This window comes from Pseudomonas sp. NPDC088322 (assembly GCF_044740745.1).
Classification (GTDB): Bacteria; Pseudomonadota; Gammaproteobacteria; order Pseudomonadales; family Pseudomonadaceae; genus Aquipseudomonas; species Aquipseudomonas shirazensis.
This window is the reverse complement of record NZ_JBIURK010000003.1, coordinates 340,197-565,137: the sequence shown is the minus strand read 5'-3', so window position 1 is coordinate 565,137 and position 224,941 is coordinate 340,197. Positions and strand designations below refer to the sequence as shown.

The following is a 224,941-nucleotide window of genomic DNA, read 5'->3' as shown; positions in this document are numbered from 1 at the left end:
GCAGGATGGCAGCCGCGCCATCGGCACCCAGCTCGACCGCCAGCACCCGGCCTATGCCAAGTTGATGGCCGGGCAAAACTACGTTGGCCGTGCCGTGCTGTTCGAGCGCAACTACATGACCCGCTACGTGCCGGTGCGCGATGACAGCGGCCGAGTCATTGCGGTGTTGTTCGTCGGCTTCGACTACACCGATGCGCAGAACGCCCAGCTCGCCAACCTCAAGCGCTTCCGCATCGGTCACACCGGCTCGCTGGCGCTGCTCGACGAGCAGGGCAAGTGGCTGGTGCCGCCGGCTGATGTGGGTAATGCCGAGGCGGCCGCGCAAGCCGTCAAGAACCTCGCTGCAGAGCCGGGTACTGGCAGCTTCTGGGACAACGCCGACCAGCAGATTTTCAGCGTTGCCATGCCGTTTGCCGAAGGCCCGTGGACAGTTGTTGCGAGCATGCCCGAAGCCGAGATTCGCGACGTGACCTGGAGTGTCGGCCTGCGCCTGGCGATCGGCAGCCTGCTGGCCATGCTGCTGGCGGTGGCGGCGACGCTGTTCCTGCTGCGGCGCAAGCTGCGCCCACTGAGCGACCTGCTGCGTCAGGCCGAAGCCCTGGGTGCGGGTGATCTGAGCGCGCGTCTGACGGTCAGCAGCAACGACGAGATTGGCCAGTTGGCGCGCAGCTTCAACCAGATGGGTGAAGCACTGTCGACCATGGTTGCGCATATTCGCAGCGCCTCCGAGCAGGTCAGCGGCCGTGCTCGTTCGCTGGCCGGGCTGTCGTCCGGTGCCTGCGAAGGCATGGAGCAGCAGTCTGGTGAAATCACTAGCATGGCTGGCGCCGTCGAAGAGTTCAGCGCCACCTCGATGAACATTGCCGACAATATGGCCGGCACCGAACGCATGGCCCGCGACAATGCCGAGCACACCCGGGTTGGCCGCAGCGCGATGAACGAAGCGTCAGCCTCGCTACGCCAGATCGCCGATGCCCTCGGCGGCACTGCTGAGGTCATGGACACCCTTGGCGCCCGCTCGCAGGAAATCGGCGGCATCGTCGGGGTGATCACCGCCATCGCCGAGCAAACCAACCTGCTCGCGCTCAACGCGGCAATCGAGGCCGCTCGCGCCGGTGAGCAGGGCCGTGGCTTTGCCGTGGTGGCCGATGAGGTGCGCGGCCTGGCGGCGCGGACCCGTTCGGCAACCGACGAGATTTCCGGAATGATCGGCAGTATCCAGCAGCAGACCGGGCACGCCATCAGCACCCTGCAGCAGGGCAACCGGCTGATGCAGGAAGGCCTTGAACGCAACGTCAAAGTGGCTGATGCGCTGGCTCAGATCGACCAGCAGAGCCGCGACGCCGGTGAGCAGTTTGCCGCGATCAGCGCTGCCACTCAGGAGCAGAGCAGCACTGCGACCTTGCTCAGCCGCAACCTGCAGAGCATCGCCCAGGCCAACAGCGAGCAGCACGATGTGGCCAATGAACTGGCCACCACCGCACGTGAGCTGGAAGGCCTGGCGGCGCAGTTGCGCCAGGAAGTGGATCGCTTCCGCGTCCGCTGACAGCGGTAGCCGCCGCGCAGATCGGCCTGCGTAGCGGCTGCAATCAGGCGAGGTTTACAGCGCGCTCAGGTTCAGTGCCTGCGCACAGGCCTGCAGCGAGCGCTGTTCGCTCTGCGCGTATAGCGCCAGCTCGTCCTGCACCGCCAACCCCAGCGCCGCCTCGAACGCTTCGCGGTTGGCATTGCTGCCGTAGTTGGCCTGGGCATCGTCGCCCAGGTTGGACTGGAAGATCCCCGCAGCACTGACCGGCAGGAAGTCTTCGTAAACCAGCGCCTCGAAATGCACATGCCCGGCGTCGATCAGGCCCTGCAAGGTGCTCGGCCGGCCAGCTTCGTTGCGCGCTGCCAGGCCCTTGTCGGTGGCGAAGTAACGGAAGTATGCCAGGCCCTGCTCGCGCATCTGCGCCAGGTCATCGGGGAACTTGGCGAACTGCGCCTGGAGCAACTGCTGGTAGCGCTCGGCATTGGCCTCGGCCGGAACCCCGCCGAGTGCTGCGCGGGTCGCATCGAGCAAGGTGTCGTACAGCGCCCGGCCCTTGGGCGTCAGCGCTGCTCCACGCTGTTCGATTTCGCCGAAGCGCGCAGTATGGCTGCCTTCGCTGCCGGCCTGATCGGTGAAGGCGACCTTCTCTTGCAGGGCCTTGAAGCTGGTCTGACGCAGCAGGATCGGGTGGCGCCGGGTTGGCGGGCCTTCGACCACTGCCTTGGGGGGAATGCCCTTGGCCGGCATGCCCAGCTGAATCGCATCGATGTCCAGCGTGCGCGGGGTCAGGTGATTGATGTGCGGGCCTTTGAACGCCACCACATCGGCAATCAGCCGGTGCTGGTCATGCAGTTGCTGGTACTGCTCGGCAGTCACCGTCGCCTGCTGGTGCCAGCGGAAGGTGTGCAGCGCCTCCTGCACAAAGGCCTCGGCGTCGGCGGCGTTGAGGCCGTTGTTGCGCTCACATTGGGCGATCAGTTCCAGCACCCGCGGGGTGAAGATCTGCCGCTTGGCCAGAATGCTCGCAGCCAGCTCGCGCAGTTGCGGGTTGTCGATCAGCTCCAGGCGCAGCAGCGAAGTGAATACACGGAACGGGCTGACGTGCAGCGACTGCTCATGCACTGCGCGAAATGCCGTCGAGTGCACCGGCACGCCCGCCGAGCTCAGGTCGTAGTAACCCACCGGCTGCATGCCCATCACCGCGAACAGGCGGGCGATGGTGGCCAGCTCGGCGGCGGTGCCAACGCGGATGGCGCCATGGCGTTCGTGGTCGAGACGCTCGATTTCGCCGGTCCAGCGCAGCGCTTCAGCGACCTGCGGCTGTTGCTGCATGACCTGCTGGTTGATTTCGCTGACCAGCTCCAGCAGCGTGCCGTACAGCGGCACTTCCTGTTTGTACATGAGCGACATGGCGGCAGAGAACTGCGCACGGATGCTGTCTGGGCTGACGAAATCATGGGCGGGCATCGCAAGCTTCCTGGTGGTTAATGGGACCGTTACATGAAAACTGGGAATGGACTGCCGCCACAAGCGAAAAAAAGTAGAGGTGTCATTCCCTTTATGATTGATGTCGCCCCGACACTATCAGCCCCCAAGCTGAGTTTTGATCCACTCCACCAAAGCCCGCACCTTCGGCACTTCAGCCGCATGCTCGGCATACGCCAGATAATGCGCGCCATTACTGCGCATAGCATGCTGCCAGGCAATCACCAAACTGCCCTCGGCCAGTTCCTTCTCCGCCAGATAACGTGGCACCAGCGCCACGCCGCAGCCCGCCTGAGCCGCACTCAAGGCCATATAAAAGGTGTCGAAGCGTGGCCCGTGGTAGCTGTTGTCGGTGTGCAGGCCCTGCTCCAAGAACCACTCATGCCAGGCCTCCGGCCGTGAAGTGCTCTGCATCAACACCAGTTCGGCCAGCGCGCTGGCATCGCTCAATTCGCGCCCTTGCAGCAGCTCAGGCGCGCACACCGGCACCACTTCCTCGTCGAACAGCTGCACGCAGGTTGCCCCCGGCCAGGTGCCCTGGCCAAAGAAGAACACCACGTCGGCCGAGCCCTGCAACAGCGAGAACGGCTCCATCTCGTTGCGGATATCAAGGTGGATATTCGGGTAGCGCTTGCCAAAACCCTTGAGGTGCGGGATCAACCAGCGCACGCCAAAACTCGGTTGAGTAGCTACCTTCAATATCTCGGTCTGCTCGCCGTACGTCAGGATGTAGCGGCTGGACATGTCGACCTGGGTGAGGATCTTGTTCACCTCGGCCAGGTACAGGCTGCCCGCAGGCGTCAGCTGCAAGCGCCGGCGAATGCGCAGGAACAGGTGATGGTGGAGCATTTCTTCAAGCTGCGCGACCTGTTTGCTGACCGCACTTTGGGTCAGGTGCAGCTCTTCGGCAGCGCGGGTGAAGCTCAAGTGACGGGCTGCAGCTTCAAAGCACTGCAGGGCCGTCATCGACGGTACCAGACGTTTCGACATGGCAGTCTCTATGCAAGGGGATCATGACCTGACGGAATGATATGCGGAATAAAGGTCGTTTGTTGCACTGCTGTGATCGGATTAATACTGATCCACATCATATTTACCACCCTTCAGCCGATTTAGGAGAAGCACGATGGTTGCTGCATTGCTCGAGCGCCTTGGCGTCGCCGCCCAGGCCTACACTCAGGGCGACTACCCTGTTCACACCCCGATCGACGGTAGCCAGATCGCCACGGTGAAACTGCTCGGAAAGGCCGAGACCACCGCTTGCATCGACCAGGCCCACGCCGCCTTCGAAGCCTGGCGCACTGTACCGGCCCCGCGTCGCGGCGAGCTGGTGCGGCTGTTTGGCGAAGTCCTGCGTCAGCACAAGGCCGAGCTCGGTGAGCTGGTCTCGATCGAAGCCGGCAAGATCACCCAGGAAGGCCTGGGCGAAGTGCAGGAAATGATCGACATCTGCGACTTCGCCGTCGGCCTGTCGCGTCAGCTGTACGGCCTGACCATCGCCTCCGAGCGCCCCGGCCATCACATGCGTGAGTCGTGGCATCCGCTGGGCGTGGTTGGCGTGATCAGCGCCTTCAACTTCCCGGTGGCGGTGTGGGCGTGGAACACCGCGCTGGCGCTGGTAGCCGGTAACGCCGTGGTCTGGAAACCGTCCGAGAAGACCCCGCTGACCGCACTGGCCTGCCAGGCGCTGTTCGAAAAAGCCCTGCTGGCCTTCGGTGATGCACCGGCCGGCCTGGCCCAGCTGGTGATCGGCGGCCGTGAAGCCGGCGAAGCGCTGGTCGACGACCCACGTGTACCGCTGGTCAGCGCCACCGGCAGCACCCGCATGGGTCGTGAAGTCGGCCCACGGGTTGCCGCACGCTTTGGCCGCAGCATCCTCGAACTGGGCGGCAACAACGCCATGATCCTCGCGCCGAGTGCCGATCTTGATCTGGCTGTGCGCGGCATTCTGTTCTCCGCCGTCGGCACCGCTGGCCAGCGCTGCACCACCCTGCGTCGGTTGATCGTGCACCGTTCGATCAAGGACGAAGTGGTTGCCCGCGTCAAAGCCGCCTACGGCAAAGTGCGCATCGGCGACCCGCGCGAGAACAACCTGGTCGGCCCGCTGATCGACAAGCAGTCGTTCGACGCCATGCAAGGCGCACTGGCCAAGGCCCGTGACGAAGGTGGCCAGGTGTTTGGTGGTGAGCGTCAGCTGGCCAGCCAGTATCCGAACGGCTACTACGTGACCCCGGCAATCGCCGAGATGCCTGCGCAGAGCGAAGTGGTCCGCCACGAGACCTTCGCACCGATCCTGTACGTGCTGGCTTATGACGACTTCGAGGAGGCCTTGCGCCTGAATAACGAAGTGCCACAAGGCCTGTCGTCGTGCATCTTCACCACCGACCTGCGTGAAGCCGAGCGCTTCCAGAGCGCAGCCGGCAGCGACTGCGGCATCGCCAACGTCAACATCGGCACCAGCGGTGCAGAGATCGGTGGCGCGTTCGGCGGCGAGAAAGAAACCGGCGGCGGTCGCGAGTCGGGTTCGGATGCCTGGAAAGGCTACATGCGGCGCCAGACCAACACCGTCAACTACTCACGCGAATTGCCGCTGGCGCAGGGCATCGTGTTCGACTGATGATCGCAGGCGGGGGCCTCGGCCCCCTTTCGCGGCCGTGTGCCGCGAGCGGCCGCCTGGCGGCCACACCGTAACAAGAAAAATAAGCTGAGGCCGGTCATGCCCGAATTGCGTCAACAATGTCTCTGGGAACACGTCACTCCGGCGAGCGTCGCCGTGCAGGCCCTGGCGGGCGAGCACAAGGCCGACGTCTGCGTCATCGGTGGCGGTATCACCGGCCTGTCGGCAGCGATCCATCTGCTCGAACAGGGCAAGTCAGTGATCGTTGTCGAAGCCTGGAAAGTCGGCCACGGCGGCTCCGGGCGCAACGTTGGCCTGGTCAACGCCGGCACCTGGATTCGCCCCGACGATGTCGAAGCGACCCTCGGTCAACAACAGGGCAGCCGCTTGAACAAGGCCTTGGGCGAGGCACCCGCCGAGGTGTTCGCCATGATCGAGCGCCTGGGCATCGACTGCCAGGCCCAGCACAAAGGCACTCTGCACATGGCGCACAACGCCACTGGCCTGGCTGACCTGGAGGCGCGCCATCAGCAATGGAGCCGGCGCGGCGCCAACGTCGAACTGCTGACCGGCGCGCAGTGCCAGGAATACTGCGGTACCGACAAGATTTCCGCCGCGCTGCTCGACCACCGCGCCGGCACCATCAACCCGATGGCTTACACCCAAGGCCTGGCTGCTGCAGTAGAGCGGCTGGGCGGCAAGCTGTTCCAGCAATCCTCGGTCGAAGGCCTGCAGCGCGATGGCGCTGGCTGGCAGGTCAACACCGGCAAAGGCGTGGTCCGTGCCGACAAGGTGGTGATCTCCACCGGCGCCTACACTGAGGGCGACTGGAGCAACCTGCAAAAGCACTTCTTCCGTGGCTATTACTACCAGGTTGCCTCGGCACCGCTGCACGGCGCAGCCGCCGACAAGGTGCTGCCCCATGGCCAAGGCTCGTGGGACACCCGTACCGTACTCAGCAGCATCCGCCGCGATGACCAAGGCCGCCTGCTGCTCGGCAGCCTCGGTCGGGTCGACAACAAGCCGGCATGGTTCGTACGGCGCTGGGCCGACCGCATTCAGAGCCACTACTACCCGGAGCTGGGCAAGGTCGACTGGGAAATGCACTGGACCGGCTGCATCGACTTCACCCCCGATCACCTGATGCGCCTGTTCGAACCTGCACCGGGGTTGGTCGCGGTGACCGGCTACAACGGTCGCGGCAATACCACCGGTACCGTGATTGGCCGAGCCTTTGCCGAGTTTCTGCTCAAGGATGACCCCGAGCGCCTGCCGGTGCCGTTCTCGCCGATGAAAGCCGTCAGCGCGCCGTCGTTGCGTACTGCGTTCTATGAGTCAGGCTTCTCGCTGTACCACGCCGGCCAGTGCTTGCGCGTGGTCCTGTAGGAGCGGCCTTTTGTCGCGAAAGGCCAGCGTAGCTGGCCCCGGCGATACCCGCGGCGAAGCTGAAATCTGGGGCCGCTACGCGGCCCTTTCGCGACACAAGGCCGCTCCTACCGCAGCCAGCTGAGAAAGCCGCCTTTCTTGACCAGCACCGGTTTCTGCATCAACAGTGAATCGCGGCTCTGCCGGCGGAACCGTTGCAGCTTGGTCAAGGCCATCTGCACGTCGCCGCGCTGGTCCAAGCAACTGCGCAGCTGTTCCTTGTCGATCCGATACAGCACGCAGCCGCTCAGGGTACGGAACTCCACCGCCGACTCTTCTTCATCGACCAAACCTTCAATGGCCAGCAGCTCGCCCGGCCCCATGCGCCCGGCCTCGACCAGCCGCTCGCCATCGCGCACCGACGCCGACACTACCCCGCTGGCAATCACCAACACATGCTGCGAACGCTCGCCGATGCCTAGGATCACCTGATCGACCAGGTACTCCACCGTCGTCATGTGCTGGCTCAGCTCATCGCGCTCGTCGCCGCTCAGCGAGCGGAACAGGCGCACCTCATCCAGCAGCTCGCGCTGACGGCTGCGTGGCGCCGAGGCCAGGTCGGCATTCCAGATCACGCCGCTGGCTTCCAGGTGCCGATGGGCCAGGTCGAACAACTGATTGCGCACCTCGCCCTTGCGCGCCATGTCGGTGATGAAACCACTGGCTTCATATTCCACCGACTCCAGGCTTGAGGCTTTCACCGAGACCTTTGGTGCAGGCGTGGCGAGTAGCGCAGAGGTGCCTTGCAGGGCCTTTTCCAGCGCATCGAACACCCGCTTCGGGCGCACTTTGGCCGGCACCACCACGGTGATGCTCAGCCCATGCCGGTCCGCCGGGCGGCTGTGGTTGAGCAGCTTGGCCTTGGCTGCCACCGAGTTGGGCACCACCGCCAGGCTGCCGCTGGCAGTGATCATCCGCGTCGCCCGCCAGTCGATATCGACCACTTTGCCCTCGGTGCCATCGATCGAAATCGAATCGCCGATCTGATACGGCCGCGTGGTATTCAGAACGATCCCCGAGAACACATCGCTCAAGGTGCTCTGCAACGCCAGGCCGATCACGATCGCCATTACCCCTGACGTCGCCAGCAGCCCCTTGACCGGCAACTGCAGCACATAGGCCGCCGCGGCCACCACCGCCACCAGAAAAATCAATGCCCCGAGCACGTCCTGCAACAAACGCCCGCCATGGCTGCCGCGCGCCACCAGCAGCACGCCGAACACCACCGTCACCGTCCGCGCCGCAAACAGCCACCAGCCAATCGCCAGCACCGTCGCCAACAGATTGCGCGCCACATCATCGACCCACGGCGGCGGCTGCAACGGGCTCATCCCCGCCGCCACCAACACCGCGCTGAACAACAGGAAGATCGCCAGACGCGCAGCGATCCGCCACGGCTGGCGCTGCAGCGTGATCAATTGCCAGAGCAGTACATCGAGCAGGATCAAACAGGTGCCGAGCAACAGCGGGTAGGACTGGATGAACGCCAGCATGACGGTCTCGGTGCGGGGGAGGGCTGATGGGTAGTAAAGAGTAGGTGAGGGGGACAAGCAACTGGGCCGTAGTCGCAACAACAGGCCGTAATCACCATCGTTCATAAAATAGAACGCTAAAGACAAATTTAGCTATCTAGTCGCACAAAGGTCTTGGTTTTAATCTTTACTCATCAACGCGAAACACCCAACTCACTCGAAACCAAGACCCTTGCGGAGCACCAAGCCATGAACAACTTCAAATACAACCGCCTGAACAAAGACGACGCCGTAGTCCTGCTGGTCGACCATCAAGCTGGCCTGCTGTCGCTGGTGCGTGACATCGAGCCGGACAAGTTCAAGAACAACGTGCTGGCCCTGGCTGACCTGGCCAAGTTCTTCAACCTGCCAACCATCCTCACCACCAGCTTCGAGCAAGGCCCCAACGGCCCGCTGATCCCTGAGCTGAAAGCGCTGTTCCCGGATGCGCCGTACATCGCTCGCCCTGGCCAGATCAACGCCTGGGACAACGAAGACTTCGTCAAGGCGGTCAAGGCGACTGGCAAGAAGCAGCTGATCATCGCTGGTGTGGTGACCGAGGTTTGTGTGGCGTTCCCGGCACTGTCGGCGCTGGAAGAAGAGTTCGATGTGTTCGTGGTTACCGATGCGTCCGGCACCTTCAACGAGATCACTCGTGACGCCGCCTGGAACCGCATGAGCAGCGCTGGTGCACAACTGATGAACTGGTTCGGCGTGGCCTGTGAACTGCACCGCGACTGGAGGAACGACATCGAAGGCCTCGGCGCGCTGTGCTCCAACCACATACCGGACTACCGCAACCTGATGACCACCTACAGCGCCCTGACCGCCGCCGGCAAATAAGCCGCGCCCTCAACCCAGCGCCGGCCCACAGCAACAGCGTGGGCCATGGCCAGCCGCCTTTGCCCAGGGAACACCCATGAACAGTGCAACCGTCGATAACCGCAACGTGGTGACCCTGGTCATCCAGCACAAGGCGCGGGCCGCCGCGCTGGCGCAGTACGAGGCATGGCTCAAGCGCGCGGTAACCACTGCCCGCCAGCAGCCGGGCCACCTCGACGTCAATGTGATCCGCCCCGATGGCGGTGGTTGCCACTTCACCACCGTGGTGCGTTTTGCCGATGCTGAACTGCTGCAGGCATGGGTCAATTCGGCTGAACGCCAGGCACTGGTCAGCGAGGTGCTGCCGCTGCTTGAGGACGGTGACCACACCCATGTGCATGACGACCCGGAGTTCTGGTTCACCCCGGCCAGCAGCAACACCCCAGCGCCGCCGCGCTGGAAGCAGGCCGTACTGACCTACCTGGTGATCTGCCCGTTGACCATGTTGGTACCGATCGTGCTGGCACCGCTGTTCACTCGCGTGCCGCAACTGGCCGGGCCGGTCATTGGCAACCTGATCGGCAACCTGCTGGTGATCCTGCCGGTGGTGTTTTTCATCATGCCGTGGGTAACCCGCCGCTGCGCCAACTGGCTACGTGGTTGAAACATTTCTGACGCTACGCTGTGCAAGCCCCTACCTAATTTCTGGAGATACCGATATGAGCACGTTCGTAACCCGCGATGGCACTTCGATCTACTTCAAGGACTGGGGCAGCGGCAAGCCCGTGCTGTTCAGCCATGGCTGGCCGCTGGATGCGGACATGTGGGACACCCAGATGGAGTTTCTCGCCAGCCGCGGCTACCGCGCCATCGCCTTTGACCGGCGTGGCTTCGGTCGCTCCGACCAACCGTGGACCGGCTATGACTACGACACCTTCGCCGACGACATCGCCCAGCTGATCGAGCACCTCGACCTGCGCGACGTGACCTTGGTCGGCTTCTCCATGGGTGGCGGTGACGTTAGCCGCTACATCGGTCGGCATGGCAGCGAGCGGGTGGCCAAGCTGGTGTTGCTCGGCGCAGTAACGCCGGTGTTCGGCAAGTCCGAGAGCAACCCGGATGGCGTCGATGCTTCGGTGTTCGAAGGTATCCAGGCGGGCCTCAGAGCCGACCGTGCACAGTTCCTGGCCGACTTCGCCACCCCGTTCTACGGCATCAACAAAGGCCAGGCGGTCTCCACCGGAGTGCAGGCGCAGACCCTCAATATCGCCCTGCTGGCGTCATTGAAAGCGACTCTGGATTGCGTCAGCGCCTTCTCTGCCACCGACTTCCGTCCAGACATGGCCAAAGTCGATGTGCCGACCCTGGTCATTCATGGCGACGCCGACCAGATCGTACCGATGGAGACCACCGGCAAGCGCGCAGCAGAAATGATCAAGGGCGCTGAGTTCAAGGTATACAGCGGCGCGCCGCACGGCTTTGCGGTCACCCATGCGCAGCAGTTGAACGAAGACCTGCTGGCGTTCCTGGCCAAGTAAGCCACCGAGGCGGCGCGGTTCACTCCGCGCTGCTCCCGCCCCCTATCCGAGGATTTGCCCATGACCGCCGACCTGATCCTGTTCAACGGCAAGCTGCACACCGTCGACCGTGAAAACCCAACCGCCACCGCCGTGGCCATCAAGGACGGGCGTTTTCTCGCCGTGGGCAGCGACGCCGAGGCCATGGCCTTGCGCGGTGACAGCACGCAAATCATCGACCTCAAGCAGCGCACGGTGATCCCCGGCCTCAACGACTCGCACCTGCACCTGATCCGCGGCGGTCTCAATTACAACCTGGAACTGCGCTGGGAAGGCGTGCCTTCGGTAGCCGATGCCCTGCGCATGCTCAAGGACCAGGCGGCGCGCACGCCAACTCCGCAGTGGGTGCGGGTAGTCGGTGGCTGGAACGAATTCCAGTTCGCCGAAAAACGCATGCCGACCCTTGAAGAGATCAACCAGGCCGCGCCCGATACCCCGGTGTTCCTGCTGCACCTGTACGACCGCGCGCTGCTCAACCGCGCCGCGCTCAAAGCCGTCGGCTACGACAAGGACACGCCCAACCCAGCCGGTGGCGAGATCCAGCGCGACAAGTTCGGCAACCCGACCGGCATGCTCATCGCCCGCCCCAACGCGATGATTCTCTACGCGACCCTGGCCAAAGGGCCGAAGCTGCCCTTGGAGTATCAGGTCAACTCGACCCGCCAGTTCATGCGTGAACTCAACCGCCTCGGCCTGACCAGCGCGATCGATGCCGGTGGTGGCTACCAGAACTTCCCCGACGATTACTCGGTAATCCAGGAGCTGGCCGACAACAACCAACTGACCGTGCGCATCGCCTACAACCTGTTCACGCAAAAACCCAAGGAAGAGCTCGACGACTTCCGCAAGTGGACCTCCAGCGTCAAGCTGCACAGCGGCACCGACTTCCTCCGGCACAACGGCGCCGGCGAGATGCTGGTGTTCTCCGCCGCCGACTTCGAGGACTTCCTCGAGCCGCGCCCTGACTTGCCGCAGACCATGGAAGAAGAGCTGGAACCGGTGGTCCGCCATCTGGTCGAGCAGCGCTGGCCGTTCCGCCTGCACGCCACCTACAACGAGTCGATCACGCGCATGCTCGACGTGTTCGAGAAGGTCAACCGCGACATCCCGTTCAACGGCCTGCCGTGGTTCTTCGACCACGCCGAAACCATCACCCCGCAGAACATCGAGCGCGTGCGTGCCCTGGGCGGCGGTATCGCCATTCAGGACCGCATGGCCTTCCAGGGTGAGTACTTCGTCGACCGTTACGGCGCCAAGGCGGCCGAACAGACCCCGCCGATCAAGCGCATGCTGGAAATGGGCGTGCCGGTCGGTGCCGGTACCGACGCCACTCGGGTTTCCAGCTACAACCCGTGGACCTCGCTGTACTGGATGGTCAGCGGCAAGACCGTCGGTGGCATGGAGCTGTATCCCGAAGGCCTGAGCCGCGATACCGCGCTGCAGTTGTTCACCCAGGGCAGCGCCTGGTTCTCCAGCGAGCAGGGCAAGAAAGGCCAGCTCAAGGTCGGCCAGCTGGCTGACCTGGCAGCGCTGTCGCTGGACTTCTTCAGCGTCAGTGAGGAGGCGATCAAGAGCATCGAGTCGGTGCTGACCATTGTCGATGGCAAGGTCGTGTACGGCGCCGCCGAGTTCGATAAGCTGGGCCCAGCGCAGGTGCCGGTATTGCCTGAGTGGTCGCCGGTGGCCAAGGTGCCGGGGCACTGGCGGGCGGGCACACCGTCGCTGGCAGCGATGCCACATCAGTGTTCCGGGCCGTGTGGGGTCCATGCTCACAGCCATGACAAGGCGCGCAAATCGAGTGTGCCGGTGAGTGACTTCCAGGGCTTCTGGGGATCGCTGGGCTGTTCGTGTTTCGCGTTCTGATCTGATCCGAGGCGGCCGCCTCGACGCGATCTCTGTAGGAGCGGCCTTGTGTCGCGAAAGGGCCGCGCAGCGGCCCCGACGATCTCTGGTGCTGCACAGATCCTGGGCCCGCTACGCGCGCCTTTCGCGACACAAGGCCGCTCCTACAGGGATCGCGTCAAACCTCAAGATCACGCTTCGGGACAGGTGTCGCTTTAACCCATTCAAGCCATGTCGCAGGACACGAACTCTTCCGCCAGGTGATCGATCAGCGAGCGTACCGACGGCAGCAGGCCACGCCGCGACGGGAAGATCGCATGGACGATACCGCAGCGCGGATTCCAGCCCGGCAGCACTTCTACCAGATGCCCGCTGGCCAGATCCTCACGCACGGCCACCTTCGGCAAGTGCGCTATACCGATCCCCGCCACCACAAAATGGCGCAGCGCAAACAGGTCATCGGTGACCATCCGCGGCGTATGCGGGATGACGATGCTGCGGCTCATGTCCTCGCCCTGAAACAGCTCCCACTGATACTCACGCTGCGCGCCGCCCCAGTGCAGGCTCGGCAGCTGGCTGAGCTGCTGCGGATCGAAGCCCGCCGGCAGTTGCTCAAGAAACGCCGGCCGACCGACCAGACATTGGGTGCTGTTGCTCAGCACCTTCATCACCATGTCGGTGTTTTCCAGCGGCGGAAAGCGCACCCGCAGCGCCACATCGAAGCCCTCGTGCAGCAAGTCGACGCGGCGGTTGGTGCTCTCGATGAACAACTCGACCCGCGGATACTTGAGCATATAGCGCGTCAGCATCGGCCCGACCCAGGAGTTGAGCAGGGTGGTCGGGCAGCTCATGCGCACCAGCCCGCGCGGCTCGCTGCGGTTGCGCTCGATCACCTCGGCAGCGCTCTCGGCCTCGACCCGCATGGCCAGGCAGCGGCGGTAATACTCCTGGCCGATTTCGGTCAGTGAGCAATGCCGGCTGGTGCGGTGCAGTAGGCGCACGCCGAGCCTTTCTTCGAGGTCGGCGATGCGCCGGCTGAGCTTGGATTTGGGCATATCCAGCGCCCGCCCGGCAGGCGCGAAGCCACCGTGCTCGACTACCTGAGTGAAGAAGTACAGCGAGTTGAGGTCTTCCAAGCGGGTCTCCTGGTCAGTCGCTTGCTGCTGCGCCGGAGTGTTTGCGACTCGAGCGAGACGGAGCGTAACAGGCCAGGGGTGGAGGGGGCGGGTGATTTTTTGTGGTCGCGGGGTGGAGGTGACCTGACGGATGGACAGCTGCTTAGGAAATTTCCCACGTGCTTGGCTGACGCCATCACGGCGTCTTTGAAGCTGGCAAAGAACAAACTGCACTCCCGGAAATTCTCAGGAGTGTCTCCATGCAACGAGCCATGGTCTACTTGAAAAGTGTAAGGCCTGGCCTTACACTTCAGCGTCAATGATCAGGAGTTTCAGGCACAAAGGCCTGAGGGCACTCTATCAGCGGGGAGATACATCCGGTGTCCGAGCTGATCAAGTAGCACGCCTGCGCCGGCTTCTCGCGTCACTCGCAGTCGCACAATCGCCTGCCGATATGGACCGACCCGGTTATCGGCTCCATCCCTTGCGAGGCAACCTGGACGGTTTCTGGGCCGTTAGCATCTCTGGTAACTGGCGGGTGATATTCCACTTTGTCAGCACCGACGTTGAGCTGGTCGACTATCTGGATTATCACTAGGAGCTGAATGCTTATGTCGATGCACAACCCGCCTCACCCCGGCGAATCGCTGCGCGAAGATGTCCTGCCCGCTATTGGTATGAACGTCTCGTCGCTGGCTCGCCACCTTGGCTACTCACGCGGGCAGCTGTCTGCCGTCATCAATGGACGCGCAGCGCTTTCGGCTGACCTGGCTTATCGCCTTGAGCTGGCAGGCCTGGGTGCGGCCCGGCAGTATCTGGCGGAGCAGGCGGCCTACGATCTATGGCAGGCCGCGCAGCGGGAGCATCCGCCTATCTGTCGACTGGTGTTGGCCTGAGTTGGCCTCAGTCGGCGTCTGACTCGAATAGCCGGGCCAGCTCCACCCGTGCTTCCTTGGCGTTCTGCATGACCTTGGCGCGGTCGTCGCGGATGCGGCCCTGGGCTTCGAGCACCTGCTCGTCATGTTCGGCAAAGCGCTGGATGCGGTCAGCGGCCTGATAATCCGACAAACCCAGGCCGACCAAGGCGCGTCGGCTCATTTCCAGGCTGGAATAGAACGTCTCGCGGATCGGCTCGGCGCCGACGTCCATCAGCTTGTGCACATGCTGGCGGTTGCGCGCGCGGGCGAGCACTTTCAGATGTGGATAGAGACGTTTGACCCTCTCTGCCGTGCGTGTGGTGATCTCGGGGTCGTCAGTGGTCACGATCAGGTATTCGGCCTCGCCGACTTTGGCGGCGTGCAGCACTTCGGCGCGCATCGGGTCGCCGTAGAACACCGGCGCCTGCTCGAAGGTGCGGGTCATCTCGATGGCGTCGACCGAGGTGTCGAGGGCAATGAACGGGATCTTCTGCGCACGCAGGATGCGCGAGACGATCTGGCCCATGCGGCCCATGCCAACGATCACCACCCGCGGCGCATCGGTCTGGATGTCCTTGTACTGTTCCGGCACTTCACGCGTGGCAGGCGGGCGCTTGAGCAGGCGTGCGCAGGCCATCAGCAACAGCGGCGTGGCGGCCATCGATAGAGTGATGGTCATCAGCAGCAGGTCGTAGGTGTAGCTGTCGAGCAGTCCTTGGTCCTTGCCCAGCTTGAACACCACAAAAGCGAACTCGCCGCCAGCCGCCAAGACCACGCCGAGGCGCAGGGCATTGGCCGTATTGAGGCCGCCCAGACGCCCGACCAGCATCAGCATCGGCAGCTTTACTGCGATCAGCAGCGCAGTCAGGCCGAGCAACAGCCAAGGCGTGTCGAACAACAGACTGAGATTGGCGCCCATGCCGACACTGATGAAGAACAGGCCCAGCAGCAGCCCTTTGAACGGCTCGATCTGCGACTCCAGTTCGTGCCGGTATTCCGAGTCGGCCAGCAACAGGCCGGCGAGAAATGCGCCCAAGGCCATGGAGATTCCGGCCAGCTCCATCAGCCAGGCAGTGCCGATCACCACCAGCAGTGCGGTGGCCGTGGACACTTCCGGCAAGCCGGTGCGGGCGACGATGCGGAACACCGGGCGCAGCAGATAACGGCCGCCGACGATGACCACGGCGATGCTGGCAAAGATGGTCAGGCCGTGTTGCAGGCTGTCGCCATGGCTGGTGTCCGGGCCGCTGGCGGCGAGCAACGGCACCAGTGCGATCAGCGGGATGGCGGCGATGTCCTGGAATAGCAGAATGGCAAACGCCAGACGCCCGTGCGGGGCATTCAATTGCTTGGTTTCGGCCAGCGTCTGCAAGCCAAAGGCAGTCGACGACAAGGCCAGGCCCAGACCCAGCACCAGCGCTGCGGGCAGTGATTGGGCGAAACCGAACAGAGCGATGGCGCCGAGTATCGCGCCGGTCAGCAGCACCTGTGCCAGGCCCACGCCGAACACCGCTTTGCGCATCAGCCACAACCGCCGCGGTGACAGTTCCAGGCCGATGATGAACAGCAGCAAGACTACGCCCAGCTCGGAAATGTGCGCGACGCTTTCGGTGTCGCGGATCAAGCCTAAAACCTGTGGGCCTATGGCTACGCCGGCAAGCAGGTAACCGATGACGGCGCCGAGTTGCAGGCGCTTGGCCAATGGCACGGCAATCACTGCGGCGAGAAGGAAGATGACCGCGGTTTGTAGCAGGCTGCCTTCGTGTGGCATCGCTCGAACTCCATGAGCTGCGAAGAGGGCAGCGGGATCAGATTAGTCGCGCATTGTGAAGGGCAGGGTGGGTGCAGACAATCCGCCTGTGCAGAGACACATTGTCATTTCAGTGGCGACAATCAACGCACACTGGCTGCAAACAAACACGGGGCAAGCCCTTTTCAAGACCTGCCCCGCAGAGTGTTTACAGCAGCGTTGTACGATGACTTAGCTGAACAGCTCCACACCCAGCTGGAACGCCACCCACAGTGCCAGGCCGGTGGCGAATGCCAGGGCGATGTTCTCGAACAGGTTGTTGCGGTATTCCTTGCTCAGCAGCGATTTCTGGTTGGACATGATCAACAGGCCCAGCGAGATCACCGGCAGACCAATGATATTCAGCGCGCTGACGCCGATGGTCAGGGTGACGAAGTCAGGCATGCCCGGGATCGACCAGATCAGTGGCGTAACCAGGATGAACAGCATGAACCAGCGGTGCGCCGGGTCCTTGTGGAACTCCTTGCCATAACGCTCGCGACGCTTGGGCTGCACGTGCTGCAGGGCGTCGGTGATCAGCATCGGGAAGGCTGTGGTCTTGCCGGAAATGCTGGCGAACAGGGTGGCGAACACGCCGATGAAGAACACATACCAGCCGATCGGGCCGAAGAAGATTTCCAGCGCCTTGCCCAGATCGCCAAGGGTTTTCACTTCGATGCCGTTGGGCCGCAGGATTTCTGCGCCGACGATCCAGATCGCCAGGTTGATGACGATACCGACGAATACTGCAAACAGCAGGTCGTTGCGTTGCACGCGCTTGTGCTGCGGGCCAACCCAGCCCTTCTGGCGCATCACGTAGGGGTGGACGAAGTTGGCCACCGAACCGGCCACTGCGCCGATCACCGACACCGCTACCAGCATGGCGCCATGCACGCCCTCGTCAGGCGGGATGCTGAAGCCGATGGTGCCTTTGACGATGCCTGCCACATCCGGCCCGGACATTACCGCCAGCGCCAGAAACGCCAGGGTCATGATCGCCAGCAATGCCTTCATCACGCCTTCGATAAGCGAATAGATATTGCGCCCGACCAGCATCCACACCGCCAGCACCACCGCCATCGAGCAAAGCAGCGGGTAGTCGACGCGCAGCAGCATGGCCAATGATTCGCCGGCGCCCTTGATCATGTATGCGTTCATCAGGTGGCCCATGATCAGCGCGTAGCCGAGCATGAACCAGGCGAACACCGGGTGCAGTTGCGCGTAGCCCTGAAGGATGGTCATGCCCTGGTTATTGCACAGTTGGAAGCGGGCGATGATGTTGACGATCAGGTAGCGCAGCAGCAGCGAAACTGCCAGCACCCACATCATTGCGTAACCGTAGTTGGCGCCGGCCACGGAAGAGGTGATCAGATCACCTGCGCCCAGCCACGACAGCACGGCGATGATGCCCGGGCCGAGCAACTTGGCGATGCGCGCGAGGCGGCTTTGCGAGGGCACGGCAGCTTTGCCCTCAACGGAAGGTAGGCTGGTCATTGGATGTCTCCGTTATTTTTGTATTGAGAGCCGGCGCAGTCGAACATGCTGATAGGACGTCGTACAACTAAAATCGCAGAGCAAACATTACAAAGTATTACGGCAAATCCAGGCTGTTTTGTGCAGGCCTTGCGGGGCTTGAGCTGCCGTGGAATATGGCCTGCTGACATCATGGGGGTGCTTGTAAGACCTTTCCCAACTTCGCGCTGAGCGCTTCAGGCTGTGGGGCCTTCGGAAGTATCCTACGTCCTTTGCGGAAGCTGCCGTATTGTCGGGGAAATGCCTCAGGGCTAACGTCGTCGGGTCGCCTGAACAGGGCGAACGGGCGTGAGATACCCGACCCTAACGCACTCCGCTTTATGGCGGTCTTACGCGGGCAGGCTTCGGTCTGGCCGGGTTAGCGTATGGGCCCGGGTCTCACCCCGCGTACGACTGCCACCCAAATCCGTGAGACGAAAAGGAGGGCAGCGACCATTCATACGCTATGAGGTGTCGTCCCATGAAAAAGATCGTCCCTGATCCACCCCGTTTAAAGCTGATCATCTCCCCGCATTTTTCTGTCCACAGCGACATGCTCCCGCCTGATTCCCTGGCCTTGGCCAATGAATTTCTCTGCGGCGTGGTCGAGACCCTCGACCAGCAGTGCAGCGACTCGGCTGAGCAACCTGACCTAAACGCCCTGGCCAGCGCCGCCCATGCCACGCGCATGGCCCGTACCCTGGTTGAACACGCATTGACCCGGCTGCGTAGCTGAAGGAGCCAAGGTATGAGCGTGCAAACCAACGGCATTACCACGGTGGGCGTGGCCTCAACCGAGCTGTTCACCGTCCGCCCTGGCATCCCGATCCCCCAGGCGTTTGATGAGCTGTCGGTGTTGCTGGGTTGTATCCGCCATCTGACCGATGAGGCCGAAATGCAGGGCGACCTCCAGGCCGGCAGCGCGGCGCGGATCCTCAGCGGGCTGGCCAAGGCGCTGGTCAATGACATGGAGACTGGGGTCAATCGACTGCGGTGAATGGCTTTGATGCGATGTATGGGGGCTGCTTTGCAGCCCTTTCGCGACGCAAGGCCGCTCCTACAGGAGCGGGCTTGCCCGGGAGAGTGCTTTCAGCCCTCAGCGCAAAATCTGCGCCGGTTCATCCGGCGGCAAGTTGCTCTGCACACCTTCTCGCGCTGGCGCCGCCGACACTTCGCCGGCCAGCTGCTCGGCCAGTTGCCGCGCTACATCCATGCCCAGCTCCCTGGACACCTCGCGGACCACCCGCGGGCGGTTGAGGGTGACGCGCGCATCCTGGCGTTTTACCAGCTTGGTGTCCTGGCCCTCGCCCATGGCGGTGAAGGCCGAGGTGATCTCGTAGGTGCGGGTATTGATCAGGCTGAAATCAGCCACCACGCTCAGGGCCAGTACCGCCGAGTAGCTGTCGGTGTGGTCGAGTGCGTTGATGTCCCTCTGGAAGTCGATATCCGACAGGGTGCCGAACAGCACGTAGTCGGCACCTGGGAACGAGCCGGCTTTGATCCGGGCGATCACGTCGTAGACATCGTCGTTGGAACGGCTGGTGTAAGGCTTGCCCTGCACCAGCTGGAACAGCCCACCCTTGAGGATTGCGCCCTTGATGTCGCCACCGAAATTGCGCAGCTCGGTCTGCTCGATGTAGCTCTTGCTGCTCTCGTACTCGCTGTAGCTGGCCGAGTGGCTGGCGCTGTACGGGCTCGCCTGGCCGCTGTTGTGCGCACTGACGCTGTGGATGTATTCCTCCACCTGCGCCTGATAGGCCAGGTCGGTGACTGCGACCTTGGGCGCCGCCTGCGCAGAAAATGCGCAAGCCATAGCGATGACTGCCATCCATGTACGCATCGCTTAGCGCTCCGTGGTCTTGCGGATTTCTTTTTCGTCCATCCATTCAGCCAGGCCGCTTTCGACGTCGACCAACTGCAGGCTGAACTTGTAGAACACGTCTTTGTAATCGCTGCTGCGTTTGACGATGGAGCTGATCGAGCCTTCCAGGCGGTACTGCGCGGCGATCATGTTGCCCGTCTTGGCGACGGTGGCTTTTTTGTACAGGCCGCTTTGGTTCTGCAACTTGAGCTGGTCGACCTGGCTCTGCATGTCGGTGTTGTCGCTGGCAAAGCGGGCAACGCCGGTCTTGAGCAGTTGGGTCTTGATCGTGGTGGTGATCTCGCGGGTATCGATGTACTCGCTGGTCTTGTTCTTCACGTCATACACCTGCACCACCGGGCGGCCCTGCAGCACGCCGGACTGGGCCAGCGAGCGGGTCATGCTCTCGGCGATCATCTGCAGGTCGGTGGAGCCGAATTCGTTGGTAATCAGCTCGACTGCCTTGGTGTCGCCGTAGCTGATGTTCTTGCTGCCCAGGCCTGGTGACGGCGTGCTGCAGCCGCTGAGCAAGGCGAGGGTGAGGGCGGCGAGGGTAATGCGTGCAAACATCAAAAGTGCTCCTGAAAATGATTACCGGGTATGGACTTCGAGGCGGAAGTCGCGCGCCTGCGGAACCGGGGCGATGGCGGGCAGGAAGCTGGCCTGCTTGCCGTACAGGGTGAGGGTCTTCCAGCTTTCTTCATCGCCTACCGGGAAGCCGTCGTCGCCCAGCCAGGCGAAGCGGTAGTAAAGGGTCTGGTTGCTGCGGCTGGTGTTGTTGATGGCGACCTTGACGGTGAGAAATCCGCGTTCGCGGGCCACCCGCATCGGGCCAATGTCAAAGTCGTCGAGCTGGCCCATGGTCACCACCTTGCTGGCGGCGCTGCCTGGCTCGGGCGGACTGGCGCAGCCTGCCAGGAGGGCGGCGGCGACCAGAGCGATGCAGATTAAACGCATGTTCGATCCTTGAGATTATTTGAGGTTGGCAAGCACTGGCGCTTGGGCCGGCTGCGGCAGTTGTATGGCGGCGCCACTGGCGAACACCTGATGGCCGAGCACGCGCAGGCTGATCACTTGGTAGGGTTGGTCGATCTTGACCTTGAGCGTACCGCTGCCGAGGATCGCCGGCAGGCTCAGGCGATGTTCGCCTTGGGCCAGATGCACGCGGGCGACCTGGGTCTGGTTGGGCAGGGTGCGCCAGGTGCGGGTGTCGGCGCCTTCGACCACTGCCGCGGCAATGCCCACGATCAGGGCTGCCAGCGGGTCGACCTCGTTCAGCTTTTTTTGCGCCAGGGTGCGGCTGACCGCGCGCACGCTGGTGCGCAGGATGATCTCCGGCATGTCGTCACGCAGGGCCCTGCGCGACATGGCGCTGGTGTTGTTGAGTGAAGTGAGGCTGACAGCCTGGTCGTTCAGGTAGACCTCGCCAAAGCGCGCAGTGCTGTTGTCTTCTCTTATCACCGGGAACGACAGCGTGGTGATCACCAGGTTACCGTCGATCGTCAGTGGCAGCGGGATGCGCATCGAGTCGCGTGCCGGTGCCAGGCCGCTCTGGACCACAATCAGCACATCGCTCTCGCCGGCTTTGGCTTGCTTGCCATCCAGGTTGAGCAGGGCTTGCTCGAGCAATGGCGTCTTCGGCCGTAGCTCGGCTGCAGTGCGGTAGCCCGGCGCGGCCAGGCCCTTCTCGCCAAGGGCCTCGTAGACGAAGCCGGACAGGTAATGGCTGAACGCGCTCTGGTAGCTGTTTTTCAGACTGACCACTTCAGGGTCGTCGAGGCTGGCCACCGGATATCCCTTCAGATCTTTGAACTCGGTGCTGGCACCTTGTTGTTCGGCTTCCTGCTCGCCCTTGAGGTACTGCTTGTCACGCAGCTCGGCGATGACCGCTTCGCGTTCGTGGGTCTTCTTGATTTCGGTACGGGCGCCGGCGAAATCGTTCTGCGCCAGCAGGTTCAGGGCCATCTGGGTGGTCAGCATGACCTTTTCGTAGTCGTAGCCCTGGTAGCGGCGGACCTTGTCGTTGACCAGATAGCTGGCGAACTGGCTGAGGTACTTTTCAGTGTCCAGTTTGACTGCTTCTTCCCACTCGAAGACCACGCCGTCGGCCACGCGCCAGGCTTGCTGGCTACCCTGCAGATCACCTTTGGAACGCAGCAGCTCGCCTTTTTCGAAGTAGTAGAGGAGGTCTTTGACGTCGCTCTTGTTGTTGCTCTCGAGCAGAGCCAGGGCAGCGTCGACATTGCCGGCGACAAGCTGCTGGTTGGTTTCCTGAAGCTCGCTGTCGTAACTGCGAAACACAGCGCAGCCGGTCAGTTGCGTGACGGCGATAAGCGCTGCCAGAAGTACTGCGCGGGGGACCATCGGTGTTGTTCTTCCCTGAATGGATGGACTGCGTCCTGCGCCAGCGCGGCCCGTGATTGCGGGGGACCAAAGGCAAAGGCGCGACATTATAAGCACAGGGTGGCGTTTTGCTGGCATGAAGGCTTGAATTAGGTTGCGCTGGCCCCTGTCGCTAATCTGTTACAAGATTTTTCGTGAAATCTGCCGGCAGCCCTTGAGCAGGCGCGAGTGGAAGTGAACAATGTTCTCTTTCGTATTCCCCTCGAGATCGGCCATGACTTCCCGTCCCCGTTTACTCGCCTGGCTGCTGTGGCCAGTGCTGGCGCTGTGCAGCACGCTGGCCATGGCCGAAGCCCCTGCAGAGGCGACCAAGGCCTTGCACCTGCTCGATTACATTGGCGCGGATTACCCGCCAACGGTGCGCGAGGGCAGGGTGGTCGATGACGGTGAGTACCGCGAGCAGCAGGAATTCAGCAGCGTGCTCGCCGAACTGGTGAAAAACCTGCCAGCGCACGCCGAACGTGATGCCCTCGAACAGGGCGTACAGGCCTTGCGCACCGCCATCGACCAGCGCCAGGACGGCCCTACCGTTGCTCGCGAGGCGCGCCAGCTCGGTGCCCGTCTGGCGGTTGCCTATGAGGTCAGCCAGGCCCCGATAATCACCCCTGATCCTGCCCGCGGCGCCGCGCTGTACGCGCAAAACTGCTCGATCTGCCACGGTGACAGTGGTGCCGGCGATGGCCCGGCCGGGCTCGGTCTGGAGCCAGCGCCGGCCAACCTGCGCGACGTCGCCCGGCTCGATCAGCTCAGCCTGTTCGACCTCTACAACACCCTTGGCCTGGGCATCGAAGGCACCGAAATGCCCTCGTTTGCCGACCAGCTCGACGAGCGTCAGCGCTGGGACGTAGCGGCCTTTGTCGCCAGCTTCAGCGCCGAGCCGCAGGCCGCTGCTGGCGCCCCGGCCTGGAACCTCGCTGATCTGGCCCGGCAGACCCCTGCAGAAGTCGCCGCCAGCCACAGCGCCGAGGCCGTAGCTGCGTTTCGCGCCCAGCGTGCACAGCCGCCGCAGGTCAAGCGCGGCCCGGCGCAGTTGCTCGACTACACCGCCAGCACCCTCGACAAGAGCCTGGCGGCCTATCGCGACGGCGATCATGACCAGGCCTATGACCTGTCGGTTGCGGCGTATCTGGAAGGTTTCGAGCTGGTCGAAAGCTCCCTCGACAACATCGATGCCCAAGTACGCAAAGACACCGAGAAGGCCCTGATGGCCTATCGGCAGTCGTTGCAGGACGGCCTGCCCGTCGCCCAGGCCGAACAGCGCCTGAGCGAGGCCAAGGTCAAGCTCGACGCCGCCGCCAAGCTGCTTGGCAGCGATGGCCTGAGCTGGTCGCTGAGCTACATCTCCGGGCTGTTGATTCTGCTGCGCGAAGGCCTCGAGGCGATTCTGGTGCTGGCCGCGATCCTGGCCTTCCTGCGCAATACCGGCCAGCAATCTGCGGTGCGCAGCGTCAACGTTGGCTGGGCGCTGGCACTGGTCGCAGGCTTCGCCACCTGGGCGGTAGCGGCGTATCTGATCGACGTTGGCGGTGCTCAGCGCGAATTGCTCGAAGGTTGCACCGCGCTGTTTGCCAGCGTGATGGTGCTGTGGCTCGGCGTGTGGATGCACGACCGGCGCCACGCTGCGGCCTGGCAGGACTACATCAAAAGCAGCCTGGTCGGCGGCGGCGGGCGCTTTGGTTTTGCCTTGCTGGCGTTCTTTTCGGTGTACCGCGAGCTGTTCGAGGTGATCCTGTTCTACGAAACCCTGTGGCTGCAATCAGGGCCTGCCGGGCACAACGCTGTGCTGGCCGGTGGTGCCACCGCGCTGGTGCTGTTGGTGGGCCTGGCCTGGGTGATCCTGCGCGGTTCGGCCAAGCTGCCGCTGGCGCTGTTCTTCAGCATCAACGCCGCGCTGCTGTGCGCACTGTCGGTGGTGTTCGCCGGGCATGGCATCAAGGCCTTGCAAGAGGCAGGCATCCTCGGCACGCGGCCGGTGGCGTTCTTTGAATTCGACTGGCTGGGCATTCATGCCGATGCCTACTCACTGGCGGCACAAGCCTTGGCACTGAGCGCGATCGCGCTGCTGTATGGCCGCTCGTGGCTGCTCGAGCGGCGCCGCGCTGCGGCCAGTTGAGCTGCGATCTGGCACACTGGGCGCAGTGATTAACAGCCGATGAGAATGCAGCAATGCGTATATGGATCGATGCCGACGCCTGCCCCAAGGCAGTCAAGGACCTGATCGTAAAGTTTGCCCTCAAGCGCAAACTTGAGGTGGTGATGGTCGCCGGCCAAGCGCAGATCAAGCCGGCATTTGCCTGCGTAAAGCTGATCGTGGTGCCGAGCGGACCGGATGCCGCCGATGATTATCTGGTCGAGAATGCCGTACCGGGCGAGTTGGTGATCTGCAGCGATATCCCCTTGGCCGACCGCCTTGTGAAAAACGGCGTGGCGGCGCTCGACCCACGTGGCCGTGAGTTCGATGAGCGCAATATGGCCGACCGGTTGGCGACGCGTAACTTGTTCACCGAGCTGCGTGAACAGGGCCAGGCCAGTGGTGGCCAGGGGCCTTACGGCGAGAAAGAAAAGCAGGAGTTCGCCAACTCCCTCGATCGCATCCTGACCCGCCTCGCCAGGGGCTGATTACGACGTTGATCACAGCATCACGCAGCGCCGGCCTGGGCCAGCGCTGCAGGGCGGCTCAGTGGTCGTTGGCGTGGGCCAATTCCAGCACCCGGTCGACCAGTTTGTAGATGCCGCTGGCCGCATCGCTGATCGAGGTAGCGAGCATGTACGCCGGGGTGGTCACCAGCTTGCGCTGGGTGTCTTCGACGATGTCATGTACATCGCACTCTTCGTGGGTGCCGCCCATCTTCACCACCGCCGCGCTGGTGCCGGCATCGTTACCGATGGTGCAGACCACGCCTGGGCCGTAGATCTTCGCTGCCAGAGCTGGCGAAATGCACATCAGGCCGACCGGTTTGCCGGCTTCGGCGAAGGCCTCGGCCAGCGCCAGTACGTCTGGTTGAACCGTGCACTTGTCACCTTCAACGGCAAAGTTGGAGAGGTTTTTTGCAGCGCCAAAGCCGCCGGGCACGATCAGCGCGTCAAACTCGCTGACGTCTGCTTCGCGAATGTCCTTGACCTGGCCGCGGGCAATCCGCGCCGACTCGACCAGCACATTGCGAGTCTCGCTGGTTTGCTCACCGGTCAGATGATCGATTACATGCAGTTGGGGGATGTTTGGTGCAAAGCACTGCACCTGCGCGCCGCGCTGGTCCAGGCGCAGCAGCGTGATCACGCTTTCGTGGATTTCAGCGCCATCGTAGACACCACAGCCGGAAAGAATCACCGCCACTTTTTTTGTCATGCTTGTTTCTCCAGAGTCCAGGCGCCAATTGTTGCTTGGCACTTTACTAGGATCACGGCAACAGCGGCATGTTCATTCTTGCGGTGGGCTTGGCTTGTCCGTCAGCTGCTCGGTCGCAGCCGCGTCGGCGGCCGCCTTGCGCTCGGCGCGCTGGGTGCGAAAACGCCGGCGCAGCCACAGCAGCAGGCCCAGCACCAGCAGGCCGCCAAGTACCCACAGCTCGTACTTCTTGACGTTGCCAAGCAGGCCTTCGAGGATCGCCCCGAAGTGGTAGGCCGCAGCGCCCAGGGCCACTGCCCACACCGCAGCGCCAATGCCGTTGAGCAGCAGGTAGCGGCGCGGCGGATAGCCCGACAGGCCAATCGCTACCGGCATCACCGTGCGCAGACCATAGACGAAGCGGAAGCTCAGTACCCAGATGTCCGGGTGGCGGCGGATATGGTCCAGGGCACGGTCGCCCATGGCCTGCCAGCGCGGCCTGCGCGCCAGGATTGCGCGGCCATGGCGGCGGCCCATGAAGTACCACAGCTGGTCGCCGGCATAGCTGCCGAAGAAGGCCACCACGCACACCATGTTGATGTCCATGTAACCGCGGAACGCAAGAAATCCCGCAAGCACCAGGATGGTCTCACCTTCAAAAAATGTGCCGAGAAAAAGGGCAAAGTAGCCGAAATCCTGCAGGAATTGTTGAAGCATCTTCTGGGGTGCTGGCGAAATGAACGCGCAGCCTACCCCTTCGCGGGCCGTGGGGAAAGTGTCCAAATGTGTCTCGACGTGAACAATTCCTACATGGTGATTGCCTGTGGCGACACGTCGCAGGGTTGCCCAAGGGTGTAACACAGGCGTCATAATGGCCGCTTATAACTGTCGCGCTGCCCGCCTGCGCGGGCTCAGGAGTCTGCCGTGAGCTTTACCCCCGCCAACCGTATGTTTCCTGCCACACGTCTGCGTCGCAATCGCCGCGACGAGTTTTCCCGTCGCCTGGTGCGTGAAAACACCCTGACGGTCGATGACCTGATCTTGCCGGTATTCGTTCTGGATGGTGAAAACCGCCGAGAAGAAGTGCCGTCCATGCCAGGTGTCGAGCGCTTGTCGATCGACTTGCTGCTGGAAGCTGCGCAGTCCTGGGTGGACCTGGGGATTCCGGCCTTGGCACTGTTCCCGGTAACCCCGGTCGAGAAAAAGACCCTGGATGGCGCCGAAGCGTGGAACCCGGATGGCATTGCCCAGCGCGCTACCCGCGCCCTGCGTGAACGCTTCCCGGAGCTTGGGGTGATCACCGACGTTGCCCTCGACCCGTTTACCACCCACGGCCAGGATGGCATCCTCGACGAAGACGGCTACGTGCAGAACGACATCACCGTCGATGCGCTGGTGCGCCAGGCGCTGTCCCACGCCGAGGCTGGCGCGCAAGTGGTGGCGCCTTCTGACATGATGGACGGCCGCCTCGGCGCGATCCGCGAGGCGCTGGAAGTCGCCGGCCACGTCAACGTGCGCATCATGGCCTACTCGGCCAAGTACGCCAGTGCCTACTACGGCCCGTTCCGCGATGCGGTAGGCTCGGCTTTGAACCTGGGCAAGGCCAACAAGGCGTCGTACCAGATGGACCCGGCCAACAGCGACGAGGCCCTGCACGAAGTGGCCACTGACCTGGCCGAAGGTGCCGATATGGTCATGGTCAAGCCAGGCATGCCGTACCTGGATATCGTTTACCGGGTCAAAACCGAGTTCAAGGTGCCGACCTTTGTCTATCAGGTCAGCGGCGAGTACGCCATGCACATGGCGGCAATTCAGAATGGCTGGCTGAGCGAGGCCGTGATCCTCGAATCGCTAACCGCTTTCAAACGTGCAGGCGCCGATGGCATTCTCACTTATTTCGCCGTTCGCGCCGCCCAATTGTTGAGAGGGCAGTAACGCCCTTCAGGAACGTCAGATGAATAACGAAGTGCTATCCCCGGTCGACATCAAGGATGCTCAAGCGCTACCGCAAGAGCTGACGCAAACGCCGCCAGACCTTGAGCCGGTGGCCGAGCCTGTGGTCGAAGCGGTTGCCGACGCTGCGCTCGAAACCGCCGCGCCGACCCCTGCGCCGGCGCCGGCGATCCCGGTGCCTGGGCTGGACGACAGCAGCCTGTACATTCATCGCGAGCTCTCGCAGCTGCAGTTCAACTTCCGCGTGCTGGAACAGGCGCTGGACGAGTCGTATCCGCTGCTCGAGCGCTTGAAGTTCCTGCTGATCTTCTCCAGCAACCTCGACGAGTTCTTCGAGATCCGCGTCGCCGGCCTGAAGAAGCAGATCAATTTTGCCCGTGAGCTGGCCGGCGCCGACGGCCTGCAGCCACATCAGGCCCTGAGCCGGATCAGCGAGCTGGTGCACCACGAAGTGGATCGCCAGTACGCGATCCTCAACGACGTGCTGCTGCCAGAGATGGAAAAGCACAACATTCGCTTCATTCGTCGGCGCAACTGGACGCCGAAGATCAAGACCTGGGTGCGGCGTTTCTTCCGCGACGAGATCGCGCCGATCATCACCCCGATTGGCCTCGATCCGACCCACCCGTTCCCGTTGCTGGTGAACAAGAGCCTGAACTTCATCGTCGAGCTCGAAGGGGTCGATGCATTCGGCCGCGATTCGGGCCTGGCGATCATCCCCGCGCCGCGTTTGCTGCCTCGGGTGATTCGCGTACCGGAGGAGGTAGGCGGCACCGGTGCCAACTACGTATTCCTCTCGTCGATGATTCACGCCCACGCCGATGATTTGTTCCAGGGCATGAAGGTCAAGGGTTGCTATCAGTTCCGCCTGACCCGTAACGCCGACCTGGCGCTGGACTCGGAAGAGGTCGACGACCTTGCCCGCGCTCTGCGTGGTGAGCTGTTCTCGCGTCGCTACGGCGATGCGGTGCGCCTGGAAGTCGCCGACACCTGCCCCAAGCATCTGTCCGACTACCTGCTCAAGCAGTTCAGTCTGAGCGAGAACGAGCTGTATCAGGTCAATGGTCCGGTCAACCTGACCCGGCTGTTCAGCATCACCGGCCTGGAAAGCCACCCGGAACTGCAGTACCTGCCGTTCACCCCGGCGATCCCCAAGCTGCTGCAGAACGCCGAAAACATCTTCAGCGTCGTCAGCAAGCAGGACATCCTGCTGATGCACCCCTTCGAGTCGTTCACCCCGGTGGTCGACCTGCTGCGCCAGGCAGCCAAAGACCCGCACGTGCTCGCCGTGCGCCAGACCCTGTACCGCAGCGGCGCCAACTCGGAGATCGTCGACGCACTGGTCGACGCAGCGCGTAACGGCAAGGAAGTCACTGCGGTGATCGAGCTGCGTGCGCGCTTCGACGAAGAGTCCAACCTGCAGATGGCCAGCCGCCTGCAGGCGGCCGGCGCGGTGGTGATCTATGGCGTAGTCGGCTTCAAGACCCACGCCAAGATGATGCTGATCCTGCGTCGCGAGCAGGGCGAAATCGTCCGCTACGCGCACCTCGGCACCGGCAACTACCACGCCGCCAACGCCCGTCTGTATACCGACTACAGCCTGCTGACCTCGGATGACGCGCTGTGCGAAGACGTTGGCAAGCTGTTCAGCCAGCTGATCGGCATGGGCAAGACCCTGCGCATGAAAAAGCTCCTGCATGCGCCGTTCACGCTGAAGAAGGGCATGCTCGACATGATTGCCCGCGAGACCCAGTGCGCGCTTGACGGCAAGCCGGCGCACATCATCGCCAAGTTCAACTCGTTGACCGACGCGAAGATCATCCGCGCGCTGTACAAGGCCAGCCAGTCAGGTGTACGTATCGATCTGGTGGTGCGTGGCATGTGCTGCCTGCGCCCGGGCATCGCCGGGGTTTCGCACAATATTCACGTACGCTCGATCATCGGCCGCTTCCTTGAGCACACGCGGGTGTTTTACTTCCTCAATGGCGGCGAAGAGCAGATCTTCCTGTCGAGTGCCGACTGGATGGAGCGCAACCTCGATAAACGCGTCGAGACCTGCTTCCCCGTCGAGGGCAAGAAGCACCTGCTGCGGGTCAAGAAGGAGCTGGAAAGCTACCTGACCGACAACACTCAGGCGTGGATCCTGCAGTCCGACGGCCGCTACGTGCGCAGCACGCCAACCGGCAACCAGAACCCGCGCAGTGCCCAGGCGACCCTGCTGGAGCGCCTGAGCAACCCGGTCCTCAACGTACGCTGAGGACGAAGCCGACCCGGGCCAGCCACTCCGCCTCGTTGGCGAAGTCGGCCTGGGTCAGCGGGTGCTGTTCCAGCCAACCGTCCGGGAATACTACTTCCAGGCTATTTTCGTGGGCTTGCAGCACCACTTTGGGCATCTCTTGGGTGCCGCGGATGTGGTGGAAGAGGATGGCAAAGCGCAGCAGTACGCACAGGCGAATCAGCTGGCTGCCTTCATCGCCGAACTCGGCGAATTTGTCCTTGGGAATGTTGCGGCGATGGCCGCGCACCAGCAGCGCGAGCATCTGCTGGTCTTCACGCGAGAAACCGGCCAGGTCGGAGTGCTCGATCAGGTAGGCGCCGTGCTTGTGGTAGTGATAGTGGGCGATGTCCAGGCCCACCTCATGGACCTTGGCCGACCAGCTCAGCAGGTCGCGCCAGTTGCCTTCTTCCAGATCCCAGTCTTTGGCCACTTGATCAAACGCGTGCAGCGCCTTGCGTTCGACCCGCGCGGCCTGGCCGTGGTCGACGTGGTAGCGCTCCATCAACGAATTGAGGGTGCGCTCGCGCACGTCTTCGTGGTGATGGCGGCCAAGCAGGTCGAACAGCACACCTTCACGCAGGGCGCCGTCGCAGTGGTCCATGCGTTGCAGTTCGAGTGCATCGAAAATGGCTTCGAGAATCGCCAGGCCCGCCGGGAAGATCGTGCGGCGGTCAGGCTTGACCCCTTCGAAGTCGATCTTGTCGGTGTCGCCCAGCTTGAACAGCTTGCGTTTGACCCAGGCCAGGCCTTCGGCATTGACCTCACCGTTGCCCAGGCCGCCAGCCTTGATCGCCGCGCCGATGGCGCGAATGGTCCCGGACGATCCGATCGCTTCGTCCCAGGTCAGCCGGTGCAGGGCGGTTTCGATGCTCATCAGCTCCAGGCGCGCAGCGGTGTAGGCCTGGGCGTAGCGCGCCGGGGTGATCTTGCCGTCGCGGAAGTAGCGCTGGGTATAGCTGACGCAGCCCATTTGCAGGCTCTCGCGCAGCAACGGCTCGAAGCGCTGGCCAATGATGAACTCGGTGCTGCCGCCACCAATGTCGGCGACCAGGCGCTTGCCCGGATTGTCGGCCAGGGTGTGCGACACGCCGAGGTAGATCAGGCGCGCTTCTTCACGGCCGGAGATGACCTCGACCGGGTGGCCGAGGATAGCTTCGGCGCGCTGGATGAATTCGTTGCGGTTGCGCGCTTCGCGCAGCGCGTTGGTGCCGACGATGCGCACGGCGCCATCGGGCATGCCGTTGATCAGCTGGGCGAAGCGCTTGAGGCACTCCAGGCCGCGCTGCATGGCTTCTTCGCTGAGGCGGCGCTCTTCGTCGATACCGGCGGCCAGCTGAACCTTCTCGCCCTGCCGCTCAAGAATGCGGATTTCCGTGTGGTGGGCCTTGGCCACGACCATGTGGAAACTGTTGGAGCCCAGGTCGATGGCGGCGATCAGGGATAGGTTCTTCGCGGAGTTCTGCGGCATGATTTTCGAGATTCTCGGTCGGTTACCTGGCAATCCTGCCACGAACGCGGGCATACGCCAACGCGTGGCTGGGCAAGGTTTGATGCAAAGCAAGGTGCGCACGGATCGTATGACACCTGTGTGACAGTTTCGATGCGGGGTGTCTTGCTCCACTATAGTTACACTCAATCGTCCGCGACTTCCTGTAGCCAGCCGGTGCAGCTATGATGGGCCACGATTTTGCTTTCCACCTGGAGATATCCATGAGCAACGACCTGATCAAACATGTCACCGACGCCACCTTCGAGGCTGAAGTCCTGAAGGCAGAAGGCCCGGTGCTGGTCGATTACTGGGCTGAATGGTGCGGCCCATGCAAGATGATCGCTCCAGTCCTGGACGACATCGCCACTACCTACGAGGGTAAACTGACCGTCGCCAAGCTGAATATCGACGACAACCAGGAAACCCCGGCCAAGCACGGCGTGCGTGGCATCCCGACGCTGATGCTGTTCAAGAACGGTAACGTCGAGGCAACCAAGGTCGGTGCGCTGTCGAAATCACAACTGGCTGCGTTCATCGACGCCAACCTGTGATGTGAAAAGGCCCCGGTAAATCCGGGGCTTTTCTTTTTGCGAACCCTAGACGCGCAAAAAAGCAAGTGTTACATTCGGCCTCGCACTGTTTCTTCAAGTGCCCCCTGCACGCCGTCGCCGAAGCATCCCAATTCGAATCAGTACGCGATCCTGTCGCCTTCTTGCGGCGCGGCTTCATTAAGCCAGAAGCTTAATTCTCCCTTCTTACATGATTACGTCCACTCCCCTTATGAACCTGACTGAACTCAAGCAAAAGCCGATTACTGATCTGCTAGAAATGGCCGAACAGATGGGCATTGAAAACATGGCCCGTTCGCGCAAGCAGGACGTGATTTTCGCCCTGTTGAAAAAACACGCTAAGAGCGGCGAAGAGATCTCGGGTGACGGCGTGCTGGAGATTCTCCAGGATGGTTTCGGTTTCCTGCGGTCGGCTGATGCGTCCTACCTGGCCGGCCCTGACGATATCTACGTCTCGCCCAGCCAGATCCGTCGCTTCAACCTGCGTACCGGTGACACCATCGTTGGCAAGATTCGCCCGCCAAAGGAAGGGGAGCGTTACTTCGCGCTGCTCAAGGTCGACACGATCAACTACGACCGTCCAGAAAACGCGAAGAACAAGATCCTCTTCGAGAACCTGACGCCGTTGTTCCCCAACAAGCGCCTGAAGATGGAAGCCGGCAACGGCTCCACCGAGGACTTGACCGGGCGTGTGATCGACCTGTGCGCGCCGATCGGCAAGGGCCAGCGTGGCCTGATCGTCGCTCCGCCAAAAGCGGGCAAGACGATCATGCTGCAGAACATCGCTGCCAACATCACCCGCAACAATCCCGAGTGCCACCTGATCGTTCTGCTGATCGACGAGCGCCCGGAAGAAGTTACCGAGATGCAACGCACCGTGCGCGGCGAAGTGGTTGCTTCGACCTTCGACGAGCCGCCAACCCGCCACGTGCAGGTTGCCGAAATGGTCATCGAAAAGGCCAAGCGCCTGGTTGAGCACAAGAAAGACGTGGTCATCCTGCTCGACTCGATCACCCGTCTGGCCCGTGCCTACAACACCGTCATCCCGAGCTCCGGCAAGGTCCTGACCGGTGGTGTCGATGCCCATGCGCTCGAGAAGCCAAAGCGCTTCTTCGGTGCTGCGCGTAACATCGAAGAAGGCGGCTCGCTGACCATCATCGCTACCGCGCTGGTTGAAACCGGCTCGAAGATGGATGAAGTGATCTACGAAGAGTTCAAAGGTACCGGTAACATGGAACTGCCTTTGGACCGTCGTATCGCCGAGAAACGTGTGTTTCCGGCCATCAACATCAACAAGTCGGGCACGCGTCGTGAAGAGCTGCTGACTGCTGATGACGAGCTGCAGCGCATGTGGATCCTGCGCAAGCTGCTGCACCCGATGGACGAGATCGCCGCTATCGAGTTCTTGATCGACAAGCTCAAGCAGACCAAGACCAACGACGAGTTCTTCCTGTCGATGAAGCGCAAGTAAGCTTCGCGCTTAATACGCTGAAGATTTGGGGCCGCTGCGCGCCCCTTCGCGGATAAACCCGCTCCCACAGGGATTACATCGAACCTTGTGGGAGCGGGTTTACCCGCGAAGGGCTGCGCAGCGGCCCCAAGTCATTTTGGCATCCTACAAAAGCCTGATCGGCGCTACACTCTGCACCCCGACCGATACGGCCAACACGAGGCTTACGCATGCAGTATCGCGATTTGCGCGACTTTATCCGTGGCCTGGAGCAGCGCGGCGAACTCAAGCGCATCCAGGTTCCGATTTCACCCGTCCTGGAAATGACCGAAGTCTGCGATCGCACCTTGCGTGCCAAGGGCCCGGCGTTGCTGTTCGAAAAGCCTGTCGGTTTCGACATCCCGGTGCTGGGCAACCTGTTCGGCACACCGGAGCGGGTCGCCATGGGCATGGGCGCCGAGTCGGTTGCAGAGCTGCGCGAGATCGGCAAGCTGCTGGCCTTCCTCAAGGAGCCCGAGCCGCCCAAGGGTCTCAAGGATGCCTGGTCGAAGCTGCCGATCTTCAAGAAAGTCGTGTCGATGGCGCCCAAGGTGGTCAAGGACGCGGTGTGCCATGAGGTGGTGATCGAGGGCGACGACGTCGACCTCAGCCAGCTGCCGATTCAGCATTGCTGGCCGGGCGACGTTGCGCCGCTGATTACCTGGGGCCTGACCGTCACCCGCGGGCCGAACAAAGAGCGGCAGAACCTGGGCATCTATCGCCAGCAGGTGATCGGCCGCAACAAAGTCATCATGCGCTGGTTGAGCCATCGAGGCGGCGCGCTGGACTATCGCGAGTGGTGCGAGAAGCACCCGGGCCAGCCATTCCCGGTGGCGGTGGCGCTCGGCGCCGACCCGGCGACCATCCTTGGCGCGGTCACGCCGGTGCCGGATACCTTGTCCGAGTACGCCTTTGCCGGCCTGCTACGCGGTAACCGTACCGAGCTGGTCAAGTGCCGCGGCAGCGACCTGCAGGTGCCGGCCACGGCGGAAATCATCCTTGAAGGGGTTATCCACCCTGGCGAGATGGCCCCGGAAGGCCCGTATGGCGATCACACCGGCTACTACAACGAAGTCGACAGCTTCCCGGTGTTCACCATCGAGCGCATCACCCATCGGCGTAATCCGATCTATCACAGCACCTATACCGGCCGGCCACCGGATGAGCCGGCGATTCTGGGTGTGGCCCTGAACGAAGTGTTCGTGCCGATCCTGCAGAAGCAGTTCCCGGAGATCACCGACTTCTACCTGCCGCCGGAAGGCTGCTCGTACCGTATGGCGGTGGTGACCATCAAGAAGCAGTACCCAGGCCATGCCAAGCGGGTAATGCTCGGTGTGTGGTCGTTCCTGCGACAGTTCATGTACACCAAGTTCGTTATTGTCACCGACGACGATATCAACGCCCGCGACTGGAACGACGTGATCTGGGCCGTCACCACGCGCATGGACCCCAAGCGTGATACGGTGATGATCGACAACACGCCGATCGACTACCTGGATTTTGCCTCACCGGTGTCGGGGCTTGGCTCGAAGATGGGCCTGGACGCCACACACAAGTGGCCGGGCGAGACAACACGCGAATGGGGCCGGGTCATCGTCAAGGACGATGCCGTCACCCGCCGTATCGATGAGCTGTGGGATCAGTTGGGAATAGATTGATGCAGGTAACGTTGCAGCCCTCCGGGGCGGTACTGGCGCTGGAGCCTGGTGAAAGGATTCTTGATGGTGCGCGGCGCCTGGGCTATGACTGCCCGAGCAGCTGTCGCAATGGCAACTGCCATGTCTGCGCGGCGCTGCTGGTCGAAGGCCGCGTGCGCCAGGACGGTGAAGTGCGCGATCACGGCGAGCTGTTCACCTGCATTGCCGAGCCGCTGGAAGACTGCGTGCTTCTCTGGGACGGCGTTCTGGCCCTGGGCGAGCTGCCGCTGCGCACGCTGGCCTGCACGGTCAGCGAGTGCATCGAGGTTGGCGGTGATGTCTGGCGCGTGCGCCTGCGTGCCCCGGCCGGCAAGCCACTGCGCTACCACGCCGGCCAATACCTGATGATCGAGCGCGATGGCGCCGACAAGGCTGCCTTCTCGCTGGCCTCGGCACCGCATGCCGGGCGGGATCTGGAGCTGCACGTACTGGCTCGCGAGCCCAGCTCGGTGGCATTGATTGAGCAATTGCAGCGCGACGGCCTGGCGCGTATTCAGATGCCGTTTGGCGACACCCACCTGGCCGAGCTGCCGGATGGGCCGCTGGTGTTGATCGCCGCCGGCACCGGCATGGGCCAGATGCACAGCCTGATCGAGCACTGCCGGGCCAACGGCTTCAAGCACCCGGTGCACCTGTACTGGGGCGTGCGTCGCCCTGAGGACTTCTACTCGCTCGAGCACTGGGACGAGTGGCAGCGCTTGCCCAACCTGTTCCTGCACAAGGTGGTCAGCGACATGTGTGGTTGGGAAGGGCGCTGCGGCATGCTCCACGAGGCGGTTTGCGAAGATATCGCTGACCTCAATGACGTTCACGTGTACGCCAGCGGCTCGCCCAACATGGTCTATGCCACGCTGGATGCTCTGGTCGAAGCCGGTATGGACGCCCATCGCATGCGCGCAGATGTATTTGCCTACGCCCCGCGTGGTTGATCGCTAATAACCAAAGTTGTTCGACTTGATTATAAGGCGGTAAGTCTTACCGCCCTTGCCAATAACTTTATCTATACTCGCAACAGCACTGCACATTCGCCTGCAGTACCCATGTTGCGGCTGCTCCTGCCTGCGTCAGGGCTTGTAATACGGTGCCTTTCTGCCGTACGGTAAGTCCAGCGCAGCGCCAGTGAGTTACAGTGGCGCTCATTGTAAGTTCTCGGGGAATAATGGCGGCAGCTTATGTCGGCACTTGAAAGTCTATCCTGGAAAGTTTCCTATCCGCCGTCGCTGGACTTTGGTCAGCAACTCACGCGCGAGCAACTGTCAGTTTCTATGCAGTCGACCATGTCGCGTCACCGTGGCGGGCCAGTGTGGTTGTTTGCCTATGGTTCGCTGATCTGGCGGCCGGAGTGCAACTCGGTCGAACGTCAGCGTGCGCGCGTGCACGGTTATCATCGCGGGCTGTACCTGTGGTCGCATGAGCATCGCGGCACACCCGAGTGCCCGGGGCTGGTGTTTGGCCTGGATCGCGGCGGCTCGTGCAGCGGCTTTGCCTACCGGCTGGACGACAGCAATCTGGATGACTCGCTGATGGCCCTGTGGCAACGGGAGATGCCGTACCCGGCCTATCGCCCGCACTGGCTGACCTGCCGGCTCGACAATGGCAGCAAGGTGCAAGCCTTGGGTTTCGTGCTGGAGCGGCACTTGCCGTGTTACGCCGGCGACCTGCCGGATGGGCTGCTGAGCCAGATCCTGGCCAGCGCCAGCGGGCGCTTCGGCACCACCCGCGATTATGTCGAGCAGACCTTGAACGCGCTGCGCAGCCACCAGATGCCTGATCGCAATCTGGAAGCGCGTTTTCGCCGCTGCCATAACCTGCGCGAGGTTTGACCCCCGCGCAGGCTTCGTTCAACGGGTCTGCACCACCAGCTTGCCCACCGCCTTGCGCTGCGCCAGTTGCTCTATGGCGCTGCCGGCTTCGGCCAGTGGGTAGGTTTTCGATACCAGTGGTTTGATCTTGCCCTCGGCGTGCCAGGCGAACAGTTGACGGAAGTTGGCGGCGTTGTCCTGTGGCTGACGCTGGGCAAATGCACCCCAGAACACTCCCACTACCGCCGCGCCCTTGAGCAGCGCCAGATTGACCGGCAGTTGTGGGATCACGCCGCTGGCAAAGCCCACCACCAGCAGCCGGCCGTTCCAGGCCAGGCCGCGCACCGCCTGGTCGAACAGCTCGCCGCCGACCGGGTCGTAGATCACGTCGACGCCCTGGCCGCCGGTCAGGCGCTTGATTTCATCCTTGAGCGAGCTTGTGCTGTAGTCGATCAGCTCATCTGCACCGGCAGCCTTGGCTACCGCCAGCTTGTCGGCGCTGCTGGCTGCGGCGATCACCTTGGCACCCATGGCTTTGCCGATCTCCACGGCGGCCAGGCCGACGCCACCGGAAGCGCCCAGCACCAACAGGGTTTCTCCAGGCTGCAGGTTGGCCCGCTGGCGCAGTGCGTGCAGCGAAGTGCCGTAGGTCATGCCCAGCGCGGCGGCGGTGGTGAAGTCCATGCTGTCGGGGATTGGCAGCACGTTGTAGTAGGGCACCGCGACCTGCTCGGCAAACGCGCCCCAGCCGGTCAGCGCCATGACCCGCTGGCCCACCTCGAACGCGCCGGCCTTGGCGCCCACCGCCGCAACCACCCCGGCCGCTTCGCCACCCGGCGAGAACGGCAGCGGTGGCTGGAACTGGTATTTGCCTTCGATGATCAGCGTGTCAGGGAAGTTGACCCCGGCGGCGTGCACGTCGAGCAGGACCTCGTTGATCTTCGGCTGGGGGCTGGCGACGTCTGCAAGCACAAGATCGCGCGCCGGGCCCAGGGTTTTGCACAACACGGCTTTCATCGGGGCTATTCCTTTGCAGGTGATGGCCGATAAGTGTAGGAGGACTGCTTGCCCGGTCAACGAGCATGCTCGGCCCTGATGGCCCGGCATAAGCCCGGGCTTGGGTTTGCGCGACGTGCTGGGTAAGCTGGCGCCAACTGTATGTGAGGAGCGAATTCGTGAAAGCGTGGATCTTGATGGTTATGGCGCTGATGCTGCCAATGGCGGCGATGGCCGAGGAAGCCGCAGAAGGCGCGCCGAAGGTTGCCTATATCAGCCTGAGCCCGCCCTTTGTCGGCAACTACGCACTGGATGGCAACAGCAAGCTGCGCGTGTACAAGGCTGACGTGGCCCTGCGCGTGACCGGCGATGCCGCTGCGGCGGCGGTCAAGCACCACGAGCCGCTGATTCGTAATCAGCTGGTGGCGCTGTTCACCCAGCAGACCGTGGACAGCATGAGTAACGTCGAGGCCAAGGAGCGCCTGCGTCAGGAAGCCTTGAAGCAGGTACAGCAGGTGATGGAGAACGAGGAAGGCAAGCCGATCGTCGAGGACCTGCTGTTCAACAACCTGATCGTGCAGTAAAGCCAACCGGGGCTGCAAAGCAGCCCCCTCTGCTTGCCACTACTTGGCCAAGGTCAGGATCGCAGCCCACTGCTTCAAGGTCACCGGCATCACCGACAGGCGCGTGCCTTTTTGCACCAGCGGCATCTCCTCCAGAGCTGCCTGCTGCTTGAGCAAACCCAGCCCGAGCAAAGGCTTGAAGGTGCGCACATGGGCGACATCGACGGCGCTCCAGGGGTTCTTGTCGGCGCTGGCCTTGGCATCGTGGTAGTGACTCTGCGGGTCAAGTGCCGTAGGGTCGGGGTACGCCGCTGCAACAATTTTGGCAATACCGGCAATGCCCGGCTGCGGGCAGCTTGAGTGATAGAAGAAAAACTCGTCGCCAACCGCCATGGCCCTGAGGAAATTGCGCGCCTGGTAGTTGCGCACCCCGTCCCAGCGCGCTTCGCCGAGGCGTTTGAGGTCATCGATGGACAATTCGTCCGGTTCGGATTTCATCAGCCAATAGGCCATGGACGCTGCTCCTGACAAAGTCTGAAATAACTAGTTGCATGAAACCGACAGCCGGTTGACGTCAACGTTTGCGTGTCGGCTCCGGTTGGCGGAAAATGCGCCGATTTTAAGCACTATGCTCAGTCAGCACTGAAAAAGCTGGCAAGCCCGAATCAGTTGCCAGGGGGCAATCAATGAACAAACGCAAACCGGACCTGCTGTGGATCCTGGCCTTTATCTTCGGTCTTGGGGTCGTTACTACCGGTTATGCGCAGAGTTTGCTGGAGCGAAAGATGGACGTCGCCTACCAGACCCCCGTCGAGCAAGCGCCACAGCAGCGCTGAAGTCATTGCGCGCTCAATTGCGCGCCAGGTACCAGTGGCGGTCCGAGACCGTGCCTTGCAGCGGTACATCCCAACTGGCCTGCGCCAGACGCTCGACCTTCTGGCATTCATGCGCCAGGCCCAGCAGCAGCGGTTTCTTCCAGGTCTTGCGCCGGCTCTGATAGGCCAGGCTGCGGTCATAGAACCCGCCCCCCATGCCCAAGCGGCCACCCACTTCGTCAAACCCGACCAACGGCAGCAGGACCAAGTCCAGCGCCCAGATTGGCCGTTGCCGCTTGCGCTCGATTACCGGCTCCGGGATGCGAAAGCGATTGGGCTTGAGCACCTCACCCTGGTCGTAACGCTGAAACACCATGCGTGTGGCCGGCCAGGCGTGCAGCACCGGCAGGTAGATCCGCTTGCCGCGCCGATGGCCCTCGCGCAGCAGCAGGCGCGGGTCGATCTCGCCGTCATTGGGCAGGTACAGGGCAATGTGGCGGGCGCGGCGGAATAACGGATGCTGGGCCAGCTGACGGTACAGGCCGCGAGACGCCTGACGCTGTTGTGCAGGCGTAAGGGCGCGGCGTGCGTTACGCAGCTGGCGACGAAGTTGCGGGCGGGTGAGGGGCGCGGTGTCGGTCATGGCACAGAGGTCCCGGAGGTGTCGGCCGCCGTGGCGGCCAGACCAGTTGCCCGCCAGAGCAGGCGAGCAATGCAGAATTCAGGCTCCCCGATAAGACCGCTATCGGCGTAGCCCTTGAACCCGAAAGTTCAAGGTGGAGATTGCAGGGGGCGTTAAGGCTTTCCGTCGGGCGGACATGCACACCGGCCCCAGCGTGCAACCCCCGTGGTTGTGCGTATCGGCTCAGGGACATAACCGACTGGCGCATCTCCCAGGGAGTGACGCCAGTATACCGATCTCAGCCGTTTTTGGTACCCGTGTCGTCGGCCAATGCGCTGTCGACGCGCTCGAGCAGGTCACGCACCTGCTCACGGGTAGTACCGCCGCTGGCCACTTCAGGGGTTTCCTGGCGGTGGAGCATTTCGTGGGTAATGTTCAAGGCCGCCATCACCGCAATGCGATCGGCGCCGATGACTTTGCCGCTGCTGCGGATCTCGCGCATCTTGCCATCCAGATAGCGCGCGGCGCTGACCAGGTTGCTGCGCTCTTCGGGCGGGCAGATGATCGAGTAGTCTTTGTCGAGGATCTGTACGGTGACGCTATTGCTTGAACTCATGAGTCTTGCTCCAGGGCCTTGAGCCGCAAGATCATGGATTCGACCTTACGCCTTGCGATCTCATTTTTTTCAATGAGGTGGGCGCGCTCTTCGCGCCAGGAAGTTTCCTGCGCTAATAGGAGTGCATTTTGCCGTTTAAGTTGCTCGACGCGCTCGATCAGCAGCTCGAAACGGCTCATCAGCGCTTGCAGGTCGTTGTCTTGCATGGGGGGCACTCGTTTCGCTCCATCGTTTACGGCCTGGCCATGATGCCGGTGCCGGGCCTTGGGCGGCCAGTGCCGATGGTCTTGGCGCGCCTGCCGGTGCTAGGATACAAGGTCTTCATTCTAGACATTGCGCCGTCTGGCGCCTAGCAGCCCATGCCTAATACTCAATCGCCGTACACCGCTTTCGCCGCATTGCTCTCGAGCAATGGCCACCCTGTCTCCCCCGCCGAGCTGCACGGCCTGTTGATTGGCCGCAGCTGCGCCGGCGCAGGCTTCGATGCCGAGGCCTGGTTGGCCGACGCCGCCAACGCCCTCGAGGTCGAACCGAACGACTCTGTGCGCAACGCCCTGATCGGCCTGCAGGAGATGGTCAAGGCCGAACTCACCGGCGATGACGTCGCTCTGGTGCTGTTGCTGCCGGGTGATGAACAACCGCTGACCGAACGTGCCGCCGCCCTTGGCGAATGGTGCCAGGGCTTCATCGCCGGCTTCGGCTTGAACGCCGGTGGCAAGGACCTGTCCACCGAAGCCAAGGAAGTGCTGCAGGACCTGGTGGCGATTTCGCAGGTGCAAGACGCCCTGGAAGAATCCGAGGACGGCGAGAGCGACTACATGGAGGTCACCGAGTACCTGCGCGTCGCGCCGCTGCTGCTGTTCACCGAGCTGGCCGCGCCAGTTGCGCCTGCCCCCAAGCCATCGCTGCACTGATCAATCGGGGTCGTCTGCCCATGAGCCACATACCCAAGGCCGAGTATGCCCGTCGGCGCAAGGCGCTGATGGCGCAGATGGTCCCCAACAGCATCGCCATCCTGCCCGCCGCTGCGGTTGCCATTCGCAACCGTGATGTCGAGCACGTGTACCGTCAGGACAGCGACTTCCAGTACCTCAGCGGCTTTCCCGAGCCTGAGGCGGTCATTGTTCTGATCCCCGGTCGCGAGCATGGCGAATACGTGCTGTTCTGCCGTGAACGCAACCCGGAGCGCGAGCTGTGGGACGGCTTGCGTGCCGGTCAGGAAGGTGCCCTGCGCGAGTATGGCGCGGACGATGCATTTCCGATTACCGACATCGACGAGATCCTGCCGGGCCTGATCGAAGGCCGCGAGCGGGTGTACACGGCGATGGGCAGCAACCCTGAGTTCGACCGGCGCTTGATGGACTGGATCAACCTGATTCGCTCCAAGGCCCGTCTCGGTGCGCAGCCGCCCAACGAGTTCGTTGCGCTGGATCATCTGCTGCACGACATGCGCCTGTATAAATCGGCAGCAGAAGTGAAGGTCATGCGCGCCGCTGCGGCGATTTCTGCACGGGCCCATGTGCGGGCGATGCAGGCCTGCCGGGCGGGGCTTTACGAATACAGCCTGGAGGCCGAGCTCGATTACGAGTTTCGCAAGGGCGGGGCGAAGATGCCGGCCTATGGCTCGATCGTCGCTGCTGGGCGTAATGGCTGCATCCTGCACTATCAGCAGAACGACGCCGTGCTCAAGGACGGCGACCTGGTGCTGATCGATGCCGGCTGTGAAATCGACTGTTATGCCAGCGACATCACCCGCACGTTCCCGGTCAGCGGGCGTTTTTCTGCTGAGCAGAAAGCCATCTACGAGCTGGTGCTCGAAGCCCAGGCTGCGGCCTTTGCCGAGATCGCCCCAGGCAAGCACTGGAACCACGCCCATGAGGCGACGGTGCGGGTGATTACCGCAGGGCTGGTGCGGCTGGGCTTGCTCAAGGGCGAAGTGCAGGCGCTGATCGACAGCGAGGCCTACCGCGCGTTCTACATGCACCGCGCCGGGCACTGGCTGGGCATGGATGTGCACGATGTCGGCGAGTACAAGGTCGGCGGCCAGTGGCGGGTGCTCGAAGTGGGCATGGCGCTGACCGTCGAACCCGGCATTTACATCGGCGCCGACAATCAGGCCGTGGCCAAGAAGTGGCGCGGTATCGGCATCAGGATCGAGGACGACGTGGTGGTTACCAGGCAGGGCTGTGAAATTCTTACCTCCGGCGTGCCGCGGACGGTTGCCGAGATCGAGGCGCTGATGGCCGCTGCCCGCGAGCAGGCGGCATGAGCCGGGTCAACCTGGCAATCATCGGCGGCGGCCTGGTCGGCGCCAGCCTGGCGCTGGCGCTGCAGGCTGGGGCCAAGGCGCGTGGCTGGAAAATCCTGCTGATCGAGCCGTTCGCCCCTGGCGATGCGTTTCAGCCAAGCTACGATGCGCGCTCGTCGGCGTTGTCGTTCGGCACCCGGCAGATCTACCAGCAGTTGGGCCTGTGGCCGGCCATCAGCCAGCGCGCCGAGCCGATTCTGCAGATTCACGTGTCCGACCGCGGTCGCTTTGGCGCCACCCGCCTGGACGCCAGCGAAGAAGGCGTGCCGGCGCTGGGCTATGTGGTGGAAAACGCCTGGCTCGGCCAGTGCCTGTGGCAGGGCCTGGACCCGGAAGTGGTGAGCTGGCGATGCCCGGCCGAGGTAAAGGCGATGCAGCCGATCGAAGGCGGTTACCGCTTGCAGCTGGATGACGACACCAGCCTTGAGTGTGACCTGGCTGTGCTGGCTGACGGTGGTCGCTCGGGCTTGCGCGAGCAGTTGGGCATCCATGTGCAGCGCCGGCCTTATCAGCAGAGTGCCTTGATCGCCAATATCACCCCCGGTGAGGCCCACGGCGGTCAGGCCTTCGAGCGCTTTACCGAACAGGGGCCTATGGCTTTGCTGCCATTGCCGGACAACCGCTGCGCGCTGGTCTGGACCCGCCAGGGGATGGACGCCAAGCGCCTGGCCGAGATCGATGAGCGCAACTTCCTCGCCGAGCTGCAGCAGGTCTTTGGCTTCCGCCTCGGCGCACTGCGCCAGGTTGGCGCGCGGCATCTGTACCCGCTGGCGCTGGTGGCTGCCAGCGAGCAGGTGCGCCCGCATCTGGTGGTCCTCGGCAATGCCGCGCACAGCCTGCACCCGATTGCCGGGCAGGGCTTCAACCTGTCGCTACGCGATGTGCAGGCGCTGGCTGAAGGCTTGCTGGCCGGCCCGCAGCACCCCGGCGACCTGGCGACCCTGCAGACCTATCAGCAGCGGCAGCAACTCGACCAGAGCCTGACCATCGGCTTCTCCGATCAGGTCACGCGGATGTTCGGCAGCAGCCAGCCGTTGCTGGCCACCGGACGCAACCTGGGTTTGCTTGGCCTTGATCTGTTGCCACCGGCCAAGCGCTGGTTCGCCCGCCAGGCGATGGGCCTGGGCACCCGCAGCGATCTGCGGGGCCGCCTGTGAGCGATTCGCGTCGGCTGGCGCGCAAGGCCCGCATGCTGCGCTGGTTGCTGAATATCTACCCGCCGTACCTGGGTGCTGGTATTCGGGTGCAGCAGATCAGCCCCGACATGAGCCACATCAAAGTGTGCATGAAGCTCACCCGCTGGAACCGCAACTACGTCGGCACCCAGTTCGGCGGCAGCCTGTATTCGATGGTCGACCCGTTCTACATGCTGTTGCTGATCGAGCGTCTGGGCAGCGAGTACATTGTCTGGGACAAAGCCGCCAGCATCGATTTCATCTCGCCGGGCAAAGGCCCGGTGTATGCCGAGTTCAACGTCGATGACGCGCTGCTGGCCGAGATTCGCCAGCAGACCGCCAGCGGCAAGAAGTACCTGCCGCGGCTGCAGGTCGACATCCGCGACAGTGCCGGTGAACTGGTGGCGCGGGTCGATAAAACTCTTTATGTACGGCTCAAGCCGCAAGTGAGGCAGGCGTAAGGCATGGAAACGCGCGCAGATGTACTGATTGTCGGTGCCGGTATGGTCGGCAGCGCCCTGGCCCTGGCATTGCGCCACAGCGGCCTGCAAGTTGTCCTGCTCGACGGCGGCCCATTGTCGGTCAAGCCGTTTGACCAGCAAGCCGCGTTCGAGCCGCGGGTCAGTGCCTTGTCGGCAGCCAGCCAGCGCATCCTCGAGCGCCTCGGCGCTTGGGATGGCATCGTCGCCCGGCGCTTGTCGCCGTACACCGACATGCACGTGTGGGACGGCAGCGGCACCGGCCAGATCCACTTCTCGGCGGCCAGTGTGCACGCCGACCTGCTGGGCCACATCGTCGAAAACCGGGTAGTCCAGGACGGCCTGCTGGAGCGCTTGCTCGACAGCGACATCGGCCTGCTGGCCAATGCCCGCCTGGAGCAGATGCGCCGCTCCGGTGATGAGTGGCTGCTGACCCTGGCCGATGGCCGTCGCCTGCGCGCGCCACTGGTCATCGCTGCCGATGGCGCCAACTCGGCGGTGCGCCACCTGACCGGCTGCGAGACCCGCGAGTGGGATTACCTGCACCAGGCCATCGTCACCAGCGTGCGCTGCAGCGAGGCGCACCAGGCCACCGCCTGGCAGCGCTTCACCGACGAGGGGCCGCTGGCCTTTCTGCCGCTGGCGCGTGATGGCGGCCAGCAGTGGTGCTCGATCGTCTGGTCGACTACCCCAGAGCAGGCCGAGCAACTGATGAGGCATGATGATGCCGCCTTCGCCGAGGCACTCCAGCGCGCCTTTGAGGGGCGTCTGGGTCAGGTCCTTGAGGTTGACCCTCGGGTCTGCGTGCCGCTGCGCCAGCGCCACGCCAAGCGCTATGTGGCTGAAGGTCTGGCATTGATCGGCGATGCCGCCCACGTGATTCACCCGCTGGCCGGGCAAGGCGTCAACCTGGGCTTTCTTGATGCCGCCGTATTGGCCGAAGAACTGGTACGGGCCTGCGAGCGCGGCGAGCGGTTGGCGGATGTGAAGGTACTGAGCCGCTACGAGCGCCGGCGCATGCCGCACAACCTGGCGCTGATGGCGGCCATGGAGGGCTTCGAGCGGCTGTTCCAGGCCAATCCGTTGCCGATGCGCTGGCTGCGCAACAGTGGTTTGAAGCTGGTCGAGCAGTTGCCTGAGGCCAAGGCGCTGTTCGTGCGGCAGGCGCTGGGCTTGTCTGGCGATCTGCCGGAATTGGCCCGGCCCTGACTGCAACATCTGGTAACTGCTCAGCGGGTGAGCTGCTTAATGGTATTCACTACCATTCGCAGCTCAATCACCCGCGAGGAATACCCGATGTTGCCACGCAAGCACCTACTGGCCGCCCTGGCCCTGACCCTGTTCGGCGGCACTGTGCAGGCGGCGGACGAAGTGGTGGTGTACTCCTCGCGCATCGATGAGCTGATCAAACCGGTATTCGACGCCTACACGGCCAAGACCGGGGTCAAGATCAAGTTCATCACCGACAAGGAAGCGCCGCTGATGCAGCGCATCAAGGCCGAGGGCCAGAACGGCGTGGCTGACCTGCTGCTGACCGTGGATGCCGGCAACCTCTGGCAGGCCGAGCAGATGGGCATTTTGCAGCCGATCAAGTCGGACGTCATCGACGCCAACATCCCCCCTCAGTACCGCGCCAAGTCCCATGACTGGACCGGTCTGAGCCTGCGTGCGCGGACCATCGTCTACTCCACCGAGCGGGTCAAACCGAGCGAGCTGAGCACCTACGAGGCGCTGGCCGACAAGCAGTGGGAAGGGCGCCTGTGCCTGCGCACTGCGAAAAAGGTCTACAACCAGTCGCTGACCGCGACCATGATCGAGACTCACGGCGAGGCCAAGACCGAGGAGATCATCAAGGGCTGGGTCGGCAACCTGTCCACTGACGTGTTCTCCGATGACACCGCTGTGCTACAGGCCATCGAAGCCGGCCAGTGCGACGTGGGCGTGGTCAACACCTACTACTACGGCCGCCTGCACAAGCAGCAGCCCGATCTGCCGATCAAGCTGTTCTGGCCGAATCAGGGTGACCGTGGCGTGCACATCAACCTCTCGGGCATCGGCCTGACCAAGCATGCGCCGCACCCGGAAGCGGCGAAAAAACTGGTGGAGTGGATGACCGGCGAAGAAGCGCAAAAGCTGTTTGCCGACATCAACCAGGAGTTCCCGGCCAACCCACAGGTCAAGCCATCGGCTGAAGTGGCCGCCTGGGGCACGTTCAAGGCCGACAGCCTGCCGGTGGAAGTGGCCGGCAAGCGCCAGGCAGAGGCGATTCGCCTGATGGATCGGGCTGGCTGGAACTAAGCGCCAGGCTTTATGCTTGAAATTCCCTTCGGGGTGATGCCGGTCAGTTAAGCCAATGGGGCTGCTCTGCAGCCCTTCGCGGCGGTCCGGCGTCCCGGCAAGCCCGCTCCCACAGGTACAACGCTGGAGTCAGACTTCGCGCGTTCCCTGTGGGATCGGGCTTGCCGGGACGCCGGACCGCCGCGAAGGGCCGTAAAGCAGCCCCAACTCATAAACGAGACTCTGGATTTGTCCCACGCTCCCCAACGCCGCTGGTATCTACCGGTCGGCCTGATCGCCGCTCTGGTACTGCTGCCGCTGAGTGTTCTGCTGCTGTCATGGCAGTCGATCGATATGCAGATCTGGTCGCACCTGCTCGACACCCAAATGAGCCGTCTGCTGGGCAATACCCTGACCCTGGTGCTTGGCGTGGGCATCGGCGTTACCGTGCTTGGGGTGAGCCTTGCCTGGCTCACCAGCCTGTGCGAGTTCCCCGGGCGGCGCTGGCTCGACTGGGCCTTGATGCTGCCGTTCGCCATTCCGGCCTATGTGTTGGCGTTCGTATTCGTTGGCCTGCTGGATTTCGCCGGGCCGGTGCAGAGCGCCCTGCGTGAGCTGTTCGGGCCGATGCGCCTGCCGCGCGTGCGCTCGACCGGCGGGGTAATCACCGTGCTGGTGCTGGTGTTCTACCCCTACGTGTATTTGCTCGCGCGCAGCGCTTTCATGGCTCAGGGCAAAGGCCTGATGGAAGCAGCGCGGGTCCTGGGCCTTTCGCCGGTGCAGGCGTTCTGGCGGGTTGCGTTGCCGATGGCGCGGCCCGCCATCGGCGCCGGTATCGCCCTGGCGCTGATGGAAACCCTGGCGGATTTCGGCGCCGTAGCGGTGTTTAACTTCGACACCTTCACCACCGCCATCTACAAGACCTGGTACGGCTTCTTCAGCCTGTCCAGCGCGGCCCAGCTGGCCAGTTTGCTGCTGTTGGTGGTGATGCTGGTGCTGTATGGCGAACGCCGCGCTCGCGGTGCCAGCCGCAGCGGTAACGAGCGGCCACGGGTGCAGGCGTTGTATCACCTGCGCGGGCTCAAGGCGTGGGCGGCCAGCGGCTGGTGTCTGCTGGTGTTCGCCTGCGCCTTCGTCATCCCGCTGCTGCAACTGCTGGTGTGGTTCTGGCAGCGTGGCCGGCACGACCTTGATGAGCGCTATGTCGGCCTGGTCATGCACACCCTGTACCTTGGCGCGATGGCGGCACTGATCACGGTCAGCGCGGCGTTACTGCTGGCGTTTGCCCGCCGCCAGGCACCGACCGGGGCTATCCGCGCTGGTGTTGGCCTGGCCAACCTGGGTTATGCCTTGCCCGGCTCGGTGCTGGCGGTGTCGATCATGCTGGCGTTCAGTTACCTCGACAATCAACTGGTGGTGCCGCTGTCGCAATGGCTGGGCGGTGCCGGCCGGCCGTTGCTGCTGGGCAGTCTGGCGGCATTGTTGCTGGCCTATCTGATGCGCTTTATCGCGGTCGCCTATGGCCCGCTGGAAAGCAGCCTCGAGCGGATTCGACCGTCACTGCCGGAAGCCTCGCGCAGCCTCGGCGTCGGCGGGCCGAGATTGTTTTTCAAGGTATATCTGCCGTTGCTGGTACCGGGCGCTCTGAGCGCTGCCTTGCTGGTGTTCGTCGATGTGCTCAAGGAGATGCCGGCAACCTTGCTGATGCGTCCGTTCGGCTGGGATACCCTTGCCGTACGGGTGTTCGAGATGACCAGCGAGGGCGAGTGGGCACGCGCTTCGCTGCCCGCGCTGACGCTGGTACTGGTCGGCCTGTTGCCGGTCATCGGCCTGATACGCCGTTCGGCCCGTCGCCCGGGTCAGACTCACTGAGGATGCCAGTCCGCGCCCTTGCCGCTACAATGCGCGCCATTCGCTGCGGCGGGTCCTACAAGATCAGGTGACGATTAAACGTCGCCGACCGTCGCCGCTTCGCCACGCCCGGAAGGAGAAACCCATGGGACAGCGCACACCTTTGTACGACTGGCACTTGGCGCTAGGCGCCAAGATGGTCGACTTTGGCGGTTGGGACATGCCCCTGCACTATGGCTCGCAAGTCGAGGAGCACCATCAGGTGCGCGCTGACTGCGGCGTATTCGACGTCTCGCACATGACAGTGATCGATGTCGATGGCCCAGCAGCCACACGCTGCTTGCAGTACCTGCTGGCCAATGACGTGGCCCGCCTCGGCAGTACAGGCAAGGCGCTCTACAGCACCCTGCTGAATGAACAGGGCGGGGTAGTCGACGACCTCATCGTGTATCGCACCGAAGCGGGCTACCGGCTGGTGGCCAATGCCGCTACCCGAGCCAAGGTCGTCGCCTGGCTGCAGGCGCACAGCGCCGGCTACGAGGTCAACGTCACGCCACGTCCGGAGCTGGCCATTATCGCCATCCAGGGCCCCCGTGCGCGCGACAAGGTGGCTGAGCTGGTGTCCTGGTCGCGCGCAGCGCTGATCCGTGAGCTGCAGCCGTTCGAAGGCGTGGCCGAGGGCGATTGGTTCATCGCGCGCACCGGCTACACGGGCGAAGACGGCTTGGAGATCATTCTGCCCGCCGAACAAGCCCCGGTTTTTTTCAATGACCTGGTTGGCGCCGGTATCGCCCCCAGTGGCCTCGGCGCGCGCGATACCTTGCGCCTGGAAGCCGGGATGAACCTGTACGGTCAGGACATCGACGAGCAGCACACCCCACAGACCTCCAACCTCGGCTGGTGTATTGCCTGGCAGCCGGCCGAGCGCGAGTTCATCGGCCGCAATGCGCTGCTCAATGAAATCGAGCACGGCGTGCAGGAAAAACTGGTTGGGCTGGTGCTCGAAGAACGCGGCGTGCTGCGTGCCCATCAGGTAGTTCGCGTCGCCGGGATTGGCGAAGGGGAGATCACCAGTGGTAGTTTCTCTCCTACGCTGAGCAAGTCGATTGCCCTGGCGCGTGTGCCGATGGCCACCGGCGAGCGCGCCGAGGTCGAAATTCGCGGCAAGTGGTACCCGGTGCGGGTGGTCAAACCGACCTTCGTGCGCCACGGCAAGATTCTTATCTGAACAATTACCTGGCGGGTCGACCGCTGATCCCTGACATCGAGGACCCTACGACATGAGCAATATTCCCGCCGAACTGCGTTTTGCCGAAAGCCACGAATGGGCACGGCTGGAAGCCGATGGCACGGTAACCGTTGGCATCAGCGATCACGCCCAGGAGGCTCTGGGTGACGTGGTTTTCGTTGAGCTGGCTGAAGTTGGCAAAGTGTTCGCAGCAGGCGACGCTGCTGGCGTGGTCGAGTCGGTCAAGGCCGCATCGGATATCTACGCGCCGGTGTCGGGCGAAGTGATTGCTGTCAACGAAGCCTTGGCGGACAGCCCCGAATCGCTCAACGACAGCCCTTATGAGTCGTGGATCTTCAAACTCAAGCCGACCAATACTGCCGAGCTGGACAAGCTGCTCGACGCCGCTGGCTACAAGGCCGCTATCGGCGAGTAATCGCCTCCGCTGCGGCGCTTATCGCTCCTGGGCCGGCACGGCTGGCCCAGGAACGGTCGCTATCACTCAGTCGCCACCATCGGTAGCAACAGCGCGGGCTTATTCAGCTACAGCGTTTTTGGCCAGGATGGCATTGGCCAGTTGCATGTCGCTTGCCTCCAGGCCTGGATTGTCGGCGCGTACCTGACGCATCGCAGCTTCAAGGAACGGCCCGCGAATAGCGCCTTCACTGGCAACGAAGCTGCCAGCATCGTCCTGCGCAGCGACGATCATCTTGTGATCCTTGAACGTCAGATAGGTCGACGCAGTAGTTGCGCCGGACGAGATGACGTTGTGCCAGAAACTGTCGGCCATGGCCGAGCCAACGGGCAGCGAAAGCAGGGCAGCGGCGGCGATGGCTGTTTTGAAACGCATGCTGAAGTACCTAGGAGGGTGGGCGGATAATGCTTGCTTGGATGCTCGATCCACAGGCCAAGTTCCTTGCGCGCTAAGGAATATTCGTCAGCTGCAGACGCTCAGCACTTCACTCAGACTGGTCAGCCCGCGGGCGATCTTGGCCTCACCGTCGCTGCGCAGATCGCGCAGGCCATCGCGCAGGGCACGCTGACGCAGCTCCGCCAGGTCGGTCGCCGGGCCAATGCTGCCGAGCAAGGCTGCACCCGGTGTGAGCAGCTCAAACAGCCCGATACGGCCCAGGTAACCGGTACTGCGGCATGCCCGACAGGGTATGGGCGGCAGCGCTGACTGGCCTTTGCAGGTGGCGCACAAAGTGCGCACCAGGCGCTGGGCCATTACCCCGATCAACGTGGCTTTGATCAGGTAATCGGCAACGCCCAGCTCTTGCAGGCGAACTATCGCTGCGCAGGCATCGTTGGTGTGCAGGGTCGACAACACCAGATGGCCGGTCAGTGCTGCCTGCATGGCCACCTGAGCGGTTTCACGGTCGCGGATTTCACCAATCATGATGATGTCCGGGTCTTGCCGCAGGAGGGCCCGCACGCCGTTGGCAAAGCCCAGGTCAAGGCTGGGCTGCACCTGCAATTGGTTGAACGCTGGCTCCAGCCGCTCGATCGGGTCTTCGATGGTGCACAGGTTGACCTCAGGTGTGGCCAACCGCTTGAGGCTCGCGTACAGCGTGCTGGTCTTGCCCGAGCCGGTCGGCCCGGTTACCAGAATGATGCCCTGACGCTGGCGCAGCAGTGCCTGCCAGCGGTGCCGCAGCTCGCCATCGAGGCCGAGCCGGTCGAAGTCCTCATGCAACTGCTGCGGGTCGAACAGGCGCAGCACCAGCTTTTCGCCAAACGGGGTGGGCAGGGTCGACAGGCGCAGCTCGACTTCCATCTCGCCGGCCAGCCGCGTCTTCAGGCGACCGTCCTGCGGTCGGCGTTTCTCCGCAACATCCATGCGGCCAAGATGCTTGAGGCGGCTCACCAGCGCCAGGGTCACGGCCAGCGGAAAGGCATACACCGTGTGCAGCAGGCCGTCGATGCGATAGCGCAGCTGGCCTTGTTCACGGCGCGGTTCGAGGTGGATATCGCTGGCGCGCTGCTCGATCGCGTACTGCAGCAGCCAGTCGACGATATGCACGATGTGCGCATCCTCCGCGCCAGCCTCGCCCTGGCGCTTGCCCAACTCCAGCAACTGCTCGAGCTCGCCCAGGCTGGCATCCTGTTGCAGGCCGGCACCCTGCACCGAGTGGGCCAGGCGGAACAGGCTCTGGCTCAGTTGGCGAATGTGCACCGGGCTGGCCAGCACGCGCTGGACGCGCTTGCCCAGGCTGCGTGCCAGATCATGCTCCCACTCACGCTGAAAGGGCTGCGCACTGGCCACGGTGACGCTGTGCACATCGACCGCCAGAGCGAGGATGCCATGGCGGTCGGCGAAGGCGCGCGAGATCAGGCTGCCGACCTGGGCCAGGTCGATCTGCAGCGGGTCGAGCCGGACGAAGGGCTGCTGCACGACATCGGCCAGCCATTGGCACAGGCTGTCCAGATCGAGGAGATGGCCGGGGCGCTGCTGATCGCTGAGGTTCAGGCTGGCGATGATTTCGAGCGGGTGGCTGCTGCACTGGTTAGGCTGCTCAAGGGCGCGCAGGACGTCACCGGGTTGTAGGCGGTGGTCGGCGAGCAGAGCGTCGAGGAGGCGTTTGAGGTCGAGGTCGTGGCTGTCTTGGGTATGCATCGCGGCGGCGTCCGTGCCGAAAAGGTACGGGCAAGGCTAGCCGCTTGGACAGCTTTGGCGTCGATACAACGATTGCGGGGTTTTACTGGCTGAAATTTGCGTCGTATTCAGTAAATTGGGGCCGCTTTGCGCCCCTTCGCGGGTGAACCCGCTCCCACCGGGACTTGTAGCGCCGCCTAAACCTGTAGGCTGCGAAGCAGGCCCAGCACCTATCAGCCTGCTGCTACGCCTTGCAACTGCGGCAAGTTGCTCAGCTCGACTTCGCCGACACAAACCAGATTGCGCAGCTTCTGGGCGATGACTTCGGCGCGATGCCAGCTCAAACCATCGATGCCGATTTCCAGCTCCAGCCAGTCGCCCTGCTGACGCATCTGCACACTATTGGGCGTGAGGAACTGCATCGCGAACAGGTTCAGCACTCGGCACAGGCTGTCTGGCTCGGCCTCGGCTTGCAGTTGATAACGCACGTGGCTGTGCGCCGCGCTGGCGGCCCAGACGTCGGAGCGGGGCAGGGTGTCGGGCCGTTCAAGTGCGTTCATGTGATTCTCCTCCAGGACGGAAGAAATTCTGCCACGCGGAAGGCGGCATTTTTTCGCTATGATTGAGTCGATTTGTCACCTAGTCAGATTGATCTATTCGTTTATTTGCTGCTTGGAGAATAAATAATGCAAAGCGAGCTGGACGCCTATGACCGGCGCATCCTGCAGCTGCTTCAAGAGGATGCTTCATTGTCCAGCGCGCAGATTGCCGAACGCGTGGGCCTGTCGCAGTCACCCTGCTGGCGGCGTATTCAACGGCTGAAGGAAGAGGGAGTGATTCGCGCTCAGGTGACCCTGCTCGACCGCAAGAAGGTCGGCCTGAATACACAGATCTTTGCCGAGGTGAAGCTCAACGCCCACGGGCGGTCCAACTTCGCCGGCTTCACCGAAGCGATCCGTGAATTCCCCGAGGTGCTGGAATGTTACGTGCTGATGGGGTCGGTGGACTTCCTGTTGCGCATTGTCACCCCAGACATCGAAGCTTACGAACGATTCTTCTTCGAAAAGCTGTCGAATGTGCCGGGGATCCAGGAGGTCAACTCGATCGTGGCCTTGTCCGAAATCAAGTCCACGACCAGCCTGCCGTTAGCGCGTTGACGGCGACTTGAGCAGGTGCTTCCAGGCGCGGTTCTGCTCGATCGCACGGGCCTGCTCGACGCGGGCGATCAGCAGTTCGTCGTTCTCTTCCTCGCCCAACGGCTGCTCAGCCAGCTTGTGCAGCTTGTTCAGCTCGCCATAGAGGCGATCCATTTGCGGCACGTCGAGCACCTGGCGGGCGTGGCGCAGCCAGGTCAGCAGGGTTTCGATGCGTGGCAACTGCTCGCCAAGGTCTTCCGGCTGCTGCACATAACGCTCTTGCAGCTTCAGCGCGCGGGCTTCTTCGCCGACCAGGTGTTGCAGCCAGTTGGCCAGCTGCGCCTTGCCCTGGCGTTCGCCACGGCCTTTGCGCTCGACGGTCCAGGCGCGGGCCAGCAGCCAGCGTGAGGTTTCCAGCGAGAACTGGCCCCAGCGTGGGTCTTGGAGCTCTTCGCTGAACTGCTCGGGCGCGGCGCGGCGGACGTCTTCGTCGTCGTTACCGGCCTGTACCAGCGGGCGCCAGTCTTCCAGCAGCGCGTCGAGGCTGGCGCGCAGGGCGCTGGTGGTCGCGCGCGGCGCGGCCTGGCCCATGCTGCCGGCCAGGGCGCGCAACTCGCTCAGGCACTGCACCCAGTCCTGCAGCAGGCGCCAGTGGCCGCTGTGGCGGTACTGCTCGGCCAGCCGTTGGCTGCTCGCCAGCAACTGCCAGGCCAGGGCGGTGAAGGCATCGTCGACCGGCATTTCGGCGTCGAGCTCGGCGCTCGGCAGGTCCAGCTCGTAGCTGTCTGGCTCAAGCAGGCGATAGCCGCGCTCGGCCTTGCTGATGTCGCAGGGCATCAAGGGCAGGCTCGCGGCCAGCTCGGCGGCCAGTTCCAGCAGGGCTTCGGCGGAACCTTCGCGCAGCTCAAGCTCCAGCTCGCAGATTTCTTCCTTGCGCTTGCCAGCGATGACAAAGCCTTGGTCCAGTGCTGCTTCGATGACCACTTTGGCCTTGCCGCGGCCCCAGGAGATCTCGGCGAACTCGCGGGTGAAGTCGGTGGTGAACAGCGGTTTGATGGTCTTTTTGTCGAGCTCGGCGAGTTGCTCGGGCCAGCAGCTGGCGTCGAGTTTTTTCAGGTCGAGCTTGGCTTTTTCCAGCGGCCACTCGAATTCGTTGCGCTCAGACAGGCCTGCGACGCTCTGGCCACGGCACTTGAGGGTCTGGATGACGGCATCGCCATCGCGGCGCAGACGCAGGGCGACACGCGCGGCGGACAGCTCACGCTCAGGGGTGTCGAAGTACTGGTTGAGCAGTTCGCGGGTCTGCCAGCCGGACTTGTTGCGCTTCTTCAGCAGGGGGTGCTCACGAAGGGCGGTGAGAGTCTCGCGGCTGGCGCGGAGTTTGAGTTCGGTTTCTTTGTGCATCGCGGGCTCGAAGGAGGGGCATCGTTGCAAGGCAGTCTACAGCAGTCAGCCGTGCTGCTGTGATCCGACTGGTCGGTTGCCCCGGTGCAGCGGCCTTGCGCCGTCTACGTCAGGCGTTGTTATGATGGGCCGACGTTTTCGAGGAATCCGCGCATGCCGTTGCCATCGCTGAAAGACCAGTTCGCCGCCCTGATCGCCGCGCCATCGGTCAGTTGCACCCAGCCCGCACTGGATCAGTCCAACCGCGTGGTAATCGACTTGCTCGCCGGTTGGCTGGCTGACCTTGGCTTCACATGCGATATCCAGCAGGTCACCCCCGGCAAGTTCAACCTGCTGGCCAGCCGCGGCACGGGCCCTGGCGGGCTGATTCTGGCTGGCCACAGCGACACGGTGCCGTTCGACGAGCAGTTGTGGCAGAGCGACCCGCTGAAACTGACCGAGGTGGGCGATCGCTGGGTTGGGCTGGGTAGTTGCGACATGAAAGGTTTCTTCGCGCTGGTGATCGAGGCCGTGCTGCCGCTGCTCGAACATGACTTCAAACAACCCCTGCTGATCCTTGCTACGTGCGACGAAGAAAGCTCGATGTCCGGCGCCCGCGCCCTGGCCGAGGCCGGTCAGCCGCTTGGCCGCGCAGCGGTGATCGGCGAGCCGACCGGGCTCAGGCCGATTCGCCTGCACAAGGGCATCATGATGGAACGCATCGATATTCTCGGCCGCAGCGGCCATTCGTCAGACCCAAGCCTGGGCCACAGTGCGATGGAAGCGATGCACGCGGTGATGGCCGAGATGATCGGCCTGCGCCAGCAATGGCAGCAGACCTACAGCAACCCGCAGTTCACCGTGCCGACGCCGACGCTGAACTTTGGCTGCATTCACGGTGGCGACAACCCCAACCGGATCTGCGGCCAGTGCGCGCTCGAGTTCGACCTGCGGCCATTGCCCGGGATGGACCCGGAGCAGCTGCGCGCGGCCATTCGCGCCAAGCTGGTGCCGCTGGCCGAGCAGCATCAGGTGAGCATTGACTACAAACCGTTGTTTCCTGAGGTGGCGCCGTTCGAGCAGGCCGCCGACAGCGAGCTGGTACGTGTGGCCGAGCGCTTGACCGGGCACCGCGCCGAAGCGGTGGCCTTCGCCACCGAGGCGCCGTACCTGCAACAGCTGGGCTGCGAGACCATTGTGCTTGGGCCGGGCGACATCGCCTGTGCTCACCAGCCTGGCGAATACCTTGAAATGTCACGTATCGAGCCTACCGTGCGTCTATTGCGTGACCTGATCAGGCACTATTGCCTGAGCTAAACGTCCATTGAGCTGATTCGTTCCTGCCTAGAGGAGAGTGCGCGTGACCGCAAGCCTGTTCCGACGATGACCTCGCACCGTTGTGCGTCTTGACCGTTCTCCGTCCACTTAGCCACAGGCCCCGTCATGCCCGATTACGTAACCTGGCTCCGCCACGCTTCGCCGTACGTCAATGCTCACCGTGACTGCACCTTCGTCGTCATGCTGCCCGGCGACGGCGTCGATCACCCCAACTTTGGCAATATCGTCCACGACCTGGTGCTGCTGCACAGCCTTGGCGTGCGTCTGGTGCTGGTGCACGGCTCGCGCCCGCAGATCGAAAGCCGCCTGGCCGCCCGTGGCCTGACCCCGCATTACCACCACGGCATGCGCATTACCGATGCCGCCACCCTGGATTGCGTGATCGACGCGGTCGGCGCCTTGCGCGTGGCAATCGAGGCGCGCCTGTCGATGGACATGGCCTCCTCGCCAATGCAGGGCGCACGACTGCGTGTGGCGTCCGGCAACCTGGTCACTGCACGGCCGATCGGCGTGCTCGAAGGGGTCGACTACCACCACACCGGTGAAGTCCGCCGGATCGACCGCAAGGGCATCAATCGCCTGCTCGACGAACGCTCGATCGTGCTGCTGTCGCCGCTGGGCTACTCGCCGACCGGCGAAATCTTCAACCTGGCCTGCGAAGACGTCGCCACCCGCGCAGCTATCGAACTGGCCGCCGACAAACTGCTGCTGTTTGGCGCCGAGCCCGGCCTGCTCGATGAAAACGGCCGGCTGGTGCGCGAGCTGCGCCCGCAACAGATTGCGCCGCACCTGGCACGGCTGGGCAGCGACTATCAGGGCGAACTGCTCGATGCCGCCGGCGAGGCGTGCAAGGGCGGCGTGGCGCGTAGCCATATCGTCAGTTATGCCGAAGACGGTGCGCTGCTCACCGAGCTGTTCACCCGCGACGGCGGCGGCACTTTGGTGGCGCAGGAGCAGTTCGAGATCGTCCGTGAGGCGAGCATCGAAGACGTCGGTGGTTTGCTTGAGCTGATCAGCCCGCTGGAAGAGCAGGGCATTCTCGTGCGCCGTTCGCGCGAGGTGTTGGAGCGTGAGATCGAGCAGTTCAGTGTGGTCGAGCGCGACGGTCTGATCATCGCCTGTGCGGCGTTGTACCCGATTGCCGATTCGTCGGCGGGGGAGCTGGCGTGCCTGGCGGTCAACCCGGAGTACCGCCACGGCGGCCGTGGCGATGACCTGCTCGAGCGGATCGAATCGCGGGCGCGCACGCTCGGGCTTAAGACCCTGTTCGTGCTGACCACGCGCACTGCGCACTGGTTTCGCGAACGCGGCTTCGAGCCCAGTGGCGTCGAGCGGCTGCCGGCGGCGCGGGCTTCGCTGTACAACTTCCAGCGCAACTCGAAGATCTTCGAGAAGACCCTGTAAACCTCACGCCACAATGAAAAACGCCGTCTGATCAGACGGCGTTTTCATTTACACGGTGTGCAGATACCAGTTGTACTCGAGGTCGGAGATCGAGTGCTCGAACTCCTCCAGCTCGCTTTCCTTGCACGCGACAAAGATGTCGATGTACTTCGGATCGATGTACTTGTTCAGCACTTCGCTGTCGTCCAGCTCGCGCAGGGCATCACGCAGGTTGTTCGGCAGGCTCTGATCAAGCTGCTCGTACGAGTTGCCTTCGATCGCCGGGCCCGGTTCGATCTTGTTGGTCAGGCCGTGGTGCACGCCTGCCAGCACCGCTGCCATCATCAGGTACGGGTTGGCGTCGGCGCCTGCTACACGGTGCTCCAGGCGGACCGAGTCGGGCGAGCCGGTCGGCACGCGCACGGCGACGGTACGGTTGTCCAGGCCCCAGCTCTGTGCGTTGGGCACGTAGAACTGCGAACCGAAGCGGCGGTACGAATTGACGTTCGGGCACAGGAACGCCATCGACGCGGGCAGGGTCTCGAGCACACCGCCGACTGCGTGGCGTAACGCGGCGTTCTGCTCGGGATCCTCGCTGGTGAAGATGTTGTGGCCATCTTTGTCCAGGATCGAGATGTGCACATGCAGGCCATTGCCAGCCTGGCCGGGGTACGGCTTGGCCATGAACGTGGTGTCCATTTCATGGTCGTAGGCAATGTTCTTGATCAGACGCTTGAGCAGCACTGCATAGTCGCAGGCCTTGAGCGCATCAGGCACATGGTGCAGGTTGACTTCGAACTGCGCCGGGGCGCTTTCCTTGACGATGGCGTCAGCCGGGATGCCTTGCTCTTTGGCACCTTCAAGGATGTCCTGCAGGCAGTCGGCGTATTCGTCGAGGTCGTCGATCAGGTAGACCTGAGTCGACTGCGGGCGTTTGCCCGAGATCGGCGAGCGCGGCGGCTGTGGACGGCCGTTCACGTTTTCCTGGTCGATCAGGTAGAACTCGAGTTCGAATGCGGCGCAGATGGTCAGGCCCATGTCGTCGAACTTGCTCACGACCTGGCGCAGCACTTCACGTGGATCGGCGAAGAACGGCTCGCCTTCGATCTCGTGCATGGTCATCAGCAGCTGAGCGGTAGGGCGCTTCTGCCACGGCTCGTTGCACAGGGTGTCAGGGATTGGGTAGCAGATGCGGTCCGCATCGCCGATGTCCAGACCCAGGCCCGTGCTTTCAACGGTCGAGCCGTTGATGTCGAGGGCGAAGAGGGAGGCCGGCAGGTTGATGCCTTTCTCGTAAACCTTGTGGAGGCTGGTGCGCTCAATGCGCTTGCCGCGCACCACACCATTCATATCTGCAATCAGAAGGTCAACGTAGAGAACCTCAGGATGTTCCTTAAGGAACGCGTTCGCTTCGTTAAGCTGAACGGCACGCGGGGGTACCGACATGATGCAACACCTTTGTTGTTAAAAATATCAATCAAGGGGGGCTTGCAGTTCCAGTCAATCGGAAACGCAAACCGAAGTCAAGCCAACCCCTTAACGCCCTGAAATGGCACATCTACGGCAGATTTGCTGCATATCGGGGCGAAGCATTATCCGCTATTTAAGCCGAAAAGGGTTATCTCGGCCTGCCTGTCTTTTATTTTTTACGGAGGTGTTGTGTAAAAAAATGAACAAGGCTAAGCTCGGTTGCAACCCAAAACACAATAATACGAGGGTCATATGGTCCGCTTGTCGCGACCTGCAGGTGCTGTCTGTGCAGTGCTTTCAGGGACTCAATCCGTCCGCCGCAAGGGCAACGCTCAGCCATTTGCTGAGGCTGATGCTCTGGCCGCAATAATTGACGGTCGCTCCGGTCCATACGCCTTACGTCGCAGTCTGCTGCACCCCCTTCGCTTGTTCTGCCCTGTGAATGCTTCAAGGAATCCCGCCGTCGGCGTGGTTCCGATGACGTCCTGTGCGCGCAGTTTTGCAATGCCCGGCTACTCCATCCAGAATCAAGGCGCGGGTCTGCTGCGGCCCTTGCGCCGAGCCGGCTACCGCCTTGATCGACGCCCGACGTCAGCACTGCCCGAGCTATCCCGACCGGGCCACCTTACCTCCTGAGGTATTTATGAGTAACAACCTCGACCAGCTCACCGATTGGTTGAAAGAACACAAGATCACCGAAGTGGAATGCATGATCAGCGACCTGACCGGCATCACCCGCGGCAAGATCTCGCCGACCAACAAGTTCATCGCCGAAAAGGGCATGCGCCTGCCTGAGAGCGTGCTGCTGCAGACCGTGACCGGCGACTATGTCGACGATGACATCTATTACGAACTGCTCGACCCGGCTGACATCGACATGATCTGCCGACCTGACGAGAACGCGGTGTTTCTCGTGCCTTGGGCCATCGAGCCAACTGCTCAGGTGATCCACGACACCTACGACAAAAAGGGCAACCCGATCGAGCTGTCGCCGCGCAACGTATTGAAGAAAGTGCTCAAGCTCTACAGCGACAAGGGCTGGCAGCCAATCGTCGCGCCGGAGATGGAGTTCTACCTGACCAAGCGCAGCGAAGACCCGGACTTCCCGCTGCAGCCGCCGGTAGGCCGCTCGGGCCGCCCGGAAACCGGCCGCCAGTCGTTCTCGATCGAAGCCGCCAACGAATTCGACCCGCTGTTCGAAGACGTCTATGACTGGTGCGAACTACAGCAGCTGGACCTCGACACGCTGATCCACGAAGACGGCACGGCGCAGATGGAGATCAACTTCCGTCACGGTGATGCACTGCACCTTGCCGACCAGATACTGGTGTTCAAACGGACCATGCGCGAGGCTGCGCTCAAGCACAACGTTGCCGCCACCTTCATGGCCAAGCCAATGACCGGCGAGCCGGGCAGCGCCATGCACCTGCACCAGAGCGTGGTCGACATGCAGACCGGCAAGAACATCTTTGCCAATGCCGACGGCAGCATGAGCGCGCTGTTCCTCAACCACATCGGCGGGCTGCAGAAGTTCATCCCGTATGTGTTGCCGCTGTTCGCCCCCAACGTCAACTCGTTCCGCCGCTTCCTGCCCGATACCTCGGCGCCGGTCAACGTCGAGTGGGGTGAAGAAAACCGCACCGTCGGCCTGCGTGTGCCGGATGCCGGGCCGCAGAACCGCCGAGTCGAGAACCGTCTGCCAGGCGCCGATGCCAACCCGTACCTAGCCATCGCTGCCAGCCTGCTGTGTGGCTACATCGGCATGATCCAGGCCATCGAACCAAGCGCGCCGGTGCAGGGCCGTGGCTACGAGCGGCGCAACCTGCGCCTGCCGCTGACCCTGGAAGATGCACTGGAACGCATGGAGAACTGCCATGAGCTGGAGCAGTACCTGGGCAAGAAATTCATCGCCGGCTACGTCGCCACCAAGCGCGCCGAGCATGAAAACTTCAAACGCGTGATCAGCTCCTGGGAACGTGAATTCCTGCTGTTTGCCGTCTGAACCAAACCCGGCCCGCAGGAGCGCGGCTGTCGCACAACGGAGAAGCACATGAGCGTCAACAACCCGCAAACCCGTGACTGGCAAACCCTCAGCGGTGAGCACCACCTGGCACCTTTCAGCGACTACAAACAGCTGAAGGAGAAGGGCCCGCGCATCATCACCAAGGCTGAGGGCGTGCACCTGTGGGACAGCGAGGGTCACAAGATCCTCGACGGCATGGCCGGGCTGTGGTGCGTTGCGGTCGGTTACGGGCGTGAAGAGCTGGTGCAGGCGGCAGAGAAGCAGATGCGCGAGCTGCCGTACTACAACCTGTTCTTTCAGACCGCCCACCCGCCGGCGCTGGAGCTGGCCAAGGCGATCAGCGACGTGGCCCCGGCGGGCATGACTCATGTGTTTTTCACCGGCTCCGGCTCAGAAGGCAACGACACCGTGCTGCGCATGGTTCGCCATTACTGGGCGCTCAAGGGCAAGCCGCACAAGCAGACCATCATTGGTCGCATCAACGGCTATCACGGCTCGACCGTGGCCGGTGCCAGCCTGGGCGGCATGAGTGGCATGCACGAGCAGGGCGGCTTGCCGATCCCGGGCATCGTGCATATTCCTCAGCCGTATTGGTTCGGTGAGGGCGGTGACATGAGCCCGGACGCCTTCGGTGTGTGGGCGGCCGAGCAGCTGGAACAGAAGATTCTCGAAGTCGGCGAAGACAATGTTGCGGCGTTTATCGCCGAGCCGATCCAGGGTGCTGGCGGGGTGATCATTCCACCAGAAACCTACTGGCCGAAGATCAAGGAGATCCTCGCCAAATACGACATCCTGTTCGTTGCCGATGAAGTGATCTGCGGTTTCGGCCGCACCGGCGAGTGGTTCGGTTCGGACTACTACGACCTCAAGCCTGACCTGATGACCATCGCCAAGGGGCTGACCTCCGGTTACATCCCCATGGGCGGTGTGATCGTGCGTGACAAGGTGGCCCAAGCACTCAGCGAAGGCGGCGATTTCAACCACGGCTTCACCTACTCCGGGCACCCGGTGGCGGCTGCGGTCGGCCTGGAAAACCTGCGCCTGCTGCGCGATGAGCACATCGTCGAGCGCGCCAGGACAGAAGCGGCACCGTATTTGCAAAAGCGTTTGCGTGAGCTGCAGGACCACCCATTGGTAGGCGAAGTGCGCGGCCTTGGCTTGCTCGGCGCGATCGAGCTGGTCAAGGACAAGGCAACTCGCAGCCGTTATGAGGGCAAGGGCGTCGGCATGATCTGCCGTAACTTCTGCTTCGACAATGGCCTGATCATGCGCGCCGTAGGCGACACCATGATCATCGCACCGCCGCTGGTGATCTCCCATGCCGAGATCGACGAACTGGTGGAAAAGGCGCGCAAGTGCCTGGATTTGACCTATGAAGCGGTGAAATGAGCGCCTGCTACGCTAGCGTTGTGACATTAAGCGGTTACAAGGGTCTGCTGTTGTTGATACAGCGCCTTGTAACTTGCCAGACTAGCGACTGATTCAGTCGCCCAGCGCTTGCACCATGGGACCTGGCTGCTGAACAGATGGCTTGATAATAAATTCTGGAGCATTACGCATGAAGAAAATGGGCAAGACGTTGCTGGCCGCCGCCCTCATGGGTGCCATGGCTACCGCAGTTCAGGCTGACGACAAAGTACTCCACGTCTACAACTGGTCGGACTACATTGCCCCGGATACCGTGGCCAAGTTCGAAAAGCAGACCGGCATCAAAGTGGTCTACGACGTGTTCGACAGCAACGAGACCCTCGAGGCCAAGCTGCTGGCAGGCAAGTCTGGCTACGACATCGTCGTACCGTCGAACAACTTCCTCGCCAAACAGATCAAGGCCGGCGTCTATCAGGAGCTGGATCGCTCCAAGCTGCCCAACTGGAAAAACCTCGACGAAGACCTGCTCAAGGCCGTTGGCGATGCCAGCGACGAAGGCAACAAGCACGCCTTCCCGTACATGTGGGGTTCGATCGGTATCGGCTACAACCCGGAGAAGGTCAAGGCCGCGCTGGGCGTGGACAAGATCGACTCGTGGGACACCGTGTTCAAGCCAGAGAACATGGCCAAGCTCAAGAGCTGCGGCGTGACGTTCCTCGACGCCCCGACCGAAATGATCCCGGCCGCCTTGCACTACCTGGGCAAGCCGACCAACAGCAAAGACAAGGCTGACCTGAAAGCAGCCGAAGACCTGTTCATGAAGATCCGCCCATCGGTGGCGTACTTCCACTCGTCCAAGTACATCTCCGACCTTGCCAACGGCAACATCTGTGTTGCAGTCGGCTACTCGGGTGACCTCGAACAGTCCAAAGCCCGTGCTCACGAGGCTGGCGACAAGGTCAAGCTGGCGTACACCATTCCCAAGGAAGGTGCCGGCACCTTCTACGACATGGTCGCCATCCCCAAGGATGCCAGCAACCTCGACGCTGCCTATCAGTTCATGAACTACCTGCTGCAGCCTGAAGTCATGGCCGAGATCACCAACGCCGTGCGCTTCCCGAACGGCAACAAGGCGGCGACTGCCCTGGTCGACAAGGACATCACCAGCGACCCGGCCATCTACCCGTCGGATGCGGTGAAGAAACAGCTGTACGCAATCAGCGATCTTGATGCAGGCACCCTGCGTCTGATCACCCGCAGCTGGACCAAGATCAAGTCGGGCAAGTAAGCCTGAGTGAAAGCCTCTGGGCCGCGGTTTTCGGCCCGGAGGCGCACTGAGACGAATAAGTTTGCCGCAGCGTTCCTGCAAGGGTAAGTTGCGCGCCGGTTTTGCCAGTCTGGCGGCGCCTTTATCACTGACGGCTACCGTCACCGAATGCACTGTTTGCCAAGGAGCATCCACTTGTCTAAATCTGTACTTCGCAAGGCCTTGCTGGCCGGAGCGGGCCTGACGCTGGCATGCAGCGTCCAAGCGGCGCCTACGGTGCATCTGTACAACTGGTCGGACTACATCGGGCCAACCACCCTCGCCGATTTCGAGAAAGAAACCGGGATCAAACCGGTGCAGGACGTTTTCGACTCCAACGAAACCCTGGAAGGCAAGCTGCTCGCCGGTCGTACCGGCTATGACGTGGTCGTGCCGTCCAACCATTTCCTTGGCAAGCAGATCAAGGCGGGCGCATTCCAGAAGCTCGACCGCAGTCTGCTGCCCAACTATGCCAACCTCGACCCGGCGCTGATGAAGCGCCTGGAGAAGAACGACCCCGGCAATCTCTACGCCGTGCCGTATCTGTGGGGCACCAATGGCATCGGTTACAACGTCGACAAGGTCAAGGCCGTGCTCGGCGTCGACAGCATCGACTCGTGGGCAGTGCTGTTTGAACCGGAAAACATGAAGAAGCTGTCCAAATGCGGTGTGGCCTTCCTCGATTCGGCTGACGAAATGCTGCCCGCGGTGCTCAACTACATGGGCCTCGATCCCAACAGCAGCAACCCCAAGGATTACGCCGCCGCCGAGAAAAAGCTGCTGGCCGTGCGCCCTTACGTGACCTACTTCCATTCCTCCAAATACATCACCGACCTGGCCAACGGCGACATCTGCGTGGCCGCCGGTTTCTCCGGTGATGTGTTCCAGGCCAAGGCCCGTGCTGAAGAAGCGAAGAAGGGCGTCAACCTGGCCTACGCGATTCCCAAGGAAGGCGGCAACCTCTGGTTCGATGTACTGGCGATTCCGGCCGACTCGAAAAACAGCAAAGAGGCCCACGCTTTCATCAACTATCTGCTCAAACCTGAGGTTATCGCCCAGGTGAGCGATTACGTCGGTTACGCCAACCCGAACCCCAAGGCTGGCGCGCTGATGGACCAGGATGTCAGGAACGACGCCGCGGTTTACCCACCGCAGGAAGTACTGGACAAGATGTTCGTCAACAGCGAGTTGCCGCCCAAGGTGCAACGTTTGATGACCCGCAGCTGGACCAAGGTCAAGTCGGGCAAATAATCATCCAGACCCGCCTCCTTGAGGGCGGGCTTAAAAATCTTGTTGGGAGTTTCACTCATGGCAGTTGCCTCCAGTGCCTATAAGAAAGCCCTCGAGGGTGGCCAGCAACCCAAGCAGGTGCTGGTCAAGATCGACCGGGTCACGAAGAAGTTCGACGAAACAATTGCCGTGGACGATGTGTCCCTGGAAATCCGCAAAGGCGAGATCTTCGCCCTGCTGGGTGGCTCCGGCTCCGGTAAATCGACCCTGCTGCGCATGCTGGCCGGGTTCGAGCGGCCGAGCGAAGGGCGCATCTATCTGGATGGCGTCGACATCACCGACATGCCGCCGTACGAGCGGCCGATCAACATGATGTTCCAGTCCTACGCCTTGTTCCCGCACATGACCGTGGCGCAGAACATCGCCTTCGGCCTGCAGCAGGACAAGATGCCCAAGGCCGAGATCGACGCCCGCGTGGACGAGATGCTCAAGCTGGTGCACATGACCCAGTACGCCAAGCGCAAGCCGCATCAGCTGTCCGGTGGCCAGCGCCAGCGGGTGGCGCTGGCGCGCTCGCTGGCCAAGCGGCCGAAATTGCTGCTGCTCGATGAGCCGATGGGCGCGCTGGACAAAAAGCTGCGCTCGCAGATGCAGCTGGAACTGGTGCAGATCATCGAGCGGGTCGGCGTGACCTGCGTGATGGTGACCCACGACCAGGAAGAAGCCATGACCATGGCCGAGCGCATCGCCATCATGCACCTGGGCTGGATCGCTCAGATCGGCTCGCCGATCGACATCTACGAAACCCCCACCAGCCGCCTGGTGTGTGAGTTCATCGGCAACGTCAACCTGTTCGAAGGGCAGGTGGTCGACGACGCCGAGGGCCACGCGCTGATCGCCAGCCCCGAGCTTGAGCGCAATATCTACGTCGGCCACGGTGTTTCCACCTCGGTCGAGGACAAGAGCATCCTCTACGCGCTGCGTCCAGAGAAGATGCTGGTCACCACCGAGCAGCCGAGCTACGAATACAACTGGTCGCGCGGCAAGGTGCATGACATCGCCTACCTGGGCGGCCACTCGGTGTTCTACGTCGAGCTGCCGAGCGGCAAGATCGTCCAGTCGTTCGTGGCCAACGCCGAGCGCCAGGGCACCCGCCCAACCTGGGGCGACGAAGTCTACGTGTGGTGGGAAGACGACAGCGGCGTGGTACTGCGCTCATGAAAATCCGCAAGCTCAAGCGAGCCTTCCAGCGGCTGGTCCCGGAGGGACGGCACCTGGTGATCGGCGTGCCGTTCATCTGGCTGTTCCTGTTCTTCATGCTGCCGTTCTTCATCGTGTTGAAGATCAGCTTTGCCGAAGCCGACGTGGCGATCCCGCCGTACACCGAGATCTACACCTACGTCGAAGACAAGATTCAGTTGGTGCTCAACCTGGCCAACTATGGGCTGTTGACCGAGGATGAGCTGTATATCTCGGCCTACCTCGGCTCGTTGAAGATGGCCTTCATCAGCACCGTGCTCTGCCTGCTGATCGGTTATCCGATGGCCTATGCCATCGCCAACGCGCGCAAGGAAAGCCAGACGGTCTTGCTGCTGCTGATCATGATGCCGACCTGGACCGCGATCCTGATCCGGGTCTACGCCTGGATGGGCATCCTCAGCAACAACGGGCTGCTCAACAGCTTCCTGATGTGGATCGGCCTGATCGATCAGCCACTGCAGATCCTCAACACCAACCTGGCGGTGTATATCGGCGTGGTCTATTCATACCTGCCGTTCATGATCCTGCCGTTGTTCGCCAACCTCGTGAAGCACGACCAGAGCCTGCTGGAAGCCGCTTCGGACCTCGGTTCGAGCACCTTCAACAGCTTCTGGAAGATCACCGTGCCGCTGTCGAAAAACGGCATCATTGCCGGCTGCATGCTGGTGTTCATTCCGGTGGTGGGTGAGTTCGTCATTCCGGAACTGCTCGGCGGCCCGGAAACCCTGATGATCGGTAAAGTGCTGTGGCAGGAATTCTTCAACAACCGTGACTGGCCGGTAGCCTCGGCGCTGGCGGTAGTGATGCTGGCGATCCTGATCGTACCGATCCTGCTTTTCAACCGTAGCCAGGCCAAAGAGATGGAGGGCAGAGCATGAAGCGTTTCAGTTTTTCCAAGCTGATGCTGGTGCTCGGCTTGCTGTTCATCTACCTGCCGATGCTGATCCTGGTGATCTACTCGTTCAACGCCTCCAAGCTGGTAACGGTATGGGGCGGCTGGTCGCTGAAGTGGTACATCGGTCTGCTCGACAACACCCAGCTGATGGGCTCGGTGATGCGCTCGCTGGAGATCGCCTGCTACACCGCGGTCGCCGCGGTGGCGCTGGGTACCCTGGCCGCGTTCGTGCTGACCCGGGTCACCCGCTTCAAGGGCCGCACGCTGTTCGGTGGCCTGGTCACGGCGCCGTTGGTCATGCCCGAGGTGATCACCGGTCTGTCGCTGTTGCTTCTGTTCGTGGCCATGGCGCAGATGATCGGCTGGCCGCAGGAGCGCGGCATCGTCACCATCTGGATCGCCCACACCACGTTCTGCGCAGCCTACGTGGCGGTAGTGGTGTCGGCGCGCCTGCGTGAACTGGACCTGTCGATCGAAGAGGCGGCTATGGACCTCGGTGCCAAGCCGTGGAAGGTGTTCTTCCTGATCACCATCCCGATGATCGCGCCGTCGCTGGCGGCGGGCGGCATGATGTCGTTCGCGTTGTCGCTGGATGACCTGGTACTGGCCAGCTTCGTCTCCGGGCCAGGCTCGACCACCTTGCCGATGGAAGTGTTCTCGGCAGTGCGGCTCGGGGTCAAACCCGAGATCAACGCCGTGGCCAGCCTGATCCTGCTGTCGGTATCGCTGGTGACCTTCATGGTCTGGTACTTCAGCCGCCGCGCTGAAGAGCACCGCCGCAAGGCCATCCAGCAGGCTATCGAGGAGGGTGCAGCGGCAAGCGTTGGCCAGCCTCAGGTACGTCGCCCGGCGCAGACTGCAGCGTCCGTCTGACCTACCTCGGGGGCCGCTTCGCGGCCCTTCGCGGGTAAACCCGCTCCCACAGGCATCGCGATCGTTTCAAGGGCATCGCGGTGCCAGTGGCGGCCCCGATACCGCTCAGCTTTCAATGGTGTGTGAGTGATCCGTGCTTGCTGGGTCACCTCATTTTCATGAGTTCCTCAGAACCCTGTAGGAGCGGGTTTACCCGCGAAGGCCACGACACGGAATTACTGCCAGAGCGTATCCCAATGCGGGTAATCGCCAATGCTGTCGACAAGCTTGGCCCGTACTGGGTTCTCAACGATATACGTCGCTACACTGCGCATGCTTTCTTCCCTACGCAGCGCCCGATCCTGATACCCGGCTTGCCAAACCGGCCCATAGCGAACGCCGGCCTTGTGCAAGGCAAGACTGGATCTCGACTTGAACCTGCGCATCAAAGTCCCCAGCGTCACCGACTTCAATTCGATCAGCCAATGCACATGATCTGGCATCACCACCCAGGCCAACGACTGGCAGTCCTGTTCCTGATCTGACAAACGCAGCTGCTGCACAACGATGCGTGCTGTGTGTAATTGACCAAACAGCGCTTCACGCTGATGAGTGACCGTGGTCAGTAAATAACGCCTGCCAGGCTCGGACCAGCGGCCACGGCGCAGCAGGTAGGATTCGGCGAATGTCATGGTTCTTCCTTGAGTTTGACGCCCTCTTGAACCGTAGCCGTTGCCGCATGGAGAACGCGGTGCTTCTCGTTTCCGGGTATGACATTCGTGACTCTTTACAGGATCAGTCAGGCTGACTGACCCCTATCAGTGCCGATTGCGGAACCCTGATCTACGCTAACAGTCGCATCCCTCGAACCATTCGCGCGCAAGCAAGGAGCACGCATGCCGTTGAGGCGCCTATTGTCGGTCGCTTGCCTGGGTTATTTGTCGCTATTGGTGGGTTGCAAAGAAGAAATTGCCCCGCCGGAACTGCCCAGAGTAGGTGTACAGCAAGTCCAGACCACAGATTTTGCCGCCAACGTGACCCTTACCGGTGACGTGCAGGCGCGTGTGCAGACCGACCTGTCTTTCAGGGTCGGCGGCAAGATCATCTCGCGCAGCGTCGACGTCGGCGATCACGTCAAGGCCAACCAGGTGCTGGCGCGGCTCGATCCCAAGGACCTGCAGAACAACGTCGACTCGGCCAAGGCCGAGGTATTTGCTGCGCAGGCGCGGGTAACCCAGACCAGCGCGGCCTTCGTTCGCCAGCAGAAACTGCTGCCCAAGGGCTATACCAGCCGCAGCGAATATGATTCTGCCGAGGCGGCGCTGCGCGGCAATCAAAGTGCTTTGAAGGCCGCTCAGGCGCAGTTGGCCAATGCCAGGGAGCAACTGAGCTACACCGCGCTGGTTGCCGACGCCGATGGCGTCATCACCTCGCGCCAGGCCGAGGTTGGCCAGGTGGTGCAGGCGACCATGCCGATCTTTGGCCTGGCCGTGGACGGTGATCGCGATGCGGTCTTCAACGTCTACGAATCGCTGCTGATGGCGCCGCCCAGCGACGCGCCAGTGATCGTGAAGCTGCTCGACAACCCGCAGGTGCAGGCGCAGGGCCAGGTGCGCGAAGTGACCCCGACGGTGTCCGCCGACAGCGGCACGGTGCAGATCAAGGTCGCCCTGCAGAGTGTGCCCGCCGGCATGCAACTCGGCTCGCCTGTCACCGCCAGCGGCCGCACCCAGGGCCGGCCGAGCATCGAACTGCCGTGGTCGGCCTTGACCAAGGCGCTCAAGGAGCCGGCAGTGTGGGTGGTCGGTGAGGGCGACAAGGTTGAACTGCGCCCAGTCCAGGTCGGCCGCTATCTCACCGGCAGAGTGGTGATTGCCGATGGCGTCAAAGGCGGCGAGACCGTGGTGGTCAGTGGCGGGCAGCTGTTGCACCCCGGTATGCAGGTCGAGAAAGTCAACGCCAAGGACGGAGGCGCCGCGCCATGAAAGCAGTGCTGCTGATACTCTGCTCGGCTGCGCTGCTGGGCGGCTGTGGCAAGGACGAGGAGGCTGCCGAACCGGTCCGCCCGGTGCTGTCGACCGTGGTCCAGCCGCAGGTGCAGGCGCAGTTGGGGCGCTTCGCCGGGACGATCCAGGCCCGCTATGAAAGCACCCTGGGCTTTCGCGTGTCAGGACGGATCGCCCGGCGCTGGCTCGATGTCGGCGCCCAGGTCAAACCGGGCGATATCCTCGCCACCCTCGACCCGACCGATCAACAGAACCAGTTGCGTGCCGCCGAGGGCGACCTGGCGCGGGTCCAGGCGCAGTGGATCAATGCCCAGGCCAATGCCCGCCGCCAGCAGCAGCTGTACGACCGTGGCGTTGGCGCCCAGGCGCAACTGGACATCGCCCAGACCGACTTGAAAACCACCGGTGCCTCGCTCGAACAAGCGCGCGCCGCAGTCAGCCAGGCCCGCGACCAACTCGACTACAGCACCCTGCGCAGCGACAACGCCGCGGTGGTCACCGCGTGGCGTGCCGAGGCCGGGCAAACCGTCAGCGCTGGCCAGGAAGTGGTCACGCTGGCCCGCCCCGACGTCAAAGAGGCGGTCATCGACCTGCCAATCGGCCTGGCCGAACAATTGAGCAAAGACCTGACTTTCACTGTTGCCGCGCAGCTCGACCCTGCGGTCAATACCACCGCGACCCTGCGCGAGCTGGAGCCGCAAGCCGACGCCACCACCCGCACCCGGCGTGCGCGTTTGACCCTGGCCAGTACCCCCGCAGCGTTCCACCTGGGCACGGCGATCAGCGTCAACCTGTCCTCGGCGGTCACCCCGCGTAGCGAGTTGCCGCTGAGCGCCTTGCTCGAACGCGACGGCAAGACCCAGGTGTGGGTCCTCGACACTCAACAAAAGACCGTGGCCCTGCGCGACGTGACCCTGATCGACCGCACCGCCAGCAGCATCGTCGTGGCCTCCGGCGTGCAGCCGGGCGAGCGCGTGGTGACTGCCGGCGTGAACAGCTTGAAGCCCGGCCAGCCGGTCAGCTTTGACGAGGATGCGCAATGAAAGGAAGCTTCAACCTGTCCGAATGGGCGCTCAAGCATCAGTCCTTTGTCTGGTACCTGATGTTCGTCAGTGTGCTGATGGGGGTGTTCTCCTACTTCAACCTGGGCCGTGAAGAAGACCCGTCGTTCACCATCAAGACCATGGTCATCCAGACCCGCTGGCCCGGCGCGACCCAGGACGAGACGCTCAATCAGGTCACTGACCGCATCGAGAAAAAGCTCGAAGAGCTGGACTCGCTCGATTACGTCAAAAGCTATACCCGCCCCGGTGAGTCGACGGTCTATGTGTATCTGCGCGATACCACCAAGGCGCCGGATATCCCGGCCATTTGGTACCAGGTGCGCAAGAAGATCGACGACATTCGCGGCCAGTTCCCCAAAGGTATTCAGGGCCCGGCGTTCAACGATGAATTCGGCGACGTTTACGGCACCATCTATGCCTTCACCGCCGATGGCCTGAGCCAGCGGCAACTGCGCGATTACGTCGAGCAGGCCCGCGCCGAAGCCCGCGAAGTGCCCAATATCGGCAAGATCGAGCTGTTTGGCGTGCAGGACGAAGTGCTCTACCTGAACTTCTCGACGCGCAAACTGGCGGCACTGGGGATCGACCAGCGCCAGGTCATGCAGGCTCTGCAAGCACAGAACGCAGTTACCCCAGCGGGGGTGATCGAGGCCGGCCCTGAGCGGATTTCGGTGCGCACCAGCGGCCAGTTCAGCTCCGAGAAAGACCTCGAGGGCGTCAACCTGCGGATCAATGATCGCTTCTTCCGCCTGGCCGACATCGCCAATATCCAGCGCGGCTATACCGACCCGCCTGCACCGATGTTCCGTTACAACGGCCAGCCGGCGATTGGCCTGGCCATTGGCATGAAAGCCGGCGGCAACATCCAGGCGTTCGGCGCCGAGATGAAAGCCAAGATGGACCAGATCATCACCAACCTGCCGGTCGGGGTTGGTGTGCACACCGTGTCGGATCAGGCCGTGGTAGTGAAGAAGGCAGTTGGCGGCTTCACCAGTGCCTTGTTCGAGGCGGTACTGATCGTGTTGGCGGTAAGCTTCGTCAGCCTCGGCGTGCGCGCCGGGCTGGTGGTGGCGTGCTCGATCCCGTTGGTGCTGGCGATGGTGTTCCTGTTCATGGAATACAGCGGCATCACCATGCAGCGGATCTCGCTGGGTGCCCTGATCATCGCCCTCGGCCTGCTGGTGGATGACGCGATGATCACCGTCGAGGTGATGGTCACGCGCCTGGAAATGGGCGAAACCAAGGAGCAGGCGGCCACCTTTGCCTATACCTCGACGGCCTTCCCGATGCTGACCGGCACTTTGGTCACGGTGGCCGGCTTTGTGCCCATCGGGCTCAACGCCAGCTCTGCCGGCGAGTACACCTTCACCCTGTTCGCGGTGATCGCAGTGGCGTTGATCGTGTCGTGGGTGGTGGCGGTTTTCTTCGCCCCGGTACTCGGCGTGCATATCCTCAAGGCCAACAAGGTCAAGGAACACGAAGCCAAGACCGGCCGCGTCGGTCGTGCCTTCGAGCATGGTTTGCTGTGGTGCATGCGCAACCGCTGGTGGACGATCATCGGCACGGTGCTGATCTTCGCTCTGGCGCTGTTTTCGATGCGCTTTGTGCAGAACCAGTTCTTCCCGTCCTCGGACCGCCCGGAAATCCTGGTCGACCTCAACCTGCCGCAAAACGCCTCGATCGAGGAGACCCAGAAGGTGGTCGATCGGCTTGAAGCGAAGATCAAGGACGACCCCGATCTGGTGCACTGGAGCAGTTACATCGGCCAGGGCGCGATCCGTTTCTACCTGCCGCTCGACCAGCAGCTGCAGAACCCGTACTACGCCCAGCTGGTGATCGTCAGCAAAGGCCTGGAGGAGCGTGCCGGGCTGATGGACCGGCTGCGCAAGTTGCTGCGCGAAGACTTCGTCGGCATTGGCAGCAATGTGCAGTCGCTGGAGATGGGCCCGCCGGTGGGCAGGCCAATCCAGTACCGGATCAGCGGCAAGGACATCGACCTGGTGCGCAAGCACGCGATCGACCTGGCGACCCTGCTCGACAGCAATCAGCACATAGGCGAGATGATCTTCGACTGGAACGAGCCGGGCAAAGTCCTACGGGTCGAGATCGCTCAGGACAAGGCGCGTCAGTTGGGCTTGTCGTCCGAAGACGTCGCCAATGTGATGAACAGCATTGTCAGCGGCGTGCCGATCACCCAGGTCAACGACAGCATCTACCTGGTCGACGTGATCGCCCGCGCCGAAGACAGCGAGCGCGGCTCGCCCGATACCTTGCAGAACCTGCAGATACTGACTCCCAACGGCACCTCGATCCCGCTGCTGTCGATTGCCACGGTGCGCTACGAGCTGGAGCAGCCGCTGGTGTGGCGCCGCGATCGCAAGCCGACCATCACCATCAAGGCCTCGGTCAACGGTGATATCCAGCCGACCGACCTGGTCAAACAGCTCAAGCCGGATATCGAAGAGTTCGCCAGCAAGTTGCCGCCGGGCTACGAAGTGGCCACCGGCGGTACGGTCGAGGAGAGCGGCAAGGCGCAGGGGCCAATTGGCCAGGTTATCCCGTTGATGCTGTTCCTCATGGCGACTTTCCTCATGATCCAGCTGCACAGCGTGCAGAAGCTGTTCCTGGTGGTCAGCGTGGCGCCCTTGGGCTTGATCGGGGTGGTGCTGGCGCTGGTGCCGACGGGTACGCCAATGGGCTTTGTGGCGATCCTCGGAATCCTGGCGCTGATCGGCATCATCATCCGCAACTCGGTGATCCTGGTCACCCAGATCGACGAATTCGAAGCGCAGGGCCTGTCGCCCTGGGCGGCGGTGCTTGAGGCGACCAACCATCGCCGCCGGCCGATCCTGCTTACCGCAGCGGCGGCCAGCCTGGGCATGATCCCGATTGCCCGCGAGGTGTTCTGGGGGCCGATGGCCTACGCCATGATTGGCGGCATCATCAGTGCAACGCTGCTGACGCTGTTGTTCCTGCCGGCGCTGTATGTGGCTTGGTACAAGATTCGCGAGCCAGAACAGTCCTCCAGCTGATACCGCGCGCCGTTCAGAAAAGGCCATTGCCCAGCGCAATGGCCTTTCTGATTTTGGTTATATAAACATTCTTAAATAGTATTTTTAAGAATATCCGCGCCTCACTATTATCAGCTTCAAGCCAGGCGCAAATCCCCTTCAAACCCCTGCCCGGCACTTCACTCACAGGAGAACGAGCATGAGTGCATCCCTGCGTAGCATCGACGGTCAGGACGAAGCGACCATTTTGCGTGAGATCCAGGCCGCCCTGCGCGACCTGCGCTTCGGCGCGGTGGAGATCACCGTGCATAACGCTCAGGTCGTGCAGATCGAGCGCAAGGAGAAGTTCCGCCTGCAGCAGCCCGGCAACAAGACCGGCTGATCGCGCACTACTTACCAATTAGAAAAAAAGCCAATTCGGGAGCTTCACCATGTCCATCCGCCGTTATGCGCTCGCCGCTCTGGCCAGTGCCGTGTTTGCCGGTTCCGCCATCGCCAAGGACTACGAACTGCTCAACGTGTCCTATGACCCAACCCGTGAGCTGTATCAGCAGTACAACGCCGAGTTCATCAAGCACTGGCAGCAGGCGCACCCGGATGACAAGGTCAAGATTCAGCAATCCCATGGCGGCTCGGGCAAGCAAGGTCGCGCGGTGATCGACGGCCTGCGCGCCGACGTGGTGACCCTGGCCCTGGCCGGCGACATCGACGAAATCGCCAAGCTCGGCAAGACTCTGCCAGAGAACTGGCAGACCCGCCTGCCGGACGCCAGCACACCGTACACCTCGACCATCGTCTTCCTGGTGCGCAAAGGCAACCCGAAAGGCATCAAGGACTGGGGCGACCTGGTCAAGAACGACGTGTCGGTGATCACTCCCAACCCGAAAACCTCCGGCGGCGCTCGCTGGAACTTCCTCGCCGCCTGGGCCTATGGCCTGAAAGCCGGCGGCAGCGAAGCCAAGGCCCAGGAATACGTGCAGCAGCTGTTTAAGCACGTGCCTGTGCTGGACACCGGCGCGCGCGGCTCGACCATCACCTTCGTCAACAATGGTCAGGGCGATGTGCTGCTGGCGTGGGAAAACGAAGCGTTCCTGGCCTTGAAGGAAGATGGCGGCGGCGACAAGTTCGAAATCGTCGTGCCTTCGCTGTCGATCCTCGCCGAGCCGCCAGTGGCAGTGGTCGACAAGAACGCGCAGAAGAAAGGCAACGAGCAGATCGCCGAGGAATACCTCAAGTACCTGTACAGCCCGGCCGGGCAGAAAATTGCCGCCGAGAACTTCTACCGTCCGCGTGACCAGAAAGTGGCTGCCGAATATGGCAAGCAATTCCCCAAACTTGACCTGGTGACCATCGACAAGGACTTCGGCGGCTGGAAAACTGCACAGCCGAAATTCTTCAACGATGGCGGTGTGTTCGATCAGATCTACCAGGCGCAGTAACTCGGCAGTACAGTGCCGCACTGGAGCTTCAGTAGCCTGCATGGGCCCGGGACTTGTCCCGGGCTTGATGCGTTAAACCAGGGACCTTTATGTCACGTCGTATATCCCCCGTCATACCCGGCTTCGGGCTGACTCTGGGCTACACCTTGGTGTACCTCAGCCTGATCGTGCTGATACCGCTGGCGGCCATGTTCGTGCATGCCTCGCAGCTGACCTGGGAGCAGTTCTGGAACATCATCAGCGCCCCGCGAGTGATTGCCGCGCTGAAACTGAGTTTCGGCACTGCCCTGTTCGCCGCCATCATCAACGGCATCATCGGCACCCTGCTGGCCTGGGTGCTGGTGCGCTACACCTTCCCCGGGCGCAAGATCATCGACGCGATGATCGACCTGCCGTTCGCCTTGCCCACGGCAGTCGCCGGCATCGCCCTGACCGCGCTGTATGCGCCGTCCGGCTGGGTCGGGCAGTTCGCCACCGACCTCGGTTTCAAGATCGCCTACACGCCGCTGGGTATCACCCTGGCGCTGACCTTCGTCACCCTGCCATTTGTGGTGCGGACGGTGCAGCCGGTGCTGGCGGACATCCCCCGAGAAGTCGAAGAAGCGGCTGCCTGCCTGGGCGCGAAACCGTTGCAGGTATTCCGCCATATCCTCATGCCGGCGCTGCTGCCGGCCTGGTTGACCGGCTTCGCGCTGGCCTTTGCTCGCGGTGTTGGCGAGTACGGCTCGGTGATCTTCATTGCCGGCAACATGCCGATGAAGACCGAAATCTTGCCGTTGCTGATCATGGTCAAGCTCGACCAGTACGACTACACCGGCGCTACTGCCATCGGCGTCTTGATGCTGGTGGTTTCCTTCATTCTGCTGCTGCTGATCAACTTGCTTCAGCGGCGCATCGAAACCCCTTGAAGGAGGACCGCCCATGTCTGCTTCAACTCTAGGCGCAACGGCCGCCGCCAACGCCGCCCGCCGCGGCAGCGCCACCTCACGGCGGGTGCTGATCATTTCGGCCTGGCTGGTGTTTGCGCTGTTTCTGCTGTTGCCGCTGGTGATCGTGGTTTCCCAAGCGCTGAAGAACGGCTTCGGTACGTTCTTCGAGGCGATCTTCGAGCCCGATGCACTGTCGGCGCTCAGGCTGACCTTGCTCGCGGTGGCCATTTCGGTGCCGCTGAACCTGCTGTTCGGGGTCAGTGCGGCGTGGTGCGTGAGCAAGTACAACTTTGCCGGCAAGAGCATCCTGGTGACCTTGATCGACCTGCCGTTCTCGGTGTCACCGGTAATCGCCGGTCTGGTCTATGTGCTGATGTTCGGCGCGCAGGGCTTCTTCGGGCCGTGGCTGCAGGATCACGACATCCAGATCGTGTTCGCCTTGCCGGGCATCGTCCTGGCGACCATCTTCGTTACCGTGCCATTCGTAGCCCGTGAGCTGATCCCGCTGATGCAAGAGCAGGGCACTCAAGAGGAAGAGGCCGCGCGCCTGCTTGGCGCCAATGGCTGGCAGATGTTCTGGCACGTGACCCTGCCCAACATCAAATGGGGCCTGATCTACGGCGTGGTGCTGTGTACTGCGCGAGCGATGGGCGAGTTTGGTGCGGTGTCGGTGGTCTCCGGGCATATCCGCGGGGTTACCAACACCTTGCCGCTGCACGTCGAAATCCTCTACAACGAATACAACCACGTCGCGGCGTTCAGCGTGGCGAGCTTGCTGCTGATCCTGGCGCTCTTCATCCTGCTGCTCAAGCAGTGGAGCGAGAACCGTATTAACCGTCTGCGCCAAAGCGCAGCGGAGGAATAATTCATGTCGATCGAAGTTCGTAACGTCAGCAAGCGCTTCAACAGCTTCCAGGCTCTGGACAACATCAACCTGGATATCAACAGCGGCGAGCTGGTGGCTCTGCTCGGCCCGTCGGGCTGCGGCAAGACCACCCTGCTGCGGATCATCGCCGGCCTCGAGACGCCGGACGATGGCAGCATCGTCTTCCATGGCGAAGATGTCTCCGGGCATGACGTGCGTGATCGCAACGTCGGCTTCGTGTTCCAGCATTACGCGCTGTTCCGCCACATGAGCGTGTTCGACAACGTCGCTTTCGGCCTGCGCATGAAGCCCAAGGGCGAGCGGCCGAGCGAAAGCCGCATCGCCGAGAAGGTCCATGAGCTGTTGAACATGGTCCAGCTCGACTGGCTGGCCGACCGTTACCCCGAGCAGCTGTCCGGCGGCCAGCGTCAGCGTATCGCTCTGGCTCGCGCCCTGGCGGTCGAGCCCAAGGTACTGCTGCTCGACGAGCCGTTCGGTGCGCTGGATGCCAAGGTGCGTAAAGAGCTGCGCCGCTGGCTGGCGCGGCTGCACGAAGACATCAACCTGACCTCGGTATTCGTTACCCACGACCAGGAAGAAGCGATGGAAGTCGCCGACCGCATCGTGGTGATGAACAAGGGCGTGATCGAGCAGATCGGCTCGCCGGGTGAGGTGTATGAAAAGCCAGCCAACGACTTCGTCTATCACTTCCTTGGTGACTCCAACCGCATGAGCCTGAGTGAAGGCAACCATGTTCTGTTCCGCCCACACGAGGTGTCGTTGTCGCGGCATGAAACCGAAGGCCACCATGCGGCCGAGGTGCGTGATATTCGGCCGTTGGGCGCGACCACGCGGGTGACCTTGAAGGTGGAAGGGCAGAGCGAGCTGATCGAAGCCGAGGTGGTCAAGGACCATGACAGCCTGACCGGGCTGGCGCGGGGCGAGACGTTGTTCTTCCGGCCCAAGGTTTGGCAGAAGGTGGCTGATATCTGATCCATTCTGGGGCCGCTTTGCGGCCCAATCGCGACACCAGGCCGCTCCTACAGGAACCGCGCAGTCCCTGACACGGCGCGGCCTCTGTAGGAGCGGCCTGGTGTCGCGATGGGGCTGCAAAGCAGCCCCATCCCCCGCAAGACCAATGCCTTCCAGGAATATTTCAAATGCCGCCCAGGCATCAAAATCCCCGCCCTCACGGCCAGCCCACGAACCACGCGGGCTGCGGCCTTCCCCCTAATACCAATATTCAATAAAGTTCTAAGTTTACTTTTAAACATTACTTTCAGAGATAAGCGTCTGGCACCGATGATTCAGCCATGAATCGAGACCCCAGGAGTTTGATCAATGGGTAATGTCCATACGGCCGTCAGGGCCTACGACCAGCCATGGCGCCCGGCCCCGGGCGACCTGGTCGAGCTTGGACGCACGCTTCGTCTGCCGCTCGGCCAGCTGCGCCTGCAACGCACGCCGGTCAGCGGCCTCAAGCGCCGCGACAAATGGGCCTTGGCCCTGCTGGTAGTGGCGTTGCATGGCGCGGCGGCGTACTGGATCAGCCAGAGCCCGACCCCGCCGTTACCGGTCGTGCCACCGCAGATCCCACCCATGACCATCGAGTTTGCCGCACCGGCCCCGCCCGTGGTCGAACCGCCACCGCCTGCGCCAGCGCCTCCGGTAGTCGAGCCGCCACCGCCGCCGGTCGATGAGCTGGCGGCCAAACCTGCACCCAAGCCTGTGCCTAAACCGAAACCCAAGCCGGTGCCAAAGCCTGTCGCCAAGCCCGTGCCGAAACCGGTGGAAACTCCGCCGCCGCCAGTTGCAGCACCTGCGCCAACGCCAGCTCCACCGGCGCCAGCGCCGGTCACGCCGCCGTCGGCCAACGCTGCCTACCTGAAGAACCCGGCGCCGGAATACCCGCAGATGGCCCAACGCCGCGGCTGGGAAGGCACCGTGCTGCTGCGGGTCGAGGTCATGGCCAGCGGCAAGCCCGGCCAGATCCAGATTCAGAAAAGCAGTGGCCGCCCGGCCCTCGACGACGCCGCACTGGCGGCCGTCAAGCGCTGGAGCTTTGTCCCGGCCAAGCAGGGCGATGTCGCCCAGTCCGGCTGGGTAAGTGTGCCGATCGACTTCAAGCTGCGCTGATTACACCCCTGAACATGCACCTGAACCGTATACCGACCGAACATAGGAAGACTTCATCATGAGCCTGCTGGCATCCGCATCTCCCCTCGAGTCCGTTGAAGTAGCCGTGATCTGGCTGCTGGTTGTGTTCTCTGTCGCCACCTGGGGCCTGGCGCTGATCAAGGCCGTACAGTTCGTGCGCCTGAAGAACCAGGACAAACGCTTTCACAAGCAGTTCTGGGCTGCCTCCAGCCTCGACTCGGCGGCCGAGCTCAGCCACGAACTGCCAGGCCCGGCGGCCCGCGTGGCGCAGTCCGGGTACGCCGCCATCGCCGTGGGTGAGCCTGGCCATGCCAGCGACCTTAGCCAGTCGATCAACCATCAGGACCGCCTCGAACGTGCCCTGCGCCAGCAGATCGTGCGTGAGCGGCGCTCGCTGGAAACCGGCCTTGCTGTAGTCGCCAGTATCGGCAGCACCTCGCCCTTCATCGGCCTGTTCGGCACCGTGTGGGGCATCATGGAAGCGCTCAAGGGCATCAGTGCGGCAGGTTCGGCCAGCCTCGAAACCGTGGCCGGGCCGATCGGTGCGGCACTGGTTGCAACCGGCGTTGGTATTGCCGTCGCGGTGCCGGCGGTGCTGGTCTACAACTACTTCCTGCGCCGGCTCAAGCTGACCGCTGCCGACCTCGATGACTTTGCCCATGACTTCTACAGCCTGGCCCAGAAGAGCGCCTTCCGCGTGCTGGTCCACCCGACTGCACACAAGCCTCAGGCCGGCTTCACCCAGCCCGTGAAAGAGGCGTCCTGATATGGCCTTTTCAACCCAGGACAATGACGAAGTCCTCAGTGAAATCAACGTCACGCCACTGGTCGACGTCATGCTGGTGCTGCTGGTGGTGTTCATCGTCACCGCACCGCTGCTGACCAACGCCATACCGATCAACCTGCCCAAGACCGAAGCCGTGGCCCCGGTCGAGCAGAAAGACCCGCTGGTGGTCAGCATCGATGGTGGCGGCAAGCTGTTCATCAACAAGGACGAGATCCAGCCAGACCTGCTCGAAAGCAACCTCAAGGCGGCCAAGCTCAAGGACGCCGAGGTGCGAGTGCAGCTGCAGGCCGACGATGGCGTCAATTACGGTGAAGTAGCCCGCGCCATGGCGGCCATCGAACGCGCCGGGATCACCAAGCTGGCGGTGATAACCGCACGCTAGAGCCCGTCGTACCCTCTTCAGGCAAGTGCTTCAGGGCCATACCTCTTGGCAGGGGGGTGGCCCTTTTTTTATTTGCGGAACGTAAGTTGGTTATAAATACATAGCTTCTTATTCCTTTACGGATATATCCCGCTCCCTATACTGGTCAACAAGCACGCAAACTTCCTGGAGGCGTCCCCATGCGCAATGAGTCAATTCGTTACCTGATTGTGCCGGGCTGGCAAGGATCGCCAGACAATCATTGGCAAAGCCACTGGCAGCGCAGCCTGCCCAACAGCGCTCGGGTCGAGCAGGCCGACTGGCTGACGCCGCAGCGGCGCGATTGGGTGCAGGCGCTGGAGCAGGCGATTGCCGCCGACCGTACGCCGGTAATCCTGATTGCCCACAGCCTGGGCTGCATCACCGTTGCCCATTGGGCCGCTGCGGCCAGCCCGGCCTTGCTCGCACGGGTACGTGGCGCCTTGCTGGTGGCACCGGCGGATGTCGAACGGCCAACCTGCGCGCCGGCGCTGCGCAACTTCGCGCCGATCCCGCTGCAGGCGTTGCCGTTTGCCAGCCAAGTAGTGAGCTCGGACAACGACCCAGCGGTGAGCGTGCCGCGGGCGCTGTATCTGGCCCAGGAATGGGCGGCCGAGGCGGGCCTGTTGGCCAATGCCGGGCATATCAACGTCAAGTCCGGGCATGAGCGCTGGGAGCAGGGCTTTGCCTACCTGTACCGCCTGCAAAGCCGGATCGAGCAGCGCACGCTACGGCGCGCCTGACCCGGCAGTTATCCACAGAATGCCTGAGACGCCCGGCTGCTGATGGCCCGGCGGGAGTTTGTCATGACCTTGCACGCCCCTTTCGGCCAGCCGCTGCTGACCTTCCCCGAGCTGGATAAAAGCCCGCTGAGCATTCGCGCCAAGGCGCTGGTGTTTATCGACCCGCGCTCGCAGCAGCTGCGCCGAGACCTGGAGCGTCTGGCAGTGCAGCCGCTGCCGGTGCTGATCCGTGGCGAAACCGGCACCGGCAAGGAGCTGCTGGCGCGGCAGATCCATCGCGCCAGCGACCGCGCCGGCCTGTTCGTTTCGGTCAACTGCGCCGCCATCAGCCATACCTACGCCGATGCCGAGCTGTTCGGCTACAGCGCCGGCAGCCACGGCGGCACCGCCAGCAGCCGGACCGGTTGGTTTGGTTCGGCCAATGGCGGCACGCTGTACCTGGATGAGATTGCCGACCTGCCGTTGGCGATTCAGGCCAAGTTGCTCGCCGCGCTGGAAAACCGTGAAGTAACCCGGGTCGGTGCGCAGCAGCCGCAGCCGGTCGACGTGCGCCTGGTTGCCGCTTCGAGCATTGACCTGGCCCTGGCCGTGGCGGCAGGGCGCTTCAACGAGCGGCTCTACCTGTACCTGCACGAGGGCGAGCTGGAACTGCCGGCACTGCGTGAGCGGGTAGGCGATATCCTGCCGTTGGCCGAGTACTTCGTCGGCATCTACAGCGCCCGGCTGGAGCGGCCGGTGCCACTGATCAGCGACCTGGCCCAGCAAGCGCTGGAGGCGCATACCTGGCCGGGCAATACCCGCGAGCTGGAAAACGTCATCCATTTCGCCCTGCTGGTGAGCGATGGCGACGAGATCCTCGCCGAGCAACTCGACCTGCCCGACAGCGCACCGCTGGCCAGCCTGGCGGCGCGACTGAGCCAGCTCGGTCATAGCCGGGAGCCGCACACCAGCGCAGCCCTGCGCCAGTTGCTCGAGTCAGCATTGGCGGCACTCAAATAGTCGATCATGCGGCTAATAAGCGAAGTCGATGATGGCCAATTCTTTTTGATATAAGCAGCTAATCAAAAGATATTGTTCCGGAATATAAAATCCCGGTATCGTCCGCTTCACGCCCAGCGCAGCTTGCGCCGGGCACCCCATATTGCCGTCGCCGATGGCTCAGCTTACTTAAGGATCACCATGAAGAAATCCCTGCTGACTGCGGCCCTGGCTGCTGCCCTGGCGCTGACTGGCGTTGCCCATGCGGCCGAGAAACTGGTAGTCGCTGCAACCCCGGTGCCGCATGCCGAGATCCTCGAACTGATCAAGCCGACCCTGGCCAAGGAAGGTGTCGATTTGGAGATCAAGGTCTTCACCGACTACGTGCAACCGAACGTGCAGGTCGATCAGAAGCGCCTGGATGCCAACTACTTCCAGACCCTGCCGTACCTGAAGAGCTTCAACGAAGGTAAAGGCACCAACCTGGTCACCGTGATCGGTGTCCACGTTGAACCCTTCGGCGGCTACTCGAAGAAGATCAAGAACCTCAGCGAGCTGAAAGACGGCGCTACCGTTGCCATCCCCAACGAGGGCAGCAACAGCGGCCGCGCCCTGATCCTGCTGCAGAAGGCTGGCCTGATCACCCTGAAAGACCCGAAAAACGCCCTGGCCACGCCGAAAGACATCGCCGAGAACCCAAAGAACCTCAAGTTCAAGGAACTTGAATCGGCCATGCTGGCGCGCGTGCTGGACCAGGTTGACCTGGACATGATCAACACCAACTACGCCCTAGAAGCAGGTCTGAACCCGGCCAAGGACGCCTTGATCATCGAAGGTAGCGACTCGCCGTACGTCAACTTCCTGGTGGCTCGCCCGGACAACAAGGACAGCGATGCCATGCAGAAACTGGCCAAAGCGCTGACCAGCCCGGAAGTGAAAGCCTTCATCGCCAAGAAATACAGCGGTGCGGTACTGCCAGCGTTCTGATTGCACGCTGACTGCCCTGAAAAAAACGCCGACGCATTTGCGTCGGCGTTTTTGTTTCTGCGAAAGGCTATTCGGCAGGCAGCAGGCGCAAGGTACTGCGCGCCGGGATCACGCCCAGCTGCGCCCGCTGATAACGGCCTTCGATGTAGTCCTCGGCCTGATCGCGATAGTGCCGGTCGAACGGCACGCCGCTCTGGCCGAGCGGGTTGATGCTCAATGCCTGGGCGGGGTCGGCGAAGTCGATGATTCGCCGGGTCGAAGGCCCATAGGTCACAGGCCATGGCGCGGGGCCGATCTTGGCCGAGAGGTTGTTCGGCGCCTCGTGGGTGCCCGGCGCGGCAAACGGGCCGACGTTGAACAGCAGGTTGAGCGGCTTCTGCACGCCCAGCGGATGGTTATGGGTCAGGGTATGTGCCTTGCCCCATTGCCAGTTGGCCGGGTCGGCGCCAAAGGTTTCGCCAAGGTGGGCCAACGTCTTGTGCCAGGCCTCGCGCACCACCGCACTGCGCCCTGCCGGTTGACTGGCCCCGCGCTGGCTCCACCAGGGTGATTGCGGATCAGCTGCAAGGCGGGGAAGGGCGGCATCGATGGCGCGGGTGTTGAGCAGCATCGTGAACCAGGTATCGCCCAGCTCATCATGCAGTGCGGCATGGGCCAACTCGTACAGAAACTGGTTGAACAGGGTCGCGCTGGTCGAATCCAGCGGGTAGTCACCGCGCCACGCAGCGAGCTGCTCGACCAGCTCCTGCTCCTGCACGCCCTCGGCAGCTTCGCGCAGGGTCGCCAGCAATGGCGCGAGCAGGCGTGGGCCGTAGTCGCTGGCGGTGTCCAGTTGCAGCGCCTGGCTGTTGTCTGTGTCCCACTTGATCTGCGGGTTGGCCAGTTGCCGATCAAGCTGGCGGCCGCGGTCGGCAAGGTTGTAGTAACCCGGCACCGGGATCGAGGCCTGTGGCTGAAAGTTGGCCGAGACGATGTAACCGCTGGCTGGATTTTCCTGCTGCGGGTTGAGGTTGAAGGGGTAGAAGCCAAGCTTGTCTGCCTGGCTGCTGCTGCCGTCGAGGATGAACGCCGGGTTGACCCCCTCCGGGCGGATTGGCAACTGCGCCGCGGCCCACCAGCCGATGTCGCCAGCGGCATTGGCCCACACCAGGTTCAGCCCGGGCGACTGAATCTTCACCGCCGCCAGGCGCATCTTGTTCAGGCTGTCGGCGCGGTTGAGCTGGTAGAAGCCTTCAAGAATCGGGTTTTCGGTTTGCAGAAACGCCCACCACATGGCAATCGGCGTGGGTCCCGCCGTTTCGCCGAGCACGCTGTTGACGATCGGCCCGTGGGACGAGCTGCGCAGGGTGATCTCGACCGGCGCTGCGTCCTTGACCGCGATCTGCTGCTGGCTGCGCTGCAGGGTTTGCCACTGGCCGTCGATCATCACCTGTTCGGGATTGGCCGGGTTGCTGCGCTCGGCAATCAGGTCGACGTCGTCGTTCTGGAACATGGTCAGGCTCCAGCCGAAATCGCGGTTGTGGCCGAGCAGGGCAAACGGGTTGAGTGCCTGGAAGTAGCCATACAACTCAAAACCCGGCGCCGCCAGCTCGGCCTCATACCACACCGCCGGCACGGCAAAGCCGATATGTGGGTCGCCGGCCAGCAGCGGGCGGCCGCTACGGGTGCGGCTGGCTGAAACTGCCCAGGCATTGCTGCCCTCGAACTGCGGCAGACCGGCGGCGGCCAGAGCATCCTGGCTGGCGCTGGCCAGTTGCTCGAGGCTGCGCCAGTCGACGGCTGCCAGGCGCGGGGCGAGGGCGCCTTCTGGCTGCCATTCCAGGTCGAAGATGTTCAGGTAATCGGCGCCAAGCTGATCACGGATATAGGTCAGCGCCGGTTCAGTGCGAAACGCGGCGGCGAAGCTGTAGGCCAGATACCCGGCGATGCTCAGGGTGTCTTCGGCGCTGAAGGGGCGTGGGGTGATACCGAGCAGGTCGAACTCGACCGGCTTGGGGTGGCTGGCCTGCCATTGGTTGACCCCATCCAGATAGGCCTGCAAACCTTGCCAGGCGGGGCCTTGGCGATCCTGACGCTGGACCATGCGGGTGGCCTGCTCGCGGATGCGCAGGCTGCGGAACAGGGTATCGGTGGCGACCAGCTTGCTGCCGAGCACTTCGGCCAGCTCGCCACGGGCCAGGCGGCGCATGATCTCCATTTGGAACAGCCGGTCCTGGGCGTGCACATAGCCCAGCGCGCGGTACAGGTCGGCTTCGCTCTGCGCCTGGATGTGCGGCACGCCGCGCTCGTCGTAGCGCACGTTGACCGGCGCTTGCAGGCCGCGCAGGCTCAGTTCGCCGTGGCGTTGGGGCTGCTTGCTGTGGACATACCAGTAACCGCCGGCAGCGGCCACGGCAATCACCACGACCAGCACGGACAAGCTGCGTTTCATCAGAACTCCTTGTGCATATCAACGCAAACGGTTGTCAGATCATTGACCGAATCGCGCCACCAGCATAGCCCCCAAAGGAGTCTGCATGTCCCTCAGCGAAAAACAGAAGATGCTCAGCGGCCAGCTCTATCACGCAGGCTGCCCCGAGTTGCAGGCTGAGCAACGCAGCAACAAGCAGTGGATGGACCGCTACAACGGCAGCGACGAGCAGCTCAAGCTCAGCCGCCATACATTGCTGGCCGAGCATCTTGCCGCAGTCGGCGAGGGCGTGATCATCCGCCCGCCGTTCTACTGCGACTATGGCTACAACATCAGTATCGGCGCCAACACCTTCATCAACTTCAGCTGCGTGATCCTCGACGTGCTGCCGGTACACATTGGCCACGACTGCCAGATCGCGCCGTCGGTGCAGATCTACACCGCCGATCATCCGCTCGACCCGGACGTGCGCCGCACCGGCCTGGAAAGCGGGCGCCCGGTGCACATCGGCAACAACGTCTGGATCGGTGGCGGTGCGATCATTCTGCCGGGGGTCACCATCGGTGATGACGCGGTGATTGGTGCTGGTAGCGTGGTTACCCGCGATGTCGCCGCCGGTGCGGTTGTGGTGGGCAATCCGGCCCGCGAGCGTCAGTCAGCCCAAGGGCAGTAACAGCCGACCGCGAGGGTGTTGGAGGCGCTGACATTGCGGTTCTCGAGCAAGGCCTTGAGGATCGGCTCGATGAAGCTGTTGCTTGAGTTGCACACGGCGCCTTCGCTGTACGGGCCGAAGTAGGCCAGTCGGCCCTCGCGATCCCAGATCGCCACCGCAGGGCTGGCGGGCAGGCTGGCACTGCCGGGCATCTCGCTCAGGACCTTGAGCGCGGCCAGGTTGGCCGGCAGCGCGCCATGGCTGGCGGGCTTTTGCAGCAGATAGAAACTCACTCCCTGCGGCGTGAACTGTTCGACCAGTTCGCCCAGATGTTGCTGGTTGCCGACGTTGCACGGGCAGGCCGGGTCCCAGAAATGCACCACACGGATCGCCCCGGGGCCGGCAAGCTCGGCGGGCAGGCGCAACTGGCTACCATCGAACAGCGTGGCCTGATTGGCGAACGGGCGCAGGTAACGTGACTGGAAACTGTCGTAAGCCCACCAGAGCACGGCGGCGCAGAGCAGGGTGATGGCCAAGGTCGACAGCTTTTTCATGGGGGGGCCGCAGCTGCGGTACTCGCTTTTTGCAATGAGTTGGAGGGGCGCCCAGCTTGCCATGCGCCGCGCTTGAGCTGAATATCCCAGATCAATACTTGTTCGCGGATTTTGCCGATGCCTGCTCCTTTCAACGTCGACCTGCGCAGCGGCCTCGCGCCATTGTCGAGCCGCCAGCCGTTATCTGCCCAGGCGCTTGCGTACCAGCGCTTCTATGGCCTGGATCTGCCTGTGCAGCGTTTGCTCGGCAGCTTCGAGGCGGGCGGTTTCGAGCTGGTCGGCCAGGCCTGGCTGCCGCCGCAGCCGGTGGCGACGCTGTTCGTGCTGCACGGCTACTATGACCATATGGGGCTGTACCGGCATGTCATCGAGTGGGCGCTGAGCAAGGGCTTTGCGGTGGTCAGCTGTGATTTGCCCGGGCATGGTCTGTCCAGTGGCGAGCGGGCCAGCATCAGTGACTTCGGGCTTTATCAGCAGACACTGGTGGCGCTGTTCGGCCAGGCCCGCGAGCTGGAGCTGCCACGCCCGTGGCATCTATGCGGGCAGAGCACCGGTGGCGCGATCGCGGTCGATCACGTGCTGCATGCCGGCGAACACAGCCCGGTCGATGGCGAGCTGATCCTGCTGGCACCGCTGGTGCGGCCGCGGGCGTGGCACTGGTCCAAGCTCAGCTATCGGTTGCTGCGCCACTTCGTCAACGGCATCCAGCGCCAGTTCAGCGAAAACAGCAACGACCCGGCGTTTCTGCCGTTTCTGCAGGCCGACCCGCTGCAACCACGGCGCTTGCCGACTGCCTGGGTAGGTGCGCTGATGAGCTGGGTCAAGCGGATCGAGGCGGCGCCGCCGAGCACGCGCAGGCCGTTGATCGTGCAGGGCGAGGCGGATGGCACGGTCGACTGGCGTTACAACCTCAAGGTGCTCAAGGCCAAGTTCGCTGATCCGCAGATCCTGCTGCTGCCAGAGGCGCGCCATCATCTGGCCAATGAACTGCCGGCAACCCGTCAGCGCTACCTCGATTTCATCAGCCAGCGGCTGGGCTGATTACTTGAGCTGATTGCCGTTCTGGCCGACCGCAAGCCCCGCACGCACTGCCGCCAGTGCCGCCTGGTAGTACGCCTGGCCGTCGGCGGACTCGGCGAAGTTGGCGAACTCTTCCAGTTCGGCATCGCTGAGCTCGCGGTAGACGTAGAGCAAGGTGTTGTTGAGGTCTTCGCCGATCTGGTTCATCAGGCGCTGGCGCTGGCCGTCGAGCAACCCTTGCGCCTGACCGCCACCAAACAGCCCTGGGATCATCGAGCTGAGGCTGTCGGCAGCCACGCCGGCGATCGCCAGGCTGACTTCGGCGCCGGCTTCGCGCGCGGGCAGGGCCTGGGCCAGGTGGCCCATGATCAGTTGCCGGGTGTCGCTGACCTGCAGCTTGGGCAGGCCTTTGGCGTTCTTGGCCAACTGGTCCTTGCGTGTGGCGAGCAACTCGGCGGCCACCACTTTGCGCCCCAACGGCGAATTGAAGAACGCCAAGGCTGGCGCCGGGTTGGCCAGCTTGCTGCGTAGCTGCGCTTGTGCACGCTGGTCCATGGCCTGGGCCTGGAAGCGTTGGTTGCTGTTGCTCACCAGCGCCTGGTAAACCGCAGACGGCAGGCTGTTGCGGTAGCGCTGTTGGGCAGCACTCACGGCATCATTGAAATGGGCGCGCTGGTCGGGCCAGCCGGCGGCCTTGTACAGCTGATCGAGGCTGTCTGCCCAGACAGGCATGGTGCAGATCATCAGCAACAGCAGGGAAAACAAACGGCGCATTCAGGACTCCTGTCGGCAGTGCGCTATTGTCCGTGGCGCAGTGGGAGTTTGTCGAGACGCAATGACGCCGGTCAGCCAAGTGGCGCTGGAGGGGGCCTGGGCGAATGGCTATGATGCGCCATGCACATTACTTCCGATGTTTCCAAGCTGTCCGCGATTGTCGATGACCTGGCCAGCCAGGGCTGGTCGCAGCAGGCCGACTTTTTGCCGGCCGAGCTGGTCAGCGCGCTGGCCGCTGAATGCCGGCGGCGCGCCGGCGACGGCCAGCTCAACCCTGCCGGGGTTGGCCGTGGCGGCACGCTAGAGGTTCGCGAGGCGATCCGTGGCGATCACATCCGCTGGCTGGAGCCTGGCGAGTCGAGCGCTTGCGACCGTTACCTGGACACCATGGACGCGCTGCGTCAGGCAATCAATCAGGGCTTGTTCATCGGCCTTGAAGATTACGAATGCCATTTCGCCCTGTATCCGCCGGGGGCGTTCTATCGGCGCCATCTGGACCGCTTTCGCGATGACGACCGCCGCGCCGTGTCGGCTGTCATCTATCTCAATCAGGACTGGCAGCCCGGCGACGGCGGCGAGTTGCGCATGTTCCTCGATGACCAGCGCGTGCATGACGTAGCGCCGACAGCGGGCACACTGGTGGTGTTTCTGTCCGGCGACGTGCCCCACGAAGTGCTGGCGGCCGGGCGTGAGCGCTTGTCGTTGACGGGTTGGTTCCGTAGGCGTGGCAATGAGCCGTTCTGAATTGTCGCCGGTTTTGGTCAGCGCGTGTCTGCTGGGCCAGCCGGTGCGCTACGACGGGCGTGCCAGTGGCCATCCGGACGTGCTGCAAGGCTGGCAGGCCGAGGGTCGTGTGGTAGCGCTGTGCCCGGAGGTAGCTGGCGGCTTGCCGACCCCGCGGCCACCTGCAGAAATCCCCGGCGGGCAGGGCGCGCAGGTGCTCGACGGGCAGGCGCAGGTGATTACGGTGTCGGGCGAGGACGTCAGTGCGGCGTTTCTGGCGGGTGCGCAGATCGCCCTGGCGCTGGTGCGTCGGCACGGCATCCGGGTCGCCGTACTCAAGTCCGGCAGCCCCTCCTGCGGTAACCAACTGACCTACGACGGCAGCTTCAGCGGGGTCAAAGTGGCGGGGCAGGGCGTGACTACTGCGCTGCTGCGCCGCGAAGGCGTGCTGGTGTTCAGCGAGCTGCAGTTGGCCGAGGCGCAGCAGGCGCTGGCAGCCCTCGACCACTGAGATGTCATCAGCAGGTTACTGGCCGGCGGTAGGTCTCTCACCCTTGAGCCATTTCTTTTCAAGGTCCGCCAGCCTGCCGTCATCCTTGATCCGCTGCAGGGCGTTGTTCACTGCGCTCTCGAAGGCCGGGTTGTCTTTCTGGAACGGGATCACCAGCTTGTCACTGCCAAACGGCTGGCTGACATCCAGTGCCGCGTCGACCTTCTGCGCAGCGCGCAGCTGGCTCAGGGCAACATCGCTCTTGCCGCTCTCGACCTCGGGCAATATTTGTTCTGCGGGGGTTTCGATGAACTCGGCACGCAGGTCCAGCTCCTTGGCCAGGGCCTGGCCCAGCTCGACATCGAAGCCCGCCAGGTGTTCGTCCTGCTTGAAGGCATAAGGCGGTGTATCGGCTTGCACGGCAATGCGCAGTTCGCCCCGGTCGTTGATTTCGTCTATCAGCTCGGCCTGGGCCAACGGACTGATCAGTACTGTCAGCAGTACGCCAATGGTCAAACGCATGAGTATCCCTTCTTGTTCAGCAGGTAAATTTCATTCGCCGCTGCTTTATTTGTGGTGGCGGTCGAACGCTGGCTATGACCGTGGGTCTCTCCTAATGTTTAAACCGCTGATAAATTATTTGTGACAGCGGGCCCAGACACCTCGGGCCACATTTGGACTATGTTGATGCTCCGCTGCCGATCGTTACCTGGCGGCGGTCAATGAAGTGAATCACAGGAGAAGTGAATGAACAGCCTATTTTCGCGTGCTGCCGTTGCCGGTCTGCTCATGGGGGCGTCGGTACTGGCCAGTGCAGCGGATGCCCTGCAAAGCCAGGAGCCGCCGAAGGATGCCAAGGTCTTCATTGTTTCCCCGGCGGATGGTGCCACGGTCGACAAGACCTTTACCGTCAAATTTGCCATCGAAGGCATGGCGCTGAAACCCGCTGGCGACCAGACTCCGCATAGCGGCCACCACCACTTGCTGGTAGATGTCGACAAGCAGCCACTGAGCGATACACCGCTGCCGACCAGCCTTATGCCGGAAAACAACGCGCCGCTGCCGGCTGGGCCGCAGGTGCTGCATTTCGGCAAGGCGCAGACTGAAGCGACCATCACCCTGACACCAGGCAAGCACACCCTGCAGTTGGTGCTGGGCGACAAGTATCATGTGCCGTTCAAGCCTAGCGTTGAGTCGCAGAAAATTACCGTTACCGTTAAGTGAAGTAAATGGGGCCGCGTTGCGGCCCTTCGCGGGTAAACCCGCTCCCACAAGGTTTGCTGTGGGAGCGGGGTTACCCGCGAAGGGCCGCAACGCGGCCCCAATATCTTCAGCCTGCAATCAAGCTCAGAACAGTACGCGCGAGCGGATAGTGCCCTTCACGTGCTGCAGTTTTTCCTGAGCCAGATCCGAATACTCGGCATCGACGTCGATCACCACGTAGCCAACCTTCTCGTCGGTCTGCAGGAACTGACCGGAGATGTTGATCCCGTTTTCGGCGAAGACCTTGTTGATCTCGCTGAGCACGCCCGGGATGTTTTCGTGGATGTGCAGCAGGCGGTGCTTGCCTGGGTGGGCCGGCAGGGCCACTTCCGGGAAGTTGACCGACGACACCGAAGTACCGTTGTCGCTGTACTTGACCAGCTTCTCGGCGACTTCCAGGCCAATGTTGGCCTGCGCTTCGGCAGTCGAGCCACCGATGTGCGGGGTGAGGATGACGTTGTCCAGGCCACGCAGCGGGCTTTCGAACTCGTCATCGTTGGAGCGCGGCTCCACCGGGAATACGTCGATGGCGGCGCCGATCAGGTGCTTGTCCTTGATCGCGTTGGCCAGGCTTTCCAGCTCGACCACAGTACCGCGGGCGGCGTTGATCAGGATCGAGCCCTTTTTCATCGCGCGGATTTCTTTCTCGCCGATCATCCACTGGGTCGATGGCAGCTCAGGGACGTGCAGGGAGACGATGTCAGCCAGACCCAGCAGTTCGTTGAGGCTAGCCACCTGCGTGGCGTTGCCCAGCGGCAGCTTGGTCAGCGGGTCGTAGAAGTACACCTGCATGCCGACGCTTTCGGCCAATACCGACAGCTGGGTGCCGATCGAGCCGTAGCCGACGATGCCGAGCTTCTTGCCGCGAATCTCGAACGAGTTGGCCGCGCTCTTGATCCAGCCGCCGCGGTGGCAGGCAGCGTTTTTCTCGGGGATGCCGCGCAGCAGCAGGATCGCTTCGGCCAGGACCAGCTCGGCCACCGAACGGGTGTTCGAGTAAGGCGCGTTGAACACGGCAATGCCGCGCTCGCGAGCAGCGCCGAGGTCGACCTGGTTGGTGCCGATGCAGAAACAACCTACCGCCACCAGCTTCTTCGCGCAGTCGAAGATTTCTTCGGTCAGTTGGGTCCGCGAGCGGATACCAATGAAGTGCGCGTCGGCGATCTTTTCCTTGAGCTCGGCTTCGGGTATTGAACCGGTCAGATACTCGATGTTGGTGTAGCCGGCAGCCTTGAGGGTATCGACCGCGTTCTGATGCACACCTTCAAGAAGAAGGAACCGGATCTTGCTCTTGTCGAGAGAAGTCTTGCTCATCTGCGTAAACCTGTATCCCGGAGAAATAATGGCGAGGAGGTGAAGCGGCGCGGCGTCGGCCTTAGCACGAACAGCGGGAGGGCTATGCTAGCATACGCGACACAATCTGAGCTCCCACCGACAGGTGAAGAGTGCTCAGGGTGACTATGAATAAGTCGAGAGTTCCGGCGATGACCCATCCTGCGGTAATGGAAGAGCTGCTGACCCTGGTCGACCCTGGCAAGGTGCTTACCGACCCTGCTTCGCTGGAGGCATACGGCAAGGACTGGACCAAGCATTACCCGCCTGCGCCAAGCGCGATTGTGCTGCCCAAGACCATCGAACAAGTGCAGGCCATCGTCGCCTGGGCCAATCGCCATCAAGTTGCGCTGGTGCCCTCCGGTGGCCGCACTGGCCTGTCCGCCGGGGCCGTCGCTGCCAACGGTGAAGTGGTGGTGGCCTTCGACGCCATGAACCAGGTGCTCGCCTTCAATGAGTTCGACCGCACCGTGGTCTGCCAGCCTGGCGTGATCACTCGTCAGTTGCAGCAGTTGGCCGAAGAGCGCGGTCTTTATTATCCGGTCGACTTTGCTTCGTCAGGCTCCAGCCAGATTGGCGGCAACATCGGCACCAATGCTGGCGGGATCAAGGTGATCCGCTATGGCATGACCCGCAACTGGGTGGCCGGCATCAAGGTCGTCACTGGCAAGGGCGAGCTGCTCGAGCTGAACAAGGACCTGATCAAGAACGCCACCGGCTATGACCTGCGCCAGCTGTTCATCGGTGCCGAGGGCACCCTGGGGTTTGTCGTCGAGGCGACCATGCGCCTCGACCGGGCGCCACGCAACCTCACGGCGATGGTTCTTGGCACCGCTGATTTCGACTCGATCATGCCGGTGCTGCACGCGTTTCAGGGCCGGTTGGACCTGACCGCCTTCGAATTCTTCTCCGACAAGGCCCTGGCCAAGGTCATGGGCCGCGGCGATGTCCCGCCGCCGTTCGCTACCGCCTGCCCGTTCTATGCACTGCTGGAATTCGAAGCCAGCAACGAGGACGTGGCCAATGACGCCCTGGCTACCTTCGAGCACTGCGTCGAGCAGGGCTGGGTGCTGGATGGGGTGATGAGCCAGAGCGAGACCCAGCTGAAAAACCTGTGGAAGCTGCGCGAGTACATCTCCGAAACCATCTCGCACTGGACGCCGTACAAGAACGACATCTCGGTCACCGTTTCCAAGGTGCCGGCCTTCCTGCGCGAGATCGATGCCGTGGTCGCCGAGCATTACCCGGACTATGAAGTGGTCTGGTATGGCCATATCGGCGACGGCAACCTGCACCTGAACATTCTCAAGCCCGCTGACATGAGCAAGGACGATTTCTTCGCCTCCTGCGCCAGGGTCAACAAGTGGGTGTTCGAGATCGTCCAGCGCTACAACGGCTCGATCTCGGCCGAGCATGGCGTCGGCATGACCAAACGTGACTACCTCGGTTACAGTCGCTCAGCGCAAGAAATCGCCTGCATGAAGGCAATCAAGGCCGTTTTCGACCCTAACGGCATCATGAATCCGGGTAAGATCTTCGCTCCTGAATAAAAGCAGCCAGCACAAGGAATCGGCCATGAGTTACCAGCACCAGTATGTAGACGGCACGCGCATCCACTTCCCGCTGGGCAAAGTGGTCTGCATTGGGCGCAATTATGCCGAGCACGCCAAGGAACTGGACAACCCCATCCCGAGCGAGCCACTGCTGTTCATCAAGCCTGGCAGCTGCGTGGTGCCTCTGGCGGGCGGCTTCAAGATCCCGAGCGATCGTGGTGCGGTGCACTATGAAGCCGAAATCGCCGTGCTGCTGGGCAAGTCCCTTTCGGCCAAGCCATCGGTAGAAGAAGTGCTCGACGCCATCTCCGGTTTTGCCCCGGCGCTGGACCTGACCCTGCGTGACGTACAGGCCAAACTCAAGGAAAAGGGCCTGCCGTGGGAGCTGAGCAAGAGCTTTGATGGCGCCTGCGTACTGCCGCCGTTCGTGGCCGCCAGCGCATTCGACGACCTCACCGACATCCCGGTACGCCTGACCATCAATGGTGTCGTGCGCCAGGACGGCAGCAGCGCGCTGATGCTCAACCCGATCGTGCCGATGATCCAGCACATGGCCGCGCAGTTCTCGCTGCAGGCCGGTGATGTGATCCTGACTGGCACCCCAGCTGGGGTCGGCCCGTTCGAGGCCGGTGACGAGCTGGTGCTGGAACTGCCTGGCGTGTGCCGCTTCGAGAGCAAGGTGCTCTAAGGGGCTGTTTGCCTAGCGCGCTGGCTCCATGGTGGAGCAAATCCCCAGAGCGGGAGCCAGCGCGATGTTTATGCAAGGCTTGTCATTTTTTTCACAAACGATCTGGATAATGCGGCTACCCGAAAGCCCATTCGCCGCGGCCAAACCCTGCTCGGCTGTCTCAGGAATCTCCTGCCATGACGTCATCCAGCGCTTCAACTCCCCCTTCCCGCAAGCGACGCCTGTTCCTGCGTTGGCCCTTTTTGCTGGGTGTCGTGGCGGTGATCGGTTATGGCGTGGTGTTCGCCATGCACTGGGATGACCGTGGCCTGCTCTGGGTCAAGGAGCGCTTCGAAACCACCGGCGAGCGCAGCGAAAGCATCTGGCTGCCGGACTACACGGCCGACATCGATGCCAAGGTGCTGCCCGGCATGAACGATGACGAAGCCTCTGACCTTGCCTACAACCCCCGGACCAAAACCCTGTTTGCGGTGATGGGCAAGAACCCGTTTCTGGTCGAGCTGACGCTGGACGGTGACGTCTTGCGCAAGATGCCGTTGCATGGCTGGTCGAACCCGGAAGGCGTGGCGGTGCTTGAGGGTGACCATCTGGCCATTGTCGATGAGCGCAACCATGAGCTCACCCTGGTTAGGGTCGGGCCTGAGACCCGCGAGCTCAAGCGTGAGGATTTTCGCAGCTACGACCTGGGTGAGTCAGCCAATCAGAACAAGGGTTTCGAAGCCGTTGCCTGGGACCCGCTGCGCCAGCGTCTGCTGTTCGGCGAGGAGCGTCCACCGCGCTTGTTCACCTGGGCCACCGATGGTCGCAGCCCGCTTGCAGGTACCAAACAGCCAGTGCCTAGCGATGAACTCGACCTGCGCAACCTGTCGGGCATGAGCATCGACCCGCGTACCGGTCACACACTGCTGCTGTCGGCTGATTCGAACATGCTGCTGGAACTGGATGAAACCGGCGGGCAAGTCAGCTTCATGACCCTGCTCGGTGGCTTCAACGGTCTCAAAGACCGTATCCCGCGCGCTGAAGGCGTGGCCATGGATGAGCACGGCACCTTGTACATGGTCAGCGAGCCGGATCTGTTCTACCGCTTCAAGAAGAAATAACGGCAAAGGCAATGATGGCATTAAGCTTGTCTTCAGCTGATCGTGATTAGCTTTGCCTCCCATTCACCGAGTTTGCCTCCATGCGCCGTTATCTCCGCTTGCCTGTGCTGTTGCTGCTGTCAGTTGTTGTCGTGTTACTGGCGATCGGCGTCAAGGGTTATGAATCGCGACTGTTCGAGCGCGGCTGGTTCAACCTCAAGACCTGGTGGCAGCCGGCCGAGCAAAGCATCGGCCTGGACCGTTATCAGGTGGTGCTTGAAGGACAGGTCATCGAGGGCCTGGATGACGATGTATCGGCGCTGACCTTCGACCCTGATCGTAAAACCCTGTTTACCGTCACCAACAAACGCTCCGAGCTGATCGAACTGTCGTTGGACGGGCGCATTCTGCGCCGCGTGCCGTTGACCGGTTTCGGTGATCCAGAGGCAGTCGAGTACATTGGCCCCAACAGCTACGTGATTACCGACGAGCGCCTGCAACGGCTGATCCGGGTGCGCCTGGATGACAACACGCGCTTTCTCGACGCCAACGACGCCGAGCAGCTCAGCCTGGGCATCGGCCTGAACGGCAACAAGGGCTTTGAGGGCCTGGCCTACGACTCGGCCGGCAAGCGCCTGTTCGTGGCCAAGGAGCGCGATCCGATGGTGATTTATGAGGTGCGCGGCTTCCCCCACGATAATCCCGAACAGCCTTATTCGGTGCAGGTCGACCAGGACCGCAAGCGCGATTCGCGGTTGTTCGTGAAGGACTTGTCGAGCCTGCAGTTCGATGAGCGCAGCGGCCATCTGCTGGCGCTGTCGGATGAATCAAGGCTGGTGGTGGAGCTGGATGTGAAGGGCAAACCGCTGAGTACGCTGTCGCTGCGCAAGGGTTCGCAAGGCCTGCAGAAGACGGTGCCGCAGGCGGAGGGGATTGCCATGGATGATGCCGGGACGATCTATCTGGTCAGCGAGCCGAACCTGTTCTACGTGTTCAAGCAGCCGGCTGACTGAGTAGCGCAGCCCACGGCCACCTTGAACAGGGGCCGTGGGCGCGTCGCTGTTTACTCGGCGGTGAGAGTCTTGACCCCTTCGGCGGTGCCGAGCAGCAGCACATCGGCCGGGCGCGCGGCGAACAGGCCGTTGGTGACCACGCCGACGATGGCGTTGATCTGCCGCTCGAGCTCGACCGGGTTGGTGATCTGCATGTTATGCACATCCAGAATCACGTTGCCGTTATCGGTCAGCACGCCTTCGCGGTAGACCGGGTCGCCGCCCAGCTTGACCAGCTCGCGGGCAACGTGGCTGCGCGCCATCGGAATCACTTCGACCGGCAGCGGGAACTCGCCTAGCACCGGCACCAGCTTGCTGCCGTCGGCGATGCAGATGAAGGTCTTGGCCACGGCGGCGACGATCTTCTCGCGGGTCAGTGCGGCGCCGCCGCCCTTGATCAGGTTCAGGTGCGCGTCGCTCTCGTCGGCGCCGTCCACGTAGAACTCCAGCTCGCTGACGCTGTTCAGCTCGTACACCGGAATGCCATGGCCCTTGAGGCGCTGGGCAGTGGCCTCGGAGCTGGCGACCGCGCCATCGAAGGCGCCTTTGTGCTGAGCCAGGGCGTCGATGAAAAAGTTGGCAGTCGAACCGGTGCCGACGCCAACGACGCTCTTGTCGTCCAGCTTGGGCAGAATGAGATCGACAGCGGCCTGGGCGACGGCCTGTTTCAGTTGGTCCTGGGTCATGCGGGCTCCGAGTGGGGCTGGGGAGTTTCGAGAGGCGCACAGTATAGCGGCAAGTGCCGGCAAAACCTCGGCTTTGCTGTGGTCCGCCGACGTGGCGCTGGGGTAGACTCGCAGGCCTTGTCCCGCGGCCAGTGATGCTTTCCCGATGCTCGAACAGTACGTCAAGATGATCCTCACCTCGCGCGTGTACGACGTTGCCGTCGAAACGCCGCTGCACAGTGCCGGCCAGTTGAGCAAGCGCCTGAACAATCAAGTGCTGCTCAAACGTGAAGACCTGCAGCCGGTGTTCTCGTTCAAGATCCGCGGGGCGTACAACAAGCTGGCGCAATTGACTGCCGAAGAGCTGGCCCGTGGCGTGGTCACTGCCTCCGCCGGCAACCATGCCCAGGGCCTGGCCCTGGCTGCGCGCGAGCTGGGCATCAAAGCCACCATCGTGATGCCCAAGACCACCCCGGAAATCAAGATCGAAGGCGTGCGCTCGCGTGGCGGCAAGGTCGTCCTGCACGGCGACTCGTTCCCCGAGGCGCTGGCCTATTCGCTCAAGCTGGTGGATGAAAAGGGCTTCGTCTATATCCACCCCTACGATGACCCGCATACCATCGCCGGCCAAGGCACCGTGGCCATGGAAATTCTGCGCCAGCACCCGGGCCGCCTCGACGCGATCTTTGTGCCGGTCGGCGGCGGCGGTTTGATTGCCGGCATCGCTGCCTACGTCAAATATCTGCGCCCGGAAATCAAGGTGATCGGCGTCGAGCCGGACGACTCCAACTGCCTGCAGGCGGCCATGGCCGCTGGCGAGCGAGTAGTGCTGCCGCAAGTCGGGCTGTTCGCCGATGGCGTTGCGGTCGCGCAGATCGGCCAGCACACCTTTGATATCTGCAAGCTGCACGTGGACGAGGTGATCACGGTCAGTACCGATGAAATTTGCGCGGCGATCAAGGATATCTACGACGATACCCGCTCGATAACCGAGCCTGCCGGCGCTTTAGGCGTTGCCGGGATCAAGAAGTACGTGGAAATGAGCGGTGTCAGTGGTCACACACTGGTCGCCATCGACTCCGGCGCCAACGTCAACTTCGACCGCCTGCGCCACGTGGCCGAGCGCGCCGAGCTGGGCGAGAAGCGCGAAGCGATCATCGCCGTGACCATCCCCGAGCGGCCGGGCAGCTTCAAGGCCTTCTGCGAGGCCATCGGCAAGCGCCAGATAACCGAATTCAACTACCGCAAGCACACCTCGGACGAGGCGCACATCTTTGTCGGCGTGCAGACCCATCCCGATACCGATCCGCGCGCCGCGCTGGTGCAGCAGTTGATCGAGCAAGGCTTCCCGGTTATCGACCTGACCGACAACGAACTGGCCAAGCTGCACATTCGCCATATGGTCGGCGGCCATTCGGCGCGGGCCCACGACGAGATCGTGCTGCGCTTCGAATTCCCCGAACGGCCGGGGGCGCTGTTCAACTTCCTGACCAAGCTGGGCGGGCGCTGGAATATCTCCATGTTCCACTACCGCAACCATGGCGCCGCAGACGGGCGCGTGGTGGCCGGCTTGCAGGTGCCCGAAGACGAGCGTCATCTGGTGCCGGCAGCGTTGGCCAAGATCGGCTACCCGTACTGGGATGAAAGCGAAAACCCGGCCTACCGGCTGTTTTTGGGTTGAGGGGCTAAGCTAGACCTCGAGAGGCTTCTCGGCGCGGTGCTGTATCAGCCAGCCGCGCCAAGGCCCGCACGCGCAACCCAAGGATCTGCACATGGAATACCTGACTACCCTGAAGACCGTGCACGTTGTCGCCACCGTGCTGTTGCTCGCCTGCGCCCTGGGCCTGGCCATCTACACCTGGCGGCTGCGCCAGCGCAGCGATGCTGCGGTCTATAGCCAGTTGCTGAGCCGCCCCCTGCTGTTTGTCTGGCTGTTGCTCGGCGTGTGCCTGGTGAGCATGCCATTCACCGGTTGGTGGCTGGTGCACCTGGTCGGCTGGCCGCTGGGGCAGACCTGGCTGTTGGTCTCGAGCGTGATCTACACCGTCGGTGCGCTGAGTGTGTGGTGGCTGCTGATCCGCCTCAACCGCTTGCGCCGGGCTGAGCCTGGCAGCCTGCGCCTGACCTTGGCACTGGCCGTGTTCAGTGCGGTGTGCTTTGTCTCGATTGCGGGCCTGATGGGCGCCAAGCCGGTCTGAGGCAGCCCGCAACAGCCCCATTTCACAGGGAATTTCACCTGGCTGCACATAAGCACGGCAGGCGCGTTGCTGCGCTTGTGAGCTTTGTGGAACAATGCGGCAATATGCGTTTTCGAGGTTGCTGCCGTGATCGACCCGGATGGATTTCGCCCCAACGTCGGTATCATTCTCACCAATGATGCTGGACAGGTGCTTTGGGCTCGACGGATCAACCAGGATGCCTGGCAATTTCCCCAGGGCGGTATCAACCCTGATGAGACGCCGGAAGATGCCCTGTACCGCGAGCTGAATGAAGAAGTCGGCCTGGAGCGTGACGATGTGCAAATTCTTGCCTGCACCCGCGGCTGGTTGCGTTATCGTCTACCCCAGCGGCTGGTGCGCACACACAGCCAGCCATTGTGTATCGGCCAGAAACAGAAGTGGTTCCTGCTACGCCTGGTGAGCAACGAGCAACGGGTGCGTATGGACCTGACCGGCAAACCGGAATTCGACGGCTGGCGCTGGGTCAGCTATTGGTATCCGCTGGGCCAGGTCGTGACATTCAAGCGCGAGGTTTACCGCCGCGCCCTGAAAGAGCTAGCCCCGCGCCTGCTGACGCGCGACTGACGACGGAGTTCGACCCCGAGCCATGCTCAATACGCTGCGCAAGATCGTCCAGGAAGTGAACTCCGCCAAAGATCTCAAGACGGCGTTGGGGATCATTGTCTTGCGCGTCAAGGAAGCCATGGGCAGCCATGTCTGCTCGGTTTACTTGCTTGACCCGGAAACCAACCGGTTCGTGCTGATGGCCTCCGAAGGCCTCAACAAACGCTCGATCGGCAAGGTCAGCATGGCCCCCAACGAAGGCCTGGTTGGCCTGGTCGGTACCCGGGAAGAGCCGCTGAACCTGGAAAACGCCGCCGATCACCCGCGTTATCGCTACTTTGCCGAAACCGGTGAAGAGCGCTACGCGTCGTTTCTCGGCGCGCCGATCATCCACCACCGTCGAGTGGTTGGGGTGCTGGTCATCCAGCAAAAGGAGCGGCGCCAGTTCGACGAGGGCGAAGAAGCCTTCCTGGTAACCATGAGCGCGCAGCTGGCCGGGGTTATCGCCCACGCCGAAGCGACCGGTTCGATCCGTGGCTTGGGCCGGCAGGGCAAAGGCATTCAAGAGGCGCGCTTCGTCGGCGTACCGGGTTCGCCTGGCGCTGCGGTAGGCCGCGCGGTGGTGATGCTGCCGCCCGCCGATCTGGAAGTGGTGCCGGACAAGACCGTCGATGACATCGACGCCGAACTGAAACTGTTCAACAACGCCCTCGAAGGCGTGCGCGCCGACATGCGCAAGCTGTCGGCCAAGCTTGCCACCCAGCTGCGCCCGGAAGAACGGGCGCTGTTCGACGTCTACCTGATGATGCTCGAAGACGCTGCCCTTGGTGGCGAAGTGGTCGAAGTGATCAAGACCGGCCAGTGGGCCCAGGGCGCCTTGCGTCAGGTGGTCGGCGAGCACGTCAACCGCTTCGAGCTGATGGACGACGACTACCTGCGCGAGCGCGCCTCCGACGTCAAGGACCTTGGCCGGCGGCTGTTGGCTTACTTGCAGGAAGCCCGTTCGCAGACCCTGGTCTACGCCGAAAACACCATTCTGGTCAGTGAAGAGCTGACGCCCGCGATGCTTGGCGAGGTGCCGGAGGGCAAGCTTGCCGGTCTGGTTTCGGTGCTTGGCTCGGGTAACTCGCATGTGGCCATTCTGGCCCGGGCGATGGGTATCCCGACGGTGATGGGCCTGGTCGACCTGCCGTACTCCAAGGTCGACGGCATCGAAATGATCGTCGACGGCTACAAGGGCGAAGTCTTCACCAACCCCAGCGATGTGCTGCGCAAGCAGTACAAGGAAGTCGTCGAAGAAGAGCGCGAACTGGCCAAAGGCCTGGACGCACTGCGCGAGCTGCCCTGCGTAACCCCGGACGGCCATCGCATGCCGCTGTGGGTCAACACCGGCCTGCTCGCCGACGTGGCCCGGGCGCAGCAACGCGGCGCCGAAGGGGTTGGCCTGTACCGCACCGAAGTGCCGTTCATGATCCAGCAGCGCTTCCCCAGCGAAAAGGAACAGCTGGCGATCTACCGCGAGCAGCTCGCTGCCTTCCACCCGCTGCCGGTGACCATGCGCACCCTGGACATTGGCGGTGACAAGGCGCTGTCGTACTTCCCGATCAAGGAAGAAAACCCGTTTCTCGGCTGGCGCGGCATTCGCGTCACCCTCGACCACCCGGAAATCTTCCTGGTGCAAACCCGCGCCATGCTCAAGGCCAGCGAAGGCTTGAATAACCTGCGCATCCTGTTGCCGATGATCTCCGGCATCCATGAGCTGGAAGAAGCCCTGCACCTGATCCACCGTGCCTGGGGCGAGGTGCGCGACGAAGGCACCGACGTACCGATGCCGCCGGTGGGGGTGATGGTCGAAATCCCGGCAGCGGTGTACCAGACCAAAGAGCTGGCGCGTCAGGTCGACTTCCTCTCGGTTGGCTCCAACGACCTGACCCAGTATCTGCTGGCGGTCGACCGCAACAACCCGCGGGTTGCCGACCTGTATGACTACCTGCACCCGGCAGTGCTGCAAGCCGTGCAAACCGTGGTGCGCGATGCCCATGCCGAAGGCAAGCCGGTGAGTATCTGCGGCGAGATGGCCGGTGACCCGGCGGCAGCGATCCTGCTGATGGCGATGGGCTTTGACAGCCTGTCGATGAACGCCACCAACCTGCCCAAGGTCAAGTGGATGCTGCGTCAGGTCAACATGAGCAAGGCCAAGGAACTGCTGGCCGACGCCATGAGCCACGACAACCCGCAAGTTATCCACAGCTCGCTGCAGCTGGCGCTGAAGAACCTCGGCCTGGCGCGGATGATCGGGCCTGGCGCAAACAAGACCCTCTAAGCCAAGGATGCTGGTGGCTCTGCTCAGACCGCCAGCTCGACCTCACCCAGATGCCCGCCGTAGGGACCAAAGCTGCGTTCGAGCATGCGCCGCTGCCCCGACTTGTGCACAAGCAGCACCGTGCTGGCGCGGGTGCCGTAGTTCTGGCTGGCAATGAATGCGCTCGACAGCAGCCGCTCGGTGGCCAGGCCGACACCGGTGTCCGGCAAATCGGCGTCCAGCGCAGGCTGAGCGTTGCCAAGCAAACCCAGCAGCCGCTGCGGGTCGGCCTCGTCGAGCAGCTCGCGCAGGCCTTGGCGGGTCTGCACCAGCTTCGGCCACGGCGTATCCAGCCTTGCATTGGACAGCCCGTAGACGCCCGGCTCAAGCAATTGCGGCGCTGCGTCAGAGGCGTGCAGGTAGCCCAGCTGCTGCTCGTCGCCAATCAACAGATTGAAGCCTGAGTACTCGCTGCTGCGGCTAGCCACCTGCTCAAGGTATTGCTCAACGCCGAGCTCGCCGCGCAGGTAACCAGCCACCAGTTCACCGCGAGAGCGCAGGCCTTGTGGCTGGCGCGGGTCACGGATATTGGTCAGCGCCGCGAAGCGCCGGTTCGGACCAATTCCCAGCCAACTGCCGCCGGCCTCGAGGTCGCGCCCGGCGTACACCCCCGGTGCGTCGTCCCACGCGCCCAGCGCCTGACTGGGGCGGGCATAGAACTCGTCACGATTGGCCGCAACGATCAGCGGCAGGGCATGCCCCGGCCGCCAGGCAAATACGATCAGGCACATGGCGTAGCCTCTGGTTTTTGCTCACTCTACCCACTGCATCGAGCACTGGCCATCAGCTGACACAGACTTCACTAGAGCCACAAGGCCAGCTTCCGTTACCATGCCGGACTGAATTGTCATGGGGTCGACGAATGGAGTTCGTACTCTACCTGCTACTGGGCGCCTGCGCCGGCGTCCTGGCCGGGCTATTCGGCGTGGGCGGCGGGATCATCATCGTGCCGGTGCTGGTGTTCAGCTTCACCTTGCAGGGCTTCGAGCCCTCGGTGCTGACCCACCTGGCCGTCGGCACCTCGCTGGCGACCATCATCTTCACATCGATCAACGCCGTGCGTGAGCACCAGCGCAAAGGCGCGGTGCAATGGTCGATCTTTGTCTGGATGACCGTTGGCATCCTGATCGGTGCGGGTATCGGCGCCAAAACCGCTTCGTTGATCCAGGGCCCGATGCTGCAGAAGATCATCGGCGTGTTTGCCCTGGTGGTCGCCGCGCAGATGGCCCTCGACCTCAAACCCAAGGCCAGCCGTGGCATCCCTGGCAAGCCTGGGTTGTCGGTTGCCGGCGTGGTAATCGGTTGGGCCTCGGCAATCTTTGGCATCGGTGGCGGCTCGCTGACCGTGCCGTTCCTGACCTGGCGCAGCCTGCCGATGCAGCAGGCGGTGGCGACCTCATCTGCCTGCGGCTTGCCCATCGCCCTGGCCAGCGCCCTCAGCTTCATGCTGCTGGGCTGGGACGACAACCACCTGCCGCCGCACAGCCTGGGTTACGTGTACCTGCCGGCACTGCTTGGCATTGCCCTGACCAGCATGTTTTTTGCCCGTTATGGCGCGCGCCTGGCGCACAAGCTGTCGCCGCGCCTGCTCAAACGTCTGTTCGCCGCGTTGCTGTTCTGCGTCGGCCTGAGTTTTTTGATTTAGCTGCCTGATTTGATCGAGAGGAATCACCATGCTGCCTTACCCGCAGATCGACCCCGTGGCCCTGGCCATCGGGCCGCTGAAAATCCATTGGTACGGCCTGATGTACCTGATCGGCATCGGCGGTGCCTGGCTGCTGGCCTCGCGCCGGCTGAACCGCTTCGACCCGACCTGGAGCCGCGAGAAGCTCTCTGACCTGGTGTTCTGGCTGTCGATGGGGGTAATCGTCGGCGGACGCCTGGGCTATGTACTGTTCTATGACCTGCACGCCTACCTGGCCAACCCGACGCTGATATTCGAAGTGTGGAAGGGCGGCATGTCGTTCCACGGCGGCTTTATCGGCGTGATGCTGGCCGCGCTGTGGTTCGGCAAGCGCAACAACAAGTCGTTCTTCGAGCTGATGGACTTCGTAGCGCCGCTGGTGCCGATTGGCCTGGGTGCCGGGCGCATCGGCAACTTCATCAACGCCGAGTTGTGGGGCAAGGCGACCGACGTGCCGTGGGCGATGGTCTTCCCGCCGTTCAGCGACCCGGCGCAACTGCCGCGTCACCCGTCGCAGCTGTATCAGTTTGCCCTCGAAGGTGTGGCATTATTCCTGATCCTTTGGCTGTACTCGCGCAAGCCGCGCCCGACCATGGCCGTGTCGGGCATGTTCGCGCTGTTCTATGGCATCTTCCGCTTCATCGTCGAGTTCGTGCGTGTGCCTGATGCCCAGCTTGGCTACATCGCCTTTGGCTGGTTGACCATGGGCCAGTTGCTCTGCCTGCCGATGATCATTGGCGGCATCGTGCTGATCTGGCTGGCCTACAACCGCAAACCCACGGCCAACGCCGCGGTCTGATTTTCACGGCAGGGGCGATCCCCCTGCCGTTCTCGTTACAGGTAAGTCATGAAACAGTATCTAGATCTGGTCCGCGACGTCATCGACAACGGCACCCTGCAGAGCAACCGCACCGGCGTGCACACCATCAGCCTGCCCGGCGCCATGCTGCGCTTCGACCTGCAGAAAGGCTTCCCGGCCGTGACCACCCGCCGCCTGGCGTTCAAGTCGGCCATCGGCGAGATGGTCGGTTTTCTGCGCGGGGTGAAAAACGCCGGCGAGTTCCGCGAGCTGGGCTGCAAGGTCTGGGACCAGAACGCCAACGAAAACGCCCAGTGGCTGGCCAACCCGTTCCGTCAGGGGCATGACGACCTTGGCGAAATCTACGGCGTGCAATGGCGCCAGTGGCCAGGCTACAAGCGCGTGCCGCTGAGCAACCCGGCAGCGATCGCCATGGCCGAGCAACAAGGCTTCCGCCAGATCGCCCAGGACGAAGAAGACGGCCAGGCGTTCGTCATCCTCTACAAGGCCATCGATCAGGTGCGTCAGTGCCTCGATACCATCGCCAACGACCCGGGCAGCCGGCGCATCCTGTTCCACGGCTGGAACTGCGCCCAGCTCGACGAAATGGCCCTGCCGCCGTGCCACCTGCTGTACCAGTTCCACCCCAATGTCGAGACCAGGGAAATCTCCCTGACCCTCTACATCCGTTCCAATGACCTCGGCCTGGGCACGCCATTCAACCTCACCGAAGGCGCTGCGCTGCTGTCGCTGTTCGGCCGCCTGACCGGCTACACCCCGCGCTGGTTCACCTACTTCATCGGCGACGCCCATGTGTACGAGAACCACCTGGACATGCTCAACGAGCAGTTCACCCGCGAGCCATTGCCGGCACCCAAACTGGTGATCAGCGACCGCGTGCCTGAGTTTGCCAAGACCGGGGTGTACGAGCCGGAGTGGCTGGAGAAGATCGAGCCGAGCGACTTCAGCCTGGAAGGCTACGAGCATCACCCGCCGCTGACGGCGCCGATGGCGGTGTGATTCGGATTGGTCGCGGGGTCAGGTGCCCCGCGATATTCCTGATCAATGCCCATGACTCCTGCCCACATGCGAGTGCTCGGTCTCTGGCACTGACACCGCACCATTCACCTCCAACTGCTGCAGAATCGCGCATTCCGCCCCGGGTGCGGTGCAGCGTTGGCGCAATTCCACCAGTTGCTCCTGCAGTGCCAGCAGGCCGTCGATGCGGGCCTGGACGTGGTCGATGTGCTCGTCGATCAGCGCGTTGACGCTGCCGCATTGGCCCTCCGGGCTGTCGCGCAGGCGCAGCAGGCTGCGGATCTCGTCCAGGGTCATGTCCAGCGTACGGCAGTTGCGGATGAAGGTCAGGCGCTCGACGTGGGCCTGGGTGTACAGCCGGTAGTTGCCGTCACTGCGGGCGGGCTCGGGCAGCAGTTGCTCGCGCTCGTAGTAGCGGATGGTCTCGACGGCGCAGTCAGTGGCTTTGGCCAATTCCCCGATTTTCATCACGAATCCTCTGCAGATGGCTTGACCCTATAGTGGCTACAGGGTGTTCACTTGGCAATAACTACCCTGTAACCGAGCGTCTTTGCCGCGCAAAGCCTGCTCAAGGGATCGGCGCATCAGCTAAGGACGACTCCATGAACCAGCCTGTCAGCCATGACCACGCGCATGACCATGACGCCCATGACCACGGCCATGAGCACCAGCATGCGCATGCCGCCAAGAGCGCTTGCCAAGACACCAAGGCCCACAGCTGCTGTGGCGGCGAGCCTGCGCCTGCGCTGGTGCAACTGACCGAGCAGGCCAGCAGCGATGCGCAGCTCAGCCGTTTTCGCATCCAGGCCATGGACTGCCCGACCGAGCAAGGTCTGATCCAGGACAAGCTGGGCAAGATGGCCGGTATCGAGCAGCTTGAATTCAACCTGATCAACCGTGTGCTCGGCGTGCGGCATACGCTGCAAGGCACGGACGCAATCGAGCGGGCGATCGACAGCCTGGGCATGCGCGCCGAGCCGCTGACTGACGATGAAGACAGCACAGCTGCGCCTGCCGCCAAGACCCGCTGGTGGCCGCTGGCACTGTCGGCAGTGGCGGCGATTGCCGCCGAAATCGTGCACTTCAGCGCGCTGGCGCCGGAGTGGGTGGTGGCCTTGCTGGCCTTGGCAGCCATTCTTGGCTGTGGTCTGGGCACCTACAAAAAGGGCTGGATCGCCCTGAAAAACCGCAACCTCAACATCAATGCGCTGATGAGCATCGCGGTGACCGGCGCCGTATTGATCGGCCAATGGCCCGAGGCGGCGATGGTGATGGTGCTGTTCACCGTTGCCGAGTTGATCGAAGCGCGTTCGCTGGACCGCGCGCGCAACGCCATCGGCGGCTTGATGCAGCTGACCCCGGACATGGCCACTGTGCAGCAGGCCGATGGCCAGTGGCTTGAGGTGGAAGTGCGTGGGGTAGCGCTCGGTGCGTCGGTGCGGGTGCGTCCTGGCGAGCGCATCGGCCTCGACGGGGAAGTGCTCAGCGGGCAATCGAGTGTCGATCAGGCGCCGATCACCGGCGAAAGCCTGCCCGTGGAGAAGGTTGTCGGCGACAAGCTGTTCGCTGGCACCATCAACCAGGAAGGCGCGCTGGAGTACAAAGTTACTGCCCTTGCCGGCCAGTCAACCCTGGCGCGGATCATCAAGGCTGTGGAAGAAGCGCAGGGCGCGCGTGCGCCGACCCAGCGCTTTGTTGATCAGTTCTCGCGCATCTACACCCCGGTGGTGTTTGCCCTGGCCCTGGCCGTGGCGATTCTGCCGCCGCTGCTGATGGGCGGCGTCTGGTTTGACTGGATCTATCGCGCACTGGTCTTGCTGGTAGTGGCGTGCCCATGTGCACTGGTGATTTCGACCCCGGTGACGATTGTCAGTGGCCTTGCCGCTGCAGCGCGCAAGGGCATTCTGATCAAGGGCGGGGTGTATCTGGAGGGCGGGCGCAAGCTGGACTTCCTGGCCCTGGACAAGACCGGCACGATCACCCATGGCAAACCGGTGCAGACCGATTTCAGCGCGCTTGATCCGCTCTTTGCAGACCGCGCCCAGGCGCTGGCTGCCAGCCTCGGCGAGCGCTCCGACCACCCGGTATCGCGGGCCATCGCGCAGTTTGCCCAGGCGCAGCAACTGCCGTTGAGCGACGTCAGCAACTTTGCCGCGCTGTCCGGGCGCGGTGTGCGTGGCGAGATCGACGGCCAGCTGTACCACCTGGGCAACCATCGCCTGGTCGAAGAGCTGGGCCTGTGCTCGCCGCAACTGGAAGCCCAGCTCGATACGCTGGAGCGCCAAGGCAAGACCGTGGTTCTGCTGCTCGATCGCAGCGGCCCGCTGGCGCTGTTTGCCGTAGCCGATACGGTCAAGGACAGCAGCCGCCAGGCGATTGCCGAATTGCATGAGCTGGGTATCAAAACGGTCATGCTGACCGGTGATAATCCGCACACCGCGCAAGCGATCGCTGCCCAGGTAGGTATCGACCGAGCCGAGGGCAACCTGCTGCCAAGCGACAAGCTGAAGACCATCGAAGCGCTCTACGCCCAAGGGCACCGGGTCGGCATGGTCGGCGACGGCATCAACGATGCACCGGCACTGGCCCGCGCTGAAATCGGCTTCGCCATGGCGGCAGCGGGAACCGACACGGCGATTGAAACCGCCGATGTGGCCCTGATGGACGACGACTTGCGCAAAATCCCGGCATTCGTCAGGCTTTCCCGCGCCAGCGCGGCCATTCTCATCCAGAACATCGTCCTCGCGTTGGGGATCAAGGCGATCTTCCTGGTGGTTACCTTTACCGGCATGGCCACCCTGTGGATGGCGGTCTTCGCCGACATGGGCGTGAGCCTGCTGGTGGTGTTCAACGGTCTGCGCCTGCTGCGCAAATAAGGGATCTGCATGCTGAGTTCCGAGCTCAAGGCCTTCTACATGGTTGCCCGCCTGGGCAGCATCACCCAGGCCGCGAAGAAGCTCGGGCTCAGTCAGCCCACGGTGACCACGCAGATTCGCCAGCTGGAAAGCCACTACGCGGTGGAGCTGTTCTACCGCGGTGGGCGCCGGCTGGTATTGAGCGAGAGCGGTGCGCGCCTGCTACCGATGGTCAAGACCTTGCTGCAGCAGGAAGCGGACATCGAGTTCGAGCTTCGCAACAGCGGCCAGGCCCAGGGCAGTCTGCGCATCGCCGCCACCGCGCCGTATTACATTCTCGACCTGGTGAAAATTTTTCGCCAACGCCTGCCGCAGGTGGACGTAGCGGTGGAAATCGGCAACTCGCAACAGGTGCTGGAGATGCTCGAAGACTATCGCGTGGACGTCGCCGCATCCTCGCAACTGGTCGAGGATGCACGGCTGGTGCGGCGAGTGCTGGGTACAGACCCGCTGGTGGTGGCCGTGCACCGTAGCCATCCGTTGGCGCAACGGCAGACGCTGGCCATCGATGCCCTGGCCGGTCATTGCCTGCTGATGCGCGAGCAGGGTTCAACCACGCGGCTGATGACCGAACAGATGCTTGCCGGGCGTGGGGTCAAGGTCGGCACCTTGCTCGAGATCGGCAGCCGCGAGTCGATCCGCGAGGCCGTGCTGCGCAACATCGGCATCAGCATCATCGCCCGCCATGAGGTACCGCATAACCCCGAGCTGGCCGTGCTCACCCTGGAAGGTGCACCGGTCATGCACGAGTACCTGTATTGCCTCAAGGAGCGGCGCCAGGCGCGCCTGCCAGCGGCGTTTCTTGGTGTCGCGCAGGAAGTATCAGGTATTCAGTTGTAAGTGCTGCGGCAGGCTCATTGCGCAAACGCTAGCACGGCCACTCCCAAATCTGCCTATGGCACTATCGCCAGCTTTGCCCTGAACGCCACAGAACCTTCGCATTGCCTCCCTAGCATGGCCTCTATCTGATCACGAGGCCTGGCCATGACCCACGCTACCCCTACCCCTGGCGCACCGGTAAAAGTGCGCGGTATCGACAAACGCTTCGGCGCCTTCGCTGCGCTGAACAACGTTTCCCTGGATATCGGTGCCGGCGAGCTGGTGTGCCTGCTCGGCCCGTCCGGCTGCGGCAAGACCACCCTGCTGCGTTGCATCGCCGGCCTCGAGCGGCAGGACCGTGGCGAGCTGTACCTAGGCGAGCGCGATATCTCCGAGCTGCCGCCGCAGGCCCGCGACTACGGCATCCTGTTCCAGTCCTACGCGCTGTTCCCCAACCTCACGGTCGAGGCCAACATAGCCTACGGTCTGAATACCAGCAGCCGCGACCAAGCGCGCCAGCGGGTCGGGCAGATGCTTGAGTTGGTCGGCCTGCTCGGCAGCGAGAAGAAATATCCAGGCCAGTTGTCCGGTGGTCAGCAACAGCGGGTGGCGTTAGCCCGCGCCCTGGCCCCGGCGCCGTCTTTGTTGTTGTTGGACGAGCCGATGTCGGCGCTGGATGCGCGGGTACGTGAGCACCTGTGTGGCGAGCTGCGCCAACTGCAGCGCCAGCTCGGCATCACCACCCTGATGGTCACGCACAACCAGGACGAAGCCATGTTGATGGCCGACCGCATAGCCGTGATGAACAACGGCCAGGTCGAACAGTACGACACCCCGCAAGCGATCTACGACCGGCCGGCCACGCCATTTGTGGCCGAGTTCGTTGGCCAGGGCAACTGGCTGCCGTTCCAGCGCAACAGTGCCAGCCACGCCCAGGTCGGCGGGATGAACCTGCGCCTGGCCGCCAATGCCGGTGCGGCCAGCAGCGGTAGGCTGTTCTGTCGCCCTGAGGCGATCACGGTCAACCCGCTGGTGCATGAAGAAAACCTGTTCCCGGCCAAGGTGCGCGAAGTCACCTTCCTCGGTAACCGTTGCCGCATGGCCTTTGAGCTGCACACTCTGCCGGGGCATACCCTACTTGCCGAGCTGGCGCCGGAGGCCATGCCGCGCCTTGGTTCTCAGGACATCTGGGTGGCGCTGCCGCCGCAGAGCCTGCAGGTGTTTGCCTGAGATGGCCGGGCCAATCTCCATGCCCTTGAACCTGGCCACGGCGGACCGAGGCAACGGCGTTGCGCTGGCCGACCGGATCTTTGTGCTCGGCGGCAAAAGCCTGCTGCTGGTGCTGCTGATCGTGGCAGTGCTGCTGCCGCTGCTGGCGATCTTCTGGCGCGGCTTCAGCGGCGACGCCGGCCAGGGCGGCGGCTTGCTGGCAGCACGGGAGCTGTTTACCAGCGCCAACTTCCACTGGCTGCTCGGTAACAGCCTGGCAGTTGCCTTCACCGTGGCCGCTATCGTCATACCGCTGGCGTATCTGTTTGCCTACGCCCTGCAGCGCACCTTGATCCCGGCCAAGCCACTGTGGCGGGGGATTTCCCTGCTGCCGTTGTTGGCCCCGTCGATGTTGCCGGCGATTGCGCTGGTCTATCTGTTCGGCAACCAGGGCCTGCTGCGCAGCCTGCTCGACGACAACATCTACGGCTTCTGGGGCATCGTTGTCGGTGAGGCCATCTATACCTTCCCGCATGCCTTGATGATTCTGCTGTCAGCGCTGTCGCTGGCCGATGCTCGGCTGTTCGAAGCGGCTTCGAGCATGGGCGCGGGACCAGTGCGGGCATTCTTCAGCGTGACTTGGCCGGCGACCCGCCAGGCCGTGTTTGCCGCATTCTGCCTGGTGTTCACCCTGACCATCACCGACTTCGGTGTGCCAGTGGTGGTGGGCGGTGACTATCAGGTGCTGGCGCTGGAAGCCTACAAAGCCGTGGTAGGGCAGCAGCAGTTTGGCCGAGGTGCACTGATCGGCATGGTCCTGCTGCTGCCGGCGCTGTTCAGTTTTGCTGTCGATGCCTGGCTCCGCCGGCGCCAGGGCCAGGCCATGAGTGGCCGGGCGCAGGTGTTCGAGCCCAAGCCGTCGCGCCGCCGTGATGCTGTGTTTCTCGCGGTGGTGGTGCTGGTGTGCAGCGTGCTGCTGGCGGTGGTGGGCATGGCGGTGTATTCGTCGCTGGTCACCTTCTGGCCTTACAACTTGTCGCTGTCGGTCAAGCACTACCTGTTTGAAGACACCGCCGGCGGTGGCTGGCTGGCCTATCGCAACAGCGTGAGCATGGCGCTGTGCACGGCCTTGATCGGCAGTCTGGTGATCTTCGTCGGCGCCTACCTGATGGAAAAAACCCAGGGCCAACGGCTGCTCAACCAGTCGCTGCGACTGCTCAGTTTCATTCCGATGGCGGTGCCGGGGCTGGTGCTGGGCCTGGGTTACGTCTTCTTCTTCAACCTCGCCAGCAACCCGCTGCACGTGTTCTACGGCAGCATGACCCTGCTGGTGGTGTGCACCATTGCTCACTATCTAACTACCGCACAGATGACCGCAACCACCGCCCTGCGCCAGCTCGACGGCGAATTCGAAGCCGCAGCGCTGTCGCTCAAGGCGCCGCTGTACCGGCATTTTCTGCGGGTCAGCCTGCCGATCTGCCTGCCGGCCTTGCTCGACATCATCCGCTACCTGTTCGTCTCGGCGATGACCACGGTGTCGGCGGCGATCTTCCTCTACAGCCCAGACACCATCCTCGCCGCCGTGGCGGTGTTGAACATGGACGATGCCGGCAATGTTGGCGGCGCTGCGGCGATGTCGACGCTGATCCTGCTCACCAGTGCTACCGCTTCGTTGCTGCTGGCCGCCGCCTCGCGCGGCCTGCTGCGCCGCTCCCAGGCCTGGCGCCAATCCGCGCCCGGCCATTGACTGCCTGCCCACCCTGAAAGGAACCGCACCATGTTCAAGCCAGTTGCCCTTGCTGCTGCCGTCAGCGCCATTTTCAGCCTGCAGGTGTCTGCCGCAGAGACTCAGCTGACGGTCTACACCGCGCTCGAAGCCGAGCAGCTGAAGACCTACAAACAGGCCTTCGAAAAGGCCAACCCGGACATCGAGATCAAGTGGGTGCGCGACTCCACCGGGATCATTACCGCCAAGCTGCTGGCCGAGAAAGACCGCCCGCAGGCTGATGCAGTGTGGGGCCTGGCGGCGTCCAGCCTGGCCATCCTCGACCAGCAGAAAATGCTCGAAGCCTATGCGCCGAAGGACCTGGCGACGATCTCGAAGAACTACCGCGACGCGGCCAATCCGCCGGCCTGGGTGGGCATGGATGTATGGGCCGCGACCATTTGCTTCAACACCGTCGAGGCCGAAAAGCAGGGCCTGAGCAAGCCGGCCAGCTGGCAGGACCTGACCAAGCCTGAGTACAAGGGCAAGATCGTCATGCCCAACCCGGCCTCATCGGGCACTGGCTTCCTCGACGTCAGCGCCTGGCTGCAGACCTTTGGCGAGCCGCAGGGCTGGGCGTACATGGACGGCCTGCACCAGAACATCGGCCAGTACGTTCACTCCGGCTCCAAGCCGTGCAAGCTGGCCGCGTCGGGTGAATTCCCGATCGGCATTTCCTTCGAGTACCCGGCCGTGCAGCTCAAACGCCAGGGTGCGCCGCTGGACATCATCCTGCCCAAGGAGGGCCTGGGCTGGGAGATTGAAGCCACTGCAGTGATCAAGGGCACGCCCAAGGCCGCTGCCGCCAAGCGCCTGGCAGACTTCTCGGCCAGCCCTGCGGCGATGCACCTGTATAAGGAGAACTTCGCCGTGCTCGCTGCCCCCGGCATGGCCAAGCCGCAGACCGAGTTGCCGGCAGACTATGAGCAGCGCCTGATCAAAAACGACTTTGCCTGGGCCTCGCAGAACCGCGACAAGATCCTTGCCGAGTGGCGCAAGCGCTACGACGGCAAGTCAGAGAAGGTCGCCCAGCAGTAACTCAAAGCTGCTCGAGCAACTGCTCCAGTTGCTCCTGGCGCTCGGCCTGATTGAGCCTCGCGCCAGGGTTGAGCGACGACCACTGCGGGTGTGCCCGGGCCCTGTGCAGGGCTTCGGGCAGCTTGCCCTCGCGCCAGGCCTTGTCTTCCCCCGCCTGCAGCTGAATGCTCTGCTGCGCCGCATGGCCGCGGCTGTCCAGGGCCTTGAGAAGCTGCTGCTGACGCAACGCCAGCAGCCGCAGCACAGCGTCATCCACCGTCAATTCCCGCTGGCCTTTGAGCTTGCCGAGCAAGCGCGAGCCGTAGCTGCGTGCGGTTTGCAGTGCGCCGCCAGCGATTGCCCCGGCCAGCGCAGCGGCGCCCAGGGTCAGCCCGCCGACCAGCAAATCAACGCCGGCGCCCGCGGCTGCACCGGCAGCAACGCCGCTGCCCAGGCGCACACCAAGCAGTTTCAAGGTTTCCGGGTTGAACAGATCATCGCCCCAGCGCCCATCCAGCAACGGCAAGTCGCCTGCGCTGGCGTCTTCGCGGCGGAACGCATACAGCTTGAGCAACCCCTCGACACAGCGTTGCTCGCGCTGGCGCACTGCTTGGCGCAGGGCTTCGATCGCCTGCGCTTCGGCCGCCGGTTGGGTCTCGACGCTACGCCGGCAGGCGGCACAATCGAGCAACAGTTCGGCGATCAGGCGCTTGGCGCTGTGCTGGCGGGCCAGACGCTGCGCCTGCTGATCCTCGATCAGCCGTTGCAGGGCGGGACGTGACTCTTCCAGCAACAGCGCGAGGCTTTCATACAGGCGGCGCTCGCCGTCTTCTGGCGGGGCCACGCTATCAAACCGCACCAGTGCATGCAGGCCCAGCCGTGCCAGGGCTTCGCGCCATTCCGGCTCGCGGTGCTCGCTGCTGGCGACAAAGTTGAGCACCGGCAGCAGCGGCCGCCCGCAGCTGGCCAGCACTTCCAGTTCATCACGGTATTTGGCCAATACCGGCTCACGGGCATCGATCACGTACAGCCCGGCATTGCTGGCGAGCAACTGGCGCAGCACCTTGGCTTCCTGTTCGAAACGCTGACGGGCTTCGCTGCCTTGCAGAAAGCGCTCGAGCCGGGCTGGGCCATCCAGCCGTTCGCCGGGCCGTTCCAGGCGTTCGAGATAGTCGAGCAGGGCGATGGCATCTTCCAACCCTGGCGTGTCGAACAGGTCCAGCAACGGCTCGCCATCCACCGACAGCCGCGCACCTTCGACGTGGCGGGTGGTGCTGGGGCGATGCGAGACTTCGCCGAAACCGACGTCACGGGTCAGCGTGCGCAGCAGCGAGGTCTTGCCGACATTGGTGTGGCCGACCACGGCCAGTTTCAGCGGCTCAGTCATGGCCTTGCTCCAACCAGTTCAAAGGGGCACTGTCGGCATAGGGCAGGCCGAGGCGGTCGAGGGCTTCGTGCCAGTCGCTCAGGCGCGCGCTGTCCAAGGTCTGCCCGGTAAGCGCCGGCAGCAGCCAGATCCGCGTTGCGCCTGCGTTGCGCGCCAGTTCGGCGAGCAGCGCCAGGCTGCCGCGGTCTGGAGAGCGGCGTGGGTCGCAGGCGATGGCCAGGCGGGCCGGGGGGAAGCGGCTGAGTTGCTCAAGCAGCTTGTTGCGCGACTCGCGGCTGTCGAGCAGGCCGGCGTCGCTCACTCCAGCCGGCAACGCCGGCGGCCAGGGGCGTTGATCATCCAGTTCCAGGCCCACCAGCACTGCACCGCTGGCGCTGGCGTCCAGGTGCCCGGCGTGAAACTCCGGCAGTAATTGCGGTGCTGCGTCCTGCACGCCCAGCCGTTCGCTGCTAGGCATCAGCGCTTCGCGCAAGTGCGCATAGCCGGGCAGGCTCACGTCCAGTTGCAGGCGGTTACGGCCCTGGCGCCAGCGCCACAGGCACAGCAGCGCCAGCAGCAGGCGCGGCAGCAGGCCATACACCAGTACCACCCCAAGCAACCAGCTGGCCCAGGCCTGGCGCGCTACATCCAGCGCCGGCAGGGTCGCGCCGCTGGCGCGGATCATCGCTTCGTCCGGCACGGCAAAGCCGAGCAGCGAGGGCAGGGCGCCAAGGGTATGGGTCAGGGTAATGAACGGCTCGGCGGCGAGCAGGGTAGTTTCCCAGACAAAGCCGTAACGGCGGGTTGCCAGCAATGCCAGCAGCATGACCACGGCGGCAATCATCGCCAACAGCCACAGGCCATGCACCAGGGCACCGAGCAACCAGCGGTTGAGGCGCTTACGTTGCAGCAGCACCACCAGCGCCGGCGCCAGGTGCGCGGCCTTGGCGTCGCGGGCGAAGCGCTCGCTCAGCCACAGCCACAGCCGGCCGAGGGTTGCCCCTTGCTCGCCGGCGAACAGCAGGCCGCCTGCCCAGCCGATCAGCATCAGCAGGTTGAGCCCGAGCAGGCTGCCCAGGGCCCAGAACACATTGACCGGGCGTTGACCATCGCCAAGCGCGGCCAGTCCGAGGCCGGCGCCGCTGACTACCGCCAGAATCATCATTGCCAGCAGGGCCAGCCGTGCGCCTTGTTTCCAGTGGCGCAGCGCCTCGGCCAGGCCATCGCGTTCGGCCAGCCACAGGGCGCGGGTTTCGATCCGCGCAGCAAGGTCGCCGCCCTGCTGGCGGGCGCGGCGGTTGGCTTCCTGATCTTCCAGAGGGCCGGCGTGTTCCTCGCGCAGGCGGACCGCTTCGGTGAGCCAGCGCTTGTCGAGTGGAGTGGGTGCAGTCACAAGGTCTTCCAATGCACAGGTCAGGGCACAAGCTTAACCCAGCTGCGGTTTGCTATCCTCGTCGGCATGAAGACATCTCTCCCCCTCAGCCTGATCGCGGCCTGCGCCAGCAACCGCGTGATCGGCATCGACAACTCCATGCCCTGGCACCTGCCGGGGGACTTCAAATACTTCAAGGCCACCACCCTCGGCAAGCCGATCATCATGGGCCGCAAGACCTGGGATTCGCTGGGCCGGCCGCTGCCAGGGCGGCTGAACATCGTCGTCAGCCGCCAGCCTGGCTTGCAGCTGGAAGGCGCCGAGGTGTTCCCCTCGCTGGAGCAGGCGCTGGCCCGTGCCGAGCAATGGGCGCACGAGCAGGGCGTCGATGAGCTGATGCTGATTGGCGGCGCGCAGTTGTACGCGCTGGGGCTGGAGCAGGGGCTGGTCAGCCGCATGTACCTGACCCGGGTCGAACTGTCGCCGCAGGGCGATGCGTGGTTCCCGGAGTTCGACGCGCAGCAGTGGACACTGGATTCGAGTGAAGCCCAAGCGGAAGACGGCAAGCCTGGCTACCACTTCGAGGTATGGAACAAGCGTTGATAGACAAGGGCCGCGATGCGGCCCTTGTGCGTTTCAGGTGTGGCTCAGCTCGGCGTGCTGGTCATCGTCCAGCACGGCCTTGTCGGTACTCTTGAGCAACTGGCTGGTGACCACGCCTGCGGTCATCGAGCCATTCACGTTCAACGCGGTGCGGCCCATGTCGATCAGCGGCTCGACCGAGATCAACAGCGCCACCAGCTCGACCGGCAGGCCCATCGCCGGCAGCACGATCAGCGCAGCGAAGGTCGCGCCGCCACCCACACCTGCGACACCCGCCGAGCTCAAGGTGACAATCGCGATCAAGGTGGCAATCCACAGCGGATCGAAGGTGTCGATACCCACCGCTGGCGCCACCATCACCGCCAACATGGCCGGATAGAGGCCGGCGCAGCCATTCTGGCCGATGGTTGCGCCAAACGATGCGCTGAAGCTGGCGATCGACTGCGGCACGCCCAGGCGCCGGGTCTGCGCTTCGATATTGAGCGGAATGCTCGCCGCACTGGAGCGGCTGGTGAAGGCGAAAGTCAGCACCGGCCAGACCTTGCGCAGGAAGCGCAGCGGGCTGACTCCGGTGGCGGCCAGGATCAGGCCATGTACCACGAACATCAGGCCCAGGCCGAGGTACGACACCAGCACGAAGCTGCCCAGCTTGAGGATGTCTTCGATGTTCGAGCTGGCGACCACCTTGGTCATCAACGCTAGCACGCCGTACGGGGTCAGCTTCATCACCAGCCGCACCAGGCGCATGACCCAGGCTTGCAGGGTGTCGATGGCCGACAGCGCGCGTTCACCTTTTTCGCGGTCATCCTTGATCAGTTGCAGTGCCGCCAGGCCAACGAACACGGCGAAGATCACCACGCTGATGATCGAGGTCGGCTTGGCCTTGGCCAGATCGGCAACCGGGTTGCTCGGCACGAATGACAGCAGCAGCTGCGGGATATTCAGATCGGCGACCTTGCCGGCATAGTCGCTCTGGATCGCCTGCAGCCGCGCCGCTTCGGGGATGCCCGCGACCAGGCCCTCGGCGCTGAGGCCGAACAGGTTGGTCAGCAATACGCCAATCAAGGCAGCGATGGCAGTGGTTAGCAGCAATGTGCCGATGCTCAGCACACTGATCCGGCCCAGCGCCGAAGCATTGTGCAGGCGCGCTACTGCGCTGAGGATCGAGGCAAAGATCAGCGGCATGACGATCATCTGCAACAGCCCGACATAGCCGTTACCGACCAGATCGAGCCAACCGATGGTGGCCTTGAGCACCGGATGCCCTGCGCCGTAAACAGTGTGCAAGGCCAGGCCGAACCCTACGCCCATGACCAACCCGAGCAGGACCTTCTTGGCCAGGCTCCAATCGGTGCGGCGGGTTTGCGCCAGGCCCAGCAGCAGGGCCAGAAACGCCAGCAGATTAAGTGACAACGGCAGGTTCATTACAGCTCCGGGATCGAAAAAGGGGGCGTCGCGTCTGGGCGCGATTGCGAACTCAAATGCTAACAGCTTGAAAACAAACGAATTTATATCTGAATGGAATGTGCTTAGGTCGGTATGGAATAACAACGGCTTCGACGTCGCAATAAACAAACCGTTTCACCTGATGAGCGCTGTCTGAGCGGGCAGGCTGGCTACAGGCGAAAAAAAACCGGCGCACCAGGCGCCGGTCTGTTGTTGCCGAAAAGCCTTACAGCCCGTCGAGCAACGCCTTGTCGCGCACAGCGCCTTTGTCGGCACTGGTTGCCAGCAGCGCGTAAGCCTTCAGCGCCGTGGTGACTTTGCGCGGACGCACTTCCACCGGCTTCCAGCCCTTCTTGTCCTGCTCGGCGCGGCGGGTGGCCAGCTCCTCATCGCTGACCAACAGGTTGATCGAGCGGTTGGGGATGTCGATCAACACCTTGTCGCCATCGCGCACCAGGCCAATCGCGCCACCGGCAGCGGCTTCAGGCGAAGCGTGGCCGATCGACAGGCCCGAGGTACCGCCAGAGAAGCGGCCGTCGGTGAGCAGGGCGCAGGCCTTGCCCAGGCCTTTGGACTTCAGATACGAGGTCGGGTACAGCATCTCTTGCATGCCCGGGCCGCCTTTCGGGCCTTCGTAACGGATGATCACGATGTCGCCGGCCTGTACTTCATCGGCCAGAATGCCGCGTACGGCGCTGTCCTGGCTCTCGAAGATCTTCGCGTTGCCTTCGAACACGTGGATCGATTCGTCAACACCGGCAGTTTTCACCACGCAGCCATCAAGGGCGATGTTGCCGTACAGCACGGCAAGGCCGCCTTCTTGCGAATAGGCGTACTCGAAGCTGCGGATGCAGCCGTTTTCACGGTCGTCGTCGAGGGTTTCCCAACGGGTCGATTGGCTGAACGCGGTCTGCGTCGGGATGCCACCAGGGCCGGCCTTGAAGAAGGTGTGCACAGCTTCATCGTCGGTCTGGGTGATATCCCATTTGGCGATGGCTTCTTCCATGCTCGGGCTGTGCACGGTCGGCAGGTCGGTGTGCAGCAGGCCGCCACGGGCCAGCGAGCCGAGGATGCTGAAGATGCCGCCGGCGCGGTGGACGTCTTCCATGTGGTACTTCTGAATGTTCGGCGCAACCTTGCACAGCTGCGGCACCTTGCGCGACAGCCGGTCGATATCACGCAGGTCGAACTGGACCTCACCTTCCTGGGCTGCAGCGAGCAGGTGCAGGATGGTGTTGGTCGAGCCGCCCATGGCGATGTCGAGCATCATGGCGTTTTCGAACGCCTTGAAGTTGGCGATGTTGCGCGGCAGCACCGAGGCGTCGTTGTCGCCGTAGTAGCGTTTGCACAGCTCGACGATGGTACGGCCGGCAGTGAGGAACAGCTGCTCACGGTCGGAGTGGGTGGCCAGGGTCGAACCGTTGCCAGGCAGGGCCAGGCCGAGTGCTTCGGTCAGGCAGTTCATCGAGTTGGCGGTGAACATGCCGGAGCACGAGCCACAGGTCGGGCAGGCGCTGCGCTCGTACTCGGCGACTTTTTCATCGCTGGCGGTAGAGTCGGCGGCGATGACCATGGCGTCGACCAGGTCCAGGCCGTGGCTGGCGAGTTTGGTCTTGCCGGCTTCCATCGGCCCGCCGGAGACGAAGATCACCGGGATGTTCAGGCGCAGTGCAGCCATGAGCATGCCAGGGGTGATCTTGTCGCAGTTGGAGATGCACACGATGGCGTCGGCGCAGTGGGCGTTGACCATGTACTCGACCGAGTCGGCGATGATCTCGCGGCTGGGCAGCGAATAGAGCATGCCGTCGTGGCCCATGGCGATGCCATCGTCGACCGCAATGGTGTTGAACTCTTTGGCCACGCCACCGACGCGCTCAATCTCGCGGGCGACCAGTTGGCCCAGATCCTTGAGGTGCACATGCCCCGGGACGAACTGGGTGAACGAGTTGGCGATGGCGATGATCGGTTTCTTGAAGTCTTCGTCCTTCATCCCGGTTGCGCGCCACAGGGCACGGGCACCGGCCATGTTGCGGCCGTGGGTGGAAGTCTTGGAACGATAATCAGGCATGAAGCACTCCTGGCGGCTGAATCAGGTCAGAAAAAAGGGAAGTGAGCTTCTCTTGTCCTTTGCACCGCAGGCCGGTTGCCACTGGCACGGATGAGGTCGAAAACACTACGGGATCGCCGCAAGCTCGACCAGAGCTCATAAACCCGCCGGGGATGACTGGCGATGAATAGGCCGATTCTACACCGCTGCGGCCGTGAAGGGAGGCCGATGTGCCGGGTGGATATTGGCTAGGCATTGGCCGAACTGTCGTAGGAACCTTCCTAAATGCGCTCGAACGGGCAATTGCTGGCTGACGTGCCCTCGCCAGCTGCCTATTATCGCCGCGCCGCATGTGCGGCTCGACGAGACACACCCTCAATGGACCTTCCCAGTTTTCAGTTCATCACGAACCTGCATTCTGGCACTGAGCGCGCTGGCGCCAGGGCTGCCGAAGGCTTGCACCTGAGAGGGTGAGGGCTGCAGGCGCCCGCGTCGGCGCCTGGAGACAACACATGCACTACTCCCCCGATTATGTAGACGCGCAAGCCAAGCAGCGCCGCGACGCCCAGGCTCGACGTGACCACCTGCTGCGGTCGCAGCTCCATCCTGCCGGCACCGCCGGTGCGCTGATGATCAGCCAGTACTCAAGCCTGGAGAGTGGCTTGAGCGCCAGTCAGGCGATCGACATGCTGCGCCGCGAGGCGGCTGATGCCGAAACCATCTATCAGTCCTATGTGCTCGATGAGCAGCGCAACCTGCTCGGCACTGTGTCGTTGCGCGAACTGATCCTGGCAGCGCCCGATACTGCCATCGAGCAGGTCATGGTCCGCGATATCATCTGCGTCACCGTGCATACCCTGCAGGAAGAAGTGGCGCGGCTGATCCGCCTGCATGACTTGCTGGCAGTGCCGGTACTCGACGATGTTGGCCGGCTGGTCGGGCTGGTGACCTGCGACGAGGCGCTGGATGTGGTGGTGGAAGAGGCTACCGAGGACTTCCACAAAGGCGCACTGATTGCCAGTCACGTCGGCAACCTGCGCGATGCCACGCTGGGGCTGCTGTACCGCAAGCGCGTGCTGTGGCTGGTGTTGCTGGTGTTCGGCAACCTGTTCTCGGGCGCGGGCATCGCCGCGTTCGAGGAAACCATCGCTGCGCATATCGCCCTGGTGTTCTTCCTGCCATTGCTGGTCGACAGCGGGGGCAATGCCGGTGCGCAGTCGGCAACCCTGATGGTCCGCGGCCTGGCGACGGGCGAGGTAGTCATGGCGGACTGGCTGCGGATGCTTGGCCGCGAGTGCGGCGTGGCCCTGGCGCTGGGTGCGACCATGGCAGTGGCGGTAGCTTCGCTGGGGATGTTGCGCGGCGGTGCGGACATCGCCTTTATCGTCGCCAGCAGCATGCTGGTGATCGTCTTGATTGGCAGCCTGATCGGCATGAGCCTGCCGTTTCTGCTCAGCCGGATCAACCTTGATCCAGCCACGGCGAGTGGGCCGTTGGTGACATCGGTGGCTGATGCAGTGGGGGTGTTGATCTACTTCGGCATTGCTTCGCAGGTGCTGGATATCTGAGCAGCAGCGATGACAGCGACCAGGCGTCGCTGTCATCGCGCTCAGGCCAGCGGCTTAGCTGTTGGGCAGCAAGCGGCAGGTGATGCTTTTGATGTAGCGGGTTTCAGGGATCGCCGGGTGCACCGGGTGATCAGGGCCCTGACCGCCGCGCTCGAGCAACTGCAGGTTGCGGTCGAGGTGCCGGGCGCTGGTCAGCAGGATGTTGTTGAGGTCGTCTTCGGGCAAGTGCATCGAGCACGAAGCGCTGACCAGAATGCCGTCCTTGTTGAGCAGGCGCATGGCTTGCTCGTTCAGGCGACGGTAGGCGCCTTCGCCGTTTTTCAGGTCTTTCTTGCGTTTGATGAAGGCGGGTGGGTCGGCGATGATCACGTCGAAGCGCTCTTCAGCGGCCTTCAGCTCGCGCAGTGCTTCGAACACGTCACCTTCGATGCAGGTCAGCTTGTCGACGATGCCATTGAGTGCTGCGTTGCGCTCGACACCGTCCAGAGCAAAGCTTGAGGCATCCACGCAGAACACTTCGCTGGCGCCGAACACGCCGGCCTGCACGCCCCAGCCACCGATGTAGCTGAACAGGTCGAGTACGCGCTTGCCTTTGGCATACGGCGCCAGGCGGGCACGGTTCATGCGGTGGTCGTAGAACCAGCCGGTCTTCTGCCCTTCACGCACCGGAGCTTCGAACTTGACGCCGTTCTCTTCCAGGGCGACCCAGTCCGGCACTTCACCGTAAACGGTTTCGACATAACGCTGCAGGCCTTCGGCATCGCGCGCGGCGGAGTCGTTCTTGAACAGGATGCCGCTCGGCTTGAGCACCTGCACCAGGGCGGCGATCACGTCGTCCTTGTGCTGCTCCATGGTCGCCGAGGCCAGCTGCACCACGAGGATGTCGAAGAAACGGTCGACGACCAGCCCTGGCAGCAGGTCGGAATCGCCGTAGACCAGGCGGTAGCACGGCTTGTCGAACAGGCGCTCACGCAGCGACAGGGCTACGTTGAGTCTGTGCACCAGCAGCGATTTGTCCAGCTGCAGCTTGATGTCACGCGACAGCAGGCGCGCGCAGATCAGGTTGTTCGGGCTCAGCGCGACGATGCCCAGCGGTTTGCCGTTGGCGGCCTCGAGCACAGCCTGCTGGCCGGCTTGCAGGCCTTGCAGTGGCGTCGCGGCAACATCGATTTCGTTGCTGTAGACCCACAGATGGCCGGCGCGCAGGCGGCGATCGGCATTGGCTTTGAGGCGTAGGCTGGGCAGGGACATGACGTCGCTCCGGAAAAAAGAGCGGGATTATAGCCTGTTGCCAGGCCCGTCGGTGCGGTGGATGACGAAGCGCTGCGGGAGCTGCAAGGGTGGCTGACACCTGGGGTAGCAATCTTGGGTCGTGCTGCAATGATGCAGTGGTTGGTGCGTTGGGGGGCGCCGGGGTTAGAATCGGCTGACCTTATCGAGTATGTACGTATGTCCCAGGAACTCACCGCCGAACAGATCCAGCACGCCTTGCAGGGCATCACCATTCCGCCGCAGCCGCAGATCATGGTCGACCTGCAGTTCGAGCAGTACATGCCCGACCCCGATCTGGAAACCATCGCCAAGCTGATCGCGCAGGATCCGGGGCTGTCGGGGGCCTTGCTCAAACTGGTCAATTCGCCGCATTTTGGCCTGAGCAACAAGATTGGCTCGATCCAGCGTGCGGTCAACCTGCTCGGCAGCCGCTCGATCATCAACCTGATCAACGCGCAGTCGATCAAGGGCGAGATGAGCGATGAGACCATCGTTACCCTCAACCGCTTCTGGGACACCGCCCAGGACGTTGCGATGACCTGCCTGACCCTGGCCAAGCGGGTCGGCATTCAGGCAGCGGACGAAGCCTATACGCTGGGCCTGTTCCACGATTGCGGCGTGCCGTTGATGCTCAAGCGCTTCCCCAACTATATGGAAGTGCTCGAAGAGAGCTACGCGAAAGCCGATGAGCAGACCCGCGTGGTCGATACCGAGAATCGCGCGTTCAACACCAATCATTCGGTGGTGGGTTACTTCACCGCCAAGTCCTGGCGCCTGCCCGAGCACATCAGCGCGGCCATCGCCAACCACCACAACGCGCTGGCGGTGTTCCGCGACGAGACCTCGCGCAATACCCAGAACCAGCTGAAGAACCTGCTGGCAGTGCTGAAGATGGCCGAGCACATCTGCTCGTCGTATCAGGTGCTGGGCAATCAGTCGGTCGATCATGAGTGGAACGCGATCAGCGCGCTGGTGCTCGATTACATCGGCCTGTCCGACTACGACTTCGAGAACCTCAAACAGACCATTCGCGAATTGGGCGGGCGCTGACCGATGCCTGAATTGCCAGAAGTCGAAACCACCCGCCGGGGCATTGCGCCGTATCTTGAGGGCCAGCGCGTCAGTCGCGTGGTGGTGCGCGAGCGGCGTCTGCGCTGGCCGATCCCGGATGACCTCGATGTGCGGTTGTCCGGGCAGCGTATCGTCAGCGTCGAGCGGCGGGCCAAATACCTGTTGATCAACGCCGAGGTCGGCACGCTGATCAGCCATCTGGGCATGTCGGGCAATCTCAGGCTGGTCGAACTGGGTTTGCCGGCGTCCCGCCATGAACACGTCGATATCGAACTCGAGTCCGGGCTGGCGCTGCGCTACACCGACCCGCGCCGCTTTGGTGCGATGCTCTGGTCGCTTGATCCGCTCAAGCATGAACTGCTGCTGCGGCTGGGCCCGGAGCCACTGACCGAGCTGTTTGACGGCGACCGCCTGTTCAAGCTGTCACGTGGGCGGGTGATGGCGGTCAAGCCGTTCATCATGGACAACGCGATCGTGGTCGGGGTGGGCAACATCTACGCCACCGAAGCGCTGTTCGCCGCTGGCATCGATCCGCGCCGCGAGGCGGGCGGTATTTCCCGTGGGCGTTATCTGAAGCTGGCGCTGGAGATCAAACGGGTGTTGGCAGCGGCCATCGAGCGTGGCGGCACCACCTTGCGCGACTTTGTTGGCGGCGATGGCCAGCCGGGCTATTTCCAGCAGGAGCTGTTTGTCTATGGTCGCGGCGGCATGCCCTGCAAGGTATGTGGCACTGACCTGCGCGAACTCAAGCTGGGCCAGCGGGCCAGTGTGTATTGCCCGCGCTGTCAGCGCTGACGCCGCTCAGGGCAGCACCAGTGCCTGGCCAACCCCGCGCGGGTCGCTGGCAGCCTCAACGCTGCCAGCCTGCTTGTTCCAGTACAGCACCTGCTGGTTGCCATAGCTGCGACCAAGATCCTTGAGGCGATAGCCGCGCGCTTCCAGCTGGGCTTGCTCGGCAGCACTGAACGCCCCCGGCTCGTGCTCGACTACATCCGGCAGGTATTGATGGTGGTAGCGCGCAGTTGCCGGCCAGTCCTGCACCGGTTGGCCCTGTAGAAAGCCCATCATCGACAACAGCACCATGCTCGGAATGCGGCTGCCGCCCGGCGTGCCAAAGCTGGCGAACTGGGTCGGGCTCTCGATAAAGCTTGGGCTCATGCTCGACAGCGGCCGCTTGCCCGCCGCCACGGCGTTGGCCTGGCTGCCGGCCAGGCCGTAGCTGTTGCTGCCACCTGGGTCGGCGGCAAAGTCGTCCATTTCGTTGTTCAGCACGACGCCGGTACCGGCCACGGTGAACGCCGCACCAAACGGCAGGTTGACCGAAAGCGTCGCAGCGAGGGCATTGCCTTCGGCATCGATCACTGCAAAATGCGTGGTGTGATCGCCTTCGCGCCAGGCCGGCGCGGGCGGCAGGGCACTGCTTGGGGTGGCTTGATAGACGTCGATACCGTCGGCCAGACCGGTCAGGTAACTGCGTGCCAGGAGCTTGTTGATTGGGTTGCTGACGTAATCGGGATCACCCAGCAGGCCGCGGTCGCGGTAGGCACGGCGCAATACTTCGAGTACATAGTGGCTGCGCTGGACCGGCTCGGCGCTCTGCCACGGCAGGCGTTGGAGCATCGCCAGGCTTTGCGCCAGAGTAACACCGCCGGCCGAGGGCGGTGGGCTGCTGATCAGCTCGCGCTGGTCGGCCAGCTTGAAGCGCAAAGGCTCGCGCCAGACGCTGCGATAGCTGGCCAGGTCGTCGAGGCTCCAGATACCGCCCGCCTGGCGTACACCCGCCACCAGCCGCTGCGCCATCTGGCCGCGATAGAAACCGTCGCGGCCGTGCGCGGCAAGCTGTTGCAGGGTAGCTGCCAGTTCGGGCTGGCGGATCAGTGTGCCCAGTGCCGGCACCTGATTGTCACGCAGGAACAGCCGCGCGCTCTGCGCATCCTCACGCAACGCTGCAAGACGCATCTGCGCCCGGTCGCGATAGACCCGATCAACGGCAAAACCTTCATTGGCAAGGCGAATGGCCGGCGCCAGGCTGTCCTTGAGCGGCAGTTTGCCGTGGGCGTTGGCCAGATCAGCCAGGGCTTGCGGCAGGCCAGGGATGGCAGCGGCCAATGGACCGTTGATCGACAGGCTCGGGCTGAGCTTGCCATCTTTCAGGTACATGTCAGCGGTTGCTGCGCCGGGCGCACGCTCGCGGGCATCGAGAAAACGGTAGCGTGGCGTCTCGCCGGCTTCACGCAGCAGGAAGAAGCCACCACCGCCCAGCCCGGAGCCGTAAGGCTCGACCACGGCCAGCGCAGCGCTGACGGCAATCGCGGCATCGAAGGCATTGCCGCCCTGTTCGAGAATCAAGCGGGCGGCAGCGGTCGCGTCGGCGTGTGGGCTAGCAATCGCAGCGCGGCCAGGCACCTGGGCCTGGGCGGCCGTCGCCAGCAGTGTGACAACCGCACCAAGCGCCGCCCGGCGCAAACCGCGCAGGCTGATCACTAGACTTTGCCGGTGATCCGCTGATATTTGGCCATCAGCTCGTCGGTGGTTTCCGGGTGCGCCTCATCCAGCGGGATGCAGTCGACCGGGCAGACCTGCTGGCACTGCGGCTCGTCATAATGGCCAACGCACTGAGTGCACAGGTTCGGATCGATCACGTAGATCTCTTCACCTTGGGAGATGGCAGCGTTCGGGCACTCGGGTTCGCAGACGTCGCAGTTGATGCAATCGTCGGTGATGATCAGGGACATGGGGGCTCCGGCCGGGGCTCTGGGCCCGGGCATGTTTCAGACCTAATGGCCGCAATTGTGCCGCAATCGCGCCCGCAGTGCACGCGGGCGCGACGTCCAGGCGCTGCAGATCACTTCTTGAAGCGTTCGGTGAGGGCCTCGGCCACTGCTGGATGAACGAACTTGGTGATGTCTCCGCCCAGCGCGGCGATCTCCCTGACCAGGGTCGAGGAGATGAACGAGTAACGTTCCGAAGGCGTCAGGAACAGGCTTTCGACGTCGGGCGCCAGTTGCCGGTTCATGTTCGCCAGCTGGAACTCGTACTCGAAGTCCGACACTGCACGCAGTCCGCGCAGGAACACATTGGCGTTCTGCTCCTTGGCGAAATGCGCCAGCAGGCTGGAGAAGCCGATGACCTCGACATTGGGCAAGTGGCTGGTGACTTCACGCGCCAGAGCGACCCTTTGTTCCAGCGGGAACAGTGGGTTTTTCTTGGGGCTGGCCGCCACGGCGATGATCACATGATCGAACAGACGCGAAGCGCGCTCGACCAGGTCGCCATGGCCCTTGGTAATCGGGTCGAAAGTACCCGGGTACAACACTCGGTTCATCGCGTCATCCTGGCTGGAGTGCGTTGGGGAGTCGGATGGTAGCGCAGCGACTGCGCCCGGCCAAGTCGCACGGCCTGACCAAGGCACTATAGACAGTCCGGGCAGGGCTTGTCATGCGCGCGCGAGTCAGCGAATGAACAGCTTGTAGACCAGTCGTTGCAGTGCTTTGCCGTACGGCGGATAGATCAGCCGGGCCAGGTTGAGCCGCTGCTTGCTCAGTACTGCCCTGGCGTTGCTGAAGGTCAGGAAGCCGTCGTGACCGTGATAGCGGCCCATGCCCGAAGGCCCGACGCCGCCAAAGGGCAGGTCATCCTGGGCAACATGCAGCAGGGTGTCGTTGATGCATACCCCGCCCGAGTGGCTGTGCTGCAGTACCAACCGCTGCTGCGCGCGGTCCTGGCCGAAGTAATACAAAGCCAAAGGCCGCGGCCGCTGATTGATGTAGGCGAGCGCATCGTCGAGCTTGTCATACGGCACCAGCGGCAGCAGTGGGCCGAAGATTTCGTCCTGCATGATCTGCATGTCATCGCTCACATCCAGCAGCAGATGCGGCGGCAGGCGGCGACCTTCGCGGCTTTCATGCGGATACAGGTCTAGCACCTGAGCACCTTTGTCGCTGGCATCCGCGAGCAAGTGCACGAGCCGCTGCAGTTGCTGCGGGTTGATGATCGCGCTGTAGTCGCGGTTGCCGGCGATGCTCGGGTACAGGCGGCGCACGGCCTGTCGATAGGCATCGGCAAACGCGCCGACACGATCACGCGGTACCAGCACATAGTCGGGCGCGACGCAGGTCTGGCCGGCATTGAGCAGTTTGCCAAAGGCGATGCGCTCGGCGGCACCGGCCAGGGCCGCGTCGGACGAAACGATGACCGGCGACTTGCCGCCCAGCTCCAGCGTTACCGGAGTCAGGTTGTTGGCCGCCGCCAGCATCACCCGCCGGCCGATGCTGGTGGCACCGGTGAACAACAGGTGGTCGAACGGCAGGCGGGCAAATGCCTGGCCGACCTCGATCTCCCCCAGCACCACGCTGACCAAGTCCTCGGGAAACACCCGCGCCAGCAGCGCTTGCAGGGCGATTCCGCTGGCCGGGGTGGCCTCACTGAGTTTGAGCATGACCCGGTTGCCCGCCGCCAGCGCTCCGGTCAACGGGCCAATGGCCAGAAACAACGGGTAGTTCCACGGCACGATAATGCCGACCACACCCAAAGGCTGGTATTCCACCCGCGCGCTGGCCGGTTGAAAGGCCAGACCGACCTTGCGCCGCGAGGGCCGCATCCAGCGCTGCAGCTGGCGCTCGGCATCGCGCAGGCCTTGCACCGTGGGCAGCAGCTCGGCCAGCAGGGTTTCATCAGCGCTACGCCCGGCAAAGTCGGCATCGATCGCCTCGATCAAGCGCTGTTGGTCTGCCAGCAGCGCTTCGCGCAGGCTTTTCAGCCATTGCCGGCGCTGCGCGGCAGAGGGCGACGGGTTGCCCGCGAACGCCTTTCGCTGCAGGGCGAACGTCGCTTGCAGGTCGAGGTCGGAATGCACAGGAGGCGCGCTCAGGGTTGAAGACATCACAGGCTCCGCGAGGCCGGACAGGTGCTAGAGCTTGTACTCTAATTCGATCAGGATTTCGACCCGTCAGCAGCCTGCAATCGTGCAACCGTGGCTGGATTGACCGTAAGATGCGGTATCGAACTGCCCGTAACCTGGAGCTGAGCATGGCCCCACGCATCAATACCCGTGAGCGCATCGTGCAAAACAGCCTGGAGCTGTTCAACCAGCAGGGCGAGCGCAGCGTCAGCACCAACCACATCGCAGCGCACATGGAAATGTCGCCCGGCAACCTGTACTACCACTTCCCCAACAAGCAGGCGATCATCGCCGTGTTGTTCAGTCAGTACGAAGAGCTGGTCGACAGCTTTCTGCGCCCGCCCCAGGGCCGCGCGGCGACCGTCGAAGACAAACGCTTCTATCTCAAGGCACTGCTCGCGGCGATGTGGAACTACCGCTTTCTGCATCGCGACCTGGAGCACCTGCTTGAGAGCGATCTGGAGCTGGCGGCCCGCTATCGGCGCTTTTCCCAGCGCTGCCTGGTGCAGGGCCAGGCGATCTACCGCGGCTTTGTCGATGCAGGCATCCTCGCCATGGCGCCGGCGCAGATCGAGTCGCTGACCATCAATGCCTGGATCGTGCTGACTTCGTGGGTGCGCTTTCTCAGCACCACCCGCGAACATTCGGCGCATCTGGGTGAAGAAGCTTTCAAGCGCGGCGTCTATCAAGTGCTGGTGCTGGAGCTGGGCTTCGTTACGGCCGATGCGCGCGCTGCCGTAGACGCCTTGTGCGATGAATTTCACATACCTCTCAACCAGGCCCTGGCGCACTGACGCCTTGCTGCCCTTCGATCAGGAGATTGCCATGCCCCTTGCGCAGTTGATCACCCCACAGCAGTTGGCCGAGCGTCTGGACTCGCCTCGGCTGGTGATTCTGGACTGTCGTTTTGCTCTGGAGGACGTCGATTACGGCCAGCGCAGCTATGCCGAAGGGCATATCGCCGGCGCGCACTTTGCCGATCTTGAGCGCGACCTGAGTGGCAAGGTGGTCAGGGGACAGACCGGCCGGCATCCGTTGCCGGACCCGCAAAGGCTGATCGAGCGGCTGCGCGAGTGGGGTGTGGATAACACCAGTGAGGTGGTGCTGTATGACGACGGCCCTGGCGCCTTCGCCGCACGCGCCTGGTGGCTGCTGGTGTGGCTGGGCAAGCGCGACGGTGTGGCGATACTCGATGGCGGGCTCAAGGCCTGGCATGCCGCGCAACTGCCGCTGAGCCTGGATTCGCCACCCAAGCGCGAGGGCGGCTTCAGCGGTGAGGCCGATACGCAGCTATTGATCGATGCCGAGGAATTGCTGGCCGAGCTGGACAAACCTGAGCTGACCTTGCTCGACGCCCGCGGCTTGCCGCGTTTTCGTGGCGAAGTGGAGCCGATCGATCCAGTGGCAGGGCACATTCCCGGAGCCAGATGCGCGGCATTCACCGACAACCTAGGCGCCGATGGCCGTTTTCTGCCGGTCGAACAGCTCAAGCAGCGCTTTGCCGAGCAGTTGGCCGGGCGCGCGCCAGAGCAGCTGATTGCCTACTGCGGCTCGGGGGTGACGGCGTGTCACAACCTGTTTGCCCTGGCGCTGGCCGGCTATCCGTTGGGCCGCTTGTATGCAGGTTCCTGGAGTGAGTGGATCAACGACCCGCAGCGCGGCGTGGCCACTGGCGACTGAGGCCGTCAGCGCTTAACCGCGCTCGGCCAGCCACTGCGGAATGCGCCGCTCAAGGTAATACCCCGGCTTGCGCAGGCTGCCTTCGACAAAGCCTACATGCCCGCCGCGGGCATGCAGTTCGAATTCGGTCTGCGCCGGCAGCTCTTCAGGCGTCGGCAGGCTATGGGTGAACACGAACGGGTCGTCGCTGGCGTGAATGATCAGGGTCGGTGTGCGGTTCTCGCCCAGGTAATAGCGGCTGGATGCTCGCCGATAGTAATCGTGTGCATCGGCAAAGCCGTGCAGCGGCGCGGTGACCTTGCCATCGAAATCCCAGAACGTGCGCATTTTGCCCAGCGCGCCTAACTGCTCGATCTGCTTCAGCCCCTGCTGCTGGCCGGTGGCGCGAAAGTACTGCTGCTTGTGTTGCACGTAGGCCAGCATCTCGCGCATGAAGTGCGCTTGATAGATTTTCGAAAAACCCAGCCCGATGCGGTCGGCGCATTGATCCAGGCGAAACGGCACCGATACCGCGACCGCTGCCTGCAACTGACTGGCGGCGCCGCTTTCACCCAAGTACTTGAGTAGCACGTTGCCGCCCAGTGAGTAACCGACCGCGTACAACGGCGCCAGCGGCCGCTGCGCACGAAGGTGCTGGATGATTTCTGCAAGGTCTTCGCTGGCGCCGGAGTGATAGCTGCGCGCAAGCAGATTCGGCTCACCCGAACAGCCACGCCAGTTGACCGCAACACTGGCCCAGCCGAGCGCCTGCAAGGCATGCTGCAAACCCTTGACGTAGGGCGAGCTGGACGAGCCGGTGAGGCCATGCAGGACCACCACTAACGGCGTGTCGAGCTGATGCGGCCCGTACCAGTCGAGGTCGATGAAGTCGCCATCGGTCAGCCAGAGCCGCTCGCGACTGCGGGCCAGCTCCGGCAATCTGCGCCAGAGCGGGCCCCACAAGGTTTGCAGGTGAGGGTTGGTCAGGCCGGTGGCCGGGCGGAACTGGGCAGTGTGGCTGGGCATGCTGGGGCGGCTCGTGATGTGCCTGCCTAGAGTGCCATGAAACGGCGCCGCTGTACCTGTGCTATCGGTCGCTGTGTGGCAGCGGCGGCAAGGGCTGCTGCGGTTGGTCCGAGCCCAGGCTGACGGTCACCATGCGACTCAGGTCGAGGTGCTCCTGCAGTGCGTGGCGTGCGCTGCGTGCGCTGACTGCGCTCAACTGCGCCTGGTAGGTGACCAGGTGATCGGCGGGCAGGCCCTGATGGCTGCCTTTGCTCAACAGCTCCACCAGCCCGCTGTTGGTTGCCACCGAGCGTAGCAACTGGCCAGACAGCTGCCGACGGCTTAGCTCCAGTTCGGCGTTGGTGGGGCCCTCATTTACCAGCGCTTCGAGCATGCCCGCGACCAGTTCGCGGCTCGCCTCGCGGTATTGCGCGGCGCAGTCCCAGCCGATGGCGAGCACGCCGCCGGCCTTGAGCGGGGATGGCCGGCAACTGATGTGATAAGTCAATCCGCGACGTTGCCGTAGCTCCTGCATCAGGCGTGAGTCGAATCCTGAGCCGAGGACATCGGCTGCCAGAACCAGCGCCGGATAGTCTGCCTGCGACGGCCGCCCGCTCATGGGTACCGCAAGCAGGAGGGTGTTGTTTGCAGCAGGCGTTGGCACATGTGCGCTGGCGGCGCTGGTGGGCGGAACCGGCGGCAGCTCGGCAGCGGCCCAGCCTTGCGGCAGAGCCTCGGCGAGCTGCTCGACCAGCGCCTCGGCTTGCGCCCGCGACAGATCGCCGACGATCGACACCTGCAGGTTGTTGGCCGAGTAAGCGCGCTGATGGAAATCACGCAAATCCTGGGCGGTCAGGGCCTGAATGCCCTGCTCAGTGCTACCCAATGGGGCGGCATACGGGTGCCCGGCATACAAGCGGCTGAACAGTTCACTCTGGGCGCGGGTTGGCGCAGCGTTGTAGCGAGAGCTCTGGAATGCCCGTAGTTGCTGCTTGACCTTGACCAGTTGCTGTTCGTCGAAGGCGGGCCGTGCAAGCATCTCGGTAAACAGCGCCACGGCCTGCGCCAACATCACTTCGCTGCTCAGACAGCGCAGCGACAACGAGGCATGCTCCAAGCGGATCTGCGTGCTGAGGATCGCGCCCAATCGCTCTGTCTGTTCGGCAAACTGCTCGGCGTTCAAGCGCTCGGTGCCTTCATCGAGCATATACATCGTCAAGGCTGCCAGCCCGCTGTGTTCGGCATCCACGCTGGTGCCGGCATTGAACAGAACGATCAGGTCAATCATCGGCAATTGGCGCGCCTCGACGAACCGTACCTGGGTGCCATGGCTGGTCTGCCAGGCCTGTACCTCAGTGCGAACCTGTTCGAACTGGCTCAGGTCGATGCCTTCGGCTGAGGACAGGTTGGCGGTAACGGCGGTGGGTGCAATGCTTGTCGAATCAGTCATGGGTTTGCTCCTGGGGCATCATGTAGGTAATGCTCAGTCGATCCCGGGTCAGGTAGCTGAGGGCTGCGTGGCGCACAGCGTCTGCGCTGACCTGCTCGATGGCGTGCTGCTCACGGTCGAGAAACGCAGGGTCGACGCCGATTGCGGCATATCGTCCAATGGCGTCGGCCTGCTGGCTGATCATGTCTCGGCCGAACACCAGATTGGCCAGCAAGCGTGCCTTGGCGCGCTCAAGCTCCGCTTCGCTGGGCGCTGTCTGGGCCAGCACCTGCAGCTCGTCCAACACCACTTCGCCGGCTTGCTGCGGGGTGCCTTGCTGGGGGTTGCTGAACATGAAAAACGACATCAGGCTGTCGCCACGCATCAGGTGCCGGTACTCGGCGCGCATCGCCTGGATCAACTGCCTGCGATTGACAAGTTGCCGATACAGCCGCGAGCTGACGCCATTCATCATCAGTTCCGGGATCAGGCGTAGTGCGCAGCTCTCTTGCTCATCGACTGCGGTTGCCTGGCTGGGAACGTTGAAGTTCATGATCAAACCCTCGCGCATCTGTGCCAAGGCCACGGTTTGGCTGCGCGATTGCAACGCAGTCGGCCCTGTTGGGCGCCTATTGAATGGCACTTGAGCGCGGGCCACAGCGGCAAAGTGGCGCTCGACATACCGGCGCAGGCGCGCCAGATCGATATCGCCCACGACCACCAGTGTCGCGTTGGCGGGCTGATACCAGTTCTGGTACCAACGGCGCGCGGCTTGAGCGGTGAGGCTTTCAACATCGGCCTGATGGCCGATGATCGGGGTCGCATACGGGCTGCTGCCATGGGCCAGCAGCCTGTCCCGCTCCAGGGCGATGGCCAGTGGGCTCTGGTCGGTCTGCAGGCGTCGCTCTGCCAGCACGACCTGCACCTCGCGCTCGAAGGTCGACTGCTCGAAGCGCGCAGTGCCCATGGCATCGGCCATTGCTTCCAGTACGATCTCCAGGCGGCTGACAGGCAGCGTTACCGGGAAGCACGTAGCATCTTCGGAGGTGAAGGCGTTGGGGTCGCCGCCCAGCAGGGTAAGTAGTTTGGAGTACTGCCCCGATGCCAGTTTGCTGTTGCCTTCGAACATCAGGTGTTCGAGCAGATGCGACAGGCCGGATTGGCCGGCCGGCTCATAGCTTGAGCCGACGTGGTACCACAGTTGCGCACTGACCAGCGGGGCGCGGTGGTCCTGGCGCAGATAGACCTGCAGGCCGTTGTCGAGTTTGAAGCTTTGCAGCGGCGGCTGCGTGAGCACCGTCTGGCTGGCTGACAAAGGGGTTGCGGACGAGGTCATGATTGGAGCGCTCCTGTTCGACGTTAGAACGAAGCAGCTTCAATCAAGCGGGTGACCCACCTGCGTTAATTAATTACGCAGGTGGGCTGCGGGCGTCAGCCGCGTTGCCACAGTGCGTAATGCACCTGGCCGGTCTTCTTCTCACGGTGCAGGCGCCAACTGGCAGGCATCTGCAGCGAAGACGGCGCTACTTCGCTTTCGGTGTAGATCCAGGCCCGCTCGCGCAGCCACTGGCGTTCTTCGAGCAGGCTGCAGGTGTTGGCCAGCAGGTCCTGATTGAACGGCGGATCGAGAAAAACCACGTCGAACTGCTTTTTCGCTTCGCCATCCAGATAACGCAGGGCGTCGGTCTGGAGGATCTGCCCGCGGGCGCAGCGCAGCAGCTCGAGGTTGTCCTTGAGGTTGCTGACCGCGGCGCCGTTGTTGTCCAGCGCCACGGCATTTTCGGCGCCGCGCGACAGGGCTTCGAGCACCAGCGCACCGCTGCCAGTGAAGGCGTCGAGCACCTGCGCGCCTTCGATGTAGGGCGCGAGCCAGTTGAACACGGTTTCGCGCACGCGATCAGGGGTAGGCCGCAGGCCCGGGCCGTCTGGCACCGGCAGGCGGCGGCTGCGCCACTCGCCAGCGATGATGCGCAGGTGACCCTGGCCTTGGCTCACGCCGGGCTTGGCGCGAGCGGGGGTGGATGGCTTGGCCATTAATGCTCCGGTACGCCAAGCGGCTGCTCGGCGGGTTTGTCAGTAGGCGGCGGCAGCGGTTGCTGCGCGACTTTCGGGCCGACCGTGACGATCACCAGTTTGTCCGCTGCCAGGTGCTTGTTCATGGCGGCCTTGACCTGCTCGACGGTGAGGCTCTGCGACTGCTGCATGAAGTCTTCGAGCCAGGTCAGAGGCAGGTTGTAGAAGCCGATTGCGCCCAGCTGGCCAACGATGCTGGCGTTGCTGGCATTGGACAGCGGGAAGCTGCCGGCCAGTTCGCGCTTGGCATCGTCCAGCTCTTGCTGGGTCGGGCCGCTCTTGAGGTAGTCGGCAAGGATATCCTGAACCAGCTTGAGTGTCCCTTCGCTGAGTTCGGCGCGGGTCTGCAGGTTGATCATGAACGGGCCGCGGACCTGCATCGGGCTGAACACCGAGTATACGCCGTAGGTCAGGCCGCGCTTCTCGCGCACCTCGCTCATCAGCCGCGTGCCAAAGGCGCCGCCACCAAGGATCTGGTTACCCAGAGACAGTGCTGGCCAGTCCTTGTCCTGGCGGTCGATACCCAGCTCGGCGAGCATCAGGTGGGTCTGCTTGGACGGGAAGTCGATGTGGGTCAGGCCCGCTTTCGGTTCGCTCGGCTCGGCCGGTTTGGCCAGCGCTGGGCCTTGCGGCAGCGCGGCGGAAACCTGCGCAGCAATCGCTTCGGCATCACTGCGACTGAGGTCGCCAACCAGCGCGATCACGGCATTTTTCGAGGTATAGGCCTTGGCGTGGAACGCGCGCAGTTGCTCCAGAGTGATCGCCGGGATGCTCTGCGCAGTGCCGTCACTCGGCTGGGCATATGGGTGATCGCCATACAAGTTGGCGAACAGCGCCTTGCCGCCGATCTTGGCCGGGTTCTGCTTCTCGTACTCAAAACCGGCCAGCAGCTGGTTCTGGATGCGTTTGAGCGCGTCGGCGGGGAAGGTCGGCTTGCCGACCACTTCGGCAAACAGCTTCAGGGCCGGCTCGCGCTTGTCGCTGGCGCTGAGGCTGCGCAGGGTCGCTACCGCCATGTCGCGGTAGGAACCATTGCCAAAGTCGGCGCCCAGGCCTTCGAAGCCTTCAGCGATTGCAGTGACGTCCTTGCCGGCAACGCCTTCGTTGAGCATGGCGTTGGTCAGCGTGGCCAAGCCAGCGACGTTACCGTCCTGGCTGCTGCCGGCGGCAAAGGTCACGCGCAGGTCGAACATCGGCAGTTCGCGGGCTTCAACGAACAGCACGCGGGCGCCTTCGGCGGTGTTCCAGCTCTGGATGTTCAGTTCACGCCGGCTCGGCGCCTTGCCGTCCAGTTCGGCCAGCGACTGCAGGGTATTGGCTGGTCTTGCGGCACTGCTGGCAGGCTTGGCATCGGTAGTGGTTGCGGTAGCGGCATCGGACTGTGCCGGGCGGGTCAGCATAATGGTGCCGGCGACTGCCAGGGCAACCGCGCCGAGACCGATCAGGGCGTAGCGTGGAAGGCGGCGATCACTCATGAGCGGACTCCTCGGGCAGTACATGGGCAACGCTCAGGCGTTCGCGGGTGAAATAGGTGCGGGCGGCGTCCTGGATGTCCTGCGGGGTCACTTGCTTGAGCTCGTCCAGTTCGCTGTCGATCAGCTTCCAGGACAGGCCGACGGTTTCCAGCTGGCCGATGGTGGTGGCCTGGCTGCTGATCGAGTCACGGTCATACACCAGCCCGGCGATGACCTGGGCGCGTACACGCTCGAGCTCTTCGGCGGTTGGCGGAGTGGTCTTGAGTTCGTCGAGCAGCTGCCAGATGCCTTTTTCGACATCAGCCAGGGTCTTGTGCTTTTGCACATTCGGCGTGGCCGAGATCAGGAACAGGCTGTCGCCGCGAGTAAACGCGTCGTAACCGGACGACGCGCCGGCGACCAGCTCCTGGCCGCGCTCCAGGCGTGCTGGCATGCGCGCGCTGTAGCCGCCGTCGAGCAGCGCCGAGATCAGCCGCAGGGCATGCACGGTGCGTGGCTCCTTGGCGGTGGCCAGGCCTGGCACGTTGAAGCCGTAGATCAGGCTCGGCAACTGCGTACGCACGTGCAGGGTCAACTGGCGCAGGCCGGGCTCGGCCAGCTCCAGCGGCAGCTTGGACGGCGGCACGGCGCGTTTCGGGATGGCGCCGAAGTATTTCTGCGCAAGGCCTTTGACTTCATCGACGGAAACGTCGCCGACCACCACCAGGGTGGCGTTGTTCGGCGCGTACCAGGACTCGTACCAGTGGCGCAGCTCCTCGACTTTCATCCGCTCCAGGTCCGCCATCCAGCCGATGGTTGGCGTGTGGTAGCCGCTGGCGGGGTAGGCCATGGCGCTGAACAGCTCGAACGCCTTGGCGTTGGGCTGATCGTCGGTGCGCAGGCGCCGTTCTTCCTTGATCACTTCGATTTCACGGCTGAATTCGTCGGCCGGCAGGCGCAGGCTGGCCAGGCGGTCGGCTTCGAGCTCGAACGCGACCGGCAGGCGATCGCGCGCCAGCACTTGGTAATAAGCGGTGTAGTCGTCGCTGGTGAAGGCGTTTTCTTCAGCGCCGAGGTCGCGCAGGATCCGCGAAGCTTCGCCCGGGCCGAGTTTGGCGCTGCCTTTGAACATCATGTGCTCGAGCGCATGGGACAACCCGGTCTGGCCCGGGGTCTCGTAGCTGGAGCCGACCTTGTACCAGATCTGCGAGACCACCACGGGGGCGCGGTGGTCCTCGCGCACGACCACTTTGAGGCCGTTGTCGAGGATGAATTCGTGGGTCGGTTGCGGATCGGCGGCAAGTGCTGCCAGGGGCAGGCAGAGCGTGCTGAGCAGCAGGCCAGCAGCGCGGCGGGCTAGAGCATTCATACGATGATTAACCTGTACGGCGGCCCGCTTCGGTTTAGCGTCAGCAGGCCAGGAGGTGCTAGGATACTGATCCGGTTGCCTGGCGACCATGCCTGTCGCCGTTCTGGCCCGCAGGACCCTACGACAAAACGTTGCGCATGAACCAGCCGGATTCAAGATAGTCTGTTCTGCGTGATAGAGAATTCCAGATGCGCCACTAATGGCTCATCGCGACTTGAGATAGCCGTCCTCCATGTTTGGTTCCAACGACGACAAGAAAGCGCCGGCCGAGGCTGGTGAGAAAAAAGGCCTGTTCGGCTGGTTCCGCAAGAAACCACAGCAAGCTGTCGCCGAACAGCCGCAAACCCCTGAAACCCAGGTTGCAGACCCTGTTGCACCCGTCGAGCAGGCTGCTCCGGTTGCGCCGGCGGCGCTGGCCGAGCCTGAGCCTGTGCTGCTTGAAGCGGCGCCGGTGATTGCGCCGCAGCCGGTTGTCGAGGCTGCGCCTGAACCTGAACGTGAGCCGCTTGCGCCAGCGCCCGTGGCTGAAACTGCACCGCCGGTCAGCAATCTGGTGCTGCCGGTGGCCGAGGAGCCGGTTGCGCTGGTGCCGGACCTTGAGCCAGTTGCGCCACCGGTCATTCCTGTGCGGCCGCTGGTCGAGCCGGTTGCGGTTGAAGTGGTTGCCGAGCCTGAATTGGTTGCTCAGGCTCCTGTACTCGAGCCAACGCCAGAACCAGAGCCACCAGCTCCGGTAGTTGCTGTCGCGCCAGTCGTCGAACCTGAGCCGGCTGTTGTCGCCGCCGTTCTGCCTGCCGTCGTCGAGCCGGCCGCAGCCCCTGCCGTTGCCAGCGAACCTGCCAAGGCCGGGTTCTTCGCCCGCCTCAAGCAAGGTCTGTCCAAGACCAGTGCCAGCATCGGCGAAGGCATGGCCAGCCTGTTCCTGGGCAAGAAAATCATCGACGATGATCTGCTCGAAGAAATCGAAACCCGCTTGCTGACCGCCGACGTCGGCGTCGAAGCCACGTCGGTGATCGTGCAGAACCTGACGCAGAAGGTTGCGCGCAAGCAGCTGGCCGACGCCGACGCGCTGTACAAGTCGCTGCAGGACGAGCTGACCGCGCTGCTGCGCCCGGTCGAGCAGCCCTTGCACATCGACACCCAGCACAAACCCTACGTGATCCTCGTGGTTGGCGTGAACGGCGCTGGCAAAACCACCACTATCGGCAAGCTGGCCAAGAAGCTCCAGCTCGATGGCAAGAAGGTCATGCTGGCTGCCGGCGACACCTTCCGCGCCGCTGCGGTCGAGCAGTTGCAGGTCTGGGGTGAGCGTAATCAGATCCCGGTCATCGCCCAGCACACCGGCGCCGACTCGGCTTCGGTGATCTTCGATGCCGTACAGGCCGCCAAGGCTCGTGGCGCCGATGTGCTGATCGCCGACACTGCTGGCCGCCTGCACACCAAAGACAACCTGATGGAAGAGCTGAAGAAGGTCCGTCGTGTGATCGCCAAGCTGGATGCCGACGCACCCCACGAAGTGCTGCTGGTGCTGGATGCAGGCACCGGCCAGAACGCCATCAGCCAGGCCAAGTACTTCCACCAGAGCGTCGAGCTGACCGGCCTGGCCCTGACCAAGCTGGACGGCACCGCCAAAGGCGGGGTGATCTTCGCCCTGGCCAAGCAGTTCAAACTGCCGATCCGCTTTATCGGTGTGGGTGAAGGCATCGATGACCTGCGCACCTTCGAGGCCGAGCCGTTCGTCAAAGCCCTGTTCAATGAGCGGGAGCCTTCATGATTCGATTCGAACAGGTCGCCAAGCGCTACCCCAACGGCCACGTCGGCCTGCATGAGCTGAGTTTCCGCGCCCGTCGCGGCGAGTTCCTGTTCGTTACCGGCCACTCCGGCGCCGGCAAGAGCACCTTGCTGCGTCTGTTGCTGGCCATGGAGCGCCCGACCAGCGGCAAGCTGCTGCTGGCGGGGCAAGACCTCGGCCAGATCAGCAACGCGCAGATCCCGTTTCTGCGCCGGCAGATCGGCGTGGTGTTCCAGAATCACCAGCTGCTGTTCGACCGCACCGTGTTCAACAACATCGCCTTGCCGTTGCAGATTCTCGGGCTGTCCAAGCCGGAAATCGCCAAGCGCGTTGATTCGGCGCTGGAGCGCGTGGCACTGAGCGACAAGGGCGATTTGTTCCCGGCGGACCTGTCCACCGGCCAGCAACAACGCGTCGGTATTGCCCGTGCCATCGTTCACCAGCCGGCTTTGCTGCTGGCTGACGAACCTACTGGCAACCTCGACCCGCGCCTGGCGGCCGAGATCATGGGCGTGTTCGAGGACATCAATCGCCTCGGCACCACCGTTCTGATTGCCAGTCACGACCTGGCACTGATCGCCCGCATGCGCCACCGCATGCTGACCCTGCAACGCGGCCGACTGATCGGCGATGGCGAGGCTGGCCAATGAGTACTACCCGCACCCCCAAGGTTTCCGAGCGCGTTGCGCCCAAGCCCGCTGATCCGCAACCAAGCAAGAAACGCGGCGGCAGCGACGACGACGGCCCGGACTTCCGCACCCTGTTCCACGCCTGGCTGGAAAGCCACCGCGCCAGCCTGCTCGACAGCCTGCGCCGGTTGGCCAAGCAGCCGATCGGCAGCTTCTTCACCTGCCTGGTGATGGCCGTGGCCCTGAGCATGCCCATGGGCCTGTCGCTGTTGCTGAAGAACGTCGAGCAACTGGGCGGCTCCTGGCAGCGCGCTGCGCAGATTTCGCTGTACCTCAAGCTCGATGCGGGCAGCAGGGAAGGCGAAGCGCTGCGAGATGAAATCAAAGGCATGCCTGGCGTAGCAGATGCCCAGTTCGTCAGCCGCGAAGAGGCTCTGGAAGAGTTCCAGCAGCAGTCGGGCCTCGGCCAGGCGCTGCGCGAGTTGCCGGACAACCCCTTGCCCGGGGTGGTCGTAGTGACCCCGACCGAAGTCGACAAGCCGGCCCTGGAAGCCTTGCGCCAGCGCCTGGCTGAGCTTCCACGGGTGGATGTGGCGCAGCTGGACCTGGTCTGGGTCGAGCGGTTGGCGGCGATCCTCAAGCTGGGCGATCGTTTCGTCTTTGGCCTGGCCGTGATGCTGGTTTCAGCTTTGTTGTTAGTAATCGGTAACACAATTCGTCTACATATCGAGAACCGCCGCGTCGAGATCGAAGTGATCAAGCTGGTCGGTGGTACCGACAGCTACGTACGCCGGCCGTTTCTGTATATGGGCGCGCTGTATGGGCTGGGCGCCGGGCTGCTGGCCTGGGCGATTCTGGCGTTTGGCCTGAACTGGCTCAACGACGCGGTAATCGGCTTGTCCGGGCTGTATGGCAGTGACTTTGCGCTGGCCGGTGTGCCGGCTGCCGACGGTCTGTCGCTCTTGATTGGTGCGGTGTTGTTAGGGTATATCGGTGCATGGATTGCGGTGGCTCGCCACTTGAATGAGCTGGCCCCACGATAATGTTTTTGCGCCATCATTGACGTAAACGGGAACTTGCACGACAGTTTCCGGTCATTTATGGCAGTGCTCACAAGGCACGAATCCAGTGAGTCGGAGGTTCTTGAATGACCACTTCGTTGCAACCTGCCTATGCGTTGGTCCCCGGTGCAAACCTGGAAGCCTACGTACATACGGTGAACAGCATTCCCCTGCTGACGCCCGAGCAGGAGCGTGAACTGGGCGAACGTCTTTTTTACGAGCAGGATGTTGAGGCTGCTCGGCAAATGGTTATGGCCCACCTGCGCTTCGTCGTGCACATCGCACGCAGCTATGCAGGGTATGGGCTGGCGCAAGCTGACCTGATCCAGGAAGGTAACGTCGGCCTGATGAAGGCTGTCAAACGCTTCAACCCGGAAATGGGCGTACGTCTGGTGTCCTTCGCGGTGCACTGGATCAAGGCCGAGATCCATGAGTTCATCCTGCGCAACTGGCGCATCGTCAAGGTCGCGACCACCAAGGCCCAGCGCAAGCTGTTCTTCAACCTGCGCAGCCAGAAGAAGCGTCTGGCCTGGCTGAACAACGATGAAGTGCATCGTGTCGCCGAAAGCCTGGGCGTCGAGCCGCGTGAAGTGCGCGAGATGGAAAGCCGCCTGAGCGGCCATGACATGGCCTTCGATCCTGCTGCTGAAGCGGACGACGACAGCGCGTTCCAATCGCCGGCGCATTACCTTGAAGATCACCGCTACGATCCGGCGATGCAGCTCGAGGACGCTGACTGGAGCGATAACTCCACCAGCAATCTGCACCAGGCCCTGAGCGGGCTGGATGATCGCAGCCGCGACATTCTCTATCAGCGCTGGCTGGCTGAAGAGAAGGCCACATTGCATGAGCTGGCCGAGAAGTACAGCGTATCGGCTGAGCGTATTCGCCAGCTCGAGAAGAATGCGATGAACAAGGTCAAGGCACTGATCGCAGCCTGATCGTCGCAGCAATGAAAAAACCGCCTGGCCCTGATGGGGCAGGCGGTTTTTTTGTCGCTGCTGAACGCCAGCGGCTAATTCACTGGCTGCGGCCTGCCTCAAGCTGCTGCAGGTAGTCGGCGCCGCCCAGCTGGCTCATCTGCCGGCGAATCCAGCCTGCGCGGCTGGCAACATAGGTGCTCGGCCGGCCGGCATTCCACTTCAGCGGGCTGGGCAGCACTGCAGCCAGTTGCGCGGCCTGCTGGCGCGTCAGACGGCTGGCATCGACGCCAAAGTGGTAACGCGCTGCGGCCTGGGCGCCAAATACCCCAGGGCCCCATTCGACGCTGTTCAGGTACACCTCAAGGATCCGCTCCTTGGACCAGAACAGCTCGATCACCGCCGTGAACCAGGCTTCCAGGCCTTTGCGAAACCAGCTGCGGCCCGACCACAGGAACAGGTTCTTGGCTACCTGCTGGGTCAAGGTGCTCGCTCCGCGAATATTGCCGCCGCGCTCGTTATGGGCAAACGCTGCCTGAATCGCCGGGATGTCAAAACCCCAGTGGCTGGCAAATTTCTGGTCTTCACCGGCAATCACCGCAACCTTGAGGTCATCGGATATGCCCTGCCACGGCTGCCAGTCACGCTGCAGGTCGATCGGCTCGCCACTGAACCACGACTGCACCTTGCGCTCGACCATCAGCGCGGTGCCCGGTGGCGGCACCCAGCGCAGGACCAGAACCAGCACGATACTGCCGGCGGCAAACCAGAGCAGGGCGCGTACGCAGCGACGGATCAGGGATGACAGCATGGCGATGGCTTGGCCGGACCGATGGAACCGGCCATTATACAGACCCCTCTCGAGGAGTCCTCCCCATGCTTCGAAGCTTCCTCATGCTGGCCGCGTTTTTTGCCTTCACCGGTGTCGCCCTCGGTGCGTTTGCCGCGCACGGCCTGAAAAACCGCCTGACTGCCGACTACCTGGCGATCTTTCATACCGGTGTGACCTATCAGCTGGTGCATGCCCTGGCGCTGTTTGGCGTTGCCCTGCTGGCTGCGCATCTGCCAGGGCGGCTGGTCGGCTGGGCCGGTTGTCTGTTCGCCGTGGGCATCGTGCTGTTCTCCGGTAGCCTTTACCTGCTGACCCTGACCGGCGTGAGCAAGCTGGGCATGATCACCCCCATCGGCGGCCTGTGCTTCCTTGCCGGCTGGCTGTGCCTGGGCCTGGCGGCGTGGCGGCTGGGCTGACCGGCTGGTCCACAATCGCGACTAATGGCGGCTGTCGCCCTTGGGTTCAGAGGTTGATCGGGGCTAGAATGCGGGCCCCAAAGAACAACGGTGGCCGTGTGCATGCGCATTCAATTGAACGGTGAACCCTACGAAGTGCCTGCCGGTGAGAGCGTTGCCGGCTTGCTCGCGCGGCTGGAGCTGACTGGGCGCCGGGTGGCTGTCGAGCTCAATCTCGATATCGTGCCGCGCAGCCAGCACGACAGCACGCTGCTAAACGAAGGTGATCAGCTCGAAGTGGTGCACGCCATCGGCGGCGGCTAGTCGCCTGACGTTCACCTGCAAGTCCCGCAACCTTTCCAGAGGAACAACGATGAGCAATGTTCGTAGCGACAAGCCCTTCATCCTGGCCGGGCGCACGTTCCAGTCGCGCCTGCTGGTTGGCACCGGCAAGTACCGTGACATGGAAGAAACCCGCCTGGCCATCGAAGCCTCGGGTGCCGAGATCGTCACAGTCGCCGTGCGCCGCACCAACCTGGGCCAGATCCCGGGCGAGCCGAACCTGCTCGACGTGCTGCCACCCGACCGCTACACCATCCTGCCCAACACCGCTGGCTGCTACGACGCAATCGAAGCCGTGCGTACCTGCCGCCTGGCCCGGGAGCTGCTCGATGGCCACAACCTGGTCAAGCTGGAAGTGCTCGCCGACCAGAAGACCCTGTTCCCCAATGTGATCGAAACCCTCAAGGCCGCCGAAGTGCTGGTCAAGGAAGGTTTCGACGTGATGGTCTACACCAGTGATGACCCAATCATCGCGCGTCAGCTGGCAGAGATCGGCTGCATCGCGGTGATGCCGCTGGCGGGCCTGATCGGTACCGGCCTGGGCATTTGCAACCCGTACAACCTGCAGATCATCCTTGAAGAATCCAAGGTGCCGGTGCTGGTCGATGCCGGCGTCGGTACCGCTTCCGATGCCACCATCGCCATGGAAATGGGCTGCGAGGCGGTGCTGATGAACTCGGCCATCGCCCACGCCCAGCAACCGGTGCTGATGGCCGAAGCCATGAAATACGCTATCAATGCGGGTCGTCTGGCTTATCTGGCCGGGCGTATGCCGAAAAAACTGTATGCCAGCGCCTCGTCGCCGCTGGATGGTCTGATCAAGTAAGAGTTTCTGATGACTGAATCGCAAGATACGCCGATCCCCGCTGACGGCGAAGAGCGCCCGCACCGCCGCATCAAGAGTTTCGTGATGCGCGCTGGGCGCATGACCGAAGGCCAGCAACGTGGTCTTGATCAGGGCGCGCCCCTGTTCGTGCTGCCGCTGGCCGACAGCCCGGTCGATTACGACCAGGTATTCGGCCGCTCGGCGCCGCGTACCCTGGAAATCGGCTTCGGCATGGGGCACTCGCTGCTGGAGATGGCTGCTGCCGCACCAGAGCAGGACTTCATCGGCGTCGAAGTGCACCGCCCGGGTGTTGGCGCGCTGCTCAATGGCGTGCTGACCCAGGGGCTGCAGAACCTGCGGGTGTACGACTGCGATGCGATCGAAGTGCTCAACCGCTGTGTCGCGGATAGCAGCCTTGATCGCTTGATGCTGTTCTTCCCGGACCCGTGGCACAAGGCTCGTCACCACAAGCGCCGCATCGTCCAGCTGGAGTTCGCCGAACTGGTGCGCAGCAAGCTCAAGCCGGGTGGCGTTTTCCATATGGCCACCGACTGGGAACCGTATGCCGAGTACATGCTGGAAGTGATGAGCGCCGCGCCGGGCTATCGCAACCAGGCCGAGGATGGCACCTATGTACCGCGCCCCACAGAGCGGCCGATCACCAAGTTCGAACGCCGTGGCGAACGACTTGGGCATGGCGTCTGGGATTTGAAGTTCGAGAAGGTTGACTGATACCGGCGTTGGCTGGATTGGGGGCGCATAGCGCCCCAACACACGGTCTACACGTCAACCACGACGATCAGCCACCACACCGATCAACACCAGCACCACCAGCAGTACCGGCGCCAGTGCGTAGTTGTTGAACTGGCTGAGACCCTTTATCACCCACGGCGTGGCATAGATCAACGCCGCACCGCTGCCCACCATCACCAGCAAGGCCATGAATGGTATGCGCAACGCGCCGGCCAGGCCGCCCAGGCGCTGGTCTACCCAACCCTTGATATCCGTGCCGAACAGCACCAGCAGGCAGCCTACCAACGCCAGCGAGATCTCCGACAGGTTGCTGCGGCTCCAGCGCGACACGGTCGCAAGCAGGTCAAGTACCAGGTCCATGGGTCATCCTTAGGTCAAGAAATACTGCAGCAGGTCATTGAGGAACAACTGGCCGCGCGGTGTTGCTGCCAGCCGATCCGGTTCGACCTGCAAAAGCCCCTTTTGTTCGGCCAGGCGCCGGGCTTCGGCCAGCTGCGCCAGCGGCAGACCGGTGCGGCGGTGGAACAACTCAGCCTCGACCCCATCCGTCAGGCGCAGCGCATTCATCAAAAACTCGAACGGCAGCTCATCCACTGGCAGCAGCTTCTCCCCAGCCTTGTACGGCTTGGCCGGGTTCAGGTAGTCCTTCGGTAGACGCGTCTTCCAGGTGCGCAGGATGCGCCCGTCGGCGAACGACAGCTTGCCGTGGGCGCCGGCGCCGATGCCGATGAAGTCGCCGAAGCGCCAGTAATTGAGGTTGTGCCGTGCGGCGCGATCGTCCTGGGCATAGGCCGACACTTCGTACTGATGGAAACCATTGTTGGCCAGCAGCAACTGCCCGGCTTCCTGGATATCCCAGAGGATGTCGTCTTCAGGCAGCTCGGGCGGCTGGTTCCAGAACACCGTGTTCGGCTCGACGGTAAGCTGATACCAGGACAGGTGCGTTGGGCCCAGGTCGATTGCCTGCTGCAGGTCGCCCAAGGCGTCCTCCAACGACTGATCGGGCAGGCCGTGCATCAGGTCCATGTTGAAGTTGTCAAAACCTGCTGCGCGCGCCATGTCGGCTGCGCGGATCGCCTCGTCGCCGTTATGAATGCGGCCAAGCTTCTCCAGCTTGGCCGGTTGGAAGCTCTGCACGCCGATCGACAGGCGATTGATACCGGTCTGCCGGTAAGCCTTGAACTTGTCCTGCTCGAAGGTGCCCGGGTTGGCCTCGAGGGTTATCTCGATATCGGCGGCAAACGCAATGCGCTGTTCAACCCCCCGCAGCAGGCGGTCCAGCGCAGCGGCGCTGAACAGGCTTGGCGTGCCACCGCCAAAGAAGATCGTGCTGATGGTGCGGCCCTGCACGGCAGGCAGCTCTTGTTCAAGGTCTGCCAGCAAGGCGTCGACGTAGGCTTCTTCAGGCAGATCAGGGCCGGCCTGGTGCGAGTTGAAGTCGCAGTAGGGGCACTTGCGCACGCACCAGGGGATATGGATGTACAGCGACAGCGGGGGCAGCTCCGGCAATGCCAGGCGCGCGCCAGAGGCCCGCGGATGGAGCAGCTGGATCGACGGCTTGTCGGTCATGCCAGGCCCAGACGCTGACGCAGCAGGGCCATGGCGCGGGCGCGGTGGCTGAGCTGGTTCTTCTCCAGCGGCGCGAGCTCTGCGCTCGAGCAGTTGCGCTCGGGCACCCAGAACAGCGGATCGTAGCCAAAGCCATGCTCGCCACTGGCAGCACGCAGGATGCTGCCGTGCCAGAGGCCTTCGCAGAGGATCGGCAGTGGGTCATCGGCATGCCGTACCAACGCCAGCACACAGACGAACTGCGCACCACGTTGCTCATCCGGCACGTCTTTCAGCGCGTCGAGCAGCTTGGCGTTGTTGGCGGCATCGCCCTTGCCATCGGCATAGCGTGCCGAGTAGATGCCCGGTGCGCCGCCGAGAAAGTCCACGGCCAGGCCCGAGTCATCGGCCAGTGCCGGCAAGCCGGAAATGCGCGCCGCGTTGCGGGCCTTGAGAATGGCGTTTTCGACGAATGACAGGCCGGTTTCTTCCGGCTCAACCTGGCTGAATTCGCCGATCGAACGCAGGTGCACCGACTCGCCAAGCATGGCCTGGAGTTCTTTGAGCTTGCCAGCGTTATGGCTGGCCAATACGAGTTGCTGAAGATTGATCATTCGCCTGGGAACACTTCCTGGTTGAAGCTGAAAGAATGGCTGGCGCCGCCGCTGGCAACCGTGAGTTCGAAGATCAGCGTCTGCGCCTGCTCGATTGGGAACTGGGCGAGGTAGCTGACGCCACTAGGGTCGCCGACCTGGCGGAACGTAAGCGCGCTGCTGCGCCCGGTGAGGTCCTTGACGCTGCCGCTGACCATGGCCATGTCCGGCTTGCCGCCCTTGAGCACCGACACAGTCAGCACGCCCTGGTTCTTGCTGCGGATCAGGCCATTGGCGGTGGCAATCGCCGGCTGCAGCATGCTCGAAGTGAAGGCGCTGTAATGCACGGTGACATCCCCGAACACTTCCTTGCGCTGGGCCTTGGCCGCATCGGCAGCCAGAACCGGTAGGGCCATGCACAGGCCGAGCAGTAATACAGCGAGTCGACGCATCGGGCGAATCCTCCAAGCGGTACGGGGTCAGACGGCGATCTGGTGTTCGCTCAGGCTCGGGCTGCTGAGGCGATAGATGCCGATTTCTCCCAACAGATTAGGCCAAACCCGGCCGCCGATGCCATTGCGGTGCAGGCGGTCGACGGCCAGCCGGTCGAGGACCTTGGCATGGTGATCGACGCACAGCTGCTCGAAGTCGGCAAAGGTGCAGAAGTGGATGTTCGGCGTGTTGTACCAGGTGTACGGCATGAAGTCCGAAACCGGCATGCGGCCCTTGCTGGCCAGGTACCAACGGCAGCGCCAGTGGCCGAAGTTGGGGAAGGTGATGATGCACTCGCGGCCCACCCGCAGCATTTCGGCGAGGATCCGGTCGGGGTATTCGACCGCCTGCAGGGCCTGGGTCATGACCACCACGTCAAAGCTGTTGCTGGCAAAGTTGCCCAGACCCTTGTCGAGGTCCTGCTCGATGACGTTGACGCCCTTGGCCACGCACGCGGCGATGTTGTCGGCATCGATCTCCAGGCCGTAGCCGGTGACCTGCTTGAGGTCGCGCAACGACGCCAGCAGCTCGCCGTTGCCGCAGCCCAGGTCGAGGACCCGGCTGCCGGCGGGGATCCAGTCTTGGATGATTTCCAGGTCGGCTCTCATGCGGTCCTCAGATGGCGATGCGGTTCATGTAGTTCGAGAAACCCAGCATGTAGCGAGGCGTTGGTATCAGGAAGGCGTCGTGGCCGTAAGGCGAGTCGATTTCTAGATAGCAGACGTTCTTGCGTGCGGCCATCAACGCATCGACGATTTCTCGCGAGCGGGCCGGCGAGAAGCGCCAGTCGGTAGTGAACGAGATCACGCAGTAGTCTGCCGTGACGTTGCTCAAGGTTGCCGCCAGATCGCCGCCATGTGTGGCGGCCGGATCGAAGTAGTCGAGCGCCTTGGTCATCAACAGGTAGGTGTTAGCGTCAAAGCGACCAGAGAATTCTTCGCCTTGGTAGCGCAGGTAGCTTTCGACCTGAAACTCAACGCTGTGGAAGTCGTAGTTGAGCTTGTCGCTCTTGAGTTCGCGGCCGAATTTCTCGCCCATCGAGTCATCCGACAGGTAGGTGATGTGGCCGACCATGCGCGCCAGCATCAGGCCGCGCTTGGGGATCACGCCCTGGTCCTGGAACGAGCCACCGTGGAACTCAGGGTCGGTGAGGATGGCCTGGCGGGCAACTTCGTTGAAGGCGATGTTCTGCGCCGACAGTTTGGGCGCGGAGGCGATATCGACGCAGTGGCGGACCCGGTCAGGGTAGGTGATGGTCCATTGCAGGGCCTGCATGCCACCGAGACTGCCACCCACCACGGCGGCCCACTGGTTGATGCCGAGGCGGTCGGCCAGGCGCACCTGGCTATGTACCCAGTCTTCCACGGTGAGCACCGGGAAGTCGGCGCCGTAGGGCTTGCCGGTCAGCGGGTTGACGCTGCTCGGGCCGGTGCTGCCGTTACAGCCGCCAAGGTTGTTCAGGCTGACCACGAAGAAGCGGTTGGTGTCGATCGGCTTGCCAGGGCCTATACAGCTGTCCCACCAGCCGGGCTTGCGCTCGTCGGCACGGTGAAAGCCCGCGGCATGGTGATGGCCAGACAGCGCGTGGCAGATCAGCACGGCATTGCTCGCGCTGCTGTTGAGCGTGCCATAGGTTTCATAGACCAGATCGTAGCTGGCCAGCGATCGGCCGCAGGCCAGCGCCAACGGTTCATCGAACCGGGCAGTCTGCGGTGTTACCAGACCGACGGAATCTTCGGGAAAGACAGTGGACATCGACCCTGCTCACGCTTGACGGAGGCGTAAGTCTAAAGAGCGCTACCCCCAGCGGCAAGCACAGGCTGCCGCTGGCGGTGCACGGGTCAGATCATTCGCCACAGCTCTTGCGGCATGCCGGCGTAGGCTGCCAGTGGTGGCATCACGAACGACTGGATCACCTGGATCGCCAGGAAGGCAAAGATCGGCGAGATGTCCAGGCCGCCCAGGTTCGGTATCAGGCGGCGGAACGGCGCCAGCACTGGCTCGGCGATCTGGTAGGCGAGCTCGGCAGCCGGGTTGTGGCTGTTGGGCGCAACCCAGGAGACGATGACCATGACGATCATCGCGACCCAGAAGATCTTCAGGAACAGCGAGGTAACGCCAATGATCGCCCACATCAGCAGGTGCAGGATGTCACCGGCGGTGCCGTAGGTGATCATCAGCACAAAGGCCATCAGCAGCGCCTGAATCAGGATCGCCAGCAGCAGCGACGAGGTATCCAGGCCGAAGATGCTCGGCACGATGCGCCGGATAGGCTTGAGCAGCGGTTGCGTGGCGCGCACCGCGAACTGGCTCAGCGGGTTGTAGAAGTCGGCCTTGACCAGTTGCAGCACAAAGCGCAGCAGAACGATCGCCAGATACAGGCTGACCAGGGTTTGCACCACGAAAATAGCGGCGCCAGACAGTGCATTCATCAACAGCTCCTTATTTGCCCAATTGTTCGGCGAGCTCGGCGGAGCGCGTTGCCGCGGCCTGCAGCGCCTGTTCGACGATGGCCTCGAAAGCATTGCCCTGGAACGATTTGATCGCCGCCTCGGTGGTCCCGGCAGGCGAGGTGACCCGGCGGCGCAGCTCAGCGGCATCGACATCACTGGCGACTGCCATGTGCGCCGCGCCGAGGGCGGTTTGCAGGGTCAGCTGGGAAGCGGTTTCGCGCGGCAGGCCGAGCTTTTCGCCTGCTGCGGTCATTGCTTCGATCAGCAGGAAGAAGTACGCCGGGCCGCTGCCAGAGACTGCCGTTACGGCGTCCAACTGCTGCTCGTGCTCCAGCCACAGCGCCGTGCCTACGGCCGACAGCAGTTCTTCGGCCTGCTGACGTTGCTCGGCAGACACCTGCTCGGTGGCGTACAGGCCGCTGACGCCTTGGCGCAACAGGGCCGGGGTGTTGGGCATGCAGCGCACCACAGGGCGCGGGCCGAGCCAGTCTTGCAGGCTGGCGCAGGTGATCCCGGCGGCGATGGAGACGATCAGTTGGCCGTCCTGCAGGTTGGCCTGCAGGCTCTGGCAGACGCTTTTCATGACCTGCGGCTTGACCGCCAGGACGATCACGTCGGCGTCGGCGATTGCTTGAGCGTTGTCTTCGAACACCTCGATTGCGTGCTCGGCGCGAACCCGGCTGCGGGTCTCGGCGCCAGGGTCGCTGGCGCGAATCTGCGCAGCGTCCAGACCCTGCGCACGCAGGCCGCCAATCAGGCTGGCGGCCATGTTGCCGGCGCCGATAAAGGCAATACGTGTCTTGCTCATGTCAGGTCCTTAGAAAAAAGTGAGTAAAGCATGGATTCAAGCCTGCCCGTAATCGCGCGCGCCGAACAGGGCGGTGCCAATACGCACCCAGGTCGCACCTTGGCTGATGGCGGCCTCGAGGTCGTGGCTCATGCCCATCGACAGGGTATCCAGGCCAAGATTCAGGCTGGCCTGCAGCTCGCTCAGTCGGGCAAAGGCAGCCTCCTGCACCGCGCGCTCATCGCTCGGCTCGGGGATGGCCATCAGACCACGCAAACGTAGGCCCGGCAGTGCGGCCACCGCTGCGGCCAGGGCTGGCAGCTCAGCCGGGGTACAGCCAGACTTGCTGTCCTCGCCACTGACGTTGACCTGCAGGCAGATGTTCAGTGGCGCCAGCTCGGTCGGGCGTTGTTCGGACAGGCGTTGGGCGATCTTCAAGCGGTCTACCGAGTGCACCCAGGCGAAATGCTCGGCAATCGCGCGGGTCTTGTTCGATTGAATGGGGCCGATGAAGTGCCAGGTCAAGGCCAGGTCAGTTAATTCATCTTGCTTGGCCAGGGCTTCCTGCAGGTAGTTTTCACCCACGTCGCGTACGCCGGCGGCGTAGGCTTCACGCACGGCGGCGGCGGGTTTGGTCTTGCTCACGGCCAGCAACTTGATGCTGGCTGGGTCGCGGCCACAGGCGAGCGCTGCGCTGTCGATACGGGCGGCGAGGGCGCCGAGGTGGTCTGCTATGGTGGACATGGAAGAATGCCGGCGGCTCAGTGATCTGCGCCATTCTACCTGCTTGATAGCCTTTGGGGAGTCTCATGGACGTGACTGACCTGCTGGCCCAGGCCGCTGCTGCGGGGGCATCCGACCTGCATCTGGCCGAGGCCGAACCACCACTGCTGCGCGTGGACGGCGACCTGCGCCGACTCAATCTGCCGCCGATACCAGCCGGCCAACTGCAGCAAGGGCTGGCGCCGCTGTTGGCTGAGCACCAGATGCAGCAATGGCTGGCCGGTGCCGAACTGGATCTGGCAGTGACCCTGAACCAGGGCTGCCGCTGCCGCCTCAACCTGTTTCGCCAGCGTAACGGCCTGGCCGCCAGCCTGCGCTTGATCCCGAGCCATGTGCCAAGCATCGCCGAGCTTGGTCTGGAAGATGTATTGCAAGCTGTTGCCCAGTGCACCGATGGCCTGGTGCTGATCGGCGGGGCAACGGGTAGCGGCAAGTCGAGCACCCTGGCCGCACTGGTCGACTGGCTCAATCGTGAGCGCTCGTTACACATCCTCACCCTGGAGGACCCGATCGAAGTTATCCACAGCAGCCAGCGCAGCCTGGTCACCCAGCGTGAGGTCGGCCAGCACAGCGGTGACTTTGCCCAAGGCCTGCGCAGCGCCTTGCGTCAGGACCCTGACGTGATCGTGCTGGGTGAACTGCGTGACCTGGAGTCGATCCGCCTGGCGCTGCGCGCGGCGCAGACCGGGCATCTGGTACTGGCGACCGTGCACACGCGCTCAGCGGTGAGCAGCATCGACCGTATGGTGGAGGTGTTTGCCGCCGACGAGAAACCGCTGGTGCGTACCCTCCTGGCCGACTCGCTGCGCGTGGTCGTGGCGCAGGTGCTGGTCAAACGGCGCGGTACCGGTCGGGTTGCGGCGCGGGAAGTTCTGCTGGCGAACATGGCTGTGCGCAACCTGATCCGCGAGGGACGGTTGGCGCAGATCTACTCACTGATGCAGGCGGGAGGCGCGGCGGGGATGAAGACCATGGACGCAGCTTTGCAACAGTTGCACGCTGAAGGCGTGATCGAAACGGGGTAGCATCTGCACTGGCCTCGTTGCGAGGCCAGCGCGTGCACCTGTCAGCGCTTGGCCAGGCTCAGCTGTTGATCCTTCGGCAGGACGCGCTTGGCGACTACGTAGTGTTTCTGCCAGTACGGCTTGCTCAGTTGGTCGATGCTGACCGACTTGCCACGACGCGGTGCATGGATGAAGCGGTCGTTGCCCAGGTAAATGGCAACATGATTGACCCGGCGGCTCTTGATGTTGAAGAAGATCAGGTCGCCTGGCTTCAGATCGCCCTTGGCAACCTTGACGCCGTGACCCTGGGCCATGGCATTGGAGGTACGCGGTAAATCGACGTCTGCCACGTCGTTGAACGCATATTTCACCAGCCCGCTGCAGTCAAAGCCCTTGCCTGGCGTGCTGCCGCCCCAGCGATAAGGGGTGCCGAGCACATTCACCGCGCGGCTTAGCACGTTGCTGCTCTGCTTGGCGGACATGGCCACAGCCGGCAAGGCGTTGGCAGCATTGCTTGGCCGGGCACGCAGATTGGCCGATTTGGCTGCTGCATGTTTGACCGGTGCATGCTTCACGGTGGCGTTGGTGGTGTAGCCAGTGAAGCCGTTGGGAAGTCGTTGCTCACGATTGGTGGCGTGGGCTGCCAGGGGTAACAAGAGGCAGAGGGTCAGCCATGTCTTGAATAAAGGCGGCATAGATGAAGCTCTTGAAAGATGATTAGGTGATGACGCGCAACTTTATAACAGCTTTTTGCTCAAAAAATGATCCGTTGGTCGACTGCAAGGAACCATGCGTCGGCTTCACATGAAAAAGTCACATTTATTCTGAGAATATTTTTGGCTAAGCCACGAGGGCTAGGAATGAATACTTATCAACAAGGGGCGCCTTATCACGACACCCATAGCAAGGTACTGGGGTACCTTTTGTGGATTTTCGGCTTCCTCGGCGCGCACCGTTTCTACTACGGCAAGCCGATTACCGGGACTATCTGGTTCTTCACTCTGGGCCTGCTGGGCATTGGCTGGTTGATCGACCTGTTCCTGATCCCGGCGATGGACCGCGAGGCAGACATGCGCTTCCAGTCGGGTCGGGTCAACTACAGCCTGGCGTGGGTACTGCTGACCTTCCTCGGGCTGTTCGGCGTGCACCGGCTGTACATGGGTAAATGGATCACGGCGATCATCTACTTCTTTACCGGGGGCCTGTTCCTGCTTGGCATCCTCTACGACTTCTGGACGCTCAACCGGCAGATTTCCGATGTGAACAGCGGCCGGGTCTGACTGATCCGTTCCAGCCTCAATGACGAGCTGAAAAAAAGGCCTTGGCGCGATTCGCGGCAAGGCCTTTTCAGTTACTGACGGGTCTGTCGCTGTTGCAGCAGAAGGTTGCTGAAGCCGGCACCGGCCAGCTGCTTCTGGGCAACCGTGAGTTGTTCACGGTTGCTGAAAGGGCCGACCAGCACCCGGTACCAGGTCTCCTCCTTGACCGTGCCCGACTCGACCTTGACCACCTGGCCGAGCAGGATGATCTGCGCCCGCACCTTGTCAGCATCGGCCTCTTTGCGGAACGAACCGGCCTGGAGGAAGAACTGCGTGGTTGCCGCTGGCTTGATCACCGGCGGTGGCGGCGGCGGAGTCTGCCCGAGCAGGGCTGCCTGCGCGCGCGCTGTGTCGATTTTCGCAGCCTCGGCCGGGGTCACCGGCTGCGCCGGTACCGGCGGAGTTTTCTCCGGCACGGCCTCAGGCGGCACGATCACTTCCGACTCAGGCAGCAAGGTGTAGAAGTCGTACTTTGGCTTGACCGGTACCTGCGGCGTGGCCGCGGTAGTCTTGGCTGCTTCGGCAGTCCTGCCCGGTTTTTGCTGTTCCGGCTTGGCCCGCTTGATGTCATCACCGCCAGGCTCGAGCTTCATCAGGAAGACAATGAACGCGCCAACCGTCAGGCCGACCGCCAGCCAGATCCAACCCGGGATCGGCTGTTTGGCAGGGGCCTGTTGGCGGCTAGCGCCGCGCTTGGGTGCAGGTTTTTTCTTGGCAGCCAACTTACATGCGCTCCAGGGTTTCCAGGCCGAGCAACTCCAGGCCTTGCTTGAGCGTGCGGCCGGTCAGGGCGGCCAGGCGCAGGCGGCTCTGTTGTTGTTCAGCGGTTTCGGCGGCGAGGATCGGGCAGTTCTCGTAGAAGCTGGAGAACAACCCGGCGATGTCGTACAGGTAGCTGCACAGCACGTGCGGGGTACCTTTGTCGGCGACGCTGTTGAGCACTTCGCCGAACTGCGCCAGGCGTGCGGCCAGGTCCTGCTCGTGTGGGGCCTGCAGCACGATCTGGCCGTCGAGCTGGTCGTAACCCTTGCCCAGCTTGCGGAACACGCCCGCGACCCGGGTGTAGGCGTACAGCAGGTACGGCGCGGTGTTGCCTTCGAAGTTGAGCATCAGTTCGAAGTTGAAGCTGTAATCGCTGGTGCGGTGCTTGGACAGGTCGGCGTATTTCACCGCGCCAATACCGACCACTTCGGCGATCTGGCGCAGTTCGTCTTCGGCCAGGCTCGGGTTCTTTTCCTTGACCAGCGCATAGGCGCGGTCCTTGGCCTCGTTGAGCAGGTCGATCAGCTTGACGGTGCCGCCATCACGGGTCTTGAACGGGCGGCCATCGGCGCCGTTCATGGTGCCGAAGCCCATGTGTTCCATCTGCATCGGGTGGCCGACAAAGCCTGCGCGGCGGGCCACTTCAAATACCTGGTTGAAGTGCAGTGCCTGACGCTGGTCGACGAAGTACAGCGCGCGATCGGCCTTGAGCACGTTGCTGCGGTAGCGCACGGCGGCAAGGTCGGTAGTGGCGTACAGGTAGCCGCCATCGGCCTTTTGCACGATCACCGGCAGCGGCTCGCCATCGGCGGTCTTGAATTCCTCGAGGAACACGCACTGCGCACCCTGGCTTTCGACCAGCAGGCCTTTGCTCTTGAGGTCGCTGATGACGTTGGCCAGATCAGCGTTGTAGGCGCTTTCGCCCATCACGTCGGCCATGCTCAGCTTGACGTTGAGCAGCTCGTAGGTCTTCTGGCAGTGCGACAGCGAGATGTCCTTGAAGCGCGTCCACAACGCCAGGCAGTCGGGGTCGCCGGCTTGCAGCTTGACCACCAGACCACGGGCGCGGGTGGCGAATTCTTCGGATTCGTCGAAGCGCTTCTTCGCGGCGCGGTAGAAGTTTTCCAGGTCAGACAGCTCGTCGCTGGTGATCGGATTTTCCTGCAGGTAGGCCATCAGCATGCCGAACTGGGTGCCCCAGTCGCCGACGTGGTTCTGGCGGATCACCGTGTCGCCGAGAAACTCCAGCACTCGCGCAACGCTGTCACCGATGATGGTCGAGCGCAGGTGGCCGACGTGCATTTCCTTGGCCAGGTTCGGCGCCGACAGGTCGACCACGACCTTCTCGGCCGGACCAGCCTTGCGCACGCCAAGCTGGCTATCGGCCAGGGCAGCATCAAGGCGCTCGGCCAGGGCGGCGGTGTTCTGGAAGAAGTTAAGGAAGCCCGGACCGGCGATCTCGACTTTGCTGATGTCAGCGCTGGTCGGCAGTGCTGCGATGAGCTTTTCGGCGAGGTCTCGCGGCTTCATCCCGGCTGGCTTGGCCAGCATCATGGCGATGTTGCTGGCGAAGTCACCGTGGGTCTTGTCGCGGGCGTTTTCCACCTGAATCGCCGGGGTCAGGCCGTCAGGCAGCACACCGTCGGCGACGAGTTGGGTGAGGGCTTGCTGGATCAGCTGGCGAATGGTGTCTTTCATCGGAATCTCTTTTCGACCGCAAGCGCGGCGGAGCGCTTCGATGCGCAGGTGGAAAAACTGAGCATTATCCGTGGCTGAGCCGTGGTTGCCAACCTTTGCGGGTATCAACGGCGCGTCAACAGCTCAGTACAGGTCGACCGGATCGACGTCCAGCGACCAGCGCACCTGACGCCCGCTGGGCATCTGTTCCAGCTCCAGCAGCCAGGCGCTGATCAGCCGGTGCAGCGGCGCGCGGGCGCTGGCCTGCAACAATAGCTGCGCGCGAAAGCGCCCGGCGCGGCGTTCCATCGGTGCCGGCACCGGGCCGAGCAACTCGATGCCCTGGCCGCCTTGTTCTGCCAGCAAGCGCTCGGCGGCGCTGCACGCTTCATCCAGAAACCCTTCGGCCTGGCCCGGCTTGTGCGCTTCGGCGCGCAGCAGGGCGAGGTGGGCGAAGGGCGGCAGGCCGGCGCCGCGGCGTTCGCTCAGGGCCTGTTCGGCAAAGGCGAAGTAGCCTTCTTCAGTCAACTGCACCAGCAGCGGGTGCTCGGCCAGGTGGGTCTGCACGATGACCTTGCCCGGCTCTTCGGCGCGCCCGGCGCGGCCGGCGACCTGCACGATCAACTGGGCCATGCGCTCGCTGGCGCGGAAGTCGCCAGAGAACAGCCCGCCATCGGCATCGAGGATCGCCACCAGGGTAACTCGCGGAAAATGGTGGCCCTTGGCGAGCATCTGCGTGCCGACGAGGATGCTCGGCTGGCCGCGCTGGATGGTGGTGAACAGGTTGTGCATGGCGTCTTTGCGCGATGTGCTGTCGCGGTCCACGCGCAATACCGGGAAGTCCGGGAACAGTACTTTCAGGCGCTCTTCGGCGCGCTCGGTGCCGGCACCCACTGGGCGCAGGTCGACATGCGCGCACTTGGGGCAGCGCAGCGGCAGGCGCTCGTCATAGCCGCAGTGGTGGCAGCGCAGCACGCCGGAACGCTGGTGCACGGTCATGCGTGCATCACAGCGCGGGCAGCCCGACATCCAGCCACAGTCGTGGCACAGCAGTGTCGGGGCAAAACCGCGCCGGTTGAGGAATACCAGCACCTGCTGGCCGGCTTCGAGGGTCTTGCCGATGGCCTGTTGCAGCGGGCCACTGATGCCGCTGTCCAGCGGCCGGCTGCGCACGTCGAGGCGCAGGAAGCGCGGCTGTTTCGCACCCCCGGCGCGGTGGTTCATGCGCAGCAGGCCGTAACGGCCGGTGTGGGCGTTGTGCAGGCTCTCCAGCGAGGGCGTGGCCGATCCGAGCAGAATGGGTACGTTCTCTTGATGCGCGCGTACCAGCGCCAGATCGCGGGCGTGGTAGCGCAGGCCCTCCTGCTGTTTATATGAGCCGTCGTGCTCTTCGTCGATGATGATCAGGCCAGGTTTTTTCATTGGCGTGAACAGCGCCGAACGGGTGCCGATAATGATGTCGGCTTCGCCATCCCGCGCCGCCAGCCAGGCATCCAGGCGCTCACGGTCGTTCACCGCCGAGTGCAGCAGAGCGATGCGCGCATTGAAGCGCTGCTCGAAGCGCGCCAGGGTCTGCGGGCCGAGGTTGATCTCGGGGATCAGCACCAGCGCCTGCTTGCCGGCCTCCAGGGTTTCGCGGATCAGTTGCAGGTAGACCTCGGTCTTGCCGCTGCCGGTAACCCCTGCCAACAGAAACGCATGGAAGCTGCCAAAGCCCGAGCGCACGGCTTCGAAGGCTGCCCGCTGTTCGTCGTTGAGCGGCAGCTCCGGCTGCGCCAGCCAGTGTTCATGGCGGGTAGCCGGGCGTTGCCGGCGCACCTCGAGCTGGACCAGCTGTTTGGCCAGCAGCAGGTCGAGGCTGTCCTTGTTCAGGCCCAGTTTACTCAACAGGCTGTGGGCAACGCCGTGCGGGTGCTGCGACAAGGTCTGCAGGGCTTCGCGCTGACGCGGCGCGCGGGCAATCCGCGGGTCGTCCAGGCGCGCGTCAGCGGTGACCTGCCAGAACCGCTCCTGGCGGATTTCGGCTGCTTCGCCCTGGCGCAGCAGCACTGGCAGCGCCCAGCTCAGGGTATCGCCCAGGCTGTGCTGATAGTACTGAGCGGTCCACAGGCACAGCTTGAACAGCGCTGGCGGCAGCGGCGAGGTTGGGTCGAGCAGGGCAATCGCAGGCTTGAGCTTGTCGGCCGGCACCTCACTGGTGGCGCAGACCTCGACCAGGATGCCGATCATCTCGCGGCGACCAAACGGCACGCGGATACGCATGCCCGGGGTCAGCGGCTGGCGGGCCATGGCAGCCGTGGCCCGGTAGTCGAACAGGCGACGCAGGGGCGAGGGCAGGGCAAGGCGCAGGATGACGTCGGACACGCAGAAGGTCTCTGAAGGGCATTTCGGAACAGTTCAGGGCAGCGCCGAGCCTAGCAGACGACGGTCGGTGCGTGCGACAACTTGCGCTGACGCTGCGCTCTGGTATTATTCCCCGCCTAATTACGTGCGGTATTCAACAATAGGTGTTGGGTGGCGGCACGCAGCTCGAGGAAGTGACCATGAAAGAGAATATTCATCCGAACTACGAAGTAGTTGCAGTCACCTGCAGCTGCGGCGCCAAATTCGAAACCCGTTCGACCCTGGCCAAGCCGCTGGCGATCGACGTGTGCTCCCTGTGCCACCCGTTCTACACTGGCAAGCAGAAAGTCCTGGACACCGGTGGTCGCGTACAGAAGTTCGCAGATCGCTTCGGCATGTTCGGTGCCAAGAAGTAAGATTGCGCATGGCGAAGCCCTTGGCTCTCGCGCTGCTGCAACGAAAAGCGTCCCTTGTGGGCGCTTTTTTTATGGCCGCGATTTGTGCCATGCCGGCGCAGGCCTTCTGCCCATTGCCGGTCAAGCCGCAGCAAGTCGCCGTGCGTCAGGTGTTGGATGGCGACACCGTGCGCCTGAGCGATGGCCGCAGCGTACGCCTGATCGGCATCAATGCCCCTGAGCTGGGGCGCAAGGGCCGCCCGAGCGAGCCCTATGCCGAAGCCGCCAGGCAGCGCCTGCAGGCTTTGATCAAGGCCAGTGATGGCCGGGTCGGGCTGGTGCGCGGAGCTGAGGCGAAAGACAAATATGGCCGCACTCTGGCGCATATCTATGGGCGTAATGGCGACAATCTTGAGGCGGTGCTGCTCAGTGAGGGCCTTGGCTTGCGCGTGGCCATAGCGCCCAATGTGCGCCTGGCGAGCTGTCAGGATGCGGCCGAGCAGGCGGCTCGTTCTGCTCGCCTCGGGCTGTGGCGGCAATCGCCGGTGCAGCGCGAGAGCGCCCTGCGCCAGTCCGGATTCGCCGTGCTCAGCGGCACCGTCAGGCGTATCGAGCGCAATCGGGGCGGGGTCTGGCTGGACCTTGGCGAACGCGTGGTGGTGCAGGTGCCCGCTCGTCTGCAGCGGCACTTCCCGGCGCGCTTCTTCGATAACCTCAAAGGGCGCCAGGTCGAGGTCCGCGGCTGGGTGATCGACCGTTCCCGCAAGGGTGTGATCAAGCCCGGGCAGCGTCGCTGGCTGCTGCCATTGACCGATCCGAGCATGCTCAAACGGGCCTCTGGCTAAAAAATTGTAGACATTAATGCCTGCAATTGTACACACTGAATCCCGCATGCCCCGTGGGTTGTAGCGTAAAGTCGTAGGCCATGGGCCTTGACACATGTGACCGGGCAGTCTTGTCGCCCCCCGGCACTTTGCGTATCCTCGGCGGTCCGTCAGAACAGTAAATAAGCGGAATTGCCCACCATGTCAGACCTGAAAACCGCCGCTCTCGAATATCATGCTCAGCCTCGTCCGGGGAAACTGAGCGTCGAGCTCACCAAGCCAACCGCCACTGCGCGCGACCTGTCCCTGGCCTACAGCCCGGGCGTTGCCGAACCTGTGCGCGAGATCGGTCGTGATCCAGAGCTGGCTTACAAGTACACCGGCAAGGGCAACCTGGTCGCAGTGATCTCCGACGGTACCGCCATTCTTGGCCTGGGTGACCTCGGCCCACTGGCTTCCAAGCCGGTCATGGAAGGCAAGGGCGTTCTGTTCAAGCGTTTCGCCGGTATCGATGTATTCGACATCGAAGTCGAGTCGGAAAGCCCACAGGCCTTCATCGACACCGTGCGCCGTATCTCGATCACCTTCGGCGGTATCAACCTCGAAGACATCAAAGCGCCAGAGTGCTTCGAAATCGAACGCACCCTGATCGAGCAGTGCGACATTCCGGTATTCCACGATGACCAGCATGGCACCGCCATCGTCACCGCGGCTGGCATGATCAACGCCCTCGAAATCGCCGGCAAGAAGCTCGAAGACGCGCAGATCGTCTGCCTGGGCGCCGGCGCTGCCGCGATCTCCTGCATGAAGCTGCTGGTCAGCATGGGTGCCAAGGTCGAGAACATCTTCATGATCGACCGTACCGGTGTTATCCACTCCGGCCGTGAAGACCTGAACCAGTACAAGGCGCAGTTCGCCCACGCTACCGACAAGCGCAGCCTGGCTGATGCCCTGCAAGGTGCTGACGTATTCGTAGGTCTGTCCGGCCCGAATCTGCTGAGCGCTGAAGGCCTCAAGTCGATGGCTGCCAACCCGATCGTGTTCGCTTGCTCGAACCCGGATCCAGAGATCAGCCCGGAACTGGCTCACGCCACCCGTAACGACGTGATCATGGCTACCGGTCGTTCCGACTACCCGAACCAGGTCAACAACGTTCTGGGCTTCCCGTTCATCTTCCGTGGTGCTCTGGACGTTCGTGCCAAGCGCATCAACGAAGAGATGAAGATCGCTGCGGCCATCGCTCTGAAGGACCTGGCCAAGCAGCCAGTGCCTAAGGAAGTCTGCGATGCGTACGGCGTGCAGGCCCTGGAGTTTGGTCGTGAGTACATCATTCCGAAGCCGATGGATCCACGTTTGATTACTCTGGTTTCTGATGCGGTGGCCAAGGCTGCGATCGAAAGCGGTGTTGCTACCCTGCCTTATCCGAAGCACTACCCGCTGAAAAGCGTGGACGATGTGTTCAACGGTTAATAGGCATGGCGTTATGAAAAACCGGCTCTGATGGGCCGGTTTTTTTATGGCTGGGGTTTGGGTGGGGTGTTGGCTGGCGGGTGGGGCTTTCTGGAGGTGTGGGCTTATCCGTTATCGTTGTCGGCCGTGCGGGCCCCTTTCGCCTTTACGGTGAGTTACTTCTCTGGCAAACGCCCCAAACACGTAACCAAAAAACTCGCTCCCACAGACATTGCTCAGAACCCGGTGGGAGCGGGCTTGCCCGCGAAGGGGCGCGCAGCGCCCCTGGCTTTTGGGCTTAGAACAGGTCCATCGGCGCTGCTTCGTCCGCTGGCAGCGGGCTGCCAGGTGCTGCGCCGTTGCCCAGTTCATCCACCGACGGCGGCGAATCTTCGGCCTTGAACAGTTCGAAGTAGGCGTTCGGCGTGCTTGGGGTCGCTGCGCGGCCGCTGACCGGATCGACCCGCAGGCTGAGGATGCCTTCAGGTTCGGCCGGAGCGTGGTTGGGTTTGTCTTTCAAGGCGGCGCCCATGAAGCTCATCCAGATCGGCAGAGCCGCAGTGCCGCCGTATTCGCGGCGGCCGAGGGTTTCTGGCTGGTCGAAGCCAACCCAGACAGTGGTCACGTAGTCGGCGTTGTAGCCGGAGAACCAGGCGTCCTTCGATTCGTTGGTGGTACCGGTCTTGCCAGCCAGATCGGTGCGGCCCAGAGCCATCGCCCGGCGGCCGGTGCCGCGCTTGATCACGTCCTGCAGCATGCTGGTGAGGATGTAGCTGGTGCGCGGGTCGATGATCTGTTCGGCGAGCACTGGTGTCTGCGCACTGAACTGGGCGTTGGCGGTCGGCGCTTCGCCCGGCATGCCGCTGCTGCTGATCGGCTGCTCTGGCGCGGCGATGCCGGCCTCATCGCTGCCGCCGCCCTGCGGCACATGTGCAGGGTTGGCAGTAAACAGGGTATCGCCGTTGCGGCTCTCGATGCGCTCGATCAGGTACGGGCTGATCTTGTAGCCGCCGTTGGCGAAGGTGCTCCAGCCGGTGGCAATTTCCATCGGGGTCAGGGTCGCGGTGCCGAGCGCCAGCGACAGGTTGCGCGGCAGGTCCTGCTTGTTGAAGCCGAACTTGGCGATGTAGTCGATGGTGCGGTCGACGCCCATCGCCTGCAGCAGGCGGATCGAGACCAGGTTGCGCGACTTGTACAGCGCTTCGCGCATGCGGATCGGGCCAAGGAAGGTGTTGGTGTCGTTTTTCGGCCGCCAGACCTTGTCCAGGTACTCATCGACAAACACGATCGGCGCGTCGTTGACCAGGCTCGCGGCGGTGTAGCCGCTGTCCAGGGCCGCGCTGTAGACGAACGGTTTGAAGCTCGAGCCCGGCTGACGCTTGGCCTGCATGGCGCGGTTGTAGTTGCTCTGCTCGAACGAGAAGCCACCGACCAGGGCGCGGATCGCGCCGTTGTACGGGTCGAGGGTGACCAACGCACTCTGCGCGCCCGGGACCTGGCTGAACTTGAGCTTGCCTTCATCCAGGCGCTGCACGCGGATCAGGTCGCCGACCTGGGCGACATCGGCAGGCGATTGTGGTGCCCGGCCTTGAGCGTTGGTGTTCAGATACGGCCGCGCCCATTTCATGGTGTCCCACGCCACGTCCTGCTCTTCACCGTTGCGGGTGAGCACTTTCAGGCCGGTCTTGTCGACCTGGGTGACGATGGCTGGCTCCAGCCCGCCAAGGGTGCGCTGCTTGCCCAGCTCCTGCAGCCAGGCGGCGTGGGTCTTGCCCGGGAAGCGTGACTCAGGGCCGCGGTAGCCATGGCGCTCATCGTAATCGGACAAGCCATTGAGCACGGCGCTGTTGGCCATGTTCTGCATATCGCTAGGCACCGTGGTGGTCACCCGGAAGCCTTCGGTGTAGGCCTCACTGCCATAACGACCAACCATTTCAGCACGGGCCATTTCGGCAATGTACGGCGCGTTCACTTCCGGCGTCGGCACGTGGTAGCTGGCGTTCAGCGGCTCGGCCAGGGCGGTCTCGTAGCTGGTTTGGTCGATCTTGCCGAGTTTGTACATGCGCCCGAGGATCCAGTCGCGGCGCTCTTTGGCCCGGGTCGGGTTGGCCAGCGGGTTGAAGCGCGAAGGGGCCTTCGGCAGGCCGGCGATCATGGCCATCTGCGCCAGGCTGACGTCGCGGATCGACTTGCCGTAGTAGACCTGCGCTGCGGCGTCGATGCCGTAGGCGCGGTTACCCAGGTAGATCTTGTTGACGTACAGCTCAAGGATCTCGTCCTTGGTCAGTTCGCGTTCGATCTGCAGGGCCAGCAGGATTTCGTTGGTCTTGCGGGAGAAGCTGCGCTCGCTGGTAAGGAAGAAGTTCTTCGCCACCTGCATGGTGATCGTGCTGCCACCCGTCTGGATATGACCAGATTTGACCAGTTGGGTCGCGGCACGCATCAAGCTGCTCGGATCGACCCCGTAATGGTTGAGGAAATTGTCGTCTTCGGCTGACAGAAGCGCCTGAATGAACTGTGGGGGAATTTCCGCGAAGCGGATCGGCGAGCGGCGCATTTCGCCAAACTCGGCAATCAGCTTGCCATCGCTGCTGTAAACCCTCAGGGGGATCTGCAACTGGATGCTTCTGAGCGAGTCGACCGAGGGCAGGCTGGGACTAAGATACAGAAACGCCCCGCTCAGACCGAGTACGAGGGCACAGATGACTGCGACGAAAGACCACCAGAAGAACTTCAGCAGGCGTATCAAGGCTTTTGGGTGTCCAGGTTGAGAAATGGAGTGCGCACAGGTCCGGCGGACAGGCAAAAACGCTGGGCATTATAAGCAGTTTTCGCCCCATCGGGCGACCGTCGGGGCGACCGGTCCGGCCAATGGCGCGGGCTGACAATCATGGAGCAGGGAGACAGCGATGCTTGGACGCTTGGGCAAGGATGCCGGTTCATTGTTGGGTGTGGAAATAGCCGCCGACTCGGTGCGCATGCTGCAATTGCATGGGCGCCAGGGGACTGAGCAGGTCGTTGGCTGGGCGTATCAGCCGCTGCCGGGGGCAGTTGGCAATGACTGGGCGCAAGCCCCAGATGCTCTGATAGACGCGCTGCGCTGCGCCTTTGAGCGCTGCGGCAGTCGGTGTCCGCAGGTTGCAGTTGCGCTGCCGGGCGGGGCGACGTTGTGCAAGCTTTGTTGCCTCCCAGCAGGCTTGTCGGCGGCTCAACTGGAGCAGCGCCTGCTGGTCGATGCCGAGCAGATGTTCCCGTTTGCCCTGGAAGACCTGGCGTTGGACTTTCAAGTGCTCGGCCCGGCAGTCGAGCCGGTGGGGCATGTCAATGTGCTGGTTGCCGCTTGCCGCCAGCGCTCACTGGATCAGCTCGAGCAGCTGCTGGAGGCCGCAGGCCTGTGCGCGGTGGCAGTCGAAGTCGACAGCATCGCCCTGCGCCGGCTGGTGCCCGACGGCCAGGCCTTGCTGCGTATCGAGCAGGGCGGGGCAGCGTTACATAGCTGGTCGGCAAGTGGCCTGCCGCAGCGTCAGGAACTGACTTTTGGCGCCCATGAGCCGGACGATGCACGCCTGCAGCGCGTGCTTGAGTTGTGCGCAGCGGCGCTGCCAGGCGAGCACGGTGTGCAGGTGGTCGCGGCCAGCGAACAGGCATCACGCTGGCTACCCGCTTTCGCTGCTCGATTGCCCTGCGATGCGCTGTCGCCGTTGCACGGTCTGGGCTCGGCTGGCCTGAGCAATCGGGCCGAGCTGGCGCGGGTGGCGCCGCACATGGCGCTGGCCTGCGCTCTGGCACTCGGCGGTGCCTGCTGATGCTGCGTTTGAACCTGCTGCCCTGGCGCGAACGGCAGCGGCTGGCGGCGCTGCGACGGTTTCAGCTGGCACTGATTGGCAGCCTGCTGCTGGCGCTCGCCGGCGTGATCATGCTTGACCAGCTGGCGCGCCAGCGTGGTCAGCAGCAACTGGCGGCGATTGCCGAGCGCCAGGCTGACGTCGCCCGACTCGACATCCAACTGCAGCAGTTGAGGGCGGTGCAGGGCAGCCACGCTGATGTAATGGCGCAGTCAGCAGCGCTGCAAGCGCTGCGCAATGGCCAAGACCTGCTGCCGAGGATGTTCGCTGAGCTGGAGCGGGCACTCGGTGCCAGTTTGCAGCTGACCGAGATGTCCATCCAGGAGGGGCAGTTGCAACTGCTCGGGTTGGCGGCGTCGCCTGCGGTAGTGGCGCAGTTCATCCGCGATCTGCAGCAATCAAGGCAATTCGACGCGCTTGAACTGAAGCATATCCGTGCAGTTGCCGATGGCGATGAGTTCCTGTTGCTGGCACGTCTGTCGGCGCTTGAGCTGTGAGCGGGCCATGGCCTCCCGACTGGCAGCAAGTGGTGAGCAGTTCGCTGCTGGCCAGGCTGGCGATGCTGCTCGTACCGCTGCTGATTGTGGCCAGTGTGGCCTGGCTGATGCGCTTTGAGGGTGTGCAGCGCACCTACCGGATGCAGACGGCAACACTGCAGGCACTGGAGCAGGCGTTCGGGGTCAAGGCGCTAGGCGTGCAGGACTTGCCCGCCGCGCAGGAGGCACTTGCTGACAGTAAGGTGCAGTTGCAGGACGCCCGCTGGCGCTTGGCGGCTGGGCAGGAAATGAGCGACCTGCTCGATCAGTTGGCGCGGTTAGGCCATGCCCATGGGCTGCTGATCGAGCAGGTGGATGTCGGCGAGCCGAGCCAGGCGGCCGGCTACCTGGTCGCGCCGCTGCAGTTGCAGGTGATCGGCAATTACCCGGCGCTGCGGGCATGGCTGGATGACTGGCTGGGTCAGATCCGCCTGCTGCACGTCTCGACCCTGCAGCTTGCCGCAGCAGACCAGCCCGGGATACTGCGGCTGCGCTTGCACGTGCAGGCCTTTGACGCGGGCCAGCAGTTACCGGCGCCGACCTCGCTAGCGCATGAAGCCGCCAGGCAGCGGGCACCGCCGGCGCAGGTCGATCCATTCCAGGCCTGGTCTGCACGCAGCGCAGCCGATGGTCTGGCCCGGGTGCCGCTGGCTCAGTTGCAGATGGTCGGCAGCCTCGCCCGCGATGGCCAGTATCAGGCTCTGGTGTGGTGGTCCGGGCGTTTGTATCGCGTGCGCGCGGGTGACCCATTGGGTCGCGACCAGGGTGTGGTTGTGCGGGTTGACGAACGGCAGATGGAGGTGCGCGAGCAGGTCTTGCTTGGTGGAGCCTGGCAGGAGCGATCAACCCTGGTTGGGTTACGAAAGCATGTGACGCAAGGAGGCATGGATGAAGCTCGGACAACTGGCAATGCTGCTGGCGACGGTTCTGGCGATGCACGGGGCGCAAGCGAAGACCTATCAGGGTGAACCGCTGTCGCTGAATTTTCAGGATGTTGAAGTTCGCGCAGTGCTGCAGGTGCTGGCCGACTATGCTGGGATCAACCTGGTGGTCAGTGATACGGCAAACGGCAACGTTACTCTGAGGTTGATACAGGTGCCCTGGGATCAGGCGCTGGATCTGGTCCTGCGCAGCAAAGGGCTGGCGAGCCGGCAGGAAGGCAATGTGCTGCTGGTAGCGCCGGCGGCCGAGCTGGCTGGGCAATCCCGCGAAGAACGGCTGGGTCGGGAGCTGGACGCCCAGTTGCAGCCGCTCGAACGCGCGTTGTTGCCAGTGCATCACGCCAAGGCAGCGGAGCTGGCCGAGTTGCTGCTGGCGACCTTGGCCGACGACGGCATCCTGACCGGGCGCGGCAGCCTGGGTGTCGATGCGCGGACCAACACGCTGGTGGCACATCAACCGGCAGAGCGACTTGCCGAGCTGCGCCGACTGGTCACCGAGCTGGATGTGCCGGTGCGGCAGGTGCTGATCGAAGCACGCATTGTCGAAGCCAACGTCGACTATGAAAAAAGCCTCGGGGTGCGCTGGGGCAAGCCGTTCAGCGGCGCCGAAGGCCGCAGCGGCAAAGGGCTGTTCGTCGATCTCGGCGTGGATCGGCCAACTTCAGCGGTGGGCCTGGGGTTGCTGCGCGGCGACGCCTTGCTGGATCTGGAGCTCAGCGCGATGGAAAAGAGCGGCAATGGCGAAATCATCTCGCAGCCCAAGGTGGTGACCGCCGACAAGGAGACCGCGCGCATCCTCAAGGGCACCGAAGTGCCATATCAGGAAACCAGCAAGAGCGGCGCGACCTCGGTGTCGTTTCGCGAAGCCTCGCTATCGCTCGAAGTTACCCCGCAGATCACCGCCGATGGTCAGGTAATCATGACCGTGCGCGTGACCAAGGACGAGCCGGATTACGTCAATGCACTCAACGATGTTCCACCGATTCGCAAGAACGAGGTCAACGCCAAGGTGCGCGTGGCCGACGGCCAGACCATCGTCATCGGTGGCGTCTACTCGACTACGCAAAACAATGTGGTCGACAAGGTGCCATTTTTCGGTGATCTGCCGTATGTTGGGCGGCTGTTTCGACGCGATGCATTACAAGAGAAAAAATCCGAGCTGCTGGTCTTCCTGACTCCGCGTATCATGAGTGACCAGGCGATTGCTGTGAGTCGTTGATTCTGTGCGAAATTTGATACTTGTAGGGCCCATGGGCGCTGGCAAAAGCACCATCGGACGCCTGTTGGCCAAAGAGCTGCGCCTGCTGTTCAAGGATTCCGACAAGGAAATCGAACTGCGGACGGGCGCCAATATCCCGTGGATCTTCGACAAGGAAGGCGAGCCGGGCTTTCGCGATCGTGAAGAAGCGATGATTGCCGAGCTCTGTGAGCTGGACGGCGTAGTCGTGGCTACCGGCGGCGGTGCAGTCATGCGTGATGCCAATCGGCGTGCTCTGCATGCCGGTGGCCGGGTGATCTATCTGCACGCCTCGGTTGAGCAGCAGGTCGGGCGCACGGCACGCGATCGCAATCGGCCGCTGTTGCGCACCGCCAATCCGGAAGCGACCCTGCGTGCTTTGCTCGAGTCGCGAGATCCGCTCTATCGCGAGATCGCCGACGTGATCGTGGAAACCGACGAACGGCCGCCGCGCATGGTGGTCCAGGATATTCTCGAGCGCCTCGAGCAGTTGCCGCCCCGCTAAGCCGGGACTATTCTCGGCCACCAACGCCGAGGCAGGGGTTCAACCTTACCGCGTGTGTCGTCCAGGCGACGCCGCGCTCCAGACATTGTGGGGATACATGCAGACACTTAAGGTCGATCTGGGCGAACGCAGCTACCCGATCTACATTGGCGAAGGCCTGCTGGACCAGCCTGAACTGCTGGCCCCGCACATTGCCGGCCGGCAGGTCGCCATTGTCTCCAACGAAACTGTCGCGCCCCTGTATCTGCAGCGCCTGAGCCAGACCCTGGGTGCCTATTCGGTGTTGCCGGTGGTACTGCCGGACGGTGAAGCACACAAGAACTGGCAAACCCTGCAACTGATTTTCGATGGCCTGCTGACGGCTCGCCACGACCGCCGCACCACCGTGATCGCGCTGGGCGGCGGGGTCATCGGTGACATGGCCGGTTTCGCCGCCGCCTGCTACCAGCGTGGTGTCGACTTCATTCAGGTGCCGACCACACTGTTGTCCCAGGTCGATTCGTCGGTGGGTGGCAAGACCGGCATCAACCATCCGCTGGGCAAGAACATGGTCGGCGCGTTCTATCAGCCCAATGCGGTGCTGATCGACACCACCAGCCTGAAGACGCTGCCGGCGCGCGAGCTGTCGGCAGGCCTGGCCGAAGTGATCAAATACGGCCTGATCTGCGACAAGCCATTCCTCGCCTGGCTCGAAGAGAATATGACCGCCCTGCGTGGTCTCGACAACACGGCGCTGACCGAAGCGATTCGTCGCTCCTGCGCGGCCAAGGCCGCGGTTGTGGGCGCCGACGAGCGCGAAACCGGCCTGCGCGCCACGCTGAACCTCGGCCATACCTTTGGCCATGCCATCGAAACCCACATGGGCTATGGCGTCTGGCTGCATGGTGAGGCGGTGTCTGCAGGTACCGTGATGGCGCTGGAAATGTCCATGCGTCTGGGCTGGATTGATCAGGCCGAACGTGATCGCTCGATTCGCCTGCTGCAGGACGCAGGATTGCCGGTGGTGCCACCACAGGAAATGACCCCGGCGCATTTCATGGAGCATATGGCGGTCGATAAAAAGGTCCTCGACGGGCGCATGCGGCTGGTGCTGTTGCGCCAGCTCGGCGAAGCCGTGATTACCGACGACTATCCGCAAGAGATCCTTCAGGCCACGCTGGCAGCGGATTACCGCGCCATTGTGGCCCAGCTTTGAGGTTGTGACAGCGCAATGACCAGTTTGCATGCCGATGAGGCGTTTCTCGACCATTACCAGCTGAGCCACGATCCGTTCGCGCCCCGTGTGCCCGGTTTCAAGTTCTTCCCCGCCCAGCGCAAGCCAGTGCTCGGCCAACTGCATCACCTGGCGCGTTACAGCCACCTGATGCTGGTGGTCACAGGTCCGGTGGGCAGCGGCAAGACCCTGCTGCGTCAGGCGCTGGTCGCCAGCACCAACAAGCAGTCGGTGCAGAGCGTGGTGGTCTCGGCCCGCGGTGCCAGTGACGCGGCCAGCGTGCTCGGCCAGGTGGCTCAGGCGCTTGGCGTGGCGCAGCCGGAAGTGCAGGCGATCCTGTCGCAGGTGGTGCAACTGGCCCTGACCGGCCAGGAAGTCTATCTGTTGGTGGACGATGCGGAACAACTCGACGAGTCGGCACTCCAAGCGTTGCTGGAATTGGCGGCAGGCGTTGCCGAAGGGCGCCCGCACGTATTCCTGTTTGGCGAGCCTTCGCTGATTGCTGGGTTGGATCAGCTCAATGGTGAGGGAGATCGTTTCCACATCATCGAGCTTGAACCCTACAGCGAGGAGGAAACCCGCGAATACCTTGAACAACGCCTGGAAGGCGCTGGCCGCGGTATCGAGGTATTCACGGCCGAGCAGATCGCCGATATCCACGAACATGCGGATGGCTGGCCTGGCAACATCAACCAGGTTGCCCGCGACACTTTGATCGAAGCCATGATCGCCACGCGCAGCACGGCGAAGCGACCATCCATGGGGTTCAAGATGCCTAAGAAACACGTACTCGCGCTGTCTGCAGTTGTCGTGGTCGCCGTAGCGGCGGCGGTCCTGATGCCGAAGAAAGGCGCTGACAAGCCTGCTACCGACGCACCCGCAGCGCAGGCTCAACTGCCGCTGGGCGAAGGTCAGGCCAACAGCAGCAACCCGGCTATCGAGTTCTCCGGCTCGCAGCCAACACCACTGCCGCTCAATGGCCAGTCGCAACCGGTCATGCGCGAGCCGCTGGCCCAGGCTGCAGGCATGGGTGACGGTGAAGAAGCCAGCCCAGCCGGCAACACCGCATTGCAGCCTGCCAATCCACCAACCGTGACCACCATTGCCCCGCCTGAAGGCGTGCCGGCAGGCCCCGCCGCGGCTCCTGCGCAGCCAATCGCCAGCGCGCCAGCGCAACCGGTTGCACCTGCGCCCAAGCCTGCTCCGGCTCAGCCAGCGACCCAGCCAGCCAAGCCTGTTGCAGCGGCCAAACCGGCACCGGCGCCAACCCAGGTTGCCAGCGCCAAGCCTGCGTCGACTGCCGCTGGCGGCAGCGGCAACAGCGCCTGGTACGGCAGCCAGAAAGCCGGCAACTATGTAGTACAGATTCTCGGCACCAGCTCCGAGGCGTCGGCCCAGTCGTTCGTCAAGGCGCAGGGTGGCGACTATCGCTACTTCAAGAAAACCTTGCAGGGCAAACCGCTTTACGTCGTAACTTACGGCAACTTTGCCAACCGTGATGCAGCAGTTGCTGCAATCAAGAACTTGCCAGCGAAGGTCCAGGCTGGTAAACCTTGGCCACGTACCGTCGGCAGCGTCCAACAAGAGCTGACCACGACCCGCTGATACCTTCCGGGCGGCACCACCCCGCCGCCCAGTTGCTGAGCGACTCCTGACTTTCGTCTAGCCTGCTGCGTGTGATCGCGGCAGGCTTTTCTGTCCCAGACTGCCGGCCACAAGCCTCTAGTTGCAGTTCAGGCTGAAACGCTTCAGACTCCGAACCATGCCGTACCACGGCAAATGTTCAAAAACATTCAAAAATGCGACATAAATTTACAACGATTCGTCGTTTGAATTTGTGGGCTTCCCTGTCGCTGTGCAACAATGGTTTCACGTTGCCCCCCGCAAAAAAGCTGGCATTCGACCGGTGTGGATGGTAAGTGGTTGTACTAAAAAGAGATTTGCCTCCGTCGAGGGGCGAACCTGGTGAGAATGTGTCTATGAAAACAGGTCTGTACCATCCCGAAGAATTCAAGGACAACTGTGGCTTTGGCCTGATCGCCCATATGACGGGCGAGCCAAGTCACCACCTCCTGCAAACGGCCATGCAAGCGCTGACCTGCATGACCCACCGCGGCGGCATCAACGCTGACGGCAAGACCGGTGACGGTTGTGGCTTGCTCATGCAAAAGCCCGATCAGTTCCTGCGTGCCATGGCCAAAGAGCACTTTGCTGCCGAACTGCCCAAGCAGTACGCCGTCGGCATGGTGTTCTTCAACCAGGACCCGATCAAAGCCGAAGCTGCGCGGGCCAACATGGACCGCGAAATCATCGCGGCCGGCCTGCAGCTGATCGGCTGGCGCAAGGTGCCAATCGATACCAGCGTGCTGGGTCGTCTGGCCCTCGAGCGCCTGCCGCAGATCGAACAGGTGTTCATCGGTGGTGAAGGCCTGAGCGATCAGGACATCGCGATCAAGCTGTTCAGTGCCCGTCGCCGTTCGTCCGTGGCCAACGCCCACGACAGCGATCACTACATCTGCAGCTTCTCGCACAAGACCATCATCTACAAAGGCCTGATGATGCCGGCGGACCTCGCCGCATTCTTCCCGGACCTGGGTGACGAGCGCCTGCAGACCGCGATCTGCGTGTTCCACCAGCGCTTCTCGACCAATACCTTGCCGAAATGGCCGTTGGCGCAGCCGTTCCGCTTCCTCGCCCACAACGGCGAGATCAACACCATCACCGGCAACCGCAACTGGGCCATGGCCCGGCGCACCAAGTTCGCCAACGACCTGATCCCCGACCTCGAAGAGCTCGGCCCACTGGTCAACCGGGTCGGCTCCGACTCATCGAGCATGGACAACATGCTGGAGCTGATGGTTACCGGCGGCATCGACCTGTTCCGCGGCGTGCGCATGCTGGTACCGCCAGCCTGGCAGAACGTCGAGACCATGGACGCCGACCTGCGTGCCTTCTACGAATACAACTCCATGCACATGGAGCCGTGGGACGGCCCGGCCGGTATCGTCATGACCGAAGGTCGCCATGCGGTCTGCCTGCTCGACCGCAACGGCCTGCGCCCGGCGCGTTGGGTCACCACCCGCAATGGCTACATCACCATCGCCTCGGAAATCGGCGTATGGGGCTACCAGCCGGAAGACGTGGTTGCCAAAGGCCGCGTGGGCCCTGGGCAGATCTTTGCCGTGGACACCGAAACCGGGCAGATCCTCGATACCGACGCCATCGACAACCGCCTCAAGTCGCGCCATCCGTACAAGCGCTGGTTGCGCCAGCATGCCACGCGCATCCAGGCCACCCTGAGCGACGACCAGGGCGCGGCCAGCTACGACGCTGACCAGCTCAAACAGTTCATGAAGATGTTCCAGGTCACCTTCGAAGAGCGTGACCAGGTGCTGCGTCCGCTCGGCGAACAGGGCCAGGAAGCGGTCGGCTCGATGGGCGATGACACGCCGATGGCCGTGCTGTCGCAGCGCGTGCGTTCGCCGTACGACTTCTTCCGCCAGCAGTTCGCTCAGGTGACCAACCCGCCGATCGACCCGCTGCGCGAAGCGATCGTGATGTCGCTGGAAATCTGCCTCGGCGCCGAGCGCAACATCTTCCAGGAATCGCCTGAGCACGCCTCGCGCGTGATCCTCAGCTCGCCAGTGATCTCCCCGGCCAAGTGGCGTTCGCTGATGAACCTCGAGCGCGAAGGCTTCGAGCGGCAGCTGATCGACCTCAACTACGAAGAAAGCCTGGGCCTGGAAGCGGCCATCCGCAACATCGCCGATCAGGCTGAAGAAGCGGTGCGCAGCGGCAAGACCCAGCTGGTGCTGAGCGACCGCTTCATCGCCCCGGGCAAGCTGCCGGTGCATGCCTCGCTGGCAGTTGGCGCGGTGCATCACCGCCTGACCGAGCAGGGCCTGCGTTGCGACAGCAACATCCTGGTCGAGACCGCAACCGCGCGTGACCCGCATCACTTCGCTGTGCTGCTCGGCTTCGGCGCCTCGGCGGTGTACCCGTACCTGGCCTACGAAGTGCTGGCCGACCTGATCCGCACCGGTGAAGTGCTGGGCGATCTGGATGAAGTGTTCAAGTACTACCGCAAAGGCATCTCCAAAGGCCTGCTCAAGATCCTGTCGAAGATGGGCATCTCGACCATCACTTCGTACCGCGGTGCGCAGTTGTTCGAAGCCATCGGCCTGTCCGACGAAGTAGTCGGCCTGAGCTTCAAGGGCGTACCGAGCCGCATCAAAGGTGCCCGCTTTGTCGACCTCGAAGGCGATCAGAAGCTGCTCGCCGCCGAAGCCTGGAGCGCGCGCAAGCCGATCCAGCAAGGTGGCTTGCTCAAGTTCGTCCACGGTGGCGAATACCATGCCTACAACCCGGATGTGGTCAACACCCTGCAGGCAGCCGTGCAGCAGGGCGACTACGCCAAGTTCAAGGAATACACCGCGCTGGTCGACAAGCGTCCGGTGTCGATGATCCGTGACCTGCTCAAGGTCAAGGTTGCCGAGCAGCCGCTGGCGATCGACCAGGTTGAGCCGCTGGAGGCCATCCTCAAGCGCTTCGACTCGGCCGGCATCTCGCTCGGCGCGCTGTCGCCCGAGGCCCATGAAGCACTGGCCGAAGCAATGAACCGCCTGGGCGCGCGCTCCAACTCCGGTGAGGGCGGCGAAGACCCGGCCCGTTACGGCACGATCAAGAGCTCGAAAATCAAACAGGTGGCCACCGGCCGCTTTGGCGTCACCCCGGAATACCTGGTCAATGCCGAAGTGCTGCAGATCAAGGTCGCGCAGGGCGCCAAACCGGGCGAGGGCGGCCAGCTGCCTGGCGGCAAGGTCAACGGCCTGATCGCCAAGCTGCGCTATGCAGTGCCTGGCGTAACCCTGATCTCGCCACCGCCGCACCATGACATCTACTCGATCGAAGACCTCGCGCAGCTGATCTACGACCTCAAGCAGGTCAATCCGCAAGCGCTGGTTTCGGTCAAGCTGGTAGCAGAAGCCGGTGTCGGTACCATCGCGGCCGGCGTGGCCAAGGCCTATGCCGACCTGATCACCATCTCTGGCTACGACGGCGGCACCGGCGCTTCGCCGCTGACTTCGATCAAGTACGCCGGTGCACCGTGGGAACTGGGCCTGGCGGAAACCCACCAGACCCTGCGCGGCAACGACCTGCGCGGCAAGGTCCGAGTGCAGACCGACGGCGGCCTGAAAACCGGCCTCGACGTGATCAAGGCGGCCATTCTCGGCGCCGAAAGCTTTGGCTTCGGTACCGCGCCAATGATCGCCCTGGGTTGCAAATACCTGCGTATCTGCCACCTGAACAACTGCGCCACCGGTGTAGCCACGCAGAACGAAAAGCTGCGCAAGGACCACTACATCGGCACCGTCGACATGGTGATCAACTTCTTCACCTTCGTTGCCGAAGAAACCCGCGAGTGGCTGGCCAAACTGGGCGTTAGCAGCCTCGGCGAGCTGATCGGGCGCACCGACCTGCTCGAAGTGCTGCCGGGCGACACCGAGCGTCAGCAGTATCTGGACCTCAGCCCGCTGCTGGGCAGCTCGCACATCCCGGCCGACAAGCCGCAGTTCTGCGAAGTCGACAAGAACCCGCCGTTCGACAAGGGCGAGCTGGCCGAGAAGATGGTCGAGATGGCCTTGCCGGCGATCCGCGATCAGGCCGGTGGCGAGTTCGACCTCGACATCTGCAACTGCGACCGTTCGATTGGTGCGCGTATCTCTGGTGAAATCGCCAAGCTGTACGGCAACCAGGGCATGGCCGCCAAGCCGATCACCTTCCGCTTCAAGGGCACTGCCGGGCAGAGCTTTGGCGTGTGGAACGCCGGTGGCCTCAACCTGCACCTGCAGGGCGACGCCAACGACTACGTCGGCAAGGGCATGACCGGTGGCAAGGTGACCATCGTGCCGCCTGCTGGCAGCCCGTTCAAAACCCAGGAAAGCGCTATCGTCGGCAACACCTGCCTGTATGGCGCCACCGGCGGCAAGCTGTTCGCTGCCGGTACTGCCGGTGAGCGCTTCGCGGTACGTAACTCGGGCGCCCATGCGGTGGTCGAGGGTACTGGCGATCACTGCTGTGAATACATGACCGGCGGCTTTGTCTGCGTATTGGGCAAGACCGGTTACAACTTCGGCTCTGGCATGACTGGCGGCTTCGCCTACGTGCTCGACATGGACAACAGCTTCTTCGACAAGCTCAACCACGAACTGGTGGAAATCCAGCGCATCAGTGGTGAAGCCATGGAAGCCTACCGTAGCCATCTGGCGCGGGTCCTTACCGAGTACGTCGAGGAGACTGGCAGCGAGTGGGGGCGTGAGCTCTCGGAAAACCTGGACGACTATGTGCGCCGCTTCTGGCTGGTCAAGCCAAAGGCTGCGACGCTCAAGCAGTTGTTGTCCAGCACCCGTGCCAACCCGCAGTAAAAGCAGCTGCAAGTGGCAAGCCCCAAGCTGCGGTCAAAAGCAGCATGGGGTGTTGCCCGGCTTACGTGATTGTCTTGCGGCGTGCAGCTAACGGCTCGCAGCTGCTGTGAAGAGGTATTGAAAATGGCTGAACGTCTGAACAACGACTTCCAGTTCATCGAAGTTGGGCGCAAAGACCCGAAGAAAAAACTGCTGCGCCAGCGCAAGAAGGAGTTCGTCGAGATCTACGAACCGTTCAAGCCGCAGCAGTCTGTCGATCAGGCGCACCGCTGCCTGGGTTGCGGCAACCCGTATTGCGAGTGGAAGTGCCCGGTACACAACTTCATCCCCAACTGGTTGAAGCTGGTATCCGAAGGCAACATCCTCGCGGCCGCCGAACTGTCGCACCAGACCAACACCCTGCCGGAAGTGTGCGGCCGGGTCTGCCCGCAGGATCGTCTGTGTGAAGGTGCCTGCACCCTCAACGACGGCTTTGGTGCGGTGACCATCGGCTCTGTCGAGAAGTACATCACCGACACCGCCTTCGCCATGGGCTGGCGCCCGGACATGTCCAAGGTCAAACCGACCGGCAAGCGGGTTGCCATCATTGGTGCTGGCCCGGCTGGGCTAGGCTGCGCCGACGTGCTGGTGCGCGCTGGGGTAACCCCGGTGGTGTTCGACCGCAACCCGGAAATCGGCGGTCTGCTGACCTTCGGCATCCCTGAGTTCAAGCTGGAAAAGACCGTGCTGAGCAATCGCCGCGAAGTCTTCACCGGCATGGGGATCGAGTTCCGCCTGAACACCGAAGTGGGCAAGGACATCACCCTCGAGCAGTTGCTGGCCGAGTACGATGCCGTGTTCATGGGCATGGGTACCTACACCTACATGAAGGGCGGCTTCCCCGGTGAAGACCTGCCAGGCGTGCACGATGCGCTGGACTTCCTGATCGCCAACGTCAACCGCAACCTGGGCTTTGAAAAGTCGCCGGAAGACTTCGTCGACATGGCTGGCAAGAAGGTCGTGGTGCTCGGCGGTGGTGACACCGCGATGGACTGCAACCGGACTTCGATCCGCCAGGGCGCCAAGTCGGTCAGCTGCGCCTACCGTCGTGACGAAGCGAACATGCCGGGCTCGCGCAAAGAGGTGAAGAACGCCAAGGAAGAGGGCGTGAAGTTCCTCTACAACCGCCAGCCCATCGCGATTGTCGGTGAAGACAAGGTCGAAGGCGTCAAGGTGGTCGAGACCCGTCTCGGTGAGCCAGACGCCCGTGGCCGCCGCAGCCCTGAGCCGATTCCGGGTTCCGAAGAGATCCTGCCGGCAGATGCGGTGGTGATCGCCTTTGGTTTCCGCCCAAGCCCGGCGCCGTGGTTCGAGCAGTTCGACATCCAGACCGATAGCCAGGGCCGGGTGATTGCTCCGGAGCAGGCGCGCTTCAAGCACCAGACCAGCAACCCGAAAGTGTTTGCTGGCGGGGATATGGTGAGGGGTTCGGATCTGGTGGTGACTGCGATCTTTGAAGGCCGTACTGCGGCTGAGGGGATTCTGGATTATCTCGAGGTCTGACTGATCGCCGGGGCTGCAAAGCAGCCCCATTCCCGCCATCTTGTATACAAAATCGTTTGACCCAAGACACCCAATAGACAAAACGCATGGCCTTGGCCGTGCCTTTTGTGCTGGCGTCTGAGAAAATGCCCGCACTTTTTTTCCGGATGCCGACATGACTGCCCTGAAGAACGACCGTTTCCTGCGTGCACTGCTCAAGCAACCCGTAGACGTCACGCCCGTCTGGATGATGCGCCAGGCCGGCCGTTACCTGCCGGAGTACCGCGCCAGCCGTGCTCAGGCCGGCGACTTCATGAGCCTGTGCAAGAACCCGCAGTTCGCCTGCGAGGTGACCATGCAGCCGCTCGATCGTTACCCACTGGACGCGGCGATCCTGTTCTCGGACATCCTCACCATCCCTGATGCCATGGGCCAGGGCCTGTACTTCGAGACCGGCGAAGGCCCGCGTTTCAAGAAGGTGGTCAGCACCCTCGCCGATATCGAGGCGCTGCCGATCCCTGATCCGCACAAGGACCTTGGCTATGTGATGGATGCGGTCAGCACCATCCGCCGTGAGCTCAATGGGCGCGTGCCGTTGATCGGTTTCTCCGGTAGCCCGTGGACGTTGGCCACCTACATGGTCGAAGGCGGCTCGTCGAAAGACTTCCGCAAGAGCAAGGCCATGCTCTATGACAATCCGCAGGCGATGCACCTGCTGTTGGACAAGCTGGCTCAGTCGGTTACCAGCTACCTCAACGGGCAGATTCAGGCTGGTGCGCAGGCGGTGCAGATCTTCGATACCTGGGGTGGCAACCTGTCGGCGGCGGCGTATCAGGAGTTCTCACTGGCTTACATGCGCAAGATCATCAGCGGGCTGATCCGTGAGCATGATGGGCGCAAGGTGCCGGTCATTGTGTTTACCAAGAATGGTGGCATGTGGCTGGAGAGCATTGCTGATTGTGGCGCTGATGCACTGGGTCTGGACTGGACCTGCGAGATCGGCGATGCCCGCCGCCGTGTCGGCGACAAGGTTGCCCTGCAGGGCAACATGGACCCGACCGTGCTGTACGCCAAGCCTGCGGCGATTCGTCAGGAGGTCGGGCGCATCCTGGCAAGCTATGGCAAAGGCACTGGCCACGTGTTCAACCTTGGCCATGGCATCACGCCTGAGGTTGATCCGGAACATGCGGGTGCGTTCATCAACGCCGTGCATGACCTGTCGGCGCAATACCATCAGTGATCAGTCGCTGAATAAAAACCCGGCCATGTGCCTGACGCTGTTTACCTAAGAATGCCGGGGCTGCTGCGCAGCCCATCGCGACACCAGGCCGCTCCCACAATGCCCGCGCTTGCCCGTTAAATAGCGCCTTACGCGATCGGCGTGGGAGCGGCCTTGTGTCGCGATGGGCCGCAAAGCGGCCCCCATGCAGGCGATGTAGAGCTTAAGTGAACACCATTAGGCCATGTGCCGGGTTTATATTGCGTTAAGCTTAAATTCAGCGATCATCGTTAATCTGGTCCCATCTCAACCGATACAGGACTTGATCACCATGAAAGCTCGCTACCTCGCTCTGATCCTTGCCCCACTGTTCAGCACTGCTGCTCTGGCCACCACCTACACCGGCCCAGGCGCGCAGCCGGTTACCACCGTGGCCGCTGCCAACGATGCGGCTGACGACACTCGTGTGGTCCTGCAGGGCTTCGTTACCAAGAAGCTGGATAACGACGACAAGTTCGAGTTCAAGGACAACACCGGCACCATCAAGGTTGAAATCGACGATGAAGACATGCCTGCAGCTGGCTTCAACGACAAGACCAAGGTCAAGCTGACCGGTGAAGTGGAAAAAAACCTGATGAGCCGTGAAGTGGATGTCGACCTGGTCGAAATCATCAACTGATCGATGACTTCAAAGCGACCGCGTGCAGCCTTTGGCTTCACGCGGTTTTTGGTGCTAGCCGGCTCAGGTGCAGCGCCACCAGCAAGGCCACGGCCAGCAGGCTACCGATGAACAGGCCGATGCCGTTCCAACCGGCCATGTGCCAGAACACCCCGCCCGCGGTACCCGCCACACTCGACCCTGCGTAGTAACTGAACAGATACAGCGAGGACGCCTGGCCCTTGGCTTTCAAGGCGCGCCGGCCGATCCAGCTGCTGGCCACCGAGTGCGCGCCGAAGAAGCCGAAGGTGAACACCAGCATGCCGATGATGATCATCGCCAGCGGGCTGGCCAGGGTCATCAGCATGCCGCCGGCCATCACCACGATGCTTGCCCAGAACACCTTGCGCCGGCCCAGCCGGTCGGCCAGGGCGCCGACCTGGGCGGAGCTGTAGATGCCCGACAGGTAGACAATCGACAGCAGCCCGACCAGTGCCTGGTTCATGTGATAAGGCTCGGCCAACAAGCGGTAGCCGATGTAGTTGAACAGGGTAACGAATGCACCCATCAGCAAAAATGCTTCGAGGAACAGCCAGGGTAGGCCGGCGTCGCGAAAGTGCATGACAAAGCCGTTGAGCAGGCTGCGAGGGTTCAGCGTCTGCGGGCGGAAGTTGCGCGACTCGGGCAGTACCTTCCAGAACACCACTGCTGCCACCAGCGCCAGGCCGCCGATGCACAGCATCGCTGTGTGCCAGCTGACGAAGTCGATCAGCACGCCACTGATCAGCCGCCCGCACATGCCGCCAATGGCGTTGCCGCCGATGTACAAGCCCATCGCCAGGCCAATGTGCTGTGGGTGGATCTCTTCGCTCAGGTAGGTCATCGCCACCGCCGCCAGCCCGCTCAGCGACAGGCCGACCAGCGCGCGGGTCGCCAGCACCAGCTCCCAACTTGGCATCACCGCGCTGGCCAGGGTCGACAGGGCGGCGCAGACCAAGGCGAATACCATCACCGGCTTGCGGCCGATGCGGTCGGAGATCGGCCCGGTAATCAGCAGGCCGATGGCAAGCATGGCGGTGGCTACCGACAGCACCAGACTGCTCTGCGCAGCGTTGATGGCAAACTCCTGCGACAGCAGCGGCATCATCGGCTGTACGCAGTAGAGCAGGGCAAAGGTGGCAAAGCCGCCGCTGAATAGCGCCAGCACTGTTTTCATGAACGCCGGGCTGCCTTTTTCGATCCAGATATCCGGCAGCGGGGCGGCTTCGATCACGTGGGGCATTGCAGCAGTTTTCACGACGGGTCCCTCAAAAGCGCTGGCCGATGTTGCCAATTGGAAAAATCATATAGCTGGCTAATGATTAGATCCAATATATTGTTCGACCTGTTTAAGACGTTTAACGACTCGTTCGGAGCAGCTATGGAATTGCGTCATCTGCGTTACTTCATTGCCGTGGCCGAGGAGCTGCACTTCGGCCGGGCTGCACAGCAGCTAGGCATCTCCCAGCCGCCGCTGAGCCAGCAGATTCAGGCGCTGGAGCATGAGTTGGGGGCGCGTTTGTTCGAGCGCACCAATCGTCGGGTCGAGCTGAGCGAGGCCGGGCGCTTGTTCCTCGAGGAGGCGCGGCAGGTGCTGGCACAGGTTGATAAAGCTGCCGACGTCGCCCGCCGTGCGCAGTTGGGTGAGCTCGGCGAGATGAAGATCGGCTTCACTTCTTCAGCGCCCTTCACCTCGAAGATCCCCAAGGCGATCCATGCGTTCCGTCAGCGCTACCCGGCGGTGCACCTGAGTTTGAAGGAGATGAGCAGCCGGGATGTTGCGGCGGCGGTGTTCGATGAATCGATCGAAGTTGGCCTGATGCGGCCGATGCCGTTGCCCGACGGCCTGCAGGTCACCGAGCTGTTCCGTGAGCCGCTGGTGGCAGTGCTGAATGCTTCGCACCCCTTGGTTGCCGCCAGTGAACAAGGGTTACACATGGCTGATCTGGCCCGTGAACCGTTCGTGTTCTTCCCGCGCAGTTACGGCAGTGGTTTGCATGCACAGTTGCTGGCGCTGGCCCGCCAGGCAGGCTTCAGCCCGCATTTTGCCCAGGAGGTTGGCGAGGCGATGACGATTATCGGCCTGGTTTCGGCAGGTCTCGGCGTCTCGGTGCTGCCAGCCTCGTACCAGCGCATGCGCATCGATGGCGTGGTCTATCGAACGGTGCTGGATGAAGGGGCGGATACTGCCGTGTGGCTGGTCCAGCGCCAGGCTGGCAGCTCGGTGATGGCCAAGGCGTTTGCCGACCTGCTGATCGGCAACGCCTGATGGCGGCGGTTTAGTCGACGCGAGCCAGGTCGCCTTTCAGTGCGACGCCTGCGATCACGGCGCCGGCGTGGCACTCGTAGGTGCTGGCATCTTTGCGCTCGTTCTTCTTGTAGTAGCTGGCGATGTTGGTCACTGCGTTGGCATTGGCCCGGCGCGCAGCGTCCTGCAGGGTCAGCAGGGCCGACTGCAAGGCCCACTCACAGGCACCCTGGTCGGTCTTGTTGAAGGCATTGGTCTTCTTGTTGGTGACCGCGCCGGGCTGGATCACGCTGACCTTGCCGCGCGGCTGTACACCGGCCAAATAGAACTTCACCGAACCGTCGAGTTTCTTTTCGGCGAGCATTTGCTGGACGACCTTGTCGAAGGGCAGGTACAGCGCGGTATCGCGTGCCTGGCTGATGCCGGGCAGGGCGCAGAGCAGCAGGGCGGTGGTGGCAGTCCAGGTCTTCAGGCGCATCGGATCGTTCCTCGATCGGGGTGTGTTCAGGGCCAGCGGCGGAATATCAACGAAGTGTTGACGCCGCCGAAAGCGAAGTTGTTGTTCATCACATGCTGGTTGCTCATCCTGCGAAACTCGCCGCGCAGGTAGTCCAGCTCGCCGCAGCGGGGATCGATTTCATCCAGGTTGAGGGTGTGCGCATACAGGTCGCTGTTCATCATCTCGATGCTGAACCACGACTCCAGCGCGCCGCAGGCGCCGAGGGTGTGGCCGAGAAAACTCTTCTGCGAACTGATCGGCATGTGCGGGCCAAACAGGCTGCTGGTGGCCAGTGTTTCGGCAATGTCGCCCTGTTCGGTAGCGGTACCGTGGCCGTTGACGTAGCCGATGGCCTCTGGCGCCAGAGCAGCGTCCTCCAGGGCCAGCTCCATGGCCCGGCGCATCGTGCTCTGCTCGGGGCGGGTGGTGTGCTGGCCATCGGCATTGCTACCAAAGCCGACGATCTCGGCGTGGATGCGCGCACCGCGGGCCAGGGCGTGCTCGAGCTCTTCGAGCACCAGCATGCCGCCGCCTTCGCCGATCACCAGGCCGTCGCGACCATTGTCGTAAGGACGTGGGCTCAGCTGCGGGGTGTCGTTTTTCAGGCTGGTGGCGTACAGCGCATCGAACACCATCGCCTCGGTCGGACAGAGCTCTTCGGCGCCGCCGGCGAGCATCATCGGCAAGCGCCCGAACTTGATCGCTTCATAGGCATAACCAATGCCCTGGCTGCCGCTGGTGCAGGCGCTGGAGGTGGGGATCAGGCGCCCGGTCAGGCCGAAAAAGATGCTGATATTGGCAGCAGTGGTGTGCGGCATCATACGCACGTAGGAGTTGGCGTTGAGGCCATCGGCTACCGAGTTGAGCAGCATGTTGCCGAATGCCTTGATCTCGTCGGTGCTGCCGGTCGACGAGCCGCAGGCCACGCCCATGCGGCCGTCGCGGATGATTGGATCATCGAGCAGGCCGGCATCGGCCAGCGCCTGCTCGGCCGCAGCCACGGCCAGGCGCGATACCCGGCCCATACTGCGCAACTGCTTGCGGGTCCAGTGGCCGGGCACCTTGAAATCGTCGATCGGGCCAGCAAGACGCGTGTTCAACTCGCTGAAGCGATCCCATTCAGCCATGCGCCGGATACCGCTGCGCTGGTTGGCGAAGTGGCCGGCGATGGTCGCCCAGTCGCTGCCCAGGGAGGTGATGCCGGCCATGCCGGTGACGACTACGCGACGCATCAGCACAACCCTCCGTTGACCGCCAGCACCTGGCGGGTGATGTAGGCGGCTTCCGCCGACATCAGGAAATTGACCACGCCGGCGACTTCCTCGGGCGTGCCCATGCGTCCGGCAGGAATCATCTTCATCAGCTCGTCGACCGGCACGTGCTCATCGAGCATGGCGGTGTCGATCAGCCCTGGGGCGACGCAGTTGACGGTGATCTGACGTTTGCCCAGCTCGATCGCCAGCGCCTTGGCCGCGCCGATCACGCCGGCCTTGGAGGCACTGTAATTGACCTGGCCGCGGTTGCCGATCAACCCCGAAACCGAGGTGATGCAGACGATCCGGCCCGGTTTGCGACGGCGGATCATGGGCATGCTCAGCGGATGCAGAACGTTGTAGAAACCGTCCAGGTTGGTCCGCAGGACCTGGTCCCAGTCAGCGTCGGTCAGCGCCGGGAAGGCGCCATCGCGGGTCAGGCCGGCGTTGCAGACCACGCCATAGTAGGCGCCGTTGGTCTCCACATCCTGTTCGAGGATGGCCCGGCAGGCTTCGCGGTCGGCTACGTCGAACTGCAGCACCCGGGCCTGTTGACCCATGGCGTGGATTTCGCCGGCAACGCCATCGGCTTCGGCACGGCCACTGCGGCAATGCAGCACCAGGTCATAACCGGCACGCGCCAGGCGCAGGGCGATCGCTCGGCCGATGCCGCGGCTCGACCCGGTGACCAGGATGGTATCAGTCATGGCAAGGTTCCTCAGGGGCCGCTTCGGTCAGGTAACCAGCGACCTGTGGCGGGCGATAGACATTCAGGCGGGCGCTGGCATGCAGCCCCGGACCGCGCAGGTGACACTCGAACACACCCATGCCGTTGTCGTCTTCCAGCGAGCGCAGGGCGTGGATGTGCAACTCGGCGCCGGCAGGGAAGTGTTCGACATCACATTGGTAGTTGCGCGTGCCGAGGAGAAACCCCAGCTCCACCGGCCGGCCATCGCGACGGGCGCGGCAACCGGCATAGGCGGCAACGCTCTGCGCCATCAGCTCCAGGCCGAGCCAGGCCGGCAGGCTGCCGTCGGCGCGGTTGAACAGGCCGCCAGGGCGCACTGTGCTGCGGGTGTGGATCTGCTCGTCGTCGCAGCTGTCGACCTGATCGATCAGGATCATGTCGCCGGCATGCGGCAGCAGTTCGGCCAGAGGCCAGGCAATCATGGGGTGTCTCCAACAATCAGGCTGACATTGTTGCCGCCGAAGGCGAACGAGTTGCTCATTATCCGGCGTGGCCGCGCCGCATGCATCCGCTGCGTGCCGTCGACCAGGTTCAGGGCAGGCAGGCGCGGGTCGGCCTGGCCGTCCCAGACATGCGGTGGCAACTGGCCGTGCGGGTTGTGCTCACTCAGGCTCAGCCAGCAGAAGGCGGCTTCCAGCGCGCCGGCGGCGCCTAGGGTGTGGCCGGTCATCGGTTTGGTCGACGAGCAGGCCAGCTGCGCGCCGAACAGGCCGTGCACCGCCAGGCTTTCCATGGCGTCGTTGTGCTCGGTGGCGGTGCCGTGCAGGTTCAGGTAGTCGATCTGTTCGGGCGCAAGGCCGGCGTTGTTCAAGGCCAGGGCCATGGTTTGCCGCGCGCCGGCGCCGCTCGGGTCAGGCGCTGAAATATGGTAGGCATCGCTGCTGGCGCCAGCGCCGAGCAGGGCCAGTGAAGGACCATCGGTATTACGCTCTGCGGTCATCAGAAACAGCGCAGCCGCTTCGCCGATATTGATCCCGTCACGGTTCTGCGAGAACGGATTGCAGCGTGCCTGGCTGATCGCCTCAAGGGAGTTGAAGCCGTTCAGGGTCAGGCCACAAAGGCTGTCGACGCCGCCGCACAGCACCGCATCGCAGACGCCCAGCTCGAGCAGGCGCCGGGCGCTGAGCAAGGCCCGCCCGCTGGAGGTGCAGGCGGTGGAAATCACATAGGCCGGGCCGCTCAGTTGCAGCCAGTCGGCAAGGAACTCTGCCGGCGCGCTGAGGGCTTGCTGGTCGTAGCGATAGTCCGGCGGAAACTGCCCGCTCTGGCGCTGCTGGGCGATGGCTGCGCTGCCCTCGGCAATCCCCGAGGTGCTGGTGCCGAGCACCACCGCGATACGCTGCGCGCCGAACCGGGCGATAGCCTGGCGGATTGCCGGCTCGATCTGCATAGCGGCGCTGTAGAGCAATTGATTGTTGCGGCTGTGCTGCGTTGGCAGCGGCACCGCCGGCAGCTCAGCTTGCACCGCGCCGACGGTCGGACAGCGCTCCGGGATCCACCCAGGTTGGGCCTGCATGCCCGAACAGTCACCGGCAAACAGGCGTGCGGCGACCTCAGCCTGGCCACGGCCGAGGGCGCAGGTCAGGCCCAGCGCATTCAGGTAGGCGGTCATGGCAGGCGCTCGCTGGGTAGGGGGTCGACTAGATAACGCAGGCCGTGGGCCAGTTTCAAGTCAAAAGCGCCCGGCTGCCGATAGCTGACCTGCCAACGCTCGCCCAACCAGCGCTGCTGGCCTTGTTCGCGGGCATCCGGGTAGAGCTGCGCCAGTTGCTCGGAGGGGGTCAGAGCAAACAGCAGCGCGGCAAACAGCTCGCGTGCCGGCGGATTGGGTGGCAACAGGCCGTCGGCCTGCCAGTGTTGACCATCGAACAACTGGCGTGCCTGGGGGATACCCAGCAGATCGAGTAGCGACCAGCGCAGTTGGCCGTTCTCGGCCTGCACCACGAGCATCCAGTCCTGGCGCTCGCCGGCCTGCTCGCGCTGCACGTGCAACTGCTGGGGCAACTGCAACTGCGGCATCTGCGCGGGCAGCGGCGCGCGGCTGCTGCAGGCGGCCAGCACCAGGCACAGCGTCGCCAGCAGCAGCGCCCTCATGGCTGCACCAGCGGCTTGCGGGCGACCACATTGACCAGGGTTTCTTCGCGCTGGCCTGGCGCGGGCGGCTTGCGCAGGCGCAGCCGTTCGAGCAGGCCGAAGTCCTTGGCGCGGCTCCACCACAGGTACGGGTAGGAGACATTGCGCGCCGTGAAGGCAAAGCCCTGTTCGCGCAGCATCTGCAGATAACCCTCGGCACTCTTCTGTACATGCATTGGGTGGCGGAACAGCCAGCGGATCACCCAGGTGTCGATATAGGCTTCGGTGGATTCGGCGAACAGCAGATAACCACCAGGCTTAAGCACCCGCCAGAACTCGGCGAGGGCCTGGTCCTGTTCCACCAGATGGTGGAAGGTCTGATGGCAGAAGACGATATCGACGCTGGCGTCTGCCAGTTGCAGTTGGGCGCAGTCGCTGCCCAGCAGCTCGACCGTAAGGCCCTGGCGCGTAGCTTCGGCGCCGCTTAGTTGCAGGCTGTGCGGGTCGGCATCGATACCGATCAATCGGCCGGGCGCAAACACTCGCTGCAGATGCTTGAACGATTTGCCCTGTCCGCAGCCGGCATCGAGCAGCACCGGCGCCGCTGGCAGCGGGCTGTCGAACAACTGGCGCAGGTCGTCGATCGCCACCCGTAGTACGTGATGCTGCCAGGTGTGGCTGCGCAGGAACCAGAAACCAAAGCGAGTTTCTTCGACATAGCTGGCGCTGAGGAACGGGGGCTGACTCATGCCTGGCCCCTCGCGCAAAGCGCCGCCAGCGTCGCCAGCCGGCGCCGTGGTTCAGCCACGAACGGGTTGCGCTCATCCCAGGCGTAGCCAGCCAGAATCGAGCTGATCATGGCGCGAATCTGCGGCGAGCTGCCGGGGTGATAGATCACGTCCTGAAAGCTGCCGTCATACCAACCCTCGACATAGGCGCGGAAGGTATCCACCCCACGTTTGAGCGGCTCGGCAAACTCCCGCTGCCAGTCGACCGCTTCGCCGCGCAACTGGCGGTCGAGCAGGGCGGCAGCCATGCTGGCCGAGCGCATGGCAATGGTGACTCCGGACGAAAATACCGGGTCGAGAAACTCTGCGGCGTTGCCGAGCAGGGCAAAGCCGTTGCCATGCAGGGTTTTGACATTGGCCGAGTAGCCGCCGATGGTCCGCGCCGGGGTGTCCCACACGGCGTTGGCCAAGACCTTGGCCAGGCTTGGCGTCTGCGCCACGAAATGTTGCAGGCAGGCGTCCAGGTCGGTCGGCGCTGCAGCAAAGCGCTCGGCGGCCGCGACGACACCCAGCGACGCGCGACCGTCGCTGAACGGGATGGTCCAGAACCAGATGTCGCGGTATTCCGGGTGGGTGGTGATAAGGATCTTGTTGCGGTCGAAGCCGGGCAGATCGATGCGGTCTTCGATGTGGGTGAATACTGCCTGGCGCACCGGGAAATTCGACGGTGCTTCCAGGTCGAGCAGGCGCGGCAACACGCGGCCATAGCCGCTGGCATCGAGGACGAAGTCGGCCTGCACTTCGTATTCGCTGGCGTCTGGCCGGCGTGCGCGCAGGCGTGGCTGCGCAGCGCTCATGTCGACGCTGATGATCTCGTGCTCGTAGCGGATTTCCACGCCCTGGGCCTCGGCCTGGTCGGCCAGCAGCTTGTCGAACCGCGCCCGTTGGACCTGGAAGGTGCTCGGCCGGCCCTGGCTGAAGGTTTCGCCGAAATCAAACGCACTGTACTCATCACCCCAGGCAAAGGCGGCGCCGTCCTTGTACTGGAAACCCGCCGCTTCGAGCGCTTCGAGCATGCCGGCTTCTTCGACAAAGTCGATGCAGTGCGACAGCAGGCTTTCGCCAATGGAGAAGCGCGGGAAGCGCTGGCGCTCGATGATCAGCACGTCGTGGCCACGGCGCTTGAGCAACGCGGCAGCGATGGCGCCCGAGGGGCCAGCGCCAATGACCACGACCTGGTGGTGTTGCAGTTCACAGTTCGGCATGTGGCCTCCTTGGCGGTGTGAGGGAAGTCTGCGGGATGCGATGCAGGCCGGCGAAGGCAGGCATGAGGGTAGCGATCAGGCTCATCAGCATCAGCGCGAAGTACAACGCCGGGCTGATCAGCTGCTGGGTCAGCAACAGATTGAGAAAAACGATTTCGCTGAGACCGCGGATGTTCAGCAGCAGGCTCTCGCGCCACTTGCTGGCGCCGGCGAACGAGGCGGTCGCCCAGCTCAAACCGAGCCAGTTACCGAGCAGCTTGCTCAGGATCGGCAGCACCAGCAGCGCCAGCAGCTGGCTGGCGTCGAAGCCTGCGAAGGCATGCTGCAGGTCGATCTGGACCACGCCGTAGGTGAGGATCAGCGGCACGGCCAGGCCTTGTTGCAGGCGGCGGTTGCTGGCGTCTGGCAGCGGCAGGCGTAGCTGCAGGCCAAGCACGCGCAAGCAGGCCAGGTAGCCAACGCCGAAGATCAGCGCGTTGAGCCGGTAGTGCTCGGCGGCAACCAGCAGTAGCAGGAACACCAGGCCGTATAGACGGGGCGCGCGCAGGCCCAGCCCTCGCAGCACTACCGGCGTCAGCGCCGCCAGCGCCGGCACGGCCAGGCTGCTCGGCTGCAGGCTGCCCTGGCCCATGCCGAGCAACAGCCAGCAGGCCAGGTCGATGACGATCGCGGCCTGCAGCAGGCGCTGGCTGGCGGCTGGCGGGTAGTCGATGGCGCGCAGGTACAGGTACAGCACTGGGATTGCGGTGATGGCGAACACCAGGCCCATGGCCAGGGCGCTGACCCCGCTCAGTTCAAGCAGCCACAGCGCGCAGGCCAGGCCGCAGGCAAACGGCACGGCGAAGCTGGGCAGGGCGATCTTCAATGCTTGCGGGTCGAGGCGCAGCTGCGCGACGTCAGCAAGAATGTGTCCCAGCAACAGGGCAAAGCTGCAGCCGTAGAGGGTCTTCAGCCAGCTCGGGGCGATCAGCTGGGCGCCGTCAAGCTGCCAGTGCGGTTGTACCCACAACAGCATCAGCAGCGGCAGCACCAGCGCGGCCAACAGCAGCTGGCTGACGATAGGGATAAGCCCCAGGCGTTTGCCGAATGCGCTGGCCACGGCAAACAGGGCCAGGGCCATGAGCCAGAACAGGACGATGCTCATGGCTGCACCGCCGGCGTCTCGCGTGCCGCTGCCCACGGCGCCAGCAGGAAACTGAAGATCAACCCGAGGCTGACGGCCATGCCGAAGTTGCTCACCGCAGGCGTCTGCGACAGCGCCAGCAGGCCGAACGACAGCCAGGTGGTCAGAGCCGCCAGCAAGGTGCCGAGCAAGCTCACCGCAGCCCCGCCGATACGCTCGTGCATGAGGATGGCGTAGTCGACGCTGATGGCCGTGACCAGCAGCAGGCCAAACAGGCTGAACAGTGTCAGCGGCTGCCCCAGCCAACCGAGGCTGGCCAGGCTGCATAACGCTGCCAGCAGCGGCAGGGCGACAATGCGCAGCGAACCGCGCAGGCCGAACGGGACTGCCAGCAGCACCAGGATCAGTGCGCAGGACAGCAGCTTGAGCTCGGCGGCGCTGATCTGGGTGGCGGCGAACAGTTGATTGAGTTCGCCGAGCCGGTCGACCAGTTGCACGCCATCCAGGCCGTCGGTCTGCAAGCGCAGCAGGCTGGCATCGCTCAGGCCTTGCAGACTGACGATGGCGGCGACGCCGGTAGCGTCCTGGCCAAGCCAGAGCGGTCGCCAGGCTTCAGCAAGCGGACCGGCGAGGGCGTCTTCGACGCTCAGGGGCGGCAACGTTTGCAGCTGTTGCAGCTGGGTTTGCAGGCCGGCTTGCGGCACACCGAGTTCAACCAGCGGCTGCCAATAGTCGCTCAGGTGGGCCAGCGCCTGCCGGGTTTGTGCCTGCTGCTCAGGGCTGGCGACGATCTGCGAGAGGCTCAGATAACCCTTGAGCTTGCCTAGGTCATGCAGCTCGTCGAGCTTGGCCGACAGCGCCTGCAGGCGCTGGAACAGTTGCTCTTGATCAGCCCCGCGCACCAGGTAGAACTGACTGGTTGGCTGGTAGCCGGTGATGCGTGCGACTGCCTGGGCTTGCTCTTGCAGTTGCGGTGGGCTCGCCACCCATTGGCGGATGTCGTTGCGCGTGTCCAGCTGCCACAGCCCAGCGCCGCAAAACAGCAGCACCAGCACCAGCAGCACTGCGCTGGGCACTCTGCGCAACAGCCGCTCGCGCCAGTCGGTGAGGGCTTGCGCGATGCGTAGCGGCCACTGCGCCGGCTTCAGCTCGACCTGGCCCAGCAATGCCGGCAGCAGGCACACCGCGCACAGGTAGGCGCCGATCAAGCCGGCGGCCGAGAACGCGGCAATCTGGGTCAGGGCCGGAAACGGCGTGAACGCCAGCGCCAGATAACCGATGCAGCTGGTCGCCAGGCTCAGGCTCAGCCCTGGCAGGGTCAGGCGTACCGCCGGCCAACTGCGCCATGGCTTGAGGCTCCAGCTCTTTGACAAGTAATGCAGCGGGTAATCCACCGCTACGCCGATCAGGCTCGAACCGAGTACCAGAGTCATCACGTGCATGTGGCCGAACAGCGCCACGCACACCACCGAGCCGAACAGCATGCCGGTCAGCACCGGCACGAACGCCAGCAGGGCCCGCCAGCGACGAAACGCCAGCAGCAGCAACAACAGAATGCTCAACGTCGCGCCACCGCCGACCCAGGTGATTTCGCGGCTGGCCTGCTGCTGGCCGGCGGCCGCGTACAGCAGGCCACTGGCGGCCAGCAACTGGGCGCCATGCGGTTCGGCCTGGCGGCGGGCGTCAGCCAGCAGCTCGGCCACCTGCAGCGGTAGCTTCATATCGAAGGCAGTACCCAGGGTGCGCGCCCGCAGCAGCACCCACTGGCGGCCATCGGCCTGCGCGATCAAGGCGCCACTGGCCGTGTCCAGTTCGATATTGACGGGTTTCGGCTGGCTGTTCTGAATACGCCCGGTCAAGCCCAGCCAGTCGTCCTGGGCTGGCACCAAGCTGAACCCGGAAAACGGGTCGAACAGGCTCTGCACGCGCTGCTCGATGAATGCCGCAGGCCGTTCGCGCAGCTGCGCGCGGTCAGCTGCCGAGAGCATCGCCACGCGGCCGGCGAGCAACTGCTCGCGGACCGCGCCGAGGTCTGTCTGCAGGCTCCACTGCACGCGCTCGAACAGTCCGCTGGTTCGCCATTGGCCGGCCAGTTGCTCGGCAAGGGCCAGCGCTTGCTGGCGTTCGGCGTGGCCAACCAGCACCAGTACCTCGCGGTTCAGGGGCTCTTGCACGCGCAATTCGGCGCGCTTGACCAGGGCGTCTTCGGTGGCGCCCGGCACCAGCGCCATCAGGTCGGCTGACAGCGGCGCGCCGCGCTGCCATTGCCAGCCGGCGATGGCCAGCATCACCAGCAGCAGGGCGAGAAAGCCGCGCGGCAACCAGCGTTCAATCGACAAAATCGCTGCGCTCCGTGTCGCTGAGGGCGGCAGCGCCATGGCTGTCGGTCATGCGCAGCAGCGTGCTGTCGCCCTGGGTTTCACTGAGCTGAATCTGTTCGACGAACTGCCCGCCGCTGATGTCGATGCGGGTGAAGATCTGTTTGAGCAGCAGCGAACGCGGGGTCAGTTGCAGCTGCCAGTGCGTGGCGTCACCGCTCAGGCTCAGTTCGAAGTCGCGCTTGAGACCGGCACTGTCGCCTTGCAGCACGGCAAAGAACAGCCGGTTCTGCTCGGCGCCGGCACTGGCGCTGGGCAGGCGCTGCCAGCCGCTCGGATCACGCCGGGCAATGCCGTTGGCGTCGATCCGGTAGTCCTGGCGCAGCGGCGTCTGCAACAGCCACAACAAACCATGCTCGCGGGCCAGCACGAACTGGCCCTTGCTCAGCAACGGCTGGGGTAGAGCGCGCAGGTGCTTTTCCTGAATGAACGGGCCTTTGACCACGGCCGGCGCGCTGAGCTGGCGCTGCAGGTCATCAAGGCTGAATGCTTGCGCCAGCGGGCTGAGCAGGCTCAGGGCAAGGGTGAGCAGTGTGCACAGGCGCTTCATGGCAAAACCCTCTGTACGGCGTCGAGCATGACCTGCGGCGAGGCCAGCTGCATTTCGCCGCTGTCGATGTGCACCGCGACCTGCACCGTGCTCGCGCGGGTCATCCGCTCGCCGGTTTCGGCGTCGCTGATCAGGTAATGAATCTTCAAGCGGTTTTCCCACTCGACCAGGCTCGCGCGCACGATCAAGCGCTGGCCGAAGGTGGCGCCGCGGATATAACGCAGCTGCAGGTCGATCACCGGCCAGGCAAAACCGCTCGCCTGCATCTGCACGTAGTTGTGGCCGAGTTGGTCGAGCAGCGCGCAGCGGGCCACTTCCAGATATTTGACATAATGGCCGTGCCAGACCACATGCATGCTGTCGACGTCGAAAAACGGCACCTGCACTTCAGTGTCGACGTGGATCACTCCCGCACTACGCATGCAGCCTCCAGTGACGTTGGCCGATGCGCAGCAGGCAGTGGCGCAGGTCGGCTTCCAGCGCGCGGTCTTCGATCACCGGGACGAACTCGACGAGCAGGGCTTCGTGCATCTGCGCCAGTGCTGGCGGCAGTGCATGGCTTTCTGCCTGGCGGGCACGCAGCCACACGCCCTGGTTCGCCGCCAGCAGGGTCGCAGCGGCAACCTGCTCGGTCAGCTCCAGCACGCGCAGGGCATCGCGCGCAGCGATGGTGCCCATGCTCACCTTGTCCTGGTTGTGGCATTCGGTGGAGCGCGAGAACACGCTGGCCGGCATGGTCAGCTTGAGCGCTTCGGCGGTCCAGGCGCTGGCGCCGATCTGCACGGCCTTGAAGCCATGGTTGATCATCGCCCGCTCGGCCGGGGCGCCCGACAGGTTGCTTGGCAGGCCGTGGTTGTAGCGGGTGTCGACCAGCAGCGCGAGCTGGCGGTCGAGCAGGTCGGCAACGTTCGCCACCAGGGTTTTCAGGCTGTCCATGGCAAAGGCGATATGGCCGCCATAGAAGTGCCCGCCATGCAGTACGCGCTCGGCGTCGCCGTCGATGATCGGGTTGTCGTTGGCGCTGTTCAGCTCGGTTTCGATAAAACCGCGCAGCCAGCCCAGGCTATCGGCCAGCACGCCCAGTACATGCGGCGCGCAGCGCAGCGAGTAACGGTCCTGCAGGCGGTGCAGCGGTGGCAGCGGGGCGTCGATGGCCAGGTCCTGGCGCAACCAGGCGGCGACTTGCGTCTGGCCGGGGTGCGGCTTGGCGGCGAACAGGCGCTCGTCGAAGTGCTCCGGGTTGCCCTGCAGGGCGATCACGTTGAGGGCGGTGATGCGCGTGGCCAGTTGCAGCAGGTAGTCGGCGCGGGAGAAGGCCAGGCAAGCCAGGCCGGTCATCACCGCAGTGCCGTTCATCAATGCCAGTGCCTCTTTGGGGCGCAGCACCAAGGGCTGCCAGCCCAGCTCGCGGTGCACGTCGGCACTACTGCGGCGCTGGCCCTGGTAGCTGACCTCGCGCTCGCCGGACAGGGTCGCGGCGACGTACGACAGCGGCGTCAGGTCGCCGCTGGCGCCGACCGAACCTTCTTCCGGGATCAACGGCAGGATGTCGTGCTCGAGGAACGCGCGCAGGCGCTCCAGCAACTCCAGGCGCACCCCCGACACGCCGTGGCTCAGCGAGCGCAGGCGGGCCGCCAGCACGGCGCGCACCGCCGGTGCTTCGAGCAGGCGGCCCAGGCCGCAGCCATGGAAGGTGTACAGGTGCTGCGGCAGCGCCTCGACATGCTCCAGCGGCACGGCCACCACGCAGGAATCGCCGTAACCGGTAGTGACGCCGTAGATCACCCCTTCCTTGCTCAGCAGGGTGTCGAGAAAGCGCGCGCCACGAGCGATGCGTTCGCGGTAGGCGGCGTCGTCCTGCAAGTGGGCGCTGGCCCGGCGTTCGGCCAGGGCTACAACAGCTTCGATGGCCAGGTGCGACTCACCGAAAGTTACAGGCTCATGCGGATGCATCGTCGTCGGTCTTCCAGAAAGGGTAGAAGTTGAACCACTGCAGCGGCGCTTGGCTGCAGTAGTGCGCCAGGCGTTGCGCATAGCGCGTGGTCCATTCGGCAATCACTTGGTCGCGCTGGCCGCGGCGCCATTGCACACGCTCGGCAAAGGGTTCGAGGGTGACTCGGTAGCGGCCTTGCAGCTTGAGGCAGAACAGCAGGTTGAGCGGGCAGCCAAGGATCCCCGCCAGCAGCCACGGCCCCTGCGGGAATGCGGCGCGGTGGCCGAGGAAATCCACCTCGACGGTGCGCGCGCCATGCAGCGGTACCCGATCACCGGCAATCGCCAGCCATTCGCCGCGCTCGAGCCGTTCGGACAACTGCAGCATCACTGCCGGGTCCAATTCGCTGACCTGAATCAGGCGCAGATTGGTCGCGCCGGCCTCGCCCAGCAGGCGGTTGAAGCGCTCGGCGTGGCGGGTGTGCACCAGCACGTTCATGGTCACCTGCTCGCCCAGTTCGGCCAGCGCCCGGCACACTTCAAGGTTGCCCAAGTGGGCGCCCACCAGCATCTGCCCGCGTTCGCCGCGCAATTGCGTGCGCAGTTGCGCTGGGTCGTCGATTTCGATGTCTTCCAGGCGCAGGCGGCCGTTCCATACGTCGAGCTTGTCCAGCAGGGCGTCGGCGAACGCCATGAACTGGCGGAACACCTGCCACTGGCTCGGCGCCGGTGTCTGTCCGCCGTTGCATGCGCTGAGCCGTTGCTGGTATTGCCAGGCACTGCGCCGGGCGCGGCGGCCGAACAGGAAGAAGTAGCCGACGATGACGTGGATCAGCGGGCTCAGCACGCGCCGGCCAAGCAGCCGTACCAGCGTTGCGGTCAGCTTCATCAGCCAGAAACTGCCGCGCTCCTGATGCTGTGCCCAGTGCCGCGAAGGAGTAGTCATGCGCGCCACCTGCGCCAGACGATCAGCGGTGCGCGTAGCAGCATGCCGAAGAACAGCTTGGCGTGCATTGTCGAGATCAGCGCGTTGTCGTGCACCAGGCGAAAGTGCGACAGGCCGTCCTGCGGATAGTGCACGCGGGTTGGCAGCCAGCGCATCGGCTGGTTGCGCCAGGCCAGGCGCACCAGGATCTCCGGATCGAAATCCATTCGCCGGCCAAGCTTGACGCTGTTGATCAGGGCCAGCGTGGCAGGCAGCGGGTAGACGCGAAAACCGCACATGGAATCGGGAATCTGCAGCGACAGGCTGTTGATCCACACCCATACATGGGTCAGGTAGCGCGCATACAGACGGCCCTTGGGCACGCTGGCGTCGTATTGCGGATAACCACACACCAGTGCCTGTGGATCATTCTGCGAAAGCTCAAGAAAACGGCCGATGTCGCCCAGGTCATGCTGGCCGTCGGCGTCTACTTGCAGCGCATGAGTGAAACCCAGCCGCGCCGCTTCGCGCAGGCCGGCCATCACCGCGCCGCCCTTGCCCTGGTTGACGCTCAGGCTGACCAGATAGATGTCCGTTTGAGTGGCCAGCTGTGCCAGCACTGAGGCGCATGCGGGGCTGCTGGCGTCGTCAACCAGCACGCAGGGCAGCCCGGCGCGCTGCAGGTCGCTGACTACTGCTGGCAGCGCGTGCTCGTGGTTGTATACCGGGATCACTGCGCAAGGCTTATGCATCGACCGTCTCCATCAGAATGCGGCCGCTGGAGCAGGCCTGCCCGGCGCAGGTGTAGGCGAAGTAGAGTTTGCCGCGCTCGCTGTCCCAGCGCAGGCTCAGCAGCACTTCGTCGCCGGGGCGCACCAGTTGCTGGAATTTGAGCACTTCCATGCCGGCAAAGCGGCGCTGGCCCGGCAGTAGTTCGCTGGCCAGGGCAATCGCCCAGTCGACCTGCACCACACCGGGCAGCACCGGCGTTTTCGGGAAGTGCCCGCTGAAGCAGGCCAGGTCCAGCGGCACGTGCAGTGTGAGCAGGTGCTGGTCCTGCTCCTGGCGCTGTTCGAGCAGCTCTGGCTGCATGCTGCGTGAGGCTTGCAGCAGCGCCTGCACCTGGGCCTCGGGCAGCTTGCCCTGGCTGGTCAACGGCAGCTGGCGCAGCAGTCGCCAGCGCCGCGGCAGGGCGACCGCTTCGCAATGATCGGCCAAGTGCCGTCGCAGGCCTTCGATCAACGCGCGTCGGCCCTGATTGCGCAGGGCGTGCAGGCCGCTGGCCGACAACACCAGCAAGGCGCCGAGGTAGGCGCGGCCCTGTTCGAGCATGCCCAGCCGCGCTTCGCTGACCCAGGCATGGCTGCACAGCGCTTGTTCGAGCAGGGGCAGCGACACACGTTTTTCTTCCAGCTTGACGATCCGGTCGAGCCGGCCGAGCAGGCGCAGGCGCCCGTCGGTGCTGAACTGGACCGCATCGGCCGTTTGCTCGACATGCCCGACGGGCAGGTAGGGTGAGGCAATGCGCAGGGCGCCGTGCGCGTCCTGGCTCAGTTGCACCTCGGCAAAGGGCTGCCACAGGGTGTCGCCCTGACGCCAGGCGATACCGCCGGTTTCAGAGCTGCCGAAGATCTCGGTCGGCCATTGGCCGAGCAACTGCTGCAGGCGCTGGCCGGCTTCGGCGGGCAGGGCGCCGCCGGAGGTGAACACCCGGCGCACGTGGCCCAGCGCTGGCCAGTCGAGGTTGTCACCCATACGTTTGAGCAGGGCCGGGCTGGCCACCCAGGCGAAGTCTGCATGTTCACGGCTGGCCCGTTGCAGGTCTTCGGGGAACGGCAGTTGGCGGCGCTCGAAGCCGCGCCCCGCGCACAGTGGCCAGAGCACGCGGAACAGCAGGCCATAGATGTGCTGGGTGGCGACGCTGCCAATGATCCAGGCATCGCCCAGGCTGGCGCCCCACAGTGCCTGCAGCGCGCTGACTTCATTGGCCAGTTGGCTCAGCTGCTTGTCGATGCGCTTGGGCTCGCCGCTGGAGCCGGAGGTGCACAGGCTGATCGAGCAGGTGTGCGGGTCGAGGTCGGCTGCCGGCAGTGGCTCACCGAGCAGGCTGAGCAATGAATGATCGCCGGCCTGGTCGCTGAGCCACAGGTCGACCTGCTCGCTCCAGCGCGCCCGCGTGGCGGCTTGCAGATCGGCTGGCAGCAACACGGTGACGCCAGCGCGCCAGGCGCCGAGCAGGGCGATCGCCAGCTCGGCGGCGTCTTCCAGGTGCACCGCCAGGCGCTGCACGCCGCGCTGCTGCAGGCCACCGGCGAGGCGCAAGGCTTGGGTGCACAGCTCGGCGTGGTCGAGCGCCGGCGCCTGGGTCACCTGGCGCGGCGCATCCAGCGGGCGCAGCAGGTGGTGAAGATTGATCCAGTTCATGGGCGTCCTCGCACACGTTGTCTTGTCAGCCATTCGCCAGCGAACAGCAGGCCCATCGCGATATAGGCGATCAGGCCGTTGTACAGGGTCCACCAGCTCAGTGGCGCCCACAGGGTCAGGCCCGCTGCGATCAGCCCGTTAAGCAGAAAGAACAGGCACCACACCTGCGTCACCCGGCGGGTGTACTCCACCGCGCGCGCTGGCAAATCAGGCTCTTGCAGGCGTGCCAGGCGCTCGGCCATGGGCATGCCGTGGAGCAGGCTGGAGCCGAACAGGCCGAGCATGAAGGTGCTGATCAGCACCGGGTACCAGCGCAGCAGTTGGGCACTGTCGCTCAGCCCGAGCAGGGCGCAGAAGGCCAACGCCAGCGCGGCCATGCACAGGCTGGCGGGGCGGCGCGGCGCGCTCAAGGCGCGGGCCAGCCACAGGCCACCCAGCAGCAGGGCGAACTGCCACGGGGCAAAGTGCGCCAGGCCGAAATGCACGGCAAACGGGTACAGCACCCCAGCCACGACCAGACCGAGGCCGATCAGGCGTTTCATGCGGCCGGGTTGACCAGGCGGAACACCGCTTCGACCACATCATTGACGGTGCGCACGGCCTTGAACTCTTCGGCGGCGATTTTCTTGCCGGTCTGGCGCTTGATGTGGTCGATCAGGTCGATCGCATCGATGCTGTCGATTTCCAGGTCCTGATACAGGTTGGCGTCCAGGGTTACGCGCTCTGGCTCCAGCTCGAACAGCTCGACCAGCGCATCGCGCAAAATATTGAAGATGTCTTCGCGGGTTTGCATGTGAGTTCTCAGGCGGCGTTGCGGGCAGTGACGAACGCCGCCAGTGCGGCGACGCTGCTGAAATGGTTGCGGGTGTCCTTGGCGTCGGCGTCGATCTTGATGCCATAGCGCTTCTGTATCGCCAGACCGAGCTCGAGAGCGTCCACCGAGTCCAGGCCCAGGCCGTCGCCAAACAGCGGTTGCTGGTCGTCGATGTCGTCCACGGCTATGTCTTCCAGGCCGAGAGCGTCGATGATCAATTGCTTGAGGTCACGGTTAAGGTCTTGCTGTGGATCGCTCATCGATGGCGAGCTCCTTGATGTAGTACTGATGCAGATAATCGTTGAGTGCGCGCGACGCCTTTGGCGCAGGTCCGAGGGCGGCGAACGTTTGTGGGTCGATATCGGCGCCGACACTCAGGCTCAAGTGCACGCGGCGCTGAGGGATGCGGTACCAGGGTTCGTTCTTGGTCAGGGTGGTCGGGCTGACCTTGATGGTTACGGGGGTGATGATCTTCGCACCGCGCAGGGCAATCGCGGCGGCGCCGCGATGAAAGGCCGGCGCCTGGCCGGGCGGGGTGCGTGTGCCTTCCGGGAATATCACCAGCGGCTGGCCATCGCGCAGGCATTGCACGGCGTTGTCGAGCATGTCCATGCTGCCATCGTTGCCCAGGTACTGCGCTTCACTGACCGGACCGCGGGTGAAGGGGTTGTCGAACAGGCTCTGCTTGATTACGCAATTGCCCTGACGCACCAGACCGATGAGAAACACCACATCGATCAGCGAGGGGTGGTTGGCGATGATCATCTGCCCGGGGCGGCCGAGGCGCTCGGCGCCGTCGATCTGGTAGGTGAGCACGCCACTGAACCGCATCACCCGTACGAACTGCCAGAACAGCCAGCTGATGGTGTAGCGCGCGCGTTGACGATGACGCACCACTCCGCCCGGCAGGCAACTGAGCAACGGAAACACCAGCACGCGCAGGCACAGGCCGCCGAGACCAAACAGGCAAAAGCACGCAGCTGTCGCCAGCAGGCGCCAGTAGTAGTGATCGCGGGTCTTGCTCACGGCTGCCGTTGCCAGGTCCATGACCGCCGCTTCCAGGTATGAGTGAAGCAATTCACGCCGTTCAGTGTGGCCTGCAGCCAGTTCAGGGCATGTGGCAGGGCGGCCGGCAACGACTGCGTGGCTGCCGGGCCAGGGCTCAGTTGCCACTGCTGACCCGGGGTGACCAACAGGCCTAGGGCGTAGGCGAAAGGCACATCGTCGACCCAGGCATCGTAGACCGCCGGCGGCAGTTCTTCGCAGACGATCAGCAACACCGCCGGCGCGCCCTCCGCCAACAGCGCCGCAGCCTCCAGCAGGCCCTGCTCAAGGCCATCGCCGGCGGCGGCGATGGCGGTCATCTCGCTGGTTTCGCCGCGCAGGATCGACCACAGCCCGATTACCGCGTTGTGCACCGACAGGCTGAACTGGGTCGGCGACAACGGTTGCTGATCAGCCAGGTCACTGAGAATGGCAAAGGTGCGCGGGGTTTCGCCATGACGCGAGGCAAATACCAGCGGCAGTGCCTCGTACCCTTCAGCCAGCGGCCAGCCGACAGCAAAGGCCATGCGCGCCAGATTGCTCAGGCGACGGCGCTGCATGGCCGGCAGGAACGAGACGTCTGGCGACGCCGCTTCACTGCAGCTGTGTCGGCTGCCCTGGGCCCACGCCTGCCAGTCGGCAGGCGTCACCAGGCCTGGAGCCCAGGCACGCCATTGGCTGATATCGAAGGTGATCACGGTGCTTTTTATTCCGCCCTGAAGGACTGCCTTGCCGAGGAATGACTCGTAACAACGACCTGACAGGGTTGGCATATTCGCCGAGTGGCGCGCATTATCACGGCGCCAGCGATGTGTAGCAATTGCTGGTTACATAATCGCCATCAGACAAGTTCATTTACGTTTTGCACAACGCCGACATGTGGTGCAGGCAAATTCCGACAAGCGGTGCTGCCCGCATGGCAGCTGCCGTTGGAGCGGCTTAAGCGAAGTGGCGCTGGCCAATGCACGGGCCTCGACACATACTCGGACATTCGTTGATACACGGAGGTCTCTCATGCGGCGCGTGGTATTCAATCAGAAAGGTGGCGTGGGCAAATCGAGCATTGCCTGCAACCTGGCAGCGGTCAGCGCCAACGAAGGCTACCGGACCCTGCTGATCGACCTGGACTCCCAGGCCAACTCGACCCAGTACTTGACCGGGCTGACCGGCGACGACATCCCCATGGGCATCGCCGACTTCTTCAAGCAGAGCCTGTCGACCGGGCCGTTCTCGAAGAAGAACAAGGTCGATATCTACGAAACCCCATTCGACAACCTGCACGTGGTTACCGCCACGGCGGAGTTGGCCGACCTGCAGCCCAAGCTCGAGGCCAAGCACAAGATCAACAAGCTGCGCAAATTGCTCGAAGAGCTCGACGAGGATTACGATCGGATCTACATCGATACCCCGCCGGCGCTGAATTTCTATGCGGTATCAGCGTTGATCGCGGCTGATCGAGTGCTGATCCCCTTCGACTGCGACAGTTTCTCGCGCCAGGCGCTGTACGGCCTGCTGGCCGAGATCGAAGAGTTGAGGGACGACCACAACGAAGGCCTGCTGGTCGAAGGCATCGTGGTCAATCAATTCCAGTCACGCGCCAGCCTGCCGCAGCAGATGCTCGATGAGCTGATCGAAGAGGGCCTGCCGGTGTTGCCGGTGTACCTGACCAGCTCGGTGAAGATGCGCGAATCGCACCATGCCAGCCTGCCGCTGATCCACCTGGATCCGCGGCACAAGCTGACCCAGCAGTTCGTCGAGCTGCACGCGTTGCTCGAAGAAAACGCCTAAACGCCCTGGCTGCGCAGCCACTCCAGTAATGAGTGGAGTGGAAATGCGCCAGCCTGACGGCTGATTTCGCGACCGTTCTTGAACAGGATCAAGCTTGGGATCGAGCGGATGCCCAGTTGGCTGGCCAGATTGCGGTTGGCTTCGCTATCGAGCTTGGCCAAACGGCAGCGACCGCTCAGTTGCGCCGCTGCCTGGGTGAAGATCGGCGCGAACGACTTGCACGGCCCACACCAGTCGGCCCAGACGTCCAGCAACAAGGGCAGATCGCCTTTGATCTGGCTGGCGTAGTTTGCCTCGCTCAGATCGAACGGCCGGCTCAGCAACACGGCCTGTTTGCAGCGGCCGCATTTGGGCGTGTCGTTCAGGCGCTCGGCCGGCAGGCGGTTGAGGCCGTTGCAGTGTGGGCAGGGGATCACTAGTGGATCGGACATTGTGACTCCTTATGAATGCGATTCTGACCGGAAATTCTGGGGCTGCTTTGCAGCCCTTTCGCGGCACAAGGCCGCTCCTACAGTTGACCGCGTACGTCGGTATTACGCGGTGCCTGTAGGGGCGGCCTGGTGTCGCGAAAGGGGCGCATAGCGCCCCCCGACGTCCTCAAAAGTTACTCACGACGAGCAACTGATTTCCAGATGCTTGCCCCACTCCGGCGGGCGCTCGGCGTAGGCCTGCATGCCCGGCTGCTCTTCGAACGGCCTGCTCAACACCTGATGCAGGCGGCGCACTTCGGTGTAGTCACCGCCATTGGCCGCTTCGATGGCCTTCTGTGCCAGGTAATTGCGCAGCACGTACAGTGGGTTGACCGCATGCATACGCTCGCGGCGGCCCTCGGCGTTGGCTGGCTCGCGCTCACAGCGGGCCAGATAGGTCGCGCTCCAGGCATCGAAGCCGGCCAGATCGACAAAATCGTCGCGTACTGCCTGCAGGGCCGCTGCGGCGGGCTGATCGCCAAGCCGGCGGAAGAACAGCGTGTAGTCGACGCCGCCGCTCTGCATACGTTGCAGCAGGGTTTCGACCAATTGCAGGTCGTCGTCCTCGGCGGTAGTCAGGCCCAGGCGGCGGCGCATCAGGTCGAGGTAGTGGGTCTGGTACAGCGGCAGGAACAGGCCCAGCGCCTGCTTCAGTGCCTCGACCTCGACAAACGGAGTCAAGGCCTGGGCCAGTGCGCTGAGGTTCCAGTGGGCGATGGGCACCTGATTGCTGTAGCTGTAACGCCCCTGATTGTCAGAGTGGTTGCAGATGAAGTTGGCGTCGAAGTCGTCGAGGAAGGCAAACGGGCCGAAGTCGAAGGTGATGCCCAGGATCGACATGTTGTCGGTGTTCATCACCCCATGGCAGAAACCATAGGCCTGCCAGCGCGCGACCAACTCGGCGTTGCGCTCGACGATGGTCTGGAACATCGCCAGGTACGGTTGCTCGGCGCTGCGGCATTCAGGGTAATGCTGCTCCAGCACATGGTCGATCAGCAGCTGCTGCTGTTCTGGCTGGCGGGTGTAATAGAAATACTCGAAGTGGCCAAAACGGATATGGCTCTGTGCCAGGCGCAGGATCATTGCCGCGCTCTCCTGGGTCTCACGCCACACCGGCGTGCTCGAGCCGATCACGCACAGCGCGCGGCTGCTGGGGATGCCCAAGGCGTGCAGGGCTTCGGAACCGAGGAACTCGCGGATCGACGAGCGCAGCACGGCGCGGCCATCACCCATACGCGAATAAGGCGTTTGCCCGGCACCCTTGAGGTGCAGGTCCCAGTGCTCGCCGGCATCGTTGACTACTTCGCCCAGCAGCAATCCGCGGCCATCGCCCAGACGCGGCGTATAGCCGCCGAACTGGTGCCCGGAGTAGACCATCGCCCGTGGGTCGGCGTCTTGCCAGGACTGGTGGCCGCTGAACAGCTCGGCAAACAGCGGCAGCGCTGCCTGCGCCGGGTCGAGATCGAGCAGGGCCATCGCCGACTCGCTGGCCACTACCACCCGCGGCTCGGCGATCGGGTCAGGCAGTACCTGAGTGGAGAAGGCATCGCCGAGGCGGGCGAAGCGATTGTCGAAGGTCAGTTGGTCTAGGGCTTTCACGGGCCGGCTCCTGGCATGGCGGACGAGGGCCAGGCCCTCGCCGCGAGTGTGCGGTGCATGCCGGTTTGAGTCCAGTCAGAACGGTTGAGTGCCTTCGGGTTTTGTCCCGTCGCCACCTTCAACGGCGATCAGCTTCTGTTTGTGGCCCTGGGTGTCCATCAGGAACACTTCGACCTGGCGCACCGAGATCTTGATGTCGTGGGCCTTGAACTCGCGGCTGATGTAGCGGTTGATCTCGTCCAGGGTCGGGTTGCGGTCACCGAGGTCGCGCACGTGCATGCGCAACTCGTGATCCAGCGAGCTCTCGCCGAAGTTGAGGAAATACACCAGCGGTTCTGGGTCTTTCAGCACGCGCGGGTTGTCATGTGCGCCCTTGAGCAGCAGTTCACGTACCAGGTCCAGGTCCGAGCCGTAGTCGATGCCCAGTTTCAGCGTGACCCGGGTGACCGTGTCGGTCAGCGACCAGTTGATCAACTGGCCGGTGATGAAGGTCTTGTTGGGGACGATGATGTCCTTGCGGTCGAAGTCGGTGATGGTGGTGGCGCGGATGCGGATCTTGCTCACCGTGCCGGACAGGTTGCCGATGGTGATGGTGTCGCCGATACGCACCGGGCGCTCGAACAGGATCATGATCCCGGAGATGAAGTTGGCGAAGATTTCCTGCATGCCAAAGCCAATCCCCAGCGACAGTGCAGCCACCAGCCATTGCAGCTTGTCCCAGCTGACGCCCAGGGTCGACAAGGTACTGACGAAACCGACCCCGGCAATCACGTAGGACAGCAGTGTGGTGGTGGCATAGGCGCTGCCCTGCGCCAGGTTCAGGCGTGACAGCACCAGCACTTCGAGCAGGCCCGGCAGGTTGCCGGCCAGGGCGAAGGTGATGCCGATGATCACCAGTGCGCCGAGCAGGTCACCCAGGCTGATCGGCACCATGCTGGCGGCGGCGCCGGTACCGCTGGTGTACTCGTAAAGGGTGAAGTTGTTGAGGTAGGCGAACACCGAAAGCAGGTCTGCCCAGACCCAGTACAGGCCACCGATGAAGCCGCCGAGCAGGGCCAGGCGGATCAGGCGCAGCGATTGCTGGTTGACCTGTTCGATGTCCAGGGTCGGCTCCTCGACGATCACCTCGCCGTCGAGCCCTTCCTTGCTTGCCTGGCGCTTGCTCAGCGCGCGCTGATAGGCCAGGCGCCGCGCGGCAACCGACAGGCCGCGTACGAACGCTGCCTCGATCACCAGCCAGAACAGCAGCAGGTACAAGGTGTAGATCAAACGGTCGGTGAGTTTCAGGGCGGTGTAGTAGTAGCCGAAGCACACGGCCACGAACAACGCCATCGGCAGCGCCGTGAAGGCCACCCCGACGATCTTGCGAAACAGTGACGTGTCGCGGTGCGCCGGGCTACTCAACAGCAGGCGGCTGAGCAACCAGGCCATCAAGGCATAGCAGGTCAGTACTACGCCGATGCCAAGCACGTCACTGGCCAGCGCCGACGGCTGGTGTTCGGCCACGGCGACCACCCCGACCAGCGCCAGCACCACGGTACCCAGACGCCGCACCCAGCCACGCAGGAACTGCACCTGCGGCTTGTGCCAGCGGAAATGCACCTCGGCCACGCCGCCCGGCGCGAGAATCCGGTAGGCGGTGTAGAACACCAGCCAGGCCTGAGCCAGCTGCCACAAGGCAGCACTCAGGTTGGCATTCTGCCCGCGTGCATCGACCTGGAGGATATACGCGCACAAGGCCAGGGTCAGGCTCAGCGGCATCGCCAGCAGCACGTTGATCAGCAGCGCCTGCGGCGTGTGCCACTGGCTGTCGCGTTTGAAGTGGCCGATGTCCTGATGCACCTTGCTCAAGCGCTGATACAAGTAGCGCCGGCGCCACTGCAGCACTCCTATCAGCAGCAATAGCGGCAGGAACAGCAATGGCCGCAGGCTGAGGCCTTGCAGCACTTCCTTGACGCCCGAACCCCACGGCAGGTTGGCCACCTGATCGATCAGGCGCCCGGGCACGCTGCTCAGCCATTCCCAGTCCAGCGGCTTGTTACTGGGGATCCAGAACATCTGCTCTTCCAGGGTGGTGCGCAACCCCTGAGCGGTGCTGACCAGCTGCTTCTGGTTCAGCTGCAGGGTGATCGATTCGTTGAGCAATGCCGAAAGCTCACGGTTGAGCCGTTCGAGCAGGTCGCTGCGGGTGATGGCCACTTCCAACAGTGCCTTGCGCAGTTCGGGCGTGACGTCCTCGGCAGGCTGGCTGGCGAGCACGCCATCGACGTAGCTGACGGGGCTGCTCATCTGCTCGCGCTGCTGGTTGACCTCGAACTGATACAGGCGGATATCGGCGATCTGGTCGGCCAGGTCGCGGTCGAGCTTCAAATGCGGCAGGCTCTGTTTTTGCTTGTAGAGGATCTTGGACAGCAACAGGCTGCCCTTGAGCACGTCGATCTGTTCATCAAGCACCTGATCGGCCTGGGTCAGGCTGTCGAGCTGAGTTTTGGTCTTGAGGTTCTGCTGGGTCAGCTCGTTGAGCCGGTCGGTACTCTTGAGCAGGTAGTCGGAGAGCTTGAGGTTGGCGGCGCTCTCATTGGCCAGCAGGACACTGCCGCCGGACTTCTGCGCTTCCAGCGATTGCTGGGTCACCGCTTGCTGCGACTGCGCAAGGCGTTTGTCGTTGATCAGCGTCTGCAGTTGCTGGATTTCCTGCTCCAGGCGCGCGGTGCGCTCGACCAGCAGGTCGTGCTGAGCGCTGCCCAGGTCCTGCAGCAGGCCGTTGCCGGCCAGTTCCTGGCGGCGCAGCAGGGTTTGCGCGTTGAGCGAGGCGAGCTCGGCGGCGAGCTGATTGCGTTGGTCGGCGGAGAGGGCCTTGCCAGCGTCCTTGCCGGACTTGAGGCTGCTGTTGATCTGCTGGATGCGCGTCTGGTTGTTGCTGATCTGCGCTTGCGCCCGTTCCGGGCGGGTCTGCGAACTGATCATCAGGCTGTTGGCATCGGCCAGCGCCTTTTGCAGCTCGCCTTGCAGCGTGCTGCGCTCGCTGAGCAGTTGCTCGAGTTGCGGCACGCTCAGGTTGGCATAGCGCTGGGTGACGGGAGCCGGTGTGCTCGCCTTGAGCTTGGCCAGCTCGCGTTGGGCCTCGCTGGTCAAGCGCGGCGCGTCGGCCAACTGCTGCTTCAGCGCCTTGAGCTTGGCCGCGCTGTCCTGCTGGCTGGCGAGCAGGCTCAGGGTCTGCTCGAGCACTTGCTGCAGGCTCTTCTGGTCAGCCTCGGGCAGCTTGCGCTCGGCGATCTTGTCGAGGCTGTTCTGCACGCTGGCAGTGGTCGGGGCCTCGGCAGCGGTGGCGCCGAAAGAGAGGGACAGGCACAGCCCGAGCAGGGCTGCGCGAAGGTGCACGCGCAGGGACATAAGCAGAGTCTTGTCAGGGGTTCGTGTGATACGAGGCAAGTCGAGGGCTACAGGAACAAGCCCGGGCCGGGGCGAGTTCCTTCGGGGAATTTGACGCCGACTTTGTCGATCTTGTTCCCGTCCATGACTGCGACCGTCCAGATTGTGCCGTGCCATTCGATCTGATCGCCTACTACTGGAGCGCCTCCGACCTTTTGTCGGATGAACTGCGCCAGCGCCATATCGGCGTTCAAACCGTCCAGTTGCAGGCCATAAAGTGCTGCCACCTGGCCCAGTTCGGCATCGCCTTCGAGAACGAAATCGCCAAAGAAACGCAGGTCCAGGCCACGTTGTGGCGCCTGGCTGAACAGCTTGCCCAGCGCCGGCAGGTTATGCTCGTGGCCGATCACGCAGAGCATGTCGTCCACTTCCAGCACGGTACTGCCGGATGGGTGCAGCAGCTGCTCGCCGCGAAACAGCGCGGCAATCCGCGTGCCTTCGGGCATCTTCAGCTCGCGCAGGGCGGCGCCGATGCACCACTTTTCTGCGCCGAGGCGGTAGACGAACATCTCCCACTCGCTGGTGATGTGTACCTCCAGCGCCGAGCGCGAGATTGGTGCCGGGTCTGGCGGTACCGTGACCTTGAGCAGCTTGGCCATCCACGGCAGGCTGGTGCCCTGCACCAACAGCGAGATCAACACGATGAAGAAGGCCAGGTTGAAGAACAGCTGCGCTTGCGGCAGCCCCGCCATCAGCGGGAACACGGCCAGAATGATCGGTACCGCGCCGCGCAAACCGACCCAGGCAATGAAGCCCTTTTCACGGTCATGGAAGGCCTTGAACGGCAGTAGCGCGGCGAGCACCGACAGCGGCCGCGCCACCAGGATCATCCACAGCGCCAGGCCCAGCGCCGGCACTGCAATCGGCAGCAGGTCATGTGGCGTGACCAGCAGCCCGAGCACCAGGAACATGCCGATCTGCGCCAGCCAGGCCATGCCGTCGAGCATGTGCAAAATACCGTGGCGGCTGCGGATCGGCCGGTTGCCGAGCACCAGGCCGCACAGATAAACCGCGAGGAAGCCGCTGCCATGCAGGGCGTTGGTCAGCGAAAACACCACCAGCCCGCCAGCCACTACCAGAATCGGGTAGAGGCCGCTGGCGAGGTTGATGCGGTTGACCATCTGCAGCATCAGCCAGCCGCCGCCCAAACCCAGCAGGCCGCCGATACCGAACTCGCGCAGCAGGTGAGTGAGCAGGCTCCAGTGCAGGCCGGTCTGGCCGCTGGCGATCATGTCGATCAGGGTTACGGTGAGGAATACCGCCATCGGGTCGTTGCTGCCCGATTCGATCTCGAGCGTGGCGGTGACCCGCTCGTTGAGGCCTTTGCCACCGAGCAGCGAGAACACCGCCGCAGCGTCGGTCGAGCCGACGATGGCGCCGATCAACAGGCCCTGGATCAGGCTCAGATCGAACAGCCAGGCAGCGACCATGCCGGTCAGCGCCGTGGTGATCAATACCCCGACCGTGGCCAGCGACAGCGCCGGCCACAGCGCTACGCGAAAGCTCGCCACCCGTGTGCGCAGGCCGCCGTCGAGGAGGATTACCGCCAGCGCCAGGTTGCCCACCAGGTAGGCAGTCGGGTAGTTGTTGAAAATGATCCCGCCGCCGTCGACGCCGGCCACCATGCCGACCGCCAGAATGATGACCAGAATCGGAATGCCCAGGCGCGATGACAGCGAGCTGACCAGAATACTTGCACCCACCAGCAATGCGCCGATCAGGAACAGGCTGTTGATGGTGCTTGCATCCAAGGGCGGTACTCCGGAGAAACGGGGGGACAGGCGGCGCTGTTACGCAGGTTGCGTGCCAACTGATTCTAACCCGAGGCGCTCGCGGGCTGTAAAGCGTTACCGCATATTGATGCGGCATCCAGGTTGAAGTGCGGGCTCCCATTTGCACAGGCCACCGCGCATGACCCACCCCGACGATATGCCTCTGGCGGACATTGCCCGCCGTTATCTGGGCCAGTTCCCTGACCTGCATGGGCTGGCCCGTCAGGCCGCCGGCCATGTGCTGCGCCGTCAGCTCGGTCACTGGCTCGACCCTGATCAGGTGTTCTGGCATGAGTTCGACAGCGCCAGCAGCAGCCCGCGGACCTACACCGGTTTTTGCCACGGCGGCCCACCGCGGCGCTCGATGAGCCTGACCGAGCTGATGATCCAGCGCTTCAGCCCGGCGCAACAGGCCAATATCGACCAGTTGTCGGTGTACGGCGGCTTCTATCGAGTGGACGCCAGCCATACCGTTTTCGATGAGCGCAACGAGCTGCGTCTGGCGGCCCAGAGCGTGCTGGAGCAGTGTTGGGCGATGGACTTTGCGGCAACCTACCGCAAGCGTTTGGCGCAGTTTCGCGCCGAGCGCGGCGAGGACTTCTGCGTGTTAGCCCGCTCGCGGTTTCTGGCTGTACTCGGCCAGGCTGCACTGAGCAGCGATGAGCGGCACGAAATACTCGCAGCCTCGCTGGTCCGCTCGCAGTTGCCAGCGACCCGCAAGGCTCTGCGCCTGTCGTATGGCGACAACCACCTCAGCGGTTGGGCTCGCCTGAGTCTGGGCGGGGTTGCGGCGCGAACCTTGCTGCTGCGTACGTTGCCCAGTGGCAAACGCTGCCTGTATCTGGCAGGCGAGCATGCCGGCATGGTGCTGCTCAACGATGAGCAGGCGCTTGAGGCGTGGCTGGTCGAGCAAGCGGCAACAGCGCAGGGGCAGGAGCGGTTGATGAGCGATTTTGTCGGCAGTGACTTGCTGAGCCAGTCGCTGCGTCCGCGTCTGCAAAAGTACCTGGACTTGCTGGTGCAGCCCGATCATACGCTGCTGATCAGTAGCCAGCCGCTGCGCGGAGATGTGTTCGTGCGCCTGCGTGATCAGGCGTTGGTTACCCTGGCCAGTGATGCCGATGAGCGCCTTACTACCAACGCTCAGTTACGCAGGCAGCGCTGGCTGTCCGGGCTGCAAACTGCGGCATTGATCCTGGCGCCCATGAGCATTGCGGGTTGGCCTGTGGCCCTGACAGCGTTGGGCATCGGTGTCGGTTGCCTCGCGCTGCATTTGGACCAGGCCATCAATGGTAAGCGCGAGTGGCGCGCAGCTGCCTGGTGGGCGGTGTTGCTGGATATCCTGTTCATCCTCCTGGACAGCGCACTGATGCGCTCCACCGAGCTGTTTGCTCCAGGTCGGTTACCACCGCCGCGCACGCTCCAGGCGCCGCTGGCGATTGCCGACGACAGCTGGGAAGAATTCATGCAGCCCGCCGCTGACGCGCTGTTGCTCCGTTCCGATCAAGCTCTGGCCCGTCAGCAAACGGCGCTGGCGCGGGTGCCGTGGGCCGACGCCGGCCAGGTCGATGAGCGCGGGTGGTATCTGGATGCGTTCAGTGAGCCTTACGCGGTCTATCGCGATGAACTCGGCTATGGCGCGCCGGCGATAGCCGAGTACAGCCATGCGCCGCAGCGCTACAACAACCTGTGGCGCGGGCTACCACTGGACGATCGGCTGGCGGTCTGTATCGACCGTAGCCATGCCCTGGCCGAGGCACTTGAGCAGATTGGTCAGTACAGCCCGGTCACCTTGTATCGCGCTGCTTCAGGTATGCGCAGCACCGGTACTGCGGCTTTTCGCAGTGGTCAGGTCACGGTGGGAGATGTACTGGTGAGTACCGAGTTCACCTCGTTCACCGAGAATCCCTACGTGCTTTGGGAGGTGTTCAACAGCCCTGAGGTGCAGATATCCGGCAGGCCAGCCTTCGATGATGGCGCGGTGGTATATGTGCTGGAGCCAGGTGAGCATGTGCGGGCGACACCGGTCGCGGCGTTTTCCAGCAGGCCTGATGAGGCTGAGTCGTTGATGCTGCCTGGGCGCTATGTCGAGGTCACGCGCATCACCGCCGTCGACAATGCGCGGTATCGCTTTATCGAGGTGCGCCTGCGGGCGCTGGCGCAGCCTCCGCAAGGAGGGCTGGTGCATGATCTGCGCAGTGGCGAGGTGTTTGATCGGGAGGTGCTGGCGCAGCGGTTGGGGGCAGATGGAGATGATTCATTGATGCGGCGGTTCTTTCCGCTGCCGACGTAACGATTGGGGTCGCAGAGCGACCCCATCTAGCCTGAGTTACGGCTGCTTCACTTCCCGCATCGGCTTGCCTTTGACCGGCGCGCCGTTAGCCACGTAGTACTTGGCGGTGCTGCGCGGCAGCGGCTGGCGGCCACGGATCTTGTCGGAGATTTTCTCGGCGATCATGATCGTGGTGGCATTGAGGTTGCCGGTGATGATGATCGGCATGATCGACGCATCGACCACCCGCAGCCCTTGCATGCCATGCACACGGCCCTGATCGTCGACCACGGCCATCTCGTCGGTGCCCATCTTGCACGAGCAGGACGGGTGGAATGCGGTTTCGGCATGCTCGCGGATGAACTTGTCGAGCTCTTCATCGGTTTGCACGTGGGCGCCCGGGCTGATTTCGCGGCCGCGGTACTGGTCCAGCGCAGGCTGGGCCATGATCTCGCGAGTCAAACGGATACCGTCGCGGAATTCCTGCCAGTCCTGTTCAGTCGCCATGTAGTTGAAGAGAATGCTCGGATGCTGGCGCGGATCCTTGGACTTGAGCTGAATACGGCCGCGGCTAGGCGAGCGCATCGAGCCCATGTGCGCCTGGAAACCGTGTTCCTTGACGCCATTCGAGCCGTTGTAATTGATCGCCACCGGCAGGAAGTGGTACTGGATGTTCGGCCACTCGAATTCAGGCCGGGAGCGAATGAAGCCGCCCGCCTCGAACTGGTTGCTGGCGCCGATACCGGTGCCGTTGAACAGCCATTCGGCACCGATGGCCGGCTGGTTCCACCACAGCAGCGATGGGTACAGCGAGACTGGCTGGGTGCAGGCGTACTGCAGGTACAGTTCAAGGTGATCCTGCAGGTTTTCACCAACGCCTGGCAGGTCGTGTACCACGGGCACGTCGAGGCTTTCGAGCAGTGCACGCGGGCCGACGCCGGAGCGTTGCAGCAGTTGCGGCGAAGCAATCGCGCCGGAGCTGACGATGACTTCCTTGCGCGCACGGGCTTCCATGCGCTCTTCACTGTCGCCGACCAGGTAGGTCACGCCGACAGCGCGTTTGCCTTCGAACAGGATCCGGTCACTCAGGGCATGGGTGACGATGGTCAGGTTCGGGCGCTTCTTGGCCTGGTCCAGGTAGCCGCGCGCGGTGCTCGAGCGACGGCCGTTCTTGGTCACCGAACGGTCCATCGGGCCGAAGCCTTCCTGCTGGTAGCCGTTGAGGTCTTCAGTGCGCGGGTAACCAGCCTGTACGCCGGCTTCGACCATGGCGTGGAACAGTGGGTTGTTGCCGGCTTTGGGCGTGGCAACGCTGACCGGGCCGTCACCGCCGTGATAATCGTTGGGGCCGATATCGCGGGTTTCGGCCTTTTTGAAGTACGGCAGGCAGTCGAGGTAGGTCCAGTCTTCCAGGCCTGGCAGCTTGGCCCAGCCATCGAAGTCCATAGCGTTGCCGCGGATGTAGCACATGCCGTTGATCAGCGACGAGCCACCCAGGCCTTTGCCACGGCCACATTCCATGCGACGGCCGTCCATGTGCGGCTCTGGATCGGTTTCGTAGGCCCAGTTGTAGCGACGGCCCTGCAGCGGGAAGGCCAGCGCGGCCGGCATCTGGGTGCGGAAGTCGAAGCGGTAGTCAGGGCCGCCAGCTTCGAGCAGCAGCACGCTGACGTTGGCGTCTTCGGTCAGGCGGGTGGCGATGGTGTTACCGGCCGAGCCGGCACCGACGATGATGTAATCGAATTGTTGGGACATGCAAGTACCCTCGTTGTGGCGGTGTCAGGGAGCAAAGCGCCCGCGCCATAAGGCGCGGGCCTAACTACACAGGGTGCTTAGAACACCGAGGTGTAGCCGCCGAGCTCGACCTGAACCGACTTGATGCGGGTGTACTGGGCCAGCGAGCTGACGCCGTTTTCGCGGCCGACACCGGATTGCTTGTAACCACCGACCGGCATTTCTGCCGGCGACTCGCCCCAGGCGTTGATCCAGCAGATGCCGGCTTCAAGCTGGTGAATGATGCGGTGGGCGCGGCTGATGTCGTTGGTGCAGACGCCGGCAGCCAGACCGTATTCGGTATCGTTGGCACGGCGGATGACTTCTTCTTCGGTCTCGTAGCTGAGGATGCTCATGACCGGGCCGAAGATCTCTTCCTTGACGATGGTCATGTCGTCGCTGCAGTCGGTGAACACGGTCGGCGCAACGAAGGCACCCTTGGCCAGGTCGCCTTCGCTCAGACGCTCGCCGCCGCAGAGGACGCGGGCGCCTTCTTCCTTACCTTTGGCGATGTAGCCGAGCACGCTTTCCATGTGCTGGAAGCTGACCAGCGGGCCGAAGTTGGTGTTCTCGTCTTCCGGGTTGCCAATGCGGATGCGCGCAACGCGCTCGGCGATCTTGGCTTCGAAGGCGGCTTTCATCGGAGCCGGGATGAATACCCGGGTGCCGTTGGTGCAGACCTGACCGGAGCTGTAGAAGTTGGCCATCATGGCGATGTCGGCGGCCTTGTCGAGGTCGGCATCGGCGCAGATGATCAGCGGCGACTTGCCGCCCAGTTCCATGGTGACTTCCTTGAGCGACGAGCTCGAGGCGCTGGCCATGACTTTCTTGCCGGTGGTGGTGCCGCCGGTGAACGATACTTTTTCGATGCGCGGGTGCTCGGTCAGCAAGGTGCCGACTTCACGGCCGCTGCCGGTGAGGACGTTGAACACGCCATTCGGCAGGCCGGCTTCGGTGTAGATCTCGGCCAGTTTCAGGGTGGTCAGCGAGGTAACTTCCGACGGCTTGAAGATCATCGCGTTGCCGGCCGCCAGGGCTGGCGCCGATTTCCACAGGGCGATCTGGATCGGGTAGTTCCACGCGCCGATACCGGCGGTCACGCCCAGCGGTTCGCGGCGGGTGTAGACGAAGGAACTTTCGCGCAGCGGGATCTGCTCGCCTTCGATGGCCGGGACCAGGCCTGCGTAGTACTCGAGCACGTCGGCGCCGGTGACGATGTCGACGTAACGGGTTTCCGAGTAGGACTTGCCGGTGTCGAGGGTTTCCAGCATGGCCAGCTCATCGTTGCGCTCGCGCAGGATGTCAACGGCACGACGCAGGATGCGCGAACGCTGCATGGCAGTCATCGCGGCCCAGACTTTCTGGCCACGTTCGGCGCTCTCGACGGCACGTTCGACGTCAGCGGCAGTGGCGCGCTGGACGTGGGCGAGGACTTCGCCGGTCGCCGGGTTGATGGCTTCGAAGGTGGCATCGCTGCCAGCGTCGACATAACCACCATCGATGTAGAGTTTTTGCGTTCCGAAACGGGCCATAGAATCCTCGCAAGTGCAGTGTGTGATTGGCTAGCCGCGTTGCGCTCCTGCTAATGAGGCAGTCGCTGCGTGCGATCGTTCAGCCGCCTGGGGCGTTGTATCCAGGGCGTGCTGCTTAGCCAGTTGTAAATCCATGTATTCGTAGGCAATCCGAATTGCCTGCTCGGTATCGAACGCGTCGCCCGAGAGTGCGCCACGCAACCACAGGCCGTCGATCAAGGCTGCCAGGCCACGGGCGGCCTTGCGCGCATGGTAGAGCGGCAGGACGCGGCGAAACTGGCAGCACAGGTTGGAATAAAGGCGGTGATCGTTGATCCGCTGCAACCTGTGCAAGGACGGCTGGTGCATGCTGGCGGCCCAGAAGGCCAACCAGGTTTTCATTGCCGGGCCGCTGACCTGGCTGGCGTCGAAGTTGCCCTCGACGATGACTCTCAGGTGCGCCCGCGGGCTGTCGTCGGTGAGGGCTAGTCGACGGGCGACGGTGCCTTCGCTCAACGCATTCATGAGGTGGCGCATGGTCGCTGCGATCAGGCCGTTCTTGTCCTGAAAGTAGTGACTGATGATGCCGTTCGACACTCCAGCCAAACGGGCGATCAGCGCAATGCTGGCATCTCCCAGACCGACCTGATCGACCGCCTGCAGGGTGGCTTCGATCAACTGCTGACGGCGAATGGGTTGCATACCGACCTTGGGCATCTGGCAAATCTCCTCAGGCCTGCGGGCAGACGACAAGCGGCTGCCTCGGCGAAGGCCAGTCTATTTTGTTTTGATTGAACGTTCAATCAATAAAGAATAAGCTCTGCGACAATTTGTGCCATTGACAGTTGTTTAAGGCTGTCGAAAAGGCATCGATTGGCACCCCAGAAAAACGTGCAACCCCCGGAATACAAGGCGTTGACGGGCATGGGCGCTGCGCGATACAGAATCTGCCGAGCGGTCGCGAGACTGCGCGCAGGGCCCTCGGAGCGGGGCTTGGCTCTGTAGTTGTGCATCGTTTCGCTACGGGATCACGGTTTTCCTGAGTGCTTTTATAACACCTGTCGCAGTGGCATTAATTGACCAATTGCACGGGATTGACTGATTAGCCTCCACCCCAGCACTGCCCGGAGCATTCGTGCAATGAGTTCTGCCTCCCTAACCAAACCCCCCGCCGAGAGGGTCCGGGTCAACAACGTGGTGTTCATCACCTCTGCGCTGCTGATCCTTGTTCTGACTGCCTTGCTTATCGCTGTACCCGACACCGCCGGTGAAGTGCTCAACGTCGCCCAGACCTGGCTGACGCGCAGCTTCGGCTGGTATTACATGCTGGTGATTGGCGGCTACCTGGTGTTCGTCATCGTTCTGGCCTTCTCCGGCTTCGGCAAGCTCAAGCTGGGCGGCAAGGATGACCAACCGGACTTCAGCTACGGTGCCTGGGCCGGCATGCTGTTCTCGTCGGGCATCGGTATCTCGCTGCTGTACTTCGGTGCGTCCGAGCCGCTGGATCATTACTTCAACCCGCCCGAAGGCACCTCGGCCAGCGCAGAAGCGGCGCGCCAGGGCCTGCAGCTGACCTTCCTGCACTGGGGCCTGCACGGCTGGGCGATCTATGCCCTGGTTGGCCTGGCAGTCGGCTACTTCGCCTATCGGCACAACCAGCCGCTGGCCTTGCGTTCGGCGCTGTACCCGTTGATGGGCGAGCGCTGGGTCAAGGGCAGCGCCGGCCATGCGGTGGACATTTTCGGCATGTTCGTGACCCTGCTGGGGCTGGTGACCAACCTCGGTATCGGCTCGATGCAGGTTGCCTCGGGGCTCGAGTACCTGTTCGGCATGACGCACAGCAACACTAACCTGCTGATCGTCATTCTGGTCATGGCGACGGTGGCGACGGTGGCCGCGGTATCGGGTGTGGAAAACGGCATCCGCCGCCTGTCCAACTTGAATATCGTGCTGTTCAGCGGCCTGCTGATCTTCGTTTTGCTGGCCGGCGATACCCTGCACCTGCTCAACGGCTTTGTGCAGAACACCGGCGACTACCTCAACGGCATCGTGCTGAAGACCTTCGACTTGTATGTGTACGAGAACGAAGCGGGCAAGTCCGAGCGCTGGTTGGGCCTGTGGACCGTGTTCTACTGGGCCTGGTGGATTTCCTGGGGGCCGTTCGTGGGCATGTTCATCGCCCGTATCTCCAAGGGCCGCACCGTGCGCGAGCTGGTTGCCGGCGTGCTGCTGATCCCGCTGGGCTTTACCCTGGCCTGGCTGTCGATCTTCGGCAACACCGCACTGGACCTGGTGATGAACCATGGTGCGGTGGAGCTGGGCAAGACGGCGCTTGAGCAGCCATCGATGTCGATCTACCAACTGCTGGAATACTTCCCGGCAGCCAAGATCGTCATCGGGGTGGCGGTATTCGTCGGCTTCGTGCTGTTCCTCACCCCGGCCGACTCCGGCGCGGTGATGATGGCCAACCTGTCGTGCAAGGGCGGCCAGGTCGACGAGGACGCGCCGCACTGGATGGTGGTGTTCTGGTCGGTGGTCATCACCCTGGTGACCATTGGCCTGCTGCTGGCCGGCAACTTCGCCGCCATGCAGACCATGGTCGTGCTCGCAGGGCTGCCGTTCTCGGTGGTGCTGGTGCTGTTCATGTTCGGCTTGTACAAGGCCATGAAGCAGGACGCGCAACTGGAGCAGGAGCGGGCCGAGCTGGCCGCCCGTGGCCGTCGCGGTTTCAGCGAGCGGCTCAGTGCGATGGAGTTGCAGCCGACCCAGGCGGTGGTTCAGCGCTTCATGGACAAACACGTCAGTCCGGCCCTCAAGGACGCCGCAGCGCAGCTGCAGGCGCAGGGTTTCGAGGTCGAGACCCGCTTAGGCCAGTCGCGCAATATGATGGGCCTGCGGGTGATGATGGAAGAGGGCAACCCGTTCGTCTACGAGGTCAGCCTGGACGGCTACCTGGCGGCGCCCAACGAGGCACAGGTGCAAGGCGAGGCCGATGTGCGCCAACGCTATTATCGCGCCGAGGTCTATCTGCACGATGGTAGTCAGGAGTACGACCTGATGGGCTTCTTGCCGGAGCAGATCGTTCGCGACGTGCTTGATCAGTTCGAGAGCCATCGCCAGGTGCTGGGGCGCGTGTACAGCTAGGACACGTGCGCAGCTCTGCTTGAAACAGGCCTTGTCCATTGGACAGGGTCTGTTTCGTTATTGCGCCAACTGCCTGATGGCGCAGTGTCGACCCCAGCAATAACTAACACCGGAGCACCCTGCACTACGCGTTAGGTTGAGCCTTTTCTCCTCAGGAAAGTGCCGCCATGCCCAGCAACCCATCCGCAACAGCTTTTGATTTCCGTGCCAGCGTAGCTGCTCAATTCGCCAACCGCCCTGGCCTGCGCCAGATCGCGGCTGAGCGGATCATGCAGCTCTTGATCGAACACCATCCCATTCTCAAGACTGCCAGACCTGACATGCATTCAGCTGAAGGGCTGATGCTGATGACACCTGGACTTCCTCTCCGACCGCTGGTCGACCTGGTGCTGCAAGCGCTGATTGACGGCAAGTTGCTGGACTTGTCGCCGTTAGACAACGTTGCCCAGTACTTCTGCCTGGAACCGGCTAGGCGCTTTTATGCGATCGAAGACTCCATGACCACCGGCGAGGGCGATGTCATAAAGCCTGAGCGGCTGCAGACAGCCTTCGACGAACTGATCAGGCAGTTGCCAGATGACTTCTGTCAGGCCCAGGTCGACTATTGGCGGGCGACTGGCAACATGGGCGTGGACCACCTGAGCTGGCTGCAGCAACTGCTCAAATCGGCGCTACTCTGCAACTTGCCCTGGCAGGCGCTGGACGAACAGCAGGCGCAGTGCGTGCGCGAGCTGCTGGCACGCGGCAATGTGCCGTCCGGTGTGTATCTGGTGCAGGTCGAACTGGACATTGGCGGGGCTACCTTCAGCGAGACATTGCCAAACCTGCTGATTCAGGCGCAATGGGACGAGCGCGAGTCCCTTATGTGGTGCGCACCCTCGGGGATCATCCGTGCATTCGACTCGCTCGACGAGTTTGCTGCTGCGCTTGCCGACGAGCTCGGCGTGCGTTACCGCTTCGAGGCCATGACCTGGCACCGCTTTGCGTTGGAGGGCGACTGCTTTGTGCAGCAGGCGGCAATGTTGCTGGATATTCTCCTGGCGACGCTGTCGCGGCTGCGCCCCGCCTTGTTGGCAGATGTCAGCGCGCTTGAGCAGGCATATGCCTCGCTGAGCGACCCTGCCAGCTTCTTCATCCCGGCCTATTCCAACGTTGGCAGTACCAAACTGATCCTGCCTCCAGGACTGAATAGAGCGTCTTCCGAGGACAGCTTTGCCCACCAGTGTGGCCTGTTCGAGCTGGCCTTGGCGCAGGCTGACTCCGACGGTATCGCTGCACTTGATGGCATTCTTGACCTGCATGGCTACGCCAGCCAGCGTTTGCGTGAGCAGATGTTGAGTGATCATCCGATCGACGCCAACTACTTTGCGGATGACCTGTTGCTGACCCTGAGCGTGGCCAGGGGAGTGCCCGGCGGTGCGGGCGCGGGTGTTGGCGGTGGGGTGGTTGAAACGCGCAAGGTTTCGCTTACCCAGCTTGCCGTAGGCAATTTGAGCTCACTGGCTGGAGCTACCGTGACGGCGATCGAGCATCGGGACGATCAACTGATCATGGACTGGATGAACGTCGAGTACGTCAAGGCACTTATCCAGCGTGTCGACATCGGTGCTCATTATCCGGTGTATGTCGCTGACCGTCTGGATGAGCCGGCCCAGCGTGAGCTGCGCGTCAGTCGTTTCGCTCGTGAATGGCGTTGTTCCTTCCTGTTCAGTGCCTTGCAGGCAAAGCTGGGAGGTAGCCTTAGTGAGGCCGCGCTGCAAGCCGTGGTCAATTACTGTCGGGGGCTGGATGACAAGCAGTTGCCAGGCAGCATGTTGATGCCACTTGCATTTCGGCGCGAGCCCAGCAGTGAGCACTACGACCTGGTGCGTGGAATGTATGTGCTGTTTTGCGTCGAGCCTGCCGTGGTTGTGCTATATCGGCCGTTGTATGCATCGCGCTCGGTATGCGAGTTTGCCAGTCTGGATGCGATGATGCAGGCGATTCGTTCCGATACGGCCTTGCAGCAGGACATCCTTGAGTGGATCCTGCCACAGGCTCGAAGCGTGTATGCGCACGGCGGATTTACCGAGCCGCATCTGGGTGTGCCGATCATCGATTCCTCGCTCCTGCCCGAGCGCGTGCAACCGCCTGCGTTCTGGCCGCAGTATTGGCGCGTTGATGTCGACGCAAAGATGTATGCAGCAAACCGCGACCTGCTGGTGGAGCTGGCTGACCGGCAGAGTGTGTCGAATGCCGAGAGCCGTTGGGCCATTCTGTGTGAAGGTGCCTGGTTGCTGTTCGACCTGATTACCTTGCAACTGCGCGGGCCGGTGGCAGTGGTGGCCTGGATGGTGCAAATGGCCAGGAGCGTCGACAATGACCTCACCGCGTTGGCTCAAGCTAGTGCCTTCGGGCGCTCAGCGGCGGTCGTCGACCTGATCCTCAATGCCGGCATGGCGCTGCTGCATGCGCGGTTGCCGCAGTTGCAGGAGCCCGTCCCCGTAGAGCAACCGCCGCTGGATCTGTTGCGCGGGCCGACAATCGCAGGCAACGGTGCATCCACGGCGATGACTCGCCCAGTCCAAGGCAAGGTTTACCTGCCTGGCGAGGTGCTCAACCAGGCCAGCGTGAACCTGGACTTTTCCTTCAGTGGAGGGCAGGGCTTCAATGTCCTGCCTCCTCAACGGCGGCAGGCCTTGCTGGCGATGCGCAGTGCTGTATCGCTCAATGGCATCCAGCCGCTGAGTGCTGGCCCTGAACAAGGCTTGTACATCAAGGACGGGCAGCATTACGTGTCGCTGCGCGGGGACACCTACGCGGTGGCGCTCAGCGCCGAAGGCGCACGCATTGAAGGCCGGGACGGCGCCGTCGGGCCGTGGCTGCTGCGCGAGTTCGGAGCGTGGCGTATCGATGCTCGACTGCGCTTGGATGGCGGTATGCCGCGTAATCGCGTTCAGCGCCTGCAGGAAACCAAGAAGCAGCAGCTTACTCTGCTCAAGAATCAGGAAAGTGCGCTTATCGTGGAAAGCGAACCACGGCGGCGAGACCTTGAAAAATATATCAGGCAAGAGTTCGAGAACAAGGCGCTGATCCTTGATCTGGAACAGGAGGCATCACTGGACAGCGTTCAAGTAAGCAAGTTGGCGCTGCTCAGGAGTCTTCAGAAGCGCTACAGCGAGCGTGTTGCCGGTGGCTATAAACGACTGATCGAGGTAGACCGCAAGCATGATCGTATTCTGACCGAGATCACTGCCGTCAGGTCCGTTGACCCATTGCTGGATCAGGTGCTGGACGCACAGCGCAGCGATATTCGGCGCAGCCTGGTCGAGAACTGTGGGCATTACTACAACCGTCTGGCGGACATGATCAACGAGAAAGACGTGGAGGAGCAAAGGGAGCAGCTGATGGTCCTCCCGGAAACCGAGGTCGAAATCCAGCATTATCGGGACTTCACCAAGGCGCTTGAGGGCGTGCAGGTGTGGGAGCAGGAGTTGATCGAACTGTCCGGGCCGTTCGACGCCCTGCTCGAGGAAACGCTAAAGGACAGCACGATTCATTTCAAATCCGAGGAAGGCGGCAGAGACACCAAGGCTCAGATGCTCAATCGGATCATCGAGACAAGGCGAGCGAACGCGGTAGACCTTGAATTCCGTATGCTGCAGGACCTTGCCGAGCTTAGTCTGGATCGCCTTGGTGGGGCCGACGAAGCGACCTTGAACGAGTACCAGAACTATCTCAACGGCCCGGCGTTGGCCAGTGCTGGTGCTGCGCACGCCGAGCTGGCGGGTGCGGACCTCGCGCTGAGCGAGCGCCTGGAAGTGCTGAACGGTGTGATGGATGCCTACGAGGAAGCAGCAAGTATGGCCGATTACTTGCTGAGCGTGGGCAAGAGAGTCATCCGAGCGGACAAGCTGCGGCTATACCAGCAGACGCTCGGCAAACTCAAGGATTCGGTCAGGATCGAGATTGCCAGCGACCTGCGTGAACTTGAGCTGGCGGATGTACCGAGGGTGCGTACGCCTCTCTATGCGAAGCGTGGCGGCATACGTCGAGTGGTCCGCACGCACCGTGGCCGAAGCGTGGTGGGAGAGGAGGTGCAGGTCGATGGCGAGTCGGTTATCCAGCAAAGAGATTCCTACTCCAAGGTTTTGAAAACTTTCAGACGCCAGAACAGTGCATGGGTCGAAGACGCCGAGTCCAACCCGCTCGACAGAGCTTCCCCATCGACGCAAGGGCTTGCCAGTGTCCGCCGACGCGGGCGCACGCTGTTGGACGAGATGGATTCGGTGGTCAAGATCGCTCGGCGCTATGTTTCATCTGACGAGCCGTTGGGCTTGAGCACGGTATTGGAGCTGCACCGCGAAAAACTCAGCGAGGTGCTCGCAGCACTGCCTCGCAGCGAAGGCGATGCAGCGTTGTATGAAGATCTTGAAACGGGCATCGAGTCATTGCAGGCGACCCAGGATGACTTGCTCAGATCGATCTACTTCAACACCACTCACCCAACGGCACGAGCGCTCAAGTACCTGCACGAGCAGAAACAACTGACTATTGTACGCACCGTCAAACGCAGACCGCTGCCCCGCAACGACTACCTGGATATCTATGAAATCAAGCGGCTGGCCGTGTCCGGACATGGTCGAGGCATTGGCTTGTGGGAGGCGCATTTCCACTACGCCAGCGAGGGCGCAGCTGACCTTGATTTTGTCGCCGGGCACCTCAAGACCTGGGCGCAGCGCGCGTTGGGCCGCGACGCTCAATTACGTGCAGCGCAGAACAGTGAGGTGTTGGAGATCTACCGCAGCAAGCTGACCAAGGCCGATGTGCTCGGCATCATCCCGTTCGAGTAGGCTTCAGCGATTGCTGTAGCGGCCTTGCTTGCCATGTGCAGGCATGGCCAGATTGCTGCGCACGGCGATCATCTGGCGCAGCTCTATCAGTTCGATGCCCTGGCTTTTGAGCCGGGGCATTTCTCTTTCCAGAACCTCCAGCGTTTGTGCGTAGGGGTGGCCAATCAGCACAGCAGAGCCCTGCCTGCGGGCCAGCTCGACGCCTTCACGCAACTGAGCGGTGATGGCTTCGCTGGTGCGCACGTCGTCCAGAAATACATCCCGTGACACGTGTGCCAGGCAGTCTTCCTGCGCCTTGGCGGCAGCCACGGTAGCGGCACTGGTGCGGCTGTCGACGAAGAACAGGTCACGGCGCTGCAACTCAGCCATCAACCAGGCCATGGCAGTTGGCTCAGCGGTCATGCGGCTGCCCATATGATTGTTCACGCCTGCGGCAAACGGCACCTTGAGCAACGCTGCGTCGAGGCGCCGGGCGAGCTCTTCGGTCGGTAGGCTAGGGTGCCAGGCATATGGGCCGGTGGCCGGGTCCATCGGCATGTGCAGGATCAGCGTCTTGCCGGCTTTATGGGCCTGACGGGCGAAGTCACTGGCGTGCGGGGTATCAGGCATCACCGCCATGGTCACCGGGCCGGGCAGGGCAAGGGTGCGCTGGTCGCGCTCGATGCTCTGGCCAAGGTCGTCGATGATGATGCTCATGTAAGCCTTGGCCGGCGCCGCATGGGCGGCGCCGGTCAGCAGGCAGAGCAAGGTCAACAGCAGATAACGCATCAGCGGATCATTCGCCCTTGGTGATGTTCAGGCCTTTGAGCAGGCTCAGTGCCTGGCTCAGCTGGAAGTCATCATCCTGCGGGCGCTCTTTGCGCTTGCTGCTGCCGGTCGGGCGGTCGGCGCCGCCGTTGCCGTTACCGAGGTGGCCTTGCAGGTCGGCTTCCTTGAAGTTCTCGGTGTCGGCCTCGGCAGTGAGCTTGGCCTGGCGCACTTCGATATCGGGGACGATGCCCTGGGCCTGGATCGAGCGGCCGTTGGGGGTGAAGTACAGCGCGGTGGTAAGCTTCAGGGCGCGGTCGTTGGCCAGCGGCAGCACGGTCTGCACCGAGCCTTTGCCGAAGCTGTCGGTGCCCATCAGCACACCGCGCTTCTGGTCTTGCAGGGCGCCGGCGACGATCTCCGAAGCCGAGGCGCTGCCGCCGTTGATCAGCACTACCAGTGGTACGCCTTCACTGGCGTCGGCCGGGTCGGCCGAGAAGCGCAGCTCGGAGTTGGCGATGCGGCCTTTGGTGTAGACGATCAAGCCTTTGGTCAGGAAGTGGTCGGCCACTTCGACCGCCGACTGCAACACGCCGCCGGGGTTGTTGCGCAGGTCGAGCACGACCCCGCGCAGCTTCTTGCCGTTGTCCTTGCGCA

203 protein-coding genes, 1 other RNA gene and 2 pseudogenes (2 of these 206 only partly in view) are annotated in these 224,941 nt (G+C 63.2%); 112 read left to right on the top strand and 94 right to left on the bottom strand.

Annotated elements, in window-relative coordinates; translation table 11 throughout:
* A pseudogene (locus tag ACIOAU_RS10170) lies at positions 1-685 on the top strand (Cache 3/Cache 2 fusion domain-containing protein); its annotated part reaches 437 nt to the left of the window's first position; the annotation flags it as partial.
* On the top strand, positions 680-1,546 hold the full coding sequence (locus ACIOAU_RS10165; RefSeq protein WP_375140266.1) for a methyl-accepting chemotaxis protein: 867 nt from the start codon (positions 680-682) through the stop codon (positions 1,544-1,546). The pseudogene ACIOAU_RS10170 and the gene ACIOAU_RS10165, both read left to right, overlap by 6 nt.
* Before the next feature lie 54 nt (positions 1,547-1,600).
* Here ACIOAU_RS10165 and ACIOAU_RS10160 read toward each other — a convergent pair whose 3' ends face one another.
* Both ACIOAU_RS10160 and ACIOAU_RS10155 read right to left on the bottom strand, forming a co-directional pair.
* Positions 1,601-2,995, bottom strand: coding sequence for a VOC family protein (locus ACIOAU_RS10160; RefSeq protein ID WP_401181708.1), 1,395 nt, complete (start codon positions 2,993-2,995; stop codon positions 1,601-1,603).
* A gap of 117 nt (positions 2,996-3,112) precedes the next feature.
* On the bottom strand, positions 3,113-4,003 hold the full coding sequence (locus ACIOAU_RS10155; protein WP_181088528.1) for a LysR substrate-binding domain-containing protein: 891 nt from the start codon (positions 4,001-4,003) through the stop codon (positions 3,113-3,115).
* A 136-nt stretch (positions 4,004-4,139) separates the two neighbouring features.
* Here ACIOAU_RS10155 and ACIOAU_RS10150 point away from each other — a divergent pair, with 136 nt between their 5' ends.
* Positions 4,140-5,630 (top strand): aldehyde dehydrogenase family protein, encoded by a 1,491-nt coding sequence (locus tag ACIOAU_RS10150; protein ID WP_103435578.1) that lies wholly within the window; start codon positions 4,140-4,142, stop codon positions 5,628-5,630.
* 99 nt (positions 5,631-5,729) lie between these two features.
* On the top strand, positions 5,730-7,016 hold the full coding sequence (locus ACIOAU_RS10145) for an NAD(P)/FAD-dependent oxidoreductase (protein WP_401181704.1): 1,287 nt from the start codon (positions 5,730-5,732) through the stop codon (positions 7,014-7,016).
* Between the two features lie 107 nt (positions 7,017-7,123).
* Here ACIOAU_RS10145 and ACIOAU_RS10140 read toward each other — a convergent pair whose 3' ends face one another.
* Entirely contained in the window at positions 7,124-8,548 is a 1,425-nt protein-coding gene (locus tag ACIOAU_RS10140; RefSeq protein ID WP_401181701.1) for a mechanosensitive ion channel domain-containing protein, read from the bottom strand.
* Positions 8,549-8,776: 228 nt separating this feature from the next.
* Here ACIOAU_RS10140 and ycaC point away from each other — a divergent pair, with 228 nt between their 5' ends.
* The 4 genes from ycaC to ACIOAU_RS10120 all read left to right on the top strand — a co-directional run bounded on the left by ycaC (position 8,777) and on the right by ACIOAU_RS10120 (position 12,828).
* Positions 8,777-9,409, top strand: coding sequence for an isochorismate family cysteine hydrolase YcaC (gene ycaC / locus ACIOAU_RS10135; protein WP_101322920.1), 633 nt, complete (start codon positions 8,777-8,779; stop codon positions 9,407-9,409).
* Between the two features lie 76 nt (positions 9,410-9,485).
* Positions 9,486-10,052, top strand: coding sequence for an antibiotic biosynthesis monooxygenase (locus ACIOAU_RS10130; protein WP_150570438.1), 567 nt, complete (start codon positions 9,486-9,488; stop codon positions 10,050-10,052).
* A gap of 55 nt (positions 10,053-10,107) precedes the next feature.
* On the top strand, positions 10,108-10,926 hold the full coding sequence (locus tag ACIOAU_RS10125; protein ID WP_150572509.1) for an alpha/beta fold hydrolase: 819 nt from the start codon (positions 10,108-10,110) through the stop codon (positions 10,924-10,926).
* A gap of 60 nt (positions 10,927-10,986) precedes the next feature.
* The gene (locus ACIOAU_RS10120; protein ID WP_101315217.1) at positions 10,987-12,828 is read left to right on the top strand and encodes an amidohydrolase; all 1,842 of its coding nucleotides are present in this window, start codon (positions 10,987-10,989) and stop codon (positions 12,826-12,828) included.
* A 203-nt stretch (positions 12,829-13,031) separates the two neighbouring features.
* Here ACIOAU_RS10120 and ACIOAU_RS10115 read toward each other — a convergent pair whose 3' ends face one another.
* Positions 13,032-13,943, bottom strand: a complete 912-nt coding sequence (locus ACIOAU_RS10115; protein WP_103435587.1) for a LysR substrate-binding domain-containing protein — start codon at positions 13,941-13,943, stop codon at positions 13,032-13,034.
* A 298-nt stretch (positions 13,944-14,241) separates the two neighbouring features.
* Here ACIOAU_RS10115 and ACIOAU_RS10110 point away from each other — a divergent pair, with 298 nt between their 5' ends.
* Positions 14,242-14,520, top strand: a complete 279-nt coding sequence (locus ACIOAU_RS10110) for a type II toxin-antitoxin system RelE/ParE family toxin (protein WP_401181695.1) — start codon at positions 14,242-14,244, stop codon at positions 14,518-14,520.
* Between the two features lie 13 nt (positions 14,521-14,533).
* Positions 14,534-14,818, top strand: a complete 285-nt coding sequence (locus ACIOAU_RS10105) for a HigA family addiction module antitoxin (protein WP_103435589.1) — start codon at positions 14,534-14,536, stop codon at positions 14,816-14,818.
* Positions 14,819-14,825: 7 nt separating this feature from the next.
* Here the strand turns inward: ACIOAU_RS10105 and ACIOAU_RS10100 are convergent, their stop codons facing one another.
* A complete protein-coding gene (locus ACIOAU_RS10100; protein ID WP_401181692.1) occupies positions 14,826-16,610 on the bottom strand; it encodes a monovalent cation:proton antiporter-2 (CPA2) family protein in 1,785 nt (594 codons plus the stop codon).
* A gap of 210 nt (positions 16,611-16,820) precedes the next feature.
* The gene (locus ACIOAU_RS10095) at positions 16,821-18,122 is read right to left on the bottom strand and encodes an Nramp family divalent metal transporter (protein ID WP_101315222.1); all 1,302 of its coding nucleotides are present in this window, start codon (positions 18,120-18,122) and stop codon (positions 16,821-16,823) included.
* 499 nt (positions 18,123-18,621) lie between these two features.
* Between ACIOAU_RS10095 and ACIOAU_RS10090 the strand changes: the two genes are divergently transcribed.
* Together ACIOAU_RS10090 and ACIOAU_RS10085 are read left to right on the top strand one after the other, a co-directional pair.
* Positions 18,622-18,876 (top strand): hypothetical protein, encoded by a 255-nt coding sequence (locus ACIOAU_RS10090; RefSeq protein ID WP_188036968.1) that lies wholly within the window; start codon positions 18,622-18,624, stop codon positions 18,874-18,876.
* Between the two features lie 12 nt (positions 18,877-18,888).
* Positions 18,889-19,137, top strand: coding sequence for a DUF3077 domain-containing protein (locus tag ACIOAU_RS10085; RefSeq protein ID WP_220632870.1), 249 nt, complete (start codon positions 18,889-18,891; stop codon positions 19,135-19,137).
* Between the two features lie 99 nt (positions 19,138-19,236).
* Here ACIOAU_RS10085 and ACIOAU_RS10080 read toward each other — a convergent pair whose 3' ends face one another.
* From ACIOAU_RS10080 to ACIOAU_RS10065, 4 genes are read right to left on the bottom strand one after another with little or no spacing between them, the layout of a single operon-like run.
* Positions 19,237-19,980: a penicillin-binding protein activator LpoB gene (locus tag ACIOAU_RS10080; RefSeq protein ID WP_259074774.1), complete on the bottom strand. Its 744-nt coding sequence runs from the start codon at positions 19,978-19,980 to the stop codon at positions 19,237-19,239.
* 3 nt (positions 19,981-19,983) lie between these two features.
* Positions 19,984-20,571, bottom strand: a complete 588-nt coding sequence (gene lpoB / locus ACIOAU_RS10075; protein ID WP_150572511.1) for a penicillin-binding protein activator LpoB — start codon at positions 20,569-20,571, stop codon at positions 19,984-19,986.
* A gap of 21 nt (positions 20,572-20,592) precedes the next feature.
* On the bottom strand, positions 20,593-20,958 hold the full coding sequence (locus ACIOAU_RS10070; protein ID WP_150572512.1) for a YcfL family protein: 366 nt from the start codon (positions 20,956-20,958) through the stop codon (positions 20,593-20,595).
* Between the two features lie 15 nt (positions 20,959-20,973).
* Positions 20,974-22,365, bottom strand: a complete 1,392-nt coding sequence (locus ACIOAU_RS10065) for a COG3014 family protein (RefSeq protein WP_150570431.1) — start codon at positions 22,363-22,365, stop codon at positions 20,974-20,976.
* 220 nt (positions 22,366-22,585) lie between these two features.
* Between ACIOAU_RS10065 and ACIOAU_RS10060 the strand changes: the two genes are divergently transcribed.
* Complete coding sequence (locus tag ACIOAU_RS10060) at positions 22,586-24,517, top strand: FTR1 family protein (protein ID WP_401181686.1); 1,932 nt, start codon at positions 22,586-22,588, stop codon at positions 24,515-24,517.
* A gap of 53 nt (positions 24,518-24,570) precedes the next feature.
* A complete protein-coding gene (locus tag ACIOAU_RS10055) occupies positions 24,571-25,023 on the top strand; it encodes a YaiI/YqxD family protein (protein ID WP_401181683.1) in 453 nt (150 codons plus the stop codon).
* Positions 25,024-25,081: 58 nt separating this feature from the next.
* Here the strand turns inward: ACIOAU_RS10055 and elbB are convergent, their stop codons facing one another.
* Both elbB and ACIOAU_RS10045 read right to left on the bottom strand, forming a co-directional pair.
* Positions 25,082-25,750 carry an isoprenoid biosynthesis glyoxalase ElbB gene (gene elbB / locus ACIOAU_RS10050; protein WP_401181680.1) on the bottom strand — a complete coding sequence of 223 codons (669 nt, stop codon included), beginning with the start codon at positions 25,748-25,750 and terminating at the stop codon, positions 25,082-25,084.
* Positions 25,751-25,822: 72 nt separating this feature from the next.
* Positions 25,823-26,446 (bottom strand): DedA family protein, encoded by a 624-nt coding sequence (locus ACIOAU_RS10045; RefSeq protein WP_101315245.1) that lies wholly within the window; start codon positions 26,444-26,446, stop codon positions 25,823-25,825.
* A 207-nt stretch (positions 26,447-26,653) separates the two neighbouring features.
* Between ACIOAU_RS10045 and hemB the strand changes: the two genes are divergently transcribed.
* Positions 26,654-27,664, top strand: a complete 1,011-nt coding sequence (gene hemB / locus ACIOAU_RS10040; RefSeq protein WP_101315247.1) for a porphobilinogen synthase — start codon at positions 26,654-26,656, stop codon at positions 27,662-27,664.
* A 19-nt stretch (positions 27,665-27,683) separates the two neighbouring features.
* Positions 27,684-29,939 carry a polyphosphate kinase 1 gene (gene ppk1 / locus ACIOAU_RS10035; RefSeq protein ID WP_101315249.1) on the top strand — a complete coding sequence of 752 codons (2,256 nt, stop codon included), beginning with the start codon at positions 27,684-27,686 and terminating at the stop codon, positions 29,937-29,939.
* On the opposite strand, the gene ppx is transcribed toward ppk1, so the two are convergent.
* Positions 29,926-31,428: an exopolyphosphatase gene (gene ppx / locus ACIOAU_RS10030; protein WP_101315251.1), complete on the bottom strand. Its 1,503-nt coding sequence runs from the start codon at positions 31,426-31,428 to the stop codon at positions 29,926-29,928. The two genes, ppk1 and ppx, sit on opposite strands and share 14 nt — an antisense overlap.
* A gap of 242 nt (positions 31,429-31,670) precedes the next feature.
* Between ppx and trxA the strand changes: the two genes are divergently transcribed.
* The 5 genes from trxA (at position 31,671) to ACIOAU_RS10005 (ending at position 37,027) form a co-directional block, all read left to right on the top strand.
* Positions 31,671-32,000 (top strand): thioredoxin TrxA, encoded by a 330-nt coding sequence (gene trxA, locus ACIOAU_RS10025; protein ID WP_101315253.1) that lies wholly within the window; start codon positions 31,671-31,673, stop codon positions 31,998-32,000.
* A 229-nt stretch (positions 32,001-32,229) separates the two neighbouring features.
* Positions 32,230-33,489, top strand: coding sequence for a transcription termination factor Rho (gene rho / locus ACIOAU_RS10020; RefSeq protein ID WP_101315255.1), 1,260 nt, complete (start codon positions 32,230-32,232; stop codon positions 33,487-33,489).
* A gap of 209 nt (positions 33,490-33,698) precedes the next feature.
* Positions 33,699-35,165, top strand: a complete 1,467-nt coding sequence (gene ubiD / locus ACIOAU_RS10015) for a 4-hydroxy-3-polyprenylbenzoate decarboxylase (RefSeq protein WP_101315257.1) — start codon at positions 33,699-33,701, stop codon at positions 35,163-35,165.
* Positions 35,165-36,133, top strand: a complete 969-nt coding sequence (locus ACIOAU_RS10010; protein ID WP_401181674.1) for a CDP-6-deoxy-delta-3,4-glucoseen reductase — start codon at positions 35,165-35,167, stop codon at positions 36,131-36,133. Before ubiD ends, ACIOAU_RS10010 begins: the two co-directional genes overlap by 1 nt.
* 243 nt (positions 36,134-36,376) lie before the next feature.
* Entirely contained in the window at positions 36,377-37,027 is a 651-nt protein-coding gene (locus ACIOAU_RS10005; protein ID WP_101315261.1) for a gamma-glutamylcyclotransferase, read from the top strand.
* An 18-nt stretch (positions 37,028-37,045) separates the two neighbouring features.
* Here ACIOAU_RS10005 and ACIOAU_RS10000 read toward each other — a convergent pair whose 3' ends face one another.
* Positions 37,046-38,023 (bottom strand): NADPH:quinone oxidoreductase family protein, encoded by a 978-nt coding sequence (locus ACIOAU_RS10000; RefSeq protein ID WP_101315263.1) that lies wholly within the window; start codon positions 38,021-38,023, stop codon positions 37,046-37,048.
* 158 nt (positions 38,024-38,181) lie between these two features.
* Between ACIOAU_RS10000 and ACIOAU_RS09995 the strand changes: the two genes are divergently transcribed.
* The gene (locus tag ACIOAU_RS09995; protein ID WP_101315265.1) at positions 38,182-38,586 is read left to right on the top strand and encodes a flagellar basal body-associated protein FliL; all 405 of its coding nucleotides are present in this window, start codon (positions 38,182-38,184) and stop codon (positions 38,584-38,586) included.
* A 39-nt stretch (positions 38,587-38,625) separates the two neighbouring features.
* On the opposite strand, the gene ACIOAU_RS09990 is transcribed toward ACIOAU_RS09995, so the two are convergent.
* Positions 38,626-39,078, bottom strand: a complete 453-nt coding sequence (locus ACIOAU_RS09990; RefSeq protein ID WP_101315267.1) for an EVE domain-containing protein — start codon at positions 39,076-39,078, stop codon at positions 38,626-38,628.
* 173 nt (positions 39,079-39,251) lie between these two features.
* Here ACIOAU_RS09990 and ACIOAU_RS09985 point away from each other — a divergent pair, with 173 nt between their 5' ends.
* Positions 39,252-39,401, top strand: coding sequence for a hypothetical protein (locus ACIOAU_RS09985; RefSeq protein ID WP_178080737.1), 150 nt, complete (start codon positions 39,252-39,254; stop codon positions 39,399-39,401).
* A gap of 13 nt (positions 39,402-39,414) precedes the next feature.
* Here the strand turns inward: ACIOAU_RS09985 and ACIOAU_RS09980 are convergent, their stop codons facing one another.
* The 4 genes from ACIOAU_RS09980 to ACIOAU_RS09965 all read right to left on the bottom strand — a co-directional run bounded on the left by ACIOAU_RS09980 (position 39,415) and on the right by ACIOAU_RS09965 (position 40,824).
* Positions 39,415-40,023 (bottom strand): 5-formyltetrahydrofolate cyclo-ligase, encoded by a 609-nt coding sequence (locus ACIOAU_RS09980; protein WP_401181668.1) that lies wholly within the window; start codon positions 40,021-40,023, stop codon positions 39,415-39,417.
* An 80-nt stretch (positions 40,024-40,103) separates the two neighbouring features.
* Positions 40,104-40,283: non-coding RNA, 6S RNA (gene ssrS / locus ACIOAU_RS09975), on the bottom strand.
* Positions 40,284-40,300: 17 nt separating this feature from the next.
* Positions 40,301-40,618, bottom strand: coding sequence for a cell division protein ZapA (locus tag ACIOAU_RS09970; protein ID WP_101315271.1), 318 nt, complete (start codon positions 40,616-40,618; stop codon positions 40,301-40,303).
* The gene (locus tag ACIOAU_RS09965) at positions 40,615-40,824 is read right to left on the bottom strand and encodes a TIGR02449 family protein (RefSeq protein ID WP_101315273.1); all 210 of its coding nucleotides are present in this window, start codon (positions 40,822-40,824) and stop codon (positions 40,615-40,617) included. Before ACIOAU_RS09965 ends, ACIOAU_RS09970 begins: the two co-directional genes overlap by 4 nt.
* A gap of 153 nt (positions 40,825-40,977) precedes the next feature.
* On the opposite strand from ACIOAU_RS09965, the gene ACIOAU_RS09960 reads away from it, so the two are divergent.
* The 9 genes from ACIOAU_RS09960 to gcvH all read left to right on the top strand — a co-directional run bounded on the left by ACIOAU_RS09960 (position 40,978) and on the right by gcvH (position 50,372).
* Complete coding sequence (locus ACIOAU_RS09960; protein ID WP_101315275.1) at positions 40,978-41,532, top strand: YecA family protein; 555 nt, start codon at positions 40,978-40,980, stop codon at positions 41,530-41,532.
* Positions 41,533-41,552: 20 nt separating this feature from the next.
* Positions 41,553-42,887, top strand: a complete 1,335-nt coding sequence (gene pepP, locus ACIOAU_RS09955) for a Xaa-Pro aminopeptidase (protein ID WP_150570424.1) — start codon at positions 41,553-41,555, stop codon at positions 42,885-42,887.
* Positions 42,884-44,083 carry a 2-octaprenyl-6-methoxyphenyl hydroxylase gene (gene ubiH, locus ACIOAU_RS09950; RefSeq protein ID WP_312388183.1) on the top strand — a complete coding sequence of 400 codons (1,200 nt, stop codon included), beginning with the start codon at positions 42,884-42,886 and terminating at the stop codon, positions 44,081-44,083. The genes pepP and ubiH overlap by 4 nt, the downstream gene beginning before the upstream one ends.
* Positions 44,080-44,562 carry a DUF4442 domain-containing protein gene (locus tag ACIOAU_RS09945; protein ID WP_312388185.1) on the top strand — a complete coding sequence of 161 codons (483 nt, stop codon included), beginning with the start codon at positions 44,080-44,082 and terminating at the stop codon, positions 44,560-44,562. Before ubiH ends, ACIOAU_RS09945 begins: the two co-directional genes overlap by 4 nt.
* 3 nt (positions 44,563-44,565) lie before the next feature.
* Positions 44,566-45,789, top strand: coding sequence for a 2-octaprenyl-3-methyl-6-methoxy-1,4-benzoquinol hydroxylase (locus tag ACIOAU_RS09940; RefSeq protein WP_401181661.1), 1,224 nt, complete (start codon positions 44,566-44,568; stop codon positions 45,787-45,789).
* Between the two features lie 87 nt (positions 45,790-45,876).
* Positions 45,877-46,878, top strand: coding sequence for an extracellular solute-binding protein (locus tag ACIOAU_RS09935; RefSeq protein WP_401181658.1), 1,002 nt, complete (start codon positions 45,877-45,879; stop codon positions 46,876-46,878).
* 228 nt (positions 46,879-47,106) lie between these two features.
* Positions 47,107-48,729 (top strand): iron ABC transporter permease, encoded by a 1,623-nt coding sequence (locus ACIOAU_RS09930; RefSeq protein ID WP_101315286.1) that lies wholly within the window; start codon positions 47,107-47,109, stop codon positions 48,727-48,729.
* A 124-nt stretch (positions 48,730-48,853) separates the two neighbouring features.
* Complete coding sequence (gcvT, locus tag ACIOAU_RS09925; protein WP_401181655.1) at positions 48,854-49,936, top strand: glycine cleavage system aminomethyltransferase GcvT; 1,083 nt, start codon at positions 48,854-48,856, stop codon at positions 49,934-49,936.
* Between the two features lie 52 nt (positions 49,937-49,988).
* Complete coding sequence (gcvH, locus tag ACIOAU_RS09920) at positions 49,989-50,372, top strand: glycine cleavage system protein GcvH (RefSeq protein WP_150573484.1); 384 nt, start codon at positions 49,989-49,991, stop codon at positions 50,370-50,372.
* A 99-nt stretch (positions 50,373-50,471) separates the two neighbouring features.
* On the opposite strand, the gene ACIOAU_RS09915 is transcribed toward gcvH, so the two are convergent.
* From ACIOAU_RS09915 to ACIOAU_RS09905, 3 genes are all read right to left on the bottom strand, one after another.
* Positions 50,472-50,786: a DUF2388 domain-containing protein gene (locus tag ACIOAU_RS09915; RefSeq protein WP_186701103.1), complete on the bottom strand. Its 315-nt coding sequence runs from the start codon at positions 50,784-50,786 to the stop codon at positions 50,472-50,474.
* Between the two features lie 87 nt (positions 50,787-50,873).
* On the bottom strand, positions 50,874-52,553 hold the full coding sequence (locus ACIOAU_RS09910; RefSeq protein ID WP_401181651.1) for a GspE/PulE family protein: 1,680 nt from the start codon (positions 52,551-52,553) through the stop codon (positions 50,874-50,876).
* 212 nt (positions 52,554-52,765) lie between these two features.
* Entirely contained in the window at positions 52,766-53,092 is a 327-nt protein-coding gene (locus ACIOAU_RS09905; RefSeq protein ID WP_101315296.1) for a hypothetical protein, read from the bottom strand.
* A gap of 126 nt (positions 53,093-53,218) precedes the next feature.
* Here ACIOAU_RS09905 and ACIOAU_RS09900 point away from each other — a divergent pair, with 126 nt between their 5' ends.
* Complete coding sequence (locus ACIOAU_RS09900; RefSeq protein WP_101315298.1) at positions 53,219-53,689, top strand: Lrp/AsnC family transcriptional regulator; 471 nt, start codon at positions 53,219-53,221, stop codon at positions 53,687-53,689.
* On the opposite strand, the gene ACIOAU_RS09895 is transcribed toward ACIOAU_RS09900, so the two are convergent.
* A complete protein-coding gene (locus ACIOAU_RS09895; protein WP_259074728.1) occupies positions 53,678-55,072 on the bottom strand; it encodes an inorganic triphosphatase in 1,395 nt (464 codons plus the stop codon). The two genes, ACIOAU_RS09900 and ACIOAU_RS09895, sit on opposite strands and share 12 nt — an antisense overlap.
* 153 nt (positions 55,073-55,225) lie before the next feature.
* On the opposite strand from ACIOAU_RS09895, the gene argE reads away from it, so the two are divergent.
* Positions 55,226-56,368 (top strand): acetylornithine deacetylase, encoded by a 1,143-nt coding sequence (gene argE, locus ACIOAU_RS09890; protein ID WP_101315302.1) that lies wholly within the window; start codon positions 55,226-55,228, stop codon positions 56,366-56,368.
* A 126-nt stretch (positions 56,369-56,494) separates the two neighbouring features.
* On the top strand, positions 56,495-57,793 hold the full coding sequence (gene argA, locus ACIOAU_RS09885; protein WP_101315304.1) for an amino-acid N-acetyltransferase: 1,299 nt from the start codon (positions 56,495-56,497) through the stop codon (positions 57,791-57,793).
* 48 nt (positions 57,794-57,841) lie between these two features.
* Here the strand turns inward: argA and ACIOAU_RS09880 are convergent, their stop codons facing one another.
* A complete protein-coding gene (locus ACIOAU_RS09880; protein WP_101315306.1) occupies positions 57,842-59,218 on the bottom strand; it encodes a glutamine synthetase family protein in 1,377 nt (458 codons plus the stop codon).
* 667 nt (positions 59,219-59,885) lie between these two features.
* On the opposite strand from ACIOAU_RS09880, the gene ACIOAU_RS09875 reads away from it, so the two are divergent.
* From ACIOAU_RS09875 to ACIOAU_RS09845, 7 genes are all read left to right on the top strand, one after another.
* On the top strand, positions 59,886-61,244 hold the full coding sequence (locus ACIOAU_RS09875; protein WP_101315308.1) for a glutamine synthetase family protein: 1,359 nt from the start codon (positions 59,886-59,888) through the stop codon (positions 61,242-61,244).
* Positions 61,245-61,292: 48 nt separating this feature from the next.
* A complete protein-coding gene (locus ACIOAU_RS09870) occupies positions 61,293-62,654 on the top strand; it encodes an aspartate aminotransferase family protein (protein WP_101315310.1) in 1,362 nt (453 codons plus the stop codon).
* 169 nt (positions 62,655-62,823) lie between these two features.
* Positions 62,824-63,921: a polyamine ABC transporter substrate-binding protein gene (locus ACIOAU_RS09865; RefSeq protein ID WP_101315312.1), complete on the top strand. Its 1,098-nt coding sequence runs from the start codon at positions 62,824-62,826 to the stop codon at positions 63,919-63,921.
* A 174-nt stretch (positions 63,922-64,095) separates the two neighbouring features.
* Positions 64,096-65,190: a polyamine ABC transporter substrate-binding protein gene (locus tag ACIOAU_RS09860; protein ID WP_101315314.1), complete on the top strand. Its 1,095-nt coding sequence runs from the start codon at positions 64,096-64,098 to the stop codon at positions 65,188-65,190.
* A 57-nt stretch (positions 65,191-65,247) separates the two neighbouring features.
* Positions 65,248-66,390 carry a polyamine ABC transporter ATP-binding protein gene (gene potA, locus ACIOAU_RS09855; RefSeq protein WP_101315316.1) on the top strand — a complete coding sequence of 381 codons (1,143 nt, stop codon included), beginning with the start codon at positions 65,248-65,250 and terminating at the stop codon, positions 66,388-66,390.
* Positions 66,387-67,307 (top strand): ABC transporter permease subunit, encoded by a 921-nt coding sequence (locus ACIOAU_RS09850; RefSeq protein WP_101315318.1) that lies wholly within the window; start codon positions 66,387-66,389, stop codon positions 67,305-67,307. Before potA ends, ACIOAU_RS09850 begins: the two co-directional genes overlap by 4 nt.
* Complete coding sequence (locus tag ACIOAU_RS09845; protein ID WP_101315320.1) at positions 67,304-68,197, top strand: ABC transporter permease subunit; 894 nt, start codon at positions 67,304-67,306, stop codon at positions 68,195-68,197. The genes ACIOAU_RS09850 and ACIOAU_RS09845 overlap by 4 nt, the downstream gene beginning before the upstream one ends.
* A gap of 215 nt (positions 68,198-68,412) precedes the next feature.
* Here the strand turns inward: ACIOAU_RS09845 and ACIOAU_RS09840 are convergent, their stop codons facing one another.
* A complete protein-coding gene (locus tag ACIOAU_RS09840; protein ID WP_220632881.1) occupies positions 68,413-68,868 on the bottom strand; it encodes an REP-associated tyrosine transposase in 456 nt (151 codons plus the stop codon).
* A gap of 204 nt (positions 68,869-69,072) precedes the next feature.
* Here ACIOAU_RS09840 and ACIOAU_RS09835 point away from each other — a divergent pair, with 204 nt between their 5' ends.
* From ACIOAU_RS09835 to ACIOAU_RS09770, 14 genes are all read left to right on the top strand, one after another.
* The gene (locus ACIOAU_RS09835) at positions 69,073-70,161 is read left to right on the top strand and encodes an efflux RND transporter periplasmic adaptor subunit (protein WP_101315323.1); all 1,089 of its coding nucleotides are present in this window, start codon (positions 69,073-69,075) and stop codon (positions 70,159-70,161) included.
* Positions 70,158-71,225 (top strand): efflux RND transporter periplasmic adaptor subunit, encoded by a 1,068-nt coding sequence (locus tag ACIOAU_RS09830; RefSeq protein ID WP_101315325.1) that lies wholly within the window; start codon positions 70,158-70,160, stop codon positions 71,223-71,225. The genes ACIOAU_RS09835 and ACIOAU_RS09830 overlap by 4 nt, the downstream gene beginning before the upstream one ends.
* Complete coding sequence (locus ACIOAU_RS09825) at positions 71,222-74,278, top strand: efflux RND transporter permease subunit (protein WP_101315327.1); 3,057 nt, start codon at positions 71,222-71,224, stop codon at positions 74,276-74,278. The genes ACIOAU_RS09830 and ACIOAU_RS09825 overlap by 4 nt, the downstream gene beginning before the upstream one ends.
* Positions 74,279-74,456: 178 nt before the next feature.
* Positions 74,457-74,639, top strand: a complete 183-nt coding sequence (gene oscA, locus ACIOAU_RS09820) for a sulfur starvation response protein OscA (protein ID WP_101315329.1) — start codon at positions 74,457-74,459, stop codon at positions 74,637-74,639.
* Positions 74,640-74,688: 49 nt separating this feature from the next.
* Positions 74,689-75,696, top strand: coding sequence for a sulfate ABC transporter substrate-binding protein (locus tag ACIOAU_RS09815; RefSeq protein WP_101315331.1), 1,008 nt, complete (start codon positions 74,689-74,691; stop codon positions 75,694-75,696).
* Positions 75,697-75,785: 89 nt separating this feature from the next.
* Positions 75,786-76,604 carry a sulfate ABC transporter permease subunit CysT gene (cysT, locus tag ACIOAU_RS09810; protein WP_101315333.1) on the top strand — a complete coding sequence of 273 codons (819 nt, stop codon included), beginning with the start codon at positions 75,786-75,788 and terminating at the stop codon, positions 76,602-76,604.
* Positions 76,605-76,617: 13 nt separating this feature from the next.
* Positions 76,618-77,490 (top strand): sulfate ABC transporter permease subunit CysW, encoded by an 873-nt coding sequence (cysW, locus tag ACIOAU_RS09805; RefSeq protein WP_101315335.1) that lies wholly within the window; start codon positions 76,618-76,620, stop codon positions 77,488-77,490.
* Positions 77,491-77,493: 3 nt separating this feature from the next.
* On the top strand, positions 77,494-78,483 hold the full coding sequence (locus ACIOAU_RS09800) for a sulfate/molybdate ABC transporter ATP-binding protein (protein WP_101315337.1): 990 nt from the start codon (positions 77,494-77,496) through the stop codon (positions 78,481-78,483).
* Between the two features lie 348 nt (positions 78,484-78,831).
* Positions 78,832-79,626, top strand: a complete 795-nt coding sequence (locus ACIOAU_RS09795; RefSeq protein ID WP_401181634.1) for an energy transducer TonB — start codon at positions 78,832-78,834, stop codon at positions 79,624-79,626.
* Between the two features lie 58 nt (positions 79,627-79,684).
* The gene (locus ACIOAU_RS09790; RefSeq protein WP_101315341.1) at positions 79,685-80,413 is read left to right on the top strand and encodes a MotA/TolQ/ExbB proton channel family protein; all 729 of its coding nucleotides are present in this window, start codon (positions 79,685-79,687) and stop codon (positions 80,411-80,413) included.
* 1 nt (position 80,414) lies between these two features.
* Complete coding sequence (locus ACIOAU_RS09785; RefSeq protein WP_101315343.1) at positions 80,415-80,816, top strand: biopolymer transporter ExbD; 402 nt, start codon at positions 80,415-80,417, stop codon at positions 80,814-80,816.
* A 179-nt stretch (positions 80,817-80,995) separates the two neighbouring features.
* Complete coding sequence (locus ACIOAU_RS09780; protein ID WP_401181629.1) at positions 80,996-81,577, top strand: alpha/beta hydrolase; 582 nt, start codon at positions 80,996-80,998, stop codon at positions 81,575-81,577.
* Positions 81,578-81,640: 63 nt separating this feature from the next.
* A complete protein-coding gene (locus ACIOAU_RS09775; protein ID WP_401181626.1) occupies positions 81,641-82,576 on the top strand; it encodes a sigma 54-interacting transcriptional regulator in 936 nt (311 codons plus the stop codon).
* A gap of 180 nt (positions 82,577-82,756) precedes the next feature.
* Positions 82,757-83,542 (top strand): MetQ/NlpA family ABC transporter substrate-binding protein, encoded by a 786-nt coding sequence (locus ACIOAU_RS09770; RefSeq protein WP_101315350.1) that lies wholly within the window; start codon positions 82,757-82,759, stop codon positions 83,540-83,542.
* A 67-nt stretch (positions 83,543-83,609) separates the two neighbouring features.
* Here ACIOAU_RS09770 and ACIOAU_RS09765 read toward each other — a convergent pair whose 3' ends face one another.
* A complete protein-coding gene (locus ACIOAU_RS09765; protein ID WP_401181623.1) occupies positions 83,610-85,973 on the bottom strand; it encodes a penicillin acylase family protein in 2,364 nt (787 codons plus the stop codon).
* Between the two features lie 85 nt (positions 85,974-86,058).
* Here ACIOAU_RS09765 and ACIOAU_RS09760 point away from each other — a divergent pair, with 85 nt between their 5' ends.
* Positions 86,059-86,625, top strand: a complete 567-nt coding sequence (locus tag ACIOAU_RS09760; protein ID WP_150573040.1) for a sugar O-acetyltransferase — start codon at positions 86,059-86,061, stop codon at positions 86,623-86,625.
* Here ACIOAU_RS09760 and ACIOAU_RS09755 read toward each other — a convergent pair.
* Positions 86,604-87,158: a DUF6436 domain-containing protein gene (locus tag ACIOAU_RS09755; RefSeq protein WP_401181619.1), complete on the bottom strand. Its 555-nt coding sequence runs from the start codon at positions 87,156-87,158 to the stop codon at positions 86,604-86,606. The two genes, ACIOAU_RS09760 and ACIOAU_RS09755, sit on opposite strands and share 22 nt — an antisense overlap.
* Positions 87,159-87,275: 117 nt before the next feature.
* On the opposite strand from ACIOAU_RS09755, the gene ACIOAU_RS09750 reads away from it, so the two are divergent.
* The gene (locus tag ACIOAU_RS09750) at positions 87,276-88,199 is read left to right on the top strand and encodes an alpha/beta hydrolase (protein ID WP_150573039.1); all 924 of its coding nucleotides are present in this window, start codon (positions 87,276-87,278) and stop codon (positions 88,197-88,199) included.
* Here the strand turns inward: ACIOAU_RS09750 and ACIOAU_RS09745 are convergent, their stop codons facing one another.
* Positions 88,200-88,952 carry a hypothetical protein gene (locus ACIOAU_RS09745; RefSeq protein ID WP_401181616.1) on the bottom strand — a complete coding sequence of 251 codons (753 nt, stop codon included), beginning with the start codon at positions 88,950-88,952 and terminating at the stop codon, positions 88,200-88,202.
* 120 nt (positions 88,953-89,072) lie between these two features.
* On the opposite strand from ACIOAU_RS09745, the gene ACIOAU_RS09740 reads away from it, so the two are divergent.
* Positions 89,073-89,696 (top strand): 2OG-Fe(II) oxygenase, encoded by a 624-nt coding sequence (locus tag ACIOAU_RS09740; protein ID WP_101315362.1) that lies wholly within the window; start codon positions 89,073-89,075, stop codon positions 89,694-89,696.
* On the top strand, positions 89,683-90,186 hold the full coding sequence (locus ACIOAU_RS09735; protein WP_150573037.1) for a DUF523 domain-containing protein: 504 nt from the start codon (positions 89,683-89,685) through the stop codon (positions 90,184-90,186). Before ACIOAU_RS09740 ends, ACIOAU_RS09735 begins: the two co-directional genes overlap by 14 nt.
* 15 nt (positions 90,187-90,201) lie before the next feature.
* Here ACIOAU_RS09735 and ACIOAU_RS09730 read toward each other — a convergent pair whose 3' ends face one another.
* Positions 90,202-90,687, bottom strand: a complete 486-nt coding sequence (locus ACIOAU_RS09730; protein ID WP_101315367.1) for an ABC transporter substrate-binding protein — start codon at positions 90,685-90,687, stop codon at positions 90,202-90,204.
* Between the two features lie 225 nt (positions 90,688-90,912).
* On the opposite strand from ACIOAU_RS09730, the gene ACIOAU_RS09725 reads away from it, so the two are divergent.
* Positions 90,913-91,389, top strand: coding sequence for a DUF4399 domain-containing protein (locus ACIOAU_RS09725; RefSeq protein WP_101315369.1), 477 nt, complete (start codon positions 90,913-90,915; stop codon positions 91,387-91,389).
* Positions 91,390-91,512: 123 nt separating this feature from the next.
* Here the strand turns inward: ACIOAU_RS09725 and serA are convergent, their stop codons facing one another.
* The gene (serA, locus tag ACIOAU_RS09720) at positions 91,513-92,742 is read right to left on the bottom strand and encodes a phosphoglycerate dehydrogenase (protein ID WP_101315371.1); all 1,230 of its coding nucleotides are present in this window, start codon (positions 92,740-92,742) and stop codon (positions 91,513-91,515) included.
* A gap of 170 nt (positions 92,743-92,912) precedes the next feature.
* Between serA and ACIOAU_RS09715 the strand changes: the two genes are divergently transcribed.
* From ACIOAU_RS09715 to ACIOAU_RS09700, 4 genes are all read left to right on the top strand, one after another.
* Positions 92,913-94,310 carry an FAD-binding oxidoreductase gene (locus ACIOAU_RS09715; protein WP_150573035.1) on the top strand — a complete coding sequence of 466 codons (1,398 nt, stop codon included), beginning with the start codon at positions 92,913-92,915 and terminating at the stop codon, positions 94,308-94,310.
* 25 nt (positions 94,311-94,335) lie between these two features.
* Positions 94,336-95,001 (top strand): fumarylacetoacetate hydrolase family protein, encoded by a 666-nt coding sequence (locus ACIOAU_RS09710; protein ID WP_312389161.1) that lies wholly within the window; start codon positions 94,336-94,338, stop codon positions 94,999-95,001.
* Between the two features lie 176 nt (positions 95,002-95,177).
* Positions 95,178-96,101 (top strand): SdiA-regulated domain-containing protein, encoded by a 924-nt coding sequence (locus ACIOAU_RS09705; RefSeq protein WP_150573034.1) that lies wholly within the window; start codon positions 95,178-95,180, stop codon positions 96,099-96,101.
* 80 nt (positions 96,102-96,181) lie between these two features.
* Positions 96,182-97,093, top strand: coding sequence for an SdiA-regulated domain-containing protein (locus ACIOAU_RS09700; protein ID WP_101315379.1), 912 nt, complete (start codon positions 96,182-96,184; stop codon positions 97,091-97,093).
* Between the two features lie 50 nt (positions 97,094-97,143).
* Here ACIOAU_RS09700 and rpiA read toward each other — a convergent pair whose 3' ends face one another.
* Positions 97,144-97,818 carry a ribose-5-phosphate isomerase RpiA gene (rpiA, locus tag ACIOAU_RS09695; RefSeq protein ID WP_103435641.1) on the bottom strand — a complete coding sequence of 225 codons (675 nt, stop codon included), beginning with the start codon at positions 97,816-97,818 and terminating at the stop codon, positions 97,144-97,146.
* Between the two features lie 145 nt (positions 97,819-97,963).
* On the opposite strand from rpiA, the gene ilvA reads away from it, so the two are divergent.
* The 4 genes from ilvA (at position 97,964) to ptsP (ending at position 102,903) form a co-directional block, all read left to right on the top strand.
* Entirely contained in the window at positions 97,964-99,478 is a 1,515-nt protein-coding gene (gene ilvA / locus ACIOAU_RS09690) for a threonine ammonia-lyase, biosynthetic (protein WP_101315383.1), read from the top strand.
* A gap of 91 nt (positions 99,479-99,569) precedes the next feature.
* Complete coding sequence (locus ACIOAU_RS09685) at positions 99,570-99,995, top strand: DUF2269 family protein (RefSeq protein WP_401181607.1); 426 nt, start codon at positions 99,570-99,572, stop codon at positions 99,993-99,995.
* Between the two features lie 126 nt (positions 99,996-100,121).
* Positions 100,122-100,601, top strand: coding sequence for an RNA pyrophosphohydrolase (locus tag ACIOAU_RS09680; protein ID WP_101315386.1), 480 nt, complete (start codon positions 100,122-100,124; stop codon positions 100,599-100,601).
* Positions 100,602-100,623: 22 nt separating this feature from the next.
* Positions 100,624-102,903: a phosphoenolpyruvate--protein phosphotransferase gene (ptsP, locus tag ACIOAU_RS09675; protein WP_150570401.1), complete on the top strand. Its 2,280-nt coding sequence runs from the start codon at positions 100,624-100,626 to the stop codon at positions 102,901-102,903.
* A gap of 23 nt (positions 102,904-102,926) precedes the next feature.
* Here ptsP and ACIOAU_RS09670 read toward each other — a convergent pair whose 3' ends face one another.
* Positions 102,927-103,673, bottom strand: coding sequence for an NRDE family protein (locus tag ACIOAU_RS09670; RefSeq protein WP_220632891.1), 747 nt, complete (start codon positions 103,671-103,673; stop codon positions 102,927-102,929).
* A gap of 131 nt (positions 103,674-103,804) precedes the next feature.
* Here ACIOAU_RS09670 and ACIOAU_RS09665 point away from each other — a divergent pair, with 131 nt between their 5' ends.
* From ACIOAU_RS09665 to ACIOAU_RS09655, 3 genes are read left to right on the top strand one after another with little or no spacing between them, the layout of a single operon-like run.
* Positions 103,805-104,587, top strand: coding sequence for a sulfite exporter TauE/SafE family protein (locus ACIOAU_RS09665; RefSeq protein WP_401181602.1), 783 nt, complete (start codon positions 103,805-103,807; stop codon positions 104,585-104,587).
* 28 nt (positions 104,588-104,615) lie between these two features.
* Positions 104,616-105,425 carry a prolipoprotein diacylglyceryl transferase gene (gene lgt / locus ACIOAU_RS09660; RefSeq protein WP_101315394.1) on the top strand — a complete coding sequence of 270 codons (810 nt, stop codon included), beginning with the start codon at positions 104,616-104,618 and terminating at the stop codon, positions 105,423-105,425.
* Positions 105,426-105,473: 48 nt separating this feature from the next.
* Positions 105,474-106,445, top strand: coding sequence for a thymidylate synthase (locus tag ACIOAU_RS09655; protein ID WP_401181598.1), 972 nt, complete (start codon positions 105,474-105,476; stop codon positions 106,443-106,445).
* 42 nt (positions 106,446-106,487) lie between these two features.
* On the opposite strand, the gene cadR is transcribed toward ACIOAU_RS09655, so the two are convergent.
* Positions 106,488-106,931, bottom strand: a complete 444-nt coding sequence (gene cadR / locus ACIOAU_RS09650; RefSeq protein WP_101315398.1) for a cadmium resistance transcriptional regulator CadR — start codon at positions 106,929-106,931, stop codon at positions 106,488-106,490.
* A gap of 134 nt (positions 106,932-107,065) precedes the next feature.
* Here cadR and ACIOAU_RS09645 point away from each other — a divergent pair, with 134 nt between their 5' ends.
* The 5 genes from ACIOAU_RS09645 to ACIOAU_RS09625 all read left to right on the top strand — a co-directional run bounded on the left by ACIOAU_RS09645 (position 107,066) and on the right by ACIOAU_RS09625 (position 114,209).
* Positions 107,066-109,339, top strand: a complete 2,274-nt coding sequence (locus tag ACIOAU_RS09645) for a heavy metal translocating P-type ATPase (protein ID WP_188035135.1) — start codon at positions 107,066-107,068, stop codon at positions 109,337-109,339.
* A gap of 9 nt (positions 109,340-109,348) precedes the next feature.
* Positions 109,349-110,218 carry a LysR family transcriptional regulator gene (locus ACIOAU_RS09640; RefSeq protein WP_101315402.1) on the top strand — a complete coding sequence of 290 codons (870 nt, stop codon included), beginning with the start codon at positions 109,349-109,351 and terminating at the stop codon, positions 110,216-110,218.
* Between the two features lie 144 nt (positions 110,219-110,362).
* Positions 110,363-111,427 (top strand): putative 2-aminoethylphosphonate ABC transporter ATP-binding protein, encoded by a 1,065-nt coding sequence (locus ACIOAU_RS09635; RefSeq protein ID WP_101315404.1) that lies wholly within the window; start codon positions 110,363-110,365, stop codon positions 111,425-111,427.
* 1 nt (position 111,428) lies between these two features.
* The gene (locus tag ACIOAU_RS09630) at positions 111,429-113,153 is read left to right on the top strand and encodes a putative 2-aminoethylphosphonate ABC transporter permease subunit (protein ID WP_401181593.1); all 1,725 of its coding nucleotides are present in this window, start codon (positions 111,429-111,431) and stop codon (positions 113,151-113,153) included.
* A 30-nt stretch (positions 113,154-113,183) separates the two neighbouring features.
* Positions 113,184-114,209 (top strand): putative 2-aminoethylphosphonate ABC transporter substrate-binding protein, encoded by a 1,026-nt coding sequence (locus ACIOAU_RS09625; protein WP_401181590.1) that lies wholly within the window; start codon positions 113,184-113,186, stop codon positions 114,207-114,209.
* Position 114,210: 1 nt separating this feature from the next.
* Here ACIOAU_RS09625 and ACIOAU_RS09620 read toward each other — a convergent pair whose 3' ends face one another.
* Positions 114,211-115,575, bottom strand: a complete 1,365-nt coding sequence (locus ACIOAU_RS09620) for a GTPase/DUF3482 domain-containing protein (RefSeq protein ID WP_401181587.1) — start codon at positions 115,573-115,575, stop codon at positions 114,211-114,213.
* Positions 115,568-116,959, bottom strand: coding sequence for a DUF2868 domain-containing protein (locus ACIOAU_RS09615; protein WP_178080738.1), 1,392 nt, complete (start codon positions 116,957-116,959; stop codon positions 115,568-115,570). The genes ACIOAU_RS09620 and ACIOAU_RS09615 overlap by 8 nt, the downstream gene beginning before the upstream one ends.
* 54 nt (positions 116,960-117,013) lie before the next feature.
* Here ACIOAU_RS09615 and ACIOAU_RS09610 point away from each other — a divergent pair, with 54 nt between their 5' ends.
* Positions 117,014-117,529 (top strand): dihydrofolate reductase, encoded by a 516-nt coding sequence (locus ACIOAU_RS09610; protein WP_220632896.1) that lies wholly within the window; start codon positions 117,014-117,016, stop codon positions 117,527-117,529.
* Positions 117,530-117,562: 33 nt separating this feature from the next.
* Here the strand turns inward: ACIOAU_RS09610 and ACIOAU_RS09605 are convergent, their stop codons facing one another.
* Entirely contained in the window at positions 117,563-118,954 is a 1,392-nt protein-coding gene (locus ACIOAU_RS09605; protein ID WP_101315415.1) for an L-cystine transporter, read from the bottom strand.
* Positions 118,955-119,201: 247 nt separating this feature from the next.
* Entirely contained in the window at positions 119,202-121,043 is a 1,842-nt protein-coding gene (gene ilvD, locus ACIOAU_RS09600) for a dihydroxy-acid dehydratase (RefSeq protein WP_401181583.1), read from the bottom strand.
* A 491-nt stretch (positions 121,044-121,534) separates the two neighbouring features.
* Here ilvD and mgtE point away from each other — a divergent pair, with 491 nt between their 5' ends.
* Positions 121,535-122,590, top strand: coding sequence for a magnesium transporter (mgtE, locus tag ACIOAU_RS09595; RefSeq protein WP_401181580.1), 1,056 nt, complete (start codon positions 121,535-121,537; stop codon positions 122,588-122,590).
* 54 nt (positions 122,591-122,644) lie between these two features.
* Here the strand turns inward: mgtE and ACIOAU_RS09590 are convergent, their stop codons facing one another.
* Positions 122,645-123,841 carry a class I SAM-dependent rRNA methyltransferase gene (locus ACIOAU_RS09590; RefSeq protein WP_401181577.1) on the bottom strand — a complete coding sequence of 399 codons (1,197 nt, stop codon included), beginning with the start codon at positions 123,839-123,841 and terminating at the stop codon, positions 122,645-122,647.
* Positions 123,842-124,093: 252 nt separating this feature from the next.
* Between ACIOAU_RS09590 and ACIOAU_RS09585 the strand changes: the two genes are divergently transcribed.
* Together ACIOAU_RS09585 and mutM are read left to right on the top strand one after the other, a co-directional pair.
* Positions 124,094-124,912 carry an HDOD domain-containing protein gene (locus tag ACIOAU_RS09585; RefSeq protein WP_178080808.1) on the top strand — a complete coding sequence of 273 codons (819 nt, stop codon included), beginning with the start codon at positions 124,094-124,096 and terminating at the stop codon, positions 124,910-124,912.
* A 3-nt stretch (positions 124,913-124,915) separates the two neighbouring features.
* On the top strand, positions 124,916-125,728 hold the full coding sequence (gene mutM / locus ACIOAU_RS09580; protein WP_101315427.1) for a bifunctional DNA-formamidopyrimidine glycosylase/DNA-(apurinic or apyrimidinic site) lyase: 813 nt from the start codon (positions 124,916-124,918) through the stop codon (positions 125,726-125,728).
* A 6-nt stretch (positions 125,729-125,734) separates the two neighbouring features.
* Here mutM and ggt read toward each other — a convergent pair whose 3' ends face one another.
* The 4 genes from ggt to ACIOAU_RS09560 all read right to left on the bottom strand — a co-directional run bounded on the left by ggt (position 125,735) and on the right by ACIOAU_RS09560 (position 129,815).
* Positions 125,735-127,417, bottom strand: a complete 1,683-nt coding sequence (ggt, locus tag ACIOAU_RS09575) for a gamma-glutamyltransferase (RefSeq protein WP_401181574.1) — start codon at positions 127,415-127,417, stop codon at positions 125,735-125,737.
* The gene (locus tag ACIOAU_RS09570) at positions 127,417-127,668 is read right to left on the bottom strand and encodes a YfhL family 4Fe-4S dicluster ferredoxin (RefSeq protein ID WP_401181571.1); all 252 of its coding nucleotides are present in this window, start codon (positions 127,666-127,668) and stop codon (positions 127,417-127,419) included. The genes ggt and ACIOAU_RS09570 overlap by 1 nt, the downstream gene beginning before the upstream one ends.
* A 110-nt stretch (positions 127,669-127,778) precedes the next feature.
* Positions 127,779-128,258 (bottom strand): pantetheine-phosphate adenylyltransferase, encoded by a 480-nt coding sequence (coaD, locus tag ACIOAU_RS09565; RefSeq protein ID WP_101315431.1) that lies wholly within the window; start codon positions 128,256-128,258, stop codon positions 127,779-127,781.
* A gap of 126 nt (positions 128,259-128,384) precedes the next feature.
* Positions 128,385-129,815, bottom strand: coding sequence for a coniferyl aldehyde dehydrogenase (locus tag ACIOAU_RS09560; RefSeq protein WP_401181568.1), 1,431 nt, complete (start codon positions 129,813-129,815; stop codon positions 128,385-128,387).
* Between the two features lie 146 nt (positions 129,816-129,961).
* Between ACIOAU_RS09560 and ACIOAU_RS09555 the strand changes: the two genes are divergently transcribed.
* Together ACIOAU_RS09555 and ACIOAU_RS09550 are read left to right on the top strand one after the other, a co-directional pair.
* On the top strand, positions 129,962-130,627 hold the full coding sequence (locus ACIOAU_RS09555; protein WP_101315435.1) for a TetR/AcrR family transcriptional regulator: 666 nt from the start codon (positions 129,962-129,964) through the stop codon (positions 130,625-130,627).
* A 31-nt stretch (positions 130,628-130,658) separates the two neighbouring features.
* The gene (locus ACIOAU_RS09550) at positions 130,659-131,513 is read left to right on the top strand and encodes a sulfurtransferase (RefSeq protein ID WP_220632898.1); all 855 of its coding nucleotides are present in this window, start codon (positions 130,659-130,661) and stop codon (positions 131,511-131,513) included.
* Positions 131,514-131,525: 12 nt separating this feature from the next.
* On the opposite strand, the gene ACIOAU_RS09545 is transcribed toward ACIOAU_RS09550, so the two are convergent.
* The 6 genes from ACIOAU_RS09545 to ACIOAU_RS09520 all read right to left on the bottom strand — a co-directional run bounded on the left by ACIOAU_RS09545 (position 131,526) and on the right by ACIOAU_RS09520 (position 138,822).
* On the bottom strand, positions 131,526-132,518 hold the full coding sequence (locus ACIOAU_RS09545) for a hydrolase (protein WP_401181565.1): 993 nt from the start codon (positions 132,516-132,518) through the stop codon (positions 131,526-131,528).
* Between the two features lie 61 nt (positions 132,519-132,579).
* Positions 132,580-133,947 (bottom strand): M16 family metallopeptidase, encoded by a 1,368-nt coding sequence (locus tag ACIOAU_RS09540; RefSeq protein WP_401181562.1) that lies wholly within the window; start codon positions 133,945-133,947, stop codon positions 132,580-132,582.
* Positions 133,940-135,262, bottom strand: a complete 1,323-nt coding sequence (locus tag ACIOAU_RS09535) for a M16 family metallopeptidase (protein WP_401181559.1) — start codon at positions 135,260-135,262, stop codon at positions 133,940-133,942. Before ACIOAU_RS09535 ends, ACIOAU_RS09540 begins: the two co-directional genes overlap by 8 nt.
* 95 nt (positions 135,263-135,357) lie before the next feature.
* Positions 135,358-135,960 (bottom strand): 16S rRNA (guanine(966)-N(2))-methyltransferase RsmD, encoded by a 603-nt coding sequence (gene rsmD / locus ACIOAU_RS09530; protein WP_101315445.1) that lies wholly within the window; start codon positions 135,958-135,960, stop codon positions 135,358-135,360.
* Positions 135,960-137,474: a pitrilysin family protein gene (locus ACIOAU_RS09525; RefSeq protein WP_150570386.1), complete on the bottom strand. Its 1,515-nt coding sequence runs from the start codon at positions 137,472-137,474 to the stop codon at positions 135,960-135,962. The genes rsmD and ACIOAU_RS09525 overlap by 1 nt, the downstream gene beginning before the upstream one ends.
* Positions 137,467-138,822: a M16 family metallopeptidase gene (locus tag ACIOAU_RS09520; protein WP_401181555.1), complete on the bottom strand. Its 1,356-nt coding sequence runs from the start codon at positions 138,820-138,822 to the stop codon at positions 137,467-137,469. The genes ACIOAU_RS09525 and ACIOAU_RS09520 overlap by 8 nt, the downstream gene beginning before the upstream one ends.
* A 232-nt stretch (positions 138,823-139,054) precedes the next feature.
* Here ACIOAU_RS09520 and ftsY point away from each other — a divergent pair, with 232 nt between their 5' ends.
* The 4 genes from ftsY (at position 139,055) to rpoH (ending at position 143,245) form a co-directional block, all read left to right on the top strand.
* Complete coding sequence (gene ftsY / locus ACIOAU_RS09515) at positions 139,055-140,596, top strand: signal recognition particle-docking protein FtsY (protein ID WP_401181552.1); 1,542 nt, start codon at positions 139,055-139,057, stop codon at positions 140,594-140,596.
* A complete protein-coding gene (gene ftsE, locus ACIOAU_RS09510; protein ID WP_101315453.1) occupies positions 140,593-141,264 on the top strand; it encodes a cell division ATP-binding protein FtsE in 672 nt (223 codons plus the stop codon). Before ftsY ends, ftsE begins: the two co-directional genes overlap by 4 nt.
* Positions 141,261-142,286 carry a permease-like cell division protein FtsX gene (ftsX, locus tag ACIOAU_RS09505; protein ID WP_103435675.1) on the top strand — a complete coding sequence of 342 codons (1,026 nt, stop codon included), beginning with the start codon at positions 141,261-141,263 and terminating at the stop codon, positions 142,284-142,286. Before ftsE ends, ftsX begins: the two co-directional genes overlap by 4 nt.
* Positions 142,287-142,390: 104 nt before the next feature.
* Positions 142,391-143,245, top strand: coding sequence for an RNA polymerase sigma factor RpoH (gene rpoH, locus ACIOAU_RS09500; RefSeq protein WP_101315457.1), 855 nt, complete (start codon positions 142,391-142,393; stop codon positions 143,243-143,245).
* A gap of 79 nt (positions 143,246-143,324) precedes the next feature.
* On the opposite strand, the gene mtgA is transcribed toward rpoH, so the two are convergent.
* Positions 143,325-144,035 (bottom strand): monofunctional biosynthetic peptidoglycan transglycosylase, encoded by a 711-nt coding sequence (mtgA, locus tag ACIOAU_RS09495; RefSeq protein ID WP_188035147.1) that lies wholly within the window; start codon positions 144,033-144,035, stop codon positions 143,325-143,327.
* A gap of 65 nt (positions 144,036-144,100) precedes the next feature.
* Between mtgA and ACIOAU_RS09490 the strand changes: the two genes are divergently transcribed.
* The 4 genes from ACIOAU_RS09490 (at position 144,101) to trmB (ending at position 146,351) form a co-directional block, all read left to right on the top strand.
* Positions 144,101-144,472, top strand: a complete 372-nt coding sequence (locus tag ACIOAU_RS09490) for a DUF423 domain-containing protein (protein WP_101315461.1) — start codon at positions 144,101-144,103, stop codon at positions 144,470-144,472.
* A 102-nt stretch (positions 144,473-144,574) separates the two neighbouring features.
* On the top strand, positions 144,575-144,775 hold the full coding sequence (gene thiS, locus ACIOAU_RS09485; RefSeq protein ID WP_101315463.1) for a sulfur carrier protein ThiS: 201 nt from the start codon (positions 144,575-144,577) through the stop codon (positions 144,773-144,775).
* Between the two features lie 49 nt (positions 144,776-144,824).
* Positions 144,825-145,619, top strand: coding sequence for a thiazole synthase (locus tag ACIOAU_RS09480; RefSeq protein ID WP_101315465.1), 795 nt, complete (start codon positions 144,825-144,827; stop codon positions 145,617-145,619).
* Between the two features lie 9 nt (positions 145,620-145,628).
* Positions 145,629-146,351 (top strand): tRNA (guanosine(46)-N7)-methyltransferase TrmB, encoded by a 723-nt coding sequence (gene trmB / locus ACIOAU_RS09475; RefSeq protein WP_401181545.1) that lies wholly within the window; start codon positions 145,629-145,631, stop codon positions 146,349-146,351.
* A 54-nt stretch (positions 146,352-146,405) separates the two neighbouring features.
* On the opposite strand, the gene ACIOAU_RS09470 is transcribed toward trmB, so the two are convergent.
* The 9 genes from ACIOAU_RS09470 to ACIOAU_RS09430 all read right to left on the bottom strand — a co-directional run bounded on the left by ACIOAU_RS09470 (position 146,406) and on the right by ACIOAU_RS09430 (position 152,989).
* Positions 146,406-146,732 (bottom strand): DUF3392 family protein, encoded by a 327-nt coding sequence (locus ACIOAU_RS09470; RefSeq protein ID WP_101315469.1) that lies wholly within the window; start codon positions 146,730-146,732, stop codon positions 146,406-146,408.
* Between the two features lie 9 nt (positions 146,733-146,741).
* Positions 146,742-147,941, bottom strand: coding sequence for a radical SAM family heme chaperone HemW (gene hemW, locus ACIOAU_RS09465; RefSeq protein WP_401181542.1), 1,200 nt, complete (start codon positions 147,939-147,941; stop codon positions 146,742-146,744).
* On the bottom strand, positions 147,938-148,534 hold the full coding sequence (gene rdgB, locus ACIOAU_RS09460) for an RdgB/HAM1 family non-canonical purine NTP pyrophosphatase (protein WP_101315473.1): 597 nt from the start codon (positions 148,532-148,534) through the stop codon (positions 147,938-147,940). The genes hemW and rdgB overlap by 4 nt, the downstream gene beginning before the upstream one ends.
* Positions 148,531-148,965 carry a DUF4426 domain-containing protein gene (locus ACIOAU_RS09455; protein ID WP_150570380.1) on the bottom strand — a complete coding sequence of 145 codons (435 nt, stop codon included), beginning with the start codon at positions 148,963-148,965 and terminating at the stop codon, positions 148,531-148,533. The genes rdgB and ACIOAU_RS09455 overlap by 4 nt, the downstream gene beginning before the upstream one ends.
* Before the next feature lie 27 nt (positions 148,966-148,992).
* The gene (gene metW / locus ACIOAU_RS09450) at positions 148,993-149,613 is read right to left on the bottom strand and encodes a methionine biosynthesis protein MetW (protein WP_101315477.1); all 621 of its coding nucleotides are present in this window, start codon (positions 149,611-149,613) and stop codon (positions 148,993-148,995) included.
* Positions 149,614-149,620: 7 nt separating this feature from the next.
* The gene (locus ACIOAU_RS09445) at positions 149,621-150,760 is read right to left on the bottom strand and encodes a homoserine O-acetyltransferase (protein ID WP_401181537.1); all 1,140 of its coding nucleotides are present in this window, start codon (positions 150,758-150,760) and stop codon (positions 149,621-149,623) included.
* An 86-nt stretch (positions 150,761-150,846) separates the two neighbouring features.
* Entirely contained in the window at positions 150,847-151,437 is a 591-nt protein-coding gene (locus ACIOAU_RS09440) for a YggT family protein (RefSeq protein WP_101315481.1), read from the bottom strand.
* Between the two features lie 10 nt (positions 151,438-151,447).
* On the bottom strand, positions 151,448-152,266 hold the full coding sequence (gene proC, locus ACIOAU_RS09435) for a pyrroline-5-carboxylate reductase (RefSeq protein ID WP_101315483.1): 819 nt from the start codon (positions 152,264-152,266) through the stop codon (positions 151,448-151,450).
* A gap of 36 nt (positions 152,267-152,302) precedes the next feature.
* The gene (locus ACIOAU_RS09430) at positions 152,303-152,989 is read right to left on the bottom strand and encodes a YggS family pyridoxal phosphate-dependent enzyme (protein WP_401181533.1); all 687 of its coding nucleotides are present in this window, start codon (positions 152,987-152,989) and stop codon (positions 152,303-152,305) included.
* 65 nt (positions 152,990-153,054) lie between these two features.
* On the opposite strand from ACIOAU_RS09430, the gene ACIOAU_RS09425 reads away from it, so the two are divergent.
* Positions 153,055-154,053 carry a type IV pilus twitching motility protein PilT gene (locus ACIOAU_RS09425; RefSeq protein WP_401181530.1) on the top strand — a complete coding sequence of 333 codons (999 nt, stop codon included), beginning with the start codon at positions 153,055-153,057 and terminating at the stop codon, positions 154,051-154,053.
* 41 nt (positions 154,054-154,094) lie between these two features.
* Here the strand turns inward: ACIOAU_RS09425 and ACIOAU_RS09420 are convergent, their stop codons facing one another.
* The gene (locus ACIOAU_RS09420; protein ID WP_103435688.1) at positions 154,095-154,727 is read right to left on the bottom strand and encodes a C40 family peptidase; all 633 of its coding nucleotides are present in this window, start codon (positions 154,725-154,727) and stop codon (positions 154,095-154,097) included.
* 165 nt (positions 154,728-154,892) lie between these two features.
* On the opposite strand from ACIOAU_RS09420, the gene ACIOAU_RS09415 reads away from it, so the two are divergent.
* A complete protein-coding gene (locus ACIOAU_RS09415) occupies positions 154,893-155,312 on the top strand; it encodes a TM2 domain-containing protein (RefSeq protein ID WP_101315491.1) in 420 nt (139 codons plus the stop codon).
* A gap of 71 nt (positions 155,313-155,383) precedes the next feature.
* On the opposite strand, the gene ACIOAU_RS09410 is transcribed toward ACIOAU_RS09415, so the two are convergent.
* From ACIOAU_RS09410 to ACIOAU_RS09400, 3 genes are all read right to left on the bottom strand, one after another.
* Positions 155,384-156,073: an SPOR domain-containing protein gene (locus ACIOAU_RS09410; protein ID WP_101315493.1), complete on the bottom strand. Its 690-nt coding sequence runs from the start codon at positions 156,071-156,073 to the stop codon at positions 155,384-155,386.
* A 1-nt stretch (position 156,074) separates the two neighbouring features.
* On the bottom strand, positions 156,075-157,811 hold the full coding sequence (gene argS, locus ACIOAU_RS09405; protein ID WP_101315495.1) for an arginine--tRNA ligase: 1,737 nt from the start codon (positions 157,809-157,811) through the stop codon (positions 156,075-156,077).
* Between the two features lie 123 nt (positions 157,812-157,934).
* On the bottom strand, positions 157,935-160,154 hold the full coding sequence (locus ACIOAU_RS09400) for a primosomal protein N' (protein WP_401181524.1): 2,220 nt from the start codon (positions 160,152-160,154) through the stop codon (positions 157,935-157,937).
* Positions 160,155-160,333: 179 nt separating this feature from the next.
* Between ACIOAU_RS09400 and rpmE the strand changes: the two genes are divergently transcribed.
* From rpmE to ACIOAU_RS09385, 3 genes are all read left to right on the top strand, one after another.
* Positions 160,334-160,549 carry a 50S ribosomal protein L31 gene (rpmE, locus tag ACIOAU_RS09395; protein ID WP_101315499.1) on the top strand — a complete coding sequence of 72 codons (216 nt, stop codon included), beginning with the start codon at positions 160,334-160,336 and terminating at the stop codon, positions 160,547-160,549.
* 2 nt (positions 160,550-160,551) lie between these two features.
* On the top strand, positions 160,552-161,373 hold the full coding sequence (locus ACIOAU_RS09390) for a thermonuclease family protein (protein WP_259074643.1): 822 nt from the start codon (positions 160,552-160,554) through the stop codon (positions 161,371-161,373).
* A 180-nt stretch (positions 161,374-161,553) separates the two neighbouring features.
* Positions 161,554-162,822 carry a malic enzyme-like NAD(P)-binding protein gene (locus ACIOAU_RS09385; protein ID WP_101315503.1) on the top strand — a complete coding sequence of 423 codons (1,269 nt, stop codon included), beginning with the start codon at positions 161,554-161,556 and terminating at the stop codon, positions 162,820-162,822.
* Positions 162,823-163,099: 277 nt separating this feature from the next.
* Here ACIOAU_RS09385 and ACIOAU_RS09380 read toward each other — a convergent pair whose 3' ends face one another.
* On the bottom strand, positions 163,100-165,550 hold the full coding sequence (locus ACIOAU_RS09380) for a penicillin-binding protein 1A (protein WP_188035154.1): 2,451 nt from the start codon (positions 165,548-165,550) through the stop codon (positions 163,100-163,102).
* 160 nt (positions 165,551-165,710) lie between these two features.
* Here ACIOAU_RS09380 and pilM point away from each other — a divergent pair, with 160 nt between their 5' ends.
* The 11 genes from pilM to ACIOAU_RS09325 all read left to right on the top strand — a co-directional run bounded on the left by pilM (position 165,711) and on the right by ACIOAU_RS09325 (position 180,922).
* Positions 165,711-166,607, top strand: a complete 897-nt coding sequence (pilM, locus tag ACIOAU_RS09375; RefSeq protein ID WP_401181519.1) for a type IV pilus biogenesis protein PilM — start codon at positions 165,711-165,713, stop codon at positions 166,605-166,607.
* The gene (locus ACIOAU_RS09370; protein WP_401181516.1) at positions 166,607-167,143 is read left to right on the top strand and encodes a PilN domain-containing protein; all 537 of its coding nucleotides are present in this window, start codon (positions 166,607-166,609) and stop codon (positions 167,141-167,143) included. Before pilM ends, ACIOAU_RS09370 begins: the two co-directional genes overlap by 1 nt.
* Before the next feature lie 32 nt (positions 167,144-167,175).
* Entirely contained in the window at positions 167,176-168,150 is a 975-nt protein-coding gene (locus ACIOAU_RS09365) for a pilus assembly protein PilP (protein WP_401181513.1), read from the top strand.
* Entirely contained in the window at positions 168,071-169,342 is a 1,272-nt protein-coding gene (locus ACIOAU_RS09360; RefSeq protein ID WP_150573352.1) for a type IV pilus secretin PilQ, read from the top strand. Before ACIOAU_RS09365 ends, ACIOAU_RS09360 begins: the two co-directional genes overlap by 80 nt.
* 4 nt (positions 169,343-169,346) lie before the next feature.
* Positions 169,347-169,865, top strand: coding sequence for a shikimate kinase AroK (gene aroK, locus ACIOAU_RS09355; protein ID WP_101315515.1), 519 nt, complete (start codon positions 169,347-169,349; stop codon positions 169,863-169,865).
* 97 nt (positions 169,866-169,962) lie between these two features.
* Positions 169,963-171,060 (top strand): 3-dehydroquinate synthase, encoded by a 1,098-nt coding sequence (gene aroB, locus ACIOAU_RS09350; protein ID WP_101315517.1) that lies wholly within the window; start codon positions 169,963-169,965, stop codon positions 171,058-171,060.
* A gap of 15 nt (positions 171,061-171,075) precedes the next feature.
* Positions 171,076-172,683: an AAA family ATPase gene (locus ACIOAU_RS09345; RefSeq protein WP_181088359.1), complete on the top strand. Its 1,608-nt coding sequence runs from the start codon at positions 171,076-171,078 to the stop codon at positions 172,681-172,683.
* 374 nt (positions 172,684-173,057) lie between these two features.
* On the top strand, positions 173,058-177,503 hold the full coding sequence (gltB, locus tag ACIOAU_RS09340; protein ID WP_401181509.1) for a glutamate synthase large subunit: 4,446 nt from the start codon (positions 173,058-173,060) through the stop codon (positions 177,501-177,503).
* Positions 177,504-177,626: 123 nt separating this feature from the next.
* Positions 177,627-179,045 carry an FAD-dependent oxidoreductase gene (locus ACIOAU_RS09335; protein WP_101315523.1) on the top strand — a complete coding sequence of 473 codons (1,419 nt, stop codon included), beginning with the start codon at positions 177,627-177,629 and terminating at the stop codon, positions 179,043-179,045.
* Positions 179,046-179,199: 154 nt separating this feature from the next.
* On the top strand, positions 179,200-180,264 hold the full coding sequence (gene hemE, locus ACIOAU_RS09330) for a uroporphyrinogen decarboxylase (protein ID WP_101315525.1): 1,065 nt from the start codon (positions 179,200-179,202) through the stop codon (positions 180,262-180,264).
* Between the two features lie 310 nt (positions 180,265-180,574).
* Positions 180,575-180,922 carry a YgiW/YdeI family stress tolerance OB fold protein gene (locus ACIOAU_RS09325; RefSeq protein WP_101315527.1) on the top strand — a complete coding sequence of 116 codons (348 nt, stop codon included), beginning with the start codon at positions 180,575-180,577 and terminating at the stop codon, positions 180,920-180,922.
* A gap of 37 nt (positions 180,923-180,959) precedes the next feature.
* On the opposite strand, the pseudogene ACIOAU_RS09320 reads toward ACIOAU_RS09325, so the two are convergent.
* Positions 180,960-182,260 (bottom strand): annotated as a pseudogene (locus ACIOAU_RS09320) (MFS transporter).
* 61 nt (positions 182,261-182,321) lie between these two features.
* On the opposite strand from ACIOAU_RS09320, the gene ACIOAU_RS09315 reads away from it, so the two are divergent.
* Positions 182,322-183,209 (top strand): LysR family transcriptional regulator, encoded by an 888-nt coding sequence (locus ACIOAU_RS09315; protein WP_101315531.1) that lies wholly within the window; start codon positions 182,322-182,324, stop codon positions 183,207-183,209.
* 10 nt (positions 183,210-183,219) lie between these two features.
* Here ACIOAU_RS09315 and ACIOAU_RS09310 read toward each other — a convergent pair whose 3' ends face one another.
* From ACIOAU_RS09310 to ACIOAU_RS09210, 21 genes are read right to left on the bottom strand one after another with little or no spacing between them, the layout of a single operon-like run.
* Positions 183,220-183,666 carry an excinuclease gene (locus ACIOAU_RS09310; RefSeq protein ID WP_101315533.1) on the bottom strand — a complete coding sequence of 149 codons (447 nt, stop codon included), beginning with the start codon at positions 183,664-183,666 and terminating at the stop codon, positions 183,220-183,222.
* Positions 183,667-183,692: 26 nt separating this feature from the next.
* Positions 183,693-184,919: a beta-ketoacyl-ACP synthase gene (locus tag ACIOAU_RS09305; RefSeq protein ID WP_101315535.1), complete on the bottom strand. Its 1,227-nt coding sequence runs from the start codon at positions 184,917-184,919 to the stop codon at positions 183,693-183,695.
* Complete coding sequence (gene fabG, locus ACIOAU_RS09300) at positions 184,919-185,647, bottom strand: 3-oxoacyl-ACP reductase FabG (protein ID WP_401181502.1); 729 nt, start codon at positions 185,645-185,647, stop codon at positions 184,919-184,921. Before fabG ends, ACIOAU_RS09305 begins: the two co-directional genes overlap by 1 nt.
* A complete protein-coding gene (locus ACIOAU_RS09295) occupies positions 185,640-186,110 on the bottom strand; it encodes a hotdog family protein (protein ID WP_150570366.1) in 471 nt (156 codons plus the stop codon). The genes fabG and ACIOAU_RS09295 overlap by 8 nt, the downstream gene beginning before the upstream one ends.
* The gene (locus ACIOAU_RS09290) at positions 186,107-187,300 is read right to left on the bottom strand and encodes a beta-ketoacyl-[acyl-carrier-protein] synthase family protein (protein WP_181088363.1); all 1,194 of its coding nucleotides are present in this window, start codon (positions 187,298-187,300) and stop codon (positions 186,107-186,109) included. The genes ACIOAU_RS09295 and ACIOAU_RS09290 overlap by 4 nt, the downstream gene beginning before the upstream one ends.
* Positions 187,297-187,782 carry a hypothetical protein gene (locus ACIOAU_RS09285; RefSeq protein WP_103435707.1) on the bottom strand — a complete coding sequence of 162 codons (486 nt, stop codon included), beginning with the start codon at positions 187,780-187,782 and terminating at the stop codon, positions 187,297-187,299. Before ACIOAU_RS09285 ends, ACIOAU_RS09290 begins: the two co-directional genes overlap by 4 nt.
* Complete coding sequence (locus ACIOAU_RS09280; protein WP_150573360.1) at positions 187,779-188,510, bottom strand: class I SAM-dependent methyltransferase; 732 nt, start codon at positions 188,508-188,510, stop codon at positions 187,779-187,781. Before ACIOAU_RS09280 ends, ACIOAU_RS09285 begins: the two co-directional genes overlap by 4 nt.
* Positions 188,507-189,754: an NAD(P)/FAD-dependent oxidoreductase gene (locus ACIOAU_RS09275; RefSeq protein WP_401181496.1), complete on the bottom strand. Its 1,248-nt coding sequence runs from the start codon at positions 189,752-189,754 to the stop codon at positions 188,507-188,509. Before ACIOAU_RS09275 ends, ACIOAU_RS09280 begins: the two co-directional genes overlap by 4 nt.
* A complete protein-coding gene (locus ACIOAU_RS09270; RefSeq protein WP_259074615.1) occupies positions 189,741-190,898 on the bottom strand; it encodes a sodium:proton antiporter in 1,158 nt (385 codons plus the stop codon). Before ACIOAU_RS09270 ends, ACIOAU_RS09275 begins: the two co-directional genes overlap by 14 nt.
* Entirely contained in the window at positions 190,895-193,255 is a 2,361-nt protein-coding gene (locus ACIOAU_RS09265; protein WP_401181494.1) for an MMPL family transporter, read from the bottom strand. The genes ACIOAU_RS09270 and ACIOAU_RS09265 overlap by 4 nt, the downstream gene beginning before the upstream one ends.
* A complete protein-coding gene (locus ACIOAU_RS09260) occupies positions 193,206-193,805 on the bottom strand; it encodes an outer membrane lipoprotein carrier protein LolA (protein WP_150570359.1) in 600 nt (199 codons plus the stop codon). The genes ACIOAU_RS09265 and ACIOAU_RS09260 overlap by 50 nt, the downstream gene beginning before the upstream one ends.
* The gene (locus ACIOAU_RS09255) at positions 193,802-194,227 is read right to left on the bottom strand and encodes an acyl-CoA thioesterase (RefSeq protein WP_401181490.1); all 426 of its coding nucleotides are present in this window, start codon (positions 194,225-194,227) and stop codon (positions 193,802-193,804) included. The genes ACIOAU_RS09260 and ACIOAU_RS09255 overlap by 4 nt, the downstream gene beginning before the upstream one ends.
* On the bottom strand, positions 194,220-195,758 hold the full coding sequence (gene hutH / locus ACIOAU_RS09250) for a histidine ammonia-lyase (protein ID WP_259074609.1): 1,539 nt from the start codon (positions 195,756-195,758) through the stop codon (positions 194,220-194,222). Before hutH ends, ACIOAU_RS09255 begins: the two co-directional genes overlap by 8 nt.
* Positions 195,745-196,683, bottom strand: a complete 939-nt coding sequence (locus tag ACIOAU_RS09245) for a glycosyl transferase (RefSeq protein ID WP_312387336.1) — start codon at positions 196,681-196,683, stop codon at positions 195,745-195,747. The genes hutH and ACIOAU_RS09245 overlap by 14 nt, the downstream gene beginning before the upstream one ends.
* A complete protein-coding gene (locus ACIOAU_RS09240) occupies positions 196,680-197,414 on the bottom strand; it encodes a glycosyltransferase family 2 protein (RefSeq protein ID WP_181088373.1) in 735 nt (244 codons plus the stop codon). The genes ACIOAU_RS09245 and ACIOAU_RS09240 overlap by 4 nt, the downstream gene beginning before the upstream one ends.
* Positions 197,407-199,086, bottom strand: coding sequence for an AMP-binding protein (locus ACIOAU_RS09235; protein WP_401181485.1), 1,680 nt, complete (start codon positions 199,084-199,086; stop codon positions 197,407-197,409). The genes ACIOAU_RS09240 and ACIOAU_RS09235 overlap by 8 nt, the downstream gene beginning before the upstream one ends.
* Positions 199,083-199,628, bottom strand: a complete 546-nt coding sequence (locus ACIOAU_RS09230; protein ID WP_188035164.1) for a hypothetical protein — start codon at positions 199,626-199,628, stop codon at positions 199,083-199,085. The genes ACIOAU_RS09235 and ACIOAU_RS09230 overlap by 4 nt, the downstream gene beginning before the upstream one ends.
* Positions 199,625-199,879 carry an acyl carrier protein gene (locus ACIOAU_RS09225; RefSeq protein WP_101315566.1) on the bottom strand — a complete coding sequence of 85 codons (255 nt, stop codon included), beginning with the start codon at positions 199,877-199,879 and terminating at the stop codon, positions 199,625-199,627. Before ACIOAU_RS09225 ends, ACIOAU_RS09230 begins: the two co-directional genes overlap by 4 nt.
* A gap of 8 nt (positions 199,880-199,887) precedes the next feature.
* On the bottom strand, positions 199,888-200,160 hold the full coding sequence (locus ACIOAU_RS09220; protein WP_101315568.1) for a phosphopantetheine-binding protein: 273 nt from the start codon (positions 200,158-200,160) through the stop codon (positions 199,888-199,890).
* Complete coding sequence (locus ACIOAU_RS09215; protein ID WP_259074597.1) at positions 200,135-200,947, bottom strand: 1-acyl-sn-glycerol-3-phosphate acyltransferase; 813 nt, start codon at positions 200,945-200,947, stop codon at positions 200,135-200,137. The genes ACIOAU_RS09220 and ACIOAU_RS09215 overlap by 26 nt, the downstream gene beginning before the upstream one ends.
* A complete protein-coding gene (locus tag ACIOAU_RS09210) occupies positions 200,923-201,642 on the bottom strand; it encodes a beta-ketoacyl synthase chain length factor (RefSeq protein ID WP_256585649.1) in 720 nt (239 codons plus the stop codon). Before ACIOAU_RS09210 ends, ACIOAU_RS09215 begins: the two co-directional genes overlap by 25 nt.
* 316 nt (positions 201,643-201,958) lie before the next feature.
* Here ACIOAU_RS09210 and ACIOAU_RS09205 point away from each other — a divergent pair, with 316 nt between their 5' ends.
* On the top strand, positions 201,959-202,732 hold the full coding sequence (locus ACIOAU_RS09205; protein WP_150571527.1) for a ParA family protein: 774 nt from the start codon (positions 201,959-201,961) through the stop codon (positions 202,730-202,732).
* Here the strand turns inward: ACIOAU_RS09205 and trxC are convergent.
* The 4 genes from trxC to ACIOAU_RS09185 all read right to left on the bottom strand — a co-directional run bounded on the left by trxC (position 202,729) and on the right by ACIOAU_RS09185 (position 209,984).
* Positions 202,729-203,163, bottom strand: a complete 435-nt coding sequence (gene trxC, locus ACIOAU_RS09200; protein ID WP_101315575.1) for a thioredoxin TrxC — start codon at positions 203,161-203,163, stop codon at positions 202,729-202,731. The two genes, ACIOAU_RS09205 and trxC, sit on opposite strands and share 4 nt — an antisense overlap.
* 177 nt (positions 203,164-203,340) lie before the next feature.
* On the bottom strand, positions 203,341-204,801 hold the full coding sequence (gene selO, locus ACIOAU_RS09195) for a protein adenylyltransferase SelO (RefSeq protein WP_188035166.1): 1,461 nt from the start codon (positions 204,799-204,801) through the stop codon (positions 203,341-203,343).
* A 75-nt stretch (positions 204,802-204,876) separates the two neighbouring features.
* Positions 204,877-208,194 (bottom strand): mechanosensitive channel MscK, encoded by a 3,318-nt coding sequence (gene mscK, locus ACIOAU_RS09190; protein ID WP_188035167.1) that lies wholly within the window; start codon positions 208,192-208,194, stop codon positions 204,877-204,879.
* A gap of 47 nt (positions 208,195-208,241) precedes the next feature.
* Entirely contained in the window at positions 208,242-209,984 is a 1,743-nt protein-coding gene (locus ACIOAU_RS09185; protein WP_103435727.1) for a potassium/proton antiporter, read from the bottom strand.
* Between the two features lie 160 nt (positions 209,985-210,144).
* Between ACIOAU_RS09185 and ACIOAU_RS09180 the strand changes: the two genes are divergently transcribed.
* Positions 210,145-212,298 carry a dermonecrotic toxin domain-containing protein gene (locus ACIOAU_RS09180; protein ID WP_401181476.1) on the top strand — a complete coding sequence of 718 codons (2,154 nt, stop codon included), beginning with the start codon at positions 210,145-210,147 and terminating at the stop codon, positions 212,296-212,298.
* A gap of 36 nt (positions 212,299-212,334) precedes the next feature.
* On the opposite strand, the gene betA is transcribed toward ACIOAU_RS09180, so the two are convergent.
* From betA to betI, 3 genes are all read right to left on the bottom strand, one after another.
* The gene (gene betA / locus ACIOAU_RS09175) at positions 212,335-214,032 is read right to left on the bottom strand and encodes a choline dehydrogenase (RefSeq protein WP_101315586.1); all 1,698 of its coding nucleotides are present in this window, start codon (positions 214,030-214,032) and stop codon (positions 212,335-212,337) included.
* A gap of 77 nt (positions 214,033-214,109) precedes the next feature.
* The gene (gene betB, locus ACIOAU_RS09170) at positions 214,110-215,582 is read right to left on the bottom strand and encodes a betaine-aldehyde dehydrogenase (RefSeq protein ID WP_188035169.1); all 1,473 of its coding nucleotides are present in this window, start codon (positions 215,580-215,582) and stop codon (positions 214,110-214,112) included.
* A gap of 30 nt (positions 215,583-215,612) precedes the next feature.
* Positions 215,613-216,278 (bottom strand): transcriptional regulator BetI, encoded by a 666-nt coding sequence (gene betI, locus ACIOAU_RS09165; RefSeq protein ID WP_101315590.1) that lies wholly within the window; start codon positions 216,276-216,278, stop codon positions 215,613-215,615.
* 423 nt (positions 216,279-216,701) lie between these two features.
* Here betI and ACIOAU_RS09160 point away from each other — a divergent pair, with 423 nt between their 5' ends.
* Both ACIOAU_RS09160 and ACIOAU_RS09155 read left to right on the top strand, forming a co-directional pair.
* Positions 216,702-218,705: a BCCT family transporter gene (locus tag ACIOAU_RS09160; protein WP_150572675.1), complete on the top strand. Its 2,004-nt coding sequence runs from the start codon at positions 216,702-216,704 to the stop codon at positions 218,703-218,705.
* A gap of 167 nt (positions 218,706-218,872) precedes the next feature.
* The gene (locus tag ACIOAU_RS09155; protein ID WP_401181471.1) at positions 218,873-223,537 is read left to right on the top strand and encodes a dermonecrotic toxin domain-containing protein; all 4,665 of its coding nucleotides are present in this window, start codon (positions 218,873-218,875) and stop codon (positions 223,535-223,537) included.
* A 3-nt stretch (positions 223,538-223,540) separates the two neighbouring features.
* On the opposite strand, the gene ACIOAU_RS09150 is transcribed toward ACIOAU_RS09155, so the two are convergent.
* Positions 223,541-224,305, bottom strand: coding sequence for a divergent polysaccharide deacetylase family protein (locus ACIOAU_RS09150; RefSeq protein ID WP_401181468.1), 765 nt, complete (start codon positions 224,303-224,305; stop codon positions 223,541-223,543).
* A gap of 7 nt (positions 224,306-224,312) precedes the next feature.
* Positions 224,313-224,941, bottom strand: partial view of a S41 family peptidase gene (locus ACIOAU_RS09145; protein ID WP_150571520.1) — the final stretch only. 688 nt of this gene lie beyond the right edge of the window; only the last 629 of its 1,317 coding nucleotides appear in the window; the start codon falls outside the window, past its right edge — the gene reads right to left on this strand; it ends in the stop codon at positions 224,313-224,315.

What these genes read in the sequence shown, in the direction of transcription:
- ACIOAU_RS09370 (WP_401181516.1), top strand. Translation starts at nt 166,607, where the DNA reads ATGCTGCGTTTGAACCTGCTGCCCTGGCGCGAACGGCAGCGGCTGGCG.
- cysT (WP_101315333.1), top strand. Translation starts at nt 75,786, where the DNA reads ATGTCACGTCGTATATCCCCCGTCATACCCGGCTTCGGGCTGACTCTG.
- ACIOAU_RS09315 (WP_101315531.1), top strand. Translation starts at nt 182,322, where the DNA reads ATGGAATTGCGTCATCTGCGTTACTTCATTGCCGTGGCCGAGGAGCTG.
- ACIOAU_RS09700 (WP_101315379.1), top strand. Translation starts at nt 96,182, where the DNA reads ATGCGCCGTTATCTCCGCTTGCCTGTGCTGTTGCTGCTGTCAGTTGTT.
- ACIOAU_RS09835 (WP_101315323.1), top strand. Translation starts at nt 69,073, where the DNA reads ATGCCGTTGAGGCGCCTATTGTCGGTCGCTTGCCTGGGTTATTTGTCG.
- ACIOAU_RS09875 (WP_101315308.1), top strand. Translation starts at nt 59,886, where the DNA reads ATGAGTAACAACCTCGACCAGCTCACCGATTGGTTGAAAGAACACAAG.
- ACIOAU_RS10000 (WP_101315263.1), bottom strand. Translation starts at nt 38,023, where the DNA reads ATGAAAGCCGTGTTGTGCAAAACCCTGGGCCCGGCGCGCGATCTTGTG.
- ACIOAU_RS09290 (WP_181088363.1), bottom strand. Translation starts at nt 187,300, where the DNA reads ATGACCGCCTACCTGAATGCGCTGGGCCTGACCTGCGCCCTCGGCCGT.
- rpoH (WP_101315457.1), top strand. Translation starts at nt 142,391, where the DNA reads ATGACCACTTCGTTGCAACCTGCCTATGCGTTGGTCCCCGGTGCAAAC.
- ACIOAU_RS09640 (WP_101315402.1), top strand. Translation starts at nt 109,349, where the DNA reads ATGCTGAGTTCCGAGCTCAAGGCCTTCTACATGGTTGCCCGCCTGGGC.
- ACIOAU_RS09440 (WP_101315481.1), bottom strand. Translation starts at nt 151,437, where the DNA reads ATGAATGCACTGTCTGGCGCCGCTATTTTCGTGGTGCAAACCCTGGTC.
- ftsY (WP_401181552.1), top strand. Translation starts at nt 139,055, where the DNA reads ATGTTTGGTTCCAACGACGACAAGAAAGCGCCGGCCGAGGCTGGTGAG.
- trxC (WP_101315575.1), bottom strand. Translation starts at nt 203,163, where the DNA reads ATGTCCGATCCACTAGTGATCCCCTGCCCACACTGCAACGGCCTCAAC.
- ACIOAU_RS10080 (WP_259074774.1), bottom strand. Translation starts at nt 19,980, where the DNA reads ATGCGTACATGGATGGCAGTCATCGCTATGGCTTGCGCATTTTCTGCG.
- ACIOAU_RS09205 (WP_150571527.1), top strand. Translation starts at nt 201,959, where the DNA reads ATGCGGCGCGTGGTATTCAATCAGAAAGGTGGCGTGGGCAAATCGAGC.
- hutH (WP_259074609.1), bottom strand. Translation starts at nt 195,758, where the DNA reads ATGCATCCGCATGAGCCTGTAACTTTCGGTGAGTCGCACCTGGCCATC.
- elbB (WP_401181680.1), bottom strand. Translation starts at nt 25,750, where the DNA reads ATGACAAAAAAAGTGGCGGTGATTCTTTCCGGCTGTGGTGTCTACGAT.
- metW (WP_101315477.1), bottom strand. Translation starts at nt 149,613, where the DNA reads ATGAGAGCCGACCTGGAAATCATCCAAGACTGGATCCCCGCCGGCAGC.
- ACIOAU_RS10120 (WP_101315217.1), top strand. Translation starts at nt 10,987, where the DNA reads ATGACCGCCGACCTGATCCTGTTCAACGGCAAGCTGCACACCGTCGAC.
- gcvH (WP_150573484.1), top strand. Translation starts at nt 49,989, where the DNA reads ATGAGCAATATTCCCGCCGAACTGCGTTTTGCCGAAAGCCACGAATGG.
- ACIOAU_RS10155 (WP_181088528.1), bottom strand. Translation starts at nt 4,003, where the DNA reads ATGTCGAAACGTCTGGTACCGTCGATGACGGCCCTGCAGTGCTTTGAA.
- ACIOAU_RS09665 (WP_401181602.1), top strand. Translation starts at nt 103,805, where the DNA reads ATGGAGTTCGTACTCTACCTGCTACTGGGCGCCTGCGCCGGCGTCCTG.
- serA (WP_101315371.1), bottom strand. Translation starts at nt 92,742, where the DNA reads ATGAGCAAGACTTCTCTCGACAAGAGCAAGATCCGGTTCCTTCTTCTT.
- ACIOAU_RS09800 (WP_101315337.1), top strand. Translation starts at nt 77,494, where the DNA reads ATGTCGATCGAAGTTCGTAACGTCAGCAAGCGCTTCAACAGCTTCCAG.
- ACIOAU_RS09845 (WP_101315320.1), top strand. Translation starts at nt 67,304, where the DNA reads ATGAAGCGTTTCAGTTTTTCCAAGCTGATGCTGGTGCTCGGCTTGCTG.
- ACIOAU_RS09735 (WP_150573037.1), top strand. Translation starts at nt 89,683, where the DNA reads ATGAGCCGTTCTGAATTGTCGCCGGTTTTGGTCAGCGCGTGTCTGCTG.
- mgtE (WP_401181580.1), top strand. Translation starts at nt 121,535, where the DNA reads ATGCACTACTCCCCCGATTATGTAGACGCGCAAGCCAAGCAGCGCCGC.
- ACIOAU_RS09625 (WP_401181590.1), top strand. Translation starts at nt 113,184, where the DNA reads ATGTTCAAGCCAGTTGCCCTTGCTGCTGCCGTCAGCGCCATTTTCAGC.
- ACIOAU_RS09225 (WP_101315566.1), bottom strand. Translation starts at nt 199,879, where the DNA reads ATGCAAACCCGCGAAGACATCTTCAATATTTTGCGCGATGCGCTGGTC.
- ACIOAU_RS09770 (WP_101315350.1), top strand. Translation starts at nt 82,757, where the DNA reads ATGAAGAAATCCCTGCTGACTGCGGCCCTGGCTGCTGCCCTGGCGCTG.
- cysW (WP_101315335.1), top strand. Translation starts at nt 76,618, where the DNA reads ATGTCTGCTTCAACTCTAGGCGCAACGGCCGCCGCCAACGCCGCCCGC.
- ACIOAU_RS09230 (WP_188035164.1), bottom strand. Translation starts at nt 199,628, where the DNA reads ATGAAACGCCTGATCGGCCTCGGTCTGGTCGTGGCTGGGGTGCTGTAC.
- ACIOAU_RS09430 (WP_401181533.1), bottom strand. Translation starts at nt 152,989, where the DNA reads ATGTCCACCATAGCAGACCACCTCGGCGCCCTCGCCGCCCGTATCGAC.
- ACIOAU_RS09865 (WP_101315312.1), top strand. Translation starts at nt 62,824, where the DNA reads ATGAAGAAAATGGGCAAGACGTTGCTGGCCGCCGCCCTCATGGGTGCC.
- ACIOAU_RS09525 (WP_150570386.1), bottom strand. Translation starts at nt 137,474, where the DNA reads ATGAGTGATCGCCGCCTTCCACGCTACGCCCTGATCGGTCTCGGCGCG.
- ACIOAU_RS10010 (WP_401181674.1), top strand. Translation starts at nt 35,165, where the DNA reads ATGCAGGTAACGTTGCAGCCCTCCGGGGCGGTACTGGCGCTGGAGCCT.
- ACIOAU_RS09260 (WP_150570359.1), bottom strand. Translation starts at nt 193,805, where the DNA reads ATGAAGCGCCTGTGCACACTGCTCACCCTTGCCCTGAGCCTGCTCAGC.
- ACIOAU_RS09455 (WP_150570380.1), bottom strand. Translation starts at nt 148,965, where the DNA reads ATGCGTCGACTCGCTGTATTACTGCTCGGCCTGTGCATGGCCCTACCG.
- lgt (WP_101315394.1), top strand. Translation starts at nt 104,616, where the DNA reads ATGCTGCCTTACCCGCAGATCGACCCCGTGGCCCTGGCCATCGGGCCG.
- ACIOAU_RS09850 (WP_101315318.1), top strand. Translation starts at nt 66,387, where the DNA reads ATGAAAATCCGCAAGCTCAAGCGAGCCTTCCAGCGGCTGGTCCCGGAG.
- ACIOAU_RS09335 (WP_101315523.1), top strand. Translation starts at nt 177,627, where the DNA reads ATGGCTGAACGTCTGAACAACGACTTCCAGTTCATCGAAGTTGGGCGC.
- ubiD (WP_101315257.1), top strand. Translation starts at nt 33,699, where the DNA reads ATGCAGTATCGCGATTTGCGCGACTTTATCCGTGGCCTGGAGCAGCGC.
- ACIOAU_RS09935 (WP_401181658.1), top strand. Translation starts at nt 45,877, where the DNA reads ATGTTGCCACGCAAGCACCTACTGGCCGCCCTGGCCCTGACCCTGTTC.
- ACIOAU_RS09285 (WP_103435707.1), bottom strand. Translation starts at nt 187,782, where the DNA reads ATGAGGGCGCTGCTGCTGGCGACGCTGTGCCTGGTGCTGGCCGCCTGC.
- ACIOAU_RS09550 (WP_220632898.1), top strand. Translation starts at nt 130,659, where the DNA reads ATGCCCCTTGCGCAGTTGATCACCCCACAGCAGTTGGCCGAGCGTCTG.
- ACIOAU_RS10045 (WP_101315245.1), bottom strand. Translation starts at nt 26,446, where the DNA reads ATGCTTCAACAATTCCTGCAGGATTTCGGCTACTTTGCCCTTTTTCTC.
- ACIOAU_RS09985 (WP_178080737.1), top strand. Translation starts at nt 39,252, where the DNA reads ATGAACAAACGCAAACCGGACCTGCTGTGGATCCTGGCCTTTATCTTC.
- ACIOAU_RS09245 (WP_312387336.1), bottom strand. Translation starts at nt 196,683, where the DNA reads ATGACTACTCCTTCGCGGCACTGGGCACAGCATCAGGAGCGCGGCAGT.
- ACIOAU_RS09280 (WP_150573360.1), bottom strand. Translation starts at nt 188,510, where the DNA reads ATGAGTCAGCCCCCGTTCCTCAGCGCCAGCTATGTCGAAGAAACTCGC.
- rpiA (WP_103435641.1), bottom strand. Translation starts at nt 97,818, where the DNA reads ATGACCCAGGACCAACTGAAACAGGCCGTCGCCCAGGCCGCTGTCGAT.
- ACIOAU_RS09980 (WP_401181668.1), bottom strand. Translation starts at nt 40,023, where the DNA reads ATGACCGACACCGCGCCCCTCACCCGCCCGCAACTTCGTCGCCAGCTG.
- ACIOAU_RS09765 (WP_401181623.1), bottom strand. Translation starts at nt 85,973, where the DNA reads ATGAAACGCAGCTTGTCCGTGCTGGTCGTGGTGATTGCCGTGGCCGCT.
- ACIOAU_RS10160 (WP_401181708.1), bottom strand. Translation starts at nt 2,995, where the DNA reads ATGCCCGCCCATGATTTCGTCAGCCCAGACAGCATCCGTGCGCAGTTC.
- ACIOAU_RS10150 (WP_103435578.1), top strand. Translation starts at nt 4,140, where the DNA reads ATGGTTGCTGCATTGCTCGAGCGCCTTGGCGTCGCCGCCCAGGCCTAC.
- mutM (WP_101315427.1), top strand. Translation starts at nt 124,916, where the DNA reads ATGCCTGAATTGCCAGAAGTCGAAACCACCCGCCGGGGCATTGCGCCG.
- pepP (WP_150570424.1), top strand. Translation starts at nt 41,553, where the DNA reads ATGAGCCACATACCCAAGGCCGAGTATGCCCGTCGGCGCAAGGCGCTG.
- lpoB (WP_150572511.1), bottom strand. Translation starts at nt 20,571, where the DNA reads ATGTTTGCACGCATTACCCTCGCCGCCCTCACCCTCGCCTTGCTCAGC.
- ACIOAU_RS10165 (WP_375140266.1), top strand. Translation starts at nt 680, where the DNA reads ATGGGTGAAGCACTGTCGACCATGGTTGCGCATATTCGCAGCGCCTCC.
- ftsE (WP_101315453.1), top strand. Translation starts at nt 140,593, where the DNA reads ATGATTCGATTCGAACAGGTCGCCAAGCGCTACCCCAACGGCCACGTC.
- ACIOAU_RS10055 (WP_401181683.1), top strand. Translation starts at nt 24,571, where the DNA reads ATGCGTATATGGATCGATGCCGACGCCTGCCCCAAGGCAGTCAAGGAC.
- ACIOAU_RS09220 (WP_101315568.1), bottom strand. Translation starts at nt 200,160, where the DNA reads ATGAGCGATCCACAGCAAGACCTTAACCGTGACCTCAAGCAATTGATC.
- ACIOAU_RS09180 (WP_401181476.1), top strand. Translation starts at nt 210,145, where the DNA reads ATGACCCACCCCGACGATATGCCTCTGGCGGACATTGCCCGCCGTTAT.
- ACIOAU_RS09910 (WP_401181651.1), bottom strand. Translation starts at nt 52,553, where the DNA reads ATGCATACCCAAGACAGCCACGACCTCGACCTCAAACGCCTCCTCGAC.
- ACIOAU_RS09725 (WP_101315369.1), top strand. Translation starts at nt 90,913, where the DNA reads ATGAACAGCCTATTTTCGCGTGCTGCCGTTGCCGGTCTGCTCATGGGG.
- ilvA (WP_101315383.1), top strand. Translation starts at nt 97,964, where the DNA reads ATGCTCGAACAGTACGTCAAGATGATCCTCACCTCGCGCGTGTACGAC.
- ACIOAU_RS10130 (WP_150570438.1), top strand. Translation starts at nt 9,486, where the DNA reads ATGAACAGTGCAACCGTCGATAACCGCAACGTGGTGACCCTGGTCATC.
- ACIOAU_RS09560 (WP_401181568.1), bottom strand. Translation starts at nt 129,815, where the DNA reads ATGTCTTCAACCCTGAGCGCGCCTCCTGTGCATTCCGACCTCGACCTG.
- hemW (WP_401181542.1), bottom strand. Translation starts at nt 147,941, where the DNA reads ATGACCGACAAGCCGTCGATCCAGCTGCTCCATCCGCGGGCCTCTGGC.
- argA (WP_101315304.1), top strand. Translation starts at nt 56,495, where the DNA reads ATGCCCGATTACGTAACCTGGCTCCGCCACGCTTCGCCGTACGTCAAT.
- ACIOAU_RS09215 (WP_259074597.1), bottom strand. Translation starts at nt 200,947, where the DNA reads ATGGACCTGGCAACGGCAGCCGTGAGCAAGACCCGCGATCACTACTAC.
- ACIOAU_RS09785 (WP_101315343.1), top strand. Translation starts at nt 80,415, where the DNA reads ATGGCCTTTTCAACCCAGGACAATGACGAAGTCCTCAGTGAAATCAAC.
- ACIOAU_RS09240 (WP_181088373.1), bottom strand. Translation starts at nt 197,414, where the DNA reads ATGCATAAGCCTTGCGCAGTGATCCCGGTATACAACCACGAGCACGCG.
- ACIOAU_RS09760 (WP_150573040.1), top strand. Translation starts at nt 86,059, where the DNA reads ATGTCCCTCAGCGAAAAACAGAAGATGCTCAGCGGCCAGCTCTATCAC.
- ACIOAU_RS09745 (WP_401181616.1), bottom strand. Translation starts at nt 88,952, where the DNA reads ATGCGCCGTTTGTTTTCCCTGCTGTTGCTGATGATCTGCACCATGCCT.
- rsmD (WP_101315445.1), bottom strand. Translation starts at nt 135,960, where the DNA reads ATGGCCAAGCCATCCACCCCCGCTCGCGCCAAGCCCGGCGTGAGCCAA.
- thiS (WP_101315463.1), top strand. Translation starts at nt 144,575, where the DNA reads ATGCGCATTCAATTGAACGGTGAACCCTACGAAGTGCCTGCCGGTGAG.
- ACIOAU_RS09520 (WP_401181555.1), bottom strand. Translation starts at nt 138,822, where the DNA reads ATGAATGCTCTAGCCCGCCGCGCTGCTGGCCTGCTGCTCAGCACGCTC.
- ACIOAU_RS09825 (WP_101315327.1), top strand. Translation starts at nt 71,222, where the DNA reads ATGAAAGGAAGCTTCAACCTGTCCGAATGGGCGCTCAAGCATCAGTCC.
- ACIOAU_RS09965 (WP_101315273.1), bottom strand. Translation starts at nt 40,824, where the DNA reads ATGCAAGACAACGACCTGCAAGCGCTGATGAGCCGTTTCGAGCTGCTG.
- ACIOAU_RS09710 (WP_312389161.1), top strand. Translation starts at nt 94,336, where the DNA reads ATGAGTTACCAGCACCAGTATGTAGACGGCACGCGCATCCACTTCCCG.
- ACIOAU_RS09685 (WP_401181607.1), top strand. Translation starts at nt 99,570, where the DNA reads ATGGAATACCTGACTACCCTGAAGACCGTGCACGTTGTCGCCACCGTG.
- ppk1 (WP_101315249.1), top strand. Translation starts at nt 27,684, where the DNA reads ATGAATAACGAAGTGCTATCCCCGGTCGACATCAAGGATGCTCAAGCG.
- ACIOAU_RS09235 (WP_401181485.1), bottom strand. Translation starts at nt 199,086, where the DNA reads ATGAACTGGATCAATCTTCACCACCTGCTGCGCCCGCTGGATGCGCCG.
- ACIOAU_RS09605 (WP_101315415.1), bottom strand. Translation starts at nt 118,954, where the DNA reads ATGAACCTGCCGTTGTCACTTAATCTGCTGGCGTTTCTGGCCCTGCTG.
- ACIOAU_RS09295 (WP_150570366.1), bottom strand. Translation starts at nt 186,110, where the DNA reads ATGATTGCCTGGCCTCTGGCCGAACTGCTGCCGCATGCCGGCGACATG.
- ycaC (WP_101322920.1), top strand. Translation starts at nt 8,777, where the DNA reads ATGAACAACTTCAAATACAACCGCCTGAACAAAGACGACGCCGTAGTC.
- ACIOAU_RS09715 (WP_150573035.1), top strand. Translation starts at nt 92,913, where the DNA reads ATGACCCATCCTGCGGTAATGGAAGAGCTGCTGACCCTGGTCGACCCT.
- ACIOAU_RS09270 (WP_259074615.1), bottom strand. Translation starts at nt 190,898, where the DNA reads ATGAGCATCGTCCTGTTCTGGCTCATGGCCCTGGCCCTGTTTGCCGTG.
- pilM (WP_401181519.1), top strand. Translation starts at nt 165,711, where the DNA reads ATGCTTGGACGCTTGGGCAAGGATGCCGGTTCATTGTTGGGTGTGGAA.
- ACIOAU_RS09265 (WP_401181494.1), bottom strand. Translation starts at nt 193,255, where the DNA reads ATGGCGCTGCCGCCCTCAGCGACACGGAGCGCAGCGATTTTGTCGATT.
- ACIOAU_RS09705 (WP_150573034.1), top strand. Translation starts at nt 95,178, where the DNA reads ATGACGTCATCCAGCGCTTCAACTCCCCCTTCCCGCAAGCGACGCCTG.
- rdgB (WP_101315473.1), bottom strand. Translation starts at nt 148,534, where the DNA reads ATGATCAATCTTCAGCAACTCGTATTGGCCAGCCATAACGCTGGCAAG.
- ACIOAU_RS10100 (WP_401181692.1), bottom strand. Translation starts at nt 16,610, where the DNA reads ATGCCACACGAAGGCAGCCTGCTACAAACCGCGGTCATCTTCCTTCTC.
- ACIOAU_RS09815 (WP_101315331.1), top strand. Translation starts at nt 74,689, where the DNA reads ATGTCCATCCGCCGTTATGCGCTCGCCGCTCTGGCCAGTGCCGTGTTT.
- ACIOAU_RS09420 (WP_103435688.1), bottom strand. Translation starts at nt 154,727, where the DNA reads ATGCCGCCTTTATTCAAGACATGGCTGACCCTCTGCCTCTTGTTACCC.
- argE (WP_101315302.1), top strand. Translation starts at nt 55,226, where the DNA reads ATGCCGTTGCCATCGCTGAAAGACCAGTTCGCCGCCCTGATCGCCGCG.
- ACIOAU_RS09960 (WP_101315275.1), top strand. Translation starts at nt 40,978, where the DNA reads ATGCCTAATACTCAATCGCCGTACACCGCTTTCGCCGCATTGCTCTCG.
- ACIOAU_RS09900 (WP_101315298.1), top strand. Translation starts at nt 53,219, where the DNA reads ATGCAAAGCGAGCTGGACGCCTATGACCGGCGCATCCTGCAGCTGCTT.
- ACIOAU_RS09555 (WP_101315435.1), top strand. Translation starts at nt 129,962, where the DNA reads ATGGCCCCACGCATCAATACCCGTGAGCGCATCGTGCAAAACAGCCTG.
- ACIOAU_RS09360 (WP_150573352.1), top strand. Translation starts at nt 168,071, where the DNA reads ATGAAGCTCGGACAACTGGCAATGCTGCTGGCGACGGTTCTGGCGATG.
- ACIOAU_RS09305 (WP_101315535.1), bottom strand. Translation starts at nt 184,919, where the DNA reads ATGCGTCGCGTAGTCGTCACCGGCATGGCCGGCATCACCTCCCTGGGC.
- potA (WP_101315316.1), top strand. Translation starts at nt 65,248, where the DNA reads ATGGCAGTTGCCTCCAGTGCCTATAAGAAAGCCCTCGAGGGTGGCCAG.
- ACIOAU_RS09670 (WP_220632891.1), bottom strand. Translation starts at nt 103,673, where the DNA reads ATGTGCCTGATCGTATTTGCCTGGCGGCCGGGGCATGCCCTGCCGCTG.
- ACIOAU_RS09830 (WP_101315325.1), top strand. Translation starts at nt 70,158, where the DNA reads ATGAAAGCAGTGCTGCTGATACTCTGCTCGGCTGCGCTGCTGGGCGGC.
- ACIOAU_RS09775 (WP_401181626.1), top strand. Translation starts at nt 81,641, where the DNA reads ATGACCTTGCACGCCCCTTTCGGCCAGCCGCTGCTGACCTTCCCCGAG.
- ACIOAU_RS09795 (WP_401181634.1), top strand. Translation starts at nt 78,832, where the DNA reads ATGGGTAATGTCCATACGGCCGTCAGGGCCTACGACCAGCCATGGCGC.
- ACIOAU_RS09940 (WP_401181661.1), top strand. Translation starts at nt 44,566, where the DNA reads ATGGAAACGCGCGCAGATGTACTGATTGTCGGTGCCGGTATGGTCGGC.
- fabG (WP_401181502.1), bottom strand. Translation starts at nt 185,647, where the DNA reads ATGACTGATACCATCCTGGTCACCGGGTCGAGCCGCGGCATCGGCCGA.
- ACIOAU_RS09160 (WP_150572675.1), top strand. Translation starts at nt 216,702, where the DNA reads ATGAGTTCTGCCTCCCTAACCAAACCCCCCGCCGAGAGGGTCCGGGTC.
- ACIOAU_RS09535 (WP_401181559.1), bottom strand. Translation starts at nt 135,262, where the DNA reads ATGACCTCGTCCGCAACCCCTTTGTCAGCCAGCCAGACGGTGCTCACG.
- ACIOAU_RS09470 (WP_101315469.1), bottom strand. Translation starts at nt 146,732, where the DNA reads ATGGACCTGGTACTTGACCTGCTTGCGACCGTGTCGCGCTGGAGCCGC.
- ACIOAU_RS09445 (WP_401181537.1), bottom strand. Translation starts at nt 150,760, where the DNA reads ATGTCCACTGTCTTTCCCGAAGATTCCGTCGGTCTGGTAACACCGCAG.
- ACIOAU_RS09990 (WP_101315267.1), bottom strand. Translation starts at nt 39,078, where the DNA reads ATGGCCTATTGGCTGATGAAATCCGAACCGGACGAATTGTCCATCGAT.
- ACIOAU_RS09155 (WP_401181471.1), top strand. Translation starts at nt 218,873, where the DNA reads ATGCCCAGCAACCCATCCGCAACAGCTTTTGATTTCCGTGCCAGCGTA.
- rho (WP_101315255.1), top strand. Translation starts at nt 32,230, where the DNA reads ATGAACCTGACTGAACTCAAGCAAAAGCCGATTACTGATCTGCTAGAA.
- ACIOAU_RS09645 (WP_188035135.1), top strand. Translation starts at nt 107,066, where the DNA reads ATGAACCAGCCTGTCAGCCATGACCACGCGCATGACCATGACGCCCAT.
- ACIOAU_RS09415 (WP_101315491.1), top strand. Translation starts at nt 154,893, where the DNA reads ATGAATACTTATCAACAAGGGGCGCCTTATCACGACACCCATAGCAAG.
- ACIOAU_RS09570 (WP_401181571.1), bottom strand. Translation starts at nt 127,668, where the DNA reads ATGTCCCTGATCATCACCGACGATTGCATCAACTGCGACGTCTGCGAA.
- ACIOAU_RS09620 (WP_401181587.1), bottom strand. Translation starts at nt 115,575, where the DNA reads ATGACTGAGCCGCTGAAACTGGCCGTGGTCGGCCACACCAATGTCGGC.
- ACIOAU_RS10145 (WP_401181704.1), top strand. Translation starts at nt 5,730, where the DNA reads ATGCCCGAATTGCGTCAACAATGTCTCTGGGAACACGTCACTCCGGCG.
- betA (WP_101315586.1), bottom strand. Translation starts at nt 214,032, where the DNA reads ATGTCCCAACAATTCGATTACATCATCGTCGGTGCCGGCTCGGCCGGT.
- ACIOAU_RS09310 (WP_101315533.1), bottom strand. Translation starts at nt 183,666, where the DNA reads ATGCGCCTGAAGACCTGGACTGCCACCACCGCCCTGCTGCTCTGCGCC.
- ACIOAU_RS09880 (WP_101315306.1), bottom strand. Translation starts at nt 59,218, where the DNA reads ATGTCGGTACCCCCGCGTGCCGTTCAGCTTAACGAAGCGAACGCGTTC.
- rpmE (WP_101315499.1), top strand. Translation starts at nt 160,334, where the DNA reads ATGAAAGAGAATATTCATCCGAACTACGAAGTAGTTGCAGTCACCTGC.
- ACIOAU_RS10095 (WP_101315222.1), bottom strand. Translation starts at nt 18,122, where the DNA reads ATGACCAGCCTACCTTCCGTTGAGGGCAAAGCTGCCGTGCCCTCGCAA.
- proC (WP_101315483.1), bottom strand. Translation starts at nt 152,266, where the DNA reads ATGAGCAAGACACGTATTGCCTTTATCGGCGCCGGCAACATGGCCGCC.
- ptsP (WP_150570401.1), top strand. Translation starts at nt 100,624, where the DNA reads ATGCTCAATACGCTGCGCAAGATCGTCCAGGAAGTGAACTCCGCCAAA.
- ACIOAU_RS09255 (WP_401181490.1), bottom strand. Translation starts at nt 194,227, where the DNA reads ATGCGTAGTGCGGGAGTGATCCACGTCGACACTGAAGTGCAGGTGCCG.
- ACIOAU_RS10140 (WP_401181701.1), bottom strand. Translation starts at nt 8,548, where the DNA reads ATGCTGGCGTTCATCCAGTCCTACCCGCTGTTGCTCGGCACCTGTTTG.
- cadR (WP_101315398.1), bottom strand. Translation starts at nt 106,931, where the DNA reads ATGAAAATCGGGGAATTGGCCAAAGCCACTGACTGCGCCGTCGAGACC.
- ACIOAU_RS10065 (WP_150570431.1), bottom strand. Translation starts at nt 22,365, where the DNA reads ATGGTCCCCCGCGCAGTACTTCTGGCAGCGCTTATCGCCGTCACGCAA.
- ACIOAU_RS10085 (WP_220632870.1), top strand. Translation starts at nt 18,889, where the DNA reads ATGAGCGTGCAAACCAACGGCATTACCACGGTGGGCGTGGCCTCAACC.
- ACIOAU_RS09870 (WP_101315310.1), top strand. Translation starts at nt 61,293, where the DNA reads ATGAGCGTCAACAACCCGCAAACCCGTGACTGGCAAACCCTCAGCGGT.
- ACIOAU_RS09545 (WP_401181565.1), bottom strand. Translation starts at nt 132,518, where the DNA reads ATGCCCAGCCACACTGCCCAGTTCCGCCCGGCCACCGGCCTGACCAAC.
- ACIOAU_RS10125 (WP_150572509.1), top strand. Translation starts at nt 10,108, where the DNA reads ATGAGCACGTTCGTAACCCGCGATGGCACTTCGATCTACTTCAAGGAC.
- ACIOAU_RS09425 (WP_401181530.1), top strand. Translation starts at nt 153,055, where the DNA reads ATGGACGTGACTGACCTGCTGGCCCAGGCCGCTGCTGCGGGGGCATCC.
- ACIOAU_RS09780 (WP_401181629.1), top strand. Translation starts at nt 80,996, where the DNA reads ATGCGCAATGAGTCAATTCGTTACCTGATTGTGCCGGGCTGGCAAGGA.
- oscA (WP_101315329.1), top strand. Translation starts at nt 74,457, where the DNA reads ATGAGTGCATCCCTGCGTAGCATCGACGGTCAGGACGAAGCGACCATT.
- ACIOAU_RS09385 (WP_101315503.1), top strand. Translation starts at nt 161,554, where the DNA reads ATGTCAGACCTGAAAACCGCCGCTCTCGAATATCATGCTCAGCCTCGT.
- ACIOAU_RS09275 (WP_401181496.1), bottom strand. Translation starts at nt 189,754, where the DNA reads ATGCCGAACTGTGAACTGCAACACCACCAGGTCGTGGTCATTGGCGCT.
- ACIOAU_RS09490 (WP_101315461.1), top strand. Translation starts at nt 144,101, where the DNA reads ATGCTTCGAAGCTTCCTCATGCTGGCCGCGTTTTTTGCCTTCACCGGT.
- trmB (WP_401181545.1), top strand. Translation starts at nt 145,629, where the DNA reads ATGACTGAATCGCAAGATACGCCGATCCCCGCTGACGGCGAAGAGCGC.
- mscK (WP_188035167.1), bottom strand. Translation starts at nt 208,194, where the DNA reads ATGTCCCTGCGCGTGCACCTTCGCGCAGCCCTGCTCGGGCTGTGCCTG.
- betB (WP_188035169.1), bottom strand. Translation starts at nt 215,582, where the DNA reads ATGGCCCGTTTCGGAACGCAAAAACTCTACATCGATGGTGGTTATGTC.
- coaD (WP_101315431.1), bottom strand. Translation starts at nt 128,258, where the DNA reads ATGAACCGAGTGTTGTACCCGGGTACTTTCGACCCGATTACCAAGGGC.
- ACIOAU_RS09790 (WP_101315341.1), top strand. Translation starts at nt 79,685, where the DNA reads ATGAGCCTGCTGGCATCCGCATCTCCCCTCGAGTCCGTTGAAGTAGCC.
- hemE (WP_101315525.1), top strand. Translation starts at nt 179,200, where the DNA reads ATGACTGCCCTGAAGAACGACCGTTTCCTGCGTGCACTGCTCAAGCAA.
- ACIOAU_RS09590 (WP_401181577.1), bottom strand. Translation starts at nt 123,841, where the DNA reads ATGTCCCTGCCCAGCCTACGCCTCAAAGCCAATGCCGATCGCCGCCTG.
- ACIOAU_RS09840 (WP_220632881.1), bottom strand. Translation starts at nt 68,868, where the DNA reads ATGACATTCGCCGAATCCTACCTGCTGCGCCGTGGCCGCTGGTCCGAG.
- ACIOAU_RS09610 (WP_220632896.1), top strand. Translation starts at nt 117,014, where the DNA reads ATGAAGACATCTCTCCCCCTCAGCCTGATCGCGGCCTGCGCCAGCAAC.
- betI (WP_101315590.1), bottom strand. Translation starts at nt 216,278, where the DNA reads ATGCCCAAGGTCGGTATGCAACCCATTCGCCGTCAGCAGTTGATCGAA.
- ACIOAU_RS09905 (WP_101315296.1), bottom strand. Translation starts at nt 53,092, where the DNA reads ATGAACGCACTTGAACGGCCCGACACCCTGCCCCGCTCCGACGTCTGG.
- ACIOAU_RS09915 (WP_186701103.1), bottom strand. Translation starts at nt 50,786, where the DNA reads ATGCGTTTCAAAACAGCCATCGCCGCCGCTGCCCTGCTTTCGCTGCCC.
- ACIOAU_RS10090 (WP_188036968.1), top strand. Translation starts at nt 18,622, where the DNA reads ATGAAAAAGATCGTCCCTGATCCACCCCGTTTAAAGCTGATCATCTCC.
- ACIOAU_RS09895 (WP_259074728.1), bottom strand. Translation starts at nt 55,072, where the DNA reads ATGCACAAAGAAACCGAACTCAAACTCCGCGCCAGCCGCGAGACTCTC.
- ACIOAU_RS09730 (WP_101315367.1), bottom strand. Translation starts at nt 90,687, where the DNA reads ATGCGTTTGACCATTGGCGTACTGCTGACAGTACTGATCAGTCCGTTG.
- ACIOAU_RS09740 (WP_101315362.1), top strand. Translation starts at nt 89,073, where the DNA reads ATGCACATTACTTCCGATGTTTCCAAGCTGTCCGCGATTGTCGATGAC.
- ftsX (WP_103435675.1), top strand. Translation starts at nt 141,261, where the DNA reads ATGAGTACTACCCGCACCCCCAAGGTTTCCGAGCGCGTTGCGCCCAAG.
- trxA (WP_101315253.1), top strand. Translation starts at nt 31,671, where the DNA reads ATGAGCAACGACCTGATCAAACATGTCACCGACGCCACCTTCGAGGCT.
- ACIOAU_RS09655 (WP_401181598.1), top strand. Translation starts at nt 105,474, where the DNA reads ATGAAACAGTATCTAGATCTGGTCCGCGACGTCATCGACAACGGCACC.
- ACIOAU_RS09150 (WP_401181468.1), bottom strand. Translation starts at nt 224,305, where the DNA reads ATGCGTTATCTGCTGTTGACCTTGCTCTGCCTGCTGACCGGCGCCGCC.
- ACIOAU_RS09630 (WP_401181593.1), top strand. Translation starts at nt 111,429, where the DNA reads ATGGCCGGGCCAATCTCCATGCCCTTGAACCTGGCCACGGCGGACCGA.
- ACIOAU_RS09970 (WP_101315271.1), bottom strand. Translation starts at nt 40,618, where the DNA reads ATGAGTTCAAGCAATAGCGTCACCGTACAGATCCTCGACAAAGACTAC.
- ACIOAU_RS09325 (WP_101315527.1), top strand. Translation starts at nt 180,575, where the DNA reads ATGAAAGCTCGCTACCTCGCTCTGATCCTTGCCCCACTGTTCAGCACT.
- mtgA (WP_188035147.1), bottom strand. Translation starts at nt 144,035, where the DNA reads ATGCTGTCATCCCTGATCCGTCGCTGCGTACGCGCCCTGCTCTGGTTT.
- gcvT (WP_401181655.1), top strand. Translation starts at nt 48,854, where the DNA reads ATGGGACAGCGCACACCTTTGTACGACTGGCACTTGGCGCTAGGCGCC.
- ACIOAU_RS10105 (WP_103435589.1), top strand. Translation starts at nt 14,534, where the DNA reads ATGTCGATGCACAACCCGCCTCACCCCGGCGAATCGCTGCGCGAAGAT.
- ACIOAU_RS09635 (WP_101315404.1), top strand. Translation starts at nt 110,363, where the DNA reads ATGACCCACGCTACCCCTACCCCTGGCGCACCGGTAAAAGTGCGCGGT.
- ppx (WP_101315251.1), bottom strand. Translation starts at nt 31,428, where the DNA reads ATGCCGCAGAACTCCGCGAAGAACCTATCCCTGATCGCCGCCATCGAC.
- ACIOAU_RS09750 (WP_150573039.1), top strand. Translation starts at nt 87,276, where the DNA reads ATGCCTGCTCCTTTCAACGTCGACCTGCGCAGCGGCCTCGCGCCATTG.
- ACIOAU_RS09540 (WP_401181562.1), bottom strand. Translation starts at nt 133,947, where the DNA reads ATGACTGATTCGACAAGCATTGCACCCACCGCCGTTACCGCCAACCTG.
- ubiH (WP_312388183.1), top strand. Translation starts at nt 42,884, where the DNA reads ATGAGCCGGGTCAACCTGGCAATCATCGGCGGCGGCCTGGTCGGCGCC.
- ACIOAU_RS10070 (WP_150572512.1), bottom strand. Translation starts at nt 20,958, where the DNA reads ATGCGTTTAATCTGCATCGCTCTGGTCGCCGCCGCCCTCCTGGCAGGC.
- ACIOAU_RS09755 (WP_401181619.1), bottom strand. Translation starts at nt 87,158, where the DNA reads ATGAAAAAGCTGTCGACCTTGGCCATCACCCTGCTCTGCGCCGCCGTG.
- gltB (WP_401181509.1), top strand. Translation starts at nt 173,058, where the DNA reads ATGAAAACAGGTCTGTACCATCCCGAAGAATTCAAGGACAACTGTGGC.
- ACIOAU_RS10110 (WP_401181695.1), top strand. Translation starts at nt 14,242, where the DNA reads ATGATCAGGAGTTTCAGGCACAAAGGCCTGAGGGCACTCTATCAGCGG.
- ilvD (WP_401181583.1), bottom strand. Translation starts at nt 121,043, where the DNA reads ATGCCTGATTATCGTTCCAAGACTTCCACCCACGGCCGCAACATGGCC.
- argS (WP_101315495.1), bottom strand. Translation starts at nt 157,811, where the DNA reads ATGAAAGACACCATTCGCCAGCTGATCCAGCAAGCCCTCACCCAACTC.
- ACIOAU_RS10060 (WP_401181686.1), top strand. Translation starts at nt 22,586, where the DNA reads ATGTTCTCTTTCGTATTCCCCTCGAGATCGGCCATGACTTCCCGTCCC.
- ACIOAU_RS09480 (WP_101315465.1), top strand. Translation starts at nt 144,825, where the DNA reads ATGAGCAATGTTCGTAGCGACAAGCCCTTCATCCTGGCCGGGCGCACG.
- ACIOAU_RS09345 (WP_181088359.1), top strand. Translation starts at nt 171,076, where the DNA reads ATGACCAGTTTGCATGCCGATGAGGCGTTTCTCGACCATTACCAGCTG.
- aroB (WP_101315517.1), top strand. Translation starts at nt 169,963, where the DNA reads ATGCAGACACTTAAGGTCGATCTGGGCGAACGCAGCTACCCGATCTAC.
- ACIOAU_RS10005 (WP_101315261.1), top strand. Translation starts at nt 36,377, where the DNA reads ATGTCGGCACTTGAAAGTCTATCCTGGAAAGTTTCCTATCCGCCGTCG.